Below are 230686 nucleotides of genomic sequence, written 5' to 3'. Positions count from 1 at the left end.
ACCTCCATTCCTGTAATAACTCTTAGTATAATGAAAATTGACCATGTTAAAATAGTCAATTTTAAATAAAATTATAAGGTCAGTTACGGTGATACATCAAAACATAAACCTAAAATAATCTGATAGTTCTGTTATAATGATTGCTGAAAAGGTTTCTACTTACAGGATAAGGAGGATACTAATATGATAAATAATTTAGATTTAAAACACTTACAACGTTGTGTAGAATTAGCAAAAACTGCCTTAGAGAAAGGTGACGAGCCATTTGGATCAATTCTTGTTTCCGCTGAGGGAGAAGTGCTTTTTGAGGATCATAATCATGTGGCAGGCGGTGACCATACACAGCATCCTGAGTTTGCGATAGCGCGATGGGCAGCAAATAATATGGAACCTGAAGAAAGAATCAATGCGACAGTATATACTTCCGGGGAACATTGTCCGATGTGCGCCGCTGCTCATGGTTGGGTAGGTTTAGGGCGGATTGTTTATGCAAGTTCATCTAAACAGTTGGCAAAGTGGCTAGCAGAATTCGGCCAAGCTCCTTCCCGTGTACGCAATCTGTCCATTCAAGAAGTTATTAATGATGCAATTATAGATGGTCCTGTTCCTGAACTAGCGGAGGAAGTCCATCAACTTCATCGTCAGTTTCACGAAATAAGATGATGAATAAAATATGTAGATGGTTGATATGAAGCCAAGCGAGCGCGATTCTGTTTTAAGAATCGGCGCTTGTTTTTATTTTGAAGTTGAAATTGGAAGAAATAACTTTTTGGTGACTTGCAATTTGATAATATGTAAAGTAAACTTTACTTTAAGTAAAACTTACTTTACATATTAGGAGGATTTATTATTAAAAACAATATTAAGGTTTTACGGGCTCAGCGCAGTATGACACAAGACCAGTTGGCAGAAAAACTTTCTGTCTCTAGACAAACTATTATTTCGCTGGAAAAAGAAAAATATAATCCGTCGATAATTTTAGCATTTAAATTGGCAGAAATTTTTAATTGTAAGATTGAAGATATATTTATTTATGAGGGGGAAATTGAATGAAAGAAGCTCGGAAAAATCAACTGGGGTATTTATTTTTAGCTATTATTATAATTCCATTAAGTATATATATTAATTACCCATATATTGCAAATGGCGATTTTCCAGTAGGCATGATGACCTTTTTCTTGGGAACTAGTTCATTAATGATGGCCTATTTATCGCCACATTTGTTTCCGAAAGATGAGCGTACAAAAGAAATTATAGGTAAAAGTATGACAGCTAACTATTTTACGCTGTTTGCAACTATCACACTGCTATTTATTACATTAGCTAAAACTCTAACTGCATCAGAAGTTTTAACGATTTTATTTTGTATTATGGTTACCTCAATTCCTCTAACGATGATTTTTTATTCGAAACGGATTTAATGAATCTTTACATATGTGAAAATTAACAGACGTAGTTTAATAAAAAGAACGCGTTATTTTTTTAGGACCTACATAAATCTATGTGAAATATAAAAAAGGGGTAAGGAATGAAACAAAATCATAAAGCGGTGAAAATATATTTTGAACGTCATCTATTAATTGCAGTCTTAGTATTGGCAGGCTGTTCATCTATTCAAAATGTCATAACAGAAGATGAAGCAGAACTATTGGTCTTAGATAATCACTATAACCATAATGGTAAAACTGAAATAATATCTGTTAAATTAAAAAATAATAAATACTACATTGAGTGGGAAATAAAAGGAAACTGTGAACGTGGGGTAGACAGCGTAAATCAAAATGGTGAAATTGAGGTGATCGAAGCCAGTATCTGCTAGTATGAGCGCAATTCTGTACAGGGGTCTGCGCTTATTTTTGTTAATTTCTACTTTTCTTCGGACAAGTTTATAAATGATTTTGGATATCTTTACATATCATCATTGTATTTGTATTAGTTTTTTTAATAATGTCAATTCTGTTATAGAAGAGGTGAAGAATATGGAGAGAGTGGCGCACTACTTTTGGGCGGTTCGGATTCCGGATGAGGTAAAACAAACCATTTATGAGGAACTGACACGAATTAAACCAATATTCCAGTTTAAGCGATGGGTGGATTTAAATGATTATCATATAACGCTTGCATTCCTTGGTACTGTAAAACCAAAGCAACTAACATCCGTTATTGAATCGGTTGGGGATGCCATAGAGAATCAAAAAACTTTTAAATTAGATATCAAAGGATTGGGTGTGTTTGGAGCTCAAAAATCACCTCGTATATTTTGGGGGGCAGTGAGTGAATCAGATGCTTTATATAAAATTCAGGAAATTGTTCATCAAACTTGTCTAGATGAAGGTTTTAAGTTAGAAACACGCCCTTATCATCCGCATATTACATTGGCCCGAAAATGGGGAGCTAATGAAGATTTCATAGTGGACAACTTAGCCACACAAAACCCATTTAAAGAAAAGCCTTTATCTTTTGAAGTAAATGAAATCGTCCTATATAAATCAAATGTGGAAAATACACCGAAATATGAACCAGTTGTGTCGTTTTCATTAGTATGATGTTCTTCAATTCCATAGTGTATAGGTGCGCGGGTGCGATTCTTTAATAAGAATCAGCGCCCGTTTTTAATTATTGAATTTATGGTGAAGTAAAGTTGCCGGGGATTCAATCATCAATCTGAAACTTTCTTCCATTTTATCCGTATAATTTAAATATCATAGTAAGGGGGGATTTCATGTATGACATGCCAGGAAGTGGGGATTGGTTATTCAACTTCGGACCAATATTTATCGCACTTATTTTTATTATCATATTTATCTCAATAATTGGGGGTCTATTCAGTGGATTCAAGCAATGGAAGAAAAATGAGAACTCACCCCGCCTAACAATTCCAGCCATCGTAAAAGGTAAACGAACAAATGTAACGAGAAATACCCATCACCATCATGATAATAATCACCACTCGCACAGTACATCTACAAAGTACTTTATTACATTTGAGTTCGAGAGTGGTGACCGATCAGAGTTTCATGTTTCAGGGAAGGAGTACGGTATGCTTGCAGAAGGGGATATTGGCAAGTTAACTTTCCAAGGAACAAGATATCTTGATTTTACTCGAGTATAGCACCCGTAATTTCACTAGGCCTAACAATATAAAGACAGCGCGATTCTGTATTGGAATCAGCGCTTTTTTGATACTTTAGTTTATTTAATCGAATACACCAAAGTTAATATAAATAAATTACTATATTTCGAATAGCTTTCAATATACTTTAAAAATTTTTAATAAAGAAATCCACAACCGTATCAAAAGCCTTAACTATTTTATTTAGGATTTTTTCACCCCTATTATAAGCAATGTTGTAAATAGTGGAACTGTCTGATGTAATAATTAAATCTTCAAAAACTGCATCATAAATTCCATCTGCGTATTGTTCGTAAGTAGGTTTTTTTTCAACGTATAAGGAACCTAGTGCAATATTATTTGAAGTATGAGTTGAATCAAAATTGATTGTTTTATTAATGACACTGTTATCAACAAGAATATGAAGTTGATTTTTTTCCAGAGTTATATTTAATTGTCGATTTCCAGGTATCATTCGGGGATATTCACTTTCAATCTTTTGTGTTCCTGTCTGAGTGTCCATATAGGAATATATGGTTGCTTTGTTAAAGGCATAATCTTCTCCATCCCAAATTACATCATCAAGATTATATTGAGCAAGCTGTTTTTCCTCCTGATTATTTAACTTTTCAATGAGGACCAGTTTGTTGTTGTGTAACGAAAGTTTCAAATAAGTGTTATTTGTTTTGTCGTAACGCATATAAATATTCTGTTCACCTATTACATTACCTTTAAGCGTAACACTTAAATCATAATTTCTAGGTAGATCTTTTTTTATTAAGATTAATCCTTCTTCAGATGGTAGTGAAGTTAAAATAATTTGATTCCTGGAAAATTCTACCGCACCAAGAGCAAGTTTCCAATCCTTTGCTTTTTCTTTTTCGCCAATCTCAAATTCTATTGGTTGTTGCATGTCTTTTTGAATTCTCATTAATAAATGATTTATCGACCAATAGGGAGATACTTGCAATCTAGATAAATTATAAAGATCGGTTTCTTTTCCATTATAAGCATCGCCCTCTAAATTAAAGTGCATTTGAAAAGTAGCGCGAATTTCCCGGTCATTTACTTCTTCAACTAAATTATTCATATCTTGATATAAAGAATTCGCGTGCATAATTGCATATGCTCTCGGAGTGAAACCTAATGTGGATTGGTAGATTTCATTCATGATTGAATATTCATTCCTAATCCTTTTTTCCATCTTATTTCGATTTTCATATGGGATCATAAATTCATCCCGTATAAAATCCATTAAATAGTGATTATAGTATTCTAGTTTGGTTTTCTCAGGTATTTCGTTTTCATCGATAATCCCTAATGGGTTTCCATTCGAATCAAATACATTAATATAAGTTAATCGATGCCCATTTGAACCTATTTCCCAATAACCACTGGATTCTAATTTAGATAAATCTTTTGGTTGTAAAAACTTTTTATCGTTCACACCCATTTTATTCGAGTACGTAAACATCGTTGCTTTGTAATTCAATTTCTCCAATATATTTTGAGAAAAGATAGCTGAATCTGTACGTCCATCTTCGAAAGAAAGATATAAGGATTTTTCGGGTAATTGCCTTCCCTTATTATAATAGTTAATAATATCTTGTTGACTTAATGTAATAAAACCTTGTTTATGCAAAGTAGTAAGTTGTTTTTCCAGATTTCCTTTTGAAATGTATTTTGATGAACCGGTTCGATCAATTCCAAAATACGAGAGAGCGATAAAACCATTATCTTCACTTGAACTCCAATTTATTTCTTCGTATTTCTTAAAGAGAAACAATTCCTTTACAACAATTATAAATAAGAATATGAGGAGAATTACCTGTATAACTGAACGAATAATTTTTCTTGTTTCTTTTTTTTGATCATCGAGCAGAGGACGGAATATATTTTTACTCATTTTCTCTAACCTCATTATTTTATTAAATTAACTTATGAAGATTTTTTAGATTGTCTTTTCTTTTTCCTTTCATGTGCCTTAATATCCTGAGGAGTATCACGAGTACCCCATTCAGATTTCCAGAAAGTAAACCAGGCAATTGGCATTTGCCACAATAAAATACATTCATAGAAAAGAACAAATATAAATCCATAGGTCCAAAGATTACTACCGCGGAATAATAAATGAGTAAAACTCAATAACATAGCCATTAGAAGTAGACCCATTAAAAATGTTGCAGGGAAAATATGAAGAAAGATGGGGACATATAGAAGATTATAAAAAACCACAATGGGCGCAGCAATAGGTACTATTAATCCTGCCAAGAAAAAGAGGGACATTAAGGGTTCCTTCTTCCATATAAATCCTGTAGCGCGCAATGATTCACGGAGCCATGAGCGTTTCCAACGCATTTGCTGTTTTAAAAATATTCTTGTGTTTGAAGGAACAATTGTTGAACAAATAGCATTATCTTGATAACCAGTTCGATGTGTTTTTAAAATGAAATTGGTCATACTCCGGTCGTCACCAAATGTAGCTGGTTGGCCTAAAAATTTCTGAGTAATCCAAGCTTGTGAATTTTCTAGAACGAGATCTTTTCGGTAGCAAGATAAGGGACCTGATAAACAAGTCACACTATCAAAGATAGACTCCGCTGCTTTCATAATTCGAAATGCAATATAGTAACGTACAGCCTGTAATTTGGTTAATGTATTAGTAAATTTATTTTCAACTTCTGTTCGCCCGGAAATTCCACCTATTTTTGGATCTCGGAAAGGTTGCACAATGTTGCGAATTGCGGTTGGTTCTAAAAAACTGTCAGAATCCACAAAAACTACTAAATCAAATTTGGCCATTTTTACGCCGGTGATCAAAGCTATACGTTTACCGCAATTTTTAGATAGTACATGATACTTCAGTCTATTCTTTGTATGAAACTGTTCGCCTTCTAAATAGATTTTATGTACCATTTTTTTTATATTTTCTACAGTTTTATCGGTAGAGTGATCATCAATAACGATGACTTCCAGTTTATCTATCGGATAGTCCTGATTAATAGCAGTTAAGATTGTACGATGAATCCATTCTTCTTCATTGAATACAGGGATTATGATGGAAACTCCAGGTTCAAAATGAGGATTAATTTTAACGTTTCGATAGAATATACTGAAAAAATATCGACTTAATAAAAGTGATGCTGCAATAATGCTGTAAAGGTAAAGGGTTTTATTAAATTGAAAATAAATAACACTTTCTGCACGCATCAACAAAACCACAAAGAATATAAATAATAATAGAATACTTGCAATAAATGTTGCTAATCTCCACCGCCTTATCTTCAAATAAGAATCTAATGGTTTAAGGAATTGAAGAGCAAAATAATAGGAAATGCCTTGATAATTTTCTTCTGTATAAACACGTATGATTTTTGCTTTTATATTGATTTTCGATTCAAACCCCTCAGGCATTGTACCTTCCGGAATTTTAAATCTTATCGTTACATCCTCACCAATTTGCAAGTTTTGAGATTCATTTGATTTAATCAATATACCGGTGATTGAAATATTTTCACTGCGAAATATTACCTTAGTAGGTTTGTCATGATTATCCTTAATCAGGAGTACATCGAATTCACTTCTGAAACGTTTTCGGAGTAGTTGGTATTTCTGTTTGTGGTTAGAATCTAATGGATTGAAGTTGTTTGGAAGGTGGGGTAGGCCTCTTTGTTCAATGTTAGTATGTAAACCATTTGGAATTTGTAAATTAGATAGTATATGACGGTCTTCTACAGGTTCCATTAATTTTTCTTTTACTTTCTTCACGTAGGTCTTCTCCTTTACTGATCTATACCATTCAGCTCAATCCATTCAGACAGTTTGATGAATGTATAACCTTCTGATTGTAATTTTTCAATAATTAAGGGTAAAGCCTCTACGGTTTTTGTATTGTCTAGAATATGCATATTAATGACACTACCAGGATTTGTTCTTTCGGTAACACGTCTATAGATATCAAATTCATTAAAGGAAAGATCCCAGTCATAAGAAGCCACATCATAAAGTACAATTGTTTGAATTCCCATCGAAGTGATTACTTTTGCAGATTCCTCATCTATGACACCCTTTGGAGGTCTGAAATACGGTAATGGTTCTTGCTGTATAGCTTCGGTTATTACTTTATGGGCCCTTAAAATATCTTGTTGTAAATCATTCGGTGACAATGCTGTAACTTCTAAGTGGTTATAGGAATGGTTTGCGATTTCATGACCTCGTTCAATAATTAATTTCGCTAAATTGGGATTTTTCTCGACGCCTTTTCCAATTAAGAAGAACGTTGATTTAATATTATAGTTATCTAAAACATCCAGCACTTTAGTAATTTGAATATCGCTAGCCCAATCATCAAAGGTAAGAGCCACTTCTTTCTTTGAATCAGTATTGCTTAAAAAAATATCTGGTTTAGCATTTACGAAATTAGAGTTGAACTGAATTGGATGAAGAATTTCAATTTTCTCTAGCGGAAGTTTAGTATAACTGTTGTTCAATACTTCGGATATAGTTGTAAGAGTCAATCTATTTTCTTTTGCGATTTTATTGATTTCTTCCAATGAATTAATTATTTCTTCATTTAAATATGAGTTTAAATGAATAATCGCTCCGCGTGATATTAGCTTATCTAAATCCGTCGTATTAACCTGTTCGTTATTGTTTGTAAGGTTAATAGAGTAGCTTACGACTGCACTCATCCCAAGTTGTGAAGTTACAAGACGCATCTTATCTGTGTAATCACCTGAACGACTTCTAACAAGAGTAGGTTTTATTCCTAACTCCTTCTCTAAAATTTGATTTGATAATTCAATTTCAACATATGTTTGTTCATAGTTTTTATCTGACATTAACTCATAATTCAGTGTATTATTTTGAATTTCATGACCGCGTTGTTTTATTTCTAAAGCGAGTTCAGGTTCTTCTGCCACTCTCATGCCTGGAAGGAAGAAGGTAGCATTTATTTTTAAACGATCTAATTCATCCAATAAACGAAGAGTAGACTCTTTATCCGCTAAACCATTAAAAGAAAGCGCCACAACAGGTTGAGTAGTTGCTACTTGTTTTAGAATAGGGCTCATTTGACTGTTATGTTCTTTTATTTCTAGTTTGTATGGGGAATTTATTGTATAACTATCAATCGCTTGTTTGGTTGTACAAGCGCTTAATAGTACTAGAAAAATCAACAAAATACTAAGAGAAAATAATTTATAAGTCATATCGAACTCCTTTTAATTATTACAGTCGATAATAACGTGCATTTGTAAAAGGGTAGTCCGTATTCCTAGTATCAAAAATGCATTTTGCATGCTTATCAATCATTTGATAATCAATATTGTCATGGTTGGTTAAGATTAATACACAATCGGATGAGGATATTAATAGTTCAGTAAGCGGAACGGTATTATAAGTTTGATGTGAAAAGCTGAACGTACATATATTAGGATCAACGACGCTCCAATGATAATGTAATTTATTAATGTCAGTAAGAATAGATAAAGTAGGTGATTCACGGTAATCATCAATATTTTTTTTGTAAGCTAATCCAATAACCGTAATATGCGGCGGTTTAATTCGTTGCTGACCGTCTTCTAGATAGTGATTCAAGCGGTCTACAATATATTTCGGCATTCGATTATTTATTTCATCGGCACATTGAATTAATGGCATATCTATGGAAACTTGTTTTGCTTTCCATACTAAATATTTAGGATCAATTGGTATGCAGTGTCCTCCAACACCGGGTCCGGGATAAAAAGCCATATATCCATACGGTTTTGTTGCTGCTGCATCAATAACTTCCCATACATTAATGTTTAATTTATGGCAAAGCATTGTTAGTTCATTTACTAGGGCTATGTTTACATTCCGGAATGTGTTTTCTAAAAGTTTTTCCATTTCTGCAACTGCTGGGCTAGAAACACTATATACTTCACTTTCTAATACTTGTTTATAAAAAGATTTGGCTAATTCTGTACAATTTTGTGTGACGCCTCCGACAATCCTCGGTGTGTTAAAGGTTTTATACTGTGGATTACCAGGGTCAATTCGCTCAGGAGAAAAAGCGATGAAGCATGACACTCCAATTTTAAAGTTTGCTTTATCTAAAATGGGTAGCAGCACTTCTTGAGTAGTTCCTGGATAGGTCGTACTCTCTAATATTACTAAACAATTTTCTGAAGCATGCTCTGCAATAGCAGTGATCGCCTGCAAAACATAAATTAAATCTGGATTTCCACTTTTGTCTGTCGGAGTTGGTACACAAATGATAATAATGTCAGCTACTTGTAATAGATGAAAATCATCCGTTGCAACAAAATACTTATTATGAATACTCGTTAGAAATTGTTCTGCATTAACATCCTGTATGTAACAGACTTTATTTTCGATCGCTTTAAGTTTATTTAAATCCTTTTCAAATCCTATTACTTTAAATTTGTTATTTGCAATTTGCATTGCTAGGGGTAACCCGACATAGCCTAGGCCAATAACTCCGATGGTTGCCGTATTCCATTTTATTTTTTTAAGCAATAATTCATATGCTTCAGTTAAGGAATGCATCTATAACCCTTCTTTTTTTAGAATTTAGTAAAATTACAGATAATGTATAAACTTTTTTCTTAATTTATGAATCAAATAATAAATCACATCCTTTTGAGTAATAGGAACTAGTACTAGTATATTAAGTTCAGGAAAATAATTGCAGATTATTTAAACTATTTAATTTAGCATTGTAATTAACAGTTCCGTTCAACGTAAAAGTTAAACGAATAAGTGTATCATTACACACACAACTCAGTACGGGTGAAGTGCTATCCATCATTTGAACATGTATTTTAAAATATGTATGATAATTTATACAAGCCAAACTTGAGGAGTGAGATCTTGAAAAAATATGTACCATTTATATTAAGCATTTTTCTTCTTGCAGCATGTGAAGAAACGAATAATAGCACAACAGCCGATCAGGATTCTGCAACAGATACAAAGTCTAGTGAAGTAGATACAACAAATTCTCCGAGTAAGGATGAGTCGGGTTCGAGTCAACCGACAGAAGTTTCTTCAACAACTGAAGATTTTCAAAGTATTATTCCGAGCAATTGGGATGTCGATATACCAACTGATTTTCCTGTTTCAAAGGGCAGCTATTTAACAGCGATAACAACGACTGATAGTGATACCATAACATTAAATTTCTATGAAACGCCCTCTAAAATGGCGATAAACGATAAGGCGATTAAACAAGATGGGACTTACATCGGTCAATTAACAATTACCAATTACGATTCAAAGGATTTGGCGAGTGATGAGATTGATCAAACCGTTTTCGATAGTGGACAAGCTGTCGATTTAGGATATGGAATTACAGGTTACCAGGATGCGGGAGCTGGCTCTCAATTTACTAGTTGGAATGAAGGGCGCTGGGCAATTATTGCACGGTCATTGACGGAAAAAGCTGAGGAAAGCTTGCTCACAGCAAAGGAAACAGTCGAATTTTTAGAAACGAATATGCTTCCGGTACCAAAAGATTATGGTTATTTACATGTAGATGCCGAACAAACAGGCACAATGGCGAAATGGCAAAAGGAAAATTATTTATACACAATGACGGATTTTGGTGAAGATACATTACCTTGGATTGTGAAGTTTAAATAAATATTTATACGCATTTAAAGAGCAAATTTTCTACGCTTCGAACAAAAATAATTTGATACGAAATCTGTTAAGAAACCCGGAAGTTTTCATTCTTTTGGGTTTCTTTTTTTTATTAAAAGTCCAGTTTTTAAAATGAAAGCGCTTTAAAATTTCTCGCATATATAAACCGTTAGATTCATAACGTGTTGTAACTGAGTATTCTATAAAATTGTGAATATTATTTAACAATTTCGTACTCAAATAATTTCATTTACAAGGAGATGTTATTAATGGATTTTACGCTAAATGATGAACAAAAAATGATTCAAAAAACAGTAAGAGATTTTGTGAATAAAGAACTGAAGCCTTTGGAGCAAGAAGTATTAAAAAATGAAAGGGAAGGCAGACCTGGTATCTCTAATGAAAAAATAAAAGAATTAAGAGAAAAGGCAAAGGCAATTGGATTTTGGGGTATTAATACGCCTGAGGAATACGGTGGGGCAAATTTAGGGCCAATTATGTCAGTGTTAATTGCAATGGAATTAGGAAGAACTTTTGTACCGTTTAACTTTGGTGGTTCTGCTGATAATATCCTTTATTTAGGTAACGAGGAACAGAAACAGAAATATTTAATCCCTACTATTAATGGAGAAAGACGTTCTTGCTTTGCTTTAACCGAACCTGATGCGGGATCAGATGCAAGAGGTATTCAAATGAGAGCGGTTAAAGATGGTGACCATTGGGTGTTAAATGGTGAGAAAGTATTTATTACAAATGGAAATGAAGCAGACTTTGCCATGGTATTTGCAGTGACAGATAAAGAAAAAGGTGCGAATGGCGGAGTAACTTGTTTCCTTGTAGATAAAGAAATGGGTTGGAAGTCGGAATATATTTACACAATGGGCGAATGGGGACCAGCAACATTAGTATTTGATAACGTTCGTGTTCCTGAAGAAAATATTTTAGGAGAACTGGGTCAAGGTTTTAATTTAGGTATGCAGTGGATAGGCCAAGGGAGATATATGATTCCTGCGGGTGCAATCGGTGCTGCAGAACGCTTATTGCAAATGGCCATCGACTATTCAAAAACACGAGTTACTTTTGGTAAACCTATAGCAGAACGTCAAGCAATCCAATGGATGATTGCAGATTCAGCAGTTGAAATTGAAGCAGCAAAATGGATCGTATTTAGAGCTGCGTGGATGGCTGAAAATGGTATGGATCCACGTCATCAATCATCTATGGCAAAACTAAATGGCGCAATTATGGCAAATCAAGTGGTCGATCGTGTTCTTCAGATCCATGGTGGAATGGGATATACAAAGGAATTACCGATTGAACGCTGGTATAGAGAATTAAGATTATACCGAATTTTCGAGGGAACAGATGAGATTCAGCGCAGAACGATTGCAAGAAATTTATTGAAAGGTCATGCAAAAGTTGGAGAGTTACTTTAATTAAGGCAGCTTCTACTCATATATTTCTTTAACATACTAACTAGTCAGTTATTATGCGGTAGTAATACTAACCGGTTAGTTAATAAGTGTGGTTCTAGATGAATAGTTAGTTTGCCAAATCAAAAATTTAATCCGAAATAGTGTGGGTAGAATAACAATTATCATTACTATATTTTCAGATTAAAGTAAATGCCAGCACCGCCTTGCGCTTCGGCTCTTCCGATGGAGGCAAAACCGCCTCCATGTCAGAGTCTCCAACTTGTGTCAGGGCTAAGCGAGCGTTCCCCGCTTTTCAATTAAATTGAAAGAAGATGAATATAGATGATGGAAAGGAAGGCGTTCTTTCTACTAGGATTCATAATGTTTTTAACGATGACAGGTTATGGAATAGTACTTCCTACATTACCATTCTTAGCAGATGATTTGGGGCTTTCATCAGTTCAAATGTCATCGTTAATCATAATTTGGGCAGTTTCCCAGTTAATTACTGCACCGATATGGGGTCGTTTAGCTGACAAAATAGGGAGAAAACCCGTTCTAATGATTGGCGTATTTGGCTTTGGTGTAGCTTTCCTTTTACTAATTTTGGCTCAAAATTATTGGCAATTGCTTTTAGTTCGATTAATTGGTGCAGCAATATCGTCTGGTACTCAAACTGCAGCTTTTTCGATGGTAGCTGATCACACTAGAAAAGAGTTTAGAAATCAAACCATCGCGAAAATGGGAGCAGTGAATGGACTTGGCTTTTTGTGTGGTCCAGCTATTGGAGGGTTATTTTCTCCCTTTGGAGTCGTAGTACCTTTTATTATTGCAGGATCACTAGCTTTAATAACTCTACCTTTTGCCCATTTTTACATCCGAGATTCGATAAATAATGATAATAAAGAAACTCAGAATACTTTTGCAGGCAATAATGAAACAGTTTCCTTTTGGAAATCTATTACAATGGTTACGAAAAACGGATATTGGAATCATTATATGATCATACTTGGATTGTCCATTGCAGCTTCGAGTTTTTTCGGTCTACTTGGATATTATCTAATAGCAAAATTTGAAGCTACCCCAATCTTTGTAAGTATGGCCTTTAGCGCACAAGCTGGAACTTCTGTCTTGGTACAATTCTTTTTACTAAAAAAATGTTATGAATTATGGGATGAAGATACGATTACAAAAATTGGCTTATCCTTTACGGCAATTGGCTATTGTTTAATTAGTTTTGCGCCATTAATATGGGTAGCAATTTTAGGATGTGTTTTTACTGGTTTTGGGCAATCATTGGTTCGGCCGACTACTATAGCGATGTTATCAAAACGTACTGAGATGGGGCGAGGTATTACATTAGGCCTCCAAGAATCAATGGATAGTTTAGGGAGAATACTTGGACCTCTTTGGGGGGGCTGGGTATTCATATATCTCGTATCGGCTCCATTTATAACTTCTGCTGTCATAACAGTAATTCTATTAGGTATTGCATTTTTGATAACTTACCAACAAAAAATTGAAATATCTCTACACAAAGATACTAGTAACTCATAATCGGAACTATTGGTCTTAAAATGTAAGCGCTTTAATGCGAAAAATACTATGAAAATAGTAAATAAAAGTTAGGAGGGTAACATGTTACTAACTGAATTATTGGGTGGAAATATTGAGAATTTTGGTGAGTATAACCTTCTGTATTTCTATGATAAAACTTATACAAATACTGAAACGGAAATTATTTGTAAGAAAGTTTCTAGTCTTGTCCATTCTCTCGGAGTGGAAAAAGGAGATCGGGTGTTAATTTGTATGCCAAATTGTCCCGAAGTTATTTTCTCTTACCAAGGAGTATTAGGAGTTGGTGGCATCATTGTACCAGCTATGTATCTTTTACATGAAAATGAAATCAACTTTATTTTAAAGAATTCTGAAGCAAAAGTTATTATTACATCATCTGTTCTATTGCAAAAATTAAAAAATGCATCCAGTGATTTATCTGTTAAACCGAAGATTATTTGCATTGATCAACCAAGAGAGGAAGATATACAGGAAGAGTTTCAAATCATTGAATGGAAAAAAGCCCTTTCTAATATATCAGTTTATGAAAATACTCCTTTAGAGTTAAAAGAATCAGATGTTGCCGTCATCCTTTATACATCCGGCACTACAGGTATACCGAAGGGAGTTATGTTAACGCATAGAAATCTCTACTCAAATTCAATGTCAGGATTAAAACTTAGAGCGGAGGACGAAATAAGAAGTACTACTCTAGGTGTACTTCCTCTAGCCCATATTTATGGTTTTGGCATTATGAACAGTATGTTTTTGCTAGGTAGCTCAGTTGTTATTTTTGATAAATTCGATGCCGAAGAGGTATTTAAGGTTATTGAAAAATTTAAAGTGAAATCCTTTGCTGCTGTCCCGGCTATGGTGCATGCGATGTATTATCATCCGAATGCCTATAAATATGACTTATCTAGTTTAGAAACAGTTGGATCGGGGGCTGCTGCACTAGCAGTTAGCTTACGTCATAAGTTTAAAGAAAAATTTGGGGCTGAGGTAAGAGATGCGTATGGACTTTCTGAAGCATCGCCAGGAGTTGCTACACAACGTAATGATATGCCGATTAAAGAAGGTTCTGTAGGAGTACCAATGCCAGGTGTAAACATTAAAATCGTGGATGAAGATGGGGATGAAGTACCAGTTGGGGATGTCGGCGAATTATTAGTACAAGGCGATAATGTAACGCCTGGTTATTTTAAAAATGAAGAAGAAACAAAAAAGGCACTACAAAATGGATGGCTTCATACAGGGGATATGGCAAAAGTGGATGATGAAGGCTATCTGTACATTGTAGATCGTAAAAAGGATTTAATTATTCGAGGCGGATTTAATATTTATCCGAGGGATTTAGAGGAATTGCTAGTTAAACATGAAGCTGTTTTGGAAGCTGCGGTGATTGGTGTTCCTTCCGAAAAAATGAGTGAAGAAATTGTTGCTTGTATTGTGAAAAAGCCCGATGCAGAAGTAAGTGCTAGTGAATTAATCGGATACTGCCAACAAAATTTAGCTAAATATAAGACACCTCGTCATATTGAATTCATTCAGGAACTTCCGAAAAATGGTGTTGGGAAAATCATGAAAATTAAGCTGAGAGAACAATTTGCTAACCTGATATTAGATTAATATAAGTAGTTTAATTGAAAGGAGGCATTCGAATGACAGGAAAAAATGACACACTACTCCAAGTAGAGGAAATGCAGACGGTTTTTAAGACAAGAAAAGGTAACCTAGAAGCTGTTGATGGTATTTCATTTAATATTGCTAAAGGTGAAACAGTTGCAATCGTAGGTGAATCAGGTTCTGGTAAAAGCGTATCGGCACTTTCAATTTTACGTTTGTTGGATAGTAATGGAGAAGTTACTTCCGGGAAAATCCTGTTTAATAATTTAAATTTAAAAGATATAAGTAATGATGAAATTCGAAAAATTCGAGGAAATGAAATTGCCATGATTTTTCAGGATCCGATGACATGCTTAGACCCTGTATACACAATCGGTGATCAGATTACCGAAACGATTAAAATTCATGAAACACTTAGTAAAAATGAATTGCAGGAACGAGCACTAGAACTATTAAGGTTAGTTGGACTTCCGGACCCTGAGAGCCGTATTAATGCCTACCCACATCAATTATCGGGTGGTCAAAGACAAAGAGTAATGATTGCCATAGCTCTTGCATGCAGACCTAGTTTAATTATTGCAGATGAACCTACAACAGCTCTTGATGTGACTGTCCAGGCACAGATTCTGCAATTACTGAAAGATTTGCAAACCCAGTTTGGAACAGCGATTATCCTTGTTACACATGATTTAGGTGTTGTAGCGGAAATGGCGGATAAAGTAGTTGTTGTCTATGCGGGGCAGGTTGTAGAACAGTCGAATGTGAAGGATTTGTTTAATAAACCTCAACACCCGTATACAGAAGCATTAATGAAAAGTATTCCAAAAATTGATACAAGTAAAGAACGTAAACTGCTCACGATAAAAGGAAATGTTCCAAGTTTAACAGAAATTCCAGCTGGTTGCCGATTTCATCCAAGATGTCCTTTTGCTACTGATAAGTGCAAAAGTGAGGAACCACCATTTTTTAAATTAGCAAATGGTCGAGAAAGCAAGTGTTGGATTGCAGATCCTAACCTGACAGGAAATTGGGAGGGGCCAATTTTAACGGAAGAAAATGAGCCAGTCTTTGAGCTCAATCAACATTTAATCAGTAAAAAGAATTTATTGGAAGTAACAGACTTAAAAAAATACTTTCCTATCACAAAAGGAATACTGTCAAGAACAATCGGACACGTTAAGGCAGTGGATGGTGTAACACTGAATATTCACAAAGGTGAAGTTCTTGGTCTTGTAGGTGAATCCGGCTGTGGTAAATCAACTGTTGGAAGATTAATAACAGGTCTTATTGACTCAACGGATGGGGAAGTAAGTTTTGATGGAAAACAATTATCAAATATTAATAGAAAAGAGAAAAAAGTTCTGAGGAAGCGGGTTCAATTTGTTTTTCAAGATCCTTATAGTTCTCTAAATCCGAGGATGACCATTCTCGATATTATTGGGGAACCATTAGAAGTGCACAATCTAGCAAAAGGAAGTTCAAAGCGTCAACGGGTAGGAGAGCTGCTTGAAATCGTAGGACTATCTAAAAATGATATGAATAAATTTCCTCATCAATTTTCAGGAGGTCAAAGGCAAAGAATTGGTATAGCAAGAGCTTTGGCAACTGAACCAGAACTTCTGATTTGTGATGAGGCAGTGTCCGCATTAGATGTTTCTGTTCAAGCCCAAATTTTAAATTTATTAAAAGATCTTCAGTTGAAACTAGGGTTATCTTATTTATTTATCTCTCATGATTTAACGGTAGTCAAATATATTTCAGATAGAATAGCTGTCATGTATTTAGGAGAAATTGTAGAAGTGACCGATTCACAAACTTTATTTACAGAACCGCTCCATCCATATTCAAAGGCACTTATTTCCGCTGTGCCAAATCCTAATCCGAATATTAAACCAGATCGAATTATCCTAAGTGGTGAAGTACCAAGTCCATCAAATCCTCCAAGTGGCTGTAAATTTCATACGAGATGTCCTTTTGCAATGGATCTTTGTAAAATAGAAAAACCTGAACTAATGGACATTACAGAAGGTCATACTGTTGCCTGTCATTTCTATAAGGAGGTGTCACACATATGATTGACTATATTGTTAGGCGCTTAATTTTTGGGATATTCGTACTATTAATTATGACAACCTTCATTTTTATCATTATGAGAGCGGTACCTGGTGACGTTGTGACCCTTCAGTTGGCTAACTCTGGTGCAACAACTGAACAAATGGCTGCATTGAAAGCTGAAATGGGTCTAGATAAAAGTGTTTTCGGTCAACTAATAGATTGGGGTAAAAATGCGCTTCAAGGAGATTTGGGTAGTTCTCTTTGGTCAGGTAAGGAAGTATCCCAGATTATATTAGACAGACTTCCCGTAACTATACAACTAGCGCTAATGGCAATTGTTTTAGCCATCATTATCGGTATTCCGATTGGAGTTATTTCCGCTGTTAAACAAAATACATTTATAGATCATTTTTTAAAAGTAATTTCAATTGGAGGATTATCTATTCCAAGCTTCTGGCTGGGACTTATCTTATTAACTGTATTATCACTGTCTTTCAATTGGATTCCACCACTTGGTTATCAATCATTCGCAGAAAATCCTATTGTTAATCTACAGCAAATGTTCTTACCCGCAATTTGTCTAGCAATTACACTGAGTGCCAGTATTGTTCGTATGACAAGATCGGCTGTCCTTGAAGTACTGCATTCGGAGTTTATCAGAACGGTGCGGGCAAAAGGTGCGAAAGAAGCGGTTGTAATATTCAAACATGCCCTTAGAAACTCGTTGATTTCGGTTATTACTTTAATTGGTTTACAAATTGGATATCTGCTTGGAGGAACTGTAGTACTGGAATCAATTTTTGCACTCCCAGGTCTAGGCAGTTTGATTTTTGAAACTGTATTAGTGAGAGATTATCCAGTTGTTCAGTCAACCGTACTGGTCTTTGGAGCGATGTTTTTATTAGTAAATTTAATAGTGGATGTGATGTACGGTTGGGTAGATCCACGAATTAGAACTAAATAAAAAATGCCTCAATATTCTTGTTTCAAGAAAAGGAAGTGATTCATTTGTCTCAAATACAAATAGACTCTGAGTTGCCAAAAGAGAGTATAAAGGCGAGCAGGAACATACACTTGAAAAAATTTAAAGAGGATTGTAAACGCTTTATTCAAACACAAAAAATTGGCTTTATATCTCTTTTAATTATTCTTTTAGTTTTCGCCGTCGCTGTATTTGCACCTTTCATTGCACCGTTTGACCCAATTAGTCAAGATCGTACAGCATTTTTGGCAGCACCAAACTCACAACATGTGATGGGCACTGATGATTTAGGACGTGATGTGTTTAGTCGTCTAATTTTTGGTTCACAAATATCGTTACTTGTTGGAATTGTAACAGTTGTTATTTCAATTGTATTAGGAACATTAATTGGAATGATTTCTGGATATTTTGGTGGGGTAATCGATTTAGTAATTCAAAGAATAATGGATGCAATTATGTCAATTCCAGCTTTAATTCTTGCTTTGTTTATTGCGGCTTTATTGGGACCTGCCATCCAGAATGTAATTATAGCTTTGGTGATTATCGAGATACCTCGTTTTGCTAGGATTGTTCGAGGGGAAATGATGAGAATCCGTGAATCTAATTATGTAGAAGCGTCTCGTTCGGTCGGTGCAGGTTCATTTCGAATCATTATGAGACATGGATTGCCGAATATGATGGCACCAATCATTGTCATGGCAAGTCTTGCTTTTGGTCAAACAATTATTGCTGAAGCATCACTTAGTTTTCTTGGAATAGGAACTCCACCACCGAATCCATCCTGGGGGTTAATGTTGAGTGATGCGAGTAGATACATGGAAAGTGCACCATGGCTCGTGCTTTTCCCTGGTTTAGCCTTATGTATACTAGTTTTGGCATTTAACTTATTTGGAGATGCACTTCGGGATTTCCTTGATCCTAAAATGTCTTAGGCAGTTAATAACAATTTTCCCTTAGGAGGAAATACTTATGGATAAAAAACTGAAATCCATAATCTATGTGTTCGTTTTAGGATTATTAGTACTAGTAATTAGTGCTTGCTCCGCTAACGAATCATCAGATGAAAAGCCAGATGACAATGATGGAGGTGGGTCAACCGCACCGAAAAGTGGTGGAACCTATACCATTCTTACACCTGCAGATCCTGATATGCTCGATCCTCATCGTCAGTCATCAATTTATACACATATGCTTGCAGGATTAGTTTATAACAAGCTAGTTACTTATGAAACAGGACCGGATGCTGCTTATACAGATTATAATGTTGTGCCGGATCTTGCAGAGCGTTGGGAAGTATCTGATGATGGAAAGACTTATACGTTCCATCTTCGAGAGGCATATTGGCATGATGTAGAGCCGGTAAATGGCAGACAGTTAACGGCAGAGGACGTTGTATCGACAATGGAAAGAATCATCAATTTGCCTGGTCATCAAGCAGCATTATTATCTGTAGTAGAAAGTATCGTGGCGCAAGATGATCAAACAGTAGTCTTTACATTAAAACAGCCATTTGCTCCGTTTTTAAATTTCATGGCAAACCATTTCATGTGGATTTTACCTAAGGAAGCGATTGATGGGAAAGTTGATTTAGCAACTGACGCCATTGGAACAGGTCCATTTGTGTTAGAAAAATGGGAAGATAACGTGCAGGCTACTTACAAAAAAAATCCGAATTATTATGAAGAAGGCAAACCGTATTTAGATGAAATTATTTATAAAGTCGTACCGGAACAGGGCTCACGGATAGCAGCATTTCGTACAGGTCAGGCAGATTCTATAGGTGGACTATCCCCTGAAGAAATAACACAATTACAAAAAACAAATCCAAATATCAAAATTTTTGAAGCTCTGTTTGCTACGCAGGAACAGTTGTATATGAATATGGAAAGAGAACCTTTTACGGATTTACGGGTACGGAAAGCCATTAGTATGGCTGTTGACCGAAAATCAATGGTTAAGGCTATCTACGGCGGCGGTGAAACGAGTGGACCAGTCAATCCTTCATTAGGTGATTGGGCCTTACCTTTAGAAGAGAGAGAAAAATTATTATCATATAACCCAGAAGAGGCAAAAAAGCTACTGGCAGAGGCTGGGTATCCAAATGGTTTTGATACGACCATGATGGTAACAAATGGCTACGGAGAACAACTTGTACGTGTCGCACAATGGGTTGCGGAAGATTTAAGAAACGTGGGTATTAATGTCGAAATAGAGTTGGTTGAATATGCTGCTTACTTTTCGGAAAAATGGCCGAATGTCGATTATGACATGGGTGTAGGCTACCAAACATATTTCCAGGAGCCGGATGAATGGCTTCGTACACAACTACACACAAATGGTTCCAGAAACTGGTATAACATCAGTGACCCTGAATTAGACAAAATGCTTGATGAACAGAGAACAATACTGGATGTAGAGGAAAGAAAAAAATATGTCTATGATATTCAACGCTATGTTTTAGAAAATGTAGTCAATCCAATTCCAATCACTACTTATTATACGAAGACTCCGATACAGCCTTATGTCAGAGATTCATATCCACATGCTTCCTACGGATACGGCTATTTAAAAGATATTTGGTTGGATAAATAACATATTAATCATTTTAGAAGGTTGGATACTATTTGTGTTAAAAATATATCGTCACATGGAAGGTATGTGAGAAAAATTCCGATAAAAGAAGGAATGAGTACTTTGCAAAGGATAGAAAAAATAGAGTTAACAACCAACTTCCCGATTGGTCCGGTAAATTCATATGTTGTGTTTGGAGAGAAGTTAACCCTTATTGATGCCGGCCTAAAAAATAAACAGGGCTGGGATGATTTCAATAATGGCCTGCATCGACTAGGTGTTGAAATAACCGATCTTGAACAAATTGTATTAACACATCACCATAATGATCATACAGGTCTTGTCGACTGGATTTTAGAGAAGAATCCTACTATTAAGATTTTTGCGCATAAAGATACTGAAATGATTTTAAAGGATGAAAGCTATATAGAATGGAGCTCTGAATTTTTTCACAACTTATTCATAGAATTTGGTTTAACAGAAGATATGGCTATCAAGTCAGCGTTTCGAAAGGGACACCGGGATTACTTCCAAAATGCATCTGTTCATGAGGTACTAGAGGAGGGAGACATGGTACCGGGTTTACCCTCATTTCAAGTTATAGAAACGTTAGGTCATTCACAGGATCATATTTCTTTTTATTGCGCAGATGAGCAACTGTTCGTTTGTGGAGATCACATTATCAAAGGGGTCCATGGTGGAATGTGGATGGATGCACCTAAACCCGGAAATAAGCGTGCAAAACCCTTAATCCAATATTTAAAAAATTTAGAAAAGTGTAGGAAACTTTCTGCCAACTTTACTTTTTCAGGACATGGCCCGATTATTTCCGATTTAAATGGAGCAATTGACGGACATATAAGCAATATAGAACATCGTGTAAGTCGTGTGATCAATACACTAAAAAAAGCAAATGGTGCTGCAACCGGAATTGAAATTATACAAGACATGTACCGGGGAAGGTATGAGAAAGCTGTAATTACATTTTTGTTTGAAATTATAAGTGTACTGGATTTATTAGAAGAACGGAATATTGTCATTTCAGAAAAACAAAATGGAGTATTTAAGTACCGATTAGTAAATAATTAGTGAAAAAAGCATAATGTTTCGTTTGACTGAATAATTCTTTAAAACTACTAATAAAATGTTAAGACACAAAATTTTAGTAGATAAGGCAGGAGGAATTTATTTGACTGGAAGATTTGAAAATAGAGTTGCATTTATAACTGGTGGTAGTCGCGGTATAGGGAAAAGCATTGCAGAAACTTTTACTGAAGAAGGAGCAAAAATAGCCATAATTGATATTGATACGGAAGCATTACAAAATGTACAGTCTGAATTTAAAGAAAAAGGATTCGACATTTTAGCTCTACAGGCAAATGTTGTGAATTCACATGAAGTTGAGGCCGCGATGGAACAGGTTATGAAGGAATATGGATCAATTGATATTTTGGTTAACAATGCAGGCATTATCCGCGATAACTTACTATTTAAAATGACAGATAATGACTGGGATCAGGTAATCGATGTTCACTTAAAAGGTGCCTTTAATACAACGCGTGCAGCACAAAAATACATGGTTCAGCAGAAGTATGGAAGAATTATTAATATTTCTTCAACTTCAGCATTAGGGAACCCCGGGCAAGCAAATTATTCAACGGTTAAAGCCGGGTTGCAAGGTCTGACAAAAACACTTGCGAGAGAATTCGGGAAATTTGGCATTACTACAAATGCAGTTGCACCTGGTTTTATCGAGACAGATATGACGAAAGCTACTGCAGAGCGAATCGGCGTACCTTTTGAAGATTTCCTAAAGGCAGGTGCCAGTAAAATACCTGTTGGCAGAGTTGGAAAGCCTAGAGATATCGCAAATGCAGTTGCTTTCTTTGCCGATGAAAATTCCTCATTTGTAAACGGGCAAGTACTCTATGTAGCTGGCGGACCGACAAATTAAAGAGGAGGAATGAAGTTTTGTATACAGAGTATATTGGACTAACTTCTAATAAAGTGAGAAATGTGATTGAAAGAGAGCTTGTAAGAAGATTTGCTGAATCCATTGGAGATAATCATCCAATCTATACTGATGAAGAGATTGGTAAACAATCACGATATGGTACAAATATTGCTCCACTTACATTTCCTAGGGTGCTAAGATCTGGCCATATCGATGGGCTCAAATTACCGTTAAAAGGATTAATACATGGTGAACAAATTTATCATTATGAACGACCTCTTTTGGTTGGAGAGGAAGTCTATTGCTACTCGAAAATAGAAGATTACTATGAAAAAGAAGGCAGTACCGGAAAAATGGGCTTCCTGAAGATGACACGGTATGGTGAAGACAGAGATGGGAGATTAATCTTCACTGAAGAGTCGATCACAATCATCACGGAAACGGTAAGGAGGTCCTTAAACGTATGAAAGTTTTAGCGGATATAAGAAAAGGTGAATCTCTTGAAACGACACTAGAACCAGTATCGAGAATGGATTTAATCAAGTACTCAGGTTCTTCCGGTGATTTTAATCCGATTCATACAATTGATGAAGAAGCTAAAAAAGCTGGTCTACCAGGAATTATTGCTCATGGTATGTGGACGATGGGCAATCTTTCGAAGCTATTTACGGCTTATTATGAAGAGGGCTATATAAAAGATTATAATATTCGATTTTCAGGAATGGTGTTTTTAAATGACGTTCTTACTTTAAAAGCCGATTTAGTGGATAAAGTGGATCAATCACTAATCTTTGATGTGAAAGCTATAAACCAGCATCAAAAAGCTGTGGTTAAGGGAAAATTAATATTTGAACGTTATTAATTAAAGGGTTTGTCTCGATTTCAAATAGGATAGGGGCAGGGGCAAATCCTTTATATATAAACTGATAATAAGGAGACCATATATGAAAAGAGATGCTGTCATTGTATCAGCTGTTCGTACGGCAATTGGAAAACAAGGTGGGGCATTAGCAAGTCTTCCTGCTCATCTGTATGGAGGGGAAGTAATTAAAGAAGCAATCAAGAGAGTGAATCTTAATCCAGAAATGATAGATGATGTGATTTTAGGAAATGTTTTAAGTGGTGGCGGCAATATTGCTAGATTAACAGCTTTACAGGGCGGTTTATCTGTCAACATACCGGGGTTAACCATAGACAGGCAATGTGGTTCAGGTATTAATGCAGCTGCATTAGCTGCCCAAGCGATACAATCTGGTGCAGGTGATATATATGTTGCCGGGGGGATTGAAAGCATGAGCCGCGCACCATATCAATATGAGCGTCCAGAACAAGCATACAGTTCAATCCCGCCAAGGTATCGTAAAACATTACTTGCTCCTGAAGAAATCGGAAACCCGGGCATGGGAACTACTGCAGAAAACCTTGCAAAAAAATATGATATTACAAGAAAGGAACAAGATGAGTATTCATTAAGAAGTCAACTAAGAATGGCAACTGCAATTAATGAAGGGCGTTTTGATGAACAAATAGTTCCAATTAGTATCCCTGTTCGTAAAGGTGAGCCGATTCTTTTTAACAAAGATGAGCATCCGCGTCCAAATACAACGTTAGCTGCATTGGCAAAGCTATCGCCGGCTTTCCAAAGAGATGGAACAGTCACAGCAGGTAGTAGTTCCGGACTGAATGATGCAGCATCAGCAATGGTCATTATGTCTCGAGAGAAGGCTGATGAATTAGGGATTCAACCATTAGCCACGATTAAAGGATCAACCGTTGCAGGAGTAGACCCTAATATCATGGGAATTGGTCCCGTACCGGCAACGAAAAAATTATTAGAGAAGTTGAATCTTTCTTTATCCGATATGGACATTATTGAATTGAACGAGGCGTTTGCTGCACAGGTAATCGCCTGTGACCGGGAATTGGGAATAGATCCGGAAAAACTAAATGTTAATGGCGGAGCAATTGCACATGGGCATCCATTAGGTGCAACAGGCGCAATTTTAATAACAAAAGCTGTATATGAATTGAAACGATCGGCTGGGAAATTCGCCCTTATTACAGCTTGTATCGGTGGAGGCCAAGGAATCTCTTTAGTAATCGAAAGGGAGTGAACTAAAATTGTAAAAAAATAATGACTTGAGGAGTAAATTAAATGCGCGGAAGAATTCTTAAAGAAAGTATAGACCTCTTTGATAAAAAGGGGTTCAGCAAAACTTCCATTCAAGATATTATTGATACGATCGGTGTGACAAAGGGTACCTTTTATTATTACTTTAAAAGTAAACAGGAATTATTAATGGATATTCACTTAAATTATATTAAAGAGTTATTAGCCGAACAAGAAGTGATTTTAAATGATGAATATCTAAGCAGTATAGTAAAAATAAATAAATTAATTCATTTAATTATAAAAAATATTAAAGTACATGGTAAGAGCGCAAGAGTATTTCATCGGGAGTTTCGGCATCTGGATGATAAGCAATTAAAGTTAATCAATGATTACCGAAAAGAGTTTCGTATAAATCTCGAAAAGCTTTTTGATGAAGGTATTGAAAAAGGAGAATTCAGGGAAGATCTTAGAAGTGATATTGTTATCTTTGGCATCCTCGGCATGGTTAACCGTTCATATAATTGGTATAATCCGGATGGAGAAGTAACAGAAGAAGAGCTTGTGAGTACTTATATGGAAATGATATTAAATGGAATAAATAAAGATACAAACACTACGGGATATAAGAATGGAAACTTCAGCGGAAGTATTTTTTAAAAGGGAATATAATTATAGAAATATTAGCCAATGCACGAAAAGAAATTTATGGACAAATTACGAGCAAAAGAGTAAACAGGCATCTGTGTTACGTAAGCCCGTAATCAAACAACGCATATAAAACATCAGGCACCTCCGGTACGATAAATGTATCAACCAAAGGAGGTGCCATTTATGTCTAAAAACAAATTAACCATTGTTCCCGTCAAACTCGATCCTCTTCCAGTTGAAACTTCTTCGAATCATTCTCTTCAATACACTGCTGAGCCAAGTTGTGTAATTAAAACCGCTGTGGCTGAAATTTCCTTCTTCAATGGCGTAGATGAGCGCATTATCCAAACCATTATGAAGGAGCTGAAGGGATGAAACAGGATTTTACGAGCGTGCAAAACATCTACATCATCTGCGGTAAGACAGACATGCGTAAAGGTATTGATGGTCTCGCAACGCTCATTCAAGATTCTTTCGAATTGGATCCGTATAGTGATTCTATCTTTCTGTTTTCTGGATGGAGCAAGGATCGGTATAAATGTTTGTATTTCGATGGAGATGGCTTCGCCATGCTTTATAAACGATTAGATAATGGGAAATTACAATGGCCAAAAGATGAAAATGAGGTACGCAAACTTTCGCAACAAGAGCTGCGTTGGTTGTTGGAAGGATTATCTCTACAACAGCCGAAGGCAATTGCAAAATCTGTAAAAGGTATCTTTTAATCATCATATATTAAATGGTATAATCATCCACATATAACTTGAACGGAAAAGTGGTGAACGATTTGACGCTTGTTAAACAGAAGCAAGAAGAACAAAACGAACGTATTATACGATTACTTGAAGAACAGTTAGCTCAGTCAAATCGACAAATAGAAGCGTTGACGGAACAAGTTCGTCAATTAACGAAAGCCTTATACGGCTCTAAGTCAGAGAAATCCAAATATCAAGCACCAGACGGACAGGGCTCTTTATTTGAAGAAGATCCGTCTTTTAACGAACCTGAGCAGACAGAAGAACAAAGCACGGAAACGGTTAGTTATACCGTTACTCGTAAAAAGACAAATAAAAAACGAAATGATTCGTTTCGTGAGGATATTGAAGTTGAGGAAATTCATCATCATCCAGCTAATTTAGCTTGTGATTGTTGTCTCGGTGAAATGGTAGAATTCAGTTCAACGATGGTACGTGAAGAAGCGAAATTTATTCCAGCTACGTTGAAACGTGTACAACATTTTGAACATGCTTATGAGTGCAAAGCGTGTAAAAAAGATGCCCTACAAAAAGCACAAATCAAACGTGGTAAAGCACCACAAGGCGCTATCCAAAGAAGCATTGCCGGACCCACTGTTTTAGCAAAACTTATCTATGATAAGTTTATCCAGTACTTGCCTCTTTACCGTCAGGTAAATGAATGGGAGCGACATGGCCTACATACCAACGATAAGAATTTATCCAATTGGGTAATACGCGTAGCAGAAGATTGGCTTCAACCGCTTTATGTTTTGATGAAGCAACTATTGACGGCGAAATCTGTGCTGCATGTGGATGAAACGTATGCACAAATACTCAAACGTTCAGATGGGAAATCCGCTCAATCGAACGCCTATAACTGGGTATGTCGTAGTGTACAAAGTGAAGGTCCTATTATCGTTTTATTTAAGAGCGCTCTCTCACGAGGGCGAGCTATATTAGAAAATTTAATTGCAGGGTTCAAAGGGACTGTGATTTGTGATGGCTATTCGGCTTATGGTCAATTGCCTAATGTTCAGTTCGCTAACTGTTGGGCGCACGTACGACGTTATTGGCTGAAAGCTGATAGTAAAAACGGGCGAATAGGTGTTGAATATTGCGATCGTTTATTTCACATCGAGCGTAAAATCAAACACCTTTTACCGGAAGAACGTGTGCGAGTTCGTCAACAAGAAGCAAAGCCCATCGTAGCTGAATTTTTCGATTGGATTGACCGTTCTCCTTTCTTTGGTAAAAACGCAATTGCGAAAGCAGCGGACTACACATTGAGCCGAGCAGATGAGTTAAAAGTCTTTCTTGATAACGGTCACATCGCAATTGACAATAATCCCGCTGAAAATGCGATTCGTCCAAATGTTATTGGCCGTAAAAATTGGCTTTTCTCTGTGAGCGAAGCGGGTGCCAATGCGAATGCCATCTGTTTAAGCTTGGCTGAAACGGCCAAAGCAAACGGGATTGATTTTTATCAGTATCTGGTGAAGCTGATGACGGAATTACCAAATTTACCATTTCATCAGCAACCTGAGATTTTACATAACTACATGCCTTGGTCAGAAAATATTCAAGCCACATGTGCAAAATAGCCAACTATCTGAAAAAAATTTAGGATAGTTGGCCATTTGTCGTGCGTACCGTAAAGGTGCGCTATTTTTTATATTTCGGGCTTACTGTGTTACTCTTTTTTTTTATCCGTTCAAAATTTGTAAATTAAAAAATTAGCCACAGACATTGTGAAAACAAGGTTATGTGGCTTTTTTATAGATTTTTTGTAAGCCCGTAATCAAACAACGCATATAAAACATCAGGCACCTCCGGTACGATAAATGTATCAACCAAAGGAGGTGCCATTTATGTCTAAAAACAAATTAACCATTGTTCCCGTCAAACTCGATCCTCTTCCAGTTGAAACTTCTTCGAATCATTCTCTTCAATACACTGCTGAGCCAAGTTGTGTAATTAAAACCGCTGTGGCTGAAATTTCCTTCTTCAATGGCGTAGATGAGCGCATTATCCAAACCATTATGAAGGAGCTGAAGGGATGAAACAGGATTTTACGAGCGTGCAAAACATCTACATCATCTGCGGTAAGACAGACATGCGTAAAGGTATTGATGGTCTCGCAACGCTCATTCAAGATTCTTTCGAATTGGATCCGTATAGTGATTCTATCTTTCTGTTTTCTGGATGGAGCAAGGATCGGTATAAATGTTTGTATTTCGATGGAGATGGCTTCGCCATGCTTTATAAACGATTAGATAATGGGAAATTACAATGGCCAAAAGATGAAAATGAGGTACGCAAACTTTCGCAACAAGAGCTGCGTTGGTTGTTGGAAGGATTATCTCTACAACAGCCGAAGGCAATTGCAAAATCTGTAAAAGGTATCTTTTAATCATCATATATTAAATGGTATAATCATCCACATATAACTTGAACGGAAAAGTGGTGAACGATTTGACGCTTGTTAAACAGAAGCAAGAAGAACAAAACGAACGTATTATACGATTACTTGAAGAACAGTTAGCTCAGTCAAATCGACAAATAGAAGCGTTGACGGAACAAGTTCGTCAATTAACGAAAGCCTTATACGGCTCTAAGTCAGAGAAATCCAAATATCAAGCACCAGACGGACAGGGCTCTTTATTTGAAGAAGATCCGTCTTTTAACGAACCTGAGCAGACAGAAGAACAAAGCACGGAAACGGTTAGTTATACCGTTACTCGTAAAAAGACAAATAAAAAACGAAATGATTCGTTTCGTGAGGATATTGAAGTTGAGGAAATTCATCATCATCCAGCTAATTTAGCTTGTGATTGTTGTCTCGGTGAAATGGTAGAATTCAGTTCAACGATGGTACGTGAAGAAGCGAAATTTATTCCAGCTACGTTGAAACGTGTACAACATTTTGAACATGCTTATGAGTGCAAAGCGTGTAAAAAAGATGCCCTACAAAAAGCACAAATCAAACGTGGTAAAGCACCACAAGGCGCTATCCAAAGAAGCATTGCCGGACCCACTGTTTTAGCAAAACTTATCTATGATAAGTTTATCCAGTACTTGCCTCTTTACCGTCAGGTAAATGAATGGGAGCGACATGGCCTACATACCAACGATAAGAATTTATCCAATTGGGTAATACGCGTAGCAGAAGATTGGCTTCAACCGCTTTATGTTTTGATGAAGCAACTATTGACGGCGAAATCTGTGCTGCATGTGGATGAAACGTATGCACAAATACTCAAACGTTCAGATGGGAAATCCGCTCAATCGAACGCCTATAACTGGGTATGTCGTAGTGTACAAAGTGAAGGTCCTATTATCGTTTTATTTAAGAGCGCTCTCTCACGAGGGCGAGCTATATTAGAAAATTTAATTGCAGGGTTCAAAGGGACTGTGATTTGTGATGGCTATTCGGCTTATGGTCAATTGCCTAATGTTCAGTTCGCTAACTGTTGGGCGCACGTACGACGTTATTGGCTGAAAGCTGATAGTAAAAACGGGCGAATAGGTGTTGAATATTGCGATCGTTTATTTCACATCGAGCGTAAAATCAAACACCTTTTACCGGAAGAACGTGTGCGAGTTCGTCAACAAGAAGCAAAGCCCATCGTAGCTGAATTTTTCGATTGGATTGACCGTTCTCCTTTCTTTGGTAAAAACGCAATTGCGAAAGCAGCGGACTACACATTGAGCCGAGCAGATGAGTTAAAAGTCTTTCTTGATAACGGTCACATCGCAATTGACAATAATCCCGCTGAAAATGCGATTCGTCCAAATGTTATTGGCCGTAAAAATTGGCTTTTCTCTGTGAGCGAAGCGGGTGCCAATGCGAATGCCATCTGTTTAAGCTTGGCTGAAACGGCCAAAGCAAACGGGATTGATTTTTATCAGTATCTGGTGAAGCTGATGACGGAATTACCAAATTTACCATTTCATCAGCAACCTGAGATTTTACATAACTACATGCCTTGGTCAGAAAATATTCAAGCCACATGTGCAAAATAGCCAACTATCTGAAAAAAATTTAGGATAGTTGGCCATTTGTCGTGCGTACCGTAAAGGTGCGCTATTTTTTATATTTCGGGCTTACGATTTTTTTACAGTGGCAACAAGTTGTGTTTACAAAAAATGGTTGAACTAATATTGGAGGTATGTATATAATGTGCTTATAGTATATATACATTATACAAAAAGGTTTGTGATTATTTGGATGTTTCACATTTTATATTACGGCTTAACTGTTAAAACAAGTAATAAAGAACACAATTTTAATTGATTTTTAATAAGTAAAAATGAGGGATTGGCATGCAAATAATTATTTCAAACATTTCTAAGGAACCAATTTATGAACAAATTACAAATCAGATTAAATCCGCCATTTTAGCAGGTGAATTGCATGAGGGGGAAGCAATACCTTCCATGCGTAATCTTGCCAAAGAACTGCAAATTAGTGTAATCACAACGAAGCGTGCTTACGAGGAATTAGAAAAGGCGGGCTTTATCTATTCGATTGTCGGAAAAGGGTCCTTTGTTGCAGAGCAAAATTTAGAAGTCATAAAAGAAAAGAAATTGAAAGTCATTGAGGAGCAAATGAGCTTGGTCATCACGAATAGCAGAGAAATTGGCATCTCACTTGAAGAATTACAAGACTTATTAAAAATTTTATATGAGGAGTGATTTGAATGGAGAATGTTGTTGAACTTACAAATGTTTCGAAAAAGTTTAAAGGTTTTTCTGTTAAAAATCTAAATTTAGAAGTGAAGAAAGGCTTTATAACAGGCTTTATTGGGGCAAACGGTGCGGGTAAATCGACTACGATAAAAATGATGATGAATCTATTAAGACCGGATGTCGGTGAAATTAAGCTTTTCGGTTTGGATTACATGAATCATGAGAAGGCGATTAAAGAGCGCATTGGGTTTGTTTACGATGGCAATGTGTTTTTTGAAGGGCTGAACTTAAAAGATATAAAGCGCATCGTGGGCCCTGCATACAAACGCTGGGATGAATCACTATTTCATCAATACTTGGAAAAATTTGAATTGCCGCTGAATAAACAAATAAAGACATTTTCAAAAGGAATGCAAATGAAGGCATCATTGGCCATAGCACTATCCCATCATGCGGAACTTATTATTATGGACGAGCCAACAGCAGGTTTAGATCCCATTTTTAGACGAGAGCTTTTGGAGCTTTTACAGGAGTTAATGGTGGATGGAGATCGTACCATTTTCTTCTCCACACATATTACATCCGATTTAGACCGTATTGCAGATTATATCGCTCTCATTCAGAAGGGGGAATTAATATTTAATCAGTCTATTCTTGATGTAGTTGAAAACTATGCACTTGTTAAAGGAAGATTGGAACTTCTGGATCGCGACACTGAAAAGGCTTTTATTCATGTTCACCGTGCATTAACAGGATTTGAAGCATTAACGGATGATATCAAAGGAGTACAAAGAATTTTCGGAGACACCGTTGCCATTGATCAAGCCTCTCTGGAAGAGATCATGTATTACTTGAAAGGGGGAATACAACATGTTTAATCTAATTAGACGTGATGTCATATTACAGAAAAAACAGCTATTACTTTTTATTCCTTTTGTCATTTTCTTTATTATAATGGAAGCAAATCCAGTTATGATCTTTCTTGTTGCCAGTATTCTTATTCCCTTTAACACATATGCTTACGATGAAAAAGTAGAGACGAACATATTGTTAAATTCCTTACCTTATACACGTTCGGAAATAATCGCATCACGCTATATCGGTGCTATTATCTATATGGTTTTAGCAATTGGTGTGACAAGTCTCACATTGTTTGTTTTCAATAAACCTTTTACACTAACACACATTGCGATTGGCTGTAGTTTATTTTTATTATTTGCTTCCTTTACCTTCCCATTATTTTATTTATTTAAACCAGGTTATATTTTTCCGGCTGTATTGATTAGTTTTCTCCTTTTAACAGCGGTCGGACCGTCTATTGCGATATTTTTAGCAGACCAATTGACCGTTATAAAGGATGTTATTATTAATTTATCCATCCCTGCTTTATATACAGGAGTAACAATTGTCGTCATCACACTCTATGTTGGTTCTTGGTTTGTTACCAACAGCATTTACCAGCGAAAGGCGTTATAAGTAAAGATAATATCCATACTGATGTGAAATATAAATAATTCATTAGCTATTCAAAGAGCAAACTTCGCAACGTGCTGGTTTGCTTTTTTAGTTGGTAATTAGGAATTAATGCTTACAATTTCCTTGCGAATTACTTATTTGTTTCTCTAATAGTATATTTATGGTAATTTAGTATTAATTCAGTTTTTTATTATAAAGGAGGAGTATTCAATATGGTTTCATTTCCTAAACCAGGGGCAGAGCAGTTTTTAAGGACATTTTCAATAAGAGATTTTGCGGTAAGTCCAGATGAAAATCAACTCGTTTTCAGTACAAATTTAAGCGGAAAGTATAATTTATGGGCAATGAATCTGCCTAGTACATTCCCGACACAGCTGACATTCAATAACCAGAGCTGTCAAGGTCTTCTGTATGATAAACAAGGACGATTCATCCTTGCTGGTTTTGATGACGATGGCAATGAAAATACACAATTTTACGGGTTGCCTCTTCATGGCGGTACATTACAACCAATTATTCATGAAGAAGGAACACGCAATACTGGAATGATCCTTTCAGAAGACGGGAAAAAGCTTTACTACACTTCTTCAAAAGGAAATCCTTCTTTTTTGAATACGTATAAATATGACCTGGAGACAGGGGCGGAAGAATTAGTTTTAGAAGGGAAAACGACACCTACGTTAACAGTTGGTTTAAGCCCGAATGAAGAAACGCTCCTTTATATGACGGCGTATTCAAATACACATACACTGTTGTATGCAAAACGGGAGAACGACCATACTTTGCTGACACCGTCTACCGATTCTCAGCACACGGTTAGTGATGCATGTTTCGCAACAGATGATCTTGTTTATTTTTTAACGGACTACAACGCAGATTTTACATACTTAGCTTCGTATAATTTAGAAACAAATGAATTTATTAAAGTAAAAGATATTGAGAATGAAGGCTTCACTACTCTGAAATATGACCAACATAAACAGCGCTTATATATTGTCAGTGAAAAAGGTGTAGAAGATACTGTATACATGTATGATTTGTCTTCAAATGAGTGGCAGAAAATACAAGCGCCATGTAGCACGATCGATAAGCTTGTTGTCACGAAGTCAGGTAATTTATATGTTTTAGGCGGTACTGCTACTAAACCGGATAATATTTACCGATTGACAGATAATGAATGGATTCCTCTTACGCAATATGCAGTTCCGGGTGTCGACCATAGCGAATTAGTGGAGCCTGAAGTTATTACGTACCCTTCTTTTGATGGGCTGGAAATTGAATCTTTATTCTTCAAAGCGAAAAAGGAAAATGATAATGGGGAAATCATCTTCTGGCCACATGGTGGTCCACAAGCTGCAGAGCGAAAATTCTTTAGAGCTTCGTTCCAGTTCTTTTTAAATAATGGCTATAGTATATTTGCGCCAAATTTCCGTGGATCAACAGGTTATGGATTAGCTTTCACAAAAATGGTAAACGGAGATTGGGGATATGGTCCGCGACTTGATAATGTCGCAGGTCTTGATTGGCTTATTGATAAGGGTTATGCAGAAAAGGGTAATATTTTATTGATGGGTGGAAGCTATGGTGGCTATATGGCCTTACTGCTTCACGGACGTCATGCGGATTATTTCAAAGCGGTAGTCGATATCTTTGGACCATCGGATTTGTTTTCATTTGTCAATTCGGTTCCGGAAGACTGGAAGCCGATGATGGATCAATGGGTAGGAAATCCTGAAAGAGACAAAGAAAAATTTATCGAATATTCCCCGATTACGTATTTAGAGACAATGACAAAACCAATGCTCGTTATCCAAGGAGCAAATGATCCGCGCGTTGTGAAAGAAGAGTCGGATCAAATTGTGCAGGCGCTGAAAGATAAAGGCCGTGAAGTCGAATATATGCTTCTTGAAGATGAAGGGCACGGATTCTCCAAAAAAGAAAATGAAATTGCGGTTTACCAAAAAATCCTTTCCTTCTTCAGCCAATTTGCAGAGTCTAAAGTGGAAGCATAACTTTTATTAGATAAAATATAATAAGCGACAATCATTATACAAAAGTGATTGTCGCTGTTTTTACTTTGAAGTAATGATATCGATTAGCGTTTTTAACCCGTCGTTCACTTTGACCAGCTGATCATTGCCTCTCACTTCAAAAAAATACACGTTATCGCTATTTTCAGGAGAATATATGTAACTGGCTGCTAATTGCTGTTCCAGTACTGGCTTACGATTAAACTGATGGACCCTCACCACATACATGACTTCGTTTTCCTGTAAGTATTCGATTTCAAGCACTGGCTCTTCTTTAAGGATTTTATTGTCCGGCCGTTCCAACTGAATGTATGGGAACCTGTAAATTTCAACCATAGGAGTAAAAGCGGGGTCCGAATTCGTCATCACTAAAACTTCTTCATTTGTTTTCGTATCTCTAATTGAAACCGTATCAATATGACTATTCAAAGCTTTTCCTATAATCGCATCCCTGCTAGACTCTTGCCACATATCAAAAATAAACCAGCCCAACACAATGGCACCAATAGAGATTAACCAAAGCCATTTTCTCATCACTTAGACACCTTGCCAGTAAAACTAGTCAATTGAAGTGGCGTTATTGTTCCTTGATGGAAATAGAGCTGCCAGTGCCCGTCAATCAATTTCCAAATCGAACTGCGCAGTGTATTCCGTTCTCTAGTGGTATCAACTAAAAAATAAGTAGCTAAGACAATGTCATGAGCGAGCGGATAGATTTCGTAGTTATGCAGCTTCATTTCTGTCATAACAACACCCGTTTCAAGACACTCTTTTTTATCATAAATATAACCGGAGCTGCCAATCTCAAAAAAATCATCTGCTAAAATGGCATCAAGCTTTTCTTTACTCCTTCTAACTTCCAACCCGGTATGACTTTCCTCTAGTTGCTGTAAATGCTCTTTTAAATTCTCTATCAACACAATTACCACCTAACTTTTTTATGTATACCTTAACTTATTTCTAGATTTTACAAGTTAAATCCTCTAAATTAAAGATATCTTAAATCCTTTTTGGTAATAAAAAGGGAATATTTATATGCACAACGCTTTTAAGGAATTTCAACTAACAGCTGAAAGGATTTCATTCAATGGACTACTTAAATAATTTAATTCGTCAAATAAGTGAAGAATATGAAAAGCATATTGAAAAAAGGCCTTATATCGTTGCTATAGATGGCTTATCGGGTGCCGGCAAAACTACGCTTGTAAAGCAGCTTAAACGTATTTTAGAAAATGTCGTTGTAATTCATATTGATGACCATATCGTTGAAAAATCCAAGCGGTATAATACAGGGCATGAACAATGGTTTGAATATTATCAATTACAGTGGGACACCAAATTTTTGAAAGAGCAGCTTTTTCTAAAAATACGACAAAATGTCCCATCATTAAAACTACCCCTTTATCAAAAAGAAGAGGATACTCATCTCGACCAAACAATTAATTTATCTGACTGCAGCATGGTAATTATAGAAGGCATCTTTCTTTTACGGGATGAATGGAAAAACTGTTATGATTATATCGTTTTCTTGGATTGTCCTAAAGAAATGAGGTACGCACGTGTAATTCAACGAGATACATATATTGGGGATATAGATGAAAGAGTAAACAAATATACGAAACGATATTGGCCTGCAGAAGAATATTATTTGGAAAAACAAAAACCTATGGAACGAGCTCATTATATTCAAAAATTTAACTGAATTTTGAAACTTCCGTAGAATTTGAACGTATAAGTTGATAGAGGGGAGAACGTTTAATGAAAGAAAAAATTTATTCAAAGAGTAGTGCGCAAAAAAAGTCGAGTTATGTTATTCCTGTATTTATTGGGGCTGGATTAGGTGGAGTATTAGGGTTAGTTGCATATGTGAAAGATTGGCTATGATACGTACAGCAGTATTTATAGCTATCACATGAATAGAAGATTTTGTGTTCGAAATATTATAGAAGAAGGTAATGATTAATGGAAAATAAAAAGATAAGTAAAACCGACATAGCTTTGTTTTCTTTTTCTGCTTTAGCACTAATTTTACTATTACTAAATTATTTCTTATTTGATTAAAGATTTATACATTCTAAGCGTATCGACGTTTTTTTCTACAAGAATGGTAATCGCCTGTGCTTCTTCAACAAATGGATAATGGTTCGACTCATTAAATATCGTAAGGTATAATTTTGGAATCACTTCAGCGATTTCATAGCTGAATTCAACCGAACAAGGATGATTGGAGGTTAAATTTTGGATGCATTATCAATCCTGGTTATTGTACTCATCGTCACCGGAATGGTTGTATGTGCAATTAAAATGAGAAGCTTGAGAGATAAAATTCATGATAGTTCAGCTACACCAATTATTATTAGGTGGATAATAGGAACAACAGCATGGGGAGTATTGAGCATTTATATTGTAGTATGGTGGCTAATGCCTCGATTGCTGTAAAAACCTGCAACATTCAAAAAAAGGACCTGGTTGATATACGAAGGCAGGATAATATGACAAGTTCAGAAAATGCAAAAACGCTCAGGTTTTATTTGTACCTGAGCGTATAAAATGCTTGTTCAATTAAAGCCCTTACTTTGTGTTTTGATAAATAATACCAAAAACTGTACCTATCCAAACCCCTATGAAAATAGTAATCGCAAAGAAGCCTAGACCCATACCTTCCCAACCACCAACAACTAATATGCTAAAAAGTATTAACCCAAAGCAAAGCAGGCTCATTATAGCAGAGGTTAAAAGTAATATATTTTTCGAAACTTTCCGGCCAATAAAAAACATCATAAATGCAAACAAAATTCCTAACAATAATAAAGGAGTCCATCCGTCTAACATCAAAGCATCCACTTCATTACCCCCTGTTATGTTTTTGCGCGACTGACATGACTGTTATATACCCTAAAATTCATTCTGTAAAAATTTTAACATAAATTTTCCATTTCTTTAAGGGCAAAGGGAAAATGCTTAATGAATTACTCATAACTTCTAATAATTAAATCCGAAGATATCGGCTTTCGCTGTATTTCTCTAGCCCAAACGGATATAAGACCCCTTGAAAAAGAAGATTACACATCGTGGTTATCCGCATTTGAAAATAGATTGCCGTCACAACATCAATACGATGAAGGTGAAATAGATATGAGCATTTGTACAAAAGATTGGTTTGGAGATTTGGTAGATCGTCATCAAAGACTTGCTTCAGAAGATAAAGTTTATATATTCGGGGTTTTCCGAAAAGAGGATCTTGCGCATATTGGTTCAGTTGATTTTTCTACATTGTTGAGGGATGAATTTCAATGGGCAAGATTTGGTTATACGATCCACAACCAATTTTGGTTACAAGGATATGGAAAGGAAGCTGTAAAAGCTGCACTTACACTAGCTTTTGATAAACTGAATTATCACCGGATCGAAGCACATATAAATCTGGATAACTTCCCATCCATTAAGTTAGCGGAAAGTGTCGGCCTGCAATTTGAATGTATAAGAAAAGGATTTATTTACGAATTTGACGAGTGGAAAGATCATCTCATTTACTATATAAATTCGAGGTAAGGGATAAATTTAATATAGCATCTTGTAATACACAAAGAGAAGGTAGGGAAAGGTTACTATTCAATACGCAATTGTGAAGTGGAAATTAGAGGTGAAAGTTCATGGATAATTTTTTTGCAAATTTAATTTTAATATCATCAATTTTTGGACTTGTACTATTTTTTATGAATAAGTTTTTAAGAAAATGGCTAAACGTTGAGAAGAAAGAGATCTTCTCCAATCACTTTGTAAATAAACAACATAAAAAAATAGATTGGACCATTAGAATAGCATTTATTGTGGTTATGTTATTTGGTTTCTTCATTAACATTAGCCAAGATTCTTCAAAGCACATCTGGTTTCTGCAACCATATATACTTTTGTTTGGCTTAATTATTGTAACGGAACTAGTCAGAATTGTTATGGAGAAGAGATATGCGGCAAACAAGAATGACTACATTTTTACGGCAGTACAATTAGTGGTTATCTCTCTATTTTTACTCGCAGTATTTTCGACAGACTTTTTTGGATTATTGGCATGGCAGTAAGTGTTTGTTTTACAAAAGTAACGTATTTATCGCTTAATGCTTACTAATGAGTGAACCACTGATGAAAAAGAAGTTAATAATAGCGGTTTTATTACTCGCACTTATATGTGCAGGGCTGTTCCAAGTTACGAAACTGAGAACATTTCAATTATTTGGAGGGTTGACCTACCAGGCGGAAACAAAGGAGAAGGTTATCGCTTTAACTTTTGATGACGGTCCGTCAAAGAATGTGGATCAGCTTTTGCCTTTGTTGGATGTATACAAGGCGAAAGCTACGTTTTTCCTTATCGGAGATGAAATTGAAAAGCATCCTGAGGAAGCAATAAAATTAGTTGAAGCAGGGCATCAAATTGGAAATCACACGTATTCACATAAAAGAATGGTTTTAAAATCGCCTTCTTTTATTGAAGAGGAAATAGAAAAAACGGATGAGCTGATTCGAAGCATTGGGTATGAGGGAGAAATTGACTTTCGCCCGCCTTACGGGAAAAAATTCGTTGGCTTACCGTATTATTTAAATAAGACCAACAGGGAAACGATTATGTGGTCGTTGGATCCGGAAACGTATTATACAAATGTGGATGAAAAAATCAATTATGTAATGGAAAACATTCAACCGGGCTCGATTATCTTGCTGCATCCCATGTATGATCAAACCGGCGGGACATTGCAAGTGGTTGAAACGATTTTAAAAGAGCTTACGAACGAAGAATATCGGTTTGTAACAGTGGATGAACTTCAGTCGCTATAATCTCTTTAGCATCATAGTAAGAAACAGAATAATATGAAGCCTGTATCTATGATTACTCGAAAATCTAAGAAACAGGTTTTTTTCTATTTCAATTTTACTTGTATGAGAACTTACATAATAAAATATTTTTGGGAATTTGAACCTGTATTGGATTGACAATCGTCTAATAGCAGAATTGAAATTTAATTGTAAGGAGGGCAGTACATTGGACAATGAAGAGAAGGATTATTTACTGGAAAAAATCATGATTGAATACGGGAATGAACTGGTGCGGCTTGCATTTTCCTATGTGAGAGATAAAGAAATTGCGAAGGACCTTGTTCAAAATACGTTTATTAAATGCTATAACAATCTGGAATCCTATCGATTTGAAGCGCAGATCAAAACATGGCTCTATCGTATAACAATCAATGAATGCAAAGATTATTTAAAAAGCTGGCATTACAAAATGGTGCAGGTTAAAAGTTTTATAAATGAAACAACCAAGGCTGTACTACCATCAATAGAAAAAACCGTAATTGATAAATATAAGGATGAAGAAATAAAAGATATCATTTTGTCGCTTCCCAAAATCTATCGGGAAGTTGTTTATCTTTACTACTATAATTCATTAAACACAGAAGAAATTGCCGGTGTTTTAGGTATCTCTGCAAATACTGTTTATTGCAAAATAAAAGTGCAGACTAGTGCAAAGAATTTGTACAGAGTCCTGCACTATTTTTGTGCATAAAAAAAGACTTGCCAGCCACCCCAAGTCCCTCTACTCTTTTAGGTGTCGAATCCAAAAAGTGGAGGTAAGAAAGGATGCTAGCAATGTCTGAAGTTAATTGTATCAAAACATTACGAAATGAAAAAGGACTATCTATTACCGAAATTGCCAATACAATGCAAGTGAATTGGCGCACTGCCAAAAAATATGGCGATGGAGATCAATTGCCTCAAGAGAAAACTCATTTGAAAACGGGCATGATGTACGACGAAGAATGGGGAGAAATCGTAATTGATTGGTTAGAAGAGGATTTAAAACTTAAGAAAAAGTTACGCCGTACAAATAAGAAAATGTTTGAAGATTTAGTAAAGAAGGGCTTCAAAGGTTCCTATAGAACACTTTGTAATTTCATTCAAGAATGGAAAGCAGCACAAGAAGACGAAATAGACAAAGGTCATGAACGTTTAGAACATCCAGAAGGAGAAGCTCAAGTAGATTTCGGGATTATGGAAGCTGTTCAAGATGGCGAAATACTTGATGTTCACGCATTGGTCATGTCATTTCCAGCAAGTAATACAGCATTTGCGGTACCGATGCCGGGTGAAAATTTAGAATGCTTTTTAGGCGGACTTCAAGTGTTATTTAAACAGGCTGGTGGTGTCCCATTGAGCATTCGAATTGATAACTTAACACCTGCGGTGAAAAAGGTAAGAAAAGGCGATTCAGAGGCACAACTAACAGAAGCCTTTCGACATTTCCAACAATATTACGGGTTCAAAGTGCAAGTATGTAACCCACGAAAAGGAAATGAAAAAGGTCATGTGGAAGGTAAAGTAGGTTATGTTCGTTATAACTTCTTTAGCCTACCTCCGGTAATAAAGGATCTTGAAGATTTAACGAATCAATTAGAACAACAATTAATCAAGGATCGTCAACGAGTTCATTATAAAAAAGAAGTAATGATTGATGAACTGTGGAAGCGCGAGCAAAAGCAATTAATCAAATTACCTGAAAAACCGTATCCGGTATTTAAGCAGTTTTTAATCAAGTTTAATAAATATAATGAATTCAAACTTGATGGGCATTTGATTCATGTGCCAAGAGCAAGAAACTACGTCCAGCTTTCTTGTGTGACCTACTGGGATTCGTATAAAGTCATCACAAATGACGGAGAAATTTTATTATCTGATGCCCGACCTTATATGAGAAAACGTCGTTTTATTCCATGGAAGGAAATCTTAAAAGATTGGTTGAAAAAACCACGTGTTGTAGGGCATTCCCGTTACTCAATCTATCTGCCAACGCGCATTAAAGAGTATTTAACAGTTCCTTCACTTGCGTTAAGAAAACAACGGATTAATGAATTACTGACACTTTTACTTACACATGATATGAATGATATTGATCAAAATTTTTATAATTATATTGGCCGTGAGGCTGAAGAAACTGAACATCCTTACGGTGTTAATTGGACAGAATATGATGCCTTATCCCCAAAAGGGACGGAGGTGTTAAATCATGAATGAAGATATTTTAACACTCTGTAAGCAATTGAGATTAGCATATGTAGCAGAAGCAATTAAAGAAGTGCCTTTTACTGAGCCGGAAGAATATCTGTATCAAGTTTTATTAAAAGAGCAGCTTGGCAGAGAACAAGCAAAAATAGCACGTAACTTGAAACAAGCTCGTTTCATTGATACAAAAACGCTAGAAAGCTACCAGTGGCATAAAGATATTTGTTTTCCTAGCCATTTAACGAAAGATGAGTTAGAACAGCTAGATTTTATTCGAAGAAAAGAGAATGTCATTTTAGTTGGCGCACCTGGAACAGGTAAAACACATTTAGCTTCTGCCCTTGGCCGAAAGGCTTGTGAGCATGGATTTGAAGTACGTTTTTATCGTGTATCGCATTTAGTTGAGGAGCTAGAGCACGCCCTACATACGGGGAAATTGAAGCAGTTTAGAAGTAAATTAGAGAAAGTTGATTTAATGATTTTAGATGAAATGGGTTATTTACCTTTCGGCAAAGAAGGAGCAGAATTACTGTTTCAAATTATTTCAGAGTTCTATGAACAAAAGAGCTTAATTATCACTTCAAATTTAGAATTTAGTCAGTGGAACCGCATTTTCTCGGATTCACGTTTAACGGCAGCTCTGGTGGATCGTTTGATTCACCACGCCCACATTATTTCCTACACGGGCCAGAGCTTCCGTTTAACAAATGCATTGTCGAGAAAATAGTGAAAAAAATCGGGTGGCAACACTCTGTATTTTTCGTTGCAATTCTCTGCACTTTTCTCTTGCAAAATACAAATACTGTGAAAACTCGATTAAGAAGAGCGAAGCAACGGTTAGAGCCGATGATAAAGGAGGCGGAACTTAATGGAAGATAATCGATTCAGAGGGAAATTTAATGATATTTCAGATCAGGAATTGAATTTTACGAAAGAGGACCGGACTGAAGTATTCAAAAAAATCCATAGCTTACAGAAAAGTAAAATCCAAAAAAAATCATTGATTCTATCCAGCAAGACCATCCCGATTACAACTGCTTTATTAATTGTTGGTCTCTGTTTATTTTTATTCCTTCCGTCAATGCTTCCTGGAACGATTAATAAAGAAATAAGCAACATTAGTTTAAATAAAGAAACGAATCCAACAGTTGCAGGCACCACAGGAACAGAAGAGGCAAAAGTGTTAACAACTCTGATTACGGTTAAGTCTGAAAAAATGGATGATCGAATTTACCTCAACCTTTTACTTTCATACAGTACAGACAAAAAAATGGTGAAAGTAGTATCGATTCCTTATGATACATATGTACCTGTCTCTGTTAATAATGATGGGACCACTTTAAACGACAAACTGTTATTTGCATATAATTATGGTGGCGCTAAAAATGTGAATACAATTGTCTCTAATCTTTTTGATATACCGATTGATTATCATGCAGTGATTGAACTCACGAGTTTTTCTTCGCTTATTGATTCTATTGGTGGGGTAGAGTATCATTTGCAGGATGATATTACAGTAAGAGGGATAACTCAAGCTGTATTGGAATTTAAGAAAGGCGCAAATCATTTAACTGGAGAAGGAATTGCAGCATTAATGATGGCCGCTACAGAGCCGAACAATCTTGATGAAGGGAACCTTTTAAAGCTGATGGAAGCCGTAATAGATAAAGCGGAAAATGAAACTTCATCAAATAAGTTAAAAGAATCATTAGCAAAATCATTAGGCGATATACAGTTGTCAGATAAGGATATTAGAGCTTTCAAACAAATATCCTTAAGCGGCGGAATGATCGATGATGCAATCACAATAAGTAATACAGAAGGCAAACACATTTACAGGTTTGATAATGAGTTTCTAAAGGCAGTCTCAAAAGAGTTAACTACCTTCAAATAGTTATGAGAGGCTCGATTTCCTCAATTGGAATCGAGTCTTTTTAAATTGAATGATTTAATCGTCTTAAATTCTTCACTTATTTAAGTTCATGCATAATCATGGTATTACGAATAAAATTATCGTCTTACTGAGAAGTTTAATATGAGTACTGATTTTTTGCCCTTTTTTGAATATTTATGTATTAATAAAATAAATAAATATTGTTGTTTATTCTATTGACGAGTTAAATTTAACTTGATATTATTCTACTATTGTTTTTAGAAAATCTAATAGACCTTGTATAAATTCAAGAAGATGGCTTGAAAGTTTCTACCAGCTACCGATAATAGCTGACTACAAGGAATGGGAAATAAATTCTATTTTTATTCCATTTTGTAGAGAAGCTTTGGCCATTCGTGGTCAAAGCTTTTTTTATTCTAGGATAATAAATTAATTGCTAACATTCTAGCAACTAGGAGATTACAACATGAAAAACTTTTTCAAATTTGCAGAACGGGGTACTTCGTATAAAACGGAAACACTTGCCGGGATCACGACTTTCTTATCAATTGCTTATATTTTGATCGTCAATCCCATTATCCTAAGTCAATCTGGCATGGATCATGGCGCTGTATTCACTGCAACTGCGCTAACTGCTATTATCGGCACATTGCTAATGGGTATACTTGCGAACTTCCCGATCGCGATTGCACCGAGTATGGGATTAAACTCCTTCTTTACTTTTACAGTTTGTATCGGAATGGGGATTGATTGGCAAGTCACTTTAACAGGTGTTTTTGTTGCCGGCATCATCTTCTTGATATTAAGTTTATTTAAAATCCGTGAAAAAATTATTAATATTATCCCAAGTGATTTAAAGTTCGCAATCGCTTCTGGTATTGGATTTTTCATCACGTTTGTCGGATTGAAAAACGGTGGTATTATCGTTGGTAATCCGGATACATTTGTGGCGATTGGCGATTTAACTTCGCCAATGACGTTATTAGCCATTCTCGGTATTTTCCTTACGATCATTATGTTAGTAAAAGGTATTAACGGTGGTATTTTCTACGCAATGGTTATTACGACAATTATAGGGATGCTGTTCGGTAAGATCGAAGTACCATCTTCAATCATTGGTAGTATCCCAAGCCTTGAACCGACATTTGGTGTTGTGTTCGGTCATTTAGATGAAATATTTACAGCGGAAATCCTGACAGTAATTTTCACGTTCCTGATTGTCGCTTTCTTTGATACAGCAGGTGCCTTAATTGGACTGACAAGCCAAGCAGGTATGATGAAAGACAATAAAATTCCGAATATCGGAAAAGGATTACTTGCCGATTCAGCTGCCGGTGTAATTGGAGCTGTATTAGGTACATCAACACCTGCAACAAGTGTGGAATCTTCTGCCGGGATTGCCGTTGGAGGAAAAACCGGATTCACATCAGTCGTTATTGCAGCATGTTTCGTCATTGCATTATTCTTCTCGCCACTTGTTAGCGTTATTTCTGTGGAAGTAACATCCGCCGCATTAATTATTGTCGGTGCATTGATGGCTATGGAAATCCGCCGAATTAACTGGACAAAGCTGGAAATCGTTATTCCAGCATTTTTAACAATTATTATGATGCCACTGACTTCTAGTGTGGTTATCGGGATTGGGTTAGGCTTTGTGCTGTATCCGATTTGTCTGATCGCACAAAAGCGTGCTAAAGAAGTACATCCGATTATGTATGTGCTTTGCCTGTTATTCCTTTTATACTTTGCATTTATCGTATAAAAGAGCTTCAAAATAAATGAAATAGGTTAGTTCAGCTAGAGCATGATTCTGTAACAAGAATCATGCTCATTTTTTTGAATCTATTTAAAGAATTGATATTAAATCAGACTCAATTGGATAATTATGTTAAAATTTAGAAGGTATCGTTACTCAACAAGAAAAATGTACCTAATGGAAAAGCTATCGAATATTTTATTCTAATAGAAGAAAATGAGGCGGGAAAATGTCACATGTAAGAATACGGTGTACTGGACTGATCATCGAAAATAATTCAGTACTTTTAGTGGAGTATGATGATAATGGAATCCATTATAATTTACCAGGCGGAGGATTGGAACCCGGTGAAACAATAATGGAGGGGGTTGCAAGAGAAGTGTTTGAAGAAACTACGGCAGATGTTGAAGTTGGACCGTTAGCATTAATTTATGAGTTTCCTCCGCATAAGCAATCCGGTGATTATGATGTGAATGGAAAACATGGACTCCATCTAATTTTTGACTGTACTTTAAAGAATCACTCGGTCCCGAAATTGCCTGAATATCCAGATCTTAATCAAACGGCGGTGAAATGGATTCCTGTAGAAGAATTGGGTTCAATCTTGCTGATTCCAAATATCCAACAGCAAATAAAGAACTATATTGATAATAGAAGAAATATCGAATTGATTGAGGATTACAGGCTGGAGAAACTCTATTTGAAGTGAAAGTCAGATCAAAAAATGTCCTAGGATAAAATTGAGGTGTTCAAAATGGAAGATTATTGTACAGAAACGAGGGCCTACTTTACTTTATATGGAGAGGATTTTTCTTTGGAGGAATTCACTAGAGAAATAGGAATCATTCCAACAGAAGCATACAGAAAAGGTGAAGAATATATTCGGGGTAAAACAAAACATGTAAGATTTGAAACGCCATGGGTGTACGGGTTAGATTACAAAATGACAAACGATCCAGAGGAACTAATTCACGACATTGTAAATATACTATATAACTCAATAGAGATTATTAAAAAATATGTAGATCACTACAATTTGAAATGTAAATTAGTTACGGTTATTTGTTTTAATTGTCAGCAGACTCGTGAGCTTGTTATGAATAAAAAGGCAATTGAATTTGCCAATCAAGTAAATGGGGAATTTGAATTCGATATTTATCATGACAACGATTAGAAAGGCGTTTTTAAGGATAGCGTGGATTCCATTTATTGTGCTGAATCGTAATTACTGAAACTTTTTTCAACTCGATTCCGTATGAAAGTATAACAAATCGTTTAGTGGGAGAGGGGAAAATATATGTCTGAAAAAGGCTGTATAAAATGTGGAAGTAAGGATGCGAGCAAGAAGGAAGTGGCGATGACCGGTACAGGGTTATCCAAAATGTTTGATGTTCAGCACAATCAGTTTATAGTCGTTTACTGCAATAACTGTGGATATTCAGAGTTCTATAATAAAAAATCGTCTTCAGCCTCGAATATTTTTGACCTGTTCTTTGGTTAAAAAGATAAATGTAGTTTTTTAGACTTAGCGGATCCTAAATGATCGAAATCCAGAACTAATTATGTAAATGTCTTGCATTTTTTCTTCTGTGGCGTTAAGATAAGGTCAAGTTAATAGACCGGTTTGAGTTAAAGAGAGACCTTAAAGAACGCACAAAGCGATATTTGTGTGGTGCTTTAAGGTCTCTCTTTTTTTGTCTACATTTAAGGAGGAATTATTATGTCAACAGCTTCATCTTTACAACGTTCAGTCATCATGAATGATTTACAGGGCAAGGAATATGACGTTTTAGTAATCGGAGGCGGTATTACTGGTGTGGGGATTGCACTTGATGCCATTACGCGCGGATTGTCGGTCGCATTAGTTGAGATGCAGGATTTTGCGGCAGGTACGTCAAGCCGTTCAACAAAATTAGTACACGGCGGTTTACGCTATTTAAAACAATTTGAAATTAAAGAAGTAGCCGAGTTAGGAAAAGAGCGAGCGATCGTGTATGAAAATGGTCCGCACGTAACAACACCTGTTTGGATGTTATTGCCGTTCCATAAAGGCGGTACATTCGGTAAATTTTCTACATCTGTCGGATTACGTGTGTACGATTTCCTGGCGGGGGTAAAAAAATCAGAACGCCGCTACATGTTAAACAGTGCGCAAACATTGGAAAAAGAGCCGCTAGTAAAGCAGACCGATTTATTGGGCGGCGGTGTATATGTTGAATACCGTACGGATGATGCACGATTAACAATCGAAGTGGCAAAAACTGCGATCGAAAAAGGAGCCGTTTTAGCAAACTATACGAAAGCTTCAGGCTTTTTATATAATGATGCGAAAAAGATTATCGGCATTGAAGCGACCGATTTACTATCGAATGAAACAATTCAGATTCATGCTAAAAAAGTCGTGAACGCCGCGGGTCCATGGGTAGATGATGTACGTAGCATAGAAGGCAAAACAAGCGGCAAACACTTAATTTTATCAAAAGGTGTGCACATCGTATTTGATGAGTCGAAATTCCCGTTAAAGCAGGCGGTTTATTTTGATACACCGGATGGCCGTATGGTATTTGCAATTCCACGTAACGGGAAAACATATGTCGGTACAACGGATACGTTTTATGAAGGAGATCCGCGAAATATGGATATCGAACAATCCGACCGCGATTACATTATGAATGCCATTCACTATATGTTCCCGGACGTAAAAGTGGCGGATGCGGATATTGAATCAAGCTGGGCTGGAGTACGTCCGTTAATCCATGAAGAAGGGAAAGGACCATCTGAAATCTCCCGTCATGATGAAGTATGGGAATCTGCTTCAGGCTTAGTGACAATTGCGGGCGGTAAATTAACAGGCTATCGTAAAATGGCGGAAGCAGTTGTAAATAAAATTTCAGCGAGCCTAAAAGCGGAATTCGGTGTAGAAAGCAAGCCTTGTATTACGAAAAACATCCCGATTTCCGGTGGTGAAGTAGGCGGCTCAAAACATATCCAAACATTTATTTCGAAAAAGACAGAGCTGGGTGTGAAAGCGGGCTTAACGAAAGAAGAAGCGGCGTATTTGGCTCAGCATTACGGTTCGAATGTTGAAAAAGTATTCAGCTATTTAGAAAAAGCAGACGACACGATGCCAAAAGCTTTATTTGCACAGCTCCAATACGGTATCGAACATGAACTTGTGACGACACCTGTCGATTTCTTTGTGCGCCGTACGGGTAATATGTTCTTTAATATCGCATCGGTACTTGCCCATAAAGATGCTGTCATAGCACATATGGCTCAGCAGTTAAACTGGACAGACGCCCAATTATCGGAGTTTACAGAACTATTGAACATTGAAATTAAGCGTGCAACAACCGCAAAATAATGTAAAATAATATTGTGATATAATTTTGGCTCATCGAATGCGTGGGAAATTTGAATTAACGCACCCGATGAGCCATATTAATATAAACAGAGTTCTAAATATAGGAGGATGTTATGCCTTTTAATGATCAGAAAATTATTCCGGCTGCCCGGACAATTAAACAGTTTGATAAAGTAGTTAAAAGTGAATTCGAATATATCGTATTGCTTGAAGTGCACTTAAGTCATTTGCGCTCGCTGAAACAAGAGGCCGACCGTCATGGTAAAAAATTAATTATTCATGCGGATTTAATACATGGTCTGAAGACGGATAATTTTGCGGCGGATTATTTATGTAACGATATTCGCCCTGCAGGCATTATCTCTACCCGCTCCAATATGATTTTGAAAGCGAAATCCCGCGGTATTCTAGCGATACAGCGTGTCTTTTTGATCGATACAATCGCGCTGGAAAAAAGCTATTCACTCCTTGAACAAACGGCACCGGACTTTATTGAATTACTTCCGGGAGTCATCCCAGATATGATTAAGGAAGTGTCTATACAGACAGGGATTCCGGTTATAACGGGCGGCCTGATTCGGACGGACGAGCAAATTGAGCAGGCATTTGCTGCAGGTGCAATTGCGATTACTACCTCCAATAAAGAATTGTGGAAACGTTTTCAAAAAGTTGTTGACTAATGGATAATTTCAAACTATTATGATTACTAAGTCAATAAATACGCGGTTGAGTAAAGGAGTCCGCATGTAACATTGTTTTACGTAAATTCGTAAAACAATTTGTTACATGCGGACTTTTTTTTCTTCTAAGTATTTTATTAACGGAATATACATGAGCTAAGGAGGTTATGGAATGTCAACATTTACAGCCGAGTTAGTCGGCACGATGCTGCTAATATTATTCGGTGGCGGCGTAGTAGCAGGTGTTTCATTGCACAAATCAAAAGGTCAAGGTGGCGGTTGGGTCGTTATCACTTTTGCATGGGGCTTTGCCGTAGCAATGGCAGCTTATGCAGTAGGGGGCATTAGCGGAGCACACTTGAACCCGGCATTGACAATTGCGTTCGCAACAATTGGCAATTTTGCATGGGCGGATGTGCCATTGTTTATCGCAGCACAAATGCTTGGAGCGTTTTTAGGTGCTGTGTTAGTGTACTTTGTTTATTTACCGCATTGGAAAGGCACAAAAGACAAAGGTGCAAAACTTGGCGTATTCTCAACAACTCCTGCAGTAAAGCATATTCCTTCCAACATGATTGCTGAGATGGTCGGCACATTTGCATTAGTTTTAGGGATTTTAGCGTTAGGGACAAACGAAATAACAGCAGGATTAAATCCGTTTTTAGTCGGTATTTTAATTGTTGTCATTGGTATGGCATTGGGTGGTCCAACAGGTTATGCGATCAACCCGGCCCGTGACTTAGGTCCGCGTATTGCACATGCACTTTTACCGATTCCAGGTAAAGGAGATTCAGCTTGGTGGTATGCATGGGTACCTGTAGTTGCCCCAATTATTGGTGGTGTTTACGGAGCCGTATTCTTTAGCTTCATCTGGAATGGAGCAGATGCAACATTATTCTGGATTTTCAGCGTAATCGTAGCGGCGGTTTTCGTAGCTGCACAAATGACAGTATCGAAAGTAGAAGAGTAGAAGAGTAGGAGGATTTGAGAATGACAGAAAAATATATGATGGCGCTAGACCAAGGTACTACAAGTTCTCGTGCAATTTTATTTGATAAAAATGGAACAGTGTTTCATACAGCACAGCAGGAGTTCCCGCAATATTTCCCGGAATCTGGTTGGGTAGAGCATAACCCGGAACAAATTTGGTCTTCCGTGCTATCTTGTATTGCAACAGTATTATCAGAGAAAAATATACTTGCTAATCAAATTGCAGGAATTGGCATTACAAACCAGCGTGAAACGACAGTTGTATGGGATAAACATACAGGTCAGCCTATTTACAATGCAATCGTTTGGCAATCAAGACAAACAGCAGGAATTTGCGAAGATTTAAAAGCGCGTGGCTTGAATGATACGTTCCGTGATAAAACAGGGCTGCTCATTGATGCGTACTTCTCGGGAACAAAAGTAAAGTGGATTTTAGACAATGTAGAAGGCGCTCGTGAAAAAGCGGAAAATGGGGATCTCTTATTCGGTACGATCGATACATGGATTATTTGGAAATTAACGAACGGTAAAGTGCATGTAACCGATTATTCAAACGCATCCCGAACATTAATGTTCAATATTTATGATTTGAAATGGGATGAAGAGCTACTTGATATTTTAACAGTTCCGGCTTCGATGCTTCCGGAAGTTCGTCCTTCTTCTGAAGTATACGGTCATACAGATGCAGATAATCTTTTCGGTCAGGAAATTCCAATCGCAGGTATTGCGGGCGACCAACAAGCAGCATTATTCGGGCAAGCTTGCTTCGAGCAAGGAATGGTGAAAAATACATATGGCACTGGTTGCTTTATGTTAATGAACACAGGTGAAAAAGCGGTGAAATCTGATCATGGTTTATTAACAACAATCGCATGGGGCTTGGACGGCAAAGTAACGTATGCGCTGGAAGGTAGTATCTTCGTAGCGGGCTCTGCTATCCAGTGGCTGCGTGACGGCTTACGCATGTTCCGTAAAGCGGAAGAAAGTGAAGCCTATGCAGCACGTGTAACATCTTCAGAAGGCGTATATGTGGTACCGGCATTTGTTGGGTTAGGTACACCTTATTGGGATTCGGATGTGCGTGGTGCAGTATTCGGTTTAACGCGCGGTACAGAAAAAGAGCATTTTGTGCGTGCGACACTTGAGTCACTTGCCTATCAAACACGCGATGTATTAGGTGCAATGGAAGCGGATTCAGGAATTCCGTTAAGCACATTACGTGTTGACGGCGGCGCAGTGAAAAATAATTTCCTAATGCAATTCCAGTCAGACCTATTAAATGTGCCGGTAGATCGCCCGGTTGTAAATGAAACAACGGCTTTAGGCGCAGCGTACTTGGCTGGTTTAGCAGTAGGCTATTGGGAGACATTGGATGACATCTCAAACTACTGGAATTTAGATCATAAATTCGAGCCGGAGATGGGCGAAGAAGAGCGCGAATCTTTATATACTGGCTGGGGCAAAGCGGTTAAGGCAGCACAGGCTTTTAAATAGTTGGGTAAGCTATTCGTTTGAACATCGCTTGCTACCCAATGCAACATGAACTTTTTAAATGAATAATCAGTATAACTGTATGACGAGCGATTTAGCTGGTTATACAGTTTTTTTATTGTATAAAACCTATTAGGTATTTATCAAAATAATTTGTTTGAAAAATGAAACTAATTTCCATTTTTTCCGTCAGTACAGCAAATTACGAAAAAAATAAGGTTTGGAAATTGCTCGCTGCCGAAATGGGCAGAAACAGTCGGGTGACTAGATGAAGCGAGTGAACCGCTATAAATCAGGGAAATGAATAATAAAATTTAGGAAACGAAAGGGAGCGAGAGGATGAGGAAACGAGTAACGGCCATGTTAACGGTACTATTTTTAGCATGTAGCCTGTCTTTAGCCGGTACATTTGCCGCCACAACAAAGCAGTTTTCAGATGTACCGCCGTCAAAATACTTTGCCGGAGCTGTTTATGAATTGACGGAACGCAACATTATTGGAGGATATCCGGACGGGACGTTTAAACCCGGCAACACGATTACGAGAGGACAGGCAGCGGCCATCATTACGAAAATGATCAAATTGGACACTTCAAACGTATTGGACCCGGGATTTGAGGATGTCACCACTTCAAACGGCTACTATAAAGCGATTGCAGCAATGGCTGAACATGGGATAATCAGCGGATACGGGGATGGACGATACGGACCGAATGATCCGATCAAGCGGGGACAGATGGCTTCAATACTTGTCAAAGCGTTCGATTTGCCACGCTATAATATCTCGGCACATGATATGGCCAACCCATTCAAAGATGTTATACCATATTACTATTTAACATCACATGCCGATAATATTTTAATACTTTATAAATTCGGCATTGTTGGAGGGACGTCCTCTGATAAATTCAGCCCGAATGCTTTCATCACAAGGGGTCAAGCAGCAAAAATGCTGAAAGCGACGGAAGACTTGAAACCGCCAATGATGACAATAGGGCCAGCTGAAATGGATTTGGAAGAGATCGAATGGATAGAAGATGAGAAAATTGATTCTGCCGTATATCACGGAATATTGGTGAAAGGAAAAGTACTGTTTTCGGGCGAAACTGAAGATAAAATTCAGATAGTACCGTTCAAAGAAGGTACCGGTACCTTGATTGTACGGGGATTGAAGGAAAACAAGACGGTCAATAAAAAATATTATGTTCATATAAAAGAAGAGAACGGCGAATTGAAACCGACGCTGGAGGAAAAAGAGACTTTCCATGCTACTGAAGCAGAGTTAGCAGTTTTAGATGAATCACGAAATCGAACAAGTCAGGATGTCGAAAAAATTACTCTTTACACAATGGATGGACATCATGTGTCTTCAAGTCTAAAGTTCGAACATTGCCAATACGGCTATTCGGTTTGCTTCGATATTAAACAGCAAGGTCAGTATATTGCAACGGTTTATTTTAAAGATGGTGAAGAAGCGAGGTATGGAATCGAAGCTGCACCGAATCAAGCCAGTTTCAATTATGAGATTCGAGTTATCGAAGAACAGACTTCTGATCAAGTCGATATGGGGGCCAAATACAATATAGGCAAACATACAATCCGAACAAAAGATGCGGAGCAAATAGTTACAGTTACTAGAGACCCGGGAACAAATGTGTTTCGAGCGACTGCGTCCGGACAGCAGGAAGGGATCGTCGATATTGATTTCGAGCATAAAATAACGGAAAAATCCTGTGATGGTACTGACTGTTATACAATTGTCTGGCTAGGATTATATGTAAAGGTTGAGCGAATCGGATCCATTGTGAATGTAAGTATCTTCAAGTCGATGGAACCGGATCATTAGAAATCCAGTGAACAGAGGCTGGGACATAAGTAGAATAACCGTTAAATAAGAGAAAAGACATTATTAAAAAACAGATATTTGAAAAATTGATTGGAATGCAGGGCGACTCCTGCGGGAATAGCGTGACGCCTGAGACTACAGGCTCAGGCCACGCCCGCGGAAAGCGTCCCGGAATGGAAATCAATTTTAACGCTCAGCAAAAAAACACTATTTTTCTCTGTAAGAAAAATAGTATTTTTGGGTTATGTCCTGGCCCCTTTTTATGAATTCAGTGTTTTGCAGAGGATACTTACAAGCGGATTGTCATAATTGTAATATTTGTTATGGGTTTGCAAAAGAAGCGCCATTCATTCCCTAATGATTTTACAGTCTTTCTCTAGTAATCTTGTTATAGACATCTAGAAAGGATTGAATCACTCATGTTGAAAAAAAGTATCGTATTGATCTTTGGTATGTTGCTATTTGCTCTACCAGCATCTGCATCTGCAGCTACATATACAGTAAAAAGCGGGGACACACTTTGGAAGATTGCCTCCAAAAATCAAATCGGGCTAAGCGAATTAATTGCTTTAAACCCTACATTAAAAAATCCGGATATGATTTATGTCGGAGATAAAATTACTATTTCAGAAAATCAACAGCAGGCAGTAGAAGAGCAAGTCGTAAGCCTGGTAAACAAAGAACGTGCACAGCAAGGTTTAGCACCGCTTAAAATCGATTGGGAACTAGCGCGTGTAGCGAAGTATAAATCACAGGATATGCACGACAAAAATTATTTCAGCCATACAAGCCCGACTTACGGCTCACCATTTGATATGATGAAAAAATTCAATATCAGCTATACAGCAGCAGGTGAAAATATTGCAAAAGGTCAAAAAACAGCGGCGCAAGTTATGGATGCATGGATGAATAGTTCAGGTCACCGAGCAAACATTATGGATGCGAAATTTACGCATATAGGTGTAGGCTACGTTGAAGATGGTCACTACTGGACTCAAATGTTTATCAAAAAATAAATAATTAATTAAACATAATAATTCTGATTACGTTCTATTTTAAAATCAACAAAAAACGAGTGCGATTCTGTAAAAAGAATCAGCGCTCGTTTTCCTTTTTTGAGAAAATTATATTCGTATCAATCGCGTAAAAATTCATTTTCACTTTTTTAGGTAACATGTCATAACATTGTAAATTACTAATGCATTCCTAGGTTAAAATAAGTAATATAATAATGAATAATATAGTGAATTAGAAATATTGCGAAATAATAGGTGAATATATGAGTTTTAATATGAAAGAAATATCAAATATTAGAGATGAAATTAGCGATTTCTTCACTACTTCTTTTGATACAAAAAAAATTAGGGAATCTAACATTGTCTATAAAATGCTCGATGATATTTTAAATGCTATGAATGAAACAACAAATATTACGATTACAAATTATGACGGCACAATAATTTATGTAAATAATAATTTCTGCCTACTATCAAAATTTAAGAAAAAAGAAATTATTGGACAAAATCATAGAGTTGTTAATTCCGGATTTCACTCTAAAGAGTTTTTCATGCAACTGTGGCAAACCATCAAAAGCGGGAATACTTGGCGTGGTGAAATTCAAAATAGAGCCAAGGATGGCACTGTTTTCTGGGTGTTTGAAATCATTGTGCCGATTCTTGATGAACAAGGACAGCCGTATTATTTCATTAGTTTCCAAACGGATATTACTGAAAATAAACAGATGGAAACCCAGTTTAAACTGAATTTTATACGGACATTTCAAAATCTGCAAAATGGTATTTTCAAAGTGCGAAAAGAGCAGGACGGTACATTGAAATATACCATGTCTGAAGGAAAACTGATGGATGAAATCGGAGCGAGTGCCGAAATGATTTTATCCAAATCACCTTTTGATGTATTTGAACAAGACATTGCCAAATTGAAACAGAAAATGTATACAAAAGCGCTCAAAGGCAAGAAAGTACAGTATGAGATAGAGTTGGGCGGCAAACTTATTTTTGTCGATATCGAGCCTGTCCGCCAGAATGGGGAAGTAACAGAAATCGTTGGAACGGTTCATGATTTTTCACAGTTTAGAGAAGTTCAGAAGCAATTGAAAGTAAATGAAGAACGGTACCAGTCATTAATAAACTACAGTCATGAATATATTACGATGCTGGATATAGAAGGTACCATTTTACATATGAATGCAAATACATTGAAACTACTCGGTATAGATGAAACAATGTTTGGGAAAACGAATATAATTGATATTACCGTTGAGGAAGAACGCCCTGTAATTGCAGCTTACTTAGAAAAGGTATTACAAGGAGAGGTTCAATTTTTTGAGTTTGAAGTAAAGAATAACCGCCAGCGAAGATTTTTAAATGTAACATTAGTTCCAATGATTATTGATAATGAAATAGACGTTATCTATTCAATCGGAAAAGATATTACAGATGAAAAACTGGTGCAGGAACGCAATGCATTTTTAGCACATCATGATGAATTGACAGGTTTACCTAATCGTCGGTGGATGGAACAAAAAATTCAGGAATCGCTAAAACTTGCGGAAGAAAATGAAAAAAAGATGGCGATCTTATCCTTGGATTTGGATCGGTTTAAATCGATTAATGATACATTAGGGCATGCTGTAGGCGATGAATTATTACAGCAAATTGCAGTTAGATTGAACACCAATCCTTTTAAAGACAAGTTTCATGTAGCTCGCATGGGCGGCGATGAATTAATGCTTCTTTGCCCGACTGTCGAAACGAATGATGAAGTAATCGAAATTGCGCAAAACATATTAGAAAGTTTAAAAAATCCCTTCTATGTGCAAGGTTCGGAATTGCTTTTAACAGCAAGTATCGGAATTGATTTTTATCCATCGAATGATGCCAATGTAACGGAACTGATGAAAAGAGTGGATGTGGCGCTCTATAAGGCGAAAGAGTTTGGTCGGAATATGTATCAAATTTATGATTCTTCGATGAACCAGGAAAATTACCAGTCGTTCGTGATGGAGCGGGATTTAAGAAAAGCAATTATGAATGATGAACTAGTTGCCTACCTACAACCGAGAGTAGACGCATTAACCGGGAAAATTGTGAGTGCAGAAGCGCTTGTACGATGGGATCGTCCGGAACATGGATTAATTTCGCCGGGACTTTTTATTCCGATTGCTGAAGAAACGGGATTAATAATCGCAATCGGAAAATGGATGAAGAAAAGGGTTTGTGAACAGCTGGTTGCATGGAGAAATGCCGGGCTGCCGCTTATTCCGATAAGTGTAAATATTAGTTCCAAACGATTTTTACAGCAAGGGTTTGCTGAAGAAATCAGTGGATTGTTAAAAAGATATGAGTTAGAAGGCAAATGGTTAGAAATCGAAATTACCGAAAACTCGATTATGCTTAACGAAGAAACTGTCCAGAAAACACTGTTGGATTTAAAAGAGATGGGCGTAAAAATTTATATCGATGACTTTGGAACGGGTTATTCATCATTTAACTACTTGAAGTTATTTAAAATAGATGGCGTAAAAATAGATCAGTCATTTATCCGGGATATTTCCCATAAACCAGAAAACGCCACAATTACATCCGCCATGATAAAGATGGCGCAGCTACTAAAGCTGGAAGTGATCGCAGAAGGTGTCGAAACAAAAGAAGAATTGGATTTTCTATTAGGGGAAAATTGCCGGTATATTCAAGGCTATTACTTTGGCAAACCATGCCCGATTGAGGAGTTTGAGCATTCCTTTTTAAACTGAATTCATCAATTAAATTACCTGTTAATATGTTACGTTCTAAAGAAAGTCCAATGAATTAAAAATTGCTGCAAAATCCTTAGTATAAGGGTTTGCAGCACTTTTTTTGAGTCGTTTTCTACCCCAACATTGATATCCATGACATGTGCAGAATAAAGATCCCGGTATACAAAAACATGACGAAAGTAAGAACAACTCTCCAAACATTCGTTAACCTTGTTGGAAAATTTGATTTCCACAGTAACAAAATCGCGCCGGATAAGGCGACTTTTATTCCAAGAATTGTTAAGGGAGAAAACGCACTCATCAGTGGGTTCGCTTCTTCAATCCATTCATTACTGAGTCCCCAAGCTGTACAAATCCCATCAATTAGATTTAAAAATAAAATTGCCAACAACATTCGTTTAATATTGAACAAGTTTTTCATTACTACCACTCATCGCTCGAATACAAGCTCACCTTATCTACATTCTTCTTAATCTCTCCAGCTTTAGATAAGTTTCTACTTAAGTGACCATTTTTATACAGCTTGATCAGAAATCAATTGCGTGTGGTATTTATACAGATCGCGATATTATCAATACTTATGTATTAAATAAAATTGAAAAAATAAAAAAACTATTCAAATATATAATCTAATAGTTTTGTTAATTATCCGAAAAATGTACATAAATGAGAAAATATACACAGAATCAACCGAGAGAAAAGTAGTGCAAGTAGGCTATAATTTAAAAAAGGAAAAAAATGATAGAAATAGAAGGGGACTAATTTCGCATGAATGTAAACAGTGTAGAAGCTCACACAATCAAGGCAATGCTAGGTAGTACAATTGCAGAAAAGAAAAGTAGTCAAAAAGCAGAAATACCTGTATCCGATCAATTAGTAATGGCAGCAAATGATGTAGCATTAAGTTCAGAAATACTAGATGTTGTTAATAACACTCATTCGGTAGAAGGACATTTACAAAAATGGCGGGGTACTGCTCGATAATACATATGTTTAAATTTAATTTCCCTGCATTAAAATAACTACATACTAAAAGGGGCCGGGACATAAGTAGAATAACCGTTAAATAAGAGGAAAGACATTGTTAAAAAACGGATATTTGAAAAATTGATTGGAATGCAGGGCGAGTGTAGCTGACGGCTACGCCTTTCGCTACAAGCAAAGCTTCCTGCGGGAATAGCGTGACGCCTGAGACTACAGGCTCAGGCCACGCCCGCGGAAAGCGTCCCGGAATGGAAATCAATTTTAACGTTCAGCAAAAAAATACTATTTTTCTCTGAGAGAAAAATAGTATTTTTGGTTTATGGCCCGGCCCCTTTTAAATAGAAAATAAGTTATGCACCACAAAAGTATGGCAGCTATACGAAATTACAGCTCACCATTTTAACTCTCCCAGTGTAATTAAGGATTCAATTAATAATAATAAATACGAAGCAGTTGAAAATTCTTTTAAATTTTTTGCTGTTATATCTTCTATTTTCCGGATCCGGTACTGAAGTCCGCCCATTGATAATGATAGATCCTGCATTGTTTTTTCAAGGTGTTTCCCATTGATTAGATATCTATAAAGGGTATACAGAAGTTCTTCATTGTCTTTTTTTAATAAACCCTTAAGTTCCTCCATAGCTATTTGTTTAATGGTATCGAGATCTGTATTACTTAAAAAGTTCCCCAATATACCGATTTCATCATACGTAATGATCGTTTTATTTCGCGGCAAATTAACAGCATGGTTGGCTTGTTTCACATAATGAGGGAGGTTAGTTAATGATAAAGATTGTATGCTGATGCCTATTTTATAGTGTAGATCCGGATTGTTTTTCTGAATTTGGGCAACAACCTTTTGTAACTCTTTAGTTAGTAAATCCATTGGTTTTCCATTGTAAATCAGCACTACAATATCATTTTGCAGAAGCGTAAGTAATGCATCAATATAAAATAATTTAAATGCCTGGGAGAGCTGTAGCAATTGATCATACGAATCACTTAGTAAATACTGATTTTTTGTATCAACAATTTTTATTTTCAGGATATAATAGGGTCCTTCAATATTGTTCGAAATATAATTAAGATGAGAAGGAAATTCATTAAGGGAAGCATGTTGCTGATTAATTAATTGATCCAGGACGGATATTTTCAGCCGTTCTGTCGTTTCGAAACTAATTTTTTCTTTCATGAAGCAAAGAGTCGCTACGGAAGCTAGCCGTTCTAAAAATAAATAATCATTATCATCGACTGCCTGATCTTTATTATAAATAAAAGAACAAGTAGCAAATTTTTTATGGTCTAAGTTGATAGGGGTCGACATTTCATAAAAAGTACCGATTTTTTCATACATTGTTTCATTGTGCCTGTTAAGGGTTGTTCTATTTTTGGAAGATGTATTTATTTTTGCGTATTCCTCTTCTGTAATGCCTCTGACAGCCACGATTTTGTTGTGAATGTTTTTTATAATGATGGGGATATTGAGCAGGTCATATGCTGTTGACAATACATGATTTAAACTATCTTCTTTCACAACACAATCTGATAGCTGACTGTGATAAGTTAACACTTTATTTAACGTTCTTTTTTGATTAAGCAGATTATCATAAGTTAATGAAAGCTCCTCAAAAATTGTAGGATTTTGTTTGAATATATCATTATCCGGCTGTTTTTCTATCCAGAATCGTTTCGAATTGATTTCGAAGCTGCAATCAGGATAGCCCATCGTTTGACATTTTGTTTCGATTACATAAATCTCTTCATTGTAAATCGTTGATAAATAGCCACTGGCAAATCCACTGAGCGTATAACAAGCACATTGTGAAGATAGCCCAAAATGTTCGAGATGCAATTTTGCTTCAAATGAATCGAACCATTTGCCGTATACCTCCTCAAATGCCAATGTGCCGTCAGTTAACTTCGTAATTCTACCAAGTGCCTCAATCCCGGATACTTGACCAAGATTCCGGTGGACTTCAGAAGAAAGGTTTATTAAATCTTCGACAGATGAATAGTTGCGCATTAATTCTTCCGCTTTGGAAACACCCAAATCTCTTCCAAAATGAAATAAAAAGGAATTTGCCCTTTTTACACCTATATTTTCGATTAAAGCCTTTCTCATTAACCCAAATCCTTGTGATGTAATAATCAAATCAGTTGATATATTTGATGTGTTGACGACCAATCTCATTCTCCCCCTCTTTATTACAAAACATCGTTAGTTATATTTTAAAGGATGAATGAAATAGTACAATGAAAATTATCAGAAAATTTAAAAATAAAAATGAAAAATACTCTTAAACTCGATAAAAAAATTCGTTAATCTAGAGTTAATAACGTGACGGCGTTAAAAAATTTTAGGGGGTTATGAAAGATGGGCAGTTATGAAACGAAAAAAGTAAATACGGGTAGTTTTAATAGTTTTTATTGTGAAGGTGGGGTCGGGAATAGTGAGACGATTATATTCTTACATGGCTCAGGTCCAGGCGCTAATTCCGAGTCAAACTGGAGTCGTGTACTGAATAAGTTAAGTGAAACGTTTCATGTAATTGCACCCGACATGATCGGGTTCGGTAAAACAGATTTACCGGAAGACACGAAGATCACATTTTGGGAATGGACTACTGCTCGCGTAAGACAAATACTTGAAATTATGGACTATAACAATATTGAAAAGGCTCACTTAGTAGGGAATTCAATGGGTGGGGTCGTTTCATTAAATGCGCTGATGTATGATGAAAGCCGTTTTGATAAAGTCGTTTTAATGGGAAGCGGTGGCGGTGCTCCGAATAGTGGACCAACACCGGAAATTGTTCGTATGACACAATTCTTTAGAGATCCGACAATTCAGGCGTTCAGAAATTTAATTACTTGGTTTATGTATGATGAGTCCGTTGTTGGCGACCAATTGGAGGAAATTGTGAAAATGCGTTATGAAAATATTATGCAGCCGGAAACACGTGAACTATATCCTACTTTGTTCGCGACATTACCGCATGAGTTAACGATTCCACCAAGTGCACTGCGCCGCATCAAACAGCAAGTTTTATTAATTCATGGTTACGAAGATCGATTTGTACCACACAGCTCGAGCCTATCGGTGCTTGAACATATTCCAAATGCCGAACTTGTCTTATTAAAACAATGTGGTCATTGGGTACAAATTGAAAAGTACGACCGTTTCATCCAGTTAGTTAATCAATTCTTTAGTCAAGCTTCAGAAGTACAATTAACTAAATAAGAGGTGAATTGATGAGGAAAAATTCATGGTTTATTTATGTCGTCCTGTTGCTTGGGATATTTGTTGCACTGGAAGCAAACGCTTTTAGTACGCCAGCAGTACCCTATATTAGTGCTGATTTTGGAATTAGTGTTGCAAATAGCGGCGTGTTAACATTGTTGGCGAGTGCTGCTGCAATTGCTTTGTCACCATTATTTGGACGTTTGGGCGATCAAATAGGGAGAAAGAAAGTAATCGTTGCAGGTCTGATCATTTTTATCCTGGCACAATCTCTTAAAGTGTTCACACCACACGTATCGTTTTATCTTGTAGGGGCTTTATTTCAAGGTGTTGGTTATGCATTAATTTTCCCGAATGTTTTTGCCTATATTCCTGAGTTGTTTCCAACAGAAAAAAGAGGTAAGGCTATCGGTTTATTCATGCTATTTTCATATATTGCAACCGGCACAGGGGGCGCAATTTCAGGAGCATTAATCGAAACATGGGGCTGGAGATCGGTATATGCTGTAAGCGCATTCTTATCACTGATCGGATTAATTCTCATAAGTATATTTGTACCGAAGAGTGAAAGAGGTAAAAAATCAGAGCTTGATTATAAAGGTGTAACGATCTTTATGACGGCCATTACACTGCTTGTTGGCCTTCCTTTAATTTATACGAATTTTGGGGTGAGTTGGCTAATTGGAGGAGCTGTCGCATTTGTAATTATGCTTATGGTGTTCCTGCAAATGCAAAAGAAAGAGAAAAATCCGACAGTCGATCTGAAATTGCTCAAAATGAAGGGCGTCTATATTCCATCAATTTTAATTGCAGTACAGAATTTTATGATGTTAAGCATATTAATGTCGTTAACATTCTTAGCGGCAGATAACCCGAATGTTTCTGCACTGCAGGTAGGGATGATTACAACTGTATTATTTACAACAGCTATGGTAATTTCCCCGCTCATTGGTTACTTATTGGATCGCTTTAATCCAATATACCTAGTTTATCTATCTATTATATCTGGATTTGTCGGCATTGTTTTATATCTGCGTGTGGATATGACATCTTCATTAATGACAATTTTAGTAGTCATGGCTTTTGTAGGTATCTGTTCAAGCCTATTAAATGCTTCGTTAATGAAAATTGTTATTAACTATACACCGGAAGATAAAAAAGGTGTTAGTACAGGTACATTCACATTATTTAAAGATTTAGGATTGCCAATCGGTTCAACGTTAGGATTAACAATCTACGGGTTATCAACTTCCCGCGGATTCGATAGTGCTATTACGGAATCTGCAGCGGATTTAGGGTTGAATGCTGAGCAAACGATGCAGTTAATCGAAGCAAAAACTACAGGTGAGATTCCGACGGCGTTAGATTCTATTTTAGGACAGGCAAATGTCCAATTCGCTGAGCTGCTTTCAACAGCGAACATGGAAAGTGTAGCTGCCGGTATTCAAACATTAGGCATTATTAACCTCGCATTATTTATTGTTATTGCATTAATAAGTCTTGGTTTATTGAAACTAAAACCAATGTCGGTTGAAGTACCGGAATTAAATGTTCAGCAAAACACGGTTTTGGAAGAAGTATAGTAACTTTTGAAAGCGCTATCAATTGATCGGTAAAAATATAAATTAACGGGAGGAATTCGATGAAATTCAACTATGCACCAGAAATTGCAAAGCTAGGCCATGTAGCTTTAGTGTCTACAGATTTAGAGAAGTCATTATGGTTTTTTAAAGATATTGTAGGTTTAGAAGAAACTGTTGAAGTGGATGGAGTTCATTACTTAAGAGCTTGGGGTGATTTCGAACACCATACGTTATCCATTACAGCTGGCGAGGAATCTCGTATAGATCATATTGGATGGAAGGCAAAAAGAAAAGAAGATGTAAATAACTTCGCGATTCTTTTAAGAGAAGCGGGGGTCGAGGTAGAAGAAGTGGCTGCGGGAACGGAAACAGGACAAGGTGATGCCATCCGTTTTCAACTTCCAAGCGGACACAATTTCGAAATTTACTTCGAGATGGAGAAGCCGGAGCCAGAGTTACATCGAAAAGCCGTGCTGAAAAATCAAACATATAAAGCTTGGGCACGAGGCATTTCTCCACGTCGTATCGACCATGTAAACTTAGCTACGTCGATGGACTCGAAAATTGTAACAGATTTCCTGGCAGAAAAACTTGGATTTAAAATGCGCGAGTATCTGGTATCACCGGAAGATAAGCAAATTTCAGGCTGGATGAGTGTCACACCTTTAGTCCATGATGTTGCTGTTATGTCAACACCTGGAGCAAAAACACCACATGAACTGCATCACTTATCCTATTGGCTGGATAACTCACAAGATGTTTTACGTGCGGCAGATATATTGTGTGAGCATGAAATTAAATTTGTTGGGCCTGGTAAACACGGTATTTCCCAAGCAATGTATATTTATGTAAAAGATCCGGGGAGCGGTGTACGTCTGGAAATATTCTCTAATGGTTATCTGATTTTCGAGCCGGATTGGGAGCCGGTTAAATGGTCATTTGATGAAATGGCAGTTGGCTTCACATATTGGGGAGAACAGTCAGGTTTATCAAATCCAAAAGATGATGAATCTACATTGACGGCCGGTCGTTTATTAACAAGTGTGGAATAAGTGAATACTCCTATACTATTTTTAACTATCAATAATGCAGGCATATCAAGTTGAAATTCAGATATCTCCTCTTGTAATTTGAAAAAGTAAATTTAGAGAGAAGGTTAAGGATTTCAATTAAAATTGAGCAAAGGAGTAATGAATATGAAGGTAGAAATTCAAAGTAAGGATATTCGTCAAACTTTAATTGAAAGTGCTAGAAAAATAGGGGAAGCGGCTGAAGCCGAGGCACTGCAAGCGGATTGTAACGCCACGATTTCGGAGACTGTTGTTAATCTGATTCGTGAAGAAGGAATAGCCAAGTTAATTTTACCGAAACGTTATGGCGGTCCTCAAATTGATTTCACGACTTTTGCGGATATGGTGAAGGAAGTTGGATACTATAATTTATCGGCTGCATGGATTACTTATTTCTTTTCGTTACACAATGCATGGGTTGCGTATTTACCTGAACATCGTCAAAAAGAAATTATACAGTCCGGTGGCTTACTGGCAGATATATTTGCCCCGATCGGTCATATCGAAAAAGTGGAGGGCGGATATCTCGTTAGCGGGAAATATAATTTCGTAAGTGGCATTAAATATGCGGGTTGGGTTGGCGTCGGAGCTTTATTGCAAAAAGAGGGCTCGACCGAAAAAACAATGGCCGGCTTTGTAGTAAATACAAAGGATGTCCAAATTATTGAAAACTGGGATTCAATGGGCTTAAGAGGTTCCGGCAGTCATACGATTATTGTCGACAAGGTTTTTGTACCGGATGATTTAGTCATTGATTTACAGGAGCTGGGTCATAAACGTGAACCGGATTTTGAAGATTATGATGAAGATTATTTATATTATAACGCACCGTTCCATCCGGCATTCTTCGTTGGATTCCCGGCGATGTCTATCGGTGCCGCAGAACGTGCTTTGGATGAGTTTAAAAAAGCTTCACAAGGCCGTGTCAGAATGTCGGGGGAAAATGAAGGTGCAAGTCCGCGAAGCCAACGAGTTTTAGCGACTCTAATGGTTAAGATGCATGCTGCAAAAAGCTTGATGAAAACGTACATTGAGATGCTTGAATCAGACACATATGTGCATCCAAGCGAGTTTAAAGCGATCCGTGCAGAAATTATTCAAATTTGTATTGATATCGCCGTTAAATGTACCTTGACATTAGGTGCCTTTGCCCTAATTAAAGGACACCCGGTAGAAATGATTACACGTGACTTAATTGCGATCGGGACACATGTTACATCACTGTATGAAGATGCTATTGATATATATGGTAAACATTTATTTGATTATCCAACTAGAGTGTTAGGATAGCCACAAAGCATCAATCATTTCCACGATATCGATAAAAAATGCGCCAGGAAGTAAGTTGTAGATATACTCATTGAAGCTTTCTGAGTATGTTTACAACTTATCTGTTTTTCTATTTTGCCAATAAGGAATGATGCTATGACGAATAGTAATTATAAACCGATTCTTTACTTACTAATGTTTAATATGTTTATTACGATGGGCGGCATCGGTATGATTGTTCCGGTAATGCCCGCTTATTTAGAAGTATTTGGCGCCCGGGGTCAGATTTATGGTTTTTTAATCGCCACTTTTTCTTTGTCGCAGTTTATTTTTTCGCCGATTATTGGAAATTATTCAGATCGCTATAGTCGCAAAAATATTATTATTACAGGGCTCATTATTTACGGCATAGCACAAGTATTATTTGGTTATACGGATGACCTATGGGTTTTATTTGTTTCACGGTTTATGAGCGGAATCGGTGCGGCTTTCATCATGCCGACGATTTTAGCCTATGTGGGCGATATAACACCGCTGGAAGATCGAGGAAAAGGCATGAGCCTGGTTGGTGCTGCAATCAGTTTAGGCTTTACAATAGGACCGGGCATCGGTGGTGGCTTAGCGGAAATCAATCTGGATTTACCGTTTTATTTTGCTGGGATGATTGCATTTATGACAGCAATTGTAACCTTTTACATGCTGCCGCAGCAAAAGGAAAGAGCTGCATCTCTAACACAAAGCCCGCGTGATAATATATTTAAACAACTAATACTTTCAGTGAAACTGCCGTATTTTGTGTTTTTGGTTGTTGTATTCACATTTAGTTTTGGGATTGCTAACATTCAAGCGACAATGTCCCTTTTCTTAAATGACAAATTTAATTATTCACCGTTTTTAATTTCGACGATTCTAGTCGTAAGTGGGGTAGCTGGTGTAATTATTCAGTTGTTTATTATCAATAAGCTGTTTGCACGTTTTGGAGAAGTCAAAATTATTATGGTTAATTTAATGTTAGCTGCAGTGACGTTATACTTATTGATCTATGTAAGCGGATATTTCGTCATTTTAACGGTTGCGAGCTTAAATGCGATTGCTGCTACGTTGATTCGTCCAGCAGTGAACACCATTATTAGTAAAATGGCAGGAGATGGCCAAGGATTTGCTGCAGGGGTAAATAATGCTTATATGAGTTTAGGAAATATGATTGGGCCAATATGTGCAGGTGTTTTATATGATTGGAAAATGGAGGCACCGTATATCTTTGGAACGTTCATTTTATTAAGCTGTTTTGCACTGACTTTTATTTGGTCGTTAAAAAAATCAAATACAACAGATGCAACAGAGCCGGCCGTGGACTCTCTCTAAAATAATTGAGAAATATTAAAAGATCCAACGTAATTATGAACGCCCGATTGAAAAAGAAGCAAGCGTTACCTGCAAATGAGCAATGCGATGTTTGTCGGCACTGACGCTATCAGCTTAAATTCCAATCCCGAACAGGCGTTTACATATGCATAATTTTCAGAGTCAGTAGCAGAGGACGATACAGGTTTTATTAATGCCAACTACGAAATGGAAGTAGTGAATGAAAGAATGCTGAAAAAGAATTAATTGTTTGAACGAGAAAAATATCGGGCAACTAATGAGTAACGTTATAAATTCAAACATAAAGGAGCATTCACTATGGCACAAACTTCGTACAATAATTTATCGACAACAACTGAAAATGACAATAATGGGAAGCTTTTAAGAGGTATGGTAATTGGGGCAGTTATTGGTGGCGCGCTTTCTTTGCTGGATTCAAATACAAGAAATAAAGTAACGGAATCAACAAAAAGTATGAAAGATTCGACAATGGATATGTACAGCCAAGTTAAAAACAATCCTTCAGAAGTAAAGGATGACCTGCAGGAACGATTGAAATCAGCATCGTCAGTATTAAAAGAAGCAATCAGCGATGCTCAAAATCTATATGAAAAAGTAAACAAAAATATTATTCAACCAGTTACTATGGTAACTGAAGAATCAAGTGAAATTCTTTCACAAGCAAAAGATGCGACAACGGATTTAAAAGATATCGGCGGGAAAGTAAAAGAAGCAGGCGAAGAAGTGAAGGGTGGGAGTAACGGGCAAAGCCAAGGTGCCTAGCTTCCGTGAAATTTTAAATGATTAACGTAAAATCAATTTAGATGTTGAATTCATTTAGTAGAAAATCGAAAGCATACTCAAAATAAAAATCTCGCATTTTTAGAATTCTAAAAATGCGAGATTTTATAGTTAGCAAAAGTCTGAATCCTTTATTTCTCTGTTAAAAATACCGGATTTGCAAAAGCTTTATGCTTAAAGATTTGATAAATATAAATGAAAGAAACTAGGACTGTAAAGCTTAAACCAATGACGACACCTGTTTCATAAGCAAGCGCAAATCCTTCTGGCGCTACCATTAAGTATACAAATACTACAGAGGTCATGAATAAGGCTGGTAAACCTGCAAGCCAGTGGAACTTGCCTGATTTCAATAAATACGATGTTGCAACCCAAAGCATAACTGTTGCAACCATTTGATTCGTCATCCCTACATAACGCCATAAGAATTGATAATCAATTGTTGATAGGAAAAATGCGGGTGCTGCAACCGCAACTGTTGCTAAAATTGGTGTTGTACTATTTTTTGAAAAACGAGAGCCTAAAAAGTCTAACACAATCATGCGTGCTGAACGTAATGAAGTATCACCTGTCGTAATGGGTAAAATTACAATCCCTAATATCGCTAAAATACTACCAAATGTACCAAGTAATGCAATTGAAATTTCGTCTACTACACCACCTGCACCAATTTCGGAGATTTTTGGTAATAATCCTTCTGTACCGCCATAGAAACTCATACCAGCCGCACACCAAATTAATGCAATGACACCTTCACCAATCATGGCACCGAAGAAGACTTTACGACCTTCCGATTCTTTCTTGATTGTTCTTGAAACTATCGGGCTTTGTGTAGAGTGGAAGCCAGAGATTGCGCCACAAGAAATCGTGATCATTAATAATGGCCAAACCGGTAAATCATTCGGATGCATATTACTTAAAGATACTTCAGGAATCGCAATACCTGAAGTGACGAGTGATACTAATACCGCACCGGCCATAATGATTAATACTGCACCAAATAGTGGATAAATACGACCGATAATTTGATTGATCGGTAAAATTGCTGCTAATAAGAAGTAGATGAAAATCGCAATAAGTGCTGTCATAAATGTAATTCCTAATTTTGACGAAAGAACAGCAGCAGGTCCTGCAGTAAAGGCAGCTGCTACTAAAACCATTAATACTACTGAAACGATATCAGTGAAGACACGCATTACTTTACCTAAATAACGTTGAACAAGTGCTGGGAATTGTGCGCCTCCATGACGTAATGATAACATCCCTGCAAAATAGTCATGAACGGCACCGGCAAAAATACAACCAAATACGATCCAAATCATTGCAACGGGTCCATACAGTGCACCTGCAATGGCACCGTAAATAGGTCCAAGCCCTGCGATATTTAATAATTGAATCGTCCAGCCCTTCCAGGCAGGCATGGGCATATAATCTAAATTATCAGCTTTTGTATAAGCTGGGGTCGGCGTTGCATCATTAACAATAAACACCTTTTCAATAAACTTTCCATATACGATATATCCTACAATTAATAGAGTGATAGAACCAAGAAGTGTGTACATATATCTTCCTCCAATATTTCTGATAACTCAAATTATAGTAATGGAAGACTAAGTTTGTAAACAAAGTTTTTAGAAAATTCAGTATAAATATCAATTGAAAATGTAAATATCCAAATAAAATCTAGATAAACAAACATTATGTAGTGAAAACTGTTATATAAAAATATAATAAAAATCAAATAATTTTGGAAAGAGATTTATAGATAGTCGTAATAAATTGATAAAAATGGAAATAGCCTATTGAAATTTCCAGTGAAAATGGAAAATTCGTAAATACCTTCTGAAAATGGCGGTGCATGCTTATCACATCCTCATACATCATCATTAATAGAATCAACCCCATATTTCGTGGATGTTCCATACCCTGCATGCGCAAAATTGCAGAAGAAAAGTGAAAGAAGCAGGCGAAGATGTGAAGGGTAGCAATAATGGGAATAGACAAAAATAAGAGCATTAACCCGATAAAGGTAAATGCTCTTTTCTATTGAAAGTATTTTCTATTCAGGAATGTAAGGTAATTCCAGGTCATTCGGCAAATTGATGACATGAGTTTCTGTGTAAGATTTGATGCCATCCAATCCGTATTCGCGACCTACACCTGATTGTTTCACTCCGCCAAATGGGAAACGGACATCCAGCCCTTGGATTGCGGCAGTATTGATCATCGTTGTACCTGCTTCAATGCGACGAGCCACTTTTATAGCATGTTCCTCTTCTCCCCAAACGGAACTTGTTAAACCGTAAATGCTTTCATTGTGTAATTGAATAACTTGTTCTTCATCATCATATGGAAGGATTGGTACAGTAGGGCCAAATTGTTCTTCCACTACGACACGGTCATGAACATCTGCACCTAACACGAGTGTTGGTTGCAGGAAGTAACCGTTATCCATTAATTCAGGGTTGAGGATTGTTCCTAATGGAATAATTTCAGCTCCTTTATTTTTGGCATCTTCCACTAAACTTTTTACATATTCGACTTGGTTTTTGTTATTTACTGGACCGACTGTAACATCCGGATGGAATGGGTCGCCTACTTTAATCCATTTATTTGCTGCTTCAATATATTTTTCAACAAACGCATCGTAAATGGATCGGTGGACATAGACACGTTTTGCAATCATACAAATTTGACCGGCTGTCAGGAAGTTGGCAATAACCATTCTTCGTAAAGCACGTTCATCGTTTACATCAAAGTCATTTAATACGATTGCCGCATCATTACCGCCAAGTTCCAGCGTCATTTTTTTAATCGTTTCAGATGCTGCTTTCATAATATGCTTAGCTGTGTTTGTACCACCTGTGAAGGCGATTTTCGCGACTTTCGGGTTGGATGTAAGTTCAATTCCAACTTCTGCATCCCCGTTAACTAAGTTCAGAACACCTGCAGGGAATTCATCCGCAATAATTTCGGCTACACGACTTACCGCTAAAGGAGCAAATGGGCTTGGTTTTAGCACCATTGTATTCCCTGTTAACAGTGCCGGAGCGATTTTGATTGTTGAAAGGGAAATCGGGTAATTCCATGGCGTGATCGCGGATACGACACCGATCGGGTCATGTGTGATGATTGTTCGTCCAGTTTCATGTTTGCGATCTTCGGGAGCTGTCACTTTTTTCACATTATCAACGGCAAATTCCATCCACATTAGAGAAACAGCAATTTCTCCTTGGGCATCATATAGCGCTTTCCCGTGTTCGCGTGATAATAACTCAGCGATTTCAGGCGTTGCATCTTTTAGTTTCTGAATGGCACGCTGCATTCTTGAAATACGATCTTCCACATCACTCCAAGCCCAGGTTTTAAAGGCTTCATATGCTGCGTCGATTGCCTGGATTGTTTCCTCTCTCGTATTATTTGGAGCGTACCCAACAATTTGATCTGGATGTGTTGGATTTTCACGCGTAATTTTTTTATCTGTTTGTATTTTTTCGCCATTAATAATAGCGTTAACTGTAATTGGTGCTTTATTCATATTAAACCCCTCCGAATAGTGAGATTAACTTACAATTACTATGTTATTCCTGTTTTTGTTAATCTTCAAGATAATTGCTCATACTAAAAATCAATGTAATTAATATTAAATCTGGTCATCTGTATCGAAAATTTATAAGAAAGCGTTCAGTGAACGTTATTCTTCTCCACACTTACTCTTTTTATACAGTTATAGGGTTTGAGACTTTTGCCATTGTAAAAAGTTTCAGTAACTAAGCAGCCCTTTACCAGTGGGAAGGTAAAGGGCTGCTTAGTTACTATATATTGAGGGATTGTTTTTCAATCTCCACTAAAGGGAGTTCGTATTATTTATTGTTGTTATTATTATTTTTGTTTTTCTTATTGAAGTTATTATTGTTATTGTTGTTACGGTTATTTTGATTTTGATTATTTAAATTTTCGAAATTGAAATCTTCACCGAATTCAAATTCATTATTATTGTTGTTATTGTTATTGCGCTGACGTTTAATATTAAGTTTATTATTTTCCACAGCTGTTCACCTCCTTAACAAAAGTTAGAATGGCTTAAACAGCTATGAAAAATACCCGATTCTTCGATTGAAAGTTTTTCCTTCAGATGAAACGTCCAATTTACATTCTCAGATCATGTATACAAACAAGTGTTCTTGTATAGAATAGAAATAGCGGTATATCCATCAATTAGTAAAGCGAGTGGTCTCAATGCATAAAGAATTCATGAAGCTTAGTGATGACATTCACCGGTACATTGTACTGGAATTATTTTTAAAAACACTCGAGCGGGACAGAGACTGTATTTCAGAATTAAAAATGAGGGACGTACTGGGAGAGTGGTACGATTCCAAAATTAATGAAACCTTTCTTGAATTTAAAAAGCTAAGGGACTTTTTGTATAAGAAAGGTTGTAAAATTGAAAAGCAAAAAACCGATGATTATATGACCTACTATTTTATATTGTTTAGGGGATACGATGAAACAAGAAGTTATGGCAATATCGCTTTACGCAACTGGGTGAGCGAAGAGATGAAACGTATATTGGGAATGAAGTACCTGACACCTGCAGATAGGGTATAAAAACTTTTAGCAATAATTCGTCAGGAAATCAAAATTTCTTTACTAGGCGCCCGGTATTTTCATTCAGATATCGCCACACTAATTATTTGTAAATAGAAACCCCATCCCGGTACAAGAGAATCGTATCGGGATGGGGTTGATTTGTTTAGTGCCAAATAGCGCGTATGCCTTCAGCGGTAGATTGTTGTAATGTTTGCTGCAGTTTTTCTTGTAGAGCTTCCTTCGATAAACTGTTAATCTGCTTACGCGCAGCTAAAATCGAAGGGGCACTCATTGAAAATTCATCGAGGCCAAGTGCGACAAGTAAGGGAATTGCTGCAGAGTCTCCAGCCATTTCACCGCACATGCCAACCCATTTTCCCTGTGCATGGGCACTATCAATTACAAGTTTCAAAAGCGATACAATCGCAGGGTGGAATGGTTCATATAAATGTGAAATTGTTTCATTCATTCGGTCAGCTGCTAATGTGTATTGAATTAAGTCATTTGTGCCGATTGAGAAGAAGTCCACTTCCTTAGCAAACACAGGTGATAAAATTGCAGCACTCGGAATTTCAACCATGATGCCGATTTCGAAGTCACTTACTTCAACATTTTGTCCAATTAAAGCTTCCTTTTCCTCAGCCAGCCACTGCTTAGCTTGAAGAATTTCATCGATTGACGAAATCATCGGAAACATTATTTTTAAGTTACCGTAGCTGCTCGCGCGTAGTAATGCTCGAAGCTGTGTCCGGAACAGCTCTTCGTTTGCGAAGCACAAACGAATTGCACGTAAACCTAAAAATGGATTGTCCTCTTTAGGCATATTTAAATAAGGGATCACTTTGTCGCCACCGATATCAAGTGTGCGTACTACGACTGGGCGTTCACCCATAGCAGTTAAAACATCACGATAAACTTTGAATTGTTCTTGTTCAGTAGGCGCAGTATCTCGCTCCAAGTACAAAAATTCTGTACGAAATAAGCCGACGCCTTCTGCACCCTGCTCAAGTGCTTTCTGCGCATCGTTTAAGCTCCCAATGTTCGCAGCAAGTTCGGCATGATGCCCATCTTTCGTTACGGTTTTTTCACTCAATAGAGCCTGTAAACCTAGGCGCTTCTCAATTTGTTCTTGTCTAAGCGCCTCATAATGTTCAAGTTGCTCAGTCGTTGGGTTAATGAAAAATTCACCCGTCTCACCATTCATAATCGCAATATCACCACTTTGCACTTCAGACAAAATGCCAGTAGCACCGACAATTGCTGGAATTTGCAATGAGCGTGCGAAAATGGCGGAGTGCGAAGTTTTACCACCTTTTTCCGTGATAAATCCTCTTGTGAATTCTGCATTCAATTTTGCTGTATCTGAAGGTGCTAAATCATGGGCTACTAAAATGACAGGTTCTTTATAATCCGAAAGGCTTTCCGTTGTGCCTGTAACTTTGCGCATTAATCGTTGTGAAACGTCCTTTACATCAGCTGCACGTTCCTTCATATAATCATCATCAAGTGCTAAGAAAAGCGTCATAAATTGATTTTGAACCGACTCAATCGCTTGTTTAGCACCACTACCTTCATGAATAAGTGCTTCGATCGTATCAATGTATTCTGGGTCCTGTAATACAAGTAAATGTGCACCGAAAACTTCTGCTTCAGATGTTCCTAAACGTTCAGCTGTTTGGGCTTCAAGCTGCTGTAAATCGATTTTTGAATCGGCAATTGCCTGAGTTAGTTTAGCTAACTCTTGTTCTGTTGTGCCTATTTCTGTTTGCTCAAGTATTGTTACAGGCTCAAACTTTACGATTTTTGCAATTGAAATTCCACTAGCAGCGGCAATTCCTTGTATTTTCATTAAACCAGTCCTTGCTCTTTTAAAATAGCGTCTAATTGCTGCAGAGCTACTTCTTCATCAGAACCTGTTGCTGTAATTGTAAATTCTCCACCTGCTGGCACACCAAGTGACATAACACCTAAAATTGATTTTAAGTTCACGTTTTTCTCACCGTATTGTAAGAAAATTTCAGAAGAGAAACCGGATGCTACCTTTACTAATGCACTAGCGGGACGTGCGTGTAACCCTTCTTTGCTTGTGATTGTAAATGTTTTTTGCGACATATTGAAACCCTCCATAATTGAATGAATTTGATTGTTTTGTTGTTATAACATTAACAATTTGAATGTTTGTGAATGATATGTGATTGATTTTACAGAATGTTTCGTTTAAAATCAACTTAAAACAAATAATAGCTCCATAATTTAAATTTATTATGGTGTTTAGATAGAAGGTGATTACGATTATTTTTACAGAACGTCAACAGCAAATATTAGCGTATTTGCGGCAATATGGTACGGCTACCTTACAACAACTTGTTGATTTTACAAATTCATCGGAGTCATCAATACGTCGTGACTTAACTGAGCTTGATAAGAAGCAATTCATTGATCGTTTTCACGGGGGAGCTACTTTGCGAAACCCGATGCTAGGTGAAAAAAGCTTGTTGGAGAAGTCTGTTGAATCATTAACTGAAAAGCAGCAGATTATGCAGCTAGCGGCACAGCACATTCGTTACGGTGAATGCATTTATTTAGATGCAGGTTCTACAATATTACATCTTATACCTCATATTGCGAATAAACAGGTTAAAGTAGTGACCAATGGTTTAATGCATGTGCCACTTTTGATCGAACAAAATATTGAAACCGTTATCATTGGCGGCCATGTGAAAGCGAAAACGCAAGCTATCATAGGATCTAAGGCTATTTCCCAGCTCCAGGAATATTATTTTGACCGCGCCTTTATTGGGGCTAATGGATTTTCAGAGGTGCAAGGCTATACAACAGCAGACTTAGAAGAAGCGATGCTAAAACAACTTGCGATAAAGCAGTCTAAGCAGGCGTATGTTGTTGCGGATCGCTCGAAATTTGGACTAAGTCAATTTGCAAAATTCGGCGATTTACAGGAAGCGATTTTAATTACAGCAGGATTAACAGATGCAGAATACGAGCAAATCGAAAGAAAAACGGAGGTGTTGCTCGCATGATTTATACTTGTACGTTTGCACCAGCGATTGATTACACGCCTTATGTCGATCATTTCGAAACAGGGAAATTAAATCGAACAGCTGAAGTGAATTATTTACCGGGCGGCAAGGGTATTAACGTTGCACGCGTATTAAGCAGATTTCGAACAGAAGTAACGGCATTCGGTTATGTTGGTGGTTTTACAGGTGTTTACTTAAAGCAAATTTTGCATGAGCAGAACATCAGGACCGATTTCATTGAGACAAATGAAATTACGCGTATCAATGTGAAAATTAAATCGGATGTAGAGACCGAACTTAATGGTCCTTCACCGAAAATTACAAGTGATATGTACGCGCAATTATTAGAGAAGGTAGAGCTTTTGGAAAAAAATGATTGGTTTGTCCTGTCAGGCACAGTACCAACTGGTTTTGATTTAACAGCGCTACTTAATATACTTTCTAGCAAAGGGATCCACCTTGTCGCAGATATTGCAGGTCAGGTGTTGCATGAAATCGTACCGTATCGACCGGTATTGGTGAAGCCTAATTTAGAAGAGCTTGGTGAACTTTTTGATACTACTTTATTATCGGTTGATGAAGCAATTCCTTATGCAAAGCAGCTCATTGAGTTAGGGGTACAGCATGTCATCGTATCACTTGGGGGAGACGGGGCATTATTTGTAAGTGCCCAGGAAGTATATTATGCTGCTGCGCCGAAGGGAAAGGTTGTGAATACTGTAGGTGCAGGTGATTCAGTTGTAGCAGCTACACTCGCGACGTATTGTGAAACGGGGGACTGGCAGCAGGCGTTCAGGTTTGGAGTTGCAGCAGGGAGTGCAACAGCCTTTCAACTAGATTTGTGTAAGCAGCAAGATGTCTTAGATCTAGTAAAACAGGTGATTGTTAAAAAAATTTAGGGGAGTGTTTTATGCGAATTACACAATTATTAACTGCAAGCACGATTAAATTAAACGTACAAGCAGTCTCAAAAGATCAAATTATAGAAGAATTGGCACAAGTTCTTGTAGATGCCGGCAAAGTAAGCGACAAAGCAGCATACGTTGCAGATTTACAAGCGCGCGAAGCACAAAGTTCGACAGGTATTGGAGAAGGCATAGCCATTCCACATGCAAAATCGGCAGCAGTTTCTGCACCAGCAATTGCATTTGGACGCCAATTAGCAGGTGTTGATTATGATTCATTGGATGGTCAACCAGCAAAATTGTTTTTCATGATTGCAGCAAACGAAGGTGCAAATAACGATCATTTAGAAACGTTATCAAAACTTGCAACATTTTTAATGGATCCAACTTTCAATGAAAAAATGATGACAGCTTCGACAAAAGAAGAAATTTTAGCTGCAATTGAGGAAAAGGAAGGTGTCGAGGTTCCAGAAGATGTTCCAGTAGTAGAAAATGAGCCAATAGAAACGACAACAGACAAGAGCATTTTAGCTGTAACAGCATGCCCGACAGGTATCGCACATACGTTTATGGCGGCAGAAAAGCTTCAAACAACAGCTGCACAAAAAAATGTAGCAATGAAGGTTGAGACGAATGGTTCAGGCGGTGTAAAAAATCGTCTGACAGCAGAAGAAATTGCAGATGCAGACGTAATTATCGTAGCTGCCGACACGAAAGTTGAAATGGCACGTTTTAATGGTAAAAAAGTCATTCAAACAAAAGTGGGTAAAGCAATTTACGAGGTAGATGCATTAATCGACCGTGCAATTTCCGGTGATGTGCCGGTGTATTCGCATGAAGGTGGCGGAGGCGCTTCCAATGAGCATTCAGAAGGAAATGGCGGTTTCCAATTTTATAAACACTTGATGAATGGGGTATCGAACATGCTCCCATTTGTTGTGGGTGGCGGTATTTTAATCGCACTTTCATTCTTTTGGGGCATTAACTCTTCAAATCCGGACGACCCTTCATACAATGAATTTGCAGCAATGCTTAACACAATTGGTGGCGGTAATGCATTCTACTTAATGGTTCCAGTCTTAGCAGGATTTATCGCAATGAGTATTGCTGATCGTCCAGGTTTTGCACCAGGTATGGTTGGTGGATTATTGGCCATTACAGTGACAAATGATGCAGGTGCTAACTCCGGCTTTATAGGTGGTTTACTTGCCGGTTTCTTAGCAGGTTATATTGTATTAGGTCTCAAAACAGTATTCGAAAAATTACCTGCACAGCTTGAAGGGTTAAAACCAGTTTTATTCCTTCCGGTGTTTGGAATTGGATTAACAGGTATAGCGATGATGCTAGTAAACCCTCAGCTTACGAAGTTATACACGGGGCTTACTAGTTTCCTGGAAGGTTTAAGTGGGACAAACACAATTCTTCTCGGCTTACTATTAGGAGGGATGATGGCAGTTGATATGGGTGGTCCACTCAACAAAGCCGCATATACATTTGGAATCGCGATGCTGGCAAGCGGTAACTATAATATTATGGCTGCGGTAATGGCCGGCGGTATGGTTCCACCTTTAGCAGTAGGTTTAGCCACAACATTCTTTAAAAACCGTTTTACGAAGCAAGAGCGTGAGGCAGGGAAAACGGCTTATGTTCTTGGAGCATGCTTTATATCCGAGGGGGCCATCCCGTTTGCGGCAGCAGACCCTGTTCGTGTGATTCCTTCATTTGTGCTTGGTTCTGCAATATCGGGTGCATTAACAATCATATTTGACATCGCATTACGCGCACCACATGGTGGTATTTTCGTAATGGGTCTTGTAGACGGTGGTCTAGGAAAAGCAGCACTATACTTAGTAGCTATTTTAGTAGGTTCGGCAGTAGCAGCTGTTTCGATCGGTTTGCTGAAGAAAAAAGCTTAATAACGCTGTAAATCAGGAAGTTTTGTTAAAAGAAAAGCCCGGAAACGTAGGAAAATCAACGTTTCCGGGCTTTTTAGTTTGGGGTCTCGGCAAGTCTCGAACTGACGCTCCACATCTTGTCGAATTTATCTTGCTAAATAAGCCTAGAGTAATTGAATGCAACTAAGTTAAAATCCCCTTTTGGAATAAAAAAGCTACTGCATGTGTCCGATTGGATGTATTGGTTTTTGACATGACACTTTTAATATATTGTTTGATGGTTGTTTCACTAATTTCTAACAGGTGGGCAATTTGTTTTGAACTATAGCCAAACGCAATACATTTCATTACTTCAAATTCTCTTCTTGATAGTTTGACTTCATTGTTTTCTACATAGCTTGGATGCTTAAAAAGCATTTCTCCTACTTGACTACTAAATAAATTTGCTTCCATTAACAGTTGGGGGTCAAAAGTTTTATAAAAATGAGTACCCAAAAAGTATCCCATCACTACATTATTAAAAGTGATAGGTACAACCAACAGTGAATTTTGGGTTTCAGAAATAATATATTTTCTTGGAATATTTACATGGAAATTATTACTCTCAAAATATTGTGCACTTTTCTCTTGGATTGCTGCAAAAATGGCTGGAATCGTTGTTACATCATCACGAATAGAAGTAATACATTTATATTCAGTTGCCGTTGCCGAGACAATCCCTTCCGCTAAGTGATCAATGGGAGAATATCGGAAAAGCATTGCTTCTTCTATTGAAAAAGTCATTAGGAAACATTCTATAATCAATTTGATTTTTTTATCTTGGTCTTCTACGTATTTGATTCTATCTAAGTTTTGTTCCAAACTATTCCTTTCAATCACCAAAAACGAACACCCCTTTTATTTAAAAACGGTTTAATAATTTTATATATGCTTCACAAACAATAGGGAATCATAAAAAATCCATTATTCGCCCGAAAGTATATGTTTTTTTCTCTAAAAGTAGGAATATCTATAAAAGTGCATAGAGGATAAAATGAAAGTGTTACTAAGATTATAAGCATAAAAGGGAGGAATTAAAATGGCAAATTTAACGGAACAAGCAAAACGGTATATAGAGAGCTTTTACAGTGGGCCGAAAATGGAAACTTTTGATCCGATTGAATTGAAGGCAATCATGGCACAAGCTCCAGTCCCACCTCAAAATAATCTACCAAGCATTCATCAAACAGAAGATCGTTTAATTAGAGCAAAAGATGGGGAAGATATTCGTCTTCGTATTTATACACCAGAAGGAGAAGGACCATTCCCGGCTCTTGTATACTACCACGGCGGTGGCTGGGTAATTGGTGCTGTTGAGATGTTTGAAGCAGCAAATCGATTAGTGGCAACAGAAGCTAATGCTGTTGTTGTATCAGTTGATTACCGTTTAGCTCCGGAAAATCCATACCCAACTCCTATTGAAGACTGTTACGCTGCACTTGAATGGGTAGCTGAAAATGCAACAGAGATCAATGTAGATCCAGAAAAAATTTCAGTTGGCGGAGATAGTGCAGGAGGAAACTTATCAACAGTTATTGCGAAAAAAGCTTTAGATAATAAGGGTCCGGCAATCCAATCTCAAGTTCTTATTTATCCAGTGACAAACTTGGAATTTAACACTGATTCATATAATGAATTTGCTGAAGGTTTCGCACTTGATCGCAATCTAATGAAATGGTTCGGGATTCACTACGTTGGTGATGAGAAACTGTACAATGAGCCAGATGTTTCTCCTTTAAAATATGATTCTGTAAAGGGTTTACCCCCTGCAATTATTATTGCAGCAGAAAATGATGTGCTCAAAGACGAAGGGGTCGCTTATGCGGAAAAATTAAAACAAGATGGCGTAAATGTCCAGTATGAATTAATCCCGGGTGTTGTTCATGGTTACTACAGCAACATGGATTTCTTTGCAGAAGAAACGAAACAAACGGTACAGCTAATAGTCAACTTCTTAAGCAAGGTCGCCCAAGAAGCGTAATACGAAATGATGGAAATGAGTGAAGGAGAAAACTTACTCATTTTCTTTTTAAATACGAATTAATAAATGGGAACAGATTGCCAATAGCACTCTTTTCACTAAAACGGATTCCTGGTATACAGGTTCCAATATCGAAGGGAAATCGCGTGACTTCTTAATCTACTTAGGTGGTTTAGATAACTATCGTCAACTTTGCAATGAAGTCGCTGAAAATGGATACAAAGGTTTTCAATTACAGTACGAAAAAATTAAAGCTTAAAACAGGGGGGAAATAAAATGGTAAATACTACTTTATTAATCAATGAAAAAGTGCAGGCGTTTTTGAAAGGTACAAAAGAAATGTACATCGACGGGAAGTGGGTTCCTGCTGTTGAAGGAACGATATATGAATCGATTAATCCAACAACAAATGATGTCTTAGCAAAAATTTACGAAGGAGACGAACAAGACGTTGATATTGCAGTCAAAGCAGCAAGACGTGCGTTTGAAGGTGGATGGAAAAAAACTGCACCGAGAGAACGAGCACGGCTGCTAAACAAATTAGCGGACTTGGTAGAAGAAAACCTGGAAGAAATTACACAGCTTGATTCACTAGAATACGGTGGGACACTAGCTGTAGCAGGTGGCTTTGCACAAAATGCAGTTCATCACTTGCGTTATTATGCTGGCTGGGCAACAAAACTTTATGGGAACACTGTCGAATTAACAGGTGGTGGCAATATTCATGCGTATACGAAGCGTGAACCGCTTGGTGTATGCGGTCAGATCACTTCCTGGAACTTCCCGGCATTAGTTGCATGTTGGAAATTAGCAGCACCTCTTGCAGCAGGGAACACTGTTGTATTAAAGCCTGCCCAGCAGACATCTTTATCTACACTATATATTGGTAAGTTAGTAGAGCAAGCCGGATTCCCACCTGGTGTTGTAAATATTGTCACTGGAGCAGGCGGCAAACTTGGTGAAGCCATTACATCTCATTCGGATATCGATAAAATTGGTTTTACGGGTTCGACTTTTGTTGGCAAACGGATTATGGAGAAAGCTTCTAATTCATTGAAGAAAATTACCCTTGAATTAGGTGGAAAGTCACCAAACATTATTTTTGCAGATGCGGATTTAGATAAGGCGATTCCTGGTGCCATTACAGCTATTTTGATGAACACCGGCCAAGTTTGCGCGGCAGGGTCACGATTATATGTGGAACGATCTGTATATGACGAAGTAAAAGAAAAACTTGTAGGAATTGCTGAAAACTTTGTATTAGGTGATCCATTAGATCCGAACGCTCAAATGGGACCACTTGTTTCAAAAGCACAAGTTGAAACAGTTGAAAGATATGTTGAGCAGGCAAGAAAAGATGGTGCGAATATCTTAACAGGTGGCAAACGTCCTGAAAATCCGGAATTAGAAAAAGGCAACTTCTATCTTCCAACAATTATCGAAGGGCTGGATGAAAATTGCCAGGCAGTATATGAAGAAATCTTTGGTCCGGTACTTTGCATCCTGCCATTTGATTCGATTGAGGAAGTGATTGAACGTGCCAATGCAACAGAATACGGACTAGCTTCCGGTGTTTGGACAACAAACTTACAAACAGCGCACACAATGATTGAATCATTAGATGCAGGTTCCGTTTGGGTCAATGAATATTATTTAACAGATGATAATATCCCGCTTACAGGATTTAAACAAAGTGGTGTTGGTTCTGAACTAGGATTAGCAGGTATTGAAGCGTATACAAAAGTAAAAAGTGTTGCCATTAAATTAGGATAAGGGGCGTTCAGTTAAGCAAGGGAAAATTACATCAGGGAAGATGATCACAGCAGAAATTGCATTATCAGATGTAACGGAATTCAGTAATAGTACTGTAAGGGTATAAGATATAAAGAGACAGAACTATTTCCGGTTGATTAATATCAAGATGAAAAGTCAATAAATATGGAATCTGAAAATACCCGTAAACGTTCAAATATCAACGTTTACGGGTATTTAAATATTGTTCTCCAATAATGGGGTTGCTTGAAATTAAACGGAATGGTTAATTTCAGGTGTTGATGATGGAGTAGAACTCTCTGTTTCCGTAGCCTCATCCGGGCGATAATAAGCATGCTTCTCCTGAACAAATAGAATAGCGATACCACCTAAAAGTGCGGCTGTGCCAAGTAGTGTAAAGTTCATTTGAGCAGACAGGTTCATTGTTAATAGTATTCCTACAAATGTTGGTGCGAATATACCGCCAACTCGTCCAAATGCCATGGCCGCTCCGACACCTGTTGAACGGATTTCTGGTCGATAGAACTGTGAAACAAAGGCATTGCTAATATTTTGAACACCAATTGATGCTGCACCGATAATCCCGATCAATACATACGCCAGTACTGTGTTGTTTGTTAATCCAACCGCAGCGAGTGCAAGTGCCCCTCCGAAATAAAGTGGTACCATTACTTTTTTAAAGCCGAATTTATCCGTTAAACGTCCGAATGCAATCGTACCTACAATTGCCCCCATATTTAAAGCAACGACAAATAATAGACTATTACTTAAACTGTAGCCAGCTTCGACCATTAGCTTCGGCAGCCATACGTTCATCGCGTAGATAAGAACGAAACAAGAAAAACATGAAATCCAGAACATGATCGTACTGAGTGCCAGCTTGTTTTCAAAAAGCTTCACAAGTGGTGAGCCTGGTGCTTTTGCAGCTGGTTTTGCCAGTACAACATCTTGAGAAAGCGACAATTTGGGGTTGAGTTTCCCAAGGATTTTTTTTACTTCCGCTTCTTTTCCTTTCGCCAAAAGGAAGTTTGCCGATTCCGGAAGCTGCTTTGCTAAAAATGGCAGTGCTAAAAGCGGAAGTGCGGCAATCCAGAATATTGGTTTCCAGCCCACTGTCGGTAACAGAGACTTACTGAATAAAGCTGCTGCAATCGCCCCGATTGAATAGCCACAGAAAATAAACGAAACAATAGCTCCTCTAATTTTTTTAGGAGCATACTCCGTAGATAGTGCAATGACGTTCGGCATAACGCCACCCAGTCCAAGTCCCGCAATAACGCGAAGGATGGCAAAAAGTACCGGCCCTCCTGCAAAAGGGGATAGTGCTGTGAAGAGACTAAACATGACGGTACAAATGATAATCACTTTTTTTCTTCCGATTTTATCGGCTAAAAGTCCAAAAATAATTGCTCCTACTGCTGTCCCGGCGGCTGAATAACTCCCAATGGCCCCCGCTGTAACAGTGGAAATCCCCCATTCTTCCATTAAAGAAGGGACAACAGATCCATAGATAACTACATCGTATCCATCCATAAGGATAATGAAAAAGCACCAAAAGATAATAGAAAAATGGAAGGCACCAAAGCGACTTCTATCAATCATTTCGTTTATATGTAATCTCATTGATTAACACCTCTATTTCAGTAAGTACTTTAGCGCATGAACGCTTCAACGCGTTTATGCGCTAAAGTGTCATGCGCAAAAAAATTTAGTTCCTATTTGGCATTTAATGATTCGCGGTCAAAACCGGCAATCTTCTTATAGCTAGCTGCAATTTCTTCAAGTTCTGTGTTTGAAATAATATCCTCCAGGTCAGCAAAGCCGTTTGGTGCACGGTCTTCCACAATCTGCATCACCACTTCCGGACCGTTCTGGCGATTTGTCAACACAATGTTCGCTGTTGCTTCTCGTCGCAGTGCTTCATATGCTTTTAAAGCAGTTTCCGCATCTTGCTGTTGTGCAATCACTTGTCCAAGGGCATCCGCATCTAAAATGGCTTGAGAGGCACCGTTTGAACCGATTGGATACATCGGATGTGCCGCATCGCCCAGTAAGGTGATCCGTCCAAATGTCCATTGTGGCAGTGGGTCACGGTCAACCATCGGGAATTCATAAACAGCTTCTGCTTCTTCAATGATTTTCGGTACATTCAGCCAGCCGAAGTCCCAGTTTTTAAAGGCAGGCGCAAATTTCTCTTTATCGATTTCCTTGTTCCAATCCGCGCGATCAGGCATTGTCTCGACATTTAATTCCGCAATCCAATTGACTAAAGAACTTCCTTGAGCAGCTGTATCCGGACAAATCGGGTAGGCCACAAATTTTTGGTCCTGGTAACCGGCCATAATCATTGAGCGGCCTGTTAAATAAGGTGATGCTTCCGTAATTCCGCGCCATAAGATGCGGCCGCTATATTTTGGCAGTCCTTCGTCTGGATAGAAGAATTTTCGTACGACGGAATGAATGCCATCTGCTGCAATCATAATGTCTGCGCGATATGTACCAAGCGATTCACCTGTTTTTTTATTTTCAAAATGGGCAGCGACGCCATCCTTCTCATTTTCAAAAGATGTCAGATGGTGACCGGTTAATACGGCTTCTTCTCCTAATTGATCCTTGACGGTCTTTAACAGCAGCATCTGTAAGCGTCCGCGGTGAATCGAATATTGTGGCCATTTGTAACCAGCGTTGATGCCGCGGTCTTCTTGCCAAATTTTTTGCCCGAATTTATTCACATACATTAACTCGGCTGTCGGTATGCCTGTTTGTTCCAGTTCTTCTGCTAAACCCAAGTCTGTTAGCACGCGGACCGAATGGGGTAATAGATTAATGCCGACTCCCAGTTCTTTTATTGTTTCTACACTTTCAAATACTTTTACAGATATGCCTGCACGGTGAAGTTTAAGTGCTGTAACGAGTCCGCCAATGCCTCCCCCGACAATCATCGCTGTTTTAATTGTTGACAAAACAATCTCTCCTTCTAAGAAAATAGAATAATCTATATTTTCTAATTAATTTTACTATTTTAATATTATGACATATGTTTGATTTGGTAGCTAGTCACGATTCGGAATATTATCGGAATTATATGATTCTATGTTAAATTTTTAAGTAGAAAGAAATTAGTAACTCTATAAAGATAAGGTAGGCGAAAAAAATGGATTATACGAAAATCTATAACGAGGAACTGATTGCCTCGGTAAAAGAGAAAATAAAGTCAGTCGGTGAAGTGAAAGCAGTGAAGTATGTGAGAGAACAAACCGGAATGTCCTTAATACAGGCAAAAAAGTTTGTAGATTTTTGCAACGAATAGGTTATACGATATATAGTTATTTTAATAAGGAGTGATTTTTTGGTCAGTAAAATTATTTTAGATGACAGAGTAATTCAATTAAATAACTATGAAGAAGAACATGTAAACGGGAACTATAAAGTTTCAGTCATTTTTGATGTGACAAGTGAAGAATACCATGAAATAGCAACGTTACTGTACAACGGAACTTTTGACGTTAAAATTCCTGAAAAAGAGATCATGTTTAGAGGAACGATTTATAACTACTCCACTTCTATTACAAATTTGTATGAAAAAGATCAGGTAGGACAATATAAACTGACTCTGGTCGAAGAAAAGGGCTGATAATTCATGAGATTAAGCATGTTGGATCAATCACCGATCTCTTCAAATCAAACTCCTCAGGATGCATTAAATTGGTCAATGAAATTAGCGCAGGCAGGGGAGAAATTCGGATATACAAGATACTGGATTGCCGAACATCATGATTTGTCCGGACTTGCGTGTCCTGCACCTGAAGTGATGTTAAGCTACATAGGAGCTAATACAAACCGAATTCGAATAGGGTCTGGTGCTGTTCTATTGCCCCATTACCGACCGTTTAAAGTTGCTGAAATCTTTAATACGTTAGCAACCCTGTTTCCTGATCGGATTGATTTAGGGATAGGACGTGCACCAGGCGGATCCTCTGAAGCGATGACAGCTTTGTCCGGTAACTTTATAAAAAATGTCGGGAACTTTCCTGCCTTACTGAAAGACCTGCTTCATTTTTTAGATGATGATTTTCCAACGGATACCGACTATTCAAAGTTATCGGCTTCTCCCATTCCTGAAAATCCGCCAATGCCTTGGCTCCTTGGGACAGGTAAGAAAAGTGCGTTACTTGCAGCGGAAAATGGTGTTCCTTATACGTTCGGCTATTTTATGAGCGATGAAGACGGAGCTGCTATTATCAAGGAATATATTGAAAGCTTTAAACCGAGAAAAGAAGGGCAGACACCACAAGTTATCGTAACGGTTAACGTTATATGTGGGGAGACAACGGAAAAAGCAGAAGAAGTTGCATCAAGCTTTCTCATCTGGTCATTACAAATGGAAAAAGGGAAAAGTAAACAAGGAGTCCCTTCCATAAGTGAAGCTCAGCAATATAAACTGGATGAAACAGATAAAGAAACGCTGAAAAAAGTTAGACAAAAGATAATTATCGGTAACCCTCAGGAAGTGAAGCGGAAATTATTTGAGCTGAAAACAAAATACCAAGCAGATGAAGTGATGATCAATACCATTACACATTTACCGGAAGATCGAATCCGTTCCTATGAACTTATTGCAAAAGAAGTATATTCGGAAAAAGATCAGGCGGGAGAATAATTAAAATTAAAAACAGTGGAACTGTATGATGTAATAATTACAAAGCAAAGCTGTTTCGAAGTCAGATGACTGGCAAACGAAACCTCCTATATATTTTACATAATTAACGAGCCATCACACATTCTATATATAGGAGGTGGGAATATGGGGAAGAATTTTTCGAAGGCGAATCATGGAAAAACTGGTGCCGAACTAATAAGTGAAGCGTTTGGCATGACCAAAAACGATAGCGAAGCATTATTAGCACAGGCGTCGGAAGTTCAAACTACGGATATTCCTTTAGGAAAAGAAGATGTATATGCAAGGGATAGTACAACAACTACTTTGAACAACCTACATGAAGATAACACATCCGCCATTTTAGATCGAAATGGGCCAAGGTAATTATTGTAAGTGAATGCATAGTGACTTAAGGCAATTCTTCCTTTAGCGTAACAAAACGATAAAATTCCTTAAATTAAGAGCTTATGCTTTTGATTTAAGGGATTTTTTTATTTCAAAACATGCCTTAGATTTTTAAATCCGCACAAAATGCTTCTGAAACTATTAAAAGCAAGATACCCTGCGAAATAATTTCGTAAAGTACCTTGCTCCATTTTAATATGCTGTATTAAACAACCTTAACTTTTTGTTCCGATTTTGCCAGGACCAGATAACCTATTGCCGCGAATGCTGATAAGAAGGCGACAACAGTATAAGACCAGAACCAGCCAAATTGATCAGCGAGTATCGGCATTAACCAGTTCGAACCCATGTTTCCAAGTAAATATGCCGTAACACCTACAAAACCAATAGCTGTCCCTGCTACATTTAAAGGTACAAAGTCAATTGTTAAAATGTTGACAATTAATTGCGGTCCATAAATCAAGGCCCCTAAAACTCCACAAACAACCAGGAATAATGCGAAATTCGTTACCCCATTGCTCACTAATCTTTCGTATATAAAGACGAATAGGACCATGGCAAACAATCCGATTGCGCCGATTTTAGCCATTTTATTCGGATATTTAACCGCTAACCATGCAAAGATAAGTGAACCTGGAATCGCAATCCATTCCAGAACCGAAACGGCCAATTGCGCTTTTGTAGCTGACAGGTTTCCGACTTCACTTAAATAAATTGGCATCCAGTCCGCAATTCCGAAACGAAGGAAATATAAAGCGATATTAACCGCAGCTACAAGTAGGATCAGCGGATTTGTAAAAACATATTTCCAGATTAATTGCCAGTAAGTTAATCCTGTTTTTTCTTCTTCTGTTGCGATGTTTGTGTGCGCAGCGTCACCATACATTGTACTTAAAGAATCAAGACCTTCCGACTCAGGGCTATCCCCGCCGTAACGCCAGCATATATAGGCAAAGAACAGCACCAGCAATGCAGGAACCAAGAAAGCCATGAAAACATTTCCGGTTTCAGGAACAACCAGTCCCATGCTAGTTAATGCCACTATGATTAAAGGCAGTAAAGCCCCGCCGACATTTTGCGAAATATTCCAGCCCGCAATCGCCGCTCCTCGGGATCTATTTGAATAATAATTTGCAAGCATCATTTGAGAAGCAGGAGCTAATGCACCTTGTACAAACCCGCTCAATACGAGCAGAATACCTAAAACTGCAATAGATGTATTAAAGAAGCCAATGAGAATGGCAATGAGCGCACTTGCGCCTAAACAGATTGAGAACAGTTTTCTTATACTGACGCGGTCACCTAGCGCGCCCATATAAAACTTGGCCAATCCGTAGGAAATCGTTAAGCAGGAAAGCAACAAAGCAATATCTGTTTTTTCCCAGCCATTTGTCACCATGATGCTGTTGGACATTAATTTAAAGTTATTTCGCACAAGATAAGCACAGACATATCCTAAAAATGCTATTAGGAAAATTATTTTCCGACGAAAAAGGTAGCGTGCAAATTTCTCGGTGTTTTGTTTCTGGTAAACTGATACCATACTAAAACCCTCCAATACTGTAAATTATAAATTTCAAAGTCTTGTTACAAATTGTATATTGTTTTTGGCAATATTTGGTGGCATCCTTCCTTGATATTTTGAAAGCGCTTTAAAAACAGAAAACACAAATGGTTTACATAATCGTATTATCTTACTATTCAAACTATTAAACTATCAGCAGATATCCTATTCCTTATAAGAAATTCATCTTGTCGTTGTCAGAAAATATCCTACAATTTGTGTCTGTAATATAAAATAACGCTCAATACGAAAATAATCCTGTGATATAATAGTGAAAATTAATTGCTGGGAAAAATTTCAATCTGTGAAAAATAGCTGAAGAAACCGCACCAGGAAGGGATATTATGAGAAAAATATATATGGTTATTCCTATTATAGTACTGATCATTTTAATACTAGGCTGCAGGTCGAACCCTTCAACCTATCAAATCGTCTTTTCGGAATATGAAAAGCCGTCATCGGTAATAAAAGAGGATAAAAAAGATCCGATACGCTTAGCTATCTCGAGTGTTCTTTCTCCGACAGACACGATCATCTACTATCGGGAAATTGTAAATTATATCGGTGAAAAACTTGACCGGCCAACCATTTTAATCCAGCGCAGAAGCTATAATGAAGTCAGCAACCTCATGATGAATGGAGGAGCAGATATCGCTCTGCTTCCAACCGGTGCATACATCACATTTGGTGCAAACGGAGGAATTGAAGGTATTGCAACACAAGAAAGATTCGGCAGCCCTTATTACTATGGTTACATTGTTGCGAAGGATGAAAGCCGCTTCACATCGATTGATGATCTGAAAGGCAAAGATATCGCATTTTTTGATCCTTCCAGTTATTCGGGCTATATTTTTGTGAAAGAAGAATTGGGGCGCTTAGGGGAAGATATCGATAGTTTTTTTGGAAGACATATTTATACATATAGCCATGAAGGATCGATGAATGCCGTATTAAATAATATTGTGGATGCGGCAGCTGTAAATTCTCTCGTTTTTGAAACGATGAAAAATGAAAATCCGGAGCAATCGGATTCGTTAAAAATTATTGGGAAATCAATGCCCTTAGGTACAGGGCCGGTAGTGATCAGCAGCAATCTGCCTGAGGAAGATAAGGAAATCATAAAAGAGAGCTTTCTTACGATGCACGAACAGGGATCGATGAAGCAAGCAATGCAAGGATTATATATTGACCGCTTTATCCCATTCGACTCGGAATATTATGAGGTACTATATGAACTGGATAAATAATTTTAAAATACACCATAAAATCCTTGCAGCAATCATGTGCTCTTTACTTTTCCTTACCAGTATTTTCGGGTGGATCATATGGGATTCCCTTACAAATATAATGACGGAGGATCTCGCGAAACGTGGTGCCACTATCGCTAAAAATGTTGCTGAAACAAGCTCGGACTATATTCTTTTTGATGATCAGTACTCGGTGGATAATCTGATCAATGAAACAAAAAAGATCGATGAAGATATTCGCTATATTTTAGTTTTTAATAGCAGTCACATACTTTACGCTCACACATTCCCGGATCCTGAGAAGCTGCCGAAAGGAATCGTAAATGCTCATACACCAAAGGGGATTACCCAGCAAGATTATTCGATTCTAACTTCGGATGAAGGGGATATCCATGACATCATTGTCCCGATAGAAGATGGGGGCGTAGGGTATGTTCGGGTAGGGATGTCGGAAGAAAAATCGATGGAATATATTTATTCCAGAATAATTAAATTAATCATCGCGACAATCTTGGTATCAATTGGCGCTTTGGGAATAGCTTATTTTGCTACCCGTATGGTAACGAAACCAATCAACACCTTAGTAGATGTAGCATTAGGGATATCGGCCGGTAACTTAGCCTTAAGAGCAGAAGATACTAAGAACGATGAGATCGGGAAATTGGCACAGGCCTTTAATGAAATGACGGATCATCTCATTAATTCAAATAATGAAGTGGACTATTTGCTTAAGGAATTACAGCAAAAGGATTTATTGCGTGATAAATTGATTTCAAAGTTATTATCTGCTCAAGAGGATGAGCGAAAAAGAATTTCACGTGAACTGCATGATGAGACAAGTCAGGCGCTCACTTCATTGATGGTAACGATGAGAATTATGGCGAATGAGGCGAAAGACAGTGAGCAGCGTGAACTCCTTTATACAAGCAGAGATATAGCCGCGGGAATATTAAAACAAATGAGGGATCTGGCAGTCGAATTGCGTCCACCGATTCTTGACAAAATGGGGCTCGTTTCGGCGATAAAGAAATATGCGAGAAATTTTGAGGAAAAATACAAAATCCGGACTGTTTTATCTGTTCCCGATGCGGACGTCACACTAGCCGAAGATGTTACGCTGGCAATATACCGAATTGTTCAGGAAAGTTTGAATAATGTAGTAAAACATACGAAAGCAACTGAAATTATGATCGGCTTGGATATTAAAGACGAATGGGTTAATTTGACGATAAATGATAATGGTCATGGAATTCATGAAGCCGATTTTGAAAAAGCCAAGCAACAAAATAGAATTGGCATTCATGGAATGAAGGAAAGAGCCGAGTTGCAGGGAGGGACATTTCTTATTAGAACGAACATGATGGGAGGAACAGAAATTTCCGTTTCACTGCCATTAAAATAGAAAGAAGTGGTTATATTGCAACAAAATCTAAAAAAAGATATCAGGATCATGCTAGTTGATGATCATGCCATTCTTATATCGGGATTAAAACTTTTACTTCAAAAGCGGACTTACTACCATGTGGTGGGGGTGGCTGATGATGGATATAAGGCCATTGAACTATACAATGAATTAAAGCCGGATGTTTTGATTCTTGATATTTCTTTGCCCGGTATGGATGGGCTGCAAGTACTGAAAACTATAAAGGCACAGCATGAACATGCAAAAGTGATTATTTTGACAATGTATGAAGATGAGGAATATGTTTCGTTAATTATGAATGCGGGGGCATCAGGCTACGTGCCGAAAGTAGCTGTGGACGAAGAATTGTATTCTGCCATCGAGACTGTTATGGACGGCTATATATATTTACGCCCGAAGGAAATGACTTCCATGATGAAAAATAAGCAGAAAGAAGAAAATGTTCACAAGATGTATTCTACATTAAGCCTCCGTGAACAGGAAGTACTACAGCTGATTGTTAAAGGGTATTCATTAACAGAAATTGCAGGTGAACTACTGATCAGTATAAAAACAGTAGACACACATAAAACAAGGATATTCAATAAATTGAATGTCAGTAAAAAAAGTGAACTCGTTGAATTTGTAATTAAACATAATCTGATTGAATTATAGGAGGCAGACGCATATAAGTACCTGCTTTCGGTACACTTCTATTTATAAAGCGGGTAATAGAGAGCTTTGCAAAAATGAAGCTATTATTAACCCGTTGACTGATCATTGAAAGGCCCGTGAACATTGCGTTTGCGGGCTTTTAAAATTGATGGCCTCGACAAATCACGAACCAGCATTCCGCAACCTTGTCGAATGAATTTTAAATACTGCTTTAGTAACGCTTCATTGAAATGAATAAAACTTCCCCCATTAATTATCAAATCAGAATATACACAGGATAATTTTCCAATCTTTGAATATATACAGAGAAAATCGGGTATAAAGCATAGTGTTGTAATATTTTTATCAGTGCTTATAAGTGAAGTATTTATTTAGGAGGTTTTAATATGGCAGAAAACAAAGACAAACATGTTGCTAAAAAAGAGGATGGGGAACGTGAAGTTCTAACTACGCGCCAAGGGCATCCAGTAAGAGACAACCAGAATATCCGTACAGTAGGTAACCGTGGTCCAGCGACTTTGGAAAATTACCATTTCATCGAAAAAATTTCACACTTCGACCGTGAAGAGGTACCTGAACGAGTTGTACATGCACGTGGTTCAGGTGCGTTCGGTTATTTTGAAACTTACGGTAAAGTTGGAGATGAGCCTGTAGAAAAATATACCCGTGCAAAAGTCTTTTCTGGTGCCGGCAAACAAACACCGCTTATGGTGCGTTTTTCTACAGTAGCAGGTGCAAAAGATTCACCGGAGACTGCACGCGATCCGCGCGGGTTTGCAGTGAAAATGTATACGGAAGATGGTAACTGGGATCTAGTAGGTAACAATCTAAAAATTTTCTTTATTCGTGATGCGATGAAGTTCCCTGATATGATTCATGCTTTTAAAGCAGATCCGGCTTCAAACGTACCGAATCCACAACGTATGTTTGACTTTGTTTCACGTTCACCGGAAGCGACGCATATGATTACGTTCCTGTTTTCACCTTGGGGCATCCCGGCAACTTACCGCCATATGCAGGGTTCAGGGGTTAACACATATAAATGGGTGAATGAAGAAGGGAAAGCAGTGCTTGTGAAGTATCACTGGGAGCCAAAACAGGGTATCCGCAATTTGACACAAGATGAGGCAAATTCCATTCAGGCGACAAACGTAGGGCATGCTACACAGGATTTATATGAAGCAATTGAACGTGGAGAGTATCCGGAGTGGGAGCTGTTCGTGCAAATTATGGAGGATGACTATCATCCGGAACTGGATTTTGACCCACTTGATGATACAAAACTTTGGCCGGAAGATAAATTCCCATGGCTTCCTGTAGGTCGCATGGTACTTAACCGTAATCCGGAAGACTTCCATGCAGAAATCGAGCAGGCTGCATTCGGTACTGGTGTTCTAGTAGACGGTATGGACTTTTCGGATGATAAAATGCTGCAGGGACGTACATTCTCATACTCAGATACGCAACGTTACCGTGTAGGCTCAAACTATCTGAAATTGCCGGTAAACGCACCAAAGGTACCGGTTCGTACAAATCAGCAGCGCGGCCAAATGGATACACGTGACCCGAAAGAATCCGGTGACAACCCGCATATCAATTATGAGCCGTCAATGATTGGTGGCTACCGTGATGCAGGGGATAAAGCATATCCGCCACATCAGCCGTCCTATAATGCGGCATTAATGAGTGAGCCAATTGATCGTCCGAATAACTATGGTCAAGCAGGTGAAACATACCGCAATTTTGAAGACTGGGAACGTGATGAGCTTATTAATAACTTATCGGATGCTTTGGCAATCTGTGACAAGCGTATTCAAGAAGCAATGTTTGATCACTTTACACAGGCTGATGAAGATTACGGCCGCCGTGTGAAGGAAGCGACTGAAATGAAAATGAAAGAAATTGAAAAGCTTGCCAAAGAAGGGAAACTACCGGGCCGAGAGTCAGGGATTTCTAAATACGGTCAAGGTACAACCGCTGCCAATGAGGCAACAAAAGATGCAGTGAAGAAAAGCCATGAGGCAGACCCTTATTAAGCACCAAGATGGATGTTAAACACAGATAAAAATGGAATTACGTAAAATTAAAAAGACTTAAGTTTGGTATCCCACCAGGCTTAAGTCTTTTTTTATTAACTGCATTGTCCGCGGTGTAGTTGCAAAGAAGCATGGCGGTATTAATTTCTGTTTAAAGACTCGTCCGTACTTTCGCTAAGGAGAGTCGTTTACTTCGTCGATTTCTTATTTTAAGTTATTATTTCGAAATAGAATCATTCGCATTATCCCGAAATAAAATCCTGAACTGTTACTTGTGTGTTCCATTGACAAATAGTTCCGCTCTACTTCAGTCGCTTTAATCTCTTCTGGAGGAGACTTATAAATCCTCTCCACTGGCATTCGAAAAAGTCTGCTCAAAAAGATTTAATAATTTAATAAATAATTAAAAAAATATATATTGTTGCGTTAAAACGCAACTGGATGATTTTTTTCTTTGGGGCCTTTAATAATTTGTACTTCGTACCTTAAAAATGATTTTTGTTTTACTTGTCCCTTTTTCCGATTCTCGAAGACATATAAAGAGTAAGACAAAGAAATGGAGGATAAAACATGAAATTATTAGTTAACGAAAGGCATTTGTTTATATCACCAAACTTGGCAGCACGCATCGGGGTGGAGGAAGCACTGTTCCTTCAGCAACTTTACTACCGGATTGCAACACGAGGTATGAAGAGAGATGGACATATGTGGTATCGCCAAACCTATCAAGGATGGTCAAAGCAATGCTTCTATTGGAATACAACGAAGGTGAAAAGACTGATCACAAAATTGGAACGTTACGAAATAATCATTTCAACAGACAAATTTAATCGTTTCAATACAGATCGTTCGAAATGGTATTGCATTGATTATGAAAAAGTAAATCAGTTACTTGAGACGGAAATTTATACGGAGGAAGAGCAGTTTCCTGAAGAGCCGTACTTGCCGGAAATAGAGACGAAGCCGAAAACCGAGCCCGATATGGAAGTTACAGACATCATAGATTACTTAAATGAAAAAGCCAAAAAGAAATTTAATGGAAGTTCAAAAACAAATATCCGACTGATCAATGCGATTTTAAAAGAAGGCTACACAGTGGAAGATTGCTGCTTAGTCATTGATGAACAGGTGAGAAACTGGAAGTACGATCTGCAGATGAACAAATATTTAAGACCGATCACATTATTCCGACCAGGGAATTTTGAAAGCTACTTAAATGATGCACTTACAAGGCAGCAGGAAAAAGACCTTGATTTCGAGCCGGTCGTCCTCGATTTTGATGAAGGTGAATGCTATTGATAAAAAAGGAATTTCTGGAGCAGGACTTGAAGATACTCAAGTGATGTTAAAGTTTATTCCCGACAAAGACGTACATAATTGGAAAAAAACATTGCGGATAAATTACGTATAAATCCTAAATGAAAATGTAAGGTAGGAAGTTTGCTGAAATGAAAAAGCCAACAAACGTTGTTAAATCAACGTATGTAGGCTTATTTCATTCCTGATTATCTTCAATATTATTAAAATAATAATCAAGATAAGCTTTTTCTTCAACAGGATTAAGCAGCCCGTAAGCGATTCCAACATTTCCGTCTTGAAGCTCCCAAATTGCGTTATGGTCTTCAACTGCTTTAGAAAAATCACCTTCGATCCATCTGCTTAAAATGTCTACATAAATTGGTCCCCATTCATATTTATATTCGTTCATTTCTGCTACTTCAAGTAAACGTTCAATTCGTTCTTTTGTAATCATGTAAACGCCCCATTTTTTGTCTGCTTTTACTTTTTGGTGGGACATGGCATGAATGATATCCTGTAATTGAAATTCTAACATTTCATTTGGAAAATATTCGATTAAATCAAGTTGGTGTTCCTCTGGCATATCTTTCTCAGGAGTTTGAAATCCTTTTTCAATTTGTTCCCGTGCCTCTGCCATTTCTTGTTCGGTTGGCTGATTCAAATAATCATTCAAATAATATATTCCAACTGCAAGTGCAATAACCCCTACAATAATTCCTAGTATGATTAGGGTTTTCTTCATTTAATATGCTCCATTAACCAATGTGCTCCAGCAGGTTCTACGTTCTTAATTTCACTCGCTGACCCCATAATGAAGTCATTAATCACTGCCTGTATTTTTTCACCAGTCATTTCAACCACTCCTTCATTTGGTGATTTAACTCCAATGTAATTGTAAGATGATTTGAAACAGGACACAACAATAAAAGAGTAAACAAGTATTTTTTTGTTTTTATGTTAATAAAAGGGATTGTATATTAAGATTAACATAGGAAATAGAACAACTGGAAGGATCCGTACATTTAAAAATTATGATGTGCAGTAGATTTCTCTAAATTTTTAGTACTGTTATAAAGGAGAAGGAATTATGAAGAAATGGCTTATTGTATTTGTTTTACTTTTTTGCATTACAGGATGTAAAGACACTCGAACAGTAGAAATACCTTATGAAAATCAACCATTAAAAATTGCGATTTTAGGGGATACTCCAGATATTCAAAATAAAAATATAACATTCGAACAAATTTCTTTAGACGAGTTAAATAATAATGATAAAATTTTATCTAGTAAATTTAACGCTATTATGATTACTCCAAGTATGTTTGTGGATGCTTCACAAGATCAATTATCTGAAGTATATCATAATATAGAAATTCCGATTGTATTTTGGAATTCTAATAAAGCACACTATCCCTTTGTAAATAACAAAATTAACTATGTAAATGAAAAGGAAGTTTCACTAAATAATAGTCCACATTCTTTTGATGGGATGGGACAGACACATTCGACTATCTTTTTATATGATATTGAGACAGAAATAGAAAATGTTTGGTTTTTTCATTTGAATGAACGGAATGAATTGACTAAGTTATATTCTGAAATATTCCATAAAATTGAAGAAATCACGCTATAATTATTTTATCCACGTGACGTACTAGAATGGTAGTCTTCCATAATCTTGAGCTATTGTTGTAAATTTTTGTTTCTGATAGGTTACCAACAGTAAAAAAAGTTTTTTGGACAAAAGGATGTAGAACATTTATACTGTTTGTTGTTCCTTTTTATCGAATTAGTATTAATAATTATAGATTATATAACATCCTACTAATTGAATGGTAAGGACTTAAGTGTATTGAATTGGTACAAAGAATATAGAAATTAAATGAAATAGCCCTTATTTCATCAGTCGGTGGGAAGGGCTATTTCATTTTCAGGGGATATGTAAATGTTTAATTTACAGCAAAATATGTATTTAATAGTAAGGAAGATTGTTTTGATATGAAACGTTTTAAATTAAAGCTAATAATAGTGTTATCTATCGTATTAGTCATATTCTTTACTGGAATAAGTATGTATGCTTCCTATATTAAGATTGGAGATACAGTGGAAGACGCGATTGCTAATCAAAATCTTGAATCTGCCAAATCCATTGCTAAAAGGATTGATCTGGAAACGTATGAGCGATTTTTAAAAGAGCGGAACCGTGATGAAGATTATTGGACAATACGACATTATTTGAATGATGCCCGAGAAAAACTAGGTGTATTATACGTCTATACTATGGAAATAGACAATCCTACTACATCGAAAGCTTTAATTGTAGGTGAACCTGAAAACAAGGATAATCCAAATGATTTTCCAATAGGTGAAGGGTGTACTGTACCGGAAGCCCAAGTGAAATTAGCGTATGAGGAAGGAAAGCAATTTGTAACAGGGATCCTGGAAGATACGAATTATGGTCATCATTATATAACGGTTGGGACGCCTATTATGAATGAAAAAGGGGAAATCATTAGCTACCTTGGCATTGATATTAGTTCGGAGACACTTGACGGGATTAAAGAAACAGTTATTAATAGTAATATTTTTCTATTAGTACTCAGTGGACTTTTTGTTATTATTGTTATTATTTCTTTCTTACTATTACAGAAGTGGTATCAAAAAGAAGTTGGAACTACGGAGCATACGTATCAAAAGGAAATTAAAACGTTAATTGCTTCTGTCTCATCATTTAGGCACGATTATATTAATCATATCCAGGTTTTACATGGCTTTCTGCATATAGGTGAGGTAGATCAAGCGACAAAGTATGTCGATTCTTTGTCTAAAGACATACAGACAATCGAATCCATTAAAATGAATCTTGATCACCCAGGATTAGCGATATTACTGCAAACAAAAAAATTAACATGTCAAAATCAGCAAATTGATATACAGATAACCGTTGATGACAATCCATTTGAAAACATAAAAACGATTGATTTAATCAATATATTATCTAACATAATTGATAATGCGATAGAAGCGACAATGGAGTTGCCAGAGGAACTACGTAAAATTACAGTTAGCTGTAAAGCAGACGAGTTATATTATACGTTCTCGATTACGAACACTGGGCAAAAGCTACCTGATAAAAATCAAATTTTTAAACAAGGCTACTCAACGAAAAAAGTAGAGAAAGGAAGAGTTAGAGGACAAGGTTTGTTTATTGTTAAAGAAACAATTAATAAATACAATGGAACGATTACATTTGATAGAATAAATGAAAAAGAGACAATAGCGATTGTAAAAATCCCTATTAAGTAAATAGTAAAAGGTTATGGCATCAATTCAAATAATGTGCCATAGCCTTTTTTTAATTGGTTTTCTTCAGTAAAAAGTCCAATATTAATAGGACTTGGATTGTGGTACATTATTTTCTGACTGGAAAAAGTAAAGATATACACTGATTAGTAATGTTCCAGAATATACATAGTAAGGTGAAAGTAATGACAAAAAGTTTTTATCAAGCATTAGAAGAAAGACGCTCACACCGAGTAGTCAATAATGAAATTCAAGTATCAGAAGAGCGTCTTCAAGAAATTGTAGAGTTCGCGGTAAAACATATCCCTTCTGCATTTGATTTACCATCAGCACGTTTAGTTATGTTAACAGGGGAATCCCACAATCGATTATGGGATATTACAACAAATACTTTGAAACAAATACTTGGTGATCGAGATTTCGAGCCGACACAATCGAGAATGGATGCTTTTAAAGCAGGATATGGTACAGTATTATTCTTTGAAGATGAAACAACGGTTACTTCATTACAGGAGAAATTTCCTTCATATGCAGAGAACTTTTTAAATTGGTCCCAACAATCATCTGGTATGCATCAATTAGTTGTATGGTCTGCATTAAGTGCAGAAGGTTTAGGTGCATCACTGCAACACTATAATCCACTAATTGATGACCAAGTTAAGACTGAATGGGATATTCCTGCCAGCTGGAAGTTAATTGCACAAATGCCGTTTGGAAATCCTACTGCAGAACTAGCAGAAAAAACTTTCCAGCCAATTGAAGAACGAGTGAAATTTTATTAATATTAGTTTTAAAAGCAGTCAAAAAATTGGCTGCTTTTTTATTCGTTTAAATTTGTTTCGGTTAATAATCGGACGCTTTTCTTGCATCTAGTGCTCTTTTAAGTTAATGATTTTAGATTTGGGGGATTTATATGTCATTTGAACAATGCCAACATGTTACTACCTTAATGGCTGACTTTAACAAAACTTGGTTTATTGCCGGTGGGTGGGCGATTGATCTTTATATGGGGGAGGAAACAAGGGAACACAAAGATATCGAGATTGCTATATTTCGAGAGGACCAACAGAATTTAAAAGCGTATTTAAAAGAATGGGAATTTAAAAAAGTAATTAAAAGTGAATTTCATAATTGGGGAAACGAATTTTTAGAGCTGCCTCTTCACGAAATACATGCTACCAATAAGGTAAATGGAGATAAAATTGAGATTCTCCTTAATGAAGCAAAAGATAATGATTGGGAATTCAGAAGAGATTTGAGGATTTCCTCACCACTAAATTCAGTGTGGAGTTCTTCTGAAACGGGTATCCCATACCTGAATCCAGAAATAGTGCTTTTATATAAGGCGAAGAATACAAGGGAAAAAGACCATCAAGATTTTATTACAGTAAAGGACCATCTTGATGATAGAAAGAGACAATGGCTCAAGTCTGCACTTGAACTTCACGAACCCGAACATAAGTGGATTCAATTGTTAATCTGATATTTTTCAACTATCCAGATAGATCATTATTCCACAGTCGAGCCCGATTGTGGAGTAACACGTTTTCTTGGGGAGTGTTTGAGTAGATGCAAATTTATACCGATAAAAGAATGGCTATACAAGTTTTTATGCAAATTAAAGGTCATCATGTATAGCAAGTATAAACACCGTTCCATCAACGGTTTGCAACATCTGTATAAAATGCTGCATAACTAATTCCATAAAAAAATGCACGGAACGTTGATTTAACAACGTTCGTGCATTTTTAATGTGTCCCCAAACTTTGATTGAACTGCACCCCATTTGTTAGACACAATACTAACGAATGAGGTGTTTTTTTCATGGCTAAAATGAGTGCCGAACAAAAATTAGCAGTGGTTGAACGCTATTTAACGAGCAGGCAAAGCTCCAGAGTCGTCGCTGCGGAGTTTGGAATTTCACATCGTTATTTACTAACGTTGACGAAACAATATCAAAAGAACGGTGTAGAAGCGTTCGTCAGAAGATATACAAATTATTCAAAAGCGTTTAAACTAGACGTACTTAACTATATGACTGAACATGGTACGTCCTTCTATGAAACGGCAGCGATTTTCAATATTGGCGCCGGTTCATGCATACGGAATTGGCAAAAACAATTCGAAACATTAGGAGAGGATGCCCTTCAGCCAAAGAAAAAGGGGCGTCCATCTATGAAAAAACAAGGAACGAAATCATTTAAAAAGAATTTAGTAGAAGGCTCTACAGAAGCACTTCAAGCACGTATCCAACAGTTAGAAATGGAAAATGCCTATTTAAAAAAGTTGAATGCCTTAGTTCAAGCCAAGGAAGCATCACCACGAAAGACAAAGTAAAAGTCATTTGTGAATTAAGGGAGATTTATTCGGTGAAAGCACTTGTAGCGTACGCAGAAATTCCACGCAGTACGTTTTATCAAATCGCAAAGAAATTAGATTTGCCTGATCCAGACACGAAATTAAAAGACGATATTCAAGCCATTTATAAGGAACATGATGGTCGTTATGGCTACCGTCGTATTCGGGATGAGCTGGCGAATCGTGGGCAAAAAGTGAACCACAAAAAGGTACAGCGCCTCATGAAAGAACTCGGCCTAAAATGTATTGTCCGGATGAAAAAATATAAATCGTATAAAGGCTCAGTGGGGAAAATTGCCCCAAATATTTTAGACCGCCAATTTACAGCGGAAGCACCAAATGAAAAATGGACAACGGATATTTCAGAGATTAAATTATTTAGCGAAAAGCTGTATTTATCGCCAGTTTTAGATATGTTTAATGGTGAAATTATTACTTATACAATCGGCTCTAGACCTACTTTCTCTCTTGTTTCAGACATGTTAGATAAAGCATTAGAGCGTTTGCCAGAAGACCACCAGCTACTCATGCATTCCGATCAAGGCTGGCATTATCAAATGAAGCAATATCGCCATGCGCTCCAATCAAGAGGCATTGTGCAAAGCATGTCACGAAAAGGCAACTGTTACGACAACTCGGTGATGGAGAATTTCTTTGGCATCATGAAATCAGAATTCCTTTACTTAAAAGAATTTGAAAGTATTGAGCACTTTAAAGAAGAGCTCGAAAAATATATTCATTATTACAACACGAAACGTCTAAAGGCCAAATTTAAAATGAGTCCGGTACAATACCGAACTCATTTTACCCAAGCTGCCTAAGCGAAATAACCGTGTCTAACTTTTGGGGGTCACTTCAGATTTGGGAACGTTATTTTGTATGAAGTTGTATGCTTTATAAATCATTGTTGTACTAAAGCATCTGTTAGTGAGAGAAAAATTTATTCTTTACTAACATAAGTCCCGCCAATGAAATCATGAATGGCTCTCTTGTCTTCTCGTAAGATAACCATAAGTCCACTGACCAATACTGATATTCCAAAGGTAGCTAGTACAATGATATATTTACCAACCATTTCTCTCATAATCATATTGAGTATTGTAGGGTTCTCATCATCGTTAAAACGCTTTATTTTAACCTTACAAATTTTCTTGCCGATTACGTATCCACCCCACAAAATAGGAGTAATGGTCAAATACAAGGTATATAATGCTTGAAAAGTGAATTCTTCGTTCCGTTCGATAGAATAACTACCGTTTATCATGTAATATACGATTCCAAATATTGACGAAATAATTAAAAAATCTAAAATACTTGCTACAAATCTTATACCAAATCCTGCTGGTCTCTTAAAATTCATCTAATCCCCCTAATATTCCGTTTACTCTAAATTATACCACTTTCCTGTTGAACTACTATTTCGTTATTTGAAGAAAAACGTCCCCAAAGCGGGGTTTGGGCACATTTTGAAACATTTGTTACACTGCTCAAGAAGTGTTTTCACAATTTACCTTCAAACAGTAACTTATTTTACTCAGATCCATTCTCTATTTCCTTCAACATTTTTACTTCTTCTGGGAATAAAAAACTAATTAGTTTTTTAAACATACTTTGTTGATACATAGATAAAAGGATTTCTTGAATAATTTCTTCATATTTAATATTTAAAGTAGATGAAATGATTGTAAGTGTTTGATTTAAAGTTGGTAAATCTTTTTCGAACAATTCAGGCGGGAATTCGGGATCTTTCCTTAAACTATCGTATTCTTGATCTAACCGACTTGATAGATGGAACATAATATATTCAAGTTTCTTTTTATCCTCTTCAAAAATACCTAGTGAAAGAAGTAGATGCCAGTATGGTTTTTTTTTATTAGGTTCTACCAAGATAGCAAGGCGTTTTAAACTTTGCTCTAAAGAATAAAGTTTTCCCTCTAATTCTTCTATTTTGTTTTGCTGTTCATCTTTCATATTAGGTCCCCTTTAATATAAATAAGATTCTTTGTTCAGTTGAATAATTCCTTATTAAACTAAACTGCTGCGTTAATTGAAGTATAACCTTCCCAAACCGATGTTTGGTCACATCCTGATTATAAGGAGTCTAAGCCTCAATTAAATTAAATTGGGATTTAGACTCCCTATACTAACCTAAATAAACAATTTTCCCATCTTCTTTTTTTAATCGAATTGTTACTTTACCAACAAAATGCTCTGGATTTTTGTAACCTTCTTCAACTTCTTGGAACTGCTTAGATAATAGAGCTTCAATTTCTCCTAGTGTTGTATCTTTAGGAAGGTTATGTAACCGAATTAATTCAGTGCCTTTATAAACATCTCCATTACCATCAACTTCTCCAAATGCTTTAACTTCAATCTCAATTTTCATACCTTCACCCCTTTCGATACTATTATCACATTTACGGATTAAATCACAAAATATTCTGGTGGTTTTTATAAATAAAATAGAAACCTTCCCAAACCGACGTTTGGTAACATAATTACAGTCTAGTACCGTAATCAAAATCGTATTTCCACATGAATATGATGCCCCCTTATTCCACAATCTGGGCGCTTTTCTTGAATAGAAAAGTGTTTTTTCAATTATAGGGCCAGATTGCCGTATATTGACTTTTGAAAAATGTTAATTAGGAAAGTAACGTAATATTAGTTGAATATAGGTTTAATTTGAAACTTTTTACTTGTCCATTGCGTAGGAGATAGTAAGGAGGAGGAAAAATGAAAAAAATAATTGGTATATTTATTGTGGCACTCATTACAGTTATAATAGCTGATTTAATTCAAGGAGTAATTTTAACTTTCATTCACACACCAAACGTTTATTCAACAAGTAATTTAGAAATGGCAAACTACATAAAGTACGCTGTTTATGCTAGTACATTAACAATAGCTTTTGGGTGTATAAATAAGGTGAAAGATAAAGTTAAAAGCACCACTAAATCATCGGTAAAAGTATCATGAAGTCTTATATTTTCAAACAGTTTACTTGCATCCTTGTCTTAATTCTTTTTGCTTTTATAGCAGATTATTATTTACAAAACGTGAATGTAGCAATAGAAAGTGTTGCACTCAAACAAGTGATAATGTTCATCGCTATTTCAATCTTACTTTTTGTATGTAATCAACTCATATATAATTACGCAAAAAAAGAAGAAGGATTTATGCAACATAAGGTTTGGAATAAGATGTTTATTGTTATTTTAGTATGTTTGATGCTCTCGTTTGTGATATTTATTGTCTTATTCTTTGCTACACCACTTGAAGAATTAATTACTTCATTTACATGGATTATGTTTATTGTAGCTTATTACTTTATTTTTTTTACAAACCTTTTTGTTTTATCAATTGTCCATAACGTTGTTGATCGTTCGATGAAGGTAGAGAAAAAAATATTAATAACTTGGACAAGTTCATCTCTGCTTGTAGCAATTATTTTATTTGTATTACCAAGTTTTTAATTAATTTAAAGTGGACAACTTCTTTCACAAACTGCGCGCGATTATAGAATAACACTTAGATTTTTAACAACTTTATTGTTATATTTTGGGTACAGTGAAGTAACGTATATCGAAAATTAAACAACTATATTATAACCCCGTCCTAAATTTAGAACGGGGTTATGCTTATGTGACTTTATAAATTAAATAACTTTAATGATAGCATTGCCTGATTGATTTGAAACCCGAATACTTTCAATAATCCCGTTCTCAATTCATTCAATTTGATTGAATCGAAAAGGGGAAATAAATGGAATTTAAAAAGCGTGTTTTGATGATTTTTCAAACAATTTTATCAAGGTTAATAAGTTACTGATCTAGCTCTAAAGGTAAAAAAGCATAGTCTCCGTCCTTAATAATCTCACATTTACGTACTGGTATAGGATGTTTAAAAATGGGCCCATCTAGTACTGTAGTATGGAACTCTCCACCTTCTCCGCAGGGGTCAATCCCACGAGCTTCAAGTTCCTTCACGTATTCATGAGTTAATATCCGGCCTAAATCGTCCTCCCGCATACCAAGTGATAAATTTACAGTTACAATAATCGTAACAAATCCTAAATTTATGAACTCTTCAACAGCTTCTTGATGGTTCATTTCCCATAAGGGCATTCCAAGCTTCAATCCGGCATACTTCGTAACCTTTTCATGCCAACAGCCATGTGCAGGCATATCTAAGTCTCCAGTTACTAACACTTCGGATCCATGATTTTTAGCATTTTCTAAAAGACGTATAAATACTTTTTCATAATCTTTCCAACTTGCAGCTGCAGTATAAACGGGCAAACCTATAGAACTAGCTTGGGCATGTATGAGTTCAGGGGGCATTCCATGTGATCTAGAACGTTTTCCTTCTTCCTCCAGCATGACGATGAGTCCAACCGCTTCTCCAACCATCATTGCTTTATATAAAGCTAAGGCACTGTCCTTACCTCCGCTAAAAGAAGCTACAAATTTTTGTCCGTGTACACTATTTTTCCAATCCTTTACTTCTGCCATTTATATCTTTCCCCTTTTATTGAATGTCTTTTTCATAATTCGTGTTATTTGCCAATATCATATTTCATCCATGAGTTTTCATAGCTCAAATTGTTTGTTTCATTTTATCACGATTGGACCTTACAGATAGGCTATTATTGCATACGTTCGCTAAGGGTAGCGAATTATCGTAGCCGACATGATCCAGGGGAAACAATTAATGTTTATCGTCCAAGTAAAGGTGCAACTGGGCTATTTCCAGTTTAAACTGATGAGTACTTGTTTTATTGAACCCATTTTGATAGAATCAAACTAATTAAATGCATTTGCAGGGGGACACAGCTGTGTTGAGAAGGTAAAACCTGACCCTTAGAACCTGACCGTTAATACGGACGTAGGGAGCAAAGTACATATTAGTTTTTCTGTACTTACTATGGCTCCGCGTAATTTACGTGGAGCTTTTCTTTTGCAAATACTTTAATTGCAGGGGGACACATTCGTGTTGAGAAGGTTAAAACCTGACCCTTATAACCTGACAGTTAATACTGACGTAGGGAGCAATTATAGGTGTAGTATACACTTTTTTGGCGTCTCTATATTCATAGAGACGTTTTTTTGCACTTACGTCCATCTAAGTCCAGCGAGGAGGAAAACGGATGGAGTTTTGTGGAAAGTATGAAAATGGTCTGGATATTCAAACAACTAACAAAAATTAAGTAGGGGGAAATGATGATGAAATTACATGAACAAACCGTTTTAGTTACAGGCGCAAGTAGAGGCGTTGGAGAAGAACTCGTAAAAGCATTTGTCAAAGAGGGAGCTAATGTCGTACTGAATTATTATAAGAGTGAGGAAAAAGCGCAAAATTTAGCACAAAGTTTGGGTTCTCAAGTTATCGCTTTACAAGCAGATATCCGCAATCAACAAGAAGTGCAGCAAATGGTTGAAAAGGCAAAGCAATATTTCCATACCCCGATTACAACCATAGTCAATAATGCATTGATTGATTTTGAATTTAATCCACTCACACAAAAAAATGTGTTTGAGCTTCAATGGACCGATTACAATAAGCAATTGGAAGGAACGATAAAGGGTGCTTTAAATAGTATTCAAGCATGCATTGAGGATATGAAAGAACTAGAATTTGGTCGTATTATTAATATTGGGACAAACTTATTTCAGCATCCGGTAGTAGCTTATCATGAATACACAACAGCTAAAGCAGCATTGCTCGGATTTACACGTAACATGGCGAAAGAGTTAGGGGAGTATGGCGTTACAGTCAATATGATGTCTGGTGGACTTTTAAAACAAACGGATGCAAGTAAAGTGACAACAGCAGAAGTATTTCAATTGATTGAAACCACAACCCCTTTACAAAGAGTGACAACACCAAAAGAATTAGCGGAAGTGGCATTATTCTTTGCATCTCCTTGGGGAAGTGCCATCACTGGGCAGAATTTAGTCGTTGATGGCGGTCTTGTAATGGATTAAGAGCAAACTTGTATCTCTCTTTAAGATGAATCCTACTGATAGGCATACTGGGATGTAGAGAAAAGCATAATTTTTGAAAATATTGATTTACAGTATGAACTATATATACTACAATTTAAATTATTGAAATACCTGAGTTGTTCAGGAGAGGTTCATAGCTGATACCCTCTATAAAAAACTATGGATACATGTATATTACGCCATGTCCATATTGGATGTGGCTTTTTTTTATGCCTCCAATAGTTTGATTAGAGATGTTATAGTTCGCCCTCCTTGGAATACTCCGGTATTAACTTAAGGAGGTTTTTTTATGTCTGGTCGTCACCAAACAGAAGGATTAGAGGATTTAACATTATTAGGAAATCAAAATGTAAAGTACACATTTGCTTATGCACCAGAAGTATTAGAGTCTGTAGACAATTTACATGTAGACCGTGATTATTTTGTGAAGTTTAACTGCCCAGAGTTTACAAGTCTTTGTCCGATTACACAGCAACCGGATTTTGCAACGATGTATATTTCATACATTCCCGATAAAAAAATTGTGGAGAGTAAGTCGCTGAAATTGTATTTATTTAGTTTCCGCAACCACGGTGATTTCCACGAAGATTGTGTAAATATTATTATGAATGATTTAATTAAACTTTTAGATCCCCGCTATTTTGAAGTATGGGGCAAGTTTACGCCACGTGGAGGTATTTCAATCGATCCATGGTGCAACTACGGTCGTCCAGGTACGAAATATGAAGAAATAGCAAACTATCGTTTAATGAATCATGATTTATATCCTGAAAAAATTGATAATAGATAATTTTTTCTCAATACTTTGCTTGCAAAGAGCGGTTATTAACAACCCTCTATAAAAAACTAAGATCAACCAGTACTGCCTCTTAGTGCTGTTTTTGGTTTAAGAAAGAGGAGAAAAAGAATGAAACATGAGAAAGCCGTTGTTGTATTTAGTGGCGGGCAAGATAGTACAACGTGTTTGTTTTGGGCTTTAAAAAACTTTAAAGAGGTTGAAGTCGTTACTTTTGATTATGGACAACGGCATGCACTCGAGATTGAGTGTGCGAAACAGATTGCACAGGAGTTGAACGTACGACATCATATTTTAAATATGTCGCTCTTAAATCAGTTAGCACCGAATGCTTTGACGCGTGACGATATCGAAATACAAGAAGGCGTGGCAGGCGAGCTCCCCTCTACGTTTGTGCCAGGTCGTAATTTAGTTTTTTTATCTTTCGCAGGAATTTTAGCAAGCCAAATTGGCGCGAAGCATATTGTGACAGGTGTATGTGAAACCGATTTTAGTGGCTATCCAGATTGTCGCGATGCCTTTGTGAAATCCCTAAATGTCACATTAAATTTATCGATGGACACATCATTTGTTATTCATACGCCACTCATGTGGATTAATAAAGCCGAGACATGGGCTTTAGCAGATCAGCTAGGTGCGTTTGATTTTGTACGTCACAAAACATTGACATGCTATAACGGAATAATTGCGGATGGATGCGGGGAGTGCCCAGCATGTAAGCTTCGTCTGCAAGGAATGGAAGCTTATGAACAATCGTTAAAATAGGAGGATTTTATGATAAGAGTTTTACTTTATTTAGTATCAATTGTTACAGCAAATGTCGTAACCGCGAGATTTATGCCACTTGAATTCGGGATGTTTCTTGTACCGATGGGCTCCTTCTTTATTGGGGCGACATTTATTTTCCGAGACCTTGTTCAAAATAAATATGGCCGCAAAAAGACATACCTCTTTATTTTCCTAGCGTTAGTCTTATCAGCGGTGGTGTCTTATTCATTAGGAGATACATTAGTCATCGTCGCAGCTTCCGCCTTGTCATTTTTAGTAGCTGAAACGACAGATACAGAAATTTATACACGTTTAAAATTACCGATGGCGTGGCGTGTGTTTTATAGTGGAATTGTAGGCGGCTTGTTAGACTCAGTTATTTTTGTCGTTGTCGGCTTAAGTCCAATGGGTGCAGGCTTTATCCCTTGGGTAGCCGTCCCTGCAGCTATAGTGGGTCAAGTGATTGTAAAAATAGTCATGCAAATGATTGGCGCGGCTTTTTTAGCGCAAGGTTTAGTTTATAAAGAAAAGCGTCTCTCTAAAATGTCCGCCTGATTAATGTAATAATATGCTTAAGTATTTTTACCGCACTTACATTAGTTAAGCTGAACCGTCCCATAAGTAAATAAGGTTTTGAAAAAGCTTAAAGAACACGAATTATTCATGTTCTTTAAGCTCTTTTGTTATATGCTAACGGTAAGACTTAATGGTTGCAATATTGTTTCTGCGACATCTTCTTTTGAGATTTTTTGGAAGAATATTACTGCACGTCATTATCACAGGTGAAAGACACTACTTAACCTTATCAGAAGGTGTAGATAGCGTTAAAATTTCAAAGCGGTTAGGTCACGCCAACCCTAAAATCACATTGGAATTCTATGCACACCTATTGCCGAATGCAGATAATGACATTGCAGATATTTTTCACAACGCTATCCAAAGTAACACTAAATAATGGGGAAAAATCCTGCGGACAAATTGCGGACAAATCCAAAAGTTAAGGAGTAAGATAGAAAGTCTTCAAAAAAGAAAAAGCCAGCAAACATTGATATACCAACGTTTACGGGCACTTAAAATAATGGTCCCGACTGGTCTCGAACCAGCGACCCCCACCTTGTCGAGGTGGTGCTCTCCCAGCTGAGCTACAAGACCGCGATAAGAAACACCTATAACAATGTTCTTACCTGTTATTATAGCATCCACAGTGGGAGCGGTATATAGAAAACTGTTATATTTTTACTTTACTTTTAGAGAAACCTGCAATTTCCCCATAGATCAACGTCTTTTCTTTTTATCGTCTTTTAATAGAGCTTGTTTTTTATTTATTTTTTCCAGGGCGACATGGACGTGATATTTACTTTCTTCGATTTGAACGACATTTACGACCTTTCCTTTACGACCTTTTATTTTTAAATCCTCATCTACTTCAGGAATCCGTTCTAAACACTGACTCAGGACAGGCATATTATTTTCCAAATAATGAACAGCAAACAGCATGAATAAGCGCTCCTTATTAATTCAATTTTAGATTGTGTCAATTTATGAAGATTCCATGATCTATAGAACCTTCAAAAAATTAGATTGACCACCATAGTAGAAATGATTTCCGCATTTCAGTAATAGGATATGGTAACGAATGAATTGAGGTGTAGAAGGAATGACAAAAAAATGGGGTTTAATGGCGTTCTTTGCATTTGGACTGTATGTTGTTGCAATGTATTTGTATTTTTTCCATGGACAAAATAGCGGGATTCCAGCCGCTCTTCAAGGAACGGCTGCAGATCCAAGCACTTTTCTTACAACACAGGAGCTGTTATTAAGTGAAGAATTATCGAAAGTAAGAAATTTCCTGTTCTTTATTACAACTCCTTTGGAATGGCTGCTTTACTTCGTTATTTTAATTACGGGAATTTCACGTTTGTTCGAGAAATGGAGTGCTGAACAATTTAAATGGTCTGTATTCAGAACCGCAATGTATCTGTTCTTTCTGTCTCTGCTGTTGTTCATCCTTCAATTCCCGATGGACTATTATCGCTATACGCTCAGCAAAAGCTATGGGATCAGTACGCAAGTTTTTTCTTCGTGGATGCGGGAAAATATAATTGATTTTTGGCTGGATTTCGGGATGTCGGTCATCATAATTGCCGTTCTCTATTGGCTTATCAGAAAAAGTCCTAAAAAATGGTGGCTCTATGCATGGGCTTTAACTGTACCGTTTTCAATCTTCCTGATGTTTATTCAACCTGTCGTCATCGATCCGATCTACAATGATTTTTCTCCGTTAACAGATAAGGAGCTGGAGACGAAAATTCTATCTCTTGCTGAGCAGGCCGATATTCCATCTGACCATGTGTTTGAAGTGAATATGTCGGAGAAGACGAATGCTTTAAATGCCTATGTGACTGGAATCGGCGACAACTCCCGGATCGTGCTGTGGGATACGACCTTAAACCGGTTAACACATGATGAAATCCTCTTTATCATGGCACACGAGATGGGTCATTATTTGCTGAAGGATATTTATATTAACATCGCGGTCTATTTAGTTATGACGCTCATTGGACTATGGCTGATCGCAAAAATCATGCCTTGGATGATTCGCCGTTACGGACCAATCCTGAAAATTAAAGAAATGGGCAATTTGAATTCTTTGCCGTTGTTTTTGCTGATTTCATCATTTTTACTGTTCTTCTCCAGCCCATTGTCCAATGCGATATCACGTTATCAAGAAATCCGTGCAGATGAATTTGCAATCGAGCTGGTGGAAAATCCGGAAGCAGCGATTTCATCGTTTCAACAGCTGACGAAAGCCGGTCTTAGTGAAGTAAATCCGCCTGCACTTGTCAAATGGTTCCGCTATACGCATCCGCCAATGTTGGAAAGAATCGATAAAGTTGCCGAAGAAGTTGATGAGGATTAACCAAAAAACATGTATAATTAGTTTACTATATATATAAGAGCTTCAATTTTTTGCAATAAATTTTTGGGGGCATTGAAAGGAACGCGGCTATGGTCAAAAAAGAATGGATTGCACTTTTTCACAAAGAATTAAGGCAAGAAGCTGTAACACCAGGATTTATAAGAGAAGAAACAAACGATGTAGTTCGCCACATTTCGAAATTTAATGAAAACGGATTTATATTAGCTTCCAATGTAAATGAAAGGTCGGCAAGGGACGTGATTCGAAATGAGCTAAGTTATTTCGGTAACCTCAAGCAAGGTTTCGAATGGAAAGTGTACAGCTATGACAAACCTGATAATTTGACCGAAATACTTAAACAGGAAGGATTTACGATAGATGATCCAGAAGCACTTATGGTCATGAAATTAACGGATAGTCATCCTTTTCTTATAAATATCGATCTGCAGGCAGTGAAGGAAATTACGGATGAACAAGGCATCCAGGACCTTATTGTGCTGGAAGAGGCGATCTGGAATGGATCTCATAAAGAGCTTGGGGAAAGACTTTTGAGAGATAAACAAGATAATCCGGACTCGTTATATATTTATGGGTTTTATGAAGATGGCCGGCTTGTAAGCGCTGCTTGGATGTACTTGGAGAATAATTCGTCCTTTGCTAGCTTATGGGGAGGGTCAACGCTTCCGCAATACCGGGGCAATGGTTATTATTCAAAACTATTGGCCGTTCGTGCACAAAAAGCTTATGAGAAAGGGTATTCCTTCCTGACGGTAGATGCCAGTCCAATGAGCAGACCGATCCTTGAAAAGGCAGGTTTCAGTTGTCTAGCTTACTCGTATGGTTGCCAATCACCCAGTATTCCAGTGGCAGATTAGGATAGTGTGATCTAAATATTTTCATCAAGTTAAGCGCTACTCTTAAAAAGGATTAGCGCTTAATTTTTATTAACAGCAGTTGAATTTGATACACCCAAAGTAATACTGGATATTGTGTAAAAAAGTGTAGTAAAAGGAGGAATTTATATTGAACAAAGATCAAGAAACACCGGAAGCTAAAAGAGAAAGATTAAGGCAGCAAGAATTAAAGGGAAACCCGGCGGCGATGCATGGAGGAGGCCTTCAAGATCTGATCGGGGATTTAGGGTGGAAAGGTACAGGCATCCTTTTTCTTATAATCATCATCGCCATTGTAATTTATTTAGCATTTTTCAACTAGACGGTTTGATTAATTAATAGTGCACATAACTTACAAAAATATTCTTTTAGGCATATAAACGCGTACAGGAGAATTGCTTTGGTAAAATTACCTTATACATTGAATAATACGATTTCTAAAAAGGGGGATTTACCATTTCAATTAATTACTCGCCTCGGCTGGTTTTAATGGTACTTGCAGGACTCACACTGATCAGTTTGCCTTTTGTCAGACTAATTTTTCCTGTTTTCTATGTCCAAACATTTTTATATGATCCATCAGCAATCGTCCTTTTTCCGCATCGTTTAAATTTCACCCTGGTACTCGTGGCAAGTCTGTTATTATTTGTCGGATTCATCATCCCGTTAATCAGACAAAACAAATTCACTTATAGCCTGTTAGTTGCTTTTATTGCGGGGGCTATCTTTGTTTTTTATTTATCGGTTTTGAGTTATACATATATTGGAAAAGAAAGAGTTGTGTCGCATAATTTATTTGACGGGAAATCGTTCCAATGGACTGAAATTAAAGAAGTTGCGCTTGAGTACTACCAGGATGATACCGGCAGATATGAAGCATACAACTTTAAAGCAAATGACGGCAATTCCATTCGGATACCATTAAACGGCCACTTCCTATATGAGGATAAAAGCGAAATCTATAAAATAGCCAGACAAAACAATGTGTTGTTTATTGAACAGGAGAAAAATTAGCGCAGCCCACCCAATAAGACTTAAAATTCCGGAACACTTAATGATACAATAGTAGAATCTATCGAGATGGAGTGATGAATTGATGGAAATGTTGTATAATGGCGGTGGTGTTGGCGTGGTTGCGTTATTCGGGTTGTTACCAATTTTAATTAACTTAATGATCATTATTTTTGTAATCTATTTTATTGTGAAAGCGATAAAATTTATGGAAATGAAACAGAAATTAGATCAGGAAAAAAATGAAAAAATCGATCAGTTAATCCAACTGATGCACCAAAAGAAAAATGATAACATTTGATTAATGATGAGCATTTCGGTAATACATATTGCACAAACGAGCTTGTAGGAACAAGCTCGTTTTAGTTATGGTTGGAATCTTTAATATTGCTTCGAACTGACCAATTGCAGATCTTCATCAATTTTCAACATTACGCCATCCGCTAATAAAACCTCTAAAGGGAAAACTTCAGCATTCTTACTTGAGAAGAACCATGTACGGCCCTCATTTACGAATAAAAGGTAGGATGCATCTTCACGTGCTCCCATAAATGTTAACCCTTGTGCCGAAATTTCATTATGGTCCCGTTCAAAAATCGATACTTCATGAAACGTCGGTACGGATTTCAATTTATCCTTTACGACAATACTCATCTCCGACACCTTTTGAAGAGAGGAAGCGGTAAACGGTACCGCACTATGTCCAGCATCTGATAGGCGGCAAATAAATTCTACTATATTTCCTGCAGGGTCCTCAAAGTAGATGGATTTCGCGTCAATCCCTTCAAAGTAAACATCATCTTCACCTTGTTCTTGCGATAATGTTACTTTTCCTTTTGTCCATGCTTTCGCTTCTTCAAATTGATTTGAAGGGATATCAAAAGCAAAATGGTAGAATGGCTTTTCGTTTAAATGAGCCTTAATGAACGTGACTGCCGTTTCCCCAACATTCATTGTAAAGCGGTCTGCTTCTTCTGATAGTAGAGGGAATTGCAGCTTAGCCAAATAAAATTGTTTTGTTGCACCAAAGTTTGAAGCGTACATCGTAACATGTTTAATATTCATACATTTTCCTTCTCCCCGTTTGTGATAATTTTAAAGTTACCATGTATTCGTCAAATTCGAATCGTTAAATAGACTGAATTTCGAACAGTTTAAGGGTTTTCAACCACCATTTGCTAAATTTCCTTTGATTACATACATATAAAGTATTATTTTTTTCTGCAAATCTGGCTAATTCGAGATAATAATGTAAAATAATAGAGGATGAGAAAGGTTTTCTAATATAAAGATTCCAATGAAAAAAGAAAGGGAGCTAGTAAATGAAAAAGAAAATTTTGGCCGCATTCGGTGCGCTCATATTCGCGTGTATCTTGCCTTTAACGGAAGCATCTGCTGCAAGTACTAAGCAATTTTCATATGTGCCAGCTTCAAAGTATTTTGCCGAAGCAGTCTATGATTTGGCAGAGCGCAATATTTTAGGAGGCTACCCGGATGGTACATTCAAACCCGGCAACTCCATAACTAGAGGACAAGCAGCGGCAATTATTGCAAAAATGGTTAAATTGGACACGACCAATGTGAAAAACCCGAAATTTAAAGACGTCTCGACAGCAAACGGTTATTACAAAGCAATTGCCGCATTGGCGGAAAATGGAATTATTAGCGGCTACGGAGATGGCCGTTACGGTCCGAATGATCCGATCAAACGCGGACAGATGGCTTCGATTCTTGTAAAAGCGTTTGATTTACCACGCTATAATTACAATAGTGGTGAAATACCTTTCAAAGATGTTAACTATTCTTCACATGGTTTAAATATTTTCATTATTTACAAGCTGGGAATCACGTCAGGTACGACACCTGATACATTCAGCCCCAATGCTTTTATTACAAGAGGCCAGGCAGCCAAAATGTTGAAAGCAACGGAAGATTCAAAGCCAAAAATGGTTACGCTGGAAGCAAATGAACTTGGATTTGACCAGATTAGAAGAATTGAAGCAGATGCGATCGATTCGGATTTCTTTGAAGGGTTATTAGTGCAAGGAAAATATTTGCCGACAGGCTATTCCGGTGATCAGATTCAGCTTATTCCTTTAAAAGAAGGAACAAGTACACTTGTTGTATCCGGAGTGAAAGACGGAAGTGAACTTTATAAAAAGTATTATATCCATATGAAAAAGGAAAATGGTGAATTGGAACTGTCGCTCGAGCAAACTGAAGATTCATTGCCTACCGTAGCGACGTTATGGTTTTACGAAAATTCAATGACTGAACCGATAAGCGAACCTGTTCAGAACATATCCCTTGAGACAATGGACGGTGAGAAGCTTTCAGATAGTGTAGAGTTCGAACAATGCGCTACGAAGGGTGGCTGTATTGTCATCGACAAACCCGGTCAGTATATCGCGACAGTCCGTTTTGCCGGGGGAAAAGTGGTGCGCTACGGAATTGATGCAAAACCGAACAAATCCAGCATTTACTATGATATTCAGACGATAAAAGAACAGAGGGAAACGGTATTCGAGCTCGATAAGAATTTCGATATTGGAAAACATATCATCCGAACAAAAGATGCGGAGCAAATAGCAACTGTAACAAGAGATCCAGGGACGAATGTGTTCCGTGCTAAAGCGACTGGTGAGAAAAGGGGTTATATCTCAGTTGATTTCGAGAAGACGGTCACTGATCGAGAATTCTTTAGCGAAAACGAATGTTTCATGAATGTATGGTTAGGAATAACTGTAAATGTTGGCCAAATCGGGTCCATTGTAAATGTAACGATTAACCGGAATCTAATGCCGGATCATTAAATTTCCAAGCAGGCGTATTGTATTTGCCTGCTTTTTTGTGCATACAATAAGAATTTTATGTAAACTAATAGGGAAATGGAAAATACAGGGGGTTCTGCTTATGCAATATGATGCAAAAGATGCCGGACAATATTTGGAAATGCTCGAAGACGACTGGCGCAAAGAGAAGCTTCTTGCAATCCGGCAAATGATTTTATCCTATGCGCCTGAATTTGGAGAATCGATCCGCTATAAGATGCTGAATTTCGGTAAGGATGAACATTATATTTTCGCATTGAACGCGCAAAAACATTATGTCAGCCTCTATGTTGGCACGATCGAAAAAATTGAAAATGCAGAGGCGCTCTTGACGGGCTATAACTATGGCAAAGGATGTATCCGGATTAAGAAGACGATCAACATGGAAGAGACGGGACTGCGAGACTTTATTCATAAAACTATCGATATGTGGCGGGCCGGGGAAGATACGGATTGTTAAAGAAGGGGGACTGCTCTACGCGGTCCTTTTTTATTTGTTGGTGTTTATGTTAGAATGAAATTGCCAAGTTTTGTTATTCCGAAAATCTCATTCGGGAAATAAAAGTTAACCAGTTTTTATCTGAAATCATTCAAATTTGAAGGGAAGTAAGATGAAAATGACGATGCTAAACAAAGTAACAGCAGTTATGGATGAAGTTGATTTTTCAGGGACAGTTTTGGTTAAACGAAATAATGATGTATTACAGCAACAGAGTAGTGGTTATGCAAATCGTGCAGATTGGATTTTGAATAATGTAGAAACACGATTCGGAATTGCTTCCGGTTGCAAAATCTTTACAGCAGTAGCGATTTGCCAGCTTGTAGAGAAGGGGCAGCTTTCATTTGAATCGAAGTTATCCGAAATTTTGGATATTCCGTTTACTCGATTCGATGAAGAAATCACGATCCACCACCTCCTGACACATACCGCGGGAATACCGGATTACTTTGACGAGGAAGTAATGGAGGATTTTGCAGATTTATGGGTGAATCAGCCGATGTATTTAATGCGAAACGGTCGTGATTTTTTGCCGCTGTTCCAGCATGAACCAATGAAGTTGGCAGTCGGCGAGCGCTTTCATTATAATAATGCCGGCTATATACTGCTCGGTCTTGTCGTCGAGCAGGTAAGCGGCAAGCACTTTGACGAGTATATGACGGAAAAAATATTCAATCGTGCAGGGATGGAGCACTCAGGGTACTTTGAACTCGATGCATTGCCTTCAAATACGGCGCTCGGCTATATTGAAAAGGAAGATGGCTCATGGAAAACGAATATTTACTCTGTTCCCGTAAAAGGCGGGGCGGACGGGGGCGCTTTTGTCACTGTGGAAGATATGCATCGTTTCTGGCAAGCATTGATGAAGTTTGAACTTTTAGGCGAAGCGATGACGCAGCAATTATTAACGCCATATATTCATACGGATGAAGATTTTGACCGGTTTTACGGCTACGGTGTGTGGATTGATAAGAAGGAAGATTGTATCTCGAAATACCATGTGATGGGCTACGATCCTGGGGTGAGCTTCCACTCGGCATTTTATCCGGAGAGTGGTCTGGTTAGTGTCGTCTGTTCGAATAAAAGTGAAGGCGCATTTAACGTTTTTAAGGAAATTGAAAATGCTTAGTATGGAGCCAGCTAGCTGAGGCTAGTTGGTTTTTATGTAAGCCCGAAATATAAAAAATAGCGCACCTTTACGGTACGCACGACAAATGGCCAACTATCCTAAATTTTTTTCAGATAGTTGGCTATTTTGCACATGTGGCTTGAATATTTTCTGACCAAGGCATGTAGTTATGTAAAATCTCAGGTTGCTGATGAAATGGTAAATTTGGTAATTCCGTCATCAGCTTCACCAGATACTGATAAAAATCAATCCCGTTTGCTTTGGCCGTTTCAGCCAAGCTTAAACAGATGGCATTCGCATTGGCACCCGCTTCGCTCACAGAGAAAAGCCAATTTTTACGGCCAATAACATTTGGACGAATCGCATTTTCAGCGGGATTATTGTCAATTGCGATGTGACCGTTATCAAGAAAGACTTTTAACTCATCTGCTCGGCTCAATGTGTAGTCCGCTGCTTTCGCAATTGCGTTTTTACCAAAGAAAGGAGAACGGTCAATCCAATCGAAAAATTCAGCTACGATGGGCTTTGCTTCTTGTTGACGAACTCGCACACGTTCTTCCGGTAAAAGGTGTTTGATTTTACGCTCGATGTGAAATAAACGATCGCAATATTCAACACCTATTCGCCCGTTTTTACTATCAGCTTTCAGCCAATAACGTCGTACGTGCGCCCAACAGTTAGCGAACTGAACATTAGGCAATTGACCATAAGCCGAATAGCCATCACAAATCACAGTCCCTTTGAACCCTGCAATTAAATTTTCTAATATAGCTCGCCCTCGTGAGAGAGCGCTCTTAAATAAAACGATAATAGGACCTTCACTTTGTACACTACGACATACCCAGTTATAGGCGTTCGATTGAGCGGATTTCCCATCTGAACGTTTGAGTATTTGTGCATACGTTTCATCCACATGCAGCACAGATTTCGCCGTCAATAGTTGCTTCATCAAAACATAAAGCGGTTGAAGCCAATCTTCTGCTACGCGTATTACCCAATTGGATAAATTCTTATCGTTGGTATGTAGGCCATGTCGCTCCCATTCATTTACCTGACGGTAAAGAGGCAAGTACTGGATAAACTTATCATAGATAAGTTTTGCTAAAACAGTGGGTCCGGCAATGCTTCTTTGGATAGCGCCTTGTGGTGCTTTACCACGTTTGATTTGTGCTTTTTGTAGGGCATCTTTTTTACACGCTTTGCACTCATAAGCATGTTCAAAATGTTGTACACGTTTCAACGTAGCTGGAATAAATTTCGCTTCTTCACGTACCATCGTTGAACTGAATTCTACCATTTCACCGAGACAACAATCACAAGCTAAATTAGCTGGATGATGATGAATTTCCTCAACTTCAATATCCTCACGAAACGAATCATTTCGTTTTTTATTTGTCTTTTTACGAGTAACGGTATAACTAACCGTTTCCGTGCTTTGTTCTTCTGTCTGCTCAGGTTCGTTAAAAGACGGATCTTCTTCAAATAAAGAGCCCTGTCCGTCTGGTGCTTGATATTTGGATTTCTCTGACTTAGAGCCGTATAAGGCTTTCGTTAATTGACGAACTTGTTCCGTCAACGCTTCTATTTGTCGATTTGACTGAGCTAACTGTTCTTCAAGTAATCGTATAATACGTTCGTTTTGTTCTTCTTGCTTCTGTTTAACAAGCGTCAAATCGTTCACCACTTTTCCGTTCAAGTTATATGTGGATGATTATACCATTTAATATATGATGATTAAAAGATACCTTTTACAGATTTTGCAATTGCCTTCGGCTGTTGTAGAGATAATCCTTCCAACAACCAACGCAGCTCTTGTTGCGAAAGTTTGCGTACCTCATTTTCATCTTTTGGCCATTGTAATTTCCCATTATCTAATCGTTTATAAAGCATGGCGAAGCCATCTCCATCGAAATACAAACATTTATACCGATCCTTGCTCCATCCAGAAAACAGAAAGATAGAATCACTATACGGATCCAATTCGAAAGAATCTTGAATGAGCGTTGCGAGACCATCAATACCTTTACGCATGTCTGTCTTACCGCAGATGATGTAGATGTTTTGCACGCTCGTAAAATCCTGTTTCATCCCTTCAGCTCCTTCATAATGGTTTGGATAATGCGCTCATCTACGCCATTGAAGAAGGAAATTTCAGCCACAGCGGTTTTAATTACACAACTTGGCTCAGCAGTGTATTGAAGAGAATGATTCGAAGAAGTTTCAACTGGAAGAGGATCGAGTTTGACGGGAACAATGGTTAATTTGTTTTTAGACATAAATGGCACCTCCTTTGGTTGATACATTTATCGTACCGGAGGTGCCTGATGTTTTATATGCGTTGTTTGATTACGGGCTTACGTTTTTATTATTGTGGGGGAGGGTTTTCTAATATGTAGCCCCGTTCTTCTAATAAATCGCGAAAAGTTCTAATATAATGCCGAACTTCTAATATAATCGTTCAATGTTCTAATAACCCGTGGAAATGTTCAAATATCCTTCTACGATGTTCTAAAATCCTGTTCAAGTCTTCTAATAAGTGCAGCAGATGTTCTAATAAACGTAAAAAATGAATAGGCTACCCTCAATATTGCCGGGAAATTCACCCAAAAACGACCCCTGCACAGGAGTTTTCTAATAAGTATCCGGTTTGTTCTAATAACCCGTTCAAATCTTCTAATAACCGCAGCAAAAGTTCTAATAAAATCAGACCATCTTTTATGAAAGTACGGTTTTCTAATATGTAGCTCCGTTCTTCTAATAAATCGCGAAAAGTTCTAATATAATGCCGAACTTCTAATATAATCGTTCAATGTTCTAATAAATCATAGAAATGTTCAAATAACCTTCTTCGATGTTCTAATATCCTGTTCAAGTCTTCTAATAACCGTAGCGAATGTTCTAATAAAACCCAAACCATCGTAAGTAACCCCTCAATATTGCCGGGAAATTCATCCAAAACCGCCCCCACACCCGAGTATTCTAATAAACCCCCGAAATGTTCTAATAACCCATCCAAATCTTCTAATAACCGCACCAAATGTTCTAATAAAAACCGCACTACCATCAGCATCCCTCAATATTGCCAGGAAATACCGCTCCCCACACCCGAGTATTCTAATAAACCCCCGACATGTTCTAATAACCCGTTCAAATCTTCTAATAACCGCACCAAATGTTCTAATAAAAACCGAACCAACATCAGCACCCCTCAATATTGCCAGGAAATATCGCCCCCACACCCGAGTTTTCTAATAAACCCCCAGAATGTTCTAATAAACCCCCGAAATCTTCTAATTACCGCACCAAATCTTCTAATAAACCCCAAACCACCGTCACCATCCCCCAATATTTCCCGGAAATTATCGCTAAAACCATATCTCCACCAAAATTTCAAACCACGCTTCCGAATTCTGCGGAACACTTCGTAAAACTGCGCAACACCACACCCACAAAAAAAGCGCCCGCACAGACCATGCGAGCACTTCCTTTATCATACGTCTACCGCGTCAACACCTTTAACCTTTTCACGATCCGCTTTCAACGCGATATAAACCATCATCACCAAAATGAGTGAAGTTCCGAGCCACTGGAAACCGCCGAACGGTTCTTTCAGCCATAAAACGGTTGCCAGCACGGCAGTCAGCGGTTCGATATTGCCGAGCAGGCTCGTTTCTTTCGCAGTAAGCGTTTGAAGGCTTTCGATGTAAAACCAGAACGCCAGCATTGTGCCGAAAATAATAACGACAATCAAATAAAAGACAGTTTCGCCAGTCCATAACGACATCTCCACATCCCAGGGAGGCTGCACAAAACTCATCGTCAATCCGGCCAGAAACATTGCCCAGCCGACAACGACAAGCGAGTCAAAGCGTTTTAATAGCGGAATGACATAGAGCGTATAGAAGGCAAGCGTTACGCCGGACAGTAACCCCCATAAAATTGCAGGGAGCGGTACGGCGAACGCGGAAAGGGAACCGTTTGTTAAAAGAAAGAAGCTTCCGCTAAGAGCGAGTACAATTGTGACCGCATCTTTTTTCGTGAATGTGGACAGGCCACGCACCGTCACCCAAATAATAATCATAACCGGTGCCAAGTATTGCAGCAATGTTGCGACCGCCGCATTGCCTTCTTTAATCGAAGCCATATATGTATACTGAACCCCCAGCATTCCGATAATCGCGAAAACGAGTAAACGGAAAGCATCCCGTTTTTCCCGCCAAATCTTGAAAATTTGCCCCCGGTCTTTAAATATTGCCTGGGCAATTAAAAGAAGAATACCGGCAATGACAAGGCGTGTTGACACAAGCCAGTTCACTTCAATGCCAAGAGTAAACAGCTGCTGTGCCATCGTTCCGCCGATACCCCAGAAAAAACTGCCGCTTACCACTAATAAAAAGCCAATCATTCGTTTATTTTTCATGCTTAACCCTCACATTATGTATAATTACTTCATTGTAACGAATTATTATTCAGATAGCTAGAACGCTTTATAAACGATTGGCTTGCAAACTTGAAACAGATTTATTTATTTTTTTAATATAATAAAACCTTAAATGTCCCTTTTTCGGTACATGAAAGGATATATAGTCAGAAAAAGGAGGTTAATTCTGATGCTAACAATTAGTGCAGGTCATTACGGAAAGGGGACAGGTGCCTCGAGTTATATGGATGAAGGAGAGGAGACGGTCGCACTTGTTCAGGAGCTCGGGAAAAAATTGCGCCAAAAAGGGGTGAAGGTCAACGTTATTATTGATAAACAATCCAAGAACCAGCTGCAAAATTTGGCTTATATAGTGAAACAGCATAACGCAACACAACGGGAACTTGATGTCAGCGTTCATTTCAACTCTTCACCAACACGGCAAAAAGAAGGAATCGGAACAGAAGTACTGTATGTGAATCCGTCTATCTCAACATTTGCGCAAAAGATGAGCAGTGAAATTGCAAAAGCCGGAAAGTTTAAAAATCGTGGGGCAAAACAGCGCACGAACCTGGCTTTTTTAAATGGGACAGCAAAGAAGGCCATCCTCATAGAAGTATGCTTTGTCAATTCAGTGCAGGATGTAAAGTTATACCGCTCCAACAAAAATCACATAATCGATGCAATTGCCGAGACATTGACAAGTTATTTCCCGAATACAGCACGGTCAGTAAAATCGGCACCTCTGCAGACACCGAACAAGCAGACGATTACAAGCAAGGCATTACAGCAGAAAGCGGAAGCACTATTTCAGGACAAAGAGGCTGTACGTGAGCAACTTAAACAGGGGGTTCAAATTGGCGCGTTTCAGCCAATATGGTTGGAAAACTTCGAACTCGGCAAATTAACGTTTTACGATTATATTGCGCTTACAACGTTGCAATATCAAAAAAATAACTCGAATATGTAACCTTTTTCCCCTTAAATCGACTAATGTAGTGAAATTACCGAAAGGATGGAACGATATGAAAAAAATTGCACCTTTAGCATTATCTGTACTGCTGCTCGGCACCGTAACGGCTTACGCTGATCAGCCAACAACAGAAGGGAATGAAGAAGTGGAAAAAGCGGCGACATTCATCCAGCACAGAGGGAATATTACTGCAGTCGAACAGAGGGAAAATGCCAAATTATTTACGGCACAACTGGAAGGCAATGTATTCAATTTCTATGTAGATAACAAAACGCTTGTTTTTGATGAGCATGGCAATGAAGCAGAATTGAAAACTGGTGATACGATTTCACTTTCCATTTACGCGGATCAGCCAATGATCTTAATTTATCCGCCGCAATATGCACCACCTGTCGTGATTGTGGAAAAAGATGATACGGCCAACTCAGTAAAGGTCGCGCAGTTTGATGAAAACTTCTTAAGTGACGACGGAAAATTAAAGCTGAATCTAAATGAAGAGTCGGTCATTGTAGATTCTAAAGGCGAAAAAGTGGCTGCTAAGGATTTGAAAAACTACAGCGCAATTGTATTTTACGGACCAACGACAAAGAGCATTCCGGCACAGACAGCACCAGAAAAAATCATCGTATTCCCCAAACTTGATGATGAAATGGAAAAGCCTGAAATTGCCCAAGAAATACAGGAAATAATCGGTGAAGATTACAAAGAAGTCGATGGCAAAATCATGGTGCCATTACGTACTGTCGCAGAAGAACTTGGCTATAAAGTCGTTTCGACAGGAAAGGGCGCGGTCATCTCTAAAGGCGCATTGTCGTACACGATTACACGCGGAGAAAAAACCTATGGCCATAACCGGGCACTGAAACATTTTGACGTTGCACCGGCGTTACTCGAAGAAAACAAAACGTATGTAGAGTATGATTTTGTTAAGGGTTTACTGAAATAAAATTAATACTAACAGGCTAAAATTCATTCTTTTCATGAATTTTAGTCTTTTTATGGAAACGAAAACCCCCTGCTATGCGGGGGGTTCTAAAAAGCTTTTAGCTATGGACAAAAAAAATACTCCAGTCGTACAATAAAATCAGGTCTGGTCAACCGATTACGTACGAAAGGAGCTCCAATATTGGATAATAAAAGTTTAGCACATACAACATGGAATTGTAAGTATCACATCGTGTTTGCGCCAAAATACAGAAGAAGAATAATCTATGGGAAAATAAAAGCAGATATCGGTAAAATATTACGTCAACTGTGTGAAAGAAAAGGCGTAGAGATTATTGAAGCTACAGCGTGTCCCGATCATATACATATGTTAGTGAGTATTCCACCAAAGCTTAGTGTATCTGCGTTTGTGGGGTACCTTAAAGGGAAAAGCAGTTTGATGATATTCGATCGACATGCCAATTTGAAGTATAAATATGGCAACCGAAAATTTTGGTGTCGAGGGTATTATGTGGATACGGTAGGTAGAAACAGAAAAGTCATTCAAGAATATATAAAGAATCAATTGCAGGAAGATCTGCTCGAAGATCAGATGACGATGAAAGAATTTATCGACCCATTCACAGGGGAAGAACTAAATCGAAGAAAAAAATAAGTACACCGCTTTAGCGGTAGTCGGAAACGTAGTGCGGTTGGCAGACCTTTCAGAGCGTCTTTAGACGTGGGCCAGTAACCCAGCGTTTCACGCGCAGAGAAAACCACCAGTTCAACTGGTGGTTTTTATTTTTGCATGCAAACAGGTGCTTTGAATTAAAATCAAAGCACCTTGTCTTAGTGGATAGAGCGGGGCTGTTTCTTTATGAGAATAACAAACAGGCTTGCCATGACACAGCAGACACCGGCCATAAAAAATGCCCAAGTATAAGTATTGAAATAGGAATATAACATCCCCCCGCCATAAGCGGCAGTTGCTGCACCTACTTGGTGGGAAGCAAAAATCCATCCGTAAATAATCGCGCTTTTATGTACACCGAAAATTTGCCTTGAAAGATTGATGGTCGGGGGTACAGTTGCCACCCAATCCAAACCGTAAAATACAGTGAAAACCAGAATCCAAGTCAGATTGCCCTCCATTAACGCAAAAGGCAGCAAGACAAGGGAAGCGCCTCTAAACAAATAATACCAGAACAGAAGCCAGCGATTATCGATACGATCTGACAGCCAGCCCGAAAGTGTTGTCCCTACCATATTGAAAACGCCCATAAACGAGAGCAGGGAAGCAGCCGTGACAATCGGGATGCCGAAGCTGATGCAGTATGAAATAAAATGAGTCCCGACAAGTCCGTTTGTTGAAAAGCCGCAGAAAAAGAAACTTCCTGCCAATAGCCAAAACTCTTTCGCCCGTACAGCTTCGGCCAATCCTTTAAATGCCAGAACAATCGGATTGCCTTTTGCCTGATCGTCCGCGACCTCCGCATCCTCTGTCTGTCCGTAGGCTAGGATGCCGATTTCCTTCGGTGTGTTTCGCATAAATAAAGAAATGATCAGAAACATCACAGCACTTATCGATATAATGAAACCGACTGCCAATCGCCATGAATAATTTTCGATAATTGTCGCAAGTAAAGGGAGCAGGATGAGCTGGCCCATTGCGGTACTCGCTGTCAGAATCCCTGTTGCAAGACCTCTTTTTTCTTTAAACCAGTGATTCGCTACATATGGACTTAAAACCGTTAAAAACAGACTGGAACCAAGCCCGATAATAACTCCCCAAATAATGATCAAATGCCACGACTGATTCATCAGGAAAATTAATAATAGACCGATCAGTAACGTGCCCATTGAAGCGAGCATCATTTTCTTTAATCCGAATTTCTGGAGTAATGCTGCCATGAATGGTCCTGCAAATCCGTAGAAAAACAAGCTGATTCCAAACGCCAGGGAAATCACCTGACGATTCCAGCCAAACTCTTGTTCAAAAGGAGTTAAAAAAACCCCGGAAGATGCCATCGCAATCCCGGCGGCAATAATGGAGCAGAATGATATAGCGAGAATAATCCAGCTATAGTGAATTTTTTTCAACTGAACACCGCCTTCTATTACTATATTTCAATTTTAAATAGAAATGGATCATATGTAAAATTGTATTTTCAGATTGTTTCGAAATTTATCGCGCGATGTTTAACTAACATGGCAATCACCTTGTGCTGTACTGAATATATTTCCCGCACCGATAGCATATGTTAGGTTACAACACTAGCAAGGAAGTGGTTCCAATTATTGATAAGGCACTCATCATGATTATTGCTTTAAGAATTATCTCGGGAAGTATTGAGTTGACGGCTGCTGCGTTAATGTTTAAATTCAATGATTTGGAAAAGGCCTTTTATATTAATACGTTACTCGCACTGGTCGGTCCGGTAATTTTAATCGTTACAACGGGACTAGCATTGCTTGGCCTGGCGGAAAAAATCTCATTGGCTCGAATAATATGTCTTTTCTGCGGGATTTCACTTATCCTTTTCAGTTTGAAATCCGGTTGAAAATACTGCAAAAAGGACCTGTACAGCTTATGCTGTCAGGTCCTTATTTCTAAGTGTTTTCTTTTGGTTCGATATCCTCTATTTTAATGTACTTCCACACGAGGAATAAAAGAAGTAGTCCTAAAATTCCCGCCGTAATATAGCTGATATTGAGATGCTCTTTCATGACTAGGGACATAATCGGCGGACCTGCCGCAACACCGATAAATCTCGCAGAACTGTAGAATGAGGATACGGTTCCACGCAATTCTTTACGAATATTATCCGTGATAATGGTATCAAGAGCAGGCAATAGTGCACCGATCGCGATTCCGACGATACTTGTAACGATCAGCAGCAGAAACAGTTTTTTGCTTGTATAACCGACGAAAATAATGCTGGCTGACATGGCAATGAGGGAAACAACGATAATTTTCTTAATTCTTTTCAAATCCCCTTTAATTTTCCGGCCGGAAATAAAAGAGGAAATACAAAGAAGCAGCAGCGGGATGGCCAGTACAAAACCTTTCTTAATCCCTTTAATATCATGAACTGTTTCCAGATTTTCTGATAAGAAAAATAGCATACTGAATAATATGAGCATCACAAGGGCTCCATTAAGGAATACCGTATACAGCCATCTTCCTTCGTCTTTAAAAACCTCTTTTGTATTGTCCAAAAACCCCTTAAACTTTAAAGGTTCATCTTTTTCTTTAGGCACTTTTACAAAGAAGAATATAAGGGCAATGGAAATTAAACTGAGTGCTGATATAGAAAAGAACGGAAGAAACCATAATATAGCAGCAAATATTGAACCTAAAATGGGACTCAGCACTTTACCGAACGTATTGGACGTTTCGATGACACCTAAAGTCGAACTGATTTTTTCGTCATCATCCTGATACAGGTCACCTACAAGCGGTAAAACGATGGGCATCGCTCCTGCGGCACCTATTCCTTGGATGATCCTTCCGATAATAATCATTGTATACGGATCCTCCATTTTCCATGAAGCAAACCCGGCGATCAAACCTCCGATTAACGCTAAAATCAGACTTGGTAAGATGACGACTTTCCGGCCAAAGCGATCAGATAAATAGCCAGCTACCGGAATTAGAAAAATTGCTGCCACTGAATAGCTTGTAATGATCATGCTCGACTGAAAAGATGTAATTCCGACTTTGTCCTCCAATATTGGAAGTACCGGAATAAGCATTGAATTTCCTAAAGTCATGATGAGAGGAATAGAAGTCAGACTTACAATGCACCATATACTTACCTCTCCTTTATTTTTATCCATTATCACACCTCGACTAATTATGTTTGTCTAGGTATGGTTTCCTCTCGAGCTCTTTTTATAGGCGATGTCTTTATGTCTAAACTGCTTTAATTAAAATAATAGAAGAAATGCCTGTTTTCCAAAATAGATGCCAAATCCGATCATAAATATTGATGAAAAGACCGTGACAGTTTTCAAGAGCTTAACCGACAATAATTTGCGGGCGACACTGGACAGAAATGAATAAAGAAAATCGACAAGAATAATGCCGAGCAATATGGCACTGCTAATTAATATGATGTCCAATCCCGTAGCGATTCCTGCTGTTTTTGCGAGAATAGATCCGTAAATCCCCAGCCAGAAAAGGATTGTAATGGGATTCAGCAATGACATTAACAATCCGGCTAACAATGAATGTCTAAATCTCAGGATCCTGCCGGTTTTTGAATTCATTTCAATTTTATGTAGCGTCAGCAAACTTTCAATCCCGGTATACAAAAGTACAAAACTGCCAAATGACCATAAAATTGTTTGTAAAAGAATCGAATCGATAAATTTTCCGACGCCAAAATAAACGACGAACATGTATGCGATGTCGGTAGTCAATGCACCCAGGCTGAAAAACCACGCATGAAAAAAACCGTTTTTTAATCCCGTATTTAATAGAACGTTCTTAACAGGCCCGAAAGTAGCGGCCATGGTTATGCCTAAGAAAATATAGGTAAATAATGAATTCATACACTGTCCTCCATCAATTAGATATTTGTCCATTTTATCCGTAGGTAAGGTTTTTTAGGACTAGTATTAGGCTATGCGGTTAATTTATTTTGGACGATTTTTACACGGTAATTAAGGGAAGGGGAGGTCCGTAGTTATTTACTTTGCTCAACATTCAAACATAGATTATTAAATGGGTTTACTGTTATAATTTTAAAGGAATGATGATATTCGCCAAATCGAAACAATAGGGAGGCAGTTATTATGCAAATCGATAAGAATATGCAGGAAATGTTTTCGAACTTCATTTTACAACGAGTAAAAGAGGACAAGATGGAGGAAGCAAAAGCTTTACTTGCCGAAAATTTCAAAAAGCAGGATGAAGGTACATTTACAAAAGAGGACGTCGAACAGTTTGTTCCGAAAATGTTGGACTATTTAAAGCCGGAAAAAATTGAAGAGATTCGGACAATCGCCAAGCAATTTTCAATCAATTTCTAATAAATAATAGCTGTTCACAAAATTTTTATAAATTTAAAAGGAATCCATTTGTTCGAAATATTACGAACTGGATTCTTTTTTTTACCCTTCAGAAAACAACGACAATTCCCTCTACAGCAACAATAATAAACAGACCCTTTACCCTTTCTTTCAGCATGACAAACCAAAAACATTATACTATGTAATCTTTTTGTAATTAGACTGTAACAAGATTTTGACATTAAATATGGATTTACCTCTATTTTTTTCCGGTTTTGTACTATACAATGAGGTGGACAGCTTATGAAAGGATAGGGAACAATGAATCAAAAACTGATTACATTGGTTGTTGCAATCTTCCTCGTTTGTACACTAGCTGTTACACCGACATCAGCTAAAGTAGTATTTGCAGATGTTGCGACAACCGATGCCACTTACGACGAGATCCAGTATTTAATCAGCCTTGGAGCGATTAAAGGATATCAGGAAAAGGGCAAAACATACTACAAACCCAATATGAGTGTGACGCGTGCACAAGCTGCGAAAATGGCAGTCATTGCTGCAGGTAAAAGTCCGCTGAAAGTAACTAAATCCTCGTACACAGATGTGAAAGTCGGTTCAGAACAATCGACATACATCGAACGTGCACGTCAACTTGGATTATTTACTACAACATCAGGGAAATTTTCTCCTAATGCCACTTTGTCTCGTGAAGAAATGAGTCACGTTTTATCTATCGCATTTAATTTAAATGTAAGTGACTATAAAGAATTGCCGGTGTACTTCCCAGATGTATCGAGTTCGAATACATATGCTCCGTATATTAAAGCAATCTACTATAATGGGATTACAAAAGGTAGTGACGGAAAATATATGCCAAAAAGCTCAGTTACTCGAGCACAGTTTGCATCATTTATCGCTAGAGCAAAAAGCGATAAATTCCGACTAGCCTTACCCGAGCACCTTGATTCAGTTGATACGACACAGGTAATTGGTCTTGTATCCGTAACAACAGACGGCTTAAATGTTCGTACAAAGCCGACAACATCAAGTGCAGTGATTGGAAGAGTAAATAAGGGCGGTAAGTTATCGGTATATGCTGTGGAAGGTGATTGGTTAAAAGTTTCTTATCAAGGCTATTACGGCTATATCAGTAAATCATATGCGAAATTCCTTGCACCAGACGGCAATGCCATTGGACCATCAATTAAAGCTGTCAAGACAAATACAATTATAAATCTGTATTACAAACCGACATCGTCATCGAAAAAAATTAAACAAATTTCTGCCGGTTCAACATTGTCAGTCTATAAAGAAATTGACGGCTATTATTTAACAACAGCTGGGGGAGTTCCTGGCTATATTGTAAAAAATAGTACGACGGATGTAGGGGGTTCCAATGTGAATCCGCCACCATCAGAAACGGATTCCGATAACAATAATCCAATCGTAACATCCGGCACAACAGGTAAAGTAACAGTTGCGAGTTTAAACATGCGCAAATCCGCTTCAGGATCATCAGCGACAATTAAACAGTTATCAAAAGGAACAGTAATTGCGGTACATTCCATTGATGGCTATTGGGCAAAAGTAACTGCGGGCAAAGATACAGGCTATGTGCACAAATCGTACATTAAACTAGTGAACGAAAAAGGCAGTCCTGTAAAAGACCGTATTATTATTTTAGACCCGGGCCACGGTGGTAAAGATCCGGGTGCTGTTAACTCGGGCAGTACTGAAAAAGCGATCGTTCTAAAAGTCGGCAATCTTGTCAAACAAAAACTTGAAGCGAACGGCGCAAAAGTCTTCTCTACGCGTACAGGGGATACATTCCCGACATTACAGGATCGTGTAAACCTTACAAAAAACAAATTCGGTGAAATATTTGTCAGTATCCACGTAAATGCTGCGACATCAACAAGTGCTCAAGGTACTGAAACGTACTACAGCATCACAACAGGTGACCAGTATGAAGAGGATAAAAAGCTGGCAACTTATATCAATACTGAAATTGTTAACAATGCGAACATGAAAAACCGTGGCGTTAAAGAAGCACAGTACTATGTGACACGCAATATGATCATTCCTTCTGTATTGGTAGAACTTGGGTTCATCTCGAATGCAGAAGACCGTAAAAAATTAATCAATGACAAGTACGTGGAAATCTATGCACAATCCATTTATAACGGGATTGTTGATTACTACAGAAAATAAAATATGCTGTTTGATGGCTTAGTTCTTTTAAAAGGACTAAGCCTTTTTTATTTATAATTAATAGAAATATATGGTAAAATTTATTGGAATAGCTTTTGCATTTGGGGGTTGAAATAAAGCAATCATGTTTAACCGAAAATTGTTGAAGTAGTGAATAAAAAATAATAAATAGTGAGGTGATGTAATTGACATTTAAAATGATAAAAAAGGAATTCAAGTTGGTTGGCATAAAGGGCAGTGGGGAGTATGAAAACTTTGGAAGTGAAGTACCATTGCTTGCAAAACAGTTATTAAGTCGTTCGAATGACTTCGATTTTCCGACCGAAAGTGAAATTGCATTGTATGAGCCTAAAAAGAGTGCCGATCATACGACGGGCAATTTCTATGTAGGACTTATCGTTCACGAGAAATTGAACAAAATCCCTACAGGAATGGATTATTTAGAGACAAATAACCATTATATCACGACTAGAGGCAACATAATGGAACTAGATAAACTTCATGAAGGTTTGCTTAAATGGGGAACAGCGCAAGGTTATAAAAGAGATATGGATTCGTATATTATCGAAACTTATCACTCCGTCAACGAGGGGGAAGAAGTAGAAATCTATTTACCAATCATTGCGTAAAACTTAAAAGGGAGAAGAAAATGAGCGGAAAATTAGTGAGAGTCGGAACAACATACATACCGGTAACGGACGTGGATCTATCTGCTGAATGGTATGTGAAGAACCTGGAAGCGGCTTTAAGCTATAAAGACAAGGATAAAGCCATCTTAAACTTTGCAAATCAAAGTTTCTTTCTAGTGAAATCGAATGAAAATGCCACTGCCAATTTTAAAGATAAATATGGAAACGAACGTTTTTCGATAACATTTGAAGTTGATGGATTACACGCTTTAGCAAAATTGCATGAAGAATTTCTGCAAAGCGGTGTAGAAGTCGGTGAGATTGAGAATCGCGGGCATGCCGGAAGGAATTTTGTCTTTTATGATCTGGATAAAAATAAATTCGATGTGTGGAGCGAACTGAGCCCTGCTTTTAAAAAATAATTTAATTAACCTCTCTACGAACTTAGTATGGATGAATTCCATACTAAGTTTTTTACGTAATAGTGAATCTTTTCTTGTTCTTACCCGTAAATAAACGTAGTGGCGAAAGAAATTGTTTAGTATTTTAATATGCATTTTCATTACATAAATTGATACTTATATTATAATTGGAATAATTGCTATATAATGGAATTTCGCTAGTTCTTATAAACAGGAGGTACGCTCATGGTATTACAACTGAAAGATGTGACGAAACGCTACCGTGATTTCGTTGCAGTAAACCGATTGAACTTTACAATTGAAAAAGGCGAAATATTTGGCTTAATCGGGCAAAATGGTGCAGGTAAAACGACTACATTCCGAATGATTCTGGATTTACAGGATACAACAGAAGGTACCATTACATGGGATGGGCAGCCGATTAAATCAGTGAGCCGTGATTTTTTAGGTTATTTACCGGAGGAGCGCGGTATTTTCCCGCAAATGAAAGTGGAAGAGCAGCTTTACTTTTTCGGCGAGCTGCATGGTATGGATAAAAACGAGCTGAAAAAAGATATCGACTTTTGGATCGAGCGCTTTGATCTGGAAGAAAAACGAAATGTAAAAGCCGAGACTTTATCAAAAGGGAATAAGCAAAAGGTTCAATTAATCGCCAGCTTTATTCACAAACCGGCATTTTTAATTCTTGATGAACCGTTTAGCGGACTGGACCCGGTTAACATGGAGTTGCTGAAAAATGCAATTCTGTATTTGCGCGACCAAGGAATGACGATTTTATTCTCAAGTCACCAAATGGATAACGTTGAGGAGCTTTGTGATCACTTATGTTTACTAAAGCGCGGTGAATCCCTGTTTTCAGGCTCGCTGCTTGATCTGAAAAAGCAGTACGGTAAAACGAAACTGACAGTACGTACTGACAAATCTTTTGAAGTATTAAGCAACTATCCAGGTGTAAATCATGTTAAAATGGAACGTGATTCACAGGCAGTACTGACACTTGAAGATGAAAAATATGCACCTGAAATTTTTGACCTGCTTTCAAACGGCAATTACATCGAAAAATTCAGTTTAGATTATTTATCGCTGCATGAAATTTTCAAAGAGAAAGTAGGTGCCGGCCTTGTCTAAATTTAAAGTGCTCATTAAAAAATTATATAAACAAAAAATTACATCAAAGTCCTTTATTTTAACAACATTGCTTTACTTAGTAGTGCTAAGCGGGTTTATGTTCTGGTCTGAAATCAAAGACCTCATTTTCTCTGGGGATGCCGATACAATTGCTGTTGTAAATGAAACTGAATTTGATATCGCGCAAGTACTGCAGGATACAGATGATGTCGAATATGTATATGTTGAATCAGGGGATATCGCGGATAAATTGAAGGACGGAGACTATTATGCGGCCTTTACCTTATCAGATGCAGATGGCAAACTAGCGGCGAAAATCGAATCATATGATCCGCTTCCGCTAAATGACCAGCAAGATTTCCAAAGTGCGCTAAGTCAAGCAGGTCAGCTGTATGCAATGAGTCAAATGGAATTATCACCAGAGCAGCAACAGCTACTATTATCGTCAGAACCGGTTATTACGTTGAATTCATTGAATGAAGCTGCGGATGACGGTAAATCTGCAGAAGAAAAAATGGCGGGTGTTTGGGTTTCATATGCGATTGGAATTATCATTTATATTTTTGTTGCATCGTATTTATCAATGATTACAACAGATGTTGCTTCGGAAAAAGGGTCTCGTGCACTGGAAATGTTATTAGTAAGCGTGAAGCCTGAAGTGCATTTCCGTTCAAAAATTGTCGGTGTATTTTTAGTCGCACTTACACAATTCGTTATTCTATTCGGAGGCCTCTTATTATTGCTACGCTTCTCGGATGGCGGAAACAAATGGTCAATTGTAACGGATCTGCTTAATTCTCTATCGATCAGTTACTTCTTGTATATTATCGGGTTCTTATTCTTAACGATTTTCATGTATTTAATTATCGGTGCATTATTCGGATCCCTTGTTTCAAAAGTAGAAGAGGCAGGGCAAGTAATGATGCCGGCAATGATGCTGACACTTGTTGGATTCTACGTAATGCTGACTGGTATGGGTAACCCGGATACAATGCTGATTAAAGTATTCTCTTACATTCCGTTTACATCAGGTATGGTTATGCCGATGCGTTTAGGTGCAACGGATATGAATGCCATTGAACCAATCATTAGCTTCGTTCTTTTAGTTGTAACAGTACTGACACTTTACTTCCTAAGTTTGTCATTCTACAAACGAAGTGTACTGACATATTCATCAGGCGGTATTATTGAAAAAATGAAAACGGTATTTAAAGTAACAACGTAAGTTTTAAATCATGCTCCCCCTTATGTGGACAGAAAATCTGTTCATCATAATGGGGAGTTTTTTCATGCCTTCCATTAAAAATTTCCATCCTAATATAAGTTAACCTAAATAAAAATATGGTTGACGTAAAAGAATGATTACTTTATATTTACGTTAACCTTATAAAAATATAGGTTAACAAAACGGTTTTATTTTAAATATTGTTTAAACAATTAAAATCTTACTGATCAATAGGGGGAAGTATTAATGAATTGGGTTCAATTAGCTGAAGAAGTTCTCGAAGGAAAAATACTTACGCATGAAGAAGCGTTAGCCATTGTCCATGCACCGGACGATGAATTGTTGCTATTAATGCAAGGGGCCTTTCTTATTCGGAAGCACTATTACGGTAAAAAGGTAAAACTAAATATGATTATGAATGCTAAAAGTGGCTACTGCCCTGAAAACTGCGGCTATTGTTCACAATCATCCATTTCTACTGCACCAATTGAAAAATATCCGTTTATAACAAAAGAAGAAATTATTGCCGGAGCCAAAAAAGCGTTTGAAAATCAGATTGGAACGTTTTGTATTGTTGCAAGTGGACGTGGACCGACACGGAAAGATGTAAAGGTTGTAAGTGAAGCGGTTCAGGAAATTAAAGAACAATACGGATTAAAAGTTTGTGCTTGTTTAGGGCTGCTAAAAGATGAACAGGCTGAACAATTAAAAACAGCTGGAGTCGACCGCTATAATCATAATTTGAATACATCCGAGAAGCATCACGATTATATTACCACTTCACATACATATAAAGACCGGGTCAATACGGTTGAAATTGCTAAAAAATATGGGATGTCACCTTGTTCGGGGGCCATTATTGGAATGCGTGAAACGAAACAGGATGTTGTTGATATTGCCTATGCACTTCATGCGCTGGATGCAGATTCCATTCCAATCAACTTTTTAAATGCAATTGATGGGACAAAGCTGGAAGGCACAAAGGAGCTGGATCCCCGCTATTGCTTAAAAGTACTCGCCTTATTCCGCTACATTAACCCAACAAAGGAAATACGAATCGCTGGAGGACGTGAAATCAACTTAGGGTCGTTACAGCCACTTGGGTTGTATGCTGCAAATAGTATTTTTGTAGGGGATTATTTAACAACAGAAGGTCAAGAGGAAAATGCGGATTACGCATTAATCAGAGATTTAGGCTTTGAAATTGAAATCAATGAGAAGCAGGCAGCACTTCAAATGTAGGCTGGATATGAGAGTTCATCTATCTAATTAATTAAAAAAAGCAATACTAGCAAGCGTCAACTCAACATGCGAGTAGCTATTCGCAAGCATTCGTAGTAAACTGATATTGTACGGAGAGATTTGTATCTAAAACAAGTCTCTCTTTTTTATGAACGAAAAACAGTAGTAAGGATGAAAGCATGAGAAAAAAAACAGAACTACAAGTAGAAAGTAAAGCGATTAAGGATTTGACGAATGGCAATCCATTAATTTTAAAAGATACAGTGGTAATGCCGGAAGTATCGATTGAAGAAGGCAGCCTACTTCATTTAGTTGATAAAAGCGGCGGCTATATTGCAACTGGCTATTACGGTATTCAAAATAAGGGAATCGGCTGGGTGCTGACTCGTAAAGAAAAAGAGCAGATCGATGTGAAGTTCTTTACGAAAAAAATCCGTGAATCTGCTGAAAAACGTGCAGACTTTTTTGCCTCTGAAGATACAACTGCTTTCCGTGTATTTAATGGCGAAGGTGACGGCATTGGCGGTTTGACAATTGATTTCTTTAACGGCTTTTACATGGTGAGCTGGTACAGTGAAGGGATTTATTCATTCCGTAATGATATCTATGAAGCATTGAATGCGGCAGTGAATACACGCGGGATTTATGAAAAACTGCGCTTTGATACAAATGGTCAATATATTAATCAGGATGATTATGTATCCGGTGAAAAAGGCGAATTCCCGCTGATCGTTCAGGAAAACGGCATGAACTTTGCGGTTGATCTGAATGATGGGGCAATGACAGGAATTTTCCTGGATCAGCGCAATGTACGTAAAGCATTACGTGACCGCTATTCAACAGATAAGACGGTACTGAATACATTCTCGTATACTGGTGCGTTTTCGGTTGCCGCAGCTTTAGGCGGAGCATCGGGTACGACTAGTGTCGATTTGGCAAAACGCAGCTTACCGAAAACAATTGAGCAATTCAGTGTGAATGGAATTGACTATGAATCACAAGATATTAAAGTGATGAACGTATTTGACTACTTCAGCTATGCCGCAAGAAAAGGCCTGAAATTCGATGTCGTTGTACTGGATCCGCCAAGTTTTGCCCGTACGAAAAAAATGACGTTCAGTACGTCAAAAGATTATCCGAAATTGCTTAAGGATGCGTTAACGATTACAAACAATGGTGGAGTAATTATCGCATCAACGAACAATGCAAGCTTTAATATGAAAAAGTTCAAAACATTCATCGACAAAGCATTTAAAGATTATGGGGCACGCTATAAAATTTTAGAAGAGCACCAATTGCCGGAAGATTTCACTGTGCCGCATAACTTCCCGGAATTCAATTATTTAAAAGTGGTCATCATACAAGTGATGAACTAATCGGAGTGATAAGATATGAAATACAATAAAACAACGATGCTGAAATTAATCAATGAGCATCGCGAACTGCATGACGAACTGAAAAAACTGAAATCGGAAATGGGACTGGAAAAAAACTTCGCGGTTAAAGCGCTGTACCATTCAGCTGTGGCTGAAGATGGCCCATATATGAAAGATTATCAGGACTTGGAACGTTTACGCTAATACAGACACCGCAACGATTGAATCCAATTGTTGCGGTGTATTTTTTTGAGCGTGACCATTAAATTAACTGTATATAATCATGATACAATACAGCTATAATATGTAAAATTGAGGGGAAAACAGTTGAGTATTCGAGAACAAAGAAAACAACAGCGCAGGGAGCAAATTATACAGGCAGCAAAGTCTTTAATGTTGGACAGCGGAATTCAGCAAGTTCAATTACAGGACGTTGCAAATGAAGTAGGGATTGGTATTGCGACATTTTATCGTTATTTTGCGAATAAAGAATTACTCGTATTGGCAATCAATAATGAAATAACAAATGAAATGACAAATTCTATCAAGCACATTGCAAATGAACCTTTGACCGCTTATGAACAAATTGAACGGATATTAACTTATTATATTGAGTTAATCGATGACCCGCAGCATCAGTTTGTGAAGTTTTTTAAAGCATTCGAAGCTTATAAACCGATTTCTGAAGAGACATACGAGTACAAGGAATTCATAAATATTCGAAGAGAAATGGCCAATGTTTTGTATTCTATAGCAGAAAAAGGAATGGAAGACAAATCAATACGAGCAGGCATTGATATTCCTGAGTATGTGTTTACTGTCGTACAAAATATAAGTTACTTTACTGTAGAATCCTATTTGACCGAGCATGACCCTAATCTACCTGTGAAATTAGATCCTAAAAAGCAGTTAAAGCTGATTAAGGAGATGTTTTTACAATTCATAGCAACTAAAAATTGACGGACCGATCAAACATTGTTATTGTTAAATCGAGATAGTGATAGTTAACTATCATATTTTTAGGAGGATGATTTTGATGTCTCGATTAACGGGTAAAGTTGCTATTATTACAGGTGCTGCTCAAGGTATGGGTGCCGCCCACGCTAAGGCATTTGTAGAACAAGGTGCAAAAGTAGTTTTAACAGATTTAAATGAAGAAAAAGGGAAAGCGTTTGCTACAGAATTAGGGGAAAATGCGATCTTCGTAAAACAAAACGTTACTTCAGAGGAAGATTGGACAACTGTTATCGCGAAAGCAGAAGAAGCATTTGGTCCTGTAAACGTATTAGTAAATAATGCAGGAATTTCGATGAACAAAAATATGCTGGAAATGTCTTTAGATGAATACATGAAAATCGTCAATATCAACCAAGTATCAGTATTCTTAGGTATGAAAGCAGTGGCGGCTTCAATGATGAAAGCTGGTGGCGGTTCAATTGTCAACATTTCATCAATCAATGGCTTAGTTGGTGGTGCTGTAGGCTATACAGATACTAAATTTGCTGTTCGTGGTATGACGAAAGCAGCTGCGTTAAACTTGGCGCCAATGGGTATTCGTGTAAACTCAGTACACCCGGGTGTTATTGCAACACCGATGATCATGCAGGAAGATGCAAAAGCTGCAATCGAAGAATTTGCAAAGCATATCCCGCTGAAACGCGTATCACAACCAGAAGAAGTATCTCAATTAGTAGTCTTCTTAGCATCGGACGAGTCAAGCTACTCAACAGGTGCAGAGTTTGTTGTTGATGGCGGAATAACAGCACAATAATTTGAAAAAACTGCACTCCAATTGTTTTAGAGTGCAGTTTTTATTTGCTTTATTTTTTCGTTTTCTTCACTAACCATCTCTTATAGCTGTACATCGTTATCACTGCGAGCACAAGTACAATCAGCGTAATGACAATAACAAGCGTCCAAAATGAGCCTTCGTCATTATCATCGGAATTCGTTTCATCCTTTAATGTATCGACAAGTGAATCTACATCGTCGGCAATTTTTTCAGTTGTATCAGCTGCATTATCCTCTTCCTTCTTTGACTCCGCAGGCGCATTTACTGCAAATGAAAATGAACCTGATAATGGATGTCCATCCTCGCTAATACTATCCCATTCAACTGTATAAGTGTCATTTGGAAGAGGATCAAGCATTATTCCGGATAGGACTCCATCATTTACAGAAATAGAATGAATCTCCATCTCCTTACCATCACTTGCTAATACTTTAAATATACTGCCTTCTTCAATTTTTCCTTCATACGTTAAATCAATATTTTTAATATTTTCGTCAACCGTCTCACCTTCTGCAGGATTAGTTGATACTAAGTGTGTATGTGCGAATGCTCCCGGTACAAATAATAAAAATGTAGCAACAAACGATAATAATAATTGTTTCCTCAATGAAAAAACTTCCTTTCGATATTCATTTAGCAGTTCCCATTGCTGCAGAAAAATTAAAACAAATCTGCTGTAAATGGAATATTGAATATAGTATGGACAAAAAAATACAGAAATATTGAAAGCGAAAATATAAATGCAAAAACCATTACGAAAAAATAATTCGGAATCCGAAAAAAATATTTGTAAAATATATCGGAAAATTAAAATATTTGGTAAAATGGGGGAACTTGAGTAAAAAAAGAGGTTCTTTATAAATAGTGGGATGGCATACTGATGACAGTAAAGTTGATTGGAATGGAGGGGAGGCGAGTGTAGCTGACGGCTGGCGCCTTTCGCTACAAGCAAGCTTCCTGCGGGAATAGCGTGACGCCTGAGACTAGAGGCTCAGGCCACGCCCGCGGAAAGCGTCCGACCCGGAATGGAAATCAACCCCACCATTTGTAAAGGAATCAAAAGAGGGTGAAAGAATGAAGGTATTTCTTAAATTAGGTTGGTTTTTTAAAGAGCGAAAATACCAATACACAGTCGGGCTTCTAATGCTTGTATTAGTAGCCATCCTGCAGCTTGTGCCGCCGAAAATTATCGGCTTTACTATCGATGAAATCGGTGCACGTACATTAACGAAAGCAGGTTTGTTTAAATGGCTCGCCATCATCATCGGTGTGGCAATTGCCATGTACATACTGCGATATTACTGGCGTCAAATGATTTTTGGTTCGTCCAACCTGTTGGCGCGAACATTACGCGAAAAGCTCCATCGCCATTTTACACAAATGTCACCGTCGTTTTATCAAAAAAATCGTGTCGGTGATTTAATGGCACATGCAACAAATGATATAAGTGCAGTGCAGCAAACAGCTGGCGGCGGGGTTTTAACATTATTTGACTCGCTTACAACAGGGGGCTTTGTCATTTTGGCGATGGCGATTACGATTGACTGGCGTCTGACATTAATTGCACTCATTCCGATGCCGCTAGTCGCGTTATCGACGAGCTATTACGGCAAGCTTCTGCATGAGCGTTTCCGTCATGCCCAGGCTGCATTTTCCGATTTAAACGATAAAACACAGGAAAGTATCAGCGGGATGAAAGTGCTGAAAACGTTTGGTCAGCAACAGGAGGATGTTGCGGATTTTACGAAGCTCTCCGATGAAGTAGTGGAAAAAAATATGCGCGTAGCAAAAGTCGATTCACTATTTGACCCGACGATCAGCTTTGTAGTCGGATTGAGTTTTATGCTAAGTCTTGGATTCGGGACAAAATTTATTTTGGAAGATGCAATGACTGTCGGTGATTTAGTTACTTTCACGACGTATTTAAGTATTCTGATCTGGCCGATGCTGGCAATTGGTATGCTGTTCAATATCGTCGAACGGGGCAGTGTTTCATATGACCGAATCGAACGTATTTTAAATACCCCGGTTGAAATTGATGACAAGATAGACGCAATTGAAGAGAACCCTTCAGGAGATCTTCTATTCAACGTCACTTCATTTACATTCCCTGGAGATGCGGCACCGACATTAAACGATGTGCAATTTGAGCTGAAACGCGGCGAAACACTCGGAATTGTCGGTAAAACAGGTGCCGGGAAGACGTCTATTTTAAAGCTGCTGCTTCGTGAGTTTGAAGGTTATGAAGGAACGATTCAATTCGGTGAACACAATATAAATGACTATAAGAAAAGTTCTCTGCGTCAGGCGATTGGTTATGTACCGCAAGATCATTTTTTATTCTCGGCAACACTTTATTCCAATATTGCCTTTGCCAACCCGCGTGCAAGCATGGAGGAAGTTCGTGCAGCGGCGGCACTTGCCAATATTGATGAAGACATTATGAGCTTTACAGATGGCTATGACACGATCGTCGGTGAACGGGGGGTATCCCTTTCAGGCGGACAGAAACAGCGGATTTCCATCGCCAGAGCATTACTGATGAAGCCTGAACTGCTCATATTGGATGATTCTTTATCTGCGGTCGATGCACGTACAGAAGAAGCCATTTTACATGCATTAAAAGAAGAGCGGAAAAATGCGACAACGATTATTACATCACACCGTCTAAGTGCAATCCAGCAGGCACATGTCATTATCGTTGTTGATGAAGGAACGATCATTGAAAAAGGGACCCATGAACAGCTGATGGCACTGGAAGGAAGCTATTATGAAATGTACCAGTTACAGCAGCTTGAACAGTTAGTGGAACAGGGGGGTGACCACGATGGCGAATGAGACAATTTCAAGTAAAGAACAGCACCTCGTATTAAAGCGTCTCTTTACGTATTTAAAACCGCATAAAAAAATATTGGCCATTGCGCTGTTTCTGCTTGTTTTAACGGTTCTCGGAGATATTATCGGTCCGTATTTGATCAAAGTCTATATCGATGACCATTTAATGATCGGCAATTTTGATATGGGACCCATCGTGACACTCGGTGTCGGATACTTTGTTATTCAGTTGCTGAACGTCGTGATCACATATTATCAAAATATTAAATTCCAGGAGCTTGCCCTGAAAGTTATTCAGCAGCTGCGGATTGATGTGTTTTCAAAAATTCACCGATTGGGCATGCGCTACTTTGACCAGGTTCCGGCCGGTTCAATCGTGTCCAGGGCTACAAATGATACGGAAGCGATTAAAGATATGTTTGTTTCGGTACTCATCAGCTTTGTACAGGCGGCATTTTTAATTGTCGGTGTATACGCTGCAATGTTTTTCCTGAATGCAAAGCTTGCATTTTACATGCTTCTATTGCTGCCGGTCATTATGTACATCATTTGGCTGTACCGCAAAATGAGTTCGGTCGTGTATATGCGTATGCGGGAAAAGCTGAGTGAGCTCAATGCGAAACTTTCTGAAACACTATCAGGAATGAGCATCGTGCAGGCATTCCGTCAAGAACCCCGTTTTAATGACGAGTTTGACCGTGTGAATGAAGAACACTTCCAGTCCATGATGGCCAATACGAAAATGAACAGTCTTTTGCTGCGTCCGATTATTGACCTAGTGTACTTTACAGCGATCGTTATTCTACTGTTTTACTTCGGATGGACATCATTTGAAACAGCAGTGGAAGTCGGAGTTGTCTATGCGTTCATTACATATATGAACCGTTTCTTTGACCCGATCAACCAAGTAATGGAACGTCTCGCACTGTTCCAGCAGGCGATTGTAGCGGCATCCCGTGTATTTGAGCTGATTGATAATGAAGAGCTCGAGCCGGCACAGCAAAACAAGCCGGTCCAGGTTTCAAAAGGCCATATCGAATTTAAAAATGTGTCGTTCAGCTATGACGGGAAGCAGGACGTGCTGAAAAATATTTCATTCACGGTCAATCCTGGGGAAACGGTTGCGTTGGTCGGGCATACCGGCAGCGGAAAAAGTTCCATTATCAATCTCCTAATGCGTTTCTATGAGTTTAAGCGCGGTGAAATTTTAATTGATGGCCAGTCGATCAAAGATTATGAACAGCGGGAACTACGGGAAAAAATGGGGCTCGTGCTGCAAGATCCGTTTCTGTTTTACGGAACGATTGCTTCGAACATTCGACTGTATAATGAGAGTCTCACTTTACAGAAGGTGAAGGAAGCGGCAGAATTTGTGCAGGCAAATGATTTCATCGAATCGCTTCCGGATGGCTATGAAAGCCGTGTGACAGAGCGCGGTTCAACGTTTTCAAGCGGACAGCGCCAACTCGTGGCATTTGCGCGGACAATTGCGACAAACCCGAAAATCCTGGTGCTCGATGAAGCAACGGCAGCGATCGATACCGAAACAGAAGTCGGCATTCAGCAGTCATTGGAAAAAATGCGCAAAGGGCGTACAACGATCGCGATCGCCCACAGACTTTCAACAATACAGGATGCCGAGCAAATTTTGGTATTGCATAAAGGGGAGATTGTCGAACGCGGCTCACACCAGCAGCTCATCGCACAAAAAGGGTTATATCACAAAATGTATTTACTGCAAAATGGTATCGTAGAATAATTTTAACGTCGCTATGAAGCTACAATTATTTACTTCTCAAATATGGACATCTATAATGAGAGTATCAAAAATTAGAAGGTGCACCAATGTCAGAACTAAAGAAGGGCGTCATTTTAGCAATCGGCGCCTATTTAATGTGGGGGATCATTCCCCTTTACTGGAAGCAGCTGCAGCATGTCGGCAGTGTAGAAATATTAGTGGGGCGCGTCATTTGGTCCTTTGTATTCACCGTTCTGTTTGTTTTGCTGATCCGTCAGTACAAACAGATGATAGCGGATATAAAAATGCTATGGAAAAATAAGAAACAGTTTTTTTTACTGTTCATAGCATCGGTCTTTGTTTCGCTCAACTGGGGAATTTTTATTTGGGCAGTAAACAATGGACATTTACTACAGACGAGTTTAGGTTACTATATTAACCCGCTTATATCCGTATTGTTCGGACTGATCTTTTTTAAAGAGAAAATTTCCCGGGCAACTGCGGTAGCCGTCATCATTGCGGCCATCGGGGTAGGGTACCAGGCGGTATTAGGAGGAACGATTCCTTGGGTATCACTGGCGCTTGCGCTGACATTTGCTTTTTACGGTGTCATTAAAAAGCAGATTCCGCTCGATGCGACACGCGGACTTGCAATCGAAACATTGTTTGTGTTACCGATTGCCGTTGCGATCTACATTTATTTAATGAATACGTCGGAAATTGCCTTTATGCATGTGGACTGGAAAACGAATCTATTGCTGATGGGCGGCGGGATTGTAACAGCCGTACCACTTGTCCTTTTTGCTAAAAGTGCACAAAAAATCCCGCTTTATCTATTGGGCTTTATTCAATTTTTGGCACCAACGATCAGCTTAATGCTCGGCATCTTCTTATACAAGGAGCCTTTTACACTGACAGAATTCATCACGTTCGTATGTATTTGGCTGGCGGTGTTCATCTTTTCGGCATCCAAAGTGCTTGAAGCGAGAAGACAGCATGCGACTTACAGTAAAGAGCATGAAGTGAAAGTATAATGAAGCAATCCATACAAAAAAACGACCATTTTGCACTTTGCAAATGGTCGTTTTTTTCTTCGATTTATCAACGGCTATCATAGTTGTTCCAATACGGAAGTAATAATATAGCCTCCGACATTATCACCGGAAACCTTGATATAATTGGATTCAAGTGTGTTAACGGATGTCTTGTTGCCGGTATAATGCACGAAATAGGTTGTATCGTCTAATTTCATTTTATAAAATTGCTTCTCTTTAAGATAAGCGATATATTCCTCCAAAACGAAGTCGTGCTGCTTCATCATCACGCTATGGGGCAAGCCTATGTATCGGAAGTGCCATGGTTCATACTCAATCCCCGTAATGTCTACTTTGTTTTCAGGGTAGCGCAGGATGTAGCCGAATTCCGATGCATTGTCCTCCATCCATTTCCCTTCTGCAACATTTTCCATTTTGCCCATAGTCGAACCGATATCAATCGATAAACCGGTCTGGTGTTCACTATAGCCGGCAGGCAGCGAGTAATCTGCACCATATTGTTCGAATAGCTGTTCCTGAAGTTTTCCGCTGCGATAGGCGCTATTAATAATGAAATGCTCAATTCCATCTTCCGCTGCCGCATCGAATAATTGCTTGAGAGGTGCAATAGCCTGTTCTTCAAGAAAATACTCTGAATTGACGATCACATTTTCAGCAATATCGGCAGGAATAGAGGCTAAATTGTCCGGCTCATCCTGTAATGCGATGTCCCGGTTAACAAGAACAAGATCCCCGCTGGAAACGGAATACGAGGCTAGTGAAAGCTGCTGAGGCAAGTCGGGAGCACCAGCTTGCTCCGTCGTAAAAATTTGTAGGCCAAGAAAGGCTAAAATAAGTATAAAAATAATCTTTTTCATTAAATAACGCTCCTTCAATCTAAGCATAGCAAATAAATCGGAATTTTGAAGCTTAAAATTGTGGAGATATTCCGAAGTACTATGAAAATCAGGTTGAGCTCCTTATAAATTATTTCCGTATGGAATTATAAACAAAAATAGAAACCGTCTCAAACAATAAAGTTAGGAGAGGTTTCTATAAATATTTTATAGCGTTTATTTGGCTAAGGGCGAAAATTCATTATCAGGGCATGTGTTTTGTTTATTTTCTACAATCATCCAAACTAACGTAATACTTGCTGCAATGATTACCATTAAAAATCCGTACAGGGGAGTATTGTCCAGTGTTTGATAATGTACAATTAAACCGCCGACATATGAACCGAGGAAAATCCCGATATTGAAAGCTGAAATATTTAAAGCGGAAGCCATTGCAGTAGCTGACGGTACATATTTTTCGGATAGCTGAACGGCATACAGTTGTAAGCCTGGCACATTCATAAACATAAACAGTCCCATTGCTAAAACCATTATGAGCCCAATTACTTTGGAATCAAAAGAGAAGTATACTCCAAGTAACGTTAAAGCAAGTCCAATAAAGAAGATGAATATCGCACGCAATGGATTCATATTTGCAAAATGGCCACCGATTGTATTACCGATTGCGACACAAATTCCGTATACAACTAATATTACGACAATTGCATGAGGGGAGTAGCCCATTTGATTTTCAAGAATAGGGGACACATATGTGTAAACAACAATTACGCCTCCGTAACCCATTGCTGTAATAAATAAAATTAACAGCATACGGAAATTGCTTAATACTTTTCCGATATCTTTTAATGACATTGGTTTACTTTTTGTTAAATTATTTGGTACAAGAAACGCATTGCAGATTAAACCAATTATGCCAATAACGACGATAAAGATGAATGATAGCCGCCAATCCGTTACTTGACCAATGAATGTTCCTAAAGGTACTCCACTGACAGTTGCCAAAGTTAATCCAGTAAACATAAAAGCGATGGCACTTGCCCGTTTGTTAGGTGCTACAACGTCAGCAGCAATTACCGCCGCAATCGACATAAATACACCATGGGCAAATGCAGAAATAATGCGTCCAATCAACACTGACGTAAATGTTGGTGCTATCGCTACCCACAAATTACCGACGATAAAAAGTACCATGACGAGCAACAGCACCTTTTTACGGTCAAGCCGGGATGTTAAAACCGTTAAAATTGGTGCTCCGATTGTAACGCCTAATGCATAGATTGATACTGTTAATCCTGCAGTACTTAAAGAGATACCAAACTCATTTGTGATGAGCGGGAGCAATCCAACGCTAATAAATTCTGTGGAACCGATACCAAACGAACTGATTGCTAACGCAAGGAGTGTTAATCTGGCGTTGGGTGTTTTTGATGTAGACATATTAAAAATAACTCCTTTGATTTATTTTACAGGGTATAGTATTATTCATACATACTATAAAAGCATGTACAGTACTTTTAGTTACTTTTGATAATACCGGGGGTTACAAAATGAAAAAAGTTTATAATATTGGTGTCGAAGCAACACTTGAAGTCATTGGTGGTAAATGGAAACCAGTCATTCTATGTCACCTTAACCACCATGGTCAAATACGGACGAATGAATTTCGCCGGTTAATTCCGGGCATTTCACAGAAAATGCTGACGTCCCAATTACGCGAACTTGAGCAATGCGGTTTAATTAATCGTAAGGTGTACAACCAAGTACCACCGAAAGTCGAATATTCTTTAACCCCATATGGACACGAGATGGAGCCGGTGCTCAACTTACTTTGTACGTGGGGCGAAAAACATATCGATAAATTGAAAGAGAATGGCGAAGAAGTCCTTCTTATGCAGCGAGATGATGATATTGCTGTACAAAAACTATCCTAATGTAAAGAATGAAAGCCTCAAGGTATTAAAAAATCTTGAGGCTTTCGTCTCTTCAAATCATCAATACAAATTAGAAATCAAAAACTTCCGGATCCGGACCAACACGTTTATCTAAATTCATCGCATTAATTAACTGCATTTCTTCATCAGTAAGATTAAAGTCAAAAATGTCGGCATTTTGCGCCATCCGCTCTTTTCGGACGGATTTAGGAATCGTGATTACTCCATTTTGAATATCCCAACGTAAAATAACTTGTGAATTTGATTTTCCATACTTTTCGGCAATGTTTGCAATCGTCTGATCTTCAAGTAGTCCGCCTTGCATTAATGGAGCCCAAGCCTCCAGTAGAATATTGTGCTCTTTGCAAAATGCCCGTAAAGATTGTTGTTGCAGACGCGGGTGAAACTCAACTTGGTTAATGACTGGTGTTACTCGAACGTTTTTCAGTAAATCCTGCAGATGTGAAATATTGAAATTGCAAACCCCGATTGCTCTGATCTTCCCTTCTTTGTAAAGATCCTCTAGGGCGGTCCAAGACTCGGCAAATTTCTTTTTGCCTGGCCAGTGAATCAAGTACAGATCCAAATAATCCAGCCCTAATTTTTCCAGACTCTCTTCGTAAGCAGAAACAGTGTCCTCATAATTCAAACCGGCATTCCATACTTTTGATGTGATGAATAAATCCTCTCTATTTAAACCTGTAGAAGCCAGTGCTGATTTAATGCCCTCGCCAACCCCCGTTTCATTGCCGTAAATAGCGGCTGTATCAATGCTACGGTAACCAAGCACAATCGCATTTTTAACGATTTCTGCTGTAGTATCGTTTTCCACCTGAAAGACGCCGAGGCCTAGAGCTGGCATTTCTACCCCATTATTTAATTTGATTGTATCTTGTAAACTAGTAATCATATTGATCCTCCAATTGAATAAGTATTTCGTTGCTTTTTTATTATGGATTCACATGAAAATTAAAAAAAGTACGCACTTTTTCGTTTCATAGCAACGTAGAGGTTCCTATTGAGTCAAATCAACCATTTTGAAGAGAAAGTTTTGCAGAAAAATATTATGGAGGGGGATAGGGGGAGGTAGGTGAATCACTTTTACTAGTAGAAGATTTTTGTTTTCTATCATTTAAATACCTGATTAACCTTTAATAATGATAAGAAAAAAACTATTTAAATACTTCCAATATTAAAAATATTGAAGGGAAATAATTATTAAAAAAAACTTAAAAATACGCTAAATACATAAAAATAAAATTATTTTAAATAATAAAATTACAGAATATTCTTGAATTAAGTTTTTCGGTCGTATATTTCCGTTTTCTAATTGTAACAAACCAATCTTTGTGCTATCGTTGCTTATTGAATGGTATGTGAAAGTTTTTACAATCGGTATGAAATTTTCGAAAAAAATAATATTAAGTGATGGCAAAGGAGAGTTATTATGTCAGAAATGAATAATCAGCAGGTAGAAAAAGTGGCTGTGACACAAGAACAATTAGATGTTTTAGATCAGTTACTAAAGCCAGAGGTACAAGCTTCATTAACTACTTTAGTAGATAACTTACCAAAGTTGGCTGAGATGACTACTTTATTAACAAAAACGTATGATTTCGCTACTAGTGTTGCAACTGACGAAACATTAAAAAATGATACAGTTGCTGCTGTAACAGAAATGGCCAGCCCAGTTGTCGGTACTGCTAAATCATTGGCACAAACAGCGATCGAAGCGAAAGACCGTGCTGAAGAAAGCAATGAAACAGTAGGCGTTTTCGGTTTATTAAAAATGTTGAAAGACCCACAGGTTCAAGGAGCATTACGCTTTGCCAACGCATTTTTACAAGTAGCATCTGAACGTAAACAAATGAAATAATTTGTACAATCTAATCTTATTGGAGGATTTTTAATATGGTAACTAAAGAAATCGTTATTTTAGGTGCTGGATTTGCTGGTGTACTAGCAGCACAAACAGCTCGTAAATACTTAAATAAAGACGAAGCGCGTATTACAGTTGTAAACCAATTCCCTACACATCAAATCATTACTGAATTACACCGTTTAGCTGGCGGAACAATTGCTGAAGGTGCCGTATCATTGCCACTTGAAAAGATTTTCAAAGGTTTTGACATCAACCTTGAAATCGCAAAAGTAAACAGCTTTGACGTAGAAAGCAAAAATGTAGCACTTTCAAACGGCAAAACTTTACAGTACGATACATTAGTTGTTGCTCTAGGAAGCCAAACTGGTTTCTTCGGAATCCCAGGCTTAGAGGAAAACTCTTTCGTATTGAAATCAGTTGATGAAGCAAATGCAATCCGCGAGCATATCGAAGCACGCATTAAAGCATATGCAACAACAAAAGACGAAGCAGATGCGACAATCGTTATCGGCGGTGGCGGTTTAACAGGTGTTGAGCTTGTTGGCGAGATCGTAGACCACTTCCCTAAAGTTGCTGCGAAATACGGTGTTAAATTTGAAGATCTTAAAATCAAATTAGTTGAAGCAGGTCCTAAAATCTTACCGGTATTCCCAGAAAACTTAATCGATCGTGCAACAGAGTCTTTATCGAAGCGCGGTGTAGAATTCATTACATCAACACCTGTTACTGGCGTTGAAGGCAATGTAATCCAATTAAAAGACCGTGAGCCAATTGTAGCTAACACATTAGTATGGACAGGCGGCGTTGCTCCACTTCCATTAGTAGCTGAATCAGGTTTAGCTGCAGATCGCGGTAAAGCAACAATCAATGACTTCCTGCAATCTACTTCACATCCTGAAGTATTCGTTATTGGTGATGCATCAGCACATATTCCAAACCCGGGTGACCGTCCAACTTATGCACCAACTGCTCAAGTAGCTTGGCAGCAAGGTGAAATTGCAGGTTACAACATTTTTGCACAAATTAAAGGTGCTGATTTGAAAGAATTCAAATTTACTAACTCAGGTACTTTAGGTTCTTTAGGCCGTAAAGACGGTATTGCTACAATTGGGGCAAACAATACTCAATTAGTTGGTTTACCGGCTTCATTAATGAAAGAAGCTTCAAATATCCGCTATATGACTCATATTAAAGCGTTATTTGGCCTAGCATATTAATTCTTACAAGACATATCCGAAAGTCACTTTCTTTCGGGTATGTCTTTTTATTTTTGCAAAAAACAACAAATTTTAACAAATAACTATTATAATGGTAGTAAATGACGTGGAAGAGGTGTAAACATGAAAGATTTTGAAACATCGAATTCATTATTTATTTTAAATGAGCAGCAGATCGAACAATTAAAACAGCTCGAGCATTTTGAGTATTTCTTCAATTTAATCCGCCATGACTTTGCACATTTATCTTTCGCAAAATACAGTGTAAGCGATGTTTGGGTTTACTTTTACTTTGATGAGGAGCCGGTCATCAATTCAGAGCATGCACTCATTTTTCTGCTTCGTCATTTTATATTGAATGAAGTGCTGATTAGTCCAAAATTCAAACGATTGAAAAAAGCAACGGTCGGGTCGTTTACGAATGCTTTAATGGCAGCGGTAATGACCGTCAATCTGTTTTTGGATTATTTGCGTGAAGTACATGAAACATTACCGAAAGAACAATATGATCTATATATGAAATTTGAAAACAGCTCGAAGCAATTATTCAATGACCGCTTCTATGAATACGAACATTACCCCAAAAAACTCGTCCAAATCGAAACAACAATTATCAAAAGTTTGCGGGATTACCTGGCAGACAACGAAACGAAATATGCTGACAGTAAACATAAAGTCATTCGTTTTATGGACCAATTTTCAATTATTAAACGAGAGCTTTACGAACCGTTATCTTTGAAAAATTAGGAGGTGGATATAACGATGGGGAAGCAACTTAAGTCATTGCAGCTTGATCAATATCGTTCACAAACATTTTCATCAATCGATGCACATTATGAGGCGTATACAGCAATGTTTGAATCATTAGTAAAAGAGGGAAATATCGAAAAGGTGAATGCCTTTCTTCGATTTGATAGTGAGCCTTTTATTTTATCCAATAGCAATTTGAAGATTTTGCAATTGTTATTGGACGCAGAACAGCATATCAAAGAAAATCTTAAAGGATGTTTGGCAAGTCTCTATTTAGTAATAGGACATTGCTATTATTTCAGTATTGAATTTGAACAGGCAAGGAAATTCTACCAGCTAGCGAGCAGTTTGGCGTTGGAAGATGAAGATTATTCCCTGCTGTCAATTGCAATGAATAATTATTATGCAACTCAAATGGATGAATTACCGAAAGATATCTTTTGGGATATTAGCAAGATTCCAGCTGTTTTTCTAAAGATGGGGAATCCGGAAGATCAAAGGTTCATGCTCGTCCGTTTCATCCCTCATATTGAATTGTCTCTGCAGATTGGCAAAGTGGAGTATGCGGAAAAGTTATTTAATGATTATTTTGAAGAGTACCCGTTTGAAAAGTTTTCCCGCATCGATTTGCATGTCCGGGTCCTAAGGGGGAAAATTTTATTTAAAAACGGCCGCTATGAATGTGCAATAGAAGTACTGCATGAGGTGCTCCTGCTTTGTATGAAAGCCAATAGCCATAAGGATTTAGTGCAAGAGTGCTATAAATATATTACCAAATCCTATAAGCTGATAAATGAAGAAACGCTTCTAAAAAAGATGGAGCAATATCAAGCGCGTTTTTACCGCAAAATTGAAACAGATAAACGCTATATGGAAAAATATATTAAAACGTCAACAGCCAACGAATTTGAATTGGATACTCGTTTTATATCGCCATTACAGCAGTTTCGGCTAGCGGGTACATATCTATTAAACTCGATAAAAGATACAGGATATACGCTCGTGCTAGTTGATTGTAAAGTGGTGGATACTGAAAAAGAGAAGCTCAATGAAATTATCCATTTAATTAATGAAGAAATGATGAAAGAAATGAAAGAGGTCATCATTACAAGTACGCGACTTGATGAATCGACAATCGGCTATATTATTCAGCTATCTGAAGAATGTACCGATACATTATGTGCAAAGGTTTTCTATAAAATCCGTGAACAGTACCCGAAAAACAAGAGTGCGCTGGAGGCCATCTATTTTGCATCGGTAAATAATAAGGAAAACAATTTACCGAGCTACCAAAAGTGCCTCGATTTAGCATATGCCTATATTTATTATGAGATTTATAAATAGGAATGAACTGTAAAATGCGAAATATTCTAAAAATTACTTTCGCATTTGAATGACTAGCATTAAAATAAAAGTAGTACATCAAGGAGGTAATGCCATGTTAGTAAAACAAAGATATGTAAAGAAAAAAGATGTAAGTTATGTGAAAGAGACGGATCCTATCAAAGACGTCCTCGGTCAGTTAAATGACAACGGTTACAGATGTATCCCGGTATTGGATGAAGCAGGTGAAAAATTCGTCGGAAATATTTATAAAGTCGAAGTGCTCGAATATAAATTAAAAGAAGGCGACATGAAAGCACCTGTTAAAGCACTAACTCAGGAAGCGGATGCATTCGTCCACGAAAACAGTTCATTTTTTGAAGTGTTCCATTCAATCAAACAATTGCCTTACTTGGCGGTTGTTGATACGAAAGGGAACTTTGCCGGCATTTTACCTCATTCAAAAGTATTTGAGCTGCTGGAAGAGGCGTGGGGCTACCGTACAGGAAGCTGTGCCATTACAATTGCATTGCCGGACACGGACGGCATTTTAATTAGAGTTCTGACTGCGGTCAAAAAAGTATGGCCGCTGCATTGTGTGTTCTCTCTTGATGATGATACGACTTATTTACGCCGAGTGATTATTACTCTGGCAAAAGGCGCGAAACAATCGACAGTGGACGAGCTGGAAGCAGCCATCTTAAAACAGGGTGCCCGTATTATTGATTTAGAAGTATTTGATAAAGAAAATTTTTAGTCGTAAAGCGTTTCGTTCAATAGAGCGAATCGCTTTTTTACTGCGATATTAAAAATTTCATATTAAATTTTGGGGCTCCTCATCAAAACATGGGGCTGCCATTTCGAATCAAGTTTTGAACTTGTCATCCCCAACTTATGACCCGATTTTTTGTAACCTTATATCAATAGTTAAAGCATGTCTATAATGTTCGTTTTCAGCAAACGGATTCGAAGCTATAATCAATTTTCCGACGTCAAAAATTAGAGATTGTTCCTTCATTGCAAATACCTCGAAGAAATCTACACAATAGTATTTAAACCCATCATCTTCTTTATAGCACCAAACTTCATCGGCTTTTAATGGATGAAGCCCTCTCTCATATAGAAAATTTACTACAAACTCATTTAGCATAATCTTTACCGCATAAAACACGCATTCCTGACAATCGCAATGGCTGGTAGATCCAACAGGTGGTCTATTTTTATAAAGTTGTTCATTGAGTTGTTTAACGTCCAAAGAGCAATCACTTCCTCTCCAAGCATGAATGATTAGTTTACTATAAATGATAGTTGATAGAAAAACATTTCTCAATGATTCAAGTAATTTTATTGTGTACTAATACAGAAATCACGAAATTTAAGAGGGTTTTGCCGATTTATATCGAAATGTATGTAGAAAGGGGATTTGCTGAAAGGAGAACACGAATGTTTATCCAAATAAATGAAGAAAAAATTGAATTTACAAAAGTAGAGATAATTGTACTAGAACAGGGAATTACTGACCTATTTGAGGGTTTTGATAAAAAGACGCTCGGCGAACTAACAAAGCAAAAGAAATATGAGCATTTAAAAGACTTTGTAAATGAACAAACACACTTACAGGACATGCCGGCCGGGTCAGCAATTAAAGCGCTGAAAAAAGAGGGGAATCATTCTTACAGGCAGTTTTTGAATAATTACGGAGATCTGACATACTCCCGTTTTATCGTGAGCGGTGATGAGGATTTGTTGAAACAACGGGGCGTTTATACAATTATTGCAAATAATGAACTCAAATTTTGCGGTGTATGTGCACGAACATTTAAAGAGCGCTTTAATCAGCATATCGGCAATATCTATGCAAAAGGCTGCTATCGGGATGGAACGTCTACCCACTGCCATGTAAACGCGAAAATAACACAGCTTTTGCCGGTAAGCGATGTTCATTTTGCCATCTATCCGATGGAAAATGAAAAAGCGATGAATAAGCTGAAGAATGCCATTGTGAAACGCTTCGAACCTGAATGGAATTTACGTTCCAACAGAGAAGCTTTCGAATTAACTTCCTCATTTTAATAAGATCTGCCTTTCATCTGACATGATAAAGGCAGATTTTTTCATTTTACTACATATTTCCGGTTTCATATTCGACAAAAAGTGGGAATAGTAAGTGAAAAAAGTAGGTGATGATCATGCAGGCAGCACTAAAACATTACAGGCAAACACACAGCGAATATAAATGGCTGCATTTTTTGGCGGCTGTCGTATTGGTATTTACTTCCGTATTCTGGTTTGTACTTCCGTACTTCATGATTAATTACGGGAAATATACGACAAACGTTTTCCAGCAATCTTTGCTGTTGATTGCCTTGTTTACAGTACCATCCATCGTTGTAACATTGCATTGCTGGTTTATTAACTTTAAAGCAGCACTTCGATGGAAAAAAAGCTTTCCTAAGGAATGTGTATGGCGCTGGTCGCTAAAGTTCCAGCTAATCACGTTTTCAATAGTCGTTCTGTTTACCTCAGTTATTTATTCCAGTCTGTTTATTATTGATATGATTCGATAATGAAATGACCCTTCCTTTCTCAAATGTGCTAAAGTGCCTTTCCATCTTTAAAGAAGATACAATTATTTTCAAATACTGATACGCGGCACTTTTGCACATTTATCTTTCATATTACCCGCCAAACACTGACAAAAAATATTCATTTAAAAAAGCAAGTAAAGTATGGGGAAATTTGGTACGATGAAGGTATCAATGTTAAGGAGAATGAAGCAGCATGAATACAGATTTAAATATCCTTTTAGCGTTCGGTGCCGGGTTTTTAAGCTTTATTTCACCATGTACGCTACCGCTCTATCCTGCATTTTTATCCTACATAACCGGTATGACACTCGATGAGCTGAAAACCGAAAAAGGAATGATGCAAAAACGCGCAATTTTACATACTTTATTTTTCCTGCTTGGGTTTTCGATTATATTTATCGCCATAGGATTTGGAACATCTTTGGCAAAAGATTTCTTTTTCCAGTACCAGGATTTACTGCGTCAAGTCGGCGCTATTTTAATTGTCGCATTCGGTTTAATGATTGTCGGTCTACTGCAGATTGACTTTTTAATGAAAGACCGCAAGTTTCAGTTCAAAAACCGGCCATCCGGTTATTTCGGTTCGGTGCTGATCGGTCTAGCTTTTGCAGCGGGCTGGACACCTTGTACCGGTCCGATACTTGCCGCGATTATTACACTTGGCGGAACGAATCCCGATTCGGCAATGTTGTACATGCTGGCCTATTACTTAGGCTTTGCCATCCCGTTCTTTACACTGTCATTCTTCATTTCACGAATGAACTGGATTCGCACGCATAGCCAGAAAATCATTGTTGTCGGCGGCTATATTATGATCACGGTCGGCATTTTACTGTTCTTTGACGGACTGACTTACATTATTAATCTTCTCTTGCCGATATTCGATGGTTTTAAAGGATTCTAACAGTTCCCTGCTTATTAAGACCGTGCTATACTAAGGAAAGTAAGAAAAGCGAAAAAGTGTGCATGATCAATCATGATAATTTTACATTCGTTCATGCAAGAGGAGGAATATGATGTTCGACAGTATACCTTCTCACTATTTATTAATTGGTTCGACGATTATGGCTGTCATAATGGGCTCTTTTGTAATGTTCATAAGACTGCGTGCACAAAAAAAGCCGGTATCCGCGAAAAAAATACTTATCCCGCCTTTTGCGATGTCAACAGGCGCGCTGATGTTTATTTTTGAGGACTTCCGAGTTGCGCCAATTCAAATAGTAGAAGCGGCCGCACTAGGCTTGTTATTTTCAACAGTATTAATCTTAACGTCGAAGTTCGAAGTGCGAGACGGCGCAATTTATATGAAGCAATCTAAAGCATTTCCATTCATATTAGTGGGATTATTAGTACTACGTATTATTTTAAAATTAATATTTGCCGATACATTCGATGTCGGTGAACTTGCCGGCATGTTCTTCATCCTGGCGTTCTCGATGATTTTGCCGTGGCGAATCGGTATGCTTATCAAATATAAGAAGCTTGAAAAATCGCATATTGTTGCATAGAAAAGACTGTCTCTAAAAGTTTTATACTTTTAGAGACAGTCTTTTGTCTTCTATGCCTCGAACAAATGGTCATAATTCGTCGTATCAATTTTCATTTCATCGAGTTTTTTTCGTAAAAATTTATGATCGCGCTTTGGCGAAGCAATAATATAGCCGCGAATAATTAGGTCCAGATCGATTTTTGAGGCACGCTCATTCAGTGCAATTTCACCGATTTTACCGGCAATCTTTTCTTTGGCAACTTGGCGGAATAGCTCTGGTACAGGACTGACAAGCTCGGTAAGTAATTGTTTTTCATCTTCACCCCAAAGATGAATCGTTTTATCTAAGTATATGTTTTGCCAATCTAGATCCGATTTTCCGTCCTGTTTCGGCAGGGCCTTCAAAAACTTGCGGAACATAAAAAAGCCGCCGATCCCCATAAGCGAAATCAATACTACAACCCAAAATAAAATAAACCATAAAAACCAGCCATCTAAGCCCACAATGTTCACCTCATCACTAAATATTGTCTATGAAATTCCTTCTACTAAACTACTGGTGATAAACCTCATTAATGTCTATTATATAGGGTTTTGTAAAATTTTTCATCGTCCTTGTCCCTTTTTTCGGAAAATCATGACATATATAGGGCAAGGAGGTGATAAACATGAACGAATTCGGATTTTTAAATTCAACGTTAACGGTATTCTATCAGACAGGCCTTGATGAGTTTAATGAGCCGGTCATTAAAAGTTCCACGTTCCGTAACCTGGAACGAAATGCGACAGCTCAGCAGCTTTATACTGTTGCCACTACAATCGTCGGCTTAACAGATTACGGTTATGTCGAATCTGTGAAAACGCAGAAAGACACGATTACAGCTTAAAACAATATTAGCGAAGAAATGGAGGTGATAATATGGCACAAGTTTTACAACTAACATTTGCCAACATTGCAGGGAAGACGATGACGATCAATATCAATGACCCGAAGCCGAATTTGACGGAGGCTGAAGTGAATGCGGCGATGCAGACAATTATTGATCAGGCGGTGTTTTCAAAGGACGGTCTTTTGTTCAATGTGAAAAAATCAGCGCGCGTCGTAGAACGTAATGTAACAGAAATCGAACTGAACAGCTAATAGCAAGGCCGGTAAAGTGTGATGCTTTGCCGGCTTTTTGAAATGTAAAAAAGGAGGGATTTTAATGGATCAGTGGATTGCGATTCTTCAGGAAGTAACTTTTCCGATCTTTATATCGTTTTACTTGCTGTATCGGATTGAAACAAAACTCGAAGCAATTCATACTGCACTCGTATCATTACATCATCCCGGAGACCGGACATGAGGAATTCTTCACAATGTTGACAAACATCCTTTCTGCCGATAACTATTGAGAATATACTAAATATTGGGTAAGATGAGAGTAATGTTCAAAGAGTGGAGAGAGAGAAATGAAAACGAAAAAAATAGTATTCGCACTTATGCTCTTGGCAGCAACTGTTCTAACAGCATGCAGCAATTATCAGTTTAAACCGACGACCAACTTTGAGATTGGCGGGTTTACAATGACCGATCACCGAAACAATGAAGTGACACTGGAAAGCTTAAAAGGGGAACCATGGCTGGCAATGTTCATCTTCACAAGCTGTACAACTATTTGCTCGCCGATGACAATGAATATGACCCGGGTACAGGACCATCTGGAGAAAAAAGGGCTGGAAGATTATAAAATTGTCGCATTTTCAGTAGACCCGGACTATGATACACCGGAGCGTTTGACGGAATATTTATCACGCCATACACCCGTAGATGAATCAAAATGGCATATGCTGACAGGATACGATCAAAAATTTATCGAACAGTTTGGCAGAAACTCTTTTAAAACACCCGTCCAGTCAATTGAAGGAAACGATCAGGTTATCCACGCTGATACATTTTTCCTCGTGGATGAAAAAGGAATCGCCGTGAAAAACTATTCAGGTTATGGCACAGGGGAAGACGGTGTTCCATATGAAACGATTGCGAGTGATATGGAAGCACTCATCGACGAACGTTTAAATTAATAGGGAAAATTGAGATTAACTTGCGAAAAAAGTGTAGCTGCTTTTGAGCAAGTTTTTTTATGGGGGGAGAACCATTTAATAAATTACGGATTTTCTAATAAAAGGGCAAGAGGTGCTAAAATCAGTCCCGAATTGGCTAATAAGTACGTCATCTAGTCTAAAATCTCCTGCCATAGTGCTAAAATAAATGAATTTCTTCTAATAAAAGCACTCATTAAAAAAGTGCGAAAAGCCGCTATTCCAACCGTTCGCACCATCATCCATATCCTGTTAAAAAGTCCCTTTAAATTTCTCTGGCTTTACAACATAGCCCTCAATAATAAACCCGCAATCGGTACAAATGATATATTCGATATTGCTTCCCAAACTCATTTTATTAACAGGTGCCATGACACTGTACCCGCTATGTTTGCCTCTGCCTAAATCCGTGCTACCGCATTTTGGACACTCTTTTTTATTTGCAATGTTAGTCATTTCCATCACCCTTTCACAAGATTTACTCCGCTACAACTTCAGATTCCGGAAGCTTTTCATCATTCTTTTCCTGTATTCGGTTCGTATATTTTTGTACAATGACATTGATGTAAAAGAACATTCCCATTACAATTCCGGAGAATACCCAACTTGCTGCTCGTTTATAAATCAGCATATCACCATAGCTGTCAATTCCGTATTTTCGTAGCAAAAAGACTGTAATTCCCGCCATGACAAGCCCTCGAATTATGAATACAATCTGAATGAGCTGAAACCATCCAAAAATCCCTTTTTGAAAAAATAATGCCTTGCTGTCCTTTCGTGCATAGCCCTGCAAATAAGCAAAATCAACTGCAACATACAAAGGAAAAGGTTTTTTTATAATCAATAAAATGATATAGAAAAATGTATAAATAAGACCTAAATAAACATTGTTCCAAATCATTTGTTCCGCGGAACCCGACAACAGATCAACCGTTGTACCTATAAGCATCGAACCTAAAATAAACAAGCCCGTCACATTGAATTGCCGATCTTTTGCAAAGCGGTAAACCGTATAAATGATTCCGGGAACAGTGGACAGCAGCATTGCGGCATAGTCACCAAAAGGCTCTCGTCCAAATTTCCATATCGCATATGGTAAAGCTGCATAAAACAATAGTTCCAGAAAGATAAAGTATTTATTCGACTGTGAATTATTCGCCATAAAAGCCTCCATTATCATTAACGCTTAATGATTCTTTATAGGGTGTAAAAGGTGTTTTGAGTATTTATATTACTGAAGATTATCCGACACTATATTGCTGATTTTAATAACTTGAAAGAAGCTATCAAGCAAATAATGAGATTTTAACGGATAATTTCTAATCATAGTACAGCCCGCAATTTACTCCTTTCTTTTTTATGTAATATTCTGTATATTATTCTACGGATTTCCTTTTGCAAAGTTTCAAATTTTTTTAATTTTATAGACGTCAGAGGTAAAAAGGTTGATGGAATAAAAAGTGAGTAGGGGCTAAAATACTATTAGCTTTTTAATGTATTTATGTTACAATAATTTTCAAATAAAATAATTTCCTTCGGGGTCGGGTGAAATTCCCAATCGACGGTGATGAGTTTATCTCTAAGCCCGTGAGCCACTTTTTGTGTGCAGGATTTTGGTGCAAATCCAAAGCCGACAGTTATAGTCTGGATGGGAGAAGGAATAGCAGCACATTTTTAAAAGTTGATTTTAAATGTGATTTTTTGCTATACACTTTTCCTGTCGCGCCTTGTGACGGGATTTTTTTATTTCCACTGAAAATAATATTTTCCTTCGGGGTCGGGTGAAATTCCCAATCGACGGTGATGAGTTTATCTCTAAGCCCGTGAGCCACTTTGTGTGCAGGATTTGGTGCGAGTCCAAAGCCGACAGTTATAGTCTGGATGGGAGAAGGAAGCAATGTCAGCAGTTTTTTGAAAAATACATTCAAAAAGCTTATTTGATGATGCTCAATTTTCCTCTCATCGAACTCCGACTTCAATCGGGGTTCTTTTTTATTATTAAAAAGAGGTGAGCAGGATGTTTACAGGAATCATTGAAGAACTTGGTACGGTTGAATCGATCAGCCAGTCCACACAAGCGATGGAACTAGCCATTCGCGCAAGCAAAATTTTAGAGGATGTCCAACTCGGGGACAGCATTGCCGTTAATGGTGTCTGTCTGACAGTGAAGCAATTCTCAAAAGCAGTATTTTTGGCAGATGTGATGCCGGAAACCGTCAAAGCAACGAGTCTCCAGCAATTAGCGGCAGGTATGCCTGTCAATCTGGAACGGGCAATGTCGGCAAATGGTCGTTTCGGCGGACATATTGTTTCAGGTCATGTTGATGGAACTGCAACAATTCAGCGTAAGAGACCTGTCGCAAATGCAGTTTATATTGATCTGGCAATGGAAAAGCATCTGATTGCAGAATGTATTAAAAAGGGCTCCATTACAGTTGACGGCACGAGTTTAACCATTTTTGATGTAACAGACACATTCATTACCATTTCCTTAATCCCGCATACGTATGATCAGACTGTATTAGGCTATAAAAAGCCGGGAGATGTTGTGAACATTGAAACAGATTTAATCGGAAAATATGTAAAAAAACATTTACAAAATCAAACGGAAAGTACGATTACGATGGACTTTTTGCAACGTACAGGATTTTAAAGGAGTGGTGACAAATGAATACAATTGAAGAAGCAATTCAGGCATTGAAAAACGGCGAGATTATCATTGTGTCAGATGACGAAAACCGTGAAAATGAAGGAGATTTTCTAGTTTTAGGAGAATTCGCTACACCGGAAAATGTTAATTTCATGGCACTTTACGGAAGAGGATTGATTTGTACGCCCATTTCTTCTGCAATTGCAGAAAGGCTTTCTCTTCATCCAATGGTGCAAAGCAATACCGATACATATCAAACGGCTTTTACGATTAGTATCGATCATATCGAGACAACAACAGGTATAAGTGCATATGAGCGTTCTAAAACGATGCTGGCATTACTGGACCCAGCAACAGAACCGGAGCATTTTCATCGCCCGGGCCATGTATTCCCGCTTATTGCTAAACAGGGAGGCGTGGTGGAACGCCGCGGACATACGGAAGCAGGCGTTGATCTGGCGAAGCTATGCGGTTCGAATGAAGTCGCAGTCATCTGTGAAATTATGAACGAAGACGGTTCAATGGCCCGCATGCCGCAGCTCGAAATGCTTGCACAAAAACATAACCTGAAATTTATTACAATCGAAGACTTAGTTCAATATATAAAATTAACTGCCGTATCGGTATAAAAAGGAGCAATTAAAATGGGAAAAACATTTGAAGCACAATTAGTGGGAACAGATTTAAAAATCGGAATTGTCGTTGGACGATTCAATGAATTCATTAACGATAAATTATTAAGCGGTGCAATTGACGGCTTAAAACGTCACGGTGTAGACGAAGCAAACATCGATACAGCATGGGTGCCGGGTGCTTTTGAAGTACCGTTTGTAGCGAAAAAAATGGCTGAAACAAATAATTATGATGCAGTTATCGGATTAGGTACGGTCATTCGCGGGTCTACAACACATTATGATTATGTATGCAATGAGGCAGCAAAGGGAATTGCAAAAGCCGGCTTGGATACAGGAGTACCGGTAATTTTCGGGATTGTCACAACTGAAAATATCGAACAGGCAATCGAGCGTGCTGGTACGAAAGCAGGCAACAAAGGCTACGACAGTGCAATGTCTGCGATTGAAATGGCAAACTTGAATAAAATGTTCTAATAAAGTTAGCGTACGCCACCCCAAAACATTGGGGTGGTTTTTTCCTTATCAGGGTAGTGGTAGCTGAAATGGTATTCTGATCCTAATTAATTATTTACAAACATTCCCTTATATTCTATTGTTAGGACAGACAGAGAAGGAGGGAGAGCGATGGCAGAAATCGTACGAAGAATAAGACCAGGGCAGTATTGGCGCCTCAAGGAACATGAAAGCTGGTTTTCGGATATGTCCGAGCAGGGGCTGCATTTTTATGAAATGGGCATATGTTTTGCAAAGTTTAAAAAAGGTGATCGCAAACGGATGGATTACCGGCTTGAACTGGCAAAAAGCAAAGATATATCAAATGAAAAAATTAGGTTATTTGAAGATAGCGGATGGGACTATATTGCGAGTGACCGTCATTTCCACGTATTTGCGGCACCGACTGATTCTAAAGTAAATGAACCCCCAATAGACCGGGAAGAGCAAATCTCAATAGCAAAAAAAGTTTTTAACAAAACATTAATTAATTTTATAATTAGTTTAATGGCAATTATTGTTATCACTGCGGTCATCGTCAAAACGATAGGAAACGGTAAAATCTCTGTTTTGCAGCTGATAGATGGATATACACTTACCCCACTGTTACTATTATTCCTTAATTTTATACAAATACTCCCGATAGGTAGAAGCTTGTTTGGAATCAATCGTTTGCGGAAGGAACTTAAAGACGGGATATTAGACGATCAACAAAAACCATGGGAAAATTTTTACCGTTCAAATATTGTGTCCACAGTCATAGTATTAGTCATAACATTAACTCTTGTGTTTATACCGGTATCCCAATTAGTGAGCATGAAAACAAAGCCATTACCGGAAGAAGATACAGGCTTGCCGATCATCCTTCTTTCTTCAATTGAAAATCAGCCGCATCTTAAAAGGAAAACATTTCAATTCTATGGTGAAGATTTGGGAAGCTCCTACTCATCCCAGTGGAATATTTTTGCTTCTGTCCAATACGATTCAACAGAATGGGGCGTTATTCAGGAAGGGGAATGGCACGATCCAAATAATGCCTATCAACCAAAAATCGAATCGGAAGTTTATAAGCTGCGCTTCCATTCTCATGTCAGCTCATTAGTTGATGAGTTGATCATCAAGCATACATATGGAAGTGAACCTGCAAGTTTTGTAGAAAGAGAACACACAGCTTTCGATCGTCTGCTGATTCGCAATGATACTTCTGATAAAGAGTTTCTCTTTGTAAAGGACCGTGCCTTAATGTATATCAATTACAGTGGCGAGGTAGAAGAAGGGGTAATCATCGAGAAAGCGGCTGAGAAAATGGCATTGCTTGCAGATGATTGAAGGAATTGAATATCTAATAAACTTTTAAATCATCTAATAACGATTGTACATTTTCTAATAAGTTGCAGGTTTTCTAATATATGAGACGTTTGTTCTAATAACTCTCTTAAATGTTCAAATAAAAATACTGTAAGTGCTAATAAACCGTTGAAGTTTTCTAATAAATCCGAAGTTCTTCTAATAAAGTCCGTCGCCGCTTACTGAACTTCTCCGGAATGCATATTGGTGACACTACAACTGCAATCCGTTTAACTTAAAATTCCCCTAGCTTCATTCTGATGAACATGTTAACATATTTAAAAATTCAGAAAATGAAGGTGAGTAAATGGAGAATCTTTTGTTCTTTGTCATTGCGTGTATCCTGTTGATTGTATTGCCGGGTCCTGATACAGCGATTGTTACGAAAAATACAGTTGTTAATGGGCAAAAAGGCGGTTTCCAAACGATGGTCGGGTCTTGTGCGGGGTTAACGGTCCATACCATTGCAGCGGTTGCCGGGCTGTCGGCGATTATCGTAAAATCCGCCTTGGCATTTACGGTGCTGAAGTATGTGGGAGCGGCCTATTTATGCTATTTAGGTATTAGAACATTGCTGAGCATGCGTGCAAAAAAAGCGGAAATGGAAGACTTGGCGGATATTGCGGAAGTTGAAGCAAAAGGCAATTCCTATTTTAAACAGGGCCTTATTACAAATATCACAAACCCTAAAGTAGCGGTATTTTTCCTGACGTTTTTACCGCAATTCCTTTCAAAAGGCGCAGAACCGTTTTGGCCGTTTTTGACGATGGGCATCATTTACATTGTTTTAACTTTTGTCTGGTTTGCGCTCTATGTATTTTTATTGAACAAAATCCGCAATTTCATGAAAAAACCTGCTACACAGTCGGTAATCGAATCCTTGACTGGAGCGGTACTCATCGGTTTTGGCATTAAACTGGCATTGGAAAAACAATCATAATTGAGCACATTGCGAGATTCCTGAATACATTGCTGCTACATCGCAACCGCCATTTTCCCGCATATTCTTTTTTAAAGTAGGGTATAGTTCCCTAATTATAGAAAAAGGGATGATGAAAATGGGCTTGTATATTACAATGTGGATAGCAATGATCGCTGTATTAGTAGTAAATGCATTATCAAATACACTGCCGTTAAACGGGCAAACCGCAGCAGAAATTACGAATCGCTTGGAAGTATTATTTACGCCTGCAGGCTACGTGTTTTCCATTTGGTCGCTGATTTATGTACTGCTGGTCATATGGCTAATTATGATATACCGCAAAGTGAGAGATAATCGTTTTAACGGAAAAGTGGGAATTCTATTTATCATCAGCTGTATATTTAATATTGCCTGGCTGTTCAGCTGGCATTATGAACAGTTTATACTCTCCATTATCGTAATGTTCTTTTTGCTGTTTACACTCATTGCGATTTACCTGCAGTATAAAAACACGGAAAAAGGTCTTTCAGAACGCTTTCCATTTTCATTTTATCTGCCATGGCTATCTGTAGCGACAATCGCCAATGTAAGCTATGTGTTAAAACAACATGAGGTCGATTTGGGGATTTCAGAGGTGGCCGGATCACTCATACTTGTCGGAGTTGCAGTCATTCTCGGTTATTTGGCCGTTGCCGTTTCAAAAGATATTTTCTTTACGCTCGTCATTGTATGGGCACTGATCGGTATTGCAGTTAAAACCGATAATCCGACAATGCATAACGGAACACTTGCATTAACGGTCATCTTGGTTATCGCGGCACTCATTCGTTATATGCGTATGAAGACAAAAAGACTTGTTTAATTAATAAGGGTTGTAGTATAAGTCGGAAATGACTTTTACTACAACCCTTTATGTTTGAAGTTATTTAAAAAATACAATCGACATAAAGCCCATGTAAAAACATAATGTGAGCGCAAATGTCATTGCAGCCGATACAATGACCGGCAGCTGTTTCATATAACTTACGATGACAAGACCGATGAACAGTGCTGTCAGCAGGAAAAATCCTAAACCAATACCTGTCATTTGGAAATACCCGCGCATGCCGGCTTCAATTGAGCTTCGGTAGAATAACTCAAAAAACGGCGAGATTTCCTGAACATAAAAACTCGGTGGCTGTTGTTCGCTATATAGCGCGGTAATGAATAAAATCAGTACAAGCAATACGGTTTCAATTCTTACCCACGTACGCGGTTCAAATAAGGGCTTGTTCATTTTCAGTTTGATAAGCAGACTATTTGCCAAAATAATGACAGTCAACGGGACGAGCAGAACATGCTTAATGAATAAAAATTGTCCGTAATTCCCCGACCAGCTTGTTATATAGCCCGGCACGATGGTATCAGTCATCAGGACACCCGTTAAAGCGACAGCCGTAAAAGCTACAAGTGCAACAGGAGAGAACCACTTTAAAAAGGCTTCCCAGTTTTGCGCATCTTTTGAGAAAAAGCTCATCAGCATTAAAATGCCGAGCCATACACTGACCGCAAGAAGGTGAACAAAATCCAGTACCGATCCGACGATGCCGGTCATCGATCCTGCATGACTAATGTAGCCAATTGCCGCCATAATGGCGATTAAAATAAAAATTGCCATGACTGCCAGAAGTTTGGATGGTTTCTTTATAAATTGGCGAATCAGGATAAGCAAAATGAGCGTAAAGCCAATTACCGCGAGCCATGAATGACCGACTTTAAATTTCATCAGCAGCATGCCCACTGATTCGGTAAAGCCGAACTGCGGAGTCAAAATTGTCAGCAGTTGAATATTCGGTACAAAAGTGGCGAAAGGCAGAATGACTGCACTAACAATGAGCCACTTAGCTGAAATATCAATTTTCGGACGCAATGTTTCCGGGATACAATATAAGATAAATGATCCCATTAGAAGAGCCAAACAAATATAGATTAAAAATTGACTGAAAATTGTCAATGCCATCATTTTGTATTTTTCCGTCTAGCAACTGTGAAAATACTTACTAGTACAATTAGAAGTAAAATCGCTCCAACGATATATAGTAATGTATTGTTTGATGTTTCTTCCTCATCTGCCGCAGTTGTTTTTGCTGCATCATTTTCTGCCGTTTCGTTTACTTCCACTTGCTCTTCGTTTTCTTCTGTAACTTCTTCTTCGACCGGTTCTTCTGCTACAGGTGCATCAACCGTAAAGGAAAATGAACCTGTCAGCGGGTGGCCATCTGCACTAATACTATTCCATTCAACTGTATAGTCATCATTCGGTAGTGGGCTATCAAAAGTACCTGTTAATACACCATCGACTAAATCCATCGAAACTGTTTCGATTTCTTCACCATTACTCGAAATGACTTTAAATGTACTGCCTACTTCAATTTTCCCGGCGTATGTAAGTTCAATCGACTGCAACGGTTCCGTTACAACAGCTCCATCCTCGGGGTTAGTCGTGTCTAAATACGTATGTGCTGCTGCGCTCGGTACAGCTAAAAATAGTGCAGCAAGAATCGATAATAATATTGTTCTCATATTAATATGATTCTCCTTTCATATGTTTTTTTACTCAACCCATATTGTAGCCGAACAATAAAACAAATGCACTGTTTGCGCTTGTTAAACTAGAGGAAATGTCAGTAGGATAGAAGTATTATGCTATAATGTTGTCACAAATGAAAAGGGGATTAGCATGCAGCATTTTGTAGAGGATATTTATTTAAAAGGCCATAAACAGGCCGTTCTGCTTTTACATAGTTTTACGAGCAATGCGAAAGAGATGCACTATGTGGCAAATATGCTTCATGGTGAAGGGTATACGTGCTATGCACCGAATCTGGCAGGGCACGGAGCATCACCGGAACAATTATTTGCAACTTCTATGGAGCAAATATGGGAACAGAGCAGACAGGCTGTTCAATTTTTAATCGATGAAAAATTCAATGCAGTTACGGTAATCGGCCAGTCATTAGGCGGTGTGCTGGGAATAAGACTGGCAAACGAATTCCCTGAAGTGGAGGCTTTATGTGTTATCTCTTCACCGGTGCTGGAGCGGCCGGTAAAAGGGTTGGAACAGCGTGTCGCCTATTTTTCCAAAAGATATTTACAAAATAGAGGGAGTTCCGAACAGGAATTGCAGGCGTTTTTAGATGATCACTTTCCAAGACCTGCCGAAAAGCTGATTGCGCTGCAGCAGTTTATCATTGAAACAGGCAACCAGCTACATTTGCTGAATCAGCCGCTTTTCCTGGCAAAAGGTATGCTGGACGAACCGGTTTTCCATCAAAGCATTGACTTGATTGAAAAGACGGCACTAAGCAATGTCATTATGAAAAAACAGTACGACAACAGCGGCCATCTTATTACATTAGCAAAAGAACGTCAATTACTGACGGAAGATATCATTCACTTTATCGAAGAAATGGAAAAAGGAACTGTCTAATTTATAGACAGCTCCCCGTGTTATTCTTCGTCGTTGTTAAACCATAGTGGATCATTGTCATCCACATCGCCATTATAATTAATAAAAATTTCTTCGCCTGCTTCAATATCTTTATAAGCAAAGAAATCGAATGTCTCGTTGTCGAAATTAATTTCATATGTGGCATTCGGTTCATAGGAATGGTTGAACAGCATCCCGTAGCCTAATAAGATTGCAGAGCGTCCGATGCCGAATTCAAACGCATAATCCGCAAGATTCGTTTTTTCAATATGTTCATGCTGCTCGTTTGGATAGCTTAGTACCGGTGCCTGGTGGAATAACGTTCCTTTAGGAATTGCATTAATCGCAAAAATACCGCGATTATATTCCCCATCGCTTATCGGGGAATTCTTTACTTCGATCATATTTTCTCGCCTTCTAACTTTTAAGATTCTTTCCTACTGTAACATGTATTATAGGAGAAAGGTTGTTTTATTGCTTATTTACATAAATTATTCATTGAAGGGGTGAAGTTCATGCAAAAACTGCAATTTGAAGCCGCATGGGATAAAGCGATTTCAGCTCAGGACCGATCATTAATAGAACAAGTTTTTCATGAAACAAAAGAACAGGATCAGCCTATTTCCTGTTGCGTAATTCGGACGGCCATCAATCATAGAAAACAGAAGCTCATTATAGCGCTGATCCATAACCGGACGAATCAACAACTTAATTTCCGTAATAGAGAAGTAAGTATTGTAACAAAAACAGGGGTTATTACTCAAAATTTTACAATTGATGCACTTAAAATTCCTCCTTATTGTTCAATGCCGTGGACTTTTATTTTCGACGAAAGTATTAATTTTTTATTCGCAGAAATAAAACAGATAGATATCGAAATATAATGGGATTGAGGTGAAGAAATCGATGCATGAAATGAATGCAGGAATTTGGCTCACATTCATAACCCCAATCTTTTTGATCACTGCATTATATTTTACACTGTCATTTTTTCAGCATTTGAAAACCGACAACGATCGATTAATGACTCAATCGAAGTGGGGAGCAGTCATCTCACTGGCGATAGCATTAATTGTACCGGCGATTTATCAGATTGTTGTTTATTATCAAGTCATGAATTATTAAACATGCCAATAACCAAAAGACCGCTATGAAAGTAGTGGTTTTTTCTTTTTTCAGCTTCAAAATATCCTATAAATCACTGAACAAGATTGTAAGTAAATACAAATAAATACGGTTTTTTACGGTAATTCGCTAAAACCATACTATTCCAGTATGAATTGTTCAAATTGACTATTGACTTTAAATAAATGCATCTGTAAACTAACGAATTAAGAATACTGAATTGCATGAAAATTCTATAACTAAAAAGGAGAGTTGTTATGGGAGCAGTTATACATATTGACGAAATCGCAGAAAAACTTGCCGGACAATTTGAACAAACAGCCGTTGAACGAGATAAAACGGGGGGCAATGCTAAAATTGAACGTGATTTAATTCGCGAAAGCGGACTTTTGAAACTTTTAATTCCTACTGAATACGGTGGTTTAGGTGGGAATTGGCACGATGTGTTTCAAGTTGTTCGGACAATTGCACGTGCGGATAGTTCCCTGGCACATGTTATAGGCTATCATTTTATCAATCTCGTTACACCGCATTTATGCGGATCACAAGAGCAGATGGAATTTTATTACCGCGAAACCGCAAAAAATAATTATTTTTGGGGGAATGCATTCAACCCGGTTGCTATCCAACTGAAGGCTGAAAAAACAGCAACAGGCTATGTGTTAAACGGTGTAAAAACGTTCTGTTCAGGCAGTGTCGATTCGGATGTGTTATTAGTATCGGCGTTGGTGGAAGGGCAGGATGAGCCATTACTGGTCGTTATTCCTAGTAAACGTATAGGTGTAGATATAAAAGGCGATTGGGATAATATGGGCCAACGTCAAACTGATAGCGGAACAATTATTTTCAGCAATGTTGAAGTACATGAGGAAGAAGTGTTGCGGCAAGGATTTTACGCAAGCGAGTTTTCCCAGCTGCGTCTGAATATCGCCACATTCATTTTAAACCATGTTTATTTAGGAATTACAGAAGGTGCTCTTCAATCAGCGCTTACATATACAAGAGAGCAGACTAGACCCCGTGCCATTACGCAGACATCGGCGATTGAAGATCCGATCATCCAACATCATTACGGTCAGTTTTACGTACAGGTTGAAGCAGCGAATCTCGTAGTGAAAAAAGCGGATCTATTATTGCAGGAGCTATGGGATGAACCTGAAAAGATTACCCCGGAGCATCGCAGCGATCTTGATGATGCACTGCAAACAGCTAAAATCTTTACAACGCAAGCAGGGCTCGATATTACATCGAAAATTTTCGAAGTGATGGGCAGCCGCGCCACTTCAAGCCGCTATGGGTTTGACCGCTACTGGCGCAATTTGCGGACGATGACATTGCATGTACCGGTTGATACGTCGATCCAATCATTAGGTAGAAAATTTCTTTTAGGAGAGTGAGTACATGGTTCAATTATTGGAACGCCCAGTGCCACAACAAAACCCTATATCTAAGCAAGACAGTACCGAGAAAAAAACGAAGATTCACGTCCGGAATATCGATTTCAGTTATGATGCGACAACTAAAATTTTGAACAATATTCAGCTTGAAGTGCAAGAAGGCGAGTTCCTCGTATTTATGGGACCTTCGGGGTGCGGGAAAAGCACATTGCTCAGAATGATGGCAGGGCTTGAACCATTTTCAAACGGCGATATCGAAATAAACGGCAAATCCGTCAAGGAAACCCACCCGGACTGTGGTGTCGTGTTCCAGGATTATTCTTTATTTCCGTGGCTGACGGCACAGGCAAATGTCATGCTTGCATTAAAACAGCGTAATAAAAAAATGCCGAAGAAAGAACTGGCACATATCGCGGAGCAATATTTGACACTTGTCCATTTAGGGCATGCCGTAAAAAAATATCCGGGGCAAATGTCCGGGGGGATGAAACAACGTGCGGCCATTGCGCGCGCATTGAGCTACGGTTCGGACTTACTGCTGATGGATGAACCATTCGGCGCACTGGATCCTGTCACACGTATTCAACTGCAGGATCTGCTTGTTCAAATTAGTGCCGAGCAAAAACGTACAGTAGTATTTGTTACACATGATGTCGACGAAGCCATATATTTGGCGGACCGGATTGTCATCTTTGCGCCGGGTAAAAACGGTGCGGTGACGAAAAATATCCAAGTACCGATTGAGAAAAAAGGAACTGACCGGCAAAAACTATTTGAAAACAAGGAGTTCCGTGCATTTCGTGAATCCCTATTAAATGAGATGAATGAACAGATCGTTAATAGTTTAAAAACGGAAATAGCAGATGGCGCAGGAATATAGGAGGATCGTTATATGAAAAAAACAAACCAGAAATGGATCGCTTCACTCGCTTTAGCGGCAGGTTTACTTGCTGCATGTGGAAATGATGAACAAATTTCGAAAGGGGAAGCCTCGGACGACTATGAAATCACAGTAGGTTTAAGTCAGTCAGCTGGTGGAACACTTGTCGACATTGCCCACCAGGAAGGCTATTTTGAAGAAGAAAATATTTCGGTCAACCGTGTTGGCTTCGCAAACTCGGCAGATGGACTGAATGCACTGCAGGCAGGGAAAATTGATGTCGGATTAACATTCGGCACAGCTGGCCCGTTAACATTTATTGCAAACGGCTCGGATTTCTCCATTATTGGCGGCCATTTGGAAGGCGGACACCCGATTTTAACGAAAAAGGAAAACGCGGGGCAATATACTTCACTTGAAAGCTATAAAGGAAAAAAGGTCGGAACTATCAGGATCTTTACATCGGATATCGTTTTCCGTTCTGCGCTTGAAGATGCAGGCATCGACTGGAAAAATGATCTGGAAATCGTTGAATTCAAAACAGGCAGTATGTTGCTTGAAGCGGTAGCATCCGGAAAAGTGGATGTTGCAGTATCGGCAAACTCGTTCTACGCACAGGCGGTTGATATGGGTCTTGAAGCAGTTGCATGGAGCAATGATTTACAGGAAGGGCATGTATGCTGCCGTGTCGTAACACGTTCGGAATTACTGGCGGAAGAAGACGGTGAGGCATACAAACGATTCTTGAAGGCACTTATTCGCGCGGAACGTAAAAAAATTGAAGATCCGCAATCAGCTGTAACTGCTGCGAAAGAATATATGAAAGTCGATGACAAAGTAATTGATACGATTGTAAACGACAGCCACTCGAATTATTCTTCTGATCCAAGCAGAGAGAAAGTAGTCCAAATGTGGGAACAGATGAAAGAAATCGGCTATGTTGAAAATGTGGATGATATTGATGTAAACGAATATGTAAATATCGATCTATATGAAAAAGCATTAAACGAATTAATTGAACAATATCCGGATGATGCTTATTACAAAGATCAGCTCGTTCGATTTAATGAACAAAACATTTAAGGGGTATGATGGAATGCTCACATTTTTTAAACGCTATAATCTTACTATTTTGATAGGAATTATATTTATTGTAGTTTGGGCACTTGTCACTAAATATGCGACATGGATCAATCCGGTAATCTTCCCGCAGCCGCTAACGGTCGTTGAATCCTTTTCCGCGAAAATCGGTGAACTTTTAACCGGTGTTGTAAGTTCGATGAAACTACTGATTCCCGGGTTCTTCGGAGCTTTAGTGACAGGAATTGTAGGCGGTCTGTTTTTCGGATTGAACAAACGTTCACGTGAAATATTAATGCCTTACTTTCATGCATTAAGTCCGATTCCGCCAACACTGTTCATTCCATATGTCATTGCGATTTTACCGACTTTCCAGACGGCTTCGATGTCCCTGATTTTTATCGGCGCGTTTTGGCCAGTATTTTTAGGAACAATCCACGGTGTTCTGCTGATTGAAAAGCACTATCTCGACAACGCGAAATCACTTGGCTTAAAAGGACCGACCTTTTTACTGAAAGTCGTGTTACCCGCAAGTGCACCCCATATTTTAAGCGGTGCAAGTACATCACTTGGTATGAGCTTCCTGATTTTAACGATTGCCGAAATGTTCGGTGCCTCATCAGGAATGGGCTTTTTCATCCAGTATTACAGTGACTTTTCACAATATCACTATGTGCTTGCAGGTATCATCTTTAACAGTATTATCATTGTCGCTATCATGATTGCATTTGAAAAGTTGAAAAAGCGCCTGCTGTTCTGGACAAATTTAAAGGCAGATGGCAAATGAAAAAAATTCTACTTACAATCCTGTTGCTTGCCGGCTGCAGCGCACAGGCAAGTGAAACGCTGGATGTAAAGCTGGATGCCAGTAAAACCGAGCTCGAAGCATTTGAACCTGTAACGATTACAGCAGCCGTAACGTACAACGGAGAACCGGTTCAGGACAGTGCGGAAATTGAATTCGAACTGATCAATCCAGCCGGCAATGCCATTGGTTCCGTGAAACCCGAATATGGCGGGGATGGCAAGTATACGATTGAAACGAGCTTTGACGGTACCGGCACTTATAAAGTGATATCACATGTCAGTTATAAGGAACTGCATGAAATGCCTGAAATCGAGGTGACGCTGAAATGAAAAAATGGATACAGCTATCATTATCTGCTGTCCTGATTGGTGCCTTAAGCTACGCCATTATTTCAAATATGCCGAAACAAAAGGCAGAAGCAAAAGGCGAGGAAATTGTGCTTCAAACAACTTCCGGTGAGCAATTTGCCATTCCGGAAGAAGGCACCTACATCCTAAATTTCTGGGCAACCTACTGCCCGCCATGTGAAAGGGAAATGCCCGCCTTTAAAGCGGCGTATGAAACACTTCAGTCACATGACGTTGAGCTTTATGCAGTCAATGTGGAAGAACCGACAAGACTGGTCAATCAGTATTTAGCGAAATTCGATTTGCCGTTTCCGATCCTTTTAGACCGTCAAGGGCAGCTGAAAGAAAGCTTAGAAATTCTAACATTGCCGACGACATTGTTTATACAGGACGGAAAAGTACTACACACCGTAAAAGGTGAACTGACAGAACAGGAATTGCTGACACTAACCCAAAAATTTCTTTATTAAAGGAGAATTTTCATATGACATTTTTTAATCAGGAAACAATCGCTCTCCATACAGGCCAAACAGTTGATCCGGTAACTCGCTCACGTGCAGTACCGCTGTATCAGACAACTTCATATGTATTTGATGATACGGAACATGCGGCAAACTTATTTAAATTACAGGAAAGCGGCTATTTATATTCACGAAATGCCAATCCGACAAATGCTGTATTTGAAGAACGTCTTGCAGCACTGGAGGGCGGTGTCGGAGGATTTGCGGTCGCTTCTGGACAGGCGGCAATTTTGATTGCCATCCTGACTGTCGCACAGGCAGGCGATGAAATCGTCGCAACGAATGCTCTTTATGGCGGCACGTACACAATGTTTTCCAAAACATTGCCTCGCTTCGGTGTAACAGTACGCTTTGTCGAAGGGTCTGACTTACAGGAAGTTGAAGCGGCAATCAATGACAAAACACGTGCAGTATTCACTGAAACAATCGGCAATCCAAGTTTGGAAATTGCGGATATTGAAGGTTTGGCACAAGTAGCACACCGCCATGATGTACCGCTTATTGTTGATAATACATTTGCGACACCTTACTTATCGAAGCCGATTGAATTTGGAGCAGATATTGTAGTGCATTCCACAACGAAATTTATCGGCGGTCATGGCACGTCTTTAGGCGGCGCGATTATTGATGGCGGTAAATTTGAATGGAAAGCGCCTCGTTTTGCAAGTTTTGTTGAACCGAATGAATTGATCGGCAACCGTTCATTCGTTGAAGCAGCAGGAGAAAAAGCTTTCGTTACGAAGGCACGCTTTGAGTTGGGTCATGATCTAGGCGCCACATTATCACCGTTCAATGCATGGCTTTTCATTCAAGGTCTTGAATCACTGGCAGTTCGCGTACGTCAGCATGTGGTGAATGCACAGGCAGTTGCGGAATATTTAGCGGAGCATGATCTGGTGGAATGGGTAAATTATCCGACACTACCTGGCAATGATCCAAACAATTTAACAGAGAAGTATTTACCAAAAGGGGCAGGGTCGATATTCAGCTTTGGTATCAAAGGAGGACTAGAGGCAGCGAAGGCATTTATAAATAATGTTCAGCTTCTTTCACATGTTGCCAATGTTGGCGATTCGAAGTCACTTGTCATCCATCCGGCAAGCACATCACATTCACGACTATCACCGGAACAGCAATTGGCAAGTGGTGTAACACCTGGTCTGATCCGTTTATCTATTGGTTTGGAAGATATTGAAGATATTAAAAACGACTTGGCGCAAAGCTTGCAAAAAGCTGCCGAGGTTGCTCAAATAACAAAATAACAGGGGGATTTTAAAATGACGATTGCAGTTGTAGTAAATGATGAAGGTATTGTAACACCGATTGTGGAAGGAACAATTTTACGCATTATTCAGCAGGACCATTCTGTAGAAGATGTGCGTAATCCGGCACTTGATTTAACTGAAGGACGCCGCGGCGCAACATTACGTAAAGCAATTGAACTGGGAGCGACAACTTTTGTTGCACCGCCAGAAACTTTCTGCGAATTATCTTACAAAAAAGCACAGGAAGAACAAATTTCGTTCATTAACATTCCGGCAAATCAATCTTTTGCACAGGTGGCAGAACAGTTGAAATCAGGCACAATTCAACAATCAAACGAATTACCGGCCGATGAAGTAGTAGCAAGTGCACCGGTTACAAAATAAGGAGGAATTAAAATGACAAAAGTAGAGTTTATTACAATGGCGCCAACTTCTGGCGATAGTGAATATGTAGGGAACCAAACGTCAAATAAAGGTGCACAAACATGGTCAGGTGTCGGTGTTGATTCGGATCGTGAACCTTCTGTAGATTATATTACAAAAGTTGCACAGGCTGCTGAAAAAGCAGGCTTCTCGACATTATTGTTACCGATTGGCGGAAGCTGTGTTGACTCATTGGTTGCGGCATCGCATTTGACGGCACATACAAAGACACTGAATTACCTGATTGCAGTTCGACCTGGTTCTACTGCGCCAACACAACTGGCAAAACAGTATTCATCTGTCAACTACTGGACGAATAACCGTGTATTCGTCAATGTCGTAACAGGCGGAGCGCCAAAAGAACTTGAAAATGACGGGGATTTCTTATCCCATACAGATCGTTATAAACGTACACGCGAGTATATTGAAATTTTAAAACGCCTGTTTAACGGGGAAACGTTTGATTATAATGGCGAGTTCTACACATTAAAAGGCGCGAACCTGCCATTGCCTGTAAAAAATGCGCCGCCTATTTTCTTCGGTGGTTCATCACCTATTGCAAAAGAAGTGGCAACAGATGTGGCTGATGTTTACATGCTTTGGGGAGAAACATTGGAAACGACAAAAGAAGAGCTGGAAACGGTTGTTAAACTGGCAAAAGAAAAAAATCGCGATCTATCCTACAGTGTTTCATTCCAGGTTGTATTGGGTGATACAGAAGAAGCTGCGTTTGAAAATGCGAACAAAATTATCAGCCAAGTGGACCCGGAAGTATTGGAAGCCAAACATGCCAATACAGTAAGTAACGGAGCAGTAGGTGTAAGCCGTCTACATCAGTTGATGCTTGAGTCAAAAGACAATAATTTCGTGATTGCACCGAATATTTGGGCAGGGTTAACACAAGTGTTATCCGGCAACTCGATTGCACTTGTCGGCACACCGCAGCAGGTTGCTGAGCGTATCGTGGAGTTCGTTGATTTAGGCTTTGATAAAGTACTGCTTCGCGGTTTCCCGCACTTGGAAGTGATTGAAGAGATTGGTGAAAAGGTCATTCCACTCGTTCATGAAATATTGGCTAAACGCGAAGAGCAGTTAGTGTAGGAGGAACGCAAATGACAAAAAAACAAATGAAATTAGGCGTCTTTTTAATGGGTACAGGACATCATATCGCTTCATGGCGTCATCCGGATGCACAGGCTGACGCAAGCGAAAATGTCGAATTTTTCAAGGAAGTTGCTGTAAAAGCGGAGCAGGGGAAATTGGATATGTTGTTTTTAAGTGATGGTCTGTCTTTTAACGAACTTTCACACCCGGCAGAACAAGTTCGCTTTGAACCGCTAACGTTACTGAGTGTTTTATCAACAGTGACGAAAAATATCGGTTTAACAGCTACTGCTTCAACAACATACAATGAGCCATTTCATATCGCGCGCAAATTTTCATCACTTGACCATTTAAGCGGCGGGCGAGCTGCATGGAATATTGTAACAAGTTACTATTCGGCAGAAGCGAGCAACTTTAACAAGGATCAGCATCTGGATCATTCTTTACGCTATGAACGGGCAGATGAATTTGTCGAAGTAGTAAAAGGCTTATGGGATTCTTATGAAGATGACGCATTGGCACGTAATAAAAAGACAGGCGAATATATTACAAAAGGGAAGTTGCACACATTAAACCATAAAGGTGAGTTTTATGCAGTGCGCGGTCCGTTAAATTCTTCGCGTCCGCCTCAAGGAAGACCGGTTTTAGTGCAGGCAGGCTCATCGGAAGCCGGTACGACTCTTGCTGCACAACAAGCGGATGTTATATTCACTGCACAGCAGACGCTTGAAGATGCACAACAGTTTTATAAAAAACTGAAAGACAAGGCAGTTGCTGCAGGACGTGACCGAGAAGATATTAAAATCATGCCGGGCGTATCGATTTATGTGGCGGAAACGAAAGAAAAGGCCTATGCAAAATACGAGGAACTGCAACAGCTGATTACACCGGAAATTGGCCTGGACTTTTTAGCAGACTATTTAGGTGTTGATCTGTCACAACATGACTTGGATGGTCCATTGCCGAAAGATATTCCTCCGACGAATGGTAACCGTAGCCGTCAGCAGCTGATCATCGAACTGGCTGAACGTGAAAACCTGACAATTCGAGAGCTGTATTTACGTATCGCCGGTTCACGCGGGCACCGCATTATTTTTGGTTCGCCAAGTGAAATAGCAGATCAGTTAATTGAGTGGGTCGATCAGGAAGCTGCGGATGGCTTCAACTTGATGCCACCGTATTTCCCGGGCGGCTTTACCGACTTTATCGATCTGGTTATTCCGGAGCTTCAAAAGCGCGGGGTATTCCGTACAGAATATGAAGGCAAGACACTACGTGAAAATTTAGGGTTAAAGCAAGTCCCATCCCGTTATACTTTACAAAATATTTAGGAGGATTGCGAATCATGACTAAAGCGATTTTAATTAATGGTGGCAACAGTGTAACATCCCGATTAACAGGTGTTCAGCAATCAATTGAATCATTGCTTGAGCAGCAGGGCATTTCGCATGAAACAATTCAGGTTCATCAATTGCCTGCAGAAGATTTGATCACTGCAAACTATGCGAGTGAAGCAATTGCAGAAGAAATTGTCAAAGTAGGGGAGGCCGATATCGTATTTTTCCTTACACCGATCTATAAAGGCTCCTATACAGGCATTTTAAAAACATTCATCGATTTACTGCCGCAAAAAGGGCTGGAAAACAAAATCGTCGTACCGGTCGCAATCGGCGGGTCAATCGCACACTTATTGGCACTTGAATATTCATTGAAGCCGGTCCTTTCGATTTTAGGGGCGACAACAATTTCAAGTCCGATTTATATTGTTGATTCACAAGTTACGAAAACTGACAATGGCTTTACATTGGAAGAAGCAGCAAAAGAACGCATCGAAAAGGTGTGGGAAAGTGTTGCACCGAAAAGTAAAGTAACTGTTTAAGATGAATCCCGCGAAGAAGTCATTTTCTTCGCGGGTTTTTTATTGAAATAATAGATTTTACTATTTCGCTGTATACTTTTTAATTGCCGGGATGATTTCGTTACCGATCAGTTCGATATTTTTCATGACTTTCTCAAACGGCACACCGCCAAAATCGATTTGGGCCATGAAGCGCTGCATGCCAAACAACTCGTATTGGTACAGCATCTTTTCGATTATCTGGTTTGGGCTGCCGACCATGAGCGCATCTTCCACTTGCGATGCCTGTTCCACCTGCCAACGCGGATAGCCCTGACCTCGGATCGCCTGGAAACCGCCGCTTAAATGAGGGTGCATCCCATCAACCGCTTCTTTTTCCGTTTCCGCAACATAAAACAGGCTCGTCGTTGCAATCGGTAAGGATGCCGCATCAAAACCGCTGCGGTCTGCTGCTTCGCGGTATGCATCAACAGAAGCTTTAAAGTTTATCGAAGGTCCGCCTAAAGTTGTCAGCATCATTGGAATGCCCATATACCCGGCTTTTATCGCACTTCCGGGAGGACCGCCAACAGCACGCCAAATCGGGATCGAACCATTTAACGGCTGAGGCAAAATATGGGCATCCTTTAAAGTGGGACGAAATTTTCCATCATAGTTAACAACCGATTGGTCATTTAACTGTTTTAACAGAGCGAGTTTTTCCTCAAATATTTCCTCGTAGTCACGCAGACTAACGCCGAACAGTTCATGTGCGCCAACCCGTGAGCCGCGTCCTGCAACGATTTCTGCACGGCCATCCGAAATTAAATCGATTGTCGCAAAATCCTCGTAAACACGGACCGGATCCGCTGCGCTTAACACCGTGGCAGAACTTGCGAGTTTAATGCTTTTCGTTGCCTGTGCAATTGCACCGAGTACAACTGAATGAGCCTGGGTTGTGAAATATTGCTGATGACTTTCGCCGACTGCAAATACATCAATTCCTGCCTGTTCTGCCAATTGGCTCGCTTCGATGATTTCCTGGATGCGCTGCTGCGCAGGAATGCGTGATCCTGTTAAAGGATTCGGTATATGATCACCCAACGTATATAGTCCAAACTCCATCCCGTTTTTTTCGTTGATTCGATATTGTTCCATGCTCATTGCCTCCTTATAAAATAGGCTTCAGTTTTGCTGTGATTTCTTCACGCTGTTGTTCTAAAAAATCCGGTAAATCCAATTGTTCACCAAGCGAGTCCACATCACCGTCACGTAAAAAGCCGGGTCCATCTGTCGCAACTTCGAATAAGATGCCATTCGATTCACGGAAATACAGGCTTTTAAAATAGTAACGGTCGACAATGCCTGAAGTCATAAAGCCCCGTGCTTTTACTTGCTCATTCCAATACTTAAGTTCTTCATCATCTTTCACGCGAATTGCCAAATGGTGAATGCTGCCGCGACCAGGTTTTTCCGATGGTCCGTCCTGTTCGACAATGTATATTTCCCCGAACATTTCATCATCGATCGATTGGAGAAGGGCGGTTGTTTCATCCTGTGTTTTCAATCCATAATGAAAGATTTCAGTTAAAGTGCGAATCAGTTTTCCTTTATTTTTCACGGTTATTTCGACAGTGCCCATTCCTTGAATCTGATGTTCAACCGGAACCGGGGATTTTTCATATGTTTCCCAATGTCCCACTTTCGTATTTGGTGCAGCGATAAGTGCCAAACGCAGGCCTTCTTCATCTTCAAAAAGGAGAGCAGGGCGACCGGCAAATATTGTAATGCCTTCATGTTGAACGCCAAATTCATCCAGTCGTTTCACCCAATACTGCAGGCTATCGACGCTTGGTACGATCAAACCGATTTTTGTAATGGCATTTGTGCCTCGGTGAGTGCGTCCGACTAACGGAATCTCGAAAAATGAAAGCTCTGTACCCGGACTGCCTGTTTTATCACCATAAAAGAGATGGTACATGGAAGTGTCATCCTGATTGACCGTCACTTTAACGCGGCGTAATCCTAAAATATCGCGGTAAAATCTGTTGTTTTGCTGTGCATTTTTTGTAATCATCGAAATATGATGATGTCCTGGAATAGTATACATGTTCATTCCTCCAATAATTATTTCGTGTGCTGTACGATCAATAAATAGTTTGTTTAAAAAAGACTAACGGATCAAGAAATTACTTAAATATTACTTTACTACTCAACTGTTACGACGACAAGAATAATATCTCGAATTCAAAGTAAATAATTACTGTAACTATTTTCCTTTTTATACGTCTATAGATAAAGAAAGAAATTGAATTACTGCTTTAAATAAAATTTCAGCTAGTGAAAAGGGGGATAAAATGATCAGACTGCTCGCATTTGGAATACTGTTTCTAATGGCTGGATGTCAGGATAACGAACAAGCAAAGACAATTGAACTGCAGGAAAATGAACCTGTCAGTACCGATCGTGTGATTGATCGTAATGGCGAGGTCGAAAATTTGGCGTTATTGCATCAGTTTTTAAAAGATACAGCCGAAAATAAACAAACGTCATTGGAATTGACGCGCTATACGATAGAGGGAGCACCAATCTACTGGAAAGTTGAATATCAGGAAGGGGAATATAGCATCGAAGTTGATAACCGTGAAGATAATTGGGGAAGCAAAAACATTGAAAATTATCAGTGTCATGAATTAAGTGAAGATGTAACGGGTTCTTTGACTGATTATAATTTTAAATCATGTGAAGATGGCTATGAAATCAATTTATTATCGGTAACAAATGAATAAGTACGTAACAAAAGGCCGACAAAATCCTTCTCAAGAGATTTAGTCGGCCTTCATGTTATTTTATATTACTGGCGATTTCCAATGCCTGTGTAAAGTCTTCAATCAGATCATCTTCATTTTCCAAACCGACTGAAAAGCGCAGCAAGCCATCAGTAATTCCGCGTTTTACCCGTTCTTCAGGTTCCATCGCCGCATGACTCATTTTGGCAGGGTATGATAGGATCGATTCAACACCGCCAAGACTAACCGCAAATACCGGGATTTTCATCGCTTCGACAAAAGCTTTTGCAATGTCATAATTCGGTAAACTGAACGATAATACTGCACCAGCAGAAGTTGCCTGTGCAGCATGAACTTCAAACCCCGGATGAGTAGGGAGTCCTGGATAGTAGACTTTTTCCACTAACGGATGTGCATGTAAAAATTGTGCGATGCGCATGGCAACACGTGATTCCTCGTTAAAGCGTACAGCCGTTGTTTTCATATTTTGAATCAGCGTGTAGCAATCCTGTACACCGAGTACAGAACCGAATGAATTTTGAACGAAATAAATTTCATTGCCGAGTGCTTCATCTTTAGTTACAACAAGGCCTGCTACTATATCCGAATGCCCTGACAAAAACTTTGTAGCGGAATGTATAACAACATCGACACCTAATTCAAGCGGTTTTTGATGCAGCGGTGTCATGAACGTATTATCTAAAAACGTAAGTGCACCGTGTTGCTTAGCAATTTCAACTACACCGCGAATATCTGTGATGCCTAAGGTTGGATTCGAAGGTGTTTCCATATAAATCAACTTCGTTTCCGGACGTACAGCTGCTTTTACTGCTTCAGTATCGGTAAAGTCGACAAATGTATGGGTAATCCCGTAGCGCGGCAATACTTTTGTAACGAAACGGTACGTACCACCATAAACATCTTCGGTAATTACGACATGGTCGCCTGCAGATAAAATCATAAAGCATGCTGATACAGCAGCCATACCTGTAGCGAATGCAAACCCTCGATTACCGCCTTCAAGTTCAGCAATCGCTTTTTCCAGTGCGGCACGTGTCGGGTTACCGGAACGCGCATAATCATATTCACCAAATTCATCGATCGATTCCTGATGGAAAGTCGATGATAAATACATCGGTACGTTTACAGCACCTTTTTTATCGGCATAGCCCTCACGGATCGCTCCATGAACTAATGCTGTTTCAATGCGGTTTGTCATGCGAATTCACCTCGTAACTTATCGAAAACTTGTTTTAAGTCTGCGATTAAATCTTCTGCTTCTTCAATACCTACAGAAAAACGCAGCAACCGGTCACAAACACCTCGTGCAACACGTTCCTCATATGGCATATCGGCATGGGTCTGTGTAGCAGGGTAGGTAATAAAGCTCTCAACACCGCCAAGACTTTCTGCGAATGTAATCAGTTGGATTCCTTTTAAAAACGGGTTGACCATTGACGGATCTTTGACACGGAAAGACAGCATGCCGCCCTTACCTGTATACAGTACATCTGTCACAAGAGGTTCATCAGCCAAGTATTCGGCCACTTTTTTTGCATTGGCATCATGCTGCTTTAAACGTAAATGCAATGTTTTCAAACCGCGAATGAGCAGCCATGAATCCATTGGTGAAAGTACCATTCCAATCCCGTTATGATAGAATGCTAATTTCTCGCATAATTCAGAACCTTTTGCAACGACTAATCCCGCCAGAACATCATTATGTCCGCCAATATATTTTGTTGCACTATGTAAAACAATGTGTGCACCCAGTTCAAGTGGTCGCTGGAAATAAGGAGTGTAGAATGTATTGTCCACTATTAGCAATAAGTTGTGTTTTTCAGCCAGTGCCGCATAGGCCACCAGATCGATTTCCTGCATCAACGGATTCGTCGGAGTTTCGATAAACAATGCTTTCGTATTTTCATTGATTAAGCTTTCTACTTCTTCCACATCAGTAAACGGATTATAAACCGGTTTAATATTATAGTTTTCCGCAAATGTTTTAAATAGACGATAGGTTCCGCCATATAAATCTTCCGGAACGATTAATTCATCATTCGGTTTAAATAATGACATCACAAGTTGTACTGCCGCCATTCCAGAACTGCAGGCAAACCCGGCATCGCCGTTTTCCAGCTCCGCGATTCCTTGTTCGAGAATTGTACGAGTGGGATTTTTAGTACGTGTATAATCATAGCCTGTCGATTCACCAATACCAGTATGCTGATAAGCTGTCGACATATAAATCGGCGGATTGATCGCTCCTGTTTTGGCATCACTTAAATTTCCGAGCTGTACTAATTTTGTTTCAATTGATCGTTGTGACATGAATACACTTCCTTACATGAATTTGCTAAACATTTCGAATGAATCGAGTATTACATCAATTTATCATGAACAGATAAAAGGGACAATAGGAGAAACGAGGATTAAGTAGAATAGGAGGATTATTGAATTAAAAAATAAAAAAATCCTAGAATACGTTTAGTTTGTATACTAGGATTAGTCATTTTTTATTTAGTCTGCTCTTTTTGCAATAAATCACGGATTTCTTTAAGCAGTTCTTCTTTAGCATCCAGTTCCGGTGTTGGGTCTTCCGCAACTTGTGCTTCTTTTTTGCGGTTTAGTTTCGTCAGTACTCGTAAAGCCATAAAAATAGCAAATGCGATAATAATGAAATCAATAATCGATTGAACGAATACACCCAGTGCAATCTGCGCTTCTCCAGACCCGAATCTCCATTCGTTTGTCAGATCAATTCCGCCAGTAAGCATTCCGACAAGCGGCATAATAATATTTTCAACTAATGAAGTAACAATTTTACCGAATGCTGCACCAATAACAACTGCAACCGCTAAATCGATAACATTGCCTTTCATCGCAAATTCTTTAAAGTCTTTCCACATAATATAGCAACTCCTTTTGTCTTTATTAAATAAAGTATAATTTTATACATTGATATACAAATTTTCAACAGTGTAAATTACCTGCTTTTTTAGTAGAATGAAAGTTAACAACATTATTTCGTCTTAAAGATTGGTGGCTTATATGGCAAAAAGCAAAAAAAAGAACTCTTTACTTTCCCCGAAAACTAAAATATTATTGATTATTTTGCTTATCCCCATCACTTTAACGGTTTATATTGTCGCTTATTTCAGCTGGCAGCAATTTCGTGGTTGGCCGTTTACAGATAAAACAGTGTATCAGCAAATTCAGGAAAATTTCGATTTGGAAATTCCAATCGAATATATCCCTGTTTACGTCGCAGCCGAACAGAAATACGGTGTTCCGTGGACACTTTTGGCAGCACATCACCGGGTGGAAACCCGTTTTTCCACAATGAAAACACTTATTTCACCGGTTGGCGCTGAAGGGCATCTGCAGTTTATGCCCTGTACTTTTGTAGGATGGCAACACCCTTCATGCAAAGATTTAGGGCAGGGAGCCATCCCGGATCATGATAAAACGAATCCGGCGATCATAAAAAAATATGGCGGGTATGGGGTAGATGCAAATGGTGACGGTATAGCTGATCCGTTTGATATTGAAGATGCCGTATTCAGTGCAGCCAAATTTTTATCCATTGCCGGTGTAAATGAAGGGCAACTGAAAAAAGCAATTTTCCAGTATAATCACAGTGATAAATACGTTGAAGATATATTATACTACTATAAGATGTATCGGGATTACGGCAAGCAGCTGAAACAGATTGCACTTGATGAGGACAAATAAAAAAAGTGTGACATTGCGTCACACTTTTTGCTCGTTATTCTAGATGATTTACAATTAAGTTGCTTTACGCATTGAGCGCATGATGAAACTTACGATAAAGATTAAAATAATGGCACCGATTAATGCAGGGAATACGTAGAAGTCTGAAACTTTCCAGCCCCAGTTTCCTAATACCATGCTGCCGATCCATGAACCGACAATACCTGCGATAATGTTACCGATAATACCACCAGGTACATCCTTACCTAAAATCACACCCGCTAACCAACCTAAAATACCTCCGATAATTAAAAACCAAATGAAACTCATCATACTGTCCAACTCCTTTGTTTAAGATTATTCAATAATAATTGCATCTAGTTATTTATTTCCTATATGGCAATTCCTTAAACATTTTTTTAGCTGGAAGTTTTAAGCATTTGCGGGAATTATTTTAGTGAAATTACTTTAGCATTAATAATTATTTGGCGAATTTTTTATTTTAAATAATGGATGCACCTAAACATGTTTTAAAATGGCCAAGTGCCCATTCATGTCCGATTTCATTAAAGCTTGCAACGCCGTGTTCAGGTACTGTGATTTTATAGCCTAAATTGTAGCTGTCCACTGCGGTATGCAAAATGCAAATATCTGTGCATACTCCGACAAGGACAACTTCTTCAACGGCACGCTCCCGCAGTAAAATATCCAAATTTGTTCCTGCAAAAGCACTGTAACGGGTTTTATCAAATGAAATTACGCGGTCTTTATACGTTTCATAAAGCTCTTTCACAGACCCATAAAGCTCACGTCCTTTTGTTCCTACAATATTATGGGGAGGAAATAATTTAGATTCAGGATGATACGGATCGTTTTCGAAGTGTAAATCATTGGCGAATACGACAACATCATTATGTTCAATAAACTGTTCTATTAATGTACTAATATTTTTTTCGATTGCCTGTCCCGGCTTGCCGCAAGTCAATTTTCCGTTGTCTGCTACAAAATCATACGTATAATCAATTACGATCAATGCTTTTTTCATCTGTAATCCACTCCTTATTCTTTGTAACGTTATTATGCCATGGTTAATCAAAAAATGTGGGCTAATCCAATGATTAAATATTCTAAATATTTTGATTTTTAATGTCTGATGTTGTATAGTTAGGATATCAAATAAATGGGGTGATTAATATGGATATGGCAATAACAAAGAAGCTGGACCGTCAAGGATTGATTTTTGCAGGAATCCACAGTTTAATCATTTTGAACTTTGCTATTGAATTATTATTACTCTAATAGATAAAGTAAATTAATAGAATCTAGCCTGAAACGTCGCTAGGTTCTTTTTTATGGAGAAAAACCTACCGGGTCATAAATATGTACAAAAAATTTTAAAAATTCAATTTATGTAAAATATGTGACGAAAGAGTAAAAAGGCAACATCAATAAGGATGAAAGCGATTGCAATAATTTCATACTTTCTGAATTGTATAAAAAATTCAAAAAATACTGTTGACGTTCTAGTTCATTTCGTACTATGATAACAACAATTTAGTACACCACATCACTCAAGCGACATTCTGATGTGAGCTAACATGGTGTAAAAGATTCGAGACTTTCTAATTATAAAATTTCGAAAATTCGAACTTTATATGAAAAATCGAACATATATAAACAACTAGAATAAATGCATTACGTTGAGGGGCGTTTAAAATGAGAAGTGATATGATCAAACTGGGAGTTGACCGAGCTCCGCACCGTAGTCTTTTATACGCTACAGGTAAAGTGAAGGCAAGAGATTTAGAAAAGCCATTTATCGGTGTATGTAATTCTTATATTGATATTATTCCTGGCCATGTCCATTTGCGAGAATTCGCGGATGTAGTAAAAGAGGCCATTATTGAAGCAGGCGGAATTCCATTCGAATTCAATACAATTGGAGTGGATGACGGAATTGCAATGGGTCATATCGGGATGCGCTATTCATTGCCATCACGTGAAATTATCGCCGATTCGGCAGAAACGGTTATTAATGCACACTGGTTTGACGGAGTGTTCTACATACCAAACTGTGACAAAATTACACCAGGTATGTTGATGGCGGCTGTTCGTACAAATGTTCCTTCCGTATTCGTATCAGGAGGACCAATGGAAGCAGGTACTTCTTCTTCAGGTAAAACATTATCATTAACGAGTGTTTTTGAAGGGGTCGGTGCACATAAAGCAGGTACGATGACTGCTGAAGAGCTGCTTGATATCGAGAACAATGCATGTCCAACATGCGGATCTTGTTCAGGAATGTTCACAGCCAACTCAATGAACTGCTTAATGGAAATGCTGGGCTTGGCATTACCGGGTAACGGTACAATTGTTGCAACAAGCGAAAAACGTAAAGAATTAATTTACGAAGCAGCAAAACATTTAGTACGCATGATCAAAGAAGATGTAAAACCACGCGACATTGTTACAAAAGAAGCGATTGATGATGCTTTTGCTCTTGATATGGCAATGGGCGGATCTACAAATACAGTGCTTCATACACTGGCAATTGCCAATGAAGCAGAAATTGACTACAACATTGAAGACATTAATAAAGTGGCAGAACGTGTTCCATACATTGCAAAAATTATGCCGGCATCGGACATTTCGATGGATGACATTGCAAAAGCTGGCGGTGTTCAGGCAATTATTAATGAATTAACAAAAATTCCAGGGGCAATTCACCCCGACAGACCGACAATCGCAGGTGTTTCAATGCGAGAGCTTGTAAAAGACTATGAAATTTCAAATGATCGTGTCATTCGCACAAAGGATAATCCATATAGTGCTGTAGGCGGACTTTCCGTATTGTTCGGAAATATTGCCCCTGAAGGCTCGGTTATTAAAGTAGGAGCGGTTGATCCTTCGATTAAAACGTTCACAGGCGAAGCGATTGTATTTGATTCACAGGAAGAAGCACAGCAGGCAATTGATGACGGCCGAGTACGCGAAGGACATGTAGTTGTCATTCGTTATGAAGGTCCGAAAGGCGGTCCGGGTATGCCGGAAATGCTGGCACCAACTTCTGCGATTCAAGGACGCGGGCTAGGAACGAAAGTTGCACTCATTACAGATGGCCGTTTCTCAGGTGCATCACGCGGTATTTCAATCGGACATATTTCTCCGGAAGCGGCGGAAGGCGGTCCAATCGCATTAGTCGAAAACGGCGATACAATTATTATTGATTTGCCAAGCAGAACAATCAATTTACAAGTTTCCGACGAACTTCTTGCAGAGCGTCGTCAAAACTTGAAACCATTTGAACCAAAAATCAAGCGCGGCTGGCTGGCACGTTACTCTGCATTAGTAACAAATGCTTCCCAGGGCGGCGTAATGAAAATATAATCTTAATACTTTAAAACGTTGATGAGGTTAAAGGATATAGAGTCTTGTATTTACCAGAGAGCCGGTATTGGTGGAAGCCGGCGATACAACTATATCCGACATCCCCTCGGAGTGAGCTGTTAAACGCATTCGCCATTAGACAGCTCCGGGCATATTCGAATTGCTCGTTATTAATGAACCGTTCTCTTTGTTTAGTTGCACAAATTTCTACAGGAAATTTTGAAACAAAGAGGCTCAGGCGGTTCGCGAGGTAACTAGGTGGATACTGTTTCTTTTCGGAGAACAAGTTCACCGATGTTATAAATGAGGGTGGTACCATGAAAAGTCTTTTTCATCCCTACGTAAGAGGTTTTCTTTTGCGTGCGGATAAAAAGGCTTTTTCTTTTTATCAATTTTAACAAAATGACTTCACATATAAAGTTTTGAAAAAGGAAGGAGAAATTACGATGAGTGCAAACGTTTCAGTAAATCAAGAAATCGAAAAGCCCACAGAACAACAAGTAACAAAACCGAGAGACGGTGCGGATATTTTAGTGCAGGCACTGCATGAGCAGGATGTTGATATTATTTTCGGTTACCCGGGTGGGGCAGTTCTACAAATCTATGATGCTCTTTACCGCAATCCGATCCGTCATATTCTGACACGCCATGAACAGGGCGCAATCCATGCAGCAGAAGGTTATGCTCGAGTGATGAATAAACCGGGTGTAGTAATTGCGACATCTGGTCCAGGTGCAACTAACCTCGTAACAGGTATTGCCGATGCGATGATCGACTCGATTCCGTTAGTTATTTTTACAGGGCAGGTTGCGACATCCGTAATTGGTACAGATGCATTCCAGGAAGCGGACATTATGGGGATTACAACACCAATTACAAAACATAACTACCAGGTGCAGGACGTAGCGGATATCCCCCGCATTGTAAAAGAAGCATTCCATATTGCCAATACAGGACGTAAGGGACCGGTTGTCATTGACTTCCCGAAAAATATCTCGCAAACCGTATTCCTGGATGAAATTAAAGCTCCGGAAGACATTTATCTACCGGGTTATCAGCCGACAACGAAACCGAATTATCTACAAATTCAAAAGGCGATCCAAGCATTAAGTTTAGCTAAAAAACCTTTAGTGCTGGCAGGTGCCGGCGTATTATTCGCAGATGCACGCGAACAATTGACAGAATTTATTGAAAAATACAATTTGCCGGTTGTTAACACATTACTTGGTTTAGGCAGCATTCACGGACAGCACAAACAATTCTACGGAATGGCCGGGATGCACGGTTATGCAACGGCAAATGACGCGATTACAAAATGCGACTTATTAATTAATATCGGTGCACGATTCGATGACCGATTAACAGGAAATTTAGCAACATTTGCACCGAATGCCACGATCATTCATATCGATATCGATCCGGCAGAAATCGGAAAAAATGTACCGACTGATATTCCGATCGTTGCAGATGCAAAAGAAGCATTATACGCACTGTTGAAAAAGGATTTTGAAGGACCGGATACAACGGAATGGATTCATTACTTAAACGATAGCCGTGATAAATTCCCGCTTTGGTATGAAGAAGAAGGTGAAGAAGTTTTACCGCAGCAAGCAATTGAGATCCTTCATAAATTGACGGACGGTGAAGCGATTGTCACAACGGATGTTGGACAGCATCAAATGTGGGCAGCCCAATACTATCATTTAAATAATCCGCATAACTGGGTAACATCAGGCGGTTTAGGAACGATGGGCTTCGGTTTCCCGGCAGCGATCGGTGCACAGTTTGCGAAACCTGAGAAGAAAGTTATCTCAATTGTAGGAGATGCCGGTTTCCAAATGACAAACCAGGAGCTTGCATTACTAAAAGAATTCAACTTACCGGTAAAAGTCGTTATCCTTAACAACAGCTGTTTAGGAATGGTACGTCAATGGCAGGAAACATTCTATGAGGAACGTTATTCACAAAGCTTGATGCCAATCCAGCCGGACTTCGTGAAACTTGCCGATGCATATGGCATTAAAGGCTACCGCATCGACAATTTATCAGAAGCAGAAGCAATCTTTGATGAAGCGATCAATTCTGATGAACCGGTTGTTATTGACTGCCGAGTGAAGCAACTTGTGAGCGTATTCCCAATGGTTGCGCCTGGTAAAGGATTACATGAAATGATTGGAGTGAAGAAGCCATGAAGCGAGTGCTGACAGTAACAGTAATTAACCAAAGCGGCGTATTGAACCGAGTGACTGGCTTATTAATGAAACGTCAATTCAATATTGAATCGATTACAGTAGGTCATACGGAGCAGCCGAATTTTTCGAAAATGACGTTCATCGTCCATGTTGAAGATGAAAATAAAATCGAACAATTAATCAAACAGCTTTCGAAACAAATTGATGTATTAAAAGTAAACGATATTACTGAAAAAGCAATCGTTCTTCGTGAGCTGGCGCTTATTAAAGTAGTTTCACCGCCAAACTTGCGCCTGGAAATGAATGCAATCGTTGAGCCATTCCGTCCGCAAGTTGTCGATACATCAAAAAATGTCGTGACATATGAAGTAGTTGGTCACCCGGAAAAAATCGATGCATTTATCGAGTTACTTCGTCCATATGGCATTAAAGAGTTAACACGTACAGGTGCAACAGCAGCTATCCGTGAAGCTCAAAAAATCGAAAGCCCACAATTATCGATTTTAAAATAAGCAAACGGCCAATATTATGTCAAAGATGGATCCGTTGTATGTAGTGGAGGTGGCGACTCCTAGGGGATAAGCACGAGGGAGAGAAAGGAACAAAAACTAAGAGCGCCACGTCCTGTGGCAACGTTTTTGTGACCAACATCGTGTTGGCCTCGTGCCCCTGGAAAGCGTCCACCGCAACGAAATACAACATTACTCAATTGGTTTTAAACAGGGTGGAGGATGTCATCTGAAGCCCGAATTACAAATAAAAAAACATTCAATTAATTGGAGGAAATGAAAATGTCAAAAATGTATTATGAAAACGAAATTAATGAGCAAGTATTACAAGGTAAAAAAATCGCGATCATCGGTTATGGTTCACAAGGCCATGCTCATGCGCTTAACTTAAAAGAATCAGGTTTTGATGTAGTAGTAGGTATCCGTCCAGGTAAATCATATGATGCAGCAAAAGAAGATGGCGTAGAAGTTAAATCAGTAGCAGAAGCTGCTGCAGAAGCGGATGTAATCCAAATCTTACTTCCGGATGAGCGTCAAAAAGCAGTATACGAAGCTGAAATTGCACCACATTTAACACCAGGTAAAGCGTTAATGTTCGCACACGGTTTCAACGTACACTTCGGTCAAATTCAACCACCAGCAGATGTTGACGTATTCCTAGTAGCTCCAAAAGGCCCAGGTCACTTAGTACGTCGTCAATTCACTGAAGGCGCTGGCGTACCAGGATTATTCGCAATCCACCAAGATGCGACAGGTCAAGCTCGTGATTTAGCTCTTGCATACGGTAAAGGAATCGGTTCAGCACGTGGCGGATTACTTGAAACAACATTTGCTGAAGAAACAGTTACTGACTTATTCGGTGAGCAAGCAGTACTTTGCGGTGGTACAACTGAACTTGTTAAAGCAGGTTTCGAAACATTAGTTGAAGCAGGTTACCAACCAGAATTAGCTTACTTTGAAACATTACACGAACTTAAATTAATCGTTGACTTAATGTTCGAAGGCGGTATGGCAACAATGCGCTACTCAATTTCTGATACTGCAGAGTGGGGTGATTATGTTTCAGGTCCACGTATTATTGACGCATCAGTAAAAGCTCGTATGAAAGATGTATTAACTGATATCCAAGACGGTACATTTGCGAAACGCTGGATCGCTGAAAACGAAAACGGTCGTCCTGAATATACAAAATTCAAAGAAGCTGGCGCAAACCACCAAATTGAAGAAGTTGGCGAAAAATTACGTGCTATGATGCCATTCATCAACCAAGGAAAACAAAAGGTAACAGTGAAATAATATGAGAAAAATTGACATTTTTGATACAACATTGCGCGATGGAGAACAATCGGCTGGTATTAACTTAAATACAGCAGAGAAAGTAGAAATCGCAAAACAACTAGAGCGTTTAGGTGTCACAATTATTGAGGCGGGATTCCCTGCCTCATCTCCAGGTGACTTGGAGGCGGTATCGTTAATCGCAAAAACGGTGAAGAATTCAATCGTCACAGGTTTAGCACGTGCTGTGAAAAGCGATATCGATGCAGTTTGGGAAGCAATTCGCCATGCTGAGCAGCCACATGTTCATACATTTATCGCAACAAGCCCGATTCATATGGAATATAAGCTTAAGAAAAATCCAGATGAAGTAATTGAGCAAGCTGTCACTGCGGTAAAGTATGCAAAGGAAAAATTCTCACTTGTAGAATTTTCTGCAGAAGATGGTTTCCGTTCAGACAAAGAATTTTTAGTTCGTATTTGCCAGGAAGTTATTAAAGCTGGTGCAACAACGATTAATATTCCAGACACAGTTGGTTATGCATCACCGGAAGAATACGGCGCTTTATTCCGTTATTTACGTGAAAACGTGATCGGGGCAGAAAAAATTAAATTCTCTGCTCATTGTCATGACGATTTAGGAATGGCAGTTGCAAACTCATTGGCAGCCATCGAAAACGGTGCAGATCAAGTAGAATGTACGATTAACGGTCTAGGTGAACGTGCAGGAAATGCCGCATTAGAAGAAATCGGTGTTGCCCTACATATTCGTAAAGACTTCTACGGTGTTGAAACTGGCTTGAACTTAAAAGAAATAAAACGTACATCACAGATGGTAAGCCGTTTAACAAACGTAGTCATTCAACCGAACAAAGCTGTTGTCGGTAAAAATGCATTCGCACATGAATCGGGTATTCACCAGGATGGTGTACTGAAAAACCCTGAAACATATGAAATCATTTCACCGGCACTGATCGGCGAAGACGATATTCCGTTAGTTTTAGGAAAACACTCAGGCCGCGCAGCATTCCGTGACCGTGCCGAAACAATGGGCTTCCAGCTGTCGGATGAAAAATTGAACAAAGCTTTCGCTGAGTTCAAAAAATTAGCGGACCGCAAAAAAGAAGTAACAGAAGAAGATTTAACAACGATTTTAACTGAGCAGCAAGTTTCAATAGAAGATGTTCCGTTATTTGAACTTAAATCGGTTCAAGTTCAATACGGTACAGAAAATATTCCAACAGCTACTGCATCAGTTATGACACCTGATGGCGAGTTGAAAACAATCGCCTCAACAGGGTCGGGTTCAGTCGAAGCCATTTTTAATACACTTGAACAGCTTGTTGGAGGTAAAGTCAATATTTTGGACTACCGAGTACAGTCAGTCGGTAAAGGACGCGATGCACTTGGAGAAGCGGTCATTAATTTAAAATATAACGGCTATACATCAACAGGACGTGACTCAGCACAAGATGTGCTGGAAGCAAGCGCAAAAGCGTATTTGAATGCAGTAAACAGACAATTGATTCAACAGCAAGTACGCGATAAACAAGAAGTTACGGTTTAATAGAATAAAAAGGTTGTTCCTGTAAAGGAAAACAACTAGCAAGCTCATTATAAGAATAATAGCGCCATCTTAATTGGTGGCGCTTCTACATCAAGTTACTTCACGTAGAAAGAAAGGTGTTTTACAAATGGAAAAGAAAATTACAGTACTACCAGGTGACGGCATTGGTCCAGAAGTTGTTGCAAGTGCAGTAAAAGTATTACAAGTAATCGGGAAACGTTTTAACCATACATTTCATTTAAACTATGCTTCAATCGGCGGAGCTGCAATTGACCAGTACAATAATCCATTACCGGAAGAGACAATTGCGATGTGTGAAGCAAGTGATGCCATTTTATTAGGTGCAGTAGGTGGTCCGAAATGGGATAACAACCCGCCAGCATTGCGTCCGGAAAAAGGTTTACTAAAAATTCGCAAGCACTTTGATTTATTTGCGAATTTACGTCCTGTGAAAGCATTCCCAAGTTTACTTGCATCTTCTCCATTAAAGCGTGAAGTTGCGGAAAATGTAGACTTAATGATCGTCCGTGAATTAACAGGAGGGCTATACTTCGGAGAGCCACGTAAGAAAACAGATGCAGGTGCTATTGATACATGTGTGTATTCCCGTGAAGAAATCGAACGTATTGTTGAAAATGCATTCGAATTAGCACGTTTACGCCGTGGAAAACTTTGCTCGGTAGATAAAGCAAATGTACTGGATACATCCCGTTTATGGCGTGAAATTGTAGAAGAAAAGAAAAAGCAGTACCCAGATGTAGAAACAGAACACAACTTAGTTGACTCAGTGGCGATGAAACTGATTACTAACCCGGGTCATTATGATGTCATTGTTACAGAAAACTTATTCGGCGACATTTTAAGTGATGAAGCTTCTGTTATTACGGGTTCACTTGGTGTATTACCTTCTGCATCAATTCGCGGCGATAATTTTGGACTTTATGAGCCTGTACATGGTTCAGCTCCTGAAATTGCAGGTCAAGGTGTTGCGAACCCGGCAGCAACAATTCTTTCAGTAGCAATGATGCTTCAATATTCATTCGGCTTAAAAGAAGAAGCTGCAGAAATCGAACGTGCTGTTGCAGCCGTATTCGAAGATGGCTACTATACAGCCGATTTAGCTCAGGAACATACACGTACATTATCAACAGAGGAATGGACAGAAAAAGTACTAAACGAAATCGATGCAAGCTTCGTTTCAGACAGCATTATGATTTCATATAACTAATTTCAATCGAAAGAAAACTGTTGATGGTTTTGAATATCAACACTATATATGGTTAAGGAACGGTGAGAACTATGGGGAAAAATATTATTGAAAAAGTGTGGGAACAGCATGTCGTACATCGTGAAGAAGGAAAGCCGGACTTACTTTATATCGACCTGCATTTAATTCATGAAGTAACAAGTCCTCAAGCATTCGAAGGACTACGCCTGGCAGGACGGAAAGTGCGTCGTACAGATCTATCGTTCGCAACAATGGATCATAACGTACCTACAAAAAACCTGCCGACGATTAACGATCCAATCGCAAAAAAACAAATTATGACACTTGCTGAAAATGCAAAAGAATTCGGTATCGAATTAGCGGATATCGGTCATCCGGATCAAGGGATTGTTCACGTTATTGGACCGGAATTAGGTCTTACACAACCTGGTAAAACAATTGTTTGCGGTGATTCACATACAGCAACTCACGGTGCATTCGGCGCAATCGCATTCGGAATCGGTACTTCGGAAGTAGAACATGTACTTTCGACACAAACATTATGGCAATTAAAGCCGCCGACAATGGAAATCCGTGTTAACGGTGAACTTGGTATTGGGGTAACAGCAAAAGATATCATTTTAGCAATCATTGCAAAATGGGGGATCGGTGTCGGTACAGGACATATCGTAGAGTATACAGGTGAAGCGATCCGCAAGCTTTCTATGGAAGAGCGTATGACAATCTGTAATATGTCAATTGAAGCAGGAGCAAAAGCAGGCCTGATTTCACCGGATGAAACGACAGTTGAATTTTTACGCGGTCGCCGTCATGTTCCTCAAGGTGAAAAATTTGAGGAAGCGGCAAAATACTGGTTAAGTCTTGCTTCTGATGCGGATGCAACATATGATGTTGTTCTTGAAATCGACGCTCAGGAAATTGAACCGATTGTAACTTGGGGTACAAATCCAGCGATGGGTGTCGGCGTTTCGAAAACAGTTCCTACTGCTGCTGATTATGACAATGAAACGGATAGATCTGCATTAAACAAAGCACTGAAATATATGGATTTACAAGAAGGCCAAAAAATTACGGATATTGAAATTCAACATGTATTTATCGGATCTTGTACGAACTCCCGTATTAATGACTTACGTGCAGCTGCTGAAATTGTAAAAGGCGAAAAGCTTGCACCGGGTGTAAAAGGGATTGTAGTTCCTGGTTCTTGGTCGACAAAACGCCAGGCAGAAGAAGAAGGGCTACATCAAATTTTCCTTGATGCCGGTTTTGAATGGCGCGAATCAGGCTGTTCTGCTTGCTTAGGGATGAATGAAGATGTTATTCCAGCGGGTGAGCGTTGTGCTTCAACATCTAACCGTAACTTTGAAGGACGTCAAGGTGCAGGTGCCCGAACACATCTTGTATCACCAGCGATGGCAGCAGCTGCTGCAATTCACGGACGTTTTGTCGATGTTCGTAAGCTACAAAAGCAGGAAGCATAAGGAGAGATCAGCATGAAACCGATTAATATAGTAAATAGTATTTATGCACCACTTGATCGTAAAAACGTCGATACCGACCAGATCATTTCGAAAGAATTTTTAAAGCGCATCGAACGCACAGGATTCGGACAATACGTATTTTATCACTGGCGTTTTGATGAAAACGGCAATCCAATCGAGGATTTCGTATTAAATAAACCAGAATATAAAAATGCAGAAATTTTAGTTGCGCAAGATAACTTTGGCTGTGGTTCATCACGTGAACACGCACCGTGGGCAATCCTTGACTACGGATTCAGAGTTGTCATCGCACCAAGCTTTGCGGATATTTTCCATAATAACTGTTTCAAAAACGGTATTTTACCGATTAAATTAACTGAAAGCGAATGTGACGAACTTTTAGAAAAAGGTTTAGCAGAAGCAAAGGCAATTGAAGTGAATTTAGAACAGCAAACAGTTACTACAGGTTACGGCAAAACGTATTCATTTGAAATCGATCCATATTATAAACAAATGTTATTAAATGGATGGGATGAAATTTCTCTTACATTCCAGTATGAAGAGCAAATTGCAGCATACGAGAAAAACCGCGTAGCATACTAATCTACAAGCCTCTTACTTTGGGTTCACCCTTAGCAAGAGGCTTTGTCTTATTTTACCGGTTGTTGTGACAATTTTCCGGTGCTATACTTTTCTTCAAATTGTTTAAGTATCGGGAGTGTAACAATGAAAAATGTATGGATTTGGATAGGCATAATATTTATCATTGGATTTATTATTAGCTACTGGATGTTTATCGTTGGAGCGGTTGTATTGTATTATGCGGTTAAAAAAATCATAAAATTTTCTAAAGAGAAAAAGAAACAAAGAATTTTACAAGCCGAACAACTGAAAATTAACGAAAATCAGTCAACGATTGAGTATAAAATGGAAAGATTGCTTACTTTGACGAATAATACGGATCCAAATGGTTTTAAACGTCAGCAATATAAAAATAAGCAACAGCTGGATTTAAGGGATTACTGGTATAAATATTTGGATTTGCGAGCAAAGCTTATTTTGAACGATACGCCAACTTATCGGGAGGAAGAAGTATTGCATATTATGTGCGATGAACTGCTAATCCGAATGGATAACTTGGAAATCGAAGTAACAGATGCGGTGAAAAAAGAATTTATCGAAGAAAATTTAACACCATTGCTAACCGATGTAGTGGATATCATGGAAGATATCAGCCCAGTAAAAACAATTAATATGGATGCATACCGCTTATTAAAAGCGAGTAACCAATAAACAGGAAAAGCCATTCTCAATATGAGATTGGCTTTTTTAATGTCTCTTAACCAAATTTAACCTTTCCTGAATATTATTTCTCATAATGGACATTCTATAAAAAAGTTTATCTGAGATTGGAGAAATACTATGTCTTCGGAAGAGAACATTAAGTGGATTAATGAACAATTCAAAGATACAAATGAATTAACGATGAAGACGCTGGAAGATGAAGATAAGAAAGCCGAGCTATTTTACATAAAGCCGCTTATCGATGTGGAATTGCTTCAACAAATTGTCATTAAACCTTATTTTGAAATGCCATCCGAAACGAAATACATTCGATATTTAAAAGCCTTGCCCCAATTTCAGGACAGTAAGTCGCCGGAGCAGCTGAAAACTGAAGTGCTTAACGGCAATGTGGTTCTTTTCATACAGAATAAATTTTATTTACTAGACCTGAAATTTTCTTTCAATGATCAGACGAATACAGCATCAGTTGAAACAACAATTCATGGTTCACAGCTGGCACTTAGCGACAATATTGCGACAAATATTAATATTATCCGATCCGATTACCATCAGCCGACATTGTATGTTGAATACTCCACGATTGGACAAGTAAACAATCATAAACTGGCGATCATTTATGACAAAGAAAAAGTAAATAAAAATGCCCTGAACATTATCACGGAAAAACTGCAGCAAGTAGATAAGCAGGTCATTACATCAACAGTTCAGCTAAGTAACTATATCAACAATAAAAAGTATTCGTTATTTCCACAGTTGATTATGACAGAGCGGCCGGACAGGATTGTCTATAACTTGGCTGGAGGCAAAGTAATATTATTAGTGGACGGTAATCCTCAAGCATTAATTGCCCCTGTATATTTCTTCGATTTCATGACATCGATGGAGGATAATTACCATTCGTTTTATATATCGTTTTTCCTTAAATTTCTCCGTTATACCGGGTTATTTATCAGTCTCCTTTTACCGGGCTTATATATCGGTATTACTTCATTTGCACCGGAAGTTTTCCGAACCGAACTCGCTCTGACAATTGCAGGAAGCCGTATTGGGGTTCCGTTTTCTTCATTTGTAGAAGTATTGTTCATGCTATTTTTTATGGAAATGCTGCTGGAAGCGAGTATACGGCTGCCGAAAACGATCAGTGCAACGGCTACTACCGTCGGGGGGTTGATTTTAGGGACGGCTGTAACAGAAGCATCACTTGCATCGGATATTATGGTTATTATTGTGTCGGCGGTAGCAATATCAACTTTTGTTATTCCAATCAATGAAATGGCATTTACCATACGCGTAATTCGCTTCTTTTTCATTCTTGCAGCAACATTACTCGGCTTGGCAGGATTAACATTAGCACTTTATGCATTGATTATGTATTTAGTGAGCATCGACAGCTTTGGTGAACCATATCTGAAATTTAACGAAAAGAAGACAAGTAAAACGAAGGCAGGGGAGGAAATATGAGCAGGTTTTATTACTATTTAATTATTATTAATATGGTTGCGAATATTATCGCTTCGGTACCTGCCATACTTCTCAATTATCACGATGATGGTGCTGTCATTTCCATGCTTTTATCAATTGCAGCAGGAGTACTTCTTGTAACACTATATACAAAATTTTTCCTTAAGTATCCTGGCAAAACATTACCGGAACTGCTGGAAAAGACTACTTCAAAATGGTTTTATTTGCCCTTCGTTTTTGTACTCGCTGTACTATGGTTTGTTGCCGGACTTATTACGCTTATAACATTTACATTCTTACTTATACGCTATTTAAGTCCTGAAATGCCGATCATTCTAATTTGCCTGACGCTTATATTATCGGTAATTTTTGGCTGTATTTTAAAAACAGACCGTGTAATGTACACCGTTGAGATGATTATGATAATCACAAGTCCTTTAATCCTTTTCATATTTTTTAAAGCATACAGCAGCAATAGTTTAAATTGGGATTTTGTTAGGGAAGCGGCTTTATATATTAATCAAGTACCAAACTGGCATTCATTTTCTGCTTGCTTTTTTTTATTTTTGGGGGCTGCCAATCTATTTATATTCAATCGATTCTTTACGGATAAACAGAAATTTGGCTTTAGACAGATTATGTTTATCGTTTTAATATCTGTCGGGACTTTATTTACAACGTATTTCATACCGATTGGCTTTAATGGACTTGAAGGTATTGATGATTTAGTCTATCCATGGATCTCGACAACCGATTCGATCAGGATGGATTATTTTATTATTGAACGTGTGTTATTCATGTTTTTACTGTTTTATTTAGGGATTGCTTTTTTAAGCATACTTATTCATTGGTATGCGGCAGTAGAGTTTTTAAAATTTACATTTAAGCTGGAAAAAATTAAATATAAAGATAAAGTTATCGGGATATTTTTGCCGCTTCCTATTTTTGTTGCCATCTCTTTATACTTTGTAACCGTATTAACTGAATACCAGCTTTTTCAGTATTCGAGTTATTTTTATGATGTTTTGGTTTTTATTTTTCCAGGCATGATCCTATTGTTTACTTATATTAACAGGAGGATGAAAAATGATGAGTCTCCCTCGGAAAATTAAAGGAACTTTACTTTTATTTGTACTTGGAGGTATTCTACTATCTGGCTGCGCATTTAAAGACATTGATAAAAGTGTTTTTGTTGCAATGATCGCCCTGGATGTTTCTGATGATGAGGAAAACCCGTACAAAGTTACATTGAAGCTATATGAACCGACCGGATCTTTTACAGAGGCTACAGAACCGCAGTATTCCTATTTATCGGAGAATGGGGAAACTCTTTCAGAAGCAATTCGTATGATGGAATCCTATTCAGATAAGGAGCTTGAATTTGGACATTCAAAGCTAATTATTCTAGGTGAGGAATTGGTAAAAGATAATAAAAACAAGGAAATTTTGGACTTTTTACTGCGCAGACCTGATATACAGATGATTTCCTGGATAGCTGTCGGACGTCCTAATGCAGAAGAAATTATTAAAATGATTCCGCAGGGGGAATCGGCGGCCTATCCGGAATTGTTTAACTACTTTGACAGTAATGGTACGACAACACCTTATATTGTGACGACACACTTATTTGAATTCAGAAGAAATATAAAAGAAAGTGGAATCGATAGTGTTCTGCCGATCATTGAAATAAATCAGGAAGATCAGCATTTCGAAGTTAATAAATCCCTATTGCTTGCATTGAATAAAGAGCCATTAGAATTGGATTCTTTAGATACATCGATTTATAATATGCTGTCAAGAAGTGTAAAACATGCGAATTTACTTATAAAGGAGGAGGGGGATCATTTCATTGCCAATATCGATACGGTCAAATCGAAATATAATGTAAATATTAAAAATAAGTCCGAAATCCAGCTTGATATTAATATTAGTTTATACGGCTCGGTAGCAGAATCTCATAAACCAATGAAAAATAAAGATCTACCAAAATATAATGAAGAATTGAAAAAAGAATCGGAGGAGAAATTTAAGGAATTTATAACGAAGATGAAAAAAAATGGCTATGATCCGCTAGGTTTCGGCATCGATTACAAAGCAAAGGTTTTACATAATCGGCGCATGTCCGATGAAGAATGGATGGAAGCCTATAAAAAAGCTAAAGTCAACTTGACTGTTAAACCAGGAATAAAAAGTACCGGATCAATCCAATAAGCACATTGGGTAATAAAAAAAGACTTCAAAACGATTGTCTGAAGTCTTTTTTTAAGTTAAATTGCTACCCAGTGACCTTTTGTAACTTCAACAAGCTCTGTGTTCTCGACATCGAACCGGTTCGCTGCCAGTTCTTCGTCTGTCATTACCCGACGCTTTTTCTGTTTTTCGATAGCCGGATCCGGAATTGGAATCGAGTCGAGCAGCATTTTCGTATAAGGATGCTGCGGATTGGCATACAGCTCTTCACTTTCTGCCAGCTCAACAATTTTCCCGCCATACATAACAGCTACCCGATCACTAATATGTTTTACCATCGACAAGTCATGAGCAATAAATAAATACGTTAATCCTAGTCGTTGCTGCAAATCTTTTAGTAAATCCACGACTTGTTTTTGAATGGACACATCAAGCGCGGATAATGGTTCATCACAAACGATAAATTGTGGTTCCACAGCAAGGGCGCGTGCAATTCCGATTCGTTGGCGCTGACCGCCGCTGAATTCATGCGGATAGCGGAGTGCATGCTCTTTTTTCAAACCAACAAGCTCCAACAATTCCTCCACACGTAACCGGCGTGCTTCCTTTGAAGGGGACAGTTTATGGATATCCAGAGCTTCTCCGATAATATCCAGTACTTTTTTTCTCGGATTTAAACTTGAATAAGGATCCTGGAAAATAATCTGCATATGGCGACGCATACTTTTCAGTTCATTTTTCGTTAAGCGACTGACCGGCACGCCTTTATAAAGCACTTCACCGTCCGTTGGCTCATGCAACTGAAGCAGTGTACGCCCGGTTGTCGATTTTCCGGAGCCGGATTCACCAACAAGCCCTAATGTTTCACCAGGGAAAATTTGAAACGATAAATCGTTCACCGCTTTTAAAACATTGCCTTTTGCTAATTCAAAATGTTTGGATATATTTTTAACTTCGACTAAAGGCACATCGATATTCAAATCAGGCGATAAATTAGGCAGTTCTTTAGGCTGCTTTGGTTCATGCAGCTTTGGTAAAGCATTTAACAGCCGTTTCGTATAAGGATGCTGCGGATTGGCGAAAATTTCTTCCGTCGTTCCTTGTTCTACTACTTCGCCTTCCTTCATAACAACTACGCGGTCGCACATGCCCGCGACAACACCTAAATCATGTGTAATCAATATAATCGATGTACCAAATCGCTGCTGCATATCCTTCATCAACGACAAAATTTGAGCCTGGATTGTTACGTCAAGAGCGGTTGTCGGTTCATCCGCAATAAGGAGGGAAGGATTACACGCCAATGCCATAGCAATCATCACTCTTTGCCGCATTCCGCCACTGAATTCATGGGGGTACTGATTATAACGTTCTTCGCTATTTTTTATGCCCACTAATTTCAGCAGTTCGATTGTTTTAGCATACGCGTCTTTTTTAGAAAGCCCCTGATGCTTTATGATACCTTCTGCAATTTGATCCCCGATACGGATTGTAGGGTTCGTGGAAGTCATCGGGTCCTGGAAGATCATACTAATGTCTTTTCCACGGATCGCTTCCATCTGGTTTTCCGTTTGGGTAATGAGATTTTTTCCTTGAAACTCAATCGTTCCATCTTTCAAAAAAGATGGAGGAGAAGGAAGCAGACGCATAATTGAACGGGCCGTTACACTTTTCCCGCTTCCGGATTCTCCTACAATTCCGACTGTTTCTCCTTCATTCACATGAAAACTTACGCCTTTGACCGCTTCGAATTCCTGTTCTCCCGTTATAAATGATACACGTAAATCACTTACTTGAAGCAACTTTTTACTCATAAAATGCTCATCCTTTAATAAAAATAAAATAATTTCATTGACTTCTGAATGTTCGTTCTACATAATACATTACTATACAGGTAGGGATTATACAATATTAAAAGTGTGAAGATTCTTTACACAATTAAGTTTAAAAGAACTAGTAAGAAAGGAGCTGCTTTTGTTACATGCAGCAGTTATTTTTTGAAAGCTTTCAAAAAAATGCTTCGAAAAAGGGGTATTATTTTGCTTTCGTACTGCTCGGCTTGCTCGTACACATTTTTACAATTCCGTTCTATTTAGTAAATCGATCTAAATCAACGTATGCGGAAAAGGCTATGAATGTGAAGAGGCGGTTAATAGAAGACGAGAAAGTATTCGAATGGCATAAACAATATGAAGTAGAGGAGTGGACAAAAGCCCGGTTTTTCAATCAGAAGGTTGATGAGCAATCTATCATTCTCGCTGCGAAGACGCTCGCACAAAGAAAATTGGAGCGAGAAGTGGAAAAAGAACTTGCGGCAAATGGAATAGTGGAAAATTCCTACATAAATTATTTTGGAACGTTGTTAAGACGTTCGAACTTTTTACTCCTTACGATAATTCCGGGTATTTTGATGTATGCTTTACTGTTCATTACGAGTAATCCGTTTTCTCGCTTTATATTTGAGCGGTTACTGCAAAGTGTTTTCGTTATTATTGGGGTGGCGACACTCGTGTTTACGATTTTGTATATTTCACCGTTTGACCCTGCCCGCAATTTGCTTGGGGTGGAGGCAACACCGGCACAAGTCGAAAACTTTAATAAGCTATACGGGTTGGATCAGCCTTATTTAGTTCAGCTTTGGCATTCACTGTCAGGTCTGTTCACTTTTGATCTAGGAACATCTTTTGCAGGAAAGGAAGATGTCACACAGAGCATTTTGAACAAATTCCCCGTTACGCTTGAAATTGCCATGTTCTCATTACTGATGGCGATTGCCATTGCTATTCCGGTAGGTATTATATCAGCAGTACGTCCGAATTCATTTATCGATTATGCATTCATGTTAATCGCATTAATCGGTTTATCGATTCCAAGTTTCTGGCAAGGTCTGATTTTTATTTTGACGTTCTCGCTTGAATTAAAATGGTTCCCGGCGACGTATAATCCAAGCAACTGGATGTCGATCGTTCTGCCGATTGTTGTACTCGGAACTTCGATCACGGCATCGATTGCCCGTATGACAAGATCAAGTATGCTGGAAGTAATCCATGAAGATTATATTATTACAGCAAAAGCAAAAGGGTTAAGTGAACGGAAAGTAATTACTAAGCACGCAATCCGTAATGCGATGATTCCTATTATTACAGTTATTGGACTGTTATTTGGCGGAATGCTTGGCGGTGCGGCAGTAACAGAAAAAGTATTTAATATTAGCGGTATCGGAAGTTATATTGTCGACAAGCAGTTTATTCCGGATATTCCGGCAATTTTGGGTGGGGTTGTTTATATAGCGATCACCATTTCAATTGTGAACATGCTGATCGATATTTTATACGCTTTCTTTGACCCGAGAATTCGTTCGAAAATGAAAAAATCTTAGGAGAGGGTAACGAAGTGAAATTTATATCAGACGTAAAACTGCTGTTGAAAATAACACAAGAGTATGTAAATGCACAGTTTACCATTGCTTTTTCTGCGATTTTTTCATTGCTGTTTTTACTTTATAGTTTTAATTTTTCAGAAGGTGTATGGCGTCCATATATAGTTGTATTTTTTGTGATTTATATTGGTACTACGATATACGTATGGCTCACATCACTGCTCATTAAGAAGGATTTAGCGAAGCATCGGGAACTGACAAAGCGTACACGTCTTCTTGGTATCCCGTTGGTTCTTACAATTTTTGCGGGCAATGTATTTGCGGCCGGGTTCGGTTTTATGCTCGCATCGAAAAACAAAACAGCGGAATATACTTTTGCTGTATATGCTTTTATGACGCAAATATTCATTATCCTGATTTCGGGATTTAATTTGTTTAAACCATATGTAGTGGATACATTTGTTCTTGCAATGGGCGGGTTTATCCTTTTGGCATTGCTGTATTTAGCAGCAGCTGTGTTAATCGCAAAGTTTGTTACGGTTGATACAGCGCCTAAATGGATGCTGCCGCTTGGAATTGTTCTGCTAATCCCAACATTGACAGGCAATTTCTTCTCGCTGTTACTTGGGATTACGTTAATTCGTAAAGCGCGAAATGCAGATCCGTCCGCAGTAGAGAAATGGCAAAAAACGTGGAATAAGATCCTGCGTAATACGATGGCGGTATTTGGTCTGTTTTTCATCGTTTTCATGTTCAGTTTATCGGTTGTCAGCTCATGGACATTCGATTATGACTTTGCGGTTGAAAACAATTATGCGGTATTGCTGCAGACACCGACACTTGAATATCCGTTAGGTACCGATAATTTCGGCAGGGATTTATTTTCCCGCATTGTGTTCGGTGCGCAAATTTCATTAATCGTTGGTTTTTGTGCAACAATCATCCCGGCAATAATTGGCGGGGCGCTCGGTGCGATTTCTGGCTATTACGGAAAAAATACCGACAATATTATTATGCGTGCACTGGATATTTTATATGCAATTCCAGGAATTCTGCTGGCAATTGCAATCATTGCCGCATTTGGCGCAAATACGACAAATTTAATCATCGCATTAAGTGTCGGCGCTATTCCGACTTATGCGCGGACAATGCGGGCAAATGTACTGCAGATTTCAAACTATGAATTTGTTGAATCAGCCCGCGCATTAGGGGCAAATGACCGCTCGATTATCTTCAGGCATATCGTTCCAAATGCGTTGGCACCTATGATTGTCAAAGCAACATTAACAATCGGAGGAGCCGTTATTTCAACTAGTAGTTTAAGCTTCCTCGGATTAGGTATTGAACCGCATATACCGGAGTGGGGCAATATTTTAAAAGTTGGAAGCACGTATTTAGAGTCACATTCATATTTAGCGATTTTCCCGGGGCTATGTATTATGCTGCTCGTTTTATCGTTTAACTTTTTCGGCGATGGACTGCGTGACGCATTGGACCCAAAATCTAATTAACTTTTTGGAGGAATTTTTCATGAATAAAAAATTATTTACGTTAGCATCAACAGCAACAGTGGCAGCAGTAGCATTAGCAGGCTGTGTCGAAACAAAATCGGATGTAAAAGAAAATGATTCAGCAACTACTGAAACAGCTGGGGCAAAGCCAGTCATCGAATTACTTGGTATGGCTTCTTCAGAGCAGGACATGAATATTGTGCGTGACCAATTAGTGAAGAACGGTTTCGATGTGAAACTGAATATCCAGCCGGATTACGGTTCATTTACAGCACAACAAGATGCGGGCAACTTTGACATTGCCATTTCAAGCTGGACGACTGTAACGGGTAACCCGGACTATGCAGTACGCGGTTTATTCAAAACGGGCGGAGACTACAGCCGTACTTCTGATGAGACAGTCGATAAATTAATCGATGAAGCGAGTACTTTAACAGGTGATGAAGCAAAGGAAAAATATAAAGAGCTGGAACAAGCTTTAGTATTCGACAATGCCTATATCGCACCATTATATATTTCTCAAAAATTCCAGGGAATTTATAAAGCGGAAGTTAATCCGGATACAGTACGTCTGCCAAAATCACGTGCTCAAGCATGGGAAACAATTTCATTCAATGATGAAGGGAAAAATGCATCAGAAACATTGGTACTTCACCAAGCATTGGCATCATTGACTTCCCTTGACCCGGTTAAGGCAAACGATGGTTCGATCAATACACTGAACACGAATATGTATGTTCGTTTAGTGAATTTATCAGATTCGGATGAAGTGGTATCGGAAGGCTCACTTTCTTATGACCATGCCATTGCTGAAAACAACGAAGAATATTATTTCGTACTGCGCGATGATATTAACTTTGCAAAAGTGGAAGGCGATAAAGCAGTTGATACAGGTGATTTAGTATCAGCAGAAGATGTTGTATTCTCTTTAAACCGTGCAAAAGACGAAACATCAGTACCGGATCACCGCACATATTCAATCCATGAAAATATTGATACAGTTGAAATCGTATCGGATATTACATCATTGGAATCAGTGAAAACAGCAGATGGCAAGTCTGTTTTAGAAGAATTATCGGATGAGCTGCCTGCAGCGATTTCTGAAGTTGTGACAGATGAAAAAGATGTAGACAATGCAGCAGGTAAATACCAAGTGGTTAAATTGACAACGCCAAATCCTTTCCCGCAAGTGTTAAACTACTTAGCGCACCAATCTGGCGGTATTGTATCTGAATCTGCGGTAACTGCAGTGAATACATTTGATGTAGCTAGCTATGATCCGAACACGGATATCGCTTACGGTGATCAGTCAACAGTTACTGAAGGCGCAAGCTATGCAAACCATTTAGCAGCATCAGGTCCATATATTTTAGTGAAGAAAAATGACTATGAAGCAACATTCGTGAAAAACCCTGCATACCAGGCGGGAACTGAAAACGAGCCAAAAATTGAAAACATCACTGTTCGTTTCATCCAGGATAATGACAGTGCACTATCAGCATTGCGTAATGGTGAAATCCACGTATTACAATCAGTTCCTGAAACGAAAACAGATGTAGTTGAAGGCGATGAAAATTTACAATTAAAAACAGCTGACAGCAATGCCGTTTCTTACTTATTGTTCAATACAAGCGGTCGTGAAACTGCGAAATCTGCAGACTTACGTAAAGCAGTTCTTCACTCAATCAATCAAGAAGAGTTCATCAGCTACTACCAAGGTAAGAAAAAGCCGGCTGTATCAACAGTTTCACCTTTAATTGACACAGGTTTAAAACTGGAAGCAGACAGCGCAAAAGTGAAAGAGTTCTTAAAAGCATATAACGAATCAAAATAAGATTAAAAACCGAAGCAGCTTATGAAAGTTGCTTCGGTTTATTTTTTAAACTGATGATAAATGATTATGAAACTTTCGGGGATAAATAACCGACTTGCAATATGTGTTCAAACTCTTCTTTTTTAACGGGTTTGGAAAATAGATACCCTTGAATTACATCACAGTCATTTTTCTTTAAAAATCTGAGCTGTTCAAATTCCTCCACACCTTCAGCCACCACATTCATCTCCAGCGACTTCGCTAAATTCAATGTAGCACAAATAATGCCGTTATCTACTTTGTCCTCATTATTAATATTATCTATAAATATTTTATCGATTTTAATTTTATTCGGTTTAAACTTTCGAATCGAAGCCAAAGATGCATAGCCGGTACCAAAATCGTCAACCGCAATCCGAATTCCGAGGTCTTTTAAGCTTTGAATTGTTGAATACACACTCGATTCTATATTCAGCAATGTATCTTCTGTAATTTCGAATTCCAAATAGAACGGATCAATCCCGAAACGCTCCAATTGTGTTTTCACATGCTGATACAACCCTTTTTTCATAAATCGGATAGGAGGGATATTTATTGCTATCGGAATGATTGGCAGTCCTTTTTCTTTCCATTCTTTAAGAAGCTGGCAAACCTTTTCAATCACCCAGTCAGTAATCCCGTTGATCATATGGTTTTCTTCCGCCAATGGAATAAATTCTCCAGGGGAGACTAATCCCCATTCTTTATGATTCCAGCGAATTAACGCTTCAGCTCCGCAAAGAGAACCATTGCCTGTTTCTACTTGCGGCTGGAAATGCAACTCAAATTCCTCATTTGAAATAGCTTTTCGCATATCACGATCCAAAGCATACTTTTTATAAGTAGATATATCTCCTTCATCAGATGAAAGCTGATAAGTACTTTTCCCTTCCTTTTTAGCTTTATAAAGTGCAGTGTGAGCATTTTTCAAAAGGGTCAATTTTTCCTTGCCTTCCTCGGGATAGAAAGTAATACCGATACTAGTCGAGATATTTAACTCGTAATCCTGAATGGTGAACGGTTCTCTAATTTTTTTGATGACCGTTTTAGCGTATTGAAGCACTTCTTTTTTATTTTCGAAATTTTTTATGATCATAATAAAATCATTACTGCTCAAACGTGCAAGATAGCTGTCTTTAGGCATTATTTTTTCAAGCCGGTCTGCAATGAATTTTAATGTTTCATCCCCGATAAAATAACCGAGTGAATCATTGATGATATTAAAGCGGTCCAGGTCGAAATATAGAATGGCAAATGGATCATCACTTTCGCACATGTCATCCAATTTTTTAAATAGACTTTGCTGATTTGGCAGACCTGTAAGATTATCAAAGTTGGATAAGTAATTTATTTTATGTTCTTTTTCTATTTCATAAGTAATATCCGTGACTAAACCGAATATATTCGTTATTTGTCCGTGATTATCAAGCCGGGGTACAACTTCTTCAAGCAGCCACTTTGTATTACCGTTTCCGGAATTAATCCGATAAATCCACTGGAAACTTTGACCGTTCATCATTTTCTTTTTACCGTTTTCCAACTCTGGAAGATGCACGGGCTGGATCATGTTATACCAGGCTTTTGAATCCTCATAAAGGGTAGAGAGGGGGATCTCCAATATTTCTTCCAATCCTTTTGAAGCGAAAAGGAATTTACCACCTATTTTTTCACGCATCCAAATTCCTGATGTGAGAGTATCAAAAATTGACTTATATTCTTCGTTCTGCTCGATCAGCTGTTTTTTTAGCAATGTTTGATATGTTTCATCTTTAATAATTCCAAAGATTTTAGCTGGTTTTCCTTCTTCAGCAAACACTTCAGCATGTACTTTTAAATGTTTTAATTCTTTTGTTTTTCTATGATAAACCCGAACTTTATGCGTATAATGTTCGCCGTCACTAATGGATTTCTTTAAATATTGTAAAGATATATTCAAATCTTCAGGATGTATTTGCTTGAACGGCTCATCAATACTTATATATTTTTGATCATCAATTCCGAACATATTGTAAAAATTTTTGGAACAGATCAGTTTATCTTCATTGAAATAATATTCCCAGCTTCCGATTTCAGCTATTTGCTGAGCATAGTTCAAGTGATTTTCCCATAACATCAGTTCCTGTTTCATCACAGTTTTATCTGTATTATCGGTAACGATCAAATAAACACCGACAACATCTTCTTCGATAATTATCGGAATGAAAGTCAGATCGAGAAATAATGTTTTATTAAGATTATTTTTTATTTCGATACTACATTTTTCAGCATGGCCTCGTAATGTTTTATTGAAAGTATTTTCAAGTAAATCTACGTTATCACCATACAAAAACTGTTGGAAATCCTCGTTAGTTACTACCGGCTTACCGAGTAAAGCTTGGAGTTTGTTATTATTGGAAGAAAGTACTTTACCGAATTTAGATAATACAACAACAATATTCGGATGATTATTCGTAAGAGATGTGAAATAATTGAAAAAGTCTTTATTCACTTCTTGATTGAGATTTCGACCTGAAAATAATTGATTGAATTTTTGATAGTTCATATCATTTTCCATTAATTTTTCCACCATCCCTCTATAAAATCCATTTCATTGATCCGTAAGTGTTCATAACACCAATTTGTTAATCGAATTTTACACTATATGATAAAAAAATACTATTTTCGATATTATAATCTATTTAATCATAAAACATAATGAAAAGGTACGTATCGAGAGTATTTAATAAAACTGGAAGAATACTGTTTATTGCAAAATAAAAGTGCAGACTAGTGCAAAGAATTTGTACAGAGTCCTGCACTATTTTTGTGCATAAAAAAAGACTTGCCAGCCACCCCAAGTCCCTCTACTCTTTTAGGTGTCGAATCCAAAAAGTGGAGGTAAGAAAGGATGCTAGCAATGTCTGAAGTTAATTGTATCAAAACATTACGAAATGAAAAAGGACTATCTATTACCGAAATTGCCAATACAATGCAAGTGAATTGGCGCACTGCCAAAAAATATGGCGATGGAGATCAATTGCCTCAAGAGAAAACTCATTTGAAAACGGGCATGATGTACGACGAAGAATGGGGAGAAATCGTAATTGATTGGTTAGAAGAGGATTTAAAACTTAAGAAAAAGTTACGCCGTACAAATAAGAAAATGTTTGAAGATTTAGTAAAGAAGGGCTTCAAAGGTTCCTATAGAACACTTTGTAATTTCATTCAAGAATGGAAAGCAGCACAAGAAGACGAAATAGACAAAGGTCATGAACGTTTAGAACATCCAGAAGGAGAAGCTCAAGTAGATTTCGGGATTATGGAAGCTGTTCAAGATGGCGAAATACTTGATGTTCACGCATTGGTCATGTCATTTCCAGCAAGTAATACAGCATTTGCGGTACCGATGCCGGGTGAAAATTTAGAATGCTTTTTAGGCGGACTTCAAGTGTTATTTAAACAGGCTGGTGGTGTCCCATTGAGCATTCGAATTGATAACTTAACACCTGCGGTGAAAAAGGTAAGAAAAGGCGATTCAGAGGCACAACTAACAGAAGCCTTTCGACATTTCCAACAATATTACGGGTTCAAAGTGCAAGTATGTAACCCACGAAAAGGAAATGAAAAAGGTCATGTGGAAGGTAAAGTAGGTTATGTTCGTTATAACTTCTTTAGCCTACCTCCGGTAATAAAGGATCTTGAAGATTTAACGAATCAATTAGAACAACAATTAATCAAGGATCGTCAACGAGTTCATTATAAAAAAGAAGTAATGATTGATGAACTGTGGAAGCGCGAGCAAAAGCAATTAATCAAATTACCTGAAAAACCGTATCCGGTATTTAAGCAGTTTTTAATCAAGTTTAATAAATATAATGAATTCAAACTTGATGGGCATTTGATTCATGTGCCAAGAGCAAGAAACTACGTCCAGCTTTCTTGTGTGACCTACTGGGATTCGTATAAAGTCATCACAAATGACGGAGAAATTTTATTATCTGATGCCCGACCTTATATGAGAAAACGTCGTTTTATTCCATGGAAGGAAATCTTAAAAGATTGGTTGAAAAAACCACGTGTTGTAGGGCATTCCCGTTACTCAATCTATCTGCCAACGCGCATTAAAGAGTATTTAACAGTTCCTTCACTTGCGTTAAGAAAACAACGGATTAATGAATTACTGACACTTTTACTTACACATGATATGAATGATATTGATCAAAATTTTTATAATTATATTGGCCGTGAGGCTGAAGAAACTGAACATCCTTACGGTGTTAATTGGACAGAATATGATGCCTTATCCCCAAAAGGGACGGAGGTGTTAAATCATGAATGAAGATATTTTAACACTCTGTAAGCAATTGAGATTAGCATATGTAGCAGAAGCAATTAAAGAAGTGCCTTTTACTGAGCCGGAAGAATATCTGTATCAAGTTTTATTAAAAGAGCAGCTTGGCAGAGAACAAGCAAAAATAGCACGTAACTTGAAACAAGCTCGTTTCATTGATACAAAAACGCTAGAAAGCTACCAGTGGCATAAAGATATTTGTTTTCCTAGCCATTTAACGAAAGATGAGTTAGAACAGCTAGATTTTATTCGAAGAAAAGAGAATGTCATTTTAGTTGGCGCACCTGGAACAGGTAAAACACATTTAGCTTCTGCCCTTGGCCGAAAGGCTTGTGAGCATGGATTTGAAGTACGTTTTTATCGTGTATCGCATTTAGTTGAGGAGCTAGAGCACGCCCTACATACGGGGAAATTGAAGCAGTTTAGAAGTAAATTAGAGAAAGTTGATTTAATGATTTTAGATGAAATGGGTTATTTACCTTTCGGCAAAGAAGGAGCAGAATTACTGTTTCAAATTATTTCAGAGTTCTATGAACAAAAGAGCTTAATTATCACTTCAAATTTAGAATTTAGTCAGTGGAACCGCATTTTCTCGGATTCACGTTTAACGGCAGCTCTGGTGGATCGTTTGATTCACCACGCCCACATTATTTCCTACACGGGCCAGAGCTTCCGTTTAACAAATGCATTGTCGAGAAAATAGTGAAAAAAAATCGGGTGGCAACACTCTGTATTTTTCGTTGCAATTCTCTGCACTTTTCTCTTGCAAAATACAAATACCTTTCATTGGCGTCTTCCGGGCAAGCGGTAATACCTGATGTTTTATACTTACAGCTTCAAAATTATATGGAAAACATGGCAAAAATGAAAGCAGAAAAGCTTAATTTTGATCAATTATTTATCAAGGTTATATTTTCAATTTTGAAACGGCCAATGTATGCGTATCACGATGCAGATATCCGGGGAATTAGTATGAAAGTTCTATAGAGGTGATGTGGAAAGCGGGTTTACGTAAGAAGCTAAATTAGATTATTTTAATGCCGAAGTTTGACCATACCTCAAAAAGCCGTTTTCTTTGGGAGATAAAACGGCTTTTTTACTGCATGGAAATTATTACTATAAAATACTGCTATCCCGGCTTTTTGTTATTACTGTGCTACACGGCGGTACTCTTTGACAGTACCATCTGCAAATTTAATTTCTAATTCCACTTCCAAAAAGCTGTCGGGCTGTTCGAATTTTTGAAGTACTTCATCAAGAACCTCATCATCTGGTGTATCCTTATCGAATGTAAATCCTTCGAAAATCGGAACCAATTTGTTCGTTGCTTCATTACCTTCTATTTTTGTTTTGTTAACTTCATCTTCAATTTGTGCTTCTGCACGAGATGCTTCATTTTCATAACTCACTTCATAACTTTTATCATCGGCATACTGAATATCCAAATCAAAGTGAGTAAAGTTAAATGGGGCATCCGCTGTTTCGGTTACTGTACTTGTCTGATTCATAGTATTTTGTTCTGTCGGTGCATTTTCAGGCAAATTGGTTGCTTCTTCGCTGTCCCCACAGCCTACTAGCAATGCAGTTGTACTTAGCGCGCAAATTAGTGCAAATTTTTTCATGAATGTAATCCACCTTTCTTATAGCTATTGTTAAAATACCCGATAAATTAAAAATTAATCAGCCTAATATTATTTTAATAAATATAGTTAATTTCGTTTATGACATATTATCTATTCGCGGTAATAAATACAGCAACTGAAAATTACGATTTGGAACATCAGAAAATGAATAAAATTCCATTATATTCTATATTTAAAAGAATTTATGTTACAATTATTGAATGAAATAGATTTTGATGGAAAAACCATAAGCAAGTGTTGTTCCATCGTCTCTCCAATTTATTTCATAAAACCTAGTGGAAATGAATTTATAATGCAGGAGGATGTTTGAATGAATAAGATCACTAAAACCGTTTTGGCTACAACATTGGGGACTACATTGATGCTGACGTCGATTATACCTGCCGTTAAAGCTGATGAAGTAACTCCGGATATAAGCAGCTGGGCAATCGGGACATTAAATGAAGGCGAGAAATACGGGATTTTTCCAATCGAATGGTACTATGATGGTTTCCGTTCAGCGATTACTTCGGAGCGTTTAGATTCTTTAATTAAACTGACTGCACAGAAAATAGCAAGTTTAAATCTGGATAAAAATGAAGACTTTAAGCCCGTTTCAGTAAAAGGCGATGGCACACGCGGCGATATAATAAACCTTCTTTATAATATTGTTGGTCAATACAAATTAGATACAGTAGATGATGCTGTAACATATATGAAGAAACATAAAGTTTTACAAGGGTCGGAAAAAGGCTTGATGCTCGAACAGAAAGCTACAACACAACATGCGGTAATTTTTGCCGTACGCCTGATCCAGAATACATTTGAGCAGGCAAATGCCGGAGCAAAAGGTGTTGCATGGGTAGTGGAAGATGAAGATACTAAAGTGTATATGCTTGGCTCCATTCATGTAGGAACGCCGGATCTCTACCCGATGCATAAAAAATTAACAAAAGCATTTGATGAGTCGGACGGACTTTTCGTTGAAGCGAATTTATTAGACCCTACCGGTATGGAGTATTATATCGAAAAGGCGATGTTTAATGATGGACGCACGATTAAAGATGTTGTAAGTGAAGAAACGTATGCGAAACTTCAAAAAGTCGCAGAACAGCTTGAAATGCCTATCGAAGAGCTGGAAATACAAAAGCCTTGGCTGCTTTCAAATAATTTTTCGTCGCTGATGATGGACGGGGCATTTGGTTTAACAGCAGAAGAAATGGCGATGCATGGAGTGGATATGCAATTTTTATTAAGTGCTTATTTACAGCAGAAACCTATTTATGAGCTGGAAGGAATCAATGCACAAGTTGATATGTTTGAAGCATTATCCCCGGAAACACAGGAAGAATCGTTAGTTGCAGCACTTGACGGTATTTTGGAGCCTACTGGACAGTCCGAAGAAGATGTTCAGTTAATGGCAGACTGGTTCACGAATTGGGTGAAAGGTGATGTGGAAAAGTTTGCGGAAAGCTTAACTGAAATGGAAGGGGACACATCTGAGTTCAATCAGATGCTGTTCGGCAAACGTGATGCAGAAATGGCCGCTAAGCTTGTGGATGTATTGGAAGAACAAAAAGGGACATTCTTTGTCGTTGTCGGCGCGGGTCACTTTTTAGTTGATAAAAATATCCGCTATCACCTAGAGGAAAGCGGTTATGAAGTAAAACCGTTTTATCAATAAATTAAAAGCGCATGGAGCTGGTTACGAAAGTAACTGGTCCATGCGTTTTATTTTGAAAAATTACATAAAAATGTGAATTACGATTGTAATAAAGTAAGCAAAGGTCTGCCGGCGACCATGAAAATGATATAGATTGAAAGGGCTCCTAAAATAGCATAACCAGGCTTCCACAAACCTGAAAAATAAAAAACAAGTACAGTAAATAATACCATGCCGACAGCCCCAAAAATGGCGTTTTGCTGCACAATATGAAATGTTTCTTCCGTCATATTTTTCACTTGCAGCCGCATATTAAGCAACGTTAGTATCGGGAGCAATGTAATTATGCCGGATAAGAAGTGCAAATTCGATTTGCTTAACCAAGAAGCGAGCAGCATCACTGTACCGCCAAGAATAAATTGAATTACATAAAACACGTTCCGCTTACCTCTATTCCATTAAAATACAATAACTATAAATTATAGATTTGCATGTATCAACATTATTTTCGGAAAATAGAATAAATAATTTAAAACGAGATTTCCTTAGTGTATTTTCTAATATATTTTATAAGAAGAATTGCATTAATTCTCTCAAGTTGTAAAAATATGTTGAATTTTCTAGTCATAGTAGTGTACCCTTGATGAAAATGATTATCATTCGCATAGCAATGAATAATATAAGGGGTGAGAAGAATTCAAACGAACGATTTAATAAAATTTTTCGCCAACTCAGCGATTCAATATGCAGATTTATTTGTAACAAGTTTAGCTCCTAATGTACATGATACCAATCGTAATACAGCACCATGTTTAAATGGAATCGTTATTACTCTGTCGGGTAGCGCAAATTTTTCACTGAATGGGGAAGTATACACGATACATAAAGGGGTAATCCTCCATGCCGGGCCTAATATGGCGATTGATATTAAAGTTACAAGTAAGGAACCATGGCATTATACTGTACTGCATTATGAAATGTTGAACCGCCCCTGTTCAATGGATATAGGCCATTTTGAAATCGTTACTGGTCATCATCATAAATTGGATTATTTAGTTCATCAATTAATCCATTTCGAAAAAATACCGGGCGATATGAACCGGCTGAAATGTAAGTCTCTGTTCCTGCAGTTGGTGGAATTCATTGTTATTTGCGCAAAAATGCAAACTTCAAACAATGTAGTGGATCAGGCGATTACATTTATAACCGAACATTATAATTTACCAATAACAATAGCAGAAATTGCGGAGGAGGTAGGGTGTGACCGTCGAAGATTTGCCTATTTGTTTGATAAGCAAATCGGCATGTCACCAATTCAGTTTTTAACGGAGATCCGATTAAAAAAATCCCGGGAATTGCTGCGAACGACATCAATTCCGATTAAGGAGATTGCTGAACTTATCGGTTACCAGGATGCATTCTACTTTTGCCGGGTTTTCAAAAAGCAGTATCATATGACACCGACAAATTTCCGTAAGCAATATTTAACTATTTAAGCAAAAATCCATTCATTTTGTAAAAAACTCTATGTACGTAAAAACAGCCGTTTGATATTATCAAGATTGTAAATAAAATGATAATGATAATCGTTATCAATGAAACGGGAGGAAAAAATAATGAAAAAATATCGTACATTAATCAGTGCAGGGGCAATTGCACTGATGCTTGCTGCATGCAGTTCGGATGAAGAGGTGGATTCTTCATCTGCAGCTGAGTCAGGAAATAAAACAGAACAAGTTACAAATGAAGAAAAACCAGTTGCCGATGAAGCAACAGAACAAAAAATATCCTATTTAGGGAACGACTATGAAGTGCCTGCAAAAGTGGAAACAATTATTGCAGCAAGTCTGGAAGCGATGGAAGATGCCGCAGTACTTGGTGTAAAGCCTGCCGGTGTTATTTCTAATGATGGCACGTCAATACCTAAATACTTGGAGACGGATTTGACAGGAGCAACTGTTGTCGGTTCCAAAAAAGAACCGAGTACAGAGGCCATGCTATCTTTAAACCCTGATGTAATTATAGGAACGAGCAAATGGGATGAAGCACAAATGTCAAAATATAATAAAATAGCAACGACATTCCCTTATTCTCATATTTCTACAAACTGGAAAGAAAATTTATTATTATTTGGACAATTAGCCGACAAAGAAGCCGAAGCACAGAAAGCACTGGATGACTATGATAAGCAATTGGCCATTACGAAAGAAACGATTGCCAGCAGTGAACTGAAAGATAAAAAGGTTTTAATTATCCGAGTACGAGGCGGTTTGTCGGTCTATCCTGCAGGGGTATATTTAAACCCTTCTATTTATGAAGATTTTGGCTTTACAGTGCCAGAAGAATTGAATTCAATCGAAGCGCAAACAACGATTACATATGAAACATTGGCAGAGTGGAATCCGGATATGATTTTCCTGCAGTTCGCCGATGATGAAAATAAGGAGACACCTGAACTCTTACAGGAGATTTTAGATAATCCGATATTTAACAGTACAACTGCTGCTAAAACAAATAATGTGCATGTTAATCTTATAGATGCATTGGCACAAGGAGGGACAGCTTGGTCAAAAATTTCCTTCCTGGAAGCGTTTAATGAAAAAGTATTAAAATAAGCACGAATAATTCAATAGACAGCTTCAGAGAAGTCAGAGCAAACGCTAAATTATTCTGTGAAAGGGCTGTTCCGGAAAGGTTTTCCGGGCAGCCTATTTCTTTTATTCAATAAAAGGAGGCCTATATTTTTGAATTTTTCATCCCGGCATTTCATTATATTTTCAACAATAATGCCTGTTCTGATTGTTGTTGTGACACTCATGTCGATCTCGATGGGCACAAAATCAATTGCGCTTGAAACAATTATTGATGCATTTATCCATTACGACAAAGAAAATATAGATCACCAAATAATATGGTCTGGTCGGGTACCAAGAGCGCTCGCTGTATTATTTGTTGGTGCATTTTTAGCAACAGCAGGTGCAGTTATGCAAGGGGTTACACGAAACTTTCTTGCGTCCCCGTCAATTATGGGCGTAACGGACGGCTCAGCTCTTTTCATTACGATGGCCTTTGTTTTCTTGCCGGGGATTTCAAGTTTTAGTTTAGTCCTCCTTTCAATGCTGGGATCACTTTTTGGCGGTGCACTTGTATTTGGTTTCGCATCCATAATTAAAAACGGGCTATCTCCAGTAAGACTGGCAATTATCGGTACGGTAATCGGTACGTTCATCAGCAGTATCGGAACGGCGATCGCAATGTATCATCAAATATCACAAACGATAACAATGTGGTACAACGCAAAAGTACATATGGTAGAAATGGAATTAATCTATTTGTGTGTTCCTATTGGAATGATTGGACTACTACTGGCTATTTCATTGGCGCGCGCTGTGACAATTACAGCACTTGGCGAAGATGTTGCGGTCGGATTGGGGCAGAATACAAGAATAGTAAAAGTATTGAGTATGCTAGCTGTTGCTATATTGACGGGTACTGCTGTAGCTCTTGTCGGAAAAATTGCTTTTGTCGGATTAGTCGTACCTCATATTGTAAGAATGCTTGTTGGCGTCGACTATCGCGTAATTATTCCTTGTTCGGCTGTTATGGGTGCCTTTTTCCTTGCAGGCTGTGATCTCGTAAGCCGTTACATTAATTTTCCGTTTGAAACACCAATTGGGGTAGTGACTGCACTAATCGGGGTACCGTTTTTCTTATATTTAATTCGACGTAAAGGCGGGGAAAAATATGCCGCTTAAAAAAACAAAATGGCTGTTTACAATTGGCACACTTTTTTTCATTCTTCTATTAGCAATGTATATCCATTTAACAAGCGGTGCGTTTACGATGACAACACCGGAAGTATTTAAGACTTTACTGAGGATTGATTCGACAGAACAATTTGATTTAGTCATATTTGATTTTAGGTTGCCTAGAATCATTACGGCAGCACTTGTCGGTATGGGTCTTGCGATGGCTGGCGTTGTTCTTCAGGGGATTACCAAAAATGCGCTTGCTGATCCGGGAATCATCGGAATTAACGCCGGTGCTGGCTGTGCGATTGTTATTTTCATGTTTTTCTTCCAGGTGGAACTTATTGATGTGGAAATAAACAGCCTTATAAAAATATTAATTGTTCCGATTTTTGGCTTTGTAGGAGGAGCAATAGCTGCAACAATAATATTGGTCATTTCATATAAACATGGACGAATGGATATGCAAAGGCTGATTTTAACAGGGATTGCCATTAACACCGGCTTTAGTGCAGTTACTTTATTCTGGTCGCTGAAAATGGATGAAGGGGACTATCAGGCCGCTGCTATTTGGATGAATGGTTCCATCTATAATTCCAACTGGTATTTTGTCGGTGCAATGCTTCCATGGCTGATTATTTTAGGTATTTATATTTACCGGAAAGCCTATTTGCTCGACTATTTTCAATTGGAGGAAGAGACAATCACTAGTCTGGGCATATCTTTAGAAAAAGAAAAAATTAAACTAATGCTTGCAAGTGTGGGACTTGTCAGTGCCTGTGTTTCAGTTTCGGGAAGCATAGGGTTCATTGGTTTAATGGCACCGCATATTGCAAGACAGCTAGTCGGAATTCATCATCGCTATATGACGCCGGTAAGCCTTTTTATAGGGGCATTATTGCTTGTGTTTTCAGATTATGTAGCAAAAACGGTCTTTTCACCTGTAGAGCTCTCTGTCGGGATAGTCGTATCACTTGTCGGGATACCTTATTTTCTGTATTTGCTTGTAAAATCGAAAGGGTGAGATAGATTGTATGCATTTGAAGTTGAAAGCTTAACGACAGGTTATGAGAATACAAGAATTATCGAAAATTTAAATGTGAGCATTCAAGCAGGTAAGATTACGACGATTATCGGACCGAATGGCTGCGGTAAATCTACTTTATTAAAAACAATCGGCCGTATATTAAAAAAGGAATGTGGCGAAATTTTTCTGCAGGATGAAAACATGAATACGATGTCTACTAAGGAAATCGCAAAAAAACTGGCATTACTCGTGCAGTCTCCGGCAGCACCGGGACAACTGAAAGTACATGAGCTTATTTCGTATGGACGCTATCCTCACCGGAAAAATGTTGGACGCCTTACAAAAGAAGACAACGAAAAAATTAATTGGGCTATGGAAGTCACAAACACTTTGGAGTTCCAAAACCGGGAAATCGCAGCACTTTCAGGTGGGCAACGGCAGCGTGTGTGGCTGGCGATGGCTTTGGCGCAAGAGACCGATATTTTACTGTTGGACGAACCGACGACATACTTGGATATGGCACATCAACTGGAAGTGCTTGAAATTGTTCAGCAACTCAATAGAACGTTTGGCTGTACGATAATTATGGTACTCCATGATTTGAACCATGCTGCAAGATTTTCAGATGAACTGATCGCGATGAAAAAGGGGGAAGTGCTTCATACGGGCACTCCCGAACAAATAATGAAAGCCGACATACTAAAAAGTGTATTCCAAATTGAAGCTAAGATTATGATTGATCAGGAACATCAGGTACCCGTCTGTTTTTCATATAATTTAATGAAATAGGTGAATTTAATGCAATCAAAGTACAATGGCTATTCTTATATTGTGGACATTTACGAACCGAATGAAATCCCTCCGGCAGAAGGGTTTCCGGTAATCATCGTGTTGGATGGAACACGCTACAGTAAACTGATGTATGAAACAATGGCAATGCAGATGCGAAACAGGAAAAAAACATTGGTTGATCCTGCAATTATTGTTGGTATCGGCCATGATGAAAAGGATATTCCAAAACAGCGATTTTATGATTTCACGGCACCGGCAGTTCATTATCATTTTCCTGTTCGCAGGGGGAAAGTGATGCAGGAGCTTCCGGCTGGAGGAGCAGTACAATTGATGGATTTTATTTTGCAGCAAATTGTACCGATGCTTCAGGAAAAATATGCAGTTGACGATCAGAAAATATCGCTGTATGGACACTCGTTAGGCGGATTATTTGTATTGTGGAGTTATTTAATTTATCCGGACAGCTTTTATAAATATGTAGCTTTAAGCCCATCGATTTGGTGGAATGATCATGAGCTTTTTCGGACAATTCAACAAGTGGAAAATCCTATTGAAGCACCTATATTCATCGGAGTTGGAGGGAAAGAGGGCGATATGGTTGATGATGCGCAGAAATTCGCTGCAATGGCTTCTGAGAAATGGATGAACAGTGAATTTTATATAGCAGAAAGCGAAAATCACGCATCTGTCATTCCGACTACAATGAGCCGGGTTCTACGATTTTTAAGAACAGATGACTAAGCAGGTGGAACAAACGGCTGTATTATAACTAACCAAACTACGGTTGAACTCTTTAGCTTTACTTCAAATTGATAAAAATCGTCCTTTTACTGTTAGATAAATGGCGGTTTTTAGTATGAAATGTTTTAAGAAGGAGACAATTGCACCGCATGTTTTTATGTAGATATTTAAGGGAATAGATGACTATCACGCTTCAATCATCGTTAGCTACATGGAAATAGTAGGAGGAATGCAAAATGGGAAACAAAGAATCTGAAACAAACAAAAAATCATATAACCGCTTACCTGATGAACGTAAAGACGAGAAAGTAGAAAAATTTGATGAAACGAATCACGTAAATGTACAAAACGAATCAATGAAAGATGATTTATTGCTTAAAACAAATAAAGAATCGTTTAACCGTTTACCGGATGAGCGTGATGATAAGGAAATGGAAAATTATAATGAACGCAGTCATGTCGAAGGAAACGAGGAAAAAAAAAGCCTAGAAACGAATAAAGAATCATACAACCGCTTACCAGATGAGCGTGATGAAGAAAAAATGAAAGACTACAATGAACGCAGCCATGTAGAAGGGACCGGACATATAGACAAATCTGTTGAAACTGTAAAGGAATCCTATAACCGTTTACCGGATGAACGTAATGATGAAGAAATGAAAAATTATAATGAGAGAAGTCATGTGGAAGGGAACGGACATACAGACAAATCTGTTGAAACCGTGAAAGAGTCCTACAATCGTTTACCTGATGAAAGAAATGACGAAGAGATGAAGTCTTATAATGAACGCAGTCATGGTGAAGGGAATCAGCAACAGGAAACAAATGTAGAGACCGAGAAAGAATCGTATAACCGTATACCTGACGAACCGGTACAGGAAACATCCGTACACGAAAAATATAAAAGTAATAACAAATAAATTTCATCGCTATTTATGAAAGAAAAGCATCGATTCCAAAGTCGATGCTTTTGTTTTGTAAAAATTACTAACTTCTAATCTGATACCAGCTGAACAGCATTGCGATTAAACTGATGCTCAATATTATCCCGCCGATCACAAGGGATGCATTGGCGTAACTCGTCTTTATAAATATGTATTCATTCGTATCCGACATACCTCCGAGAGATTGTATCCAAATAGAGCCGAGTGTATTGGCAATCCGTCCGTTAAAAACAATTAATAGTAGTCCAATGACCGCAAATATACTGCTTAATTTAAGCAGATCGGAGTTTTTAGTCGTATTTGTCATGTTAACCCTCCAGTACTTGTATTCGATAGGTTTTCACAATGTCGATTAGTTGCGGAAATTGTTCAACGATATGTTGGGCTTTTTTTAGTTCTTCAAGTTGGGCAAAATCAAAGTTTACAGCAATGGGAATTAGATTATTATCAATCGCTGCGTTAATATCGGATGCGCGGTCACCGACGACAAAACCGCTGACTATATTGTGTTCCTTCAATATTCGTTCAACAAGAAGGGATTTATTTTTTGAAGGAATTATATCAATACTATAGCATCCCTTTATCCACCGTTCTAAATTGTAAGCAGACATAATTGCCTGTAAATAAGCCGTTTCGCCATTACTCGCAATAAATAAGGGGTAAGATTCACTCAACGATTGAAGTGTCGGCAATACGTTATCATAAAGTGCACCGTTCCCTTTTCGGATTTCTTCAATAAGTGCCGCCTGAAAATATTGATTGCTCTTTTCACGAATTTTATCGGAATGATCGGGACACAACGATTTCCAAACAACATTAAGAGGGACACCCATTATTTCTCGGTATTTCTCAATAGGTGTAGCACCTGACCATAGATTATTTTGACGTAAATACTCAAATGTACGCTCGAGCGCCGGTTCTAAAATAAGATTTGTTTGAAATAAAGTGCCATCCATATCAAAAATAATTGCTGTTTGCATTATCATCACCTCGTATTAATTGTATAGCCAAATGTTTCACCGTTTTTTAAATTGAGTTCGTGCCCATTAATAACGACAATCTCATCGGTCAGCCATTGAATATTTGCTTCTTCGGCATGCTTTTCATAATAAATCTGCTTTTTAAATCCAAAAGGACCATCGAGTTCTCCTCGGACACCAAACGATCCCATCGCCCCTGCATCAAAAGCATAGAAATCCAAAGTATAACCCATCTTTGGTGAAAAGGATGTTAACAGATGTTCTGTACCGCCAAATGAATAGACAACGATTTTTAATGCGAAAAATAAAATAATGATCGATGTAAATACAATGGAGGTTGTATTCACAACAAAGGTAACCGCTTTTTTTAAGCGTGATAATTGTTTATATTCCTGAAGTAACGTATATATAATTAGCACAAAAAGAAGAGCGACAACGATAAGTGTTGTATAGGAAAACGTCCATAAAGTAGTTCGCATTAAATAAAAGCAAACTCCGATAAAGGCAAGACATAAACTGAAGATCATAATGGCAGACCAAAAATTCCGCAAAAAAGCACCTCTCAATCAACTGGAAAATAATGTTTTAACATTTGACGCTGATAAAAATAGAAAGTTGCAAGAAAAAAACAGCCGTTTCCAAAATAGCTACGGCTGTTCATTAATAATTATTGTGCTGGGTTTAATTCAAGTTCCACTTTAATCTTAATATCTTTACCTACTAATACGCCGCCTGTTTCAAGTGCTGCATTCCATGTAAGGCCGAATTCTTCACGGTCAATTTTTGTTTCCGCTTCAAAACCATAAACTTCAACACCCCATGGGTTTGTTCCTTTACCGCCATATTCCACATCAAATACTGCCGGTTTTGTTACATCTTTAATCGTCAAATCGCCTGAAACTTTATAATCGTCACCATCTTTTGTGATGTTTGTCGATTTGAATTTAATGTCAGGGAATTGCTCAATATCAAAGAATTCCGCTGATTTTAAGTGGTTGTCACGATCTTCATTGCTTGTATTAATACTTGTTGTATCGATAGTAATATCAATTTGTGCCGATGTTAAATCTTCTAAATTATCAACTTCTACATCCGCTGAGTAATTAGTAAACTGACCTTTTACTTTCGACACCATCATATGCTTGACTTCAAAACCAATTGTTGAGTGTGCCTGATCGATTTGCCATTTTGCCATGATAAATTCCTCCCAACTATTATGAAACCCAAGAAATTCTTTACCTTGAATTCGAGATAAATTTACCATATCAGGGGAAAGGTGTCAATTAAAATGTAAGACTATTTAAATAATTCTAACACTTTACAATACGTTAATTTTCCCTCATTAATTTAGCGATATCTTCATCAAAACCGTCATTCCGTTTTAGTAATTCATCAATGACAAGTTTTTGGCGTTCTTTCGAATGACCTTGGCTCAATTTTGCAACAGCTTCAATGGTGCTTATTCGTAATTTGAACGGCACAATGCCTTTCAATAAACCGGTCATATATTTGGAGTCGACATCATTTACATCATAGGAGCTATTTGGAGTTTCATACTTCTCAATTAAATGGTGAAGAGATCTCCGGATTTCTTCCTCATCCTCCATCATTTCGACAAGCCCCTTTACATGGATAGATACATAATTCCACGTTGGTACTGAATCTTTTGTTTCGTACCAGGAAGAGGAGATATAGCTATGTGGTCCATTAAAAACTGCGAGCACCTGTTGATCGAGAATATCTTTCCACTGTGTGTTGGCACGTGCAAAATGACCATATAGAAACTTTCCATCTTCACTTAAATAGAGCGGTAAATGAGTGGCTTCCGGTACCCCTTGATGAATGGAAACAACTGTCGCAAAACTATATTCCTTAATAATCTGATGAATCTTTTGCTCATCTGTTAACTGATACTGCTTTGGAATGTACATCGTTTTCCCTCACAAATGTTTTGTCATAATAAAATCGATTTGTTCTTCTTCACCCATGAAAAAAGAATGGGAGCCTGTTTTTTCAAAGCCCGCTTTTTCATAAAATGCGATGGCATTCATATTTTTTTCCCATACACCGAGCCAAATTTTGTTTTTATTCATTTCATTGGCCAGTTTGATCGCTTCATCCATCAATACTTTCCCTAAACCGAGTTTCTGAAAACGGCTTAGAATATAAATTCGCTCTACTTCAAGTGTATCGGGCCCTAATTGTTCGGACTGGGCTTCATCTATATTAACTTTTAAATAACCTGCAAGCTCTTCATTTACATACAGTAGCTTAAATAGTGAGTGTTTATTTTCAAGCTCAGCTGTCAGTTTTACTGCTGAAAAAGCTGTGTTCAAATACGCTGTCAAACTGTCATCGCTATTTTGCTCATGAAATGTTTCGTAAAATGTATCGCGGCTGATTGTTTGTATAGCGTCTAAATTTTCGGTAGTACATTGTATTAGTTGAATGTTCATTGTAATTACTCCTTAATAAATGTGTTTTTTCTACGCTTACATTTTCCCAATCTTTTAAAGAGAAGTAAACCGGTACTTTGGTAAAAAATAGTTGAAAACTGTATTGACAAAACATTCTATCTATTGTTATAGTTGGATTAACTAATGGAGAAAGATGGTGATGAATATGACTAAATTACATGAGATTGAATCAATGCAATTATGCTTGTCATATGACATTCGCCACAAAAGTGCCTTCTAATATAGAAGAGTCACGCTTCTTTACTGTGCGTATGAAACCTTATGACGGGCAAAATTGCTGGTCATAAGGTTTTTTTGTTTGCCTGAAAAACAAAAATACTATCATACGCCATTAGGAGGCAATACCATTGAATTTACAACAATTAGGTTTTACAGCATTTTTTGAAACACAATTACAAACATTAACGATTGATATGACGACAAAGCTTGTTGGACGCGTCATTCTCGAACATAAACATTCTTACCGTGTCCTGACAGAACAGGGTGAATATTTGGCAACGGTGTCCGGCAACTTTGCATACCACGCCTTTTCAAGAAAAGATTATCCCGCTGTAGGTGATTTTGTTGTTATTGAACAAATGCCGGGAGAAGAGCGTGCCATCATTCATTATTTATTTGATCGAAAATCTAAATTCACAAGAAAAATGGCAGGTCTAGAAGTTGATGAACAAATCGTGGCAACAAATGTTGATCTCATTTTACTTGTTATGAGTTTAAATGATGACTTCAATATACGCCGTTTGGAACGCTATTTAGTAGCTGCATGGGATTCAGGGGCAACACCGGTTATCGTATTAACGAAAGCGGATTTATGTGAGAATGTCACACCGTATTTAAAAGAAATCGAATCGGTTGCTTTCGGTGTGGATATTTTGACGGTGAGTGCGCAGACGGGTGAAGGAATGGCTTCATTAAATGCGTTGTTAACTGAAGGGAAAACTGCGGCATTACTCGGTTCTTCCGGTGCAGGGAAGTCGACACTTACGAATGCTTTGTTAAATACCGAACAAATGAAAGTGTCCACAATCCGTGAAGATGATGCAAAAGGTCGCCATACAACGACACACCGGGAACTTGTTGTTCTACCATCCGGTGCTTGTCTAATTGACACTCCAGGAATGCGGGAGTTGCAGCTATGGGATCAGGGAGACAGTCTAAATGCAAGTTTTTCCGATATTGAACAGCTTACAGAAAACTGCAGATTCCGCGATTGTAAGCATAAAAATGAACCCGGTTGTGCTGTATTGCAGGCAGTTGAAGAAGGAGCACTTGAGGCTGCAAGGTTAACGAGTTTCTTTAAACTGCAGCGGGAACTTGCTTATATCGAGAAAAAGGCGAATACGGATGCCCAGCTTGCGGAAAAGCGTAAATGGAAACAAATATCAAAAAGCATAAAGAAAATGAGATAATTTATAAGTAGATGCACAGTTTTGTGCATCTGCTTTTTTATGTAATCAGGAACTTTGAACAGTCATTGATTGTTAGGAAGATTGAGCTATAATAAGTGGAGTGAATGGATTACAGCGTTATTATTTTATTGTTGTTTAACATAATCGAACCGGTTGAAGATTAGTAAAAAAAGTATTTACAGTGTTATCGCTTACTTATCAGGTAAGCAGTATTTTCGTATTCAATGTAATTACATTTCTCACCCAAAAAGTGAATCGATTCCTTTAAAATATGCATTTATAGGACTTAAATGCATATTTACAGGGAATAGTAAAATAGTAGAAAAAACTAGTAATTTATAACATTTAGTAGTTGCTTTCTCTTAATAATTAAATAATGAAAAGAGATGAATTTCATGACAGTCACTGGTATTTTAACAGTCACCATTTTTGCATTAAACATATTGCTTGCCCTCGTATTAATATTCATCAGCAAAAAAAACGCTTCCTCTACATGGGCATGGATATTCGTGCTCTTTTTCTTACCGGTTTTTGGTTTTATTTTGTATTTGCTTTTAGGACGGAATTTACAGAAGAAACATTTTGTAAGGTGGCGTGCGGTACAGCAGGAGGAATCCCTTGATGCATTTCAGGATCAAAAAAATGCGTTGGAAGAAGGAACATACGAATTCCCGAATGCCATTACTAAAAAGCATGAAGCATTAATTAAGATGAACGTCGATTATAACCATTCTTTATTAAGTTCGAAAAATGATGTCAAAATACTGTCAGAAGGGAAAGAAAAATTCCGTTCGGTCATTGAAGATATCGAAAATGCAAAACAGACCATTCATATACAGTACTATATTTATAAAATGGATGATGTCGGGAAAAGTATTTTTAATGCGCTCGTCAAAAAAGCAAAAGAGGGCATTGAAGTTCAGATGATGTACGACGATTTAGGTTCGCGGACATTACGCAAAAAGGATCTGAAAAAATTGACGGATGCCGGTGGGCAGGTGGAAGCGTATTTTTCTTCATATTTTAAGCTGTTTAATCCACGTATCAATTTTCGTAATCACCGGAAACTCATTATTATTGACGGTAAGGTTGGATATATCGGCGGGTTTAATGTCGGAAATGAATATGCCTGTCTGGATGACGATATCGGGTACTGGCGCGATACGCATTTGAGAATCGAGGGTAATTCTGTCTATAATATGCAGGCGCATTTTCTATTTGACTGGTACCAGGCGAGAAAAGAAGAGCTGACTGAAATCGAACAAAGATATTTTCCAACCTTTACAGTAGATGCGGACACACCTGTTCAAATCGTATCGAGCGGCCCTGATACGGATTTTGAATCGATTAAAAACAGCTATATCCGGATGATTTTAAGTGCCAAAAAGTATGTATATATTCAATCGCCATATTTTGTACCGGACGAACCATTTATGCATGCGGTTCAAATTGCTGCTTCATCAGGCGTTGATGTGCGCATTATGACGCCCGAAGTAACCGATCATGCTTTCGTATACGGAGCCAATTCAGCATACAGCGGCGACTTATTGGAGGTTGGCGGTCGAGTGTACCGTTATAAAAAGGGCTTCCTTCATGCAAAAATGATTGTCATTGACGATGAAGTGGCGACAATTGGTACGGCTAATATTGATGTCCGCAGTTTTAGCCTGAATTTTGAAATTAACGCCATTCTATATGATGCAAATTTGGCGATACAATGCAGAGAACTGTTTGAAGCAGATATTAAGGACAGTTTTGAATTAACGAAAGAGCAATATGACGAACGCAAAACTTGGACGAAAATTCGAGAATCCGTTTCGCGTTTATTATCACCGATTTTATAATGCCGGAGCTAGCCGATTACACAGGCTAGCTTTTTTATTTCTAAAACCGAAATATTTCCGAGCATTTTAACT

234 protein-coding genes, 1 tRNA gene, 1 pseudogene and 6 riboswitches are annotated in these 230686 nt (G+C 38.2%); of the genes and pseudogenes, 174 read left to right on the top strand and 62 right to left on the bottom strand.

Annotated features, from left to right (window positions below; translation table 11 throughout):
- Positions 1-183 precede the first annotated feature (183 nt).
- From MKX73_RS17625 to MKX73_RS17600, 6 genes are all read left to right on the top strand, one after another.
- Positions 184-663 (top strand): nucleoside deaminase, encoded by a 480-nt coding sequence (locus tag MKX73_RS17625; protein ID WP_340718576.1) that lies wholly within the window; start codon positions 184-186, stop codon positions 661-663.
- Positions 664-831: 168 nt separating this feature from the next.
- A complete protein-coding gene (locus MKX73_RS17620; RefSeq protein WP_340718934.1) occupies positions 832-1053 on the top strand; it encodes a helix-turn-helix transcriptional regulator in 222 nt (73 codons plus the stop codon).
- The gene (locus MKX73_RS17615; RefSeq protein ID WP_340718575.1) at positions 1050-1421 is read left to right on the top strand and encodes a hypothetical protein; all 372 of its coding nucleotides are present in this window, start codon (positions 1050-1052) and stop codon (positions 1419-1421) included. The genes MKX73_RS17620 and MKX73_RS17615 overlap by 4 nt, the downstream gene beginning before the upstream one ends.
- 107 nt (positions 1422-1528) lie before the next feature.
- Positions 1529-1819: a hypothetical protein gene (locus MKX73_RS17610; RefSeq protein ID WP_340718574.1), complete on the top strand. Its 291-nt coding sequence runs from the start codon at positions 1529-1531 to the stop codon at positions 1817-1819.
- Positions 1820-1979: 160 nt separating this feature from the next.
- The gene (gene thpR / locus MKX73_RS17605; RefSeq protein WP_340718573.1) at positions 1980-2546 is read left to right on the top strand and encodes an RNA 2',3'-cyclic phosphodiesterase; all 567 of its coding nucleotides are present in this window, start codon (positions 1980-1982) and stop codon (positions 2544-2546) included.
- A gap of 176 nt (positions 2547-2722) precedes the next feature.
- Complete coding sequence (locus MKX73_RS17600) at positions 2723-3112, top strand: DUF2500 domain-containing protein (RefSeq protein ID WP_340718572.1); 390 nt, start codon at positions 2723-2725, stop codon at positions 3110-3112.
- A gap of 148 nt (positions 3113-3260) precedes the next feature.
- Here the strand turns inward: MKX73_RS17600 and MKX73_RS17595 are convergent, their stop codons facing one another.
- The 4 genes from MKX73_RS17595 to MKX73_RS17580 are packed head-to-tail and all read right to left on the bottom strand — an operon-like array spanning position 3261 to position 9664.
- Entirely contained in the window at positions 3261-5018 is a 1758-nt protein-coding gene (locus MKX73_RS17595) for a polysaccharide deacetylase family protein (RefSeq protein WP_340718571.1), read from the bottom strand.
- Positions 5019-5050: 32 nt separating this feature from the next.
- Positions 5051-6856 (bottom strand): glycosyltransferase, encoded by a 1806-nt coding sequence (locus MKX73_RS17590; protein ID WP_340718933.1) that lies wholly within the window; start codon positions 6854-6856, stop codon positions 5051-5053.
- A 38-nt stretch (positions 6857-6894) separates the two neighbouring features.
- The gene (locus MKX73_RS17585; RefSeq protein ID WP_340718570.1) at positions 6895-8322 is read right to left on the bottom strand and encodes a polysaccharide deacetylase family protein; all 1428 of its coding nucleotides are present in this window, start codon (positions 8320-8322) and stop codon (positions 6895-6897) included.
- A 19-nt stretch (positions 8323-8341) separates the two neighbouring features.
- Entirely contained in the window at positions 8342-9664 is a 1323-nt protein-coding gene (locus MKX73_RS17580) for a nucleotide sugar dehydrogenase (protein WP_340718569.1), read from the bottom strand.
- A gap of 324 nt (positions 9665-9988) precedes the next feature.
- Here MKX73_RS17580 and MKX73_RS17575 point away from each other — a divergent pair, with 324 nt between their 5' ends.
- From MKX73_RS17575 to MKX73_RS17460, 24 genes are all read left to right on the top strand, one after another.
- Positions 9989-10759 carry a hypothetical protein gene (locus tag MKX73_RS17575; protein ID WP_340718568.1) on the top strand — a complete coding sequence of 257 codons (771 nt, stop codon included), beginning with the start codon at positions 9989-9991 and terminating at the stop codon, positions 10757-10759.
- Between the two features lie 269 nt (positions 10760-11028).
- The gene (locus tag MKX73_RS17570) at positions 11029-12195 is read left to right on the top strand and encodes an acyl-CoA dehydrogenase family protein (RefSeq protein WP_008404007.1); all 1167 of its coding nucleotides are present in this window, start codon (positions 11029-11031) and stop codon (positions 12193-12195) included.
- Between the two features lie 321 nt (positions 12196-12516).
- Positions 12517-13731 carry an MFS transporter gene (locus tag MKX73_RS17565; protein ID WP_340718567.1) on the top strand — a complete coding sequence of 405 codons (1215 nt, stop codon included), beginning with the start codon at positions 12517-12519 and terminating at the stop codon, positions 13729-13731.
- A gap of 81 nt (positions 13732-13812) precedes the next feature.
- Positions 13813-15360 (top strand): class I adenylate-forming enzyme family protein, encoded by a 1548-nt coding sequence (locus MKX73_RS17560; RefSeq protein WP_340718566.1) that lies wholly within the window; start codon positions 13813-13815, stop codon positions 15358-15360.
- Between the two features lie 32 nt (positions 15361-15392).
- Positions 15393-17432, top strand: a complete 2040-nt coding sequence (locus MKX73_RS17555; RefSeq protein WP_340718565.1) for an ABC transporter ATP-binding protein — start codon at positions 15393-15395, stop codon at positions 17430-17432.
- Complete coding sequence (locus tag MKX73_RS17550) at positions 17429-18376, top strand: ABC transporter permease (RefSeq protein ID WP_340718564.1); 948 nt, start codon at positions 17429-17431, stop codon at positions 18374-18376. Before MKX73_RS17555 ends, MKX73_RS17550 begins: the two co-directional genes overlap by 4 nt.
- 110 nt (positions 18377-18486) lie before the next feature.
- The gene (locus MKX73_RS17545; protein ID WP_082990822.1) at positions 18487-19326 is read left to right on the top strand and encodes an ABC transporter permease; all 840 of its coding nucleotides are present in this window, start codon (positions 18487-18489) and stop codon (positions 19324-19326) included.
- 37 nt (positions 19327-19363) lie between these two features.
- On the top strand, positions 19364-20986 hold the full coding sequence (locus tag MKX73_RS17540) for an ABC transporter substrate-binding protein (RefSeq protein WP_340718563.1): 1623 nt from the start codon (positions 19364-19366) through the stop codon (positions 20984-20986).
- A gap of 66 nt (positions 20987-21052) precedes the next feature.
- On the top strand, positions 21053-22054 hold the full coding sequence (locus tag MKX73_RS17535; RefSeq protein ID WP_340718562.1) for an MBL fold metallo-hydrolase: 1002 nt from the start codon (positions 21053-21055) through the stop codon (positions 22052-22054).
- A 100-nt stretch (positions 22055-22154) separates the two neighbouring features.
- On the top strand, positions 22155-22919 hold the full coding sequence (locus MKX73_RS17530) for a beta-ketoacyl-ACP reductase (protein WP_340718561.1): 765 nt from the start codon (positions 22155-22157) through the stop codon (positions 22917-22919).
- Between the two features lie 17 nt (positions 22920-22936).
- Entirely contained in the window at positions 22937-23386 is a 450-nt protein-coding gene (locus MKX73_RS17525) for a MaoC family dehydratase N-terminal domain-containing protein (protein WP_340718560.1), read from the top strand.
- Positions 23383-23781, top strand: coding sequence for a MaoC/PaaZ C-terminal domain-containing protein (locus MKX73_RS17520; RefSeq protein WP_340718559.1), 399 nt, complete (start codon positions 23383-23385; stop codon positions 23779-23781). The genes MKX73_RS17525 and MKX73_RS17520 overlap by 4 nt, the downstream gene beginning before the upstream one ends.
- 82 nt (positions 23782-23863) lie before the next feature.
- Positions 23864-25033, top strand: coding sequence for a thiolase family protein (locus tag MKX73_RS17515; RefSeq protein WP_340718558.1), 1170 nt, complete (start codon positions 23864-23866; stop codon positions 25031-25033).
- Positions 25034-25074: 41 nt separating this feature from the next.
- Positions 25075-25689 (top strand): TetR/AcrR family transcriptional regulator, encoded by a 615-nt coding sequence (locus MKX73_RS17510; protein WP_340718557.1) that lies wholly within the window; start codon positions 25075-25077, stop codon positions 25687-25689.
- Between the two features lie 174 nt (positions 25690-25863).
- Positions 25864-26055 (top strand): hypothetical protein, encoded by a 192-nt coding sequence (locus MKX73_RS17505; protein ID WP_340718477.1) that lies wholly within the window; start codon positions 25864-25866, stop codon positions 26053-26055.
- Positions 26052-26405, top strand: a complete 354-nt coding sequence (gene tnpB, locus MKX73_RS17500) for an IS66 family insertion sequence element accessory protein TnpB (protein ID WP_340718478.1) — start codon at positions 26052-26054, stop codon at positions 26403-26405. Before MKX73_RS17505 ends, tnpB (MKX73_RS17500) begins: the two co-directional genes overlap by 4 nt.
- Positions 26406-26467: 62 nt before the next feature.
- A complete protein-coding gene (tnpC, locus tag MKX73_RS17495) occupies positions 26468-28018 on the top strand; it encodes an IS66 family transposase (protein WP_340718479.1) in 1551 nt (516 codons plus the stop codon).
- A gap of 267 nt (positions 28019-28285) precedes the next feature.
- Positions 28286-28477 (top strand): hypothetical protein, encoded by a 192-nt coding sequence (locus MKX73_RS17490; RefSeq protein ID WP_340718477.1) that lies wholly within the window; start codon positions 28286-28288, stop codon positions 28475-28477.
- Positions 28474-28827, top strand: a complete 354-nt coding sequence (gene tnpB / locus MKX73_RS17485) for an IS66 family insertion sequence element accessory protein TnpB (protein WP_340718478.1) — start codon at positions 28474-28476, stop codon at positions 28825-28827. The genes MKX73_RS17490 and tnpB (MKX73_RS17485) overlap by 4 nt, the downstream gene beginning before the upstream one ends.
- A 62-nt stretch (positions 28828-28889) precedes the next feature.
- A complete protein-coding gene (gene tnpC / locus MKX73_RS17480; protein ID WP_340718479.1) occupies positions 28890-30440 on the top strand; it encodes an IS66 family transposase in 1551 nt (516 codons plus the stop codon).
- Between the two features lie 300 nt (positions 30441-30740).
- Complete coding sequence (locus MKX73_RS17475) at positions 30741-31112, top strand: GntR family transcriptional regulator (protein WP_340718555.1); 372 nt, start codon at positions 30741-30743, stop codon at positions 31110-31112.
- A 5-nt stretch (positions 31113-31117) separates the two neighbouring features.
- A complete protein-coding gene (locus MKX73_RS17470; protein ID WP_340718554.1) occupies positions 31118-31984 on the top strand; it encodes an ABC transporter ATP-binding protein in 867 nt (288 codons plus the stop codon).
- Positions 31977-32582 carry an ABC-2 transporter permease gene (locus tag MKX73_RS17465; RefSeq protein ID WP_340718553.1) on the top strand — a complete coding sequence of 202 codons (606 nt, stop codon included), beginning with the start codon at positions 31977-31979 and terminating at the stop codon, positions 32580-32582. Before MKX73_RS17470 ends, MKX73_RS17465 begins: the two co-directional genes overlap by 8 nt.
- Before the next feature lie 212 nt (positions 32583-32794).
- Positions 32795-34594, top strand: a complete 1800-nt coding sequence (locus MKX73_RS17460) for a S9 family peptidase (RefSeq protein WP_340718552.1) — start codon at positions 32795-32797, stop codon at positions 34592-34594.
- Positions 34595-34654: 60 nt separating this feature from the next.
- Here MKX73_RS17460 and MKX73_RS17455 read toward each other — a convergent pair whose 3' ends face one another.
- Together MKX73_RS17455 and MKX73_RS17450 are read right to left on the bottom strand one after the other, a co-directional pair.
- Positions 34655-35146 (bottom strand): histone acetyltransferase, encoded by a 492-nt coding sequence (locus MKX73_RS17455; RefSeq protein WP_340718551.1) that lies wholly within the window; start codon positions 35144-35146, stop codon positions 34655-34657.
- Positions 35146-35529 carry a nuclear transport factor 2 family protein gene (locus MKX73_RS17450; RefSeq protein WP_340718932.1) on the bottom strand — a complete coding sequence of 128 codons (384 nt, stop codon included), beginning with the start codon at positions 35527-35529 and terminating at the stop codon, positions 35146-35148. The genes MKX73_RS17455 and MKX73_RS17450 overlap by 1 nt, the downstream gene beginning before the upstream one ends.
- A gap of 170 nt (positions 35530-35699) precedes the next feature.
- On the opposite strand from MKX73_RS17450, the gene MKX73_RS17445 reads away from it, so the two are divergent.
- The 3 genes from MKX73_RS17445 (at position 35700) to MKX73_RS17435 (ending at position 37051) form a co-directional block, all read left to right on the top strand.
- Positions 35700-36314, top strand: coding sequence for a kinase (locus MKX73_RS17445; protein WP_340718550.1), 615 nt, complete (start codon positions 35700-35702; stop codon positions 36312-36314).
- 56 nt (positions 36315-36370) lie between these two features.
- Positions 36371-36496 carry a hypothetical protein gene (locus MKX73_RS17440; protein WP_340718549.1) on the top strand — a complete coding sequence of 42 codons (126 nt, stop codon included), beginning with the start codon at positions 36371-36373 and terminating at the stop codon, positions 36494-36496.
- Positions 36497-36850: 354 nt separating this feature from the next.
- Complete coding sequence (locus MKX73_RS17435; protein WP_340718548.1) at positions 36851-37051, top strand: phosphate starvation-inducible protein PhoH; 201 nt, start codon at positions 36851-36853, stop codon at positions 37049-37051.
- A 132-nt stretch (positions 37052-37183) separates the two neighbouring features.
- On the opposite strand, the gene MKX73_RS17430 is transcribed toward MKX73_RS17435, so the two are convergent.
- Positions 37184-37456: a YesK family protein gene (locus MKX73_RS17430; RefSeq protein WP_340718547.1), complete on the bottom strand. Its 273-nt coding sequence runs from the start codon at positions 37454-37456 to the stop codon at positions 37184-37186.
- A 159-nt stretch (positions 37457-37615) separates the two neighbouring features.
- On the opposite strand from MKX73_RS17430, the gene MKX73_RS17425 reads away from it, so the two are divergent.
- The 19 genes and pseudogenes from MKX73_RS17425 (at position 37616) to MKX73_RS17335 (ending at position 57460) form a co-directional block, all read left to right on the top strand.
- Positions 37616-38164 carry a GNAT family N-acetyltransferase gene (locus MKX73_RS17425; protein WP_340718931.1) on the top strand — a complete coding sequence of 183 codons (549 nt, stop codon included), beginning with the start codon at positions 37616-37618 and terminating at the stop codon, positions 38162-38164.
- Between the two features lie 101 nt (positions 38165-38265).
- On the top strand, positions 38266-38691 hold the full coding sequence (locus MKX73_RS17420; RefSeq protein WP_340718546.1) for a DUF4181 domain-containing protein: 426 nt from the start codon (positions 38266-38268) through the stop codon (positions 38689-38691).
- 61 nt (positions 38692-38752) lie between these two features.
- Positions 38753-39442, top strand: a complete 690-nt coding sequence (locus tag MKX73_RS17415; protein WP_340718545.1) for a polysaccharide deacetylase family protein — start codon at positions 38753-38755, stop codon at positions 39440-39442.
- Between the two features lie 205 nt (positions 39443-39647).
- On the top strand, positions 39648-40172 hold the full coding sequence (locus MKX73_RS17410; RefSeq protein WP_340718544.1) for a sigma-70 family RNA polymerase sigma factor: 525 nt from the start codon (positions 39648-39650) through the stop codon (positions 40170-40172).
- 83 nt (positions 40173-40255) lie between these two features.
- A complete protein-coding gene (gene istA, locus MKX73_RS17405; protein WP_340716814.1) occupies positions 40256-41677 on the top strand; it encodes an IS21 family transposase in 1422 nt (473 codons plus the stop codon).
- A complete protein-coding gene (gene istB / locus MKX73_RS17400; protein ID WP_340716815.1) occupies positions 41670-42392 on the top strand; it encodes an IS21-like element helper ATPase IstB in 723 nt (240 codons plus the stop codon). The genes istA (MKX73_RS17405) and istB (MKX73_RS17400) overlap by 8 nt, the downstream gene beginning before the upstream one ends.
- Positions 42393-42457: 65 nt before the next feature.
- Positions 42458-42544 (top strand): annotated as a pseudogene (locus tag MKX73_RS17395) (sigma-70 family RNA polymerase sigma factor); the annotation flags it as partial.
- Entirely contained in the window at positions 42534-43559 is a 1026-nt protein-coding gene (locus tag MKX73_RS17390) for an LCP family protein (RefSeq protein WP_340718543.1), read from the top strand. The pseudogene MKX73_RS17395 and the gene MKX73_RS17390, both read left to right, overlap by 11 nt.
- Before the next feature lie 256 nt (positions 43560-43815).
- Positions 43816-43915, top strand: a riboswitch (purine riboswitch).
- A gap of 110 nt (positions 43916-44025) precedes the next feature.
- Positions 44026-45321: an NCS2 family permease gene (locus MKX73_RS17385; protein WP_339171353.1), complete on the top strand. Its 1296-nt coding sequence runs from the start codon at positions 44026-44028 to the stop codon at positions 45319-45321.
- A 223-nt stretch (positions 45322-45544) separates the two neighbouring features.
- Complete coding sequence (locus MKX73_RS17380; RefSeq protein ID WP_340718542.1) at positions 45545-46024, top strand: NUDIX domain-containing protein; 480 nt, start codon at positions 45545-45547, stop codon at positions 46022-46024.
- A gap of 45 nt (positions 46025-46069) precedes the next feature.
- Positions 46070-46489 carry a DUF4279 domain-containing protein gene (locus MKX73_RS17375; RefSeq protein WP_340718930.1) on the top strand — a complete coding sequence of 140 codons (420 nt, stop codon included), beginning with the start codon at positions 46070-46072 and terminating at the stop codon, positions 46487-46489.
- A 123-nt stretch (positions 46490-46612) separates the two neighbouring features.
- Positions 46613-46816: a zinc ribbon domain-containing protein gene (locus MKX73_RS17370; protein WP_008403962.1), complete on the top strand. Its 204-nt coding sequence runs from the start codon at positions 46613-46615 to the stop codon at positions 46814-46816.
- Between the two features lie 219 nt (positions 46817-47035).
- Entirely contained in the window at positions 47036-48679 is a 1644-nt protein-coding gene (locus MKX73_RS17365) for a glycerol-3-phosphate dehydrogenase/oxidase (protein WP_340718541.1), read from the top strand.
- Between the two features lie 113 nt (positions 48680-48792).
- On the top strand, positions 48793-49359 hold the full coding sequence (locus tag MKX73_RS17360; RefSeq protein WP_340718540.1) for a glycerol-3-phosphate responsive antiterminator: 567 nt from the start codon (positions 48793-48795) through the stop codon (positions 49357-49359).
- Positions 49360-49531: 172 nt separating this feature from the next.
- Positions 49532-50329 carry an MIP/aquaporin family protein gene (locus tag MKX73_RS17355; protein ID WP_340718539.1) on the top strand — a complete coding sequence of 266 codons (798 nt, stop codon included), beginning with the start codon at positions 49532-49534 and terminating at the stop codon, positions 50327-50329.
- Between the two features lie 20 nt (positions 50330-50349).
- Positions 50350-51843 (top strand): glycerol kinase GlpK, encoded by a 1494-nt coding sequence (gene glpK / locus MKX73_RS17350; protein WP_340718538.1) that lies wholly within the window; start codon positions 50350-50352, stop codon positions 51841-51843.
- A 336-nt stretch (positions 51844-52179) separates the two neighbouring features.
- A complete protein-coding gene (locus MKX73_RS17345; RefSeq protein ID WP_340718537.1) occupies positions 52180-53685 on the top strand; it encodes an S-layer homology domain-containing protein in 1506 nt (501 codons plus the stop codon).
- 419 nt (positions 53686-54104) lie between these two features.
- Positions 54105-54701: a CAP domain-containing protein gene (locus MKX73_RS17340; RefSeq protein WP_340718536.1), complete on the top strand. Its 597-nt coding sequence runs from the start codon at positions 54105-54107 to the stop codon at positions 54699-54701.
- 275 nt (positions 54702-54976) lie between these two features.
- Complete coding sequence (locus MKX73_RS17335; RefSeq protein WP_340718535.1) at positions 54977-57460, top strand: EAL domain-containing protein; 2484 nt, start codon at positions 54977-54979, stop codon at positions 57458-57460.
- Between the two features lie 115 nt (positions 57461-57575).
- Here the strand turns inward: MKX73_RS17335 and MKX73_RS17330 are convergent, their stop codons facing one another.
- On the bottom strand, positions 57576-57884 hold the full coding sequence (locus MKX73_RS17330; RefSeq protein WP_340718534.1) for a DUF5658 family protein: 309 nt from the start codon (positions 57882-57884) through the stop codon (positions 57576-57578).
- Positions 57885-58231: 347 nt separating this feature from the next.
- On the opposite strand from MKX73_RS17330, the gene MKX73_RS17325 reads away from it, so the two are divergent.
- Positions 58232-58447: a hypothetical protein gene (locus MKX73_RS17325; RefSeq protein ID WP_340718533.1), complete on the top strand. Its 216-nt coding sequence runs from the start codon at positions 58232-58234 to the stop codon at positions 58445-58447.
- A 391-nt stretch (positions 58448-58838) separates the two neighbouring features.
- On the opposite strand, the gene MKX73_RS17320 is transcribed toward MKX73_RS17325, so the two are convergent.
- Complete coding sequence (locus MKX73_RS17320; RefSeq protein ID WP_340718532.1) at positions 58839-60638, bottom strand: V4R domain-containing protein; 1800 nt, start codon at positions 60636-60638, stop codon at positions 58839-58841.
- 183 nt (positions 60639-60821) lie between these two features.
- Here MKX73_RS17320 and MKX73_RS17315 point away from each other — a divergent pair, with 183 nt between their 5' ends.
- The 6 genes from MKX73_RS17315 to MKX73_RS17290 all read left to right on the top strand — a co-directional run bounded on the left by MKX73_RS17315 (position 60822) and on the right by MKX73_RS17290 (position 67758).
- Complete coding sequence (locus tag MKX73_RS17315) at positions 60822-61688, top strand: alpha/beta fold hydrolase (protein WP_340718531.1); 867 nt, start codon at positions 60822-60824, stop codon at positions 61686-61688.
- Between the two features lie 11 nt (positions 61689-61699).
- Positions 61700-63271 (top strand): MFS transporter, encoded by a 1572-nt coding sequence (locus MKX73_RS17310; RefSeq protein WP_340718530.1) that lies wholly within the window; start codon positions 61700-61702, stop codon positions 63269-63271.
- A 59-nt stretch (positions 63272-63330) separates the two neighbouring features.
- A complete protein-coding gene (locus MKX73_RS17305) occupies positions 63331-64323 on the top strand; it encodes a VOC family protein (RefSeq protein ID WP_340718529.1) in 993 nt (330 codons plus the stop codon).
- A gap of 144 nt (positions 64324-64467) precedes the next feature.
- The gene (locus MKX73_RS17300) at positions 64468-65631 is read left to right on the top strand and encodes an acyl-CoA dehydrogenase family protein (protein ID WP_340718528.1); all 1164 of its coding nucleotides are present in this window, start codon (positions 64468-64470) and stop codon (positions 65629-65631) included.
- Between the two features lie 135 nt (positions 65632-65766).
- The gene (locus MKX73_RS17295) at positions 65767-66975 is read left to right on the top strand and encodes an MFS transporter (protein ID WP_340718527.1); all 1209 of its coding nucleotides are present in this window, start codon (positions 65767-65769) and stop codon (positions 66973-66975) included.
- 318 nt (positions 66976-67293) lie between these two features.
- Positions 67294-67758: a YtxH domain-containing protein gene (locus tag MKX73_RS17290; protein ID WP_340718526.1), complete on the top strand. Its 465-nt coding sequence runs from the start codon at positions 67294-67296 to the stop codon at positions 67756-67758.
- Between the two features lie 149 nt (positions 67759-67907).
- Here MKX73_RS17290 and MKX73_RS17285 read toward each other — a convergent pair whose 3' ends face one another.
- The 3 genes from MKX73_RS17285 to MKX73_RS17275 form a co-directional block, all read right to left on the bottom strand.
- Positions 67908-69338, bottom strand: coding sequence for a carbon starvation CstA family protein (locus tag MKX73_RS17285; protein ID WP_340718525.1), 1431 nt, complete (start codon positions 69336-69338; stop codon positions 67908-67910).
- A gap of 497 nt (positions 69339-69835) precedes the next feature.
- Positions 69836-71314 carry an aldehyde dehydrogenase family protein gene (locus MKX73_RS17280; RefSeq protein ID WP_340718524.1) on the bottom strand — a complete coding sequence of 493 codons (1479 nt, stop codon included), beginning with the start codon at positions 71312-71314 and terminating at the stop codon, positions 69836-69838.
- 325 nt (positions 71315-71639) lie between these two features.
- Complete coding sequence (locus MKX73_RS17275) at positions 71640-71825, bottom strand: histidinol-phosphatase (protein WP_340718523.1); 186 nt, start codon at positions 71823-71825, stop codon at positions 71640-71642.
- 190 nt (positions 71826-72015) lie between these two features.
- Between MKX73_RS17275 and MKX73_RS17270 the strand changes: the two genes are divergently transcribed.
- Complete coding sequence (locus MKX73_RS17270) at positions 72016-72387, top strand: hypothetical protein (RefSeq protein ID WP_340718522.1); 372 nt, start codon at positions 72016-72018, stop codon at positions 72385-72387.
- 145 nt (positions 72388-72532) lie between these two features.
- Here MKX73_RS17270 and ptsP read toward each other — a convergent pair whose 3' ends face one another.
- The gene (gene ptsP, locus MKX73_RS17265) at positions 72533-74218 is read right to left on the bottom strand and encodes a phosphoenolpyruvate--protein phosphotransferase (protein ID WP_340718521.1); all 1686 of its coding nucleotides are present in this window, start codon (positions 74216-74218) and stop codon (positions 72533-72535) included.
- Complete coding sequence (locus MKX73_RS17260; protein WP_340718520.1) at positions 74218-74481, bottom strand: HPr family phosphocarrier protein; 264 nt, start codon at positions 74479-74481, stop codon at positions 74218-74220. Before MKX73_RS17260 ends, ptsP begins: the two co-directional genes overlap by 1 nt.
- A 170-nt stretch (positions 74482-74651) precedes the next feature.
- Between MKX73_RS17260 and MKX73_RS17255 the strand changes: the two genes are divergently transcribed.
- The 3 genes from MKX73_RS17255 to MKX73_RS17245 are packed head-to-tail and all read left to right on the top strand — an operon-like array spanning position 74652 to position 78228.
- Positions 74652-75407 carry a DeoR/GlpR family DNA-binding transcription regulator gene (locus MKX73_RS17255; protein ID WP_340718519.1) on the top strand — a complete coding sequence of 252 codons (756 nt, stop codon included), beginning with the start codon at positions 74652-74654 and terminating at the stop codon, positions 75405-75407.
- On the top strand, positions 75404-76306 hold the full coding sequence (gene pfkB / locus MKX73_RS17250; protein ID WP_340718518.1) for a 1-phosphofructokinase: 903 nt from the start codon (positions 75404-75406) through the stop codon (positions 76304-76306). Before MKX73_RS17255 ends, pfkB begins: the two co-directional genes overlap by 4 nt.
- An 11-nt stretch (positions 76307-76317) precedes the next feature.
- Positions 76318-78228, top strand: a complete 1911-nt coding sequence (locus MKX73_RS17245) for a PTS fructose transporter subunit IIABC (protein WP_340718517.1) — start codon at positions 76318-76320, stop codon at positions 78226-78228.
- A gap of 162 nt (positions 78229-78390) precedes the next feature.
- Here MKX73_RS17245 and MKX73_RS17240 read toward each other — a convergent pair whose 3' ends face one another.
- Positions 78391-79086 carry a response regulator transcription factor gene (locus MKX73_RS17240; RefSeq protein ID WP_340718929.1) on the bottom strand — a complete coding sequence of 232 codons (696 nt, stop codon included), beginning with the start codon at positions 79084-79086 and terminating at the stop codon, positions 78391-78393.
- A 199-nt stretch (positions 79087-79285) separates the two neighbouring features.
- Between MKX73_RS17240 and MKX73_RS17235 the strand changes: the two genes are divergently transcribed.
- The gene (locus tag MKX73_RS17235; protein WP_340718516.1) at positions 79286-80227 is read left to right on the top strand and encodes an alpha/beta hydrolase; all 942 of its coding nucleotides are present in this window, start codon (positions 79286-79288) and stop codon (positions 80225-80227) included.
- 276 nt (positions 80228-80503) lie between these two features.
- Positions 80504-82000: an aldehyde dehydrogenase family protein gene (locus tag MKX73_RS17230; protein WP_340718515.1), complete on the top strand. Its 1497-nt coding sequence runs from the start codon at positions 80504-80506 to the stop codon at positions 81998-82000.
- Between the two features lie 252 nt (positions 82001-82252).
- Here the strand turns inward: MKX73_RS17230 and MKX73_RS17225 are convergent, their stop codons facing one another.
- Together MKX73_RS17225 and MKX73_RS17220 are read right to left on the bottom strand one after the other, a co-directional pair.
- Positions 82253-83623: an MFS transporter gene (locus MKX73_RS17225; protein ID WP_340718514.1), complete on the bottom strand. Its 1371-nt coding sequence runs from the start codon at positions 83621-83623 to the stop codon at positions 82253-82255.
- Positions 83624-83715: 92 nt separating this feature from the next.
- Positions 83716-84963, bottom strand: coding sequence for a flavin-dependent oxidoreductase (locus MKX73_RS17220; RefSeq protein WP_340718513.1), 1248 nt, complete (start codon positions 84961-84963; stop codon positions 83716-83718).
- Between the two features lie 191 nt (positions 84964-85154).
- On the opposite strand from MKX73_RS17220, the gene MKX73_RS17215 reads away from it, so the two are divergent.
- The 4 genes from MKX73_RS17215 (at position 85155) to MKX73_RS17200 (ending at position 87044) form a co-directional block, all read left to right on the top strand.
- Positions 85155-85310: a hypothetical protein gene (locus MKX73_RS17215; RefSeq protein WP_340718512.1), complete on the top strand. Its 156-nt coding sequence runs from the start codon at positions 85155-85157 to the stop codon at positions 85308-85310.
- Between the two features lie 39 nt (positions 85311-85349).
- Positions 85350-85634, top strand: a complete 285-nt coding sequence (locus MKX73_RS17210) for a DUF3219 family protein (protein ID WP_340718511.1) — start codon at positions 85350-85352, stop codon at positions 85632-85634.
- Between the two features lie 6 nt (positions 85635-85640).
- Positions 85641-86660, top strand: coding sequence for an LLM class flavin-dependent oxidoreductase (locus MKX73_RS17205; protein ID WP_340718510.1), 1020 nt, complete (start codon positions 85641-85643; stop codon positions 86658-86660).
- Positions 86661-86804: 144 nt separating this feature from the next.
- Positions 86805-87044: a cAMP-binding protein gene (locus MKX73_RS17200; RefSeq protein ID WP_340718509.1), complete on the top strand. Its 240-nt coding sequence runs from the start codon at positions 86805-86807 to the stop codon at positions 87042-87044.
- A gap of 226 nt (positions 87045-87270) precedes the next feature.
- Here the strand turns inward: MKX73_RS17200 and MKX73_RS17195 are convergent, their stop codons facing one another.
- Positions 87271-88608 (bottom strand): MFS transporter, encoded by a 1338-nt coding sequence (locus tag MKX73_RS17195; protein ID WP_340718508.1) that lies wholly within the window; start codon positions 88606-88608, stop codon positions 87271-87273.
- A gap of 365 nt (positions 88609-88973) precedes the next feature.
- On the opposite strand from MKX73_RS17195, the gene MKX73_RS17190 reads away from it, so the two are divergent.
- From MKX73_RS17190 to MKX73_RS17170, 5 genes are all read left to right on the top strand, one after another.
- Positions 88974-89876 carry a substrate-binding domain-containing protein gene (locus tag MKX73_RS17190; RefSeq protein WP_340718507.1) on the top strand — a complete coding sequence of 301 codons (903 nt, stop codon included), beginning with the start codon at positions 88974-88976 and terminating at the stop codon, positions 89874-89876.
- Between the two features lie 100 nt (positions 89877-89976).
- On the top strand, positions 89977-91278 hold the full coding sequence (locus MKX73_RS17185; RefSeq protein WP_340718506.1) for an ATP-binding protein: 1302 nt from the start codon (positions 89977-89979) through the stop codon (positions 91276-91278).
- Positions 91279-91326: 48 nt separating this feature from the next.
- A complete protein-coding gene (locus MKX73_RS17180) occupies positions 91327-91953 on the top strand; it encodes a response regulator transcription factor (RefSeq protein ID WP_340718928.1) in 627 nt (208 codons plus the stop codon).
- A gap of 386 nt (positions 91954-92339) precedes the next feature.
- A complete protein-coding gene (locus MKX73_RS17175; protein WP_340718505.1) occupies positions 92340-93989 on the top strand; it encodes a catalase in 1650 nt (549 codons plus the stop codon).
- Positions 93990-94559: 570 nt separating this feature from the next.
- A complete protein-coding gene (locus MKX73_RS17170; protein ID WP_340718504.1) occupies positions 94560-95288 on the top strand; it encodes a conserved phage C-terminal domain-containing protein in 729 nt (242 codons plus the stop codon).
- 196 nt (positions 95289-95484) lie between these two features.
- Here the strand turns inward: MKX73_RS17170 and MKX73_RS17165 are convergent, their stop codons facing one another.
- Positions 95485-96030 (bottom strand): DUF6241 domain-containing protein, encoded by a 546-nt coding sequence (locus tag MKX73_RS17165; protein WP_340718503.1) that lies wholly within the window; start codon positions 96028-96030, stop codon positions 95485-95487.
- A gap of 345 nt (positions 96031-96375) precedes the next feature.
- Here MKX73_RS17165 and MKX73_RS17160 point away from each other — a divergent pair, with 345 nt between their 5' ends.
- The 5 genes from MKX73_RS17160 (at position 96376) to MKX73_RS17140 (ending at position 101770) form a co-directional block, all read left to right on the top strand.
- Positions 96376-96921, top strand: coding sequence for an amino acid oxidase (locus MKX73_RS17160; RefSeq protein WP_340718502.1), 546 nt, complete (start codon positions 96376-96378; stop codon positions 96919-96921).
- A 365-nt stretch (positions 96922-97286) separates the two neighbouring features.
- Positions 97287-98594, top strand: coding sequence for a sensor histidine kinase (locus MKX73_RS17155; protein ID WP_340718501.1), 1308 nt, complete (start codon positions 97287-97289; stop codon positions 98592-98594).
- Positions 98595-98776: 182 nt separating this feature from the next.
- Positions 98777-99373: a nitroreductase family protein gene (locus tag MKX73_RS17150; protein WP_340718500.1), complete on the top strand. Its 597-nt coding sequence runs from the start codon at positions 98777-98779 to the stop codon at positions 99371-99373.
- A gap of 131 nt (positions 99374-99504) precedes the next feature.
- Positions 99505-100074 (top strand): nucleotidyltransferase domain-containing protein, encoded by a 570-nt coding sequence (locus MKX73_RS17145; protein WP_340718499.1) that lies wholly within the window; start codon positions 99505-99507, stop codon positions 100072-100074.
- A gap of 341 nt (positions 100075-100415) precedes the next feature.
- A protein-coding gene (locus MKX73_RS17140; RefSeq protein WP_340718498.1) for an IS3 family transposase occupies positions 100416-101770 on the top strand; the annotation gives its coding sequence in 2 pieces (ribosomal slippage) (positions 100416-100869 and positions 100869-101770; 1356 coding nt in all).
- 119 nt (positions 101771-101889) lie between these two features.
- Here the strand turns inward: MKX73_RS17140 and MKX73_RS17135 are convergent.
- The 3 genes from MKX73_RS17135 to MKX73_RS17125 form a co-directional block, all read right to left on the bottom strand.
- Positions 101890-102309, bottom strand: a complete 420-nt coding sequence (locus MKX73_RS17135; protein WP_340718497.1) for an RDD family protein — start codon at positions 102307-102309, stop codon at positions 101890-101892.
- 170 nt (positions 102310-102479) lie between these two features.
- Complete coding sequence (locus MKX73_RS17130) at positions 102480-102920, bottom strand: hypothetical protein (RefSeq protein WP_340718496.1); 441 nt, start codon at positions 102918-102920, stop codon at positions 102480-102482.
- A gap of 172 nt (positions 102921-103092) precedes the next feature.
- Positions 103093-103335, bottom strand: a complete 243-nt coding sequence (locus MKX73_RS17125) for a hypothetical protein (RefSeq protein ID WP_340718495.1) — start codon at positions 103333-103335, stop codon at positions 103093-103095.
- Between the two features lie 350 nt (positions 103336-103685).
- Here MKX73_RS17125 and MKX73_RS17120 point away from each other — a divergent pair, with 350 nt between their 5' ends.
- Positions 103686-103928, top strand: a complete 243-nt coding sequence (locus MKX73_RS17120) for a hypothetical protein (RefSeq protein ID WP_340718494.1) — start codon at positions 103686-103688, stop codon at positions 103926-103928.
- On the top strand, positions 103925-104425 hold the full coding sequence (locus MKX73_RS17115) for a hypothetical protein (RefSeq protein ID WP_340718493.1): 501 nt from the start codon (positions 103925-103927) through the stop codon (positions 104423-104425). Before MKX73_RS17120 ends, MKX73_RS17115 begins: the two co-directional genes overlap by 4 nt.
- A gap of 348 nt (positions 104426-104773) precedes the next feature.
- Here MKX73_RS17115 and MKX73_RS17110 read toward each other — a convergent pair whose 3' ends face one another.
- Positions 104774-105463: a Dph6-related ATP pyrophosphatase gene (locus MKX73_RS17110; RefSeq protein WP_340718492.1), complete on the bottom strand. Its 690-nt coding sequence runs from the start codon at positions 105461-105463 to the stop codon at positions 104774-104776.
- A 299-nt stretch (positions 105464-105762) separates the two neighbouring features.
- Positions 105763-105860, top strand: a riboswitch (TPP riboswitch).
- A 57-nt stretch (positions 105861-105917) separates the two neighbouring features.
- Positions 105918-106016: riboswitch (TPP riboswitch) on the top strand.
- Between the two features lie 158 nt (positions 106017-106174).
- On the opposite strand from MKX73_RS17110, the gene MKX73_RS17105 reads away from it, so the two are divergent.
- The 4 genes from MKX73_RS17105 (at position 106175) to MKX73_RS17090 (ending at position 109076) form a co-directional block, all read left to right on the top strand.
- Positions 106175-106936 (top strand): 3-oxoacyl-ACP reductase, encoded by a 762-nt coding sequence (locus MKX73_RS17105; protein ID WP_340718927.1) that lies wholly within the window; start codon positions 106175-106177, stop codon positions 106934-106936.
- 141 nt (positions 106937-107077) lie between these two features.
- Positions 107078-107124, top strand: a riboswitch (PreQ1 riboswitch).
- A 122-nt stretch (positions 107125-107246) separates the two neighbouring features.
- Positions 107247-107747 (top strand): preQ(1) synthase, encoded by a 501-nt coding sequence (queF, locus tag MKX73_RS17100; RefSeq protein ID WP_340718491.1) that lies wholly within the window; start codon positions 107247-107249, stop codon positions 107745-107747.
- Between the two features lie 117 nt (positions 107748-107864).
- Entirely contained in the window at positions 107865-108518 is a 654-nt protein-coding gene (gene queC, locus MKX73_RS17095) for a 7-cyano-7-deazaguanine synthase QueC (protein ID WP_340718490.1), read from the top strand.
- A gap of 12 nt (positions 108519-108530) precedes the next feature.
- Complete coding sequence (locus MKX73_RS17090; RefSeq protein ID WP_079528775.1) at positions 108531-109076, top strand: VUT family protein; 546 nt, start codon at positions 108531-108533, stop codon at positions 109074-109076.
- 524 nt (positions 109077-109600) lie between these two features.
- Here the strand turns inward: MKX73_RS17090 and MKX73_RS17085 are convergent.
- Both MKX73_RS17085 and MKX73_RS17080 read right to left on the bottom strand, forming a co-directional pair.
- A tRNA-Val gene (locus tag MKX73_RS17085) sits at positions 109601-109673 on the bottom strand.
- Between the two features lie 123 nt (positions 109674-109796).
- The gene (locus tag MKX73_RS17080) at positions 109797-110018 is read right to left on the bottom strand and encodes a hypothetical protein (RefSeq protein ID WP_340718489.1); all 222 of its coding nucleotides are present in this window, start codon (positions 110016-110018) and stop codon (positions 109797-109799) included.
- Between the two features lie 160 nt (positions 110019-110178).
- On the opposite strand from MKX73_RS17080, the gene MKX73_RS17075 reads away from it, so the two are divergent.
- The 5 genes from MKX73_RS17075 to MKX73_RS17055 all read left to right on the top strand — a co-directional run bounded on the left by MKX73_RS17075 (position 110179) and on the right by MKX73_RS17055 (position 113646).
- Positions 110179-111441 (top strand): M48 family metallopeptidase, encoded by a 1263-nt coding sequence (locus MKX73_RS17075; protein ID WP_340718488.1) that lies wholly within the window; start codon positions 110179-110181, stop codon positions 111439-111441.
- An 89-nt stretch (positions 111442-111530) separates the two neighbouring features.
- A complete protein-coding gene (locus tag MKX73_RS17070; protein WP_340718487.1) occupies positions 111531-112316 on the top strand; it encodes a GNAT family N-acetyltransferase in 786 nt (261 codons plus the stop codon).
- 148 nt (positions 112317-112464) lie between these two features.
- Positions 112465-112656 carry a DUF6366 family protein gene (locus tag MKX73_RS17065; RefSeq protein ID WP_340718486.1) on the top strand — a complete coding sequence of 64 codons (192 nt, stop codon included), beginning with the start codon at positions 112465-112467 and terminating at the stop codon, positions 112654-112656.
- Between the two features lie 167 nt (positions 112657-112823).
- A complete protein-coding gene (locus MKX73_RS17060) occupies positions 112824-113348 on the top strand; it encodes a hypothetical protein (RefSeq protein WP_340718485.1) in 525 nt (174 codons plus the stop codon).
- A 79-nt stretch (positions 113349-113427) separates the two neighbouring features.
- Positions 113428-113646, top strand: coding sequence for a hypothetical protein (locus MKX73_RS17055; RefSeq protein WP_340718484.1), 219 nt, complete (start codon positions 113428-113430; stop codon positions 113644-113646).
- A gap of 80 nt (positions 113647-113726) precedes the next feature.
- On the opposite strand, the gene MKX73_RS17050 is transcribed toward MKX73_RS17055, so the two are convergent.
- Complete coding sequence (locus tag MKX73_RS17050) at positions 113727-114410, bottom strand: glyoxalase (RefSeq protein WP_340718483.1); 684 nt, start codon at positions 114408-114410, stop codon at positions 113727-113729.
- Positions 114411-114667: 257 nt separating this feature from the next.
- Between MKX73_RS17050 and MKX73_RS17045 the strand changes: the two genes are divergently transcribed.
- The 3 genes from MKX73_RS17045 to MKX73_RS17035 all read left to right on the top strand — a co-directional run bounded on the left by MKX73_RS17045 (position 114668) and on the right by MKX73_RS17035 (position 117804).
- Complete coding sequence (locus tag MKX73_RS17045) at positions 114668-116158, top strand: S-layer homology domain-containing protein (protein WP_340718482.1); 1491 nt, start codon at positions 114668-114670, stop codon at positions 116156-116158.
- A 100-nt stretch (positions 116159-116258) separates the two neighbouring features.
- Positions 116259-116636: an iron chaperone gene (locus MKX73_RS17040; RefSeq protein WP_340718481.1), complete on the top strand. Its 378-nt coding sequence runs from the start codon at positions 116259-116261 to the stop codon at positions 116634-116636.
- A 151-nt stretch (positions 116637-116787) separates the two neighbouring features.
- The gene (locus MKX73_RS17035) at positions 116788-117804 is read left to right on the top strand and encodes a serine hydrolase domain-containing protein (protein WP_340718480.1); all 1017 of its coding nucleotides are present in this window, start codon (positions 116788-116790) and stop codon (positions 117802-117804) included.
- A 121-nt stretch (positions 117805-117925) separates the two neighbouring features.
- Here the strand turns inward: MKX73_RS17035 and tnpC (MKX73_RS17030) are convergent, their stop codons facing one another.
- The 5 genes from tnpC (MKX73_RS17030) to MKX73_RS17010 all read right to left on the bottom strand — a co-directional run bounded on the left by tnpC (MKX73_RS17030) (position 117926) and on the right by MKX73_RS17010 (position 122224).
- On the bottom strand, positions 117926-119476 hold the full coding sequence (gene tnpC / locus MKX73_RS17030; protein ID WP_340718479.1) for an IS66 family transposase: 1551 nt from the start codon (positions 119474-119476) through the stop codon (positions 117926-117928).
- A gap of 62 nt (positions 119477-119538) precedes the next feature.
- Positions 119539-119892 carry an IS66 family insertion sequence element accessory protein TnpB gene (gene tnpB / locus MKX73_RS17025; protein ID WP_340718478.1) on the bottom strand — a complete coding sequence of 118 codons (354 nt, stop codon included), beginning with the start codon at positions 119890-119892 and terminating at the stop codon, positions 119539-119541.
- Entirely contained in the window at positions 119889-120080 is a 192-nt protein-coding gene (locus MKX73_RS17020) for a hypothetical protein (RefSeq protein ID WP_340718477.1), read from the bottom strand. The genes tnpB (MKX73_RS17025) and MKX73_RS17020 overlap by 4 nt, the downstream gene beginning before the upstream one ends.
- A 530-nt stretch (positions 120081-120610) precedes the next feature.
- Positions 120611-120868: a hypothetical protein gene (locus MKX73_RS17015; protein ID WP_340718476.1), complete on the bottom strand. Its 258-nt coding sequence runs from the start codon at positions 120866-120868 to the stop codon at positions 120611-120613.
- Positions 120869-121294: 426 nt separating this feature from the next.
- Positions 121295-122224, bottom strand: coding sequence for an EamA family transporter (locus MKX73_RS17010; protein ID WP_340718475.1), 930 nt, complete (start codon positions 122222-122224; stop codon positions 121295-121297).
- A 190-nt stretch (positions 122225-122414) separates the two neighbouring features.
- Between MKX73_RS17010 and MKX73_RS17005 the strand changes: the two genes are divergently transcribed.
- The 3 genes from MKX73_RS17005 to tnpA all read left to right on the top strand — a co-directional run bounded on the left by MKX73_RS17005 (position 122415) and on the right by tnpA (position 124797).
- Positions 122415-123194 (top strand): N-acetylmuramoyl-L-alanine amidase, encoded by a 780-nt coding sequence (locus MKX73_RS17005; protein ID WP_340718474.1) that lies wholly within the window; start codon positions 122415-122417, stop codon positions 123192-123194.
- A 55-nt stretch (positions 123195-123249) separates the two neighbouring features.
- Positions 123250-124143: a stalk domain-containing protein gene (locus MKX73_RS17000; RefSeq protein WP_340718473.1), complete on the top strand. Its 894-nt coding sequence runs from the start codon at positions 123250-123252 to the stop codon at positions 124141-124143.
- A gap of 180 nt (positions 124144-124323) precedes the next feature.
- A complete protein-coding gene (gene tnpA, locus MKX73_RS16995; protein ID WP_340717202.1) occupies positions 124324-124797 on the top strand; it encodes an IS200/IS605 family transposase in 474 nt (157 codons plus the stop codon).
- A gap of 176 nt (positions 124798-124973) precedes the next feature.
- Here the strand turns inward: tnpA and MKX73_RS16990 are convergent, their stop codons facing one another.
- A complete protein-coding gene (locus MKX73_RS16990; protein ID WP_340718472.1) occupies positions 124974-126224 on the bottom strand; it encodes an MFS transporter in 1251 nt (416 codons plus the stop codon).
- A gap of 158 nt (positions 126225-126382) precedes the next feature.
- Between MKX73_RS16990 and MKX73_RS16985 the strand changes: the two genes are divergently transcribed.
- A complete protein-coding gene (locus MKX73_RS16985) occupies positions 126383-126685 on the top strand; it encodes a YqhV family protein (protein ID WP_340718471.1) in 303 nt (100 codons plus the stop codon).
- Positions 126686-126734: 49 nt separating this feature from the next.
- Here the strand turns inward: MKX73_RS16985 and MKX73_RS16980 are convergent, their stop codons facing one another.
- Positions 126735-127964 (bottom strand): MFS transporter, encoded by a 1230-nt coding sequence (locus MKX73_RS16980; RefSeq protein ID WP_340718470.1) that lies wholly within the window; start codon positions 127962-127964, stop codon positions 126735-126737.
- A 90-nt stretch (positions 127965-128054) separates the two neighbouring features.
- Complete coding sequence (locus MKX73_RS16975) at positions 128055-128681, bottom strand: LysE family transporter (RefSeq protein WP_340718469.1); 627 nt, start codon at positions 128679-128681, stop codon at positions 128055-128057.
- Between the two features lie 243 nt (positions 128682-128924).
- On the opposite strand from MKX73_RS16975, the gene MKX73_RS16970 reads away from it, so the two are divergent.
- The 11 genes from MKX73_RS16970 (at position 128925) to MKX73_RS16920 (ending at position 139147) form a co-directional block, all read left to right on the top strand.
- On the top strand, positions 128925-129161 hold the full coding sequence (locus MKX73_RS16970; protein WP_340718468.1) for a hypothetical protein: 237 nt from the start codon (positions 128925-128927) through the stop codon (positions 129159-129161).
- 300 nt (positions 129162-129461) lie between these two features.
- Positions 129462-131354, top strand: coding sequence for an N-acetylmuramoyl-L-alanine amidase (locus MKX73_RS16965; RefSeq protein WP_340718467.1), 1893 nt, complete (start codon positions 129462-129464; stop codon positions 131352-131354).
- 185 nt (positions 131355-131539) lie between these two features.
- Positions 131540-131983: an AraC family transcriptional regulator gene (locus MKX73_RS16960; protein WP_340718466.1), complete on the top strand. Its 444-nt coding sequence runs from the start codon at positions 131540-131542 to the stop codon at positions 131981-131983.
- A 20-nt stretch (positions 131984-132003) separates the two neighbouring features.
- The gene (locus tag MKX73_RS16955; protein ID WP_340718465.1) at positions 132004-132405 is read left to right on the top strand and encodes a VOC family protein; all 402 of its coding nucleotides are present in this window, start codon (positions 132004-132006) and stop codon (positions 132403-132405) included.
- A gap of 225 nt (positions 132406-132630) precedes the next feature.
- Positions 132631-133533 (top strand): ABC transporter ATP-binding protein, encoded by a 903-nt coding sequence (locus tag MKX73_RS16950; RefSeq protein ID WP_340718464.1) that lies wholly within the window; start codon positions 132631-132633, stop codon positions 133531-133533.
- Entirely contained in the window at positions 133526-134758 is a 1233-nt protein-coding gene (locus MKX73_RS16945) for an ABC transporter permease (RefSeq protein ID WP_340718463.1), read from the top strand. The genes MKX73_RS16950 and MKX73_RS16945 overlap by 8 nt, the downstream gene beginning before the upstream one ends.
- Positions 134759-135004: 246 nt before the next feature.
- Complete coding sequence (gene bioB / locus MKX73_RS16940) at positions 135005-136000, top strand: biotin synthase BioB (protein WP_079527056.1); 996 nt, start codon at positions 135005-135007, stop codon at positions 135998-136000.
- Between the two features lie 179 nt (positions 136001-136179).
- Positions 136180-137376 (top strand): class I SAM-dependent rRNA methyltransferase, encoded by a 1197-nt coding sequence (locus MKX73_RS16935; RefSeq protein WP_340718462.1) that lies wholly within the window; start codon positions 136180-136182, stop codon positions 137374-137376.
- A gap of 15 nt (positions 137377-137391) precedes the next feature.
- Positions 137392-137580 (top strand): hypothetical protein, encoded by a 189-nt coding sequence (locus MKX73_RS16930; RefSeq protein ID WP_008403793.1) that lies wholly within the window; start codon positions 137392-137394, stop codon positions 137578-137580.
- Positions 137581-137703: 123 nt separating this feature from the next.
- Positions 137704-138336 carry a TetR/AcrR family transcriptional regulator gene (locus MKX73_RS16925; RefSeq protein ID WP_340718461.1) on the top strand — a complete coding sequence of 211 codons (633 nt, stop codon included), beginning with the start codon at positions 137704-137706 and terminating at the stop codon, positions 138334-138336.
- Positions 138337-138412: 76 nt separating this feature from the next.
- The gene (locus tag MKX73_RS16920) at positions 138413-139147 is read left to right on the top strand and encodes a glucose 1-dehydrogenase (RefSeq protein WP_340718460.1); all 735 of its coding nucleotides are present in this window, start codon (positions 138413-138415) and stop codon (positions 139145-139147) included.
- A 49-nt stretch (positions 139148-139196) separates the two neighbouring features.
- Here MKX73_RS16920 and MKX73_RS16915 read toward each other — a convergent pair whose 3' ends face one another.
- Positions 139197-139775 carry a copper resistance CopC family protein gene (locus MKX73_RS16915; RefSeq protein ID WP_340718459.1) on the bottom strand — a complete coding sequence of 193 codons (579 nt, stop codon included), beginning with the start codon at positions 139773-139775 and terminating at the stop codon, positions 139197-139199.
- Between the two features lie 467 nt (positions 139776-140242).
- On the opposite strand from MKX73_RS16915, the gene MKX73_RS16910 reads away from it, so the two are divergent.
- The 3 genes from MKX73_RS16910 to rarD all read left to right on the top strand — a co-directional run bounded on the left by MKX73_RS16910 (position 140243) and on the right by rarD (position 144775).
- Positions 140243-142006, top strand: coding sequence for an ABC transporter ATP-binding protein (locus MKX73_RS16910; RefSeq protein ID WP_340718458.1), 1764 nt, complete (start codon positions 140243-140245; stop codon positions 142004-142006).
- The gene (locus MKX73_RS16905) at positions 141996-143762 is read left to right on the top strand and encodes an ABC transporter ATP-binding protein (RefSeq protein ID WP_340718457.1); all 1767 of its coding nucleotides are present in this window, start codon (positions 141996-141998) and stop codon (positions 143760-143762) included. Before MKX73_RS16910 ends, MKX73_RS16905 begins: the two co-directional genes overlap by 11 nt.
- A gap of 86 nt (positions 143763-143848) precedes the next feature.
- Positions 143849-144775: an EamA family transporter RarD gene (gene rarD / locus MKX73_RS16900; RefSeq protein ID WP_340718456.1), complete on the top strand. Its 927-nt coding sequence runs from the start codon at positions 143849-143851 to the stop codon at positions 144773-144775.
- Between the two features lie 77 nt (positions 144776-144852).
- Here the strand turns inward: rarD and MKX73_RS16895 are convergent, their stop codons facing one another.
- Complete coding sequence (locus MKX73_RS16895; protein WP_340718455.1) at positions 144853-145653, bottom strand: M15 family metallopeptidase; 801 nt, start codon at positions 145651-145653, stop codon at positions 144853-144855.
- Positions 145654-145848: 195 nt separating this feature from the next.
- Positions 145849-147069 (bottom strand): MFS transporter, encoded by a 1221-nt coding sequence (locus MKX73_RS16890; protein WP_340718454.1) that lies wholly within the window; start codon positions 147067-147069, stop codon positions 145849-145851.
- Positions 147070-147179: 110 nt separating this feature from the next.
- On the opposite strand from MKX73_RS16890, the gene MKX73_RS16885 reads away from it, so the two are divergent.
- Entirely contained in the window at positions 147180-147563 is a 384-nt protein-coding gene (locus MKX73_RS16885) for a winged helix-turn-helix transcriptional regulator (RefSeq protein WP_079527035.1), read from the top strand.
- 70 nt (positions 147564-147633) lie between these two features.
- On the opposite strand, the gene MKX73_RS16880 is transcribed toward MKX73_RS16885, so the two are convergent.
- The gene (locus MKX73_RS16880) at positions 147634-148473 is read right to left on the bottom strand and encodes an aldo/keto reductase (protein WP_340718453.1); all 840 of its coding nucleotides are present in this window, start codon (positions 148471-148473) and stop codon (positions 147634-147636) included.
- A gap of 537 nt (positions 148474-149010) precedes the next feature.
- On the opposite strand from MKX73_RS16880, the gene MKX73_RS16875 reads away from it, so the two are divergent.
- From MKX73_RS16875 to cbpA, 5 genes are all read left to right on the top strand, one after another.
- On the top strand, positions 149011-149439 hold the full coding sequence (locus tag MKX73_RS16875; RefSeq protein WP_079527031.1) for a DUF1641 domain-containing protein: 429 nt from the start codon (positions 149011-149013) through the stop codon (positions 149437-149439).
- Between the two features lie 35 nt (positions 149440-149474).
- Positions 149475-150662 carry an NAD(P)/FAD-dependent oxidoreductase gene (locus tag MKX73_RS16870; RefSeq protein WP_340718452.1) on the top strand — a complete coding sequence of 396 codons (1188 nt, stop codon included), beginning with the start codon at positions 149475-149477 and terminating at the stop codon, positions 150660-150662.
- Positions 150663-150785: 123 nt separating this feature from the next.
- Positions 150786-151409 (top strand): serine protease, encoded by a 624-nt coding sequence (locus MKX73_RS16865; protein WP_340718451.1) that lies wholly within the window; start codon positions 150786-150788, stop codon positions 151407-151409.
- A 15-nt stretch (positions 151410-151424) separates the two neighbouring features.
- Positions 151425-152756, top strand: a complete 1332-nt coding sequence (locus tag MKX73_RS16860; protein WP_340718450.1) for a dehydrogenase — start codon at positions 151425-151427, stop codon at positions 152754-152756.
- 94 nt (positions 152757-152850) lie between these two features.
- Positions 152851-153492 carry a cyclic di-AMP binding protein CbpA gene (gene cbpA, locus MKX73_RS16855; protein WP_340718449.1) on the top strand — a complete coding sequence of 214 codons (642 nt, stop codon included), beginning with the start codon at positions 152851-152853 and terminating at the stop codon, positions 153490-153492.
- A 135-nt stretch (positions 153493-153627) separates the two neighbouring features.
- Here cbpA and MKX73_RS16850 read toward each other — a convergent pair whose 3' ends face one another.
- Positions 153628-153990: a hypothetical protein gene (locus tag MKX73_RS16850; protein ID WP_340718448.1), complete on the bottom strand. Its 363-nt coding sequence runs from the start codon at positions 153988-153990 to the stop codon at positions 153628-153630.
- A gap of 188 nt (positions 153991-154178) precedes the next feature.
- On the opposite strand from MKX73_RS16850, the gene MKX73_RS16845 reads away from it, so the two are divergent.
- From MKX73_RS16845 to MKX73_RS16830, 4 genes are all read left to right on the top strand, one after another.
- Positions 154179-154808, top strand: a complete 630-nt coding sequence (locus MKX73_RS16845; RefSeq protein WP_340718447.1) for a hypothetical protein — start codon at positions 154179-154181, stop codon at positions 154806-154808.
- Between the two features lie 116 nt (positions 154809-154924).
- Positions 154925-155302 carry a hypothetical protein gene (locus MKX73_RS16840; RefSeq protein WP_340718446.1) on the top strand — a complete coding sequence of 126 codons (378 nt, stop codon included), beginning with the start codon at positions 154925-154927 and terminating at the stop codon, positions 155300-155302.
- Between the two features lie 214 nt (positions 155303-155516).
- A complete protein-coding gene (locus MKX73_RS16835) occupies positions 155517-156227 on the top strand; it encodes a cytochrome c biogenesis CcdA family protein (protein WP_340718445.1) in 711 nt (236 codons plus the stop codon).
- Positions 156228-156339: 112 nt separating this feature from the next.
- Positions 156340-156831, top strand: coding sequence for a CcdC family protein (locus tag MKX73_RS16830; RefSeq protein WP_340718926.1), 492 nt, complete (start codon positions 156340-156342; stop codon positions 156829-156831).
- 50 nt (positions 156832-156881) lie between these two features.
- Here the strand turns inward: MKX73_RS16830 and MKX73_RS16825 are convergent, their stop codons facing one another.
- The gene (locus MKX73_RS16825) at positions 156882-157316 is read right to left on the bottom strand and encodes a DUF2621 domain-containing protein (RefSeq protein WP_413078878.1); all 435 of its coding nucleotides are present in this window, start codon (positions 157314-157316) and stop codon (positions 156882-156884) included.
- 164 nt (positions 157317-157480) lie between these two features.
- Between MKX73_RS16825 and MKX73_RS16820 the strand changes: the two genes are divergently transcribed.
- The 4 genes from MKX73_RS16820 (at position 157481) to MKX73_RS16805 (ending at position 158876) form a co-directional block, all read left to right on the top strand.
- The gene (locus MKX73_RS16820; protein ID WP_340718443.1) at positions 157481-157699 is read left to right on the top strand and encodes a DUF1659 domain-containing protein; all 219 of its coding nucleotides are present in this window, start codon (positions 157481-157483) and stop codon (positions 157697-157699) included.
- 32 nt (positions 157700-157731) lie between these two features.
- Positions 157732-157953, top strand: coding sequence for a DUF2922 domain-containing protein (locus MKX73_RS16815; RefSeq protein ID WP_340718442.1), 222 nt, complete (start codon positions 157732-157734; stop codon positions 157951-157953).
- 64 nt (positions 157954-158017) lie between these two features.
- Positions 158018-158158: a YvrJ family protein gene (locus MKX73_RS16810; RefSeq protein ID WP_340718441.1), complete on the top strand. Its 141-nt coding sequence runs from the start codon at positions 158018-158020 to the stop codon at positions 158156-158158.
- Between the two features lie 106 nt (positions 158159-158264).
- Positions 158265-158876 (top strand): SCO family protein, encoded by a 612-nt coding sequence (locus MKX73_RS16805; protein WP_340718440.1) that lies wholly within the window; start codon positions 158265-158267, stop codon positions 158874-158876.
- A gap of 270 nt (positions 158877-159146) precedes the next feature.
- Here the strand turns inward: MKX73_RS16805 and MKX73_RS16800 are convergent, their stop codons facing one another.
- Complete coding sequence (locus MKX73_RS16800) at positions 159147-159350, bottom strand: transcription initiation factor TFIIIB (RefSeq protein ID WP_340718439.1); 204 nt, start codon at positions 159348-159350, stop codon at positions 159147-159149.
- Positions 159351-159372: 22 nt separating this feature from the next.
- The gene (locus MKX73_RS16795) at positions 159373-160056 is read right to left on the bottom strand and encodes a VC0807 family protein (RefSeq protein WP_340718438.1); all 684 of its coding nucleotides are present in this window, start codon (positions 160054-160056) and stop codon (positions 159373-159375) included.
- Between the two features lie 365 nt (positions 160057-160421).
- Positions 160422-160558, top strand: a riboswitch (FMN riboswitch).
- 99 nt (positions 160559-160657) lie between these two features.
- Positions 160658-160791: riboswitch (FMN riboswitch) on the top strand.
- A gap of 120 nt (positions 160792-160911) precedes the next feature.
- On the opposite strand from MKX73_RS16795, the gene ribE reads away from it, so the two are divergent.
- The 6 genes from ribE (at position 160912) to MKX73_RS16765 (ending at position 165802) form a co-directional block, all read left to right on the top strand.
- Positions 160912-161547: a riboflavin synthase gene (gene ribE / locus MKX73_RS16790; protein ID WP_340718437.1), complete on the top strand. Its 636-nt coding sequence runs from the start codon at positions 160912-160914 to the stop codon at positions 161545-161547.
- 14 nt (positions 161548-161561) lie between these two features.
- Positions 161562-162173 (top strand): 3,4-dihydroxy-2-butanone-4-phosphate synthase, encoded by a 612-nt coding sequence (gene ribB, locus MKX73_RS16785; RefSeq protein ID WP_340718436.1) that lies wholly within the window; start codon positions 161562-161564, stop codon positions 162171-162173.
- Positions 162174-162188: 15 nt separating this feature from the next.
- Positions 162189-162653, top strand: a complete 465-nt coding sequence (ribH, locus tag MKX73_RS16780) for a 6,7-dimethyl-8-ribityllumazine synthase (RefSeq protein ID WP_079526989.1) — start codon at positions 162189-162191, stop codon at positions 162651-162653.
- 150 nt (positions 162654-162803) lie between these two features.
- Positions 162804-164000 (top strand): DUF2812 domain-containing protein, encoded by a 1197-nt coding sequence (locus tag MKX73_RS16775; protein WP_340718435.1) that lies wholly within the window; start codon positions 162804-162806, stop codon positions 163998-164000.
- A 325-nt stretch (positions 164001-164325) separates the two neighbouring features.
- Positions 164326-164958 carry a LysE family translocator gene (locus MKX73_RS16770; protein WP_340718434.1) on the top strand — a complete coding sequence of 211 codons (633 nt, stop codon included), beginning with the start codon at positions 164326-164328 and terminating at the stop codon, positions 164956-164958.
- Between the two features lie 118 nt (positions 164959-165076).
- The gene (locus MKX73_RS16765; protein WP_340718433.1) at positions 165077-165802 is read left to right on the top strand and encodes a TspO/MBR family protein; all 726 of its coding nucleotides are present in this window, start codon (positions 165077-165079) and stop codon (positions 165800-165802) included.
- Between the two features lie 60 nt (positions 165803-165862).
- On the opposite strand, the gene MKX73_RS16760 is transcribed toward MKX73_RS16765, so the two are convergent.
- Together MKX73_RS16760 and MKX73_RS16755 are read right to left on the bottom strand one after the other, a co-directional pair.
- Positions 165863-166942, bottom strand: a complete 1080-nt coding sequence (locus MKX73_RS16760; protein WP_340718432.1) for a copper resistance D family protein — start codon at positions 166940-166942, stop codon at positions 165863-165865.
- The gene (locus MKX73_RS16755; protein ID WP_340718431.1) at positions 166939-167502 is read right to left on the bottom strand and encodes a copper resistance CopC family protein; all 564 of its coding nucleotides are present in this window, start codon (positions 167500-167502) and stop codon (positions 166939-166941) included. The genes MKX73_RS16760 and MKX73_RS16755 overlap by 4 nt, the downstream gene beginning before the upstream one ends.
- Before the next feature lie 157 nt (positions 167503-167659).
- On the opposite strand from MKX73_RS16755, the gene MKX73_RS16750 reads away from it, so the two are divergent.
- A complete protein-coding gene (locus tag MKX73_RS16750; RefSeq protein WP_340718430.1) occupies positions 167660-168409 on the top strand; it encodes an alpha/beta hydrolase in 750 nt (249 codons plus the stop codon).
- A gap of 20 nt (positions 168410-168429) precedes the next feature.
- On the opposite strand, the gene MKX73_RS16745 is transcribed toward MKX73_RS16750, so the two are convergent.
- Complete coding sequence (locus MKX73_RS16745; RefSeq protein WP_340718429.1) at positions 168430-168813, bottom strand: SET domain-containing protein; 384 nt, start codon at positions 168811-168813, stop codon at positions 168430-168432.
- Between the two features lie 111 nt (positions 168814-168924).
- On the opposite strand from MKX73_RS16745, the gene MKX73_RS16740 reads away from it, so the two are divergent.
- The 13 genes from MKX73_RS16740 (at position 168925) to ssuE (ending at position 179238) form a co-directional block, all read left to right on the top strand.
- Entirely contained in the window at positions 168925-169293 is a 369-nt protein-coding gene (locus MKX73_RS16740; RefSeq protein WP_340718428.1) for an SLAP domain-containing protein, read from the top strand.
- Positions 169294-169315: 22 nt separating this feature from the next.
- On the top strand, positions 169316-169534 hold the full coding sequence (locus MKX73_RS16735; RefSeq protein ID WP_340718427.1) for a hypothetical protein: 219 nt from the start codon (positions 169316-169318) through the stop codon (positions 169532-169534).
- Between the two features lie 257 nt (positions 169535-169791).
- Entirely contained in the window at positions 169792-170931 is a 1140-nt protein-coding gene (locus MKX73_RS16730; protein WP_340718426.1) for an acyl-CoA dehydrogenase family protein, read from the top strand.
- A 4-nt stretch (positions 170932-170935) separates the two neighbouring features.
- The gene (locus MKX73_RS16725; protein ID WP_340718425.1) at positions 170936-171811 is read left to right on the top strand and encodes an ABC transporter ATP-binding protein; all 876 of its coding nucleotides are present in this window, start codon (positions 170936-170938) and stop codon (positions 171809-171811) included.
- Positions 171812-171823: 12 nt separating this feature from the next.
- On the top strand, positions 171824-172894 hold the full coding sequence (locus MKX73_RS16720; RefSeq protein WP_340718424.1) for an ABC transporter substrate-binding protein: 1071 nt from the start codon (positions 171824-171826) through the stop codon (positions 172892-172894).
- Positions 172895-172907: 13 nt separating this feature from the next.
- Entirely contained in the window at positions 172908-173678 is a 771-nt protein-coding gene (locus MKX73_RS16715; RefSeq protein ID WP_065215891.1) for an ABC transporter permease, read from the top strand.
- On the top strand, positions 173675-174028 hold the full coding sequence (locus MKX73_RS16710; protein ID WP_340718423.1) for a FixH family protein: 354 nt from the start codon (positions 173675-173677) through the stop codon (positions 174026-174028). Before MKX73_RS16715 ends, MKX73_RS16710 begins: the two co-directional genes overlap by 4 nt.
- Complete coding sequence (locus tag MKX73_RS16705; RefSeq protein ID WP_340718422.1) at positions 174025-174516, top strand: redoxin domain-containing protein; 492 nt, start codon at positions 174025-174027, stop codon at positions 174514-174516. The genes MKX73_RS16710 and MKX73_RS16705 overlap by 4 nt, the downstream gene beginning before the upstream one ends.
- A gap of 14 nt (positions 174517-174530) precedes the next feature.
- Positions 174531-175829 (top strand): O-acetylhomoserine aminocarboxypropyltransferase/cysteine synthase family protein, encoded by a 1299-nt coding sequence (locus MKX73_RS16700; protein ID WP_340718421.1) that lies wholly within the window; start codon positions 174531-174533, stop codon positions 175827-175829.
- Between the two features lie 15 nt (positions 175830-175844).
- Positions 175845-176216, top strand: coding sequence for a chemotaxis protein CheY (locus MKX73_RS16695; protein ID WP_340718420.1), 372 nt, complete (start codon positions 175845-175847; stop codon positions 176214-176216).
- Between the two features lie 12 nt (positions 176217-176228).
- A complete protein-coding gene (locus MKX73_RS16690) occupies positions 176229-177356 on the top strand; it encodes an LLM class flavin-dependent oxidoreductase (RefSeq protein ID WP_340718419.1) in 1128 nt (375 codons plus the stop codon).
- 11 nt (positions 177357-177367) lie between these two features.
- Positions 177368-178690, top strand: coding sequence for an LLM class flavin-dependent oxidoreductase (locus MKX73_RS16685; protein ID WP_340718418.1), 1323 nt, complete (start codon positions 177368-177370; stop codon positions 178688-178690).
- 14 nt (positions 178691-178704) lie between these two features.
- A complete protein-coding gene (ssuE, locus tag MKX73_RS16680; protein ID WP_251687706.1) occupies positions 178705-179238 on the top strand; it encodes an NADPH-dependent FMN reductase in 534 nt (177 codons plus the stop codon).
- 60 nt (positions 179239-179298) lie between these two features.
- On the opposite strand, the gene MKX73_RS16675 is transcribed toward ssuE, so the two are convergent.
- Both MKX73_RS16675 and MKX73_RS16670 read right to left on the bottom strand, forming a co-directional pair.
- Positions 179299-180354: an LLM class flavin-dependent oxidoreductase gene (locus MKX73_RS16675; RefSeq protein WP_340718417.1), complete on the bottom strand. Its 1056-nt coding sequence runs from the start codon at positions 180352-180354 to the stop codon at positions 179299-179301.
- A 13-nt stretch (positions 180355-180367) separates the two neighbouring features.
- A complete protein-coding gene (locus MKX73_RS16670) occupies positions 180368-181306 on the bottom strand; it encodes a ring-cleaving dioxygenase (RefSeq protein WP_340718416.1) in 939 nt (312 codons plus the stop codon).
- 247 nt (positions 181307-181553) lie between these two features.
- On the opposite strand from MKX73_RS16670, the gene MKX73_RS16665 reads away from it, so the two are divergent.
- Complete coding sequence (locus MKX73_RS16665) at positions 181554-181985, top strand: DUF4362 domain-containing protein (RefSeq protein WP_340718415.1); 432 nt, start codon at positions 181554-181556, stop codon at positions 181983-181985.
- Positions 181986-182040: 55 nt separating this feature from the next.
- Here MKX73_RS16665 and metC read toward each other — a convergent pair whose 3' ends face one another.
- From metC to mscL, 3 genes are all read right to left on the bottom strand, one after another.
- A complete protein-coding gene (gene metC, locus MKX73_RS16660; protein ID WP_340718414.1) occupies positions 182041-183204 on the bottom strand; it encodes a cystathionine beta-lyase in 1164 nt (387 codons plus the stop codon).
- Complete coding sequence (locus tag MKX73_RS16655) at positions 183201-184316, bottom strand: methionine biosynthesis PLP-dependent protein (protein ID WP_340718413.1); 1116 nt, start codon at positions 184314-184316, stop codon at positions 183201-183203. Before MKX73_RS16655 ends, metC begins: the two co-directional genes overlap by 4 nt.
- A gap of 185 nt (positions 184317-184501) precedes the next feature.
- Positions 184502-184894, bottom strand: a complete 393-nt coding sequence (gene mscL, locus MKX73_RS16650) for a large conductance mechanosensitive channel protein MscL (RefSeq protein ID WP_340718412.1) — start codon at positions 184892-184894, stop codon at positions 184502-184504.
- A 142-nt stretch (positions 184895-185036) separates the two neighbouring features.
- Here mscL and MKX73_RS16645 point away from each other — a divergent pair, with 142 nt between their 5' ends.
- Positions 185037-185720 (top strand): lytic transglycosylase domain-containing protein, encoded by a 684-nt coding sequence (locus MKX73_RS16645; protein WP_340718411.1) that lies wholly within the window; start codon positions 185037-185039, stop codon positions 185718-185720.
- Positions 185721-185774: 54 nt separating this feature from the next.
- On the opposite strand, the gene MKX73_RS16640 is transcribed toward MKX73_RS16645, so the two are convergent.
- A complete protein-coding gene (locus MKX73_RS16640) occupies positions 185775-186032 on the bottom strand; it encodes a GlsB/YeaQ/YmgE family stress response membrane protein (protein WP_340718410.1) in 258 nt (85 codons plus the stop codon).
- A gap of 169 nt (positions 186033-186201) precedes the next feature.
- Positions 186202-186744, bottom strand: coding sequence for a cysteine hydrolase family protein (locus MKX73_RS16635; RefSeq protein ID WP_340718409.1), 543 nt, complete (start codon positions 186742-186744; stop codon positions 186202-186204).
- Positions 186745-187415: 671 nt separating this feature from the next.
- Between MKX73_RS16635 and ilvD the strand changes: the two genes are divergently transcribed.
- The 12 genes from ilvD (at position 187416) to MKX73_RS16575 (ending at position 202315) form a co-directional block, all read left to right on the top strand.
- Complete coding sequence (gene ilvD / locus MKX73_RS16630) at positions 187416-189086, top strand: dihydroxy-acid dehydratase (protein ID WP_340718408.1); 1671 nt, start codon at positions 187416-187418, stop codon at positions 189084-189086.
- A gap of 446 nt (positions 189087-189532) precedes the next feature.
- The gene (ilvB, locus tag MKX73_RS16625; RefSeq protein WP_340718407.1) at positions 189533-191278 is read left to right on the top strand and encodes a biosynthetic-type acetolactate synthase large subunit; all 1746 of its coding nucleotides are present in this window, start codon (positions 189533-189535) and stop codon (positions 191276-191278) included.
- Entirely contained in the window at positions 191275-191790 is a 516-nt protein-coding gene (gene ilvN / locus MKX73_RS16620; protein ID WP_008403681.1) for an acetolactate synthase small subunit, read from the top strand. Before ilvB ends, ilvN begins: the two co-directional genes overlap by 4 nt.
- Positions 191791-192069: 279 nt before the next feature.
- On the top strand, positions 192070-193083 hold the full coding sequence (gene ilvC / locus MKX73_RS16615) for a ketol-acid reductoisomerase (RefSeq protein ID WP_079526917.1): 1014 nt from the start codon (positions 192070-192072) through the stop codon (positions 193081-193083).
- Position 193084: 1 nt separating this feature from the next.
- A complete protein-coding gene (locus MKX73_RS16610; protein ID WP_079526915.1) occupies positions 193085-194629 on the top strand; it encodes a 2-isopropylmalate synthase in 1545 nt (514 codons plus the stop codon).
- 127 nt (positions 194630-194756) lie between these two features.
- Entirely contained in the window at positions 194757-195857 is a 1101-nt protein-coding gene (gene leuB / locus MKX73_RS16605) for a 3-isopropylmalate dehydrogenase (protein WP_079526913.1), read from the top strand.
- A gap of 71 nt (positions 195858-195928) precedes the next feature.
- Positions 195929-197338 carry a 3-isopropylmalate dehydratase large subunit gene (leuC, locus tag MKX73_RS16600; RefSeq protein ID WP_079526911.1) on the top strand — a complete coding sequence of 470 codons (1410 nt, stop codon included), beginning with the start codon at positions 195929-195931 and terminating at the stop codon, positions 197336-197338.
- 12 nt (positions 197339-197350) lie between these two features.
- Positions 197351-197941 carry a 3-isopropylmalate dehydratase small subunit gene (gene leuD, locus MKX73_RS16595; RefSeq protein WP_340718406.1) on the top strand — a complete coding sequence of 197 codons (591 nt, stop codon included), beginning with the start codon at positions 197351-197353 and terminating at the stop codon, positions 197939-197941.
- 123 nt (positions 197942-198064) lie between these two features.
- Positions 198065-198631: an ABC transporter substrate-binding protein gene (locus tag MKX73_RS16590; protein ID WP_340718405.1), complete on the top strand. Its 567-nt coding sequence runs from the start codon at positions 198065-198067 to the stop codon at positions 198629-198631.
- 129 nt (positions 198632-198760) lie between these two features.
- Complete coding sequence (locus MKX73_RS16585; RefSeq protein ID WP_340718404.1) at positions 198761-200104, top strand: spore germination protein; 1344 nt, start codon at positions 198761-198763, stop codon at positions 200102-200104.
- Positions 200101-201216, top strand: a complete 1116-nt coding sequence (locus tag MKX73_RS16580; RefSeq protein ID WP_340718403.1) for a GerAB/ArcD/ProY family transporter — start codon at positions 200101-200103, stop codon at positions 201214-201216. Before MKX73_RS16585 ends, MKX73_RS16580 begins: the two co-directional genes overlap by 4 nt.
- Entirely contained in the window at positions 201191-202315 is a 1125-nt protein-coding gene (locus tag MKX73_RS16575; RefSeq protein WP_340718402.1) for a Ger(x)C family spore germination protein, read from the top strand. The genes MKX73_RS16580 and MKX73_RS16575 overlap by 26 nt, the downstream gene beginning before the upstream one ends.
- A 56-nt stretch (positions 202316-202371) precedes the next feature.
- Here MKX73_RS16575 and MKX73_RS16570 read toward each other — a convergent pair whose 3' ends face one another.
- Positions 202372-204108, bottom strand: coding sequence for an ABC transporter ATP-binding protein (locus tag MKX73_RS16570; RefSeq protein WP_340718401.1), 1737 nt, complete (start codon positions 204106-204108; stop codon positions 202372-202374).
- Between the two features lie 167 nt (positions 204109-204275).
- Here MKX73_RS16570 and MKX73_RS16565 point away from each other — a divergent pair, with 167 nt between their 5' ends.
- The 3 genes from MKX73_RS16565 to MKX73_RS16555 are packed head-to-tail and all read left to right on the top strand — an operon-like array spanning position 204276 to position 209018.
- Entirely contained in the window at positions 204276-205673 is a 1398-nt protein-coding gene (locus MKX73_RS16565; protein ID WP_340718400.1) for an ABC transporter permease, read from the top strand.
- A 14-nt stretch (positions 205674-205687) separates the two neighbouring features.
- Entirely contained in the window at positions 205688-207184 is a 1497-nt protein-coding gene (locus tag MKX73_RS16560; protein WP_340718399.1) for an ABC transporter permease, read from the top strand.
- A gap of 19 nt (positions 207185-207203) precedes the next feature.
- Positions 207204-209018 carry an ABC transporter substrate-binding protein gene (locus MKX73_RS16555; protein WP_340718398.1) on the top strand — a complete coding sequence of 605 codons (1815 nt, stop codon included), beginning with the start codon at positions 207204-207206 and terminating at the stop codon, positions 209016-209018.
- A 64-nt stretch (positions 209019-209082) separates the two neighbouring features.
- On the opposite strand, the gene MKX73_RS16550 is transcribed toward MKX73_RS16555, so the two are convergent.
- Positions 209083-211590 carry a sensor domain-containing protein gene (locus tag MKX73_RS16550; protein ID WP_340718397.1) on the bottom strand — a complete coding sequence of 836 codons (2508 nt, stop codon included), beginning with the start codon at positions 211588-211590 and terminating at the stop codon, positions 209083-209085.
- Between the two features lie 342 nt (positions 211591-211932).
- Here MKX73_RS16550 and istA (MKX73_RS16545) point away from each other — a divergent pair, with 342 nt between their 5' ends.
- Both istA (MKX73_RS16545) and istB (MKX73_RS16540) read left to right on the top strand, forming a co-directional pair.
- Positions 211933-213354 carry an IS21 family transposase gene (gene istA / locus MKX73_RS16545; RefSeq protein ID WP_340716814.1) on the top strand — a complete coding sequence of 474 codons (1422 nt, stop codon included), beginning with the start codon at positions 211933-211935 and terminating at the stop codon, positions 213352-213354.
- Complete coding sequence (gene istB, locus MKX73_RS16540; RefSeq protein WP_340716815.1) at positions 213347-214069, top strand: IS21-like element helper ATPase IstB; 723 nt, start codon at positions 213347-213349, stop codon at positions 214067-214069. Before istA (MKX73_RS16545) ends, istB (MKX73_RS16540) begins: the two co-directional genes overlap by 8 nt.
- A 445-nt stretch (positions 214070-214514) precedes the next feature.
- On the opposite strand, the gene MKX73_RS16535 is transcribed toward istB (MKX73_RS16540), so the two are convergent.
- Positions 214515-214988 carry a YusW family protein gene (locus MKX73_RS16535; protein ID WP_340718396.1) on the bottom strand — a complete coding sequence of 158 codons (474 nt, stop codon included), beginning with the start codon at positions 214986-214988 and terminating at the stop codon, positions 214515-214517.
- Between the two features lie 331 nt (positions 214989-215319).
- Here MKX73_RS16535 and MKX73_RS16530 point away from each other — a divergent pair, with 331 nt between their 5' ends.
- Complete coding sequence (locus MKX73_RS16530; protein WP_340718395.1) at positions 215320-216672, top strand: TraB/GumN family protein; 1353 nt, start codon at positions 215320-215322, stop codon at positions 216670-216672.
- 77 nt (positions 216673-216749) lie between these two features.
- Here MKX73_RS16530 and MKX73_RS16525 read toward each other — a convergent pair whose 3' ends face one another.
- On the bottom strand, positions 216750-217088 hold the full coding sequence (locus tag MKX73_RS16525; RefSeq protein WP_340718394.1) for a GlpM family protein: 339 nt from the start codon (positions 217086-217088) through the stop codon (positions 216750-216752).
- Positions 217089-217337: 249 nt separating this feature from the next.
- On the opposite strand from MKX73_RS16525, the gene MKX73_RS16520 reads away from it, so the two are divergent.
- The 7 genes from MKX73_RS16520 to MKX73_RS16490 all read left to right on the top strand — a co-directional run bounded on the left by MKX73_RS16520 (position 217338) and on the right by MKX73_RS16490 (position 223880).
- Positions 217338-218147 carry a helix-turn-helix domain-containing protein gene (locus MKX73_RS16520; protein WP_340718393.1) on the top strand — a complete coding sequence of 270 codons (810 nt, stop codon included), beginning with the start codon at positions 217338-217340 and terminating at the stop codon, positions 218145-218147.
- A gap of 120 nt (positions 218148-218267) precedes the next feature.
- Entirely contained in the window at positions 218268-219266 is a 999-nt protein-coding gene (locus MKX73_RS16515) for an ABC transporter substrate-binding protein (RefSeq protein WP_340718392.1), read from the top strand.
- A 129-nt stretch (positions 219267-219395) separates the two neighbouring features.
- Complete coding sequence (locus MKX73_RS16510; protein ID WP_340718391.1) at positions 219396-220406, top strand: FecCD family ABC transporter permease; 1011 nt, start codon at positions 219396-219398, stop codon at positions 220404-220406.
- Positions 220396-221424 carry a FecCD family ABC transporter permease gene (locus MKX73_RS16505; protein WP_340718390.1) on the top strand — a complete coding sequence of 343 codons (1029 nt, stop codon included), beginning with the start codon at positions 220396-220398 and terminating at the stop codon, positions 221422-221424. The genes MKX73_RS16510 and MKX73_RS16505 overlap by 11 nt, the downstream gene beginning before the upstream one ends.
- Positions 221425-221430: 6 nt before the next feature.
- A complete protein-coding gene (locus tag MKX73_RS16500; protein WP_340718389.1) occupies positions 221431-222216 on the top strand; it encodes an ABC transporter ATP-binding protein in 786 nt (261 codons plus the stop codon).
- 9 nt (positions 222217-222225) lie between these two features.
- Positions 222226-222960, top strand: coding sequence for an alpha/beta hydrolase (locus MKX73_RS16495; RefSeq protein WP_340718388.1), 735 nt, complete (start codon positions 222226-222228; stop codon positions 222958-222960).
- Positions 222961-223196: 236 nt separating this feature from the next.
- Positions 223197-223880 (top strand): hypothetical protein, encoded by a 684-nt coding sequence (locus MKX73_RS16490; protein ID WP_340718387.1) that lies wholly within the window; start codon positions 223197-223199, stop codon positions 223878-223880.
- 67 nt (positions 223881-223947) lie between these two features.
- Here MKX73_RS16490 and MKX73_RS16485 read toward each other — a convergent pair whose 3' ends face one another.
- From MKX73_RS16485 to MKX73_RS16460, 6 genes are all read right to left on the bottom strand, one after another.
- Positions 223948-224211, bottom strand: coding sequence for a translation initiation factor 2 (locus MKX73_RS16485; protein WP_340718386.1), 264 nt, complete (start codon positions 224209-224211; stop codon positions 223948-223950).
- A 1-nt stretch (position 224212) separates the two neighbouring features.
- A complete protein-coding gene (locus MKX73_RS16480) occupies positions 224213-224884 on the bottom strand; it encodes an HAD hydrolase-like protein (protein WP_340718385.1) in 672 nt (223 codons plus the stop codon).
- Positions 224885-224889: 5 nt separating this feature from the next.
- The gene (locus MKX73_RS16475) at positions 224890-225435 is read right to left on the bottom strand and encodes a DUF5412 family protein (RefSeq protein ID WP_079526865.1); all 546 of its coding nucleotides are present in this window, start codon (positions 225433-225435) and stop codon (positions 224890-224892) included.
- Positions 225436-225551: 116 nt separating this feature from the next.
- The gene (locus MKX73_RS16470; RefSeq protein ID WP_340718384.1) at positions 225552-226079 is read right to left on the bottom strand and encodes a YceI family protein; all 528 of its coding nucleotides are present in this window, start codon (positions 226077-226079) and stop codon (positions 225552-225554) included.
- Positions 226080-226212: 133 nt separating this feature from the next.
- Positions 226213-226815, bottom strand: a complete 603-nt coding sequence (locus tag MKX73_RS16465; RefSeq protein WP_340718383.1) for an FMN-binding negative transcriptional regulator — start codon at positions 226813-226815, stop codon at positions 226213-226215.
- 9 nt (positions 226816-226824) lie between these two features.
- Complete coding sequence (locus MKX73_RS16460; RefSeq protein WP_340718382.1) at positions 226825-227340, bottom strand: GNAT family N-acetyltransferase; 516 nt, start codon at positions 227338-227340, stop codon at positions 226825-226827.
- A 368-nt stretch (positions 227341-227708) separates the two neighbouring features.
- On the opposite strand from MKX73_RS16460, the gene rsgA reads away from it, so the two are divergent.
- Complete coding sequence (rsgA, locus tag MKX73_RS16455; protein ID WP_340718381.1) at positions 227709-228770, top strand: ribosome small subunit-dependent GTPase A; 1062 nt, start codon at positions 227709-227711, stop codon at positions 228768-228770.
- Positions 228771-229165: 395 nt separating this feature from the next.
- Positions 229166-230614 (top strand): cardiolipin synthase, encoded by a 1449-nt coding sequence (gene cls / locus MKX73_RS16450; protein ID WP_340718380.1) that lies wholly within the window; start codon positions 229166-229168, stop codon positions 230612-230614.
- Positions 230615-230686: the final 72 nt, after the last annotated feature.

Origin of the sequence: Solibacillus sp. FSL W7-1436, from assembly GCF_038007305.1 — a bacterium.
GTDB lineage: Bacteria > Bacillota > Bacilli > Bacillales_A > Planococcaceae > Solibacillus.
This window is presented reverse-complemented; position numbering and strand designations above follow the sequence as displayed.

What these genes read in the sequence shown, in the direction of transcription:
- MKX73_RS17455 (WP_340718551.1), bottom strand. Translation starts at nt 35,146, where the DNA reads ATGAGAAAATGGCTTTGGTTAATCTCTATTGGTGCCATTGTGTTGGGC.
- istA (WP_340716814.1), top strand. Translation starts at nt 211,933, where the DNA reads ATGTCTGAAGTTAATTGTATCAAAACATTACGAAATGAAAAAGGACTA.
- MKX73_RS17005 (WP_340718474.1), top strand. Translation starts at nt 122,415, where the DNA reads ATGCTAACAATTAGTGCAGGTCATTACGGAAAGGGGACAGGTGCCTCG.
- MKX73_RS16490 (WP_340718387.1), top strand. Translation starts at nt 223,197, where the DNA reads ATGGGAAACAAAGAATCTGAAACAAACAAAAAATCATATAACCGCTTA.
- MKX73_RS16555 (WP_340718398.1), top strand. Translation starts at nt 207,204, where the DNA reads ATGAATAAAAAATTATTTACGTTAGCATCAACAGCAACAGTGGCAGCA.
- MKX73_RS17280 (WP_340718524.1), bottom strand. Translation starts at nt 71,314, where the DNA reads ATGAATAAAGCACCAATTACAGTTAACGCTATTATTAATGGCGAAAAA.
- MKX73_RS16635 (WP_340718409.1), bottom strand. Translation starts at nt 186,744, where the DNA reads ATGAAAAAAGCATTGATCGTAATTGATTATACGTATGATTTTGTAGCA.
- queF (WP_340718491.1), top strand. Translation starts at nt 107,247, where the DNA reads ATGTCTGGTCGTCACCAAACAGAAGGATTAGAGGATTTAACATTATTA.
- MKX73_RS16670 (WP_340718416.1), bottom strand. Translation starts at nt 181,306, where the DNA reads ATGTATACTATTCCAGGACATCATCATATTTCGATGATTACAAAAAAT.
- MKX73_RS16465 (WP_340718383.1), bottom strand. Translation starts at nt 226,815, where the DNA reads ATGTACATTCCAAAGCAGTATCAGTTAACAGATGAGCAAAAGATTCAT.
- MKX73_RS17320 (WP_340718532.1), bottom strand. Translation starts at nt 60,638, where the DNA reads ATGAGATTGGTCGTCAACACATCAAATATATCAACTGATTTGATTATT.
- MKX73_RS17355 (WP_340718539.1), top strand. Translation starts at nt 49,532, where the DNA reads ATGTCAACATTTACAGCCGAGTTAGTCGGCACGATGCTGCTAATATTA.
- MKX73_RS16645 (WP_340718411.1), top strand. Translation starts at nt 185,037, where the DNA reads ATGGCAAAAAGCAAAAAAAAGAACTCTTTACTTTCCCCGAAAACTAAA.
- MKX73_RS16775 (WP_340718435.1), top strand. Translation starts at nt 162,804, where the DNA reads ATGGCAGAAATCGTACGAAGAATAAGACCAGGGCAGTATTGGCGCCTC.
- MKX73_RS16755 (WP_340718431.1), bottom strand. Translation starts at nt 167,502, where the DNA reads ATGAGAACAATATTATTATCGATTCTTGCTGCACTATTTTTAGCTGTA.
- MKX73_RS17145 (WP_340718499.1), top strand. Translation starts at nt 99,505, where the DNA reads ATGTCATTTGAACAATGCCAACATGTTACTACCTTAATGGCTGACTTT.
- MKX73_RS16515 (WP_340718392.1), top strand. Translation starts at nt 218,268, where the DNA reads ATGAAAAAATATCGTACATTAATCAGTGCAGGGGCAATTGCACTGATG.
- MKX73_RS17420 (WP_340718546.1), top strand. Translation starts at nt 38,266, where the DNA reads ATGGATAATTTTTTTGCAAATTTAATTTTAATATCATCAATTTTTGGA.
- MKX73_RS16880 (WP_340718453.1), bottom strand. Translation starts at nt 148,473, where the DNA reads ATGATTACTAGTTTACAAGATACAATCAAATTAAATAATGGGGTAGAA.
- MKX73_RS17135 (WP_340718497.1), bottom strand. Translation starts at nt 102,309, where the DNA reads ATGAATTTTAAGAGACCAGCAGGATTTGGTATAAGATTTGTAGCAAGT.
- MKX73_RS17390 (WP_340718543.1), top strand. Translation starts at nt 42,534, where the DNA reads ATGGAAGATAATCGATTCAGAGGGAAATTTAATGATATTTCAGATCAG.
- MKX73_RS17235 (WP_340718516.1), top strand. Translation starts at nt 79,286, where the DNA reads ATGGCAAATTTAACGGAACAAGCAAAACGGTATATAGAGAGCTTTTAC.
- MKX73_RS16715 (WP_065215891.1), top strand. Translation starts at nt 172,908, where the DNA reads ATGCTCACATTTTTTAAACGCTATAATCTTACTATTTTGATAGGAATT.
- MKX73_RS16770 (WP_340718434.1), top strand. Translation starts at nt 164,326, where the DNA reads ATGGAGAATCTTTTGTTCTTTGTCATTGCGTGTATCCTGTTGATTGTA.
- MKX73_RS17270 (WP_340718522.1), top strand. Translation starts at nt 72,016, where the DNA reads ATGCATAAAGAATTCATGAAGCTTAGTGATGACATTCACCGGTACATT.
- MKX73_RS16655 (WP_340718413.1), bottom strand. Translation starts at nt 184,316, where the DNA reads ATGTCACAACGATCAATTGAAACAAAATTAGTACAGCTCGGAAATTTA.
- MKX73_RS16725 (WP_340718425.1), top strand. Translation starts at nt 170,936, where the DNA reads ATGGTTCAATTATTGGAACGCCCAGTGCCACAACAAAACCCTATATCT.
- cbpA (WP_340718449.1), top strand. Translation starts at nt 152,851, where the DNA reads ATGTTAGTAAAACAAAGATATGTAAAGAAAAAAGATGTAAGTTATGTG.
- MKX73_RS16470 (WP_340718384.1), bottom strand. Translation starts at nt 226,079, where the DNA reads ATGGCAAAATGGCAAATCGATCAGGCACACTCAACAATTGGTTTTGAA.
- leuC (WP_079526911.1), top strand. Translation starts at nt 195,929, where the DNA reads ATGGGGAAAAATATTATTGAAAAAGTGTGGGAACAGCATGTCGTACAT.
- MKX73_RS16730 (WP_340718426.1), top strand. Translation starts at nt 169,792, where the DNA reads ATGGGAGCAGTTATACATATTGACGAAATCGCAGAAAAACTTGCCGGA.
- MKX73_RS17020 (WP_340718477.1), bottom strand. Translation starts at nt 120,080, where the DNA reads ATGTCTAAAAACAAATTAACCATTGTTCCCGTCAAACTCGATCCTCTT.
- MKX73_RS16750 (WP_340718430.1), top strand. Translation starts at nt 167,660, where the DNA reads ATGCAGCATTTTGTAGAGGATATTTATTTAAAAGGCCATAAACAGGCC.
- MKX73_RS17170 (WP_340718504.1), top strand. Translation starts at nt 94,560, where the DNA reads ATGAAATTATTAGTTAACGAAAGGCATTTGTTTATATCACCAAACTTG.
- tnpB (WP_340718478.1), top strand. Translation starts at nt 28,474, where the DNA reads ATGAAACAGGATTTTACGAGCGTGCAAAACATCTACATCATCTGCGGT.
- MKX73_RS17490 (WP_340718477.1), top strand. Translation starts at nt 28,286, where the DNA reads ATGTCTAAAAACAAATTAACCATTGTTCCCGTCAAACTCGATCCTCTT.
- MKX73_RS16975 (WP_340718469.1), bottom strand. Translation starts at nt 128,681, where the DNA reads ATGAATTCATTATTTACCTATATTTTCTTAGGCATAACCATGGCCGCT.
- MKX73_RS17150 (WP_340718500.1), top strand. Translation starts at nt 98,777, where the DNA reads ATGACAAAAAGTTTTTATCAAGCATTAGAAGAAAGACGCTCACACCGA.
- MKX73_RS17315 (WP_340718531.1), top strand. Translation starts at nt 60,822, where the DNA reads ATGGGCAGTTATGAAACGAAAAAAGTAAATACGGGTAGTTTTAATAGT.
- MKX73_RS16840 (WP_340718446.1), top strand. Translation starts at nt 154,925, where the DNA reads ATGCAGGCAGCACTAAAACATTACAGGCAAACACACAGCGAATATAAA.
- MKX73_RS17200 (WP_340718509.1), top strand. Translation starts at nt 86,805, where the DNA reads ATGGGGAAGAATTTTTCGAAGGCGAATCATGGAAAAACTGGTGCCGAA.
- MKX73_RS17330 (WP_340718534.1), bottom strand. Translation starts at nt 57,884, where the DNA reads ATGAAAAACTTGTTCAATATTAAACGAATGTTGTTGGCAATTTTATTT.
- MKX73_RS17010 (WP_340718475.1), bottom strand. Translation starts at nt 122,224, where the DNA reads ATGAAAAATAAACGAATGATTGGCTTTTTATTAGTGGTAAGCGGCAGT.
- MKX73_RS16485 (WP_340718386.1), bottom strand. Translation starts at nt 224,211, where the DNA reads ATGACAAATACGACTAAAAACTCCGATCTGCTTAAATTAAGCAGTATA.
- MKX73_RS16835 (WP_340718445.1), top strand. Translation starts at nt 155,517, where the DNA reads ATGAATACAGATTTAAATATCCTTTTAGCGTTCGGTGCCGGGTTTTTA.
- MKX73_RS16675 (WP_340718417.1), bottom strand. Translation starts at nt 180,354, where the DNA reads ATGGAACAATATCGAATCAACGAAAAAAACGGGATGGAGTTTGGACTA.
- MKX73_RS16965 (WP_340718467.1), top strand. Translation starts at nt 129,462, where the DNA reads ATGAATCAAAAACTGATTACATTGGTTGTTGCAATCTTCCTCGTTTGT.
- MKX73_RS17060 (WP_340718485.1), top strand. Translation starts at nt 112,824, where the DNA reads ATGGTACTTGCAGGACTCACACTGATCAGTTTGCCTTTTGTCAGACTA.
- MKX73_RS17105 (WP_340718927.1), top strand. Translation starts at nt 106,175, where the DNA reads ATGAAATTACATGAACAAACCGTTTTAGTTACAGGCGCAAGTAGAGGC.
- ilvC (WP_079526917.1), top strand. Translation starts at nt 192,070, where the DNA reads ATGTCAAAAATGTATTATGAAAACGAAATTAATGAGCAAGTATTACAA.
- MKX73_RS17040 (WP_340718481.1), top strand. Translation starts at nt 116,259, where the DNA reads ATGCAATATGATGCAAAAGATGCCGGACAATATTTGGAAATGCTCGAA.
- MKX73_RS16795 (WP_340718438.1), bottom strand. Translation starts at nt 160,056, where the DNA reads ATGGCGAATAATTCACAGTCGAATAAATACTTTATCTTTCTGGAACTA.
- MKX73_RS16930 (WP_008403793.1), top strand. Translation starts at nt 137,392, where the DNA reads ATGAAATACAATAAAACAACGATGCTGAAATTAATCAATGAGCATCGC.
- MKX73_RS17000 (WP_340718473.1), top strand. Translation starts at nt 123,250, where the DNA reads ATGAAAAAAATTGCACCTTTAGCATTATCTGTACTGCTGCTCGGCACC.
- istB (WP_340716815.1), top strand. Translation starts at nt 213,347, where the DNA reads ATGAATGAAGATATTTTAACACTCTGTAAGCAATTGAGATTAGCATAT.
- MKX73_RS16695 (WP_340718420.1), top strand. Translation starts at nt 175,845, where the DNA reads ATGACGATTGCAGTTGTAGTAAATGATGAAGGTATTGTAACACCGATT.
- pfkB (WP_340718518.1), top strand. Translation starts at nt 75,404, where the DNA reads ATGATTTATACTTGTACGTTTGCACCAGCGATTGATTACACGCCTTAT.
- MKX73_RS16700 (WP_340718421.1), top strand. Translation starts at nt 174,531, where the DNA reads ATGACATTTTTTAATCAGGAAACAATCGCTCTCCATACAGGCCAAACA.
- bioB (WP_079527056.1), top strand. Translation starts at nt 135,005, where the DNA reads ATGAATTGGGTTCAATTAGCTGAAGAAGTTCTCGAAGGAAAAATACTT.
- MKX73_RS16590 (WP_340718405.1), top strand. Translation starts at nt 198,065, where the DNA reads ATGAAAAATGTATGGATTTGGATAGGCATAATATTTATCATTGGATTT.
- MKX73_RS17615 (WP_340718575.1), top strand. Translation starts at nt 1,050, where the DNA reads ATGAAAGAAGCTCGGAAAAATCAACTGGGGTATTTATTTTTAGCTATT.
- MKX73_RS17165 (WP_340718503.1), bottom strand. Translation starts at nt 96,030, where the DNA reads ATGAAGAAAACCCTAATCATACTAGGAATTATTGTAGGGGTTATTGCA.
- MKX73_RS17470 (WP_340718554.1), top strand. Translation starts at nt 31,118, where the DNA reads ATGGAGAATGTTGTTGAACTTACAAATGTTTCGAAAAAGTTTAAAGGT.
- MKX73_RS16495 (WP_340718388.1), top strand. Translation starts at nt 222,226, where the DNA reads ATGCAATCAAAGTACAATGGCTATTCTTATATTGTGGACATTTACGAA.
- istB (WP_340716815.1), top strand. Translation starts at nt 41,670, where the DNA reads ATGAATGAAGATATTTTAACACTCTGTAAGCAATTGAGATTAGCATAT.
- MKX73_RS17370 (WP_008403962.1), top strand. Translation starts at nt 46,613, where the DNA reads ATGTCTGAAAAAGGCTGTATAAAATGTGGAAGTAAGGATGCGAGCAAG.
- MKX73_RS17230 (WP_340718515.1), top strand. Translation starts at nt 80,504, where the DNA reads ATGGTAAATACTACTTTATTAATCAATGAAAAAGTGCAGGCGTTTTTG.
- MKX73_RS17345 (WP_340718537.1), top strand. Translation starts at nt 52,180, where the DNA reads ATGAGGAAACGAGTAACGGCCATGTTAACGGTACTATTTTTAGCATGT.
- ribE (WP_340718437.1), top strand. Translation starts at nt 160,912, where the DNA reads ATGTTTACAGGAATCATTGAAGAACTTGGTACGGTTGAATCGATCAGC.
- MKX73_RS16950 (WP_340718464.1), top strand. Translation starts at nt 132,631, where the DNA reads ATGGTATTACAACTGAAAGATGTGACGAAACGCTACCGTGATTTCGTT.
- MKX73_RS17075 (WP_340718488.1), top strand. Translation starts at nt 110,179, where the DNA reads ATGACAAAAAAATGGGGTTTAATGGCGTTCTTTGCATTTGGACTGTAT.
- MKX73_RS17175 (WP_340718505.1), top strand. Translation starts at nt 92,340, where the DNA reads ATGGCAGAAAACAAAGACAAACATGTTGCTAAAAAAGAGGATGGGGAA.
- MKX73_RS16690 (WP_340718419.1), top strand. Translation starts at nt 176,229, where the DNA reads ATGACAAAAGTAGAGTTTATTACAATGGCGCCAACTTCTGGCGATAGT.
- MKX73_RS17305 (WP_340718529.1), top strand. Translation starts at nt 63,331, where the DNA reads ATGAAATTCAACTATGCACCAGAAATTGCAAAGCTAGGCCATGTAGCT.
- MKX73_RS17295 (WP_340718527.1), top strand. Translation starts at nt 65,767, where the DNA reads ATGACGAATAGTAATTATAAACCGATTCTTTACTTACTAATGTTTAAT.
- MKX73_RS16535 (WP_340718396.1), bottom strand. Translation starts at nt 214,988, where the DNA reads ATGAAAAAATTTGCACTAATTTGCGCGCTAAGTACAACTGCATTGCTA.
- MKX73_RS16710 (WP_340718423.1), top strand. Translation starts at nt 173,675, where the DNA reads ATGAAAAAAATTCTACTTACAATCCTGTTGCTTGCCGGCTGCAGCGCA.
- ribH (WP_079526989.1), top strand. Translation starts at nt 162,189, where the DNA reads ATGGGAAAAACATTTGAAGCACAATTAGTGGGAACAGATTTAAAAATC.
- MKX73_RS17130 (WP_340718496.1), bottom strand. Translation starts at nt 102,920, where the DNA reads ATGAAAGATGAACAGCAAAACAAAATAGAAGAATTAGAGGGAAAACTT.
- MKX73_RS17310 (WP_340718530.1), top strand. Translation starts at nt 61,700, where the DNA reads ATGAGGAAAAATTCATGGTTTATTTATGTCGTCCTGTTGCTTGGGATA.
- MKX73_RS17550 (WP_340718564.1), top strand. Translation starts at nt 17,429, where the DNA reads ATGATTGACTATATTGTTAGGCGCTTAATTTTTGGGATATTCGTACTA.
- MKX73_RS16640 (WP_340718410.1), bottom strand. Translation starts at nt 186,032, where the DNA reads ATGATGAGTTTCATTTGGTTTTTAATTATCGGAGGTATTTTAGGTTGG.
- ribB (WP_340718436.1), top strand. Translation starts at nt 161,562, where the DNA reads ATGAATACAATTGAAGAAGCAATTCAGGCATTGAAAAACGGCGAGATT.
- MKX73_RS17380 (WP_340718542.1), top strand. Translation starts at nt 45,545, where the DNA reads ATGTCACATGTAAGAATACGGTGTACTGGACTGATCATCGAAAATAAT.
- MKX73_RS17385 (WP_339171353.1), top strand. Translation starts at nt 44,026, where the DNA reads ATGAAAAACTTTTTCAAATTTGCAGAACGGGGTACTTCGTATAAAACG.
- MKX73_RS16910 (WP_340718458.1), top strand. Translation starts at nt 140,243, where the DNA reads ATGAAGGTATTTCTTAAATTAGGTTGGTTTTTTAAAGAGCGAAAATAC.
- queC (WP_340718490.1), top strand. Translation starts at nt 107,865, where the DNA reads ATGAAACATGAGAAAGCCGTTGTTGTATTTAGTGGCGGGCAAGATAGT.
- MKX73_RS17325 (WP_340718533.1), top strand. Translation starts at nt 58,232, where the DNA reads ATGAATGTAAACAGTGTAGAAGCTCACACAATCAAGGCAATGCTAGGT.
- MKX73_RS17475 (WP_340718555.1), top strand. Translation starts at nt 30,741, where the DNA reads ATGCAAATAATTATTTCAAACATTTCTAAGGAACCAATTTATGAACAA.
- MKX73_RS16745 (WP_340718429.1), bottom strand. Translation starts at nt 168,813, where the DNA reads ATGATCGAAGTAAAGAATTCCCCGATAAGCGATGGGGAATATAATCGC.
- MKX73_RS16685 (WP_340718418.1), top strand. Translation starts at nt 177,368, where the DNA reads ATGACAAAAAAACAAATGAAATTAGGCGTCTTTTTAATGGGTACAGGA.
- MKX73_RS17465 (WP_340718553.1), top strand. Translation starts at nt 31,977, where the DNA reads ATGTTTAATCTAATTAGACGTGATGTCATATTACAGAAAAAACAGCTA.
- MKX73_RS17225 (WP_340718514.1), bottom strand. Translation starts at nt 83,623, where the DNA reads ATGAGATTACATATAAACGAAATGATTGATAGAAGTCGCTTTGGTGCC.
- MKX73_RS17070 (WP_340718487.1), top strand. Translation starts at nt 111,531, where the DNA reads ATGGTCAAAAAAGAATGGATTGCACTTTTTCACAAAGAATTAAGGCAA.
- tnpB (WP_340718478.1), top strand. Translation starts at nt 26,052, where the DNA reads ATGAAACAGGATTTTACGAGCGTGCAAAACATCTACATCATCTGCGGT.
- MKX73_RS17115 (WP_340718493.1), top strand. Translation starts at nt 103,925, where the DNA reads ATGAAGTCTTATATTTTCAAACAGTTTACTTGCATCCTTGTCTTAATT.
- MKX73_RS17610 (WP_340718574.1), top strand. Translation starts at nt 1,529, where the DNA reads ATGAAACAAAATCATAAAGCGGTGAAAATATATTTTGAACGTCATCTA.
- MKX73_RS17245 (WP_340718517.1), top strand. Translation starts at nt 76,318, where the DNA reads ATGCGAATTACACAATTATTAACTGCAAGCACGATTAAATTAAACGTA.
- MKX73_RS16865 (WP_340718451.1), top strand. Translation starts at nt 150,786, where the DNA reads ATGAAAGATTTTGAAACATCGAATTCATTATTTATTTTAAATGAGCAG.
- MKX73_RS16815 (WP_340718442.1), top strand. Translation starts at nt 157,732, where the DNA reads ATGGCACAAGTTTTACAACTAACATTTGCCAACATTGCAGGGAAGACG.
- MKX73_RS17035 (WP_340718480.1), top strand. Translation starts at nt 116,788, where the DNA reads ATGAAAATGACGATGCTAAACAAAGTAACAGCAGTTATGGATGAAGTT.
- glpK (WP_340718538.1), top strand. Translation starts at nt 50,350, where the DNA reads ATGACAGAAAAATATATGATGGCGCTAGACCAAGGTACTACAAGTTCT.
- MKX73_RS16575 (WP_340718402.1), top strand. Translation starts at nt 201,191, where the DNA reads ATGATGAGTCTCCCTCGGAAAATTAAAGGAACTTTACTTTTATTTGTA.
- MKX73_RS17515 (WP_340718558.1), top strand. Translation starts at nt 23,864, where the DNA reads ATGAAAAGAGATGCTGTCATTGTATCAGCTGTTCGTACGGCAATTGGA.
- MKX73_RS16860 (WP_340718450.1), top strand. Translation starts at nt 151,425, where the DNA reads ATGGGGAAGCAACTTAAGTCATTGCAGCTTGATCAATATCGTTCACAA.
- MKX73_RS17180 (WP_340718928.1), top strand. Translation starts at nt 91,327, where the DNA reads ATGCTAGTTGATGATCATGCCATTCTTATATCGGGATTAAAACTTTTA.
- cls (WP_340718380.1), top strand. Translation starts at nt 229,166, where the DNA reads ATGACAGTCACTGGTATTTTAACAGTCACCATTTTTGCATTAAACATA.
- MKX73_RS16735 (WP_340718427.1), top strand. Translation starts at nt 169,316, where the DNA reads ATGCATGAAATGAATGCAGGAATTTGGCTCACATTCATAACCCCAATC.
- thpR (WP_340718573.1), top strand. Translation starts at nt 1,980, where the DNA reads ATGGAGAGAGTGGCGCACTACTTTTGGGCGGTTCGGATTCCGGATGAG.
- MKX73_RS16530 (WP_340718395.1), top strand. Translation starts at nt 215,320, where the DNA reads ATGAATAAGATCACTAAAACCGTTTTGGCTACAACATTGGGGACTACA.
- MKX73_RS16875 (WP_079527031.1), top strand. Translation starts at nt 149,011, where the DNA reads ATGTCAGAAATGAATAATCAGCAGGTAGAAAAAGTGGCTGTGACACAA.
- MKX73_RS17290 (WP_340718526.1), top strand. Translation starts at nt 67,294, where the DNA reads ATGGCACAAACTTCGTACAATAATTTATCGACAACAACTGAAAATGAC.
- MKX73_RS16935 (WP_340718462.1), top strand. Translation starts at nt 136,180, where the DNA reads ATGAGAAAAAAAACAGAACTACAAGTAGAAAGTAAAGCGATTAAGGAT.
- MKX73_RS17560 (WP_340718566.1), top strand. Translation starts at nt 13,813, where the DNA reads ATGTTACTAACTGAATTATTGGGTGGAAATATTGAGAATTTTGGTGAG.
- MKX73_RS16890 (WP_340718454.1), bottom strand. Translation starts at nt 147,069, where the DNA reads ATGTCTACATCAAAAACACCCAACGCCAGATTAACACTCCTTGCGTTA.
- MKX73_RS17460 (WP_340718552.1), top strand. Translation starts at nt 32,795, where the DNA reads ATGGTTTCATTTCCTAAACCAGGGGCAGAGCAGTTTTTAAGGACATTT.
- MKX73_RS17365 (WP_340718541.1), top strand. Translation starts at nt 47,036, where the DNA reads ATGTCAACAGCTTCATCTTTACAACGTTCAGTCATCATGAATGATTTA.
- MKX73_RS16845 (WP_340718447.1), top strand. Translation starts at nt 154,179, where the DNA reads ATGTTTATCCAAATAAATGAAGAAAAAATTGAATTTACAAAAGTAGAG.
- MKX73_RS17015 (WP_340718476.1), bottom strand. Translation starts at nt 120,868, where the DNA reads ATGGTAGTGCGGTTTTTATTAGAACATTTGGTGCGGTTATTAGAAGAT.
- MKX73_RS16565 (WP_340718400.1), top strand. Translation starts at nt 204,276, where the DNA reads ATGCAGCAGTTATTTTTTGAAAGCTTTCAAAAAAATGCTTCGAAAAAG.
- MKX73_RS16705 (WP_340718422.1), top strand. Translation starts at nt 174,025, where the DNA reads ATGAAAAAATGGATACAGCTATCATTATCTGCTGTCCTGATTGGTGCC.
- MKX73_RS16830 (WP_340718926.1), top strand. Translation starts at nt 156,340, where the DNA reads ATGTTCGACAGTATACCTTCTCACTATTTATTAATTGGTTCGACGATT.
- MKX73_RS16610 (WP_079526915.1), top strand. Translation starts at nt 193,085, where the DNA reads ATGAGAAAAATTGACATTTTTGATACAACATTGCGCGATGGAGAACAA.
- ilvB (WP_340718407.1), top strand. Translation starts at nt 189,533, where the DNA reads ATGAGTGCAAACGTTTCAGTAAATCAAGAAATCGAAAAGCCCACAGAA.
- MKX73_RS16905 (WP_340718457.1), top strand. Translation starts at nt 141,996, where the DNA reads ATGGCGAATGAGACAATTTCAAGTAAAGAACAGCACCTCGTATTAAAG.
- MKX73_RS17540 (WP_340718563.1), top strand. Translation starts at nt 19,364, where the DNA reads ATGGATAAAAAACTGAAATCCATAATCTATGTGTTCGTTTTAGGATTA.
- MKX73_RS16505 (WP_340718390.1), top strand. Translation starts at nt 220,396, where the DNA reads ATGCCGCTTAAAAAAACAAAATGGCTGTTTACAATTGGCACACTTTTT.
- MKX73_RS16580 (WP_340718403.1), top strand. Translation starts at nt 200,101, where the DNA reads ATGAGCAGGTTTTATTACTATTTAATTATTATTAATATGGTTGCGAAT.
- MKX73_RS17440 (WP_340718549.1), top strand. Translation starts at nt 36,371, where the DNA reads ATGAAAGAAAAAATTTATTCAAAGAGTAGTGCGCAAAAAAAGTCGAGT.
- MKX73_RS17260 (WP_340718520.1), bottom strand. Translation starts at nt 74,481, where the DNA reads ATGTCGCAAAAAACATTTACAATCACAAGCAAAGAAGGGTTACACGCA.
- MKX73_RS16985 (WP_340718471.1), top strand. Translation starts at nt 126,383, where the DNA reads ATGTTAGGTTACAACACTAGCAAGGAAGTGGTTCCAATTATTGATAAG.
- MKX73_RS17160 (WP_340718502.1), top strand. Translation starts at nt 96,376, where the DNA reads ATGAAGAAATGGCTTATTGTATTTGTTTTACTTTTTTGCATTACAGGA.
- MKX73_RS17195 (WP_340718508.1), bottom strand. Translation starts at nt 88,608, where the DNA reads ATGGTATCAGTTTACCAGAAACAAAACACCGAGAAATTTGCACGCTAC.
- leuD (WP_340718406.1), top strand. Translation starts at nt 197,351, where the DNA reads ATGAAACCGATTAATATAGTAAATAGTATTTATGCACCACTTGATCGT.
- MKX73_RS17360 (WP_340718540.1), top strand. Translation starts at nt 48,793, where the DNA reads ATGCCTTTTAATGATCAGAAAATTATTCCGGCTGCCCGGACAATTAAA.
- leuB (WP_079526913.1), top strand. Translation starts at nt 194,757, where the DNA reads ATGGAAAAGAAAATTACAGTACTACCAGGTGACGGCATTGGTCCAGAA.
- MKX73_RS16480 (WP_340718385.1), bottom strand. Translation starts at nt 224,884, where the DNA reads ATGCAAACAGCAATTATTTTTGATATGGATGGCACTTTATTTCAAACA.
- ilvD (WP_340718408.1), top strand. Translation starts at nt 187,416, where the DNA reads ATGAGAAGTGATATGATCAAACTGGGAGTTGACCGAGCTCCGCACCGT.
- MKX73_RS16805 (WP_340718440.1), top strand. Translation starts at nt 158,265, where the DNA reads ATGAAAACGAAAAAAATAGTATTCGCACTTATGCTCTTGGCAGCAACT.
- rarD (WP_340718456.1), top strand. Translation starts at nt 143,849, where the DNA reads ATGTCAGAACTAAAGAAGGGCGTCATTTTAGCAATCGGCGCCTATTTA.
- MKX73_RS17215 (WP_340718512.1), top strand. Translation starts at nt 85,155, where the DNA reads ATGGATTATACGAAAATCTATAACGAGGAACTGATTGCCTCGGTAAAA.
- MKX73_RS17555 (WP_340718565.1), top strand. Translation starts at nt 15,393, where the DNA reads ATGACAGGAAAAAATGACACACTACTCCAAGTAGAGGAAATGCAGACG.
- MKX73_RS16760 (WP_340718432.1), bottom strand. Translation starts at nt 166,942, where the DNA reads ATGATGGCATTGACAATTTTCAGTCAATTTTTAATCTATATTTGTTTG.
- MKX73_RS17585 (WP_340718570.1), bottom strand. Translation starts at nt 8,322, where the DNA reads ATGACTTATAAATTATTTTCTCTTAGTATTTTGTTGATTTTTCTAGTA.
- MKX73_RS16585 (WP_340718404.1), top strand. Translation starts at nt 198,761, where the DNA reads ATGTCTTCGGAAGAGAACATTAAGTGGATTAATGAACAATTCAAAGAT.
- MKX73_RS16570 (WP_340718401.1), bottom strand. Translation starts at nt 204,108, where the DNA reads ATGAGTAAAAAGTTGCTTCAAGTAAGTGATTTACGTGTATCATTTATA.
- MKX73_RS17520 (WP_340718559.1), top strand. Translation starts at nt 23,383, where the DNA reads ATGAAAGTTTTAGCGGATATAAGAAAAGGTGAATCTCTTGAAACGACA.
- metC (WP_340718414.1), bottom strand. Translation starts at nt 183,204, where the DNA reads ATGACAAACCGCATTGAAACAGCATTAGTTCATGGAGCGATCCGTGAG.
- ilvN (WP_008403681.1), top strand. Translation starts at nt 191,275, where the DNA reads ATGAAGCGAGTGCTGACAGTAACAGTAATTAACCAAAGCGGCGTATTG.
- ptsP (WP_340718521.1), bottom strand. Translation starts at nt 74,218, where the DNA reads ATGAAAATACAAGGAATTGCCGCTGCTAGTGGAATTTCAATTGCAAAA.
- MKX73_RS17045 (WP_340718482.1), top strand. Translation starts at nt 114,668, where the DNA reads ATGAAAAAGAAAATTTTGGCCGCATTCGGTGCGCTCATATTCGCGTGT.
- istA (WP_340716814.1), top strand. Translation starts at nt 40,256, where the DNA reads ATGTCTGAAGTTAATTGTATCAAAACATTACGAAATGAAAAAGGACTA.
- MKX73_RS16970 (WP_340718468.1), top strand. Translation starts at nt 128,925, where the DNA reads ATGCAAATCGATAAGAATATGCAGGAAATGTTTTCGAACTTCATTTTA.
- MKX73_RS17510 (WP_340718557.1), top strand. Translation starts at nt 25,075, where the DNA reads ATGCGCGGAAGAATTCTTAAAGAAAGTATAGACCTCTTTGATAAAAAG.
- MKX73_RS16980 (WP_340718470.1), bottom strand. Translation starts at nt 127,964, where the DNA reads ATGGATAAAAATAAAGGAGAGGTAAGTATATGGTGCATTGTAAGTCTG.
- MKX73_RS17185 (WP_340718506.1), top strand. Translation starts at nt 89,977, where the DNA reads ATGACGGAGGATCTCGCGAAACGTGGTGCCACTATCGCTAAAAATGTT.
- MKX73_RS16765 (WP_340718433.1), top strand. Translation starts at nt 165,077, where the DNA reads ATGGGCTTGTATATTACAATGTGGATAGCAATGATCGCTGTATTAGTA.
- MKX73_RS16460 (WP_340718382.1), bottom strand. Translation starts at nt 227,340, where the DNA reads ATGAACATTCAACTAATACAATGTACTACCGAAAATTTAGACGCTATA.
- MKX73_RS17125 (WP_340718495.1), bottom strand. Translation starts at nt 103,335, where the DNA reads ATGAAAATTGAGATTGAAGTTAAAGCATTTGGAGAAGTTGATGGTAAT.
- MKX73_RS17375 (WP_340718930.1), top strand. Translation starts at nt 46,070, where the DNA reads ATGGAAGATTATTGTACAGAAACGAGGGCCTACTTTACTTTATATGGA.
- MKX73_RS16895 (WP_340718455.1), bottom strand. Translation starts at nt 145,653, where the DNA reads ATGAAAAAGATTATTTTTATACTTATTTTAGCCTTTCTTGGCCTACAA.
- MKX73_RS17570 (WP_008404007.1), top strand. Translation starts at nt 11,029, where the DNA reads ATGGATTTTACGCTAAATGATGAACAAAAAATGATTCAAAAAACAGTA.
- MKX73_RS17205 (WP_340718510.1), top strand. Translation starts at nt 85,641, where the DNA reads ATGAGATTAAGCATGTTGGATCAATCACCGATCTCTTCAAATCAAACT.
- MKX73_RS17155 (WP_340718501.1), top strand. Translation starts at nt 97,287, where the DNA reads ATGAAACGTTTTAAATTAAAGCTAATAATAGTGTTATCTATCGTATTA.
- MKX73_RS17080 (WP_340718489.1), bottom strand. Translation starts at nt 110,018, where the DNA reads ATGCTGTTTGCTGTTCATTATTTGGAAAATAATATGCCTGTCCTGAGT.
- MKX73_RS17190 (WP_340718507.1), top strand. Translation starts at nt 88,974, where the DNA reads ATGAGAAAAATATATATGGTTATTCCTATTATAGTACTGATCATTTTA.
- MKX73_RS17580 (WP_340718569.1), bottom strand. Translation starts at nt 9,664, where the DNA reads ATGCATTCCTTAACTGAAGCATATGAATTATTGCTTAAAAAAATAAAA.
- MKX73_RS17565 (WP_340718567.1), top strand. Translation starts at nt 12,517, where the DNA reads ATGATGGAAAGGAAGGCGTTCTTTCTACTAGGATTCATAATGTTTTTA.
- MKX73_RS16665 (WP_340718415.1), top strand. Translation starts at nt 181,554, where the DNA reads ATGATCAGACTGCTCGCATTTGGAATACTGTTTCTAATGGCTGGATGT.
- MKX73_RS17120 (WP_340718494.1), top strand. Translation starts at nt 103,686, where the DNA reads ATGAAAAAAATAATTGGTATATTTATTGTGGCACTCATTACAGTTATA.
- MKX73_RS17595 (WP_340718571.1), bottom strand. Translation starts at nt 5,018, where the DNA reads ATGAGTAAAAATATATTCCGTCCTCTGCTCGATGATCAAAAAAAAGAA.
- MKX73_RS17110 (WP_340718492.1), bottom strand. Translation starts at nt 105,463, where the DNA reads ATGGCAGAAGTAAAGGATTGGAAAAATAGTGTACACGGACAAAAATTT.
- MKX73_RS16550 (WP_340718397.1), bottom strand. Translation starts at nt 211,590, where the DNA reads ATGGAAAATGATATGAACTATCAAAAATTCAATCAATTATTTTCAGGT.
- MKX73_RS17590 (WP_340718933.1), bottom strand. Translation starts at nt 6,856, where the DNA reads ATGGAACCTGTAGAAGACCGTCATATACTATCTAATTTACAAATTCCA.
- MKX73_RS16820 (WP_340718443.1), top strand. Translation starts at nt 157,481, where the DNA reads ATGAACGAATTCGGATTTTTAAATTCAACGTTAACGGTATTCTATCAG.
- MKX73_RS16800 (WP_340718439.1), bottom strand. Translation starts at nt 159,350, where the DNA reads ATGACTAACATTGCAAATAAAAAAGAGTGTCCAAAATGCGGTAGCACG.
- mscL (WP_340718412.1), bottom strand. Translation starts at nt 184,894, where the DNA reads ATGTGGAAAGACTTTAAAGAATTTGCGATGAAAGGCAATGTTATCGAT.
- MKX73_RS17335 (WP_340718535.1), top strand. Translation starts at nt 54,977, where the DNA reads ATGAAAGAAATATCAAATATTAGAGATGAAATTAGCGATTTCTTCACT.
- MKX73_RS17445 (WP_340718550.1), top strand. Translation starts at nt 35,700, where the DNA reads ATGGACTACTTAAATAATTTAATTCGTCAAATAAGTGAAGAATATGAA.
- MKX73_RS16955 (WP_340718465.1), top strand. Translation starts at nt 132,004, where the DNA reads ATGAGCGGAAAATTAGTGAGAGTCGGAACAACATACATACCGGTAACG.
- MKX73_RS17300 (WP_340718528.1), top strand. Translation starts at nt 64,468, where the DNA reads ATGAAGGTAGAAATTCAAAGTAAGGATATTCGTCAAACTTTAATTGAA.
- MKX73_RS17050 (WP_340718483.1), bottom strand. Translation starts at nt 114,410, where the DNA reads ATGAATATTAAACATGTTACGATGTACGCTTCAAACTTTGGTGCAACA.
- MKX73_RS16870 (WP_340718452.1), top strand. Translation starts at nt 149,475, where the DNA reads ATGGTAACTAAAGAAATCGTTATTTTAGGTGCTGGATTTGCTGGTGTA.
- MKX73_RS17415 (WP_340718545.1), top strand. Translation starts at nt 38,753, where the DNA reads ATGAAAAAGAAGTTAATAATAGCGGTTTTATTACTCGCACTTATATGT.
- MKX73_RS16920 (WP_340718460.1), top strand. Translation starts at nt 138,413, where the DNA reads ATGTCTCGATTAACGGGTAAAGTTGCTATTATTACAGGTGCTGCTCAA.
- MKX73_RS17285 (WP_340718525.1), bottom strand. Translation starts at nt 69,338, where the DNA reads ATGTACACACTTCTTGGTTCTATCACTCTATTAATTGTAGGATATATC.
- MKX73_RS17505 (WP_340718477.1), top strand. Translation starts at nt 25,864, where the DNA reads ATGTCTAAAAACAAATTAACCATTGTTCCCGTCAAACTCGATCCTCTT.
- tnpB (WP_340718478.1), bottom strand. Translation starts at nt 119,892, where the DNA reads ATGAAACAGGATTTTACGAGCGTGCAAAACATCTACATCATCTGCGGT.
- MKX73_RS16740 (WP_340718428.1), top strand. Translation starts at nt 168,925, where the DNA reads ATGCAAAAACTGCAATTTGAAGCCGCATGGGATAAAGCGATTTCAGCT.
- MKX73_RS16885 (WP_079527035.1), top strand. Translation starts at nt 147,180, where the DNA reads ATGAAAAAAGTTTATAATATTGGTGTCGAAGCAACACTTGAAGTCATT.
- MKX73_RS16810 (WP_340718441.1), top strand. Translation starts at nt 158,018, where the DNA reads ATGGATCAGTGGATTGCGATTCTTCAGGAAGTAACTTTTCCGATCTTT.
- ssuE (WP_251687706.1), top strand. Translation starts at nt 178,705, where the DNA reads ATGACTAAAGCGATTTTAATTAATGGTGGCAACAGTGTAACATCCCGA.
- MKX73_RS17340 (WP_340718536.1), top strand. Translation starts at nt 54,105, where the DNA reads ATGTTGAAAAAAAGTATCGTATTGATCTTTGGTATGTTGCTATTTGCT.
- MKX73_RS17625 (WP_340718576.1), top strand. Translation starts at nt 184, where the DNA reads ATGATAAATAATTTAGATTTAAAACACTTACAACGTTGTGTAGAATTA.
- MKX73_RS17600 (WP_340718572.1), top strand. Translation starts at nt 2,723, where the DNA reads ATGTATGACATGCCAGGAAGTGGGGATTGGTTATTCAACTTCGGACCA.
- MKX73_RS16720 (WP_340718424.1), top strand. Translation starts at nt 171,824, where the DNA reads ATGAAAAAAACAAACCAGAAATGGATCGCTTCACTCGCTTTAGCGGCA.